This window comes from Kribbella sp. NPDC020701 (assembly GCF_055562215.1).
Genome location: NZ_JBVHFT010000002.1, coordinates 472,061 through 650,270, shown reverse-complemented (window position 1 = coordinate 650,270; position 178,210 = coordinate 472,061). Strand labels below are relative to the sequence as shown.

Here is a 178,210-nt window from a genome sequence, read left to right as displayed (position 1 = left end):
AGGGACAACAATTTTATTGGCGCGGCGGGGGGAAAGACCCCCGAGGGAAGAGGGGAAGCGGAGGACCCCTTCCCCCCCCCCCCCCCCCCCCCTTCCCCCCCCCCCCCCCCCCGGGGCTGTTTTAGATTGGGCCGATGCGACTGCATGTGGGGTGTGCGCAGTGGACCCACCCTGGCTGGCCGCAACCGTCCCGCTCGAGGTTGCAGTGGTACGCCTCGTGGTGCAACGCGGTCGAGAGCAACACCACCTTCTACGCGACACCGTCCCGCTCGACCGTCGAGAAGTGGGCCGGGCAGACGCCGACGGACTTCCGCTTCGTGGTGAAGCTGCCACAACTCATCAGCCACGAACGCCGCCTTTCGGGCGTCGAGGTTGAGCTGCGGGCTTTCCTGTCCGCGATCGAGCCGCTGGCCGAGCGCAACCATGCGCTGTGGATCCAGCTCCCGGCGTCCTTCGCGCCGACCGACCTCGGGACGCTCGCCGGGTTCCTGCACCACGCGCCGCGCGACTATCGGTACGCCGTCGAGGTCCGGCACCCGGCGTTCTTCGACGATGCCCGGTCGGCCGGTTTGCTCGAACAGGTCCTGGGCCGGATCGGCGCCGAGTGGATTCCGTTCGACACCGGCACGCTCTTCGAGCATCGCCCGACCAGCTATGCCGAACGCGACGCGTGGATGAAGAAGCCTCGCGTCGCCCGCCGCACGCGAGCGCTGACTGCGCATCCGATCGTCCGCTACATCGGCCGCGATTCCGTGGCTGAGACTGTCGACGGGTGGGGTTATCTGGTCGAGCTGGTCGTGAGCTGGCTGGCCGAGGGCCGCTCACCGACGATCTTTCTGCACACTCCCGACAATGTGGAGGCGCTGAACCTCGCCCGCCGGTTCCACGCCGAGGTCCGTGCACTCCTTCCCGGCGTCGAACCGCTGCCTGAGCCGGTCGAGGTTGAGCCGCCGACGTTGTTCTAGTTGTCCACAGGTTGGTTATCCACAGCTGAAAAGTTCGTCGCCGGGACTGGGGCGAATCTCCATATGTTCTCCGCCGAGACCACACCTCGGGAGGACTGACCATGGAGCACTTGAATTCGGCGGACGTGTCTTCGAGCGACTCGACGCGGGCGGAGCGGCAGGCTCGGGCCGACTGGCTCGTCAACGAACTGGCCCGGCGCGCGGCCTCGGCCGACGATCCCCAGGAGCAAGCACGACTGCGACGTACGGCGGACTCGCTCGTCCGCCTCGCGATCGCCTTCCGCTCATGACCGCCGAGCCACCGGCGTCGCTGGACGAACTGTTGGCCCGGAGCGGGCAGGTGGCGCTGGAGCTCTCTGGGGCGGGCCAGTCCGCGTGGAACGGTGAAGTGATCAAGACCGACGGCAGCATCCTCGGGCTCGCGCACTGGGACGGCACGCTGTATCTCGACCGCGAGTGCATCCTCGATCCCCTGCAACGGATGTACGAGCACTCCGGGGAGAAGCAGCCGGTCCAGACGCTCGTCAGCTACCGCGAATCGCTCGCCACCCTGTTGCACGAGCAGGCCCACTTCCTCGGTCCGGCCGGCTCGTCACAGGAGGCTGCGCAGGAGGCGTTCACCCAACCCGGCGCCCGCCAATTGGAGGAAGGTGTCGCGGAGGCCTGGGCACAGGACCACCTCGACGAGTACCTGACCCGCCTCGGCATCGACAAAGTTGCCCCAGGCATCAAAGACGTCCAGGCCGGTGGGTACTACGCCGCCTTTGTCCCCGCCGTCCGGCGGCTCACCACCGACCTCGAGGACCGCAACGACCTCGATCCCGGCCAGGTCCTCAATGCCCTGAACCGCGAAACTGCCGCCGGCCAGTTTCCTCTCCTGGTCAGCGTCGTCTACAACTCCACCCGCCTACCCGACCTGGAGCCCAGCGGCGCCGATACCCGCCACCGCCTCGAAGCCATCCTCCGCAGCGGCCTGGCCCACCTGGACTCCTTCGACCTCCACCCACCCGGCTATGCCGCCGCCAAGTCCCACTCCACCGCCGGCCAAGTCCTGGACCACCTCCACCACGAGGTCCACTCCGCCGAGTCCTCGTACCACTCGCACGCCAGCGCCTGTGCCCTCCCACCACCTTCGCCTGACCAAACCACCGCGCAGGTCGCCACCCACCTCAGCCCGCGAGACCCCGCCAACGCAGAGGCTCGCCTGGCCCCGCATCCACTGCAGACGGCTTTGGCCGGGGTTTCGCCACCCACACACAAACCCATCGGAACGCCTGCAACTGCTGCGCCACGGCGGTCCGGCAGGCTCTCGATCAACTCCCGGGACTGGTGTAGTAGCGCATCATCCTGGTGAAGAACAGATAGCCCAGCACGAACCACACCAGTCCGACCAGCGGCGAGCAATAACTCAGCCACAGCGGCAACGGCGTCTCGTCGGCGCGGTCCAGGAGAACGGTCGCTGGGAGGAAGGCAATGAAAGCCATCGGGAAGAGGAAGGTGAGTGAATACAGACCCCATCGCCCGAAGATCGTCAGCGGGTAGCCGGAGAACTGAGTGATGGTGTTGTCGGCGAAGATTCGCAATGAGCTCGTCGACGTCATGATGAACGACAGGCCGCACAGCGTGGTCTGGATGCCTGCCTCGACCAGCCCGCCGGCGATGACCGCCGCCACGAGGAAGACCACCTTGCCCGGGCTCCAGTCGATGGGCGCCGAGATCGAGAAGATGACCAGGGCAGCGAAGCCGAGCAGTGCATCGCCCAGCGCCATGAGCGGGAAGTGGCGGGTGATGAGCTGGATGAACGGGTTGACCGGACGGAGCAGGTAGCGGTCGAAGTCGCCCTCTTGCACGGCCACATCGGTGTGCAGGAGGGCGCCGAACGGGACGACGTAGAACGAGTGTGCCGCCAGGCGGACCGCGAAGACGAAGGCCACCTCGGTGAAGTCCCAACCGGCAATCACCTTGAACTTGGCCAGCAGGACTCCGAGGAACAACAACTGGATCCCCTGCAGCGTGACGCCACCCAGGATGACGGTCAGGAAGTTGGAGCGGTACTGCAACTGGGCTCGCCACGCCATTCGCAGAAGCAGCCGGTAGTGCCGGAGACCGTCCGCGAACTGTCCCCGGGTCCGCGGGGCGCGCGAGACGCCCGCAGCCGTTCTGTTCGCGTCGGCCGTTCTGCTCGCGTCACCGCTCCCCTTCGCGTCAGCGCTCTCCCTCGCCTCAGCCCTCCTGTTCGCGTCAGCCACCCTGGACCACCACCCGCGGGAGGGCTCGGCTCCAGACCAAACGCAGCAGGCCGATCACGATGACGATCCAGGACGCCTGTACTCCGATGGCGACAGCTAGATCGATTCCGGCGAGCTTGCCGGAGTAGATGCTCAGGGGTGTGAACGTCTGGGCCTGGAACGGGAGCCACCGGAGGATGTCCGCGAGCCAGGAAGGCATGAACCACAAGGGGATGAGCGCGCCGGAGAAGAACGCCGAGCCGATGCGGTAGACCATCATCGGCCCGCCGATCTCCATCGTCCAGAACGCCACCATCGACACGGTCAGGTTGAGCAGCAGGGCAATGGTCACAGCCAGAGCGGTCGAGCACAGCCAGGCAAGGAGGTAGCCGACATTCGGCGGGGGCAGTATGGCACCGAGGAGCAGCGCCCAGATCACTCCGGCCGCCCCGATCGGCAGTCGCGCCAGCATGGTGCCCGCGTTCCGCGCCAGGGTGGTGGCGATCAGACCGTGCGGCCGGATCAGGTCGACGCCGATCTGTCCCTGCCGGATGCGTTGCGGGATGGATGAAAAGTTCCACGGCATGACGATTGTCTGGAAGCAGGCGGCGAGGATCGCGTAGCTGATCATCTGGTTCCGGCTGACACCGGAGACTTGGTCGGCGTCGCCGTACACCCTGTCCCAGACGATCATCACCAGCGTCACCTGGACGAGCATCGAGGCGATACCGAGCAGCAGGTCGCCGCGATAGACCAGCACCGACCGGGCACCGACGCGGACGAGGCCCCACAGACCCGACAAGTGTGGGCGCCCCGGTGCCGACAAGTGGGCGAACCGATCACCGGTGTCCACGTGGTCGCCGGGGTGTCCCGATCCGATGGGCGACGTCATCCGGCACCTTCGCCGTAGAGCCGGTGAATGACGTCCTCGAGGTCGGGCTCGCGAACGGTCAGGTCCACGATCCCGTGCGCCGAGGTGACCTCGCTGATCAGCTTGGGGCTCGGGATCTCTGCCGGGTCGAAGCGCAGCAGGGCCCGCCCTTGATCGTCGATACGGGTCTGGGCCAAGGGCATCCTGATGGTGGACGGATCGACGCCGGCCGCGGGCGTGACGACCAGGTCTCGATAGGGGACGTAACGCGCCTTCAGGGTGTCCAGATCGCCGTCGTAGAGCACCCGCCCAGAGTCGATGATGATGATCCGGCGGCAGAGCTGCTCCACATCGTCCATGTCGTGGGTCGTCAGCATGATCGTCGTACCGGAACTGGTGTTGCTCTCGGCCACGAACTCACGGATCCTCGCCTTGGCCACAACGTCGAGCCCGACCGTGGGCTCGTCCAGGTAGACGATCGGCGGGGCGTGCAGCATCGCGGCGACCAGATCGCCGCGCATTCGCTGCCCCAGGGACAGTGAGCGGACCGGCGTATCGATGAACTCGTCCAGGCCGAGCATCTCGGTGAACGTGCCCATCCGCTGGAGGTAGGTCGCGGCATCGATCTCATACAGGTCTCGGAGGGCCTCGAACGAGTCCCGCAGCGGCAGGTCGTACCAGAGCTGGGTGCGCTGCCCGAAGACCACACCGATGTTGCGCGAGCTGGACCGCCGGTCCTGCCACGGCACCTGCCCGGCGACCACCAGCCGCCCGGAGGTGGGGACCAGGATGCCGGTCAGCATCTTGATCGTGGTCGACTTCCCCGCGCCGTTCGGACCGAGGTAGCCGACCAGCTCGCCCGGCTCGATGTCGAAGGACAGGCCGTCGACGGCTCTGGTCACGGTCCGCTCGGTCGTGAACAGGGACCGAAGGCCGGCGAAACGACCTCGCTGCACGGCAGGGCGGGAGAACTCCTTGACGAGGTCCTGCACCTGAATCATCACCATTTCGCCCCATCCTGCCGCACGGCCGGTCGACCGCGCAGACCTTTTCGCGCGTCCGCTCACCGCGTGGCCCGCGGCTGGTGCGGGTACGGTGACGGCGGGATCGTCGATCGAGGGAGTTGTCGTGGAGCTGGTCGCGGAGGGTGCGGGGATTGCGCCTGGGTTGGTGACGTTGCGGCGGGAGTTGCATCAGATTCCCGAGGTGGGACTGCAGTTGCCGAAGACGCAGGCGATGGTGCTCGACGCGCTCGCGGGGCTGCCGTTGGAGATCAGTACGGGCAAGGAGCTGACCTCGGTGGTCGGCGTGCTGCGGGGCGGGCAGCCGGGGCCGACGGTGTTGCTGCGAGGTGACATGGACGCCCTGCCGGTGGTCGAGGAGACCGCACTCGAGTACGCGTCCGAGAACGGCAACATGCATGCCTGCGGCCACGACCTGCACACCGCCGGGCTGGTGGGTGCGGCGCAGTTGCTGAGCGCGCATCGCGAGGAGCTGCACGGGAACGTGCTGTTCATGTTCCAGCCGGGCGAGGAAGGTCTGGGCGGCGCCGGGTACATGCTCCGGGAAGGTCTGCTGGCGGCGACGGGTGACAAGCCGGTCGCGGCGTACGCGGTCCATGTCTGGTCGCAGGAGGCCAAGGGGATCTTCCAGACGCGGCCCGGAACGATCATGGCCGGCTCGAACCAGCTGCACATCACGGTTCATGGGAAGGGCGGGCACGGCTCGTCGCCGGACAGGACGATCGATCCGGTGCCGGTGGTGGCCGAGCTCGTACTGGCGTTGCAGACGTACGCGACCCGGCGGGTCGACGTGTTCGACCCGGTGGTGATCACCGTGACGCAACTCGAGGCCGGGATCGCGATCAATGTCATCCCGAACACGGCGCGGCTCGGTGCGACCGTGCGTACGCTCTCGAACGAGACGTTCGAGCAACTGTCTCGCGAGCTGCCGGCGTTGGCGGAGAAGATCGCGGCGGCGCACGGGTGCACGGTCGACGCGACATTCGCCAAGCAGTATCCGGTGACCGTCAACGACGCCGGGCGTACGGCGGAGACCTCGAGCGTGCTGCAGCAACTGTTCGGCGTGGATCGGGCGCAACCGCTGGACAACCCGTTGATGGGGTCCGAGGACTTCTCGATGGTGCTGGCCGAGGTGCCCGGGACGTTCATCATGCTGGGCGCGCGGCCCGACGATGTCGACGCGGACGACGCGCCGTCGAACCACTCGAGCGTGGTCCGCTTCGACGACGCAGTACTCGGCGACGAGGCCGCGGCCCTGGCTCAGTTGGCAACGACTCACCTGATCCCCGCCTGACCGACGCGCTGGGGCCTGTGGCTGGCCGGCCCGCCAGAGACCGGCCAGCCACAGGGTTCAGGAGGGCGAAATGCCAAGGGTGTAGGCGCCGCGGCTGCCGTACGTCGAGTAGCCGGTGTTGAGCGGGTCGCCGCAGCCCACGTTGTCGATCCGCAGGTAGTACCTACCCGGCTGCAGTGTGCTGCTAACACTCGCTCCGAGGCCCGTCGGCGTACCCGCGTCGCTCCGGCCGGACACCGGATCGGCCGAGGCAACGCCCGCGCCGGAGCTGTCCAGCAGGTCCAGCTTGATGTCGAGGTTGCCGCCGGACGCGGCCTCGGCCAGAGTCTTCGCCCCGGTGCCCACACCCTTCGTGAACACGAGCGCCGGCGGTATCCCCCAAAATGCCCGGGGCCGTCGATCTCGGTGGGAACGACGGCCCCGGGCAGCTCAGGTGTGGCGGGGAAACCTCAGCCGGCGGTGACGCGGACCGTGTAGGCGCCGCGGCTGCCGTACGTCGAGTAGCCGGTGTTCAGCGGGTTGCCGTAGCCGGTGTTCTCGACGCGCAGGTAGTAGCGGCCGGCGGCGACCTGGCGGCTGATGCTCGCGCTCAGGCCGGTCGGTGTGGCGGAGTTCGTCTGCCCGGCGGCCGGGTCGGCAGTGGCGACGACGGTGCCGGCCGAGTTCAGCAACTGGAGCTTGATGTCCAGGTCCGCGCCGGACGCGGCGGACGACGCCGCGAAGGTGAAGGTGCCGGCCGACACGTCGATCCGGAACGTGTCGACATCGGAGTCGTTGGCGTAGATGCCCTTCACGCTGGTGCCGACGGTGAGCGCGGTGGCGTCGGTCGTGCCGTTGCCGTGGTCATCGGCCCGCAGCGCCAGGCCGTTCTGGCCGATCACCGCGAAGTCGTCTTCCTTGTTGTTGGCACCGGAGTACTCGCCCTTGCTCCACTGGCTGATCGCCTTGGAGTAGCCGACACCCATGATCGGGGCCCACGCGCCGTGACCCGCGTAGTACCCGACGGACGCCGTACCGTCGTGGCTCAGTCCGACGTTGTGACCGGCCTCGTGGGACGCGGCCTCGGCGATGTTCTTCGCGCCGGTGCCAACGCCCTTCGTGAAGACGAGGGCCGGTTGGTAGTACGAGTGCTGGCTGGTGTTGTCGTACACGCCGACGTACGCGACCCCGCCGCAGCCACAGCCGGACTGGTACCAGGTGGTCGGGTCGATCAGGACGCGAGTGCCGTACTGCTGGTCGGACGAACCGGACCGGGTGATGGCCGCGGCCGCCGGCTCCTGCGTGGTCACATCCACGTCGAACGGCGCGTAGTCCTCGGCCACCCGGGCCCAGACATCGCGTACGACGTCCTGCTCGGCGGTGCTCCAGTTGTTCGTGTTCCCGTCGGTGTCGTACGCCGTGACGTTCACGGTGGCCGGTTTGCCGTTCGTGTTCCACGCCGTACCCGAGATCGTGTGGCCGTCGAAGTCGAGGTAGATCACCCGGTTGGATCCGGGCTTGCTGTGCAGCTCGAAGGCCGGCCCGGTGGCGGCCGCGACGGCACGGGTGGCCCAGCGCGGGGACGGTGCGGCGGCGGCCTGCCGGGAGGCGGCGCCGGCGACCGGCTCGCGGTAGAAGAGCTTGCCGTCGCGGTCCAGCCAGCTGGTCTTGTCGGTGGCCAGGATCCGCTCCAGCTGGGCGGCCGGCATCCCGTTGCGGCCGGACAACTCGGCGAGTCGGGACTGGACCCTCCCGAGGGCGGTCTTACCCTGCAGCTCCTGTCCTAGCAGTTGGTCGATCGGGGTCGGGGCGGATTGCTGGGCGTCGGCCTGGTTTCCGGCCACTACGGCCAGGGCACCGAAGACGACTGCGCCGGCGCCGACGAGGGCGCCGATGCGGCGGGGGCGGGTTTGCATCGCGGGGGTCCTCCTCAGGGACTCCGTACTGCCTCACATCTCGTGCGCGGGCACGCACTTTCCGTAGCCTGCCCGACCGGCCCTCGCGCTGTATAGATTCAGCTCGGGATTTAACGCCTACTTGCGGAGGTTCCGATGCGCTTCATGATGGTGTTCAAGGCCAGCGAGGAATCCGAGGCCGGAGCGATGCCGAGTGAGAAGAGCCTGACCGAGATGGGTCTGGTGATGGCCGAAATGGCCGAGAAGGGCGTCCTGCTGGCCGGCGACGGGCTGCTGCCCAGCTCGCACGGCGTCCGGCTCCAGCTGGACGGCGGCAAGCGCCGGGTGGTCGACGGCCCGTTCGCTGAAACCAAGGAGCTGATCGCCGGGTTCTGCCTGATCGAGGTGGCCTCCCGCGAGGAGGCACTCGAGTGGGGCTGGCGCTGCATGGCCGCCGACGAGGGCCCAGCGGGCACCGGTCGGGGCACCGGACTGGAGATCCGGCAGGTCGCGACCCCGGGCGACTTCGGCGCCGAGTTCACGCCAGAGGCGCGGGCCCGCAACGAGCAGACCTTCCACCAGGCCGCCGAGAACCTTCAGAACAGCAACACCTGACGGATCAACGTGCCGGCGGCCAGGTCGTCGAAGGCCGGGTTGAGGTCGTCGAGACCGACAGTCGCGGTGAGCAGCCGGTCGACCGGGAGCCGGCCGGCCCGGTACAGCGCGATGTATCGCGGGATGTCCCGCGAAGGCACCGACGAGCCGAGATACGACCCCTTCACCGTGCGCTCCTCGGCGACCAGGCTGACCGCGGGCACGCTGAACGACTGCGACGGATGTGGCAGCCCAACCGTGATCGTCGTCCCGCCTCGACGCGTGGCGGCGTACGCCTGCTCGAGCACCTGCGCACTCCCGACCGTTTCGAAGGCGTAGTCCGCTCCGCCCGCAGTTGCCGCCCGTACCTCCTCGACCGCTGAAGGATCCCGGGCGTCGACAACGACGGAAGCGCCCAGGGACCGGGCCAGCGCGAGCTTCTCCGGTACGACGTCAACCGCGACGACCGGATACGCGCCGACCAGCACCGCACCGAGCAGCGCTGACAAACCGACGCCGCCCAGGCCGAACACGACGGCACTCCGGCCCGCTCTGACCTGCGCGGTGTTCACGACCGCGCCGACCCCGGTCATCACCGCGCAGCCGAAGAGCGCCGCGATCTCTGGTGGGAGCGACGGATCGATCTTGACCGCCGAACGCGCGGACAGAACGGCATGATCCGCGAACCCGGACACCCCCAGGTGGTGGTGGAAGCCGTTCAGTCTTCGGGTGCCGCCGAGGAGGGTGCCGGCGGTGTTTGCGGCGGCGCCTGCCTCGCAGAGGGCGGCTCGGCCTTCGGCGCAGGGGCCGCAGGCCCCGCAGGCGGGGACGAAGGCGCAGGCGACCACGTCACCCGGCACGAACCCGGGCGCCGCCGACTCGAGCACCTCGCCAGTGGCCTCGTGGCCGAGGAGCATCGGCATTACGCGCGGGCGGGAGCCGTCGATCACGGACAGATCTGAGTGGCACAGGCCGGCCGCGCGGATCCGGACCAGCAGCTCCCCCGGACCGGGCGGGGCCAGCTCGACCTCTTCCACGCGCAGTGGCCGCGTCTCGGCGTACGGGCGGGGCAGGCCCATCTCCCGCAGTACGGCGCCGCGCACGATCATCCGGTGATCCCTTCGAGTGCGATGCGGATCCGGTCCGGGACCGGCACCGGGCGGCGGTCCTCCCGGCCGACGAACACGTGCACGAACCGCCCGGTCGCGGCCGGCTCGTCCGAACCCTCACGGAACAGGCCGATCTCGTACCGCACGCTGGAGTTACCCAGCTGCCCGGCTCGCAACCCGGCGTCGACCACGCCCGGGAACTCCAGGGACTGCTTGAAGGTGCACTGTGAGTCCACACACAGTCCGATCACCTCGCCGCCGTGGATGTCGAGCCCGCCCTGCCGGATCAGGAAGTCGTTGATCACGGTGTCGAAGAAGCTGTAGTACTCGACGTTGTTCACGTGCCCGTAGACGTCGTTGTCCTTCCACCGCAGCGTGATCGCCAGGAAGTGCGGGAAGGCGCTCCGATCCATTGCCCAACCATAGAAGGGTCTACAACCTACGGTTGCGTAACTTACGGTGCCGTAGGGTGGGGGAACTGCCGACGAAGGAGACCCTGGTGGACGACAAGCTGGTGACCAACCTGCTGCACGAGCTGGAACCCGTCGTGGAGCAGAATCTCGAGCGCCACCTGGCCATCACCAAGGACTGGAACCCGCACGACTACGTGCCCTGGAGCGAGGGTCGCGACTTCGCCTTCCTCGGCGGCGAGGACTGGGCGCCGGAGCAGTCCCGGCTGGACCCGGTCGCCAAGGTCGCGATGATCACCAACCTGCTGACCGAGGACAACCTGCCCTCGTACCACCGGGAGATCGCGACCCAGTTCGGCCTCGACGGCGCGTGGGGTACCTGGGTCGGCCGCTGGACCGCCGAGGAGGGCCGGCACGGGATCGCGCTGCGCGACTACCTCGTGGTCACTCGCGGCGTCGACCCGGTCGAGCTCGAGGTGGCCCGGATGGCGCACATGACGGCCGGTCACGAGGTCGACAAGAACATGCTCGAGGCGATCGCCTACGTCAGCTTCCAGGAGCTGGCCACCCGGGTCTCGCACCGCAACACCGGCAAGGCCACCGGCTGCGAGATCGCGGACCAGCTGCTGGCCCGGATCGCTACCGACGAGAACCTGCACATGATCTTCTACCGGAACCTGGTCGCCGCGGCGTTCGAGACGGCGCCGAACGAGACCATGCGAGCGGTCACCAACGAGGTGACGGACTTCTCGATGCCGGGCGCCACGATGGACGGGTTCGCCCGCAACTCGGTGACGATCGCCAAGGCCGGCATCTACGACCTGCGCCTGCACCATGACGAGGTGGTCGCGCCGATCCTGCGGATGTGGAAGGTCTTCGACCGCGAGGACCTCAGCGGCGACGGCGCCAAGGCTCGTGACGAGCTCGCCGAGTTCATGGCCGGCCTGGACGCCCAGGCCACCCGGTTCGTCGAGCAACGCGACCGCCTCCGCGCCCGCCAGGCCGCCCGCGCGACGGCGTGAGGCAGCAAGGCGACGGCGTAAGGCAGCAAGCCGGCTGACGACCTGCTCGTTGTCCATGCTGTACCTCGACAGGCTTGACCAGGAGAGGTGGGGCGGATGAGCGTGGTGGAAGGTCGGCACACGGCCGCGTACGACGGGGACGTCGTGGTGTTCCTGATCGGCATGCGGATCAACTCGCTGCGCCGGTTCAAGGCGTGGTTGCCGGTCGCGAAGGCGATGGGGCCGATGCTGCGTGAGCCGTCGAAGGATCCGGACAGCGGCCTGCTCGGGTTCCGGACGCTGCCGACCTGGCGCGGCATCACCCTGATCCAGTACTGGGAGTCGATCGAGAAGCTGCAGAGCTTCGCGAACGACAGCAACCGGACGCACCGCCCGGCCTGGCTCGATTACTTCAAACAGTCGTACAAGAGCGGCGCCGCCGGCATCTGGCACGAGACGTACATCGTCCCGGCGGGGAACACCGAGACCATCTACGGCAACATGCCGCTGCTCGGTCTCGGCAAGGTCGCCGGCGTCGTCCCGGTTGGCACCAAGGGCGAGACCGCCGCCGAACGGCTGCACACCGGGGAGTAGCAGGCCGCAGGGCCGGACATCCGCGGCGGCTACAGTGCAGGCGTGCGGTTCATCCGGGACCTGGGAACGCTGCTCAAGCGCCGAGACTTCCGGCGGTTGTTCGCGGTGCGGTTGACGTCGCAGTTCGGGGACGGCGTGTTCCAGGTCGCGCTGGCGTCGTACGTGCTGTTCTCGCCGGAGCGGGCGCCGGACGCGGCCGCGATCGCGGGACTGTTCGCGGTCGCACTGCTGCCGTACTCGATCCTCGGACCGTTCACCGGGGTGCTGCTGGACCGGTGGTCACGGCGGCAGATCCTGTTCGGCGCGAACCTGACCCGCGCCGCGCTCGTGATCGGTGTCGGCGCCATCGTCGCGATCGGCAACGCGGGCGTGCCGTTCTACCTCGCCGTACTGCTCACCCTCGGAGTGAACCGCTTCCTGCTGTCCGGACTGTCGGCCGGTCTCCCGCATGTGGTCGAGCGCGACGAACTCGTGATGGCCAACGCCGTCACCCCGACATCCGGTACGGCGGCCTTCCTCATCGGCGGTGGGGTCGGCGCCGGAGTGAAGCTGATCGTCGACTCGGATCTCGCCGTACTCGCGCTCACCGGTGTCATCTACACCGCGGCGGCCCTGCTCGCGCTGAGACTGCGGCGCGACCAGCTCGGCCCGGATCTGAACGGCGACGAGCCGGGCATCGTCGAGGCGCTCCGGACGATCGCGTCCGGCCTGATCGACGGGGCCCGGCACCTGAAGGAACGCAAGCAGGCGGCTCTCGGCCTGGCCGCGATCGGCTCGCTGCGGTTCTTCTTCGGCCTGATGACCGTCATGATGATCTTGCTCTACCGCAACTACTTCTACGGCCCGGACCGGCTGGACGAGGCCTTCGGTGCCTTGGCCATCGCGACCGGCGCGGTCGGCGCCGGCCTCTTCCTGGCAGCCCTCGTCACGCCATGGGGCACGCGCGTGATGACGCTGCGGCAGTGGATCACCTGGCTGTTCGTGGCCGCCGCGGTGGTGACCGCCGTACCGATCGGCCTGTTCACCCAGCCCGCGCTGATCGTCGGCGGCTTCCTCACCGGCTTCTGCGCGCAGGGCGTGAAGATCAGCGTCGACACCCTCGTCCAGACGGGTGTCGACGATGTCTACCGCGGCCGGGTGTTCTCGCTGTACGACATGATCTTCAACGTCGGGCAGGTCTCCGCGGCCGCACTCGGCGCGTGGATCCTGCCCGACGACGGGAAGTCGTACGCGGTCCTGGCCTTCATCGTTCTCGGCTTCGCCGTCACCGCGGTGGTGTACGCACGGCTCAGCCGGGACGGATCAGGTTCCCCGGAGCGCGGTGATGGGCTGGATGGCGGAGGCCTTCCACGCGGGGTACGTACCGGCGACCAAGCCGATGAACGCACCTAGCAGGGGTGACCCGAACGCGAGCCGGTTGTCCAGGATCGGAGTCCAGTCCCGGACCCACGACACTCCGACGGTGAGCAGTACGCCGACCGCCGTACCGAGTAATCCACCGAGGAAACCGACGATCACGCTCTCCACCAGGAACTGCACAGCGATATGTCTTCGGGCGGCCCCGAGTGCTCGACGCAGTCCAATCTCGGAGATGCGTTCGAGCACCGACAGCAGCGTGACGTTCGCGATCCCGAGTCCGCCGACCAGCAGCGCGACCGCACCCAGCAGCAGGAACAGGGCGTTCAGGTCGGACTCCACACCCTTGCGTACGGCGCCCTGCTTCGGCGGGGCGTCGACCCGCAGCGTGCTCGGGTTGTTCGGCTCGATCGCGATCGGTGCCTGCTCGGCGATCAACTGCGCCGCACCGACCTGGGTCCGGATCTCGACCGCGTCCGGCGATTCCAGGTCGTACGCCGTCCGGGCCGCCCCGTTCGGCATGATCACGGCGTCGTTGAGCTCGGCCCGCCCGGTGACGGACTCGAGGATGCCGATCACCGTGTAGGCCTCGTCGCCGATGAACACCGCGGGCTGCGAGTCGACCCGGTTGATGCCCAGCCGCTCGGCGGCGTGCTTGCCGAGGACAACGACCTTGTCACCGTGCTTGTCGTGCCCGGTGTCGAAGAACCGCCCGGTCGCGAGCACCGCGCGGACCGCGTCCCACAAGCCGGCCGAGCCGGCCATCACCTGCAGGGCGTGACCGTTGCGCTGATCGTCCAGCGCCTCGACGCTGCGGACCAGGTCGTCACCGACGTCGAGGGTGCTGACCGTGCCGGCCGCCTCGACGCCGTTCAGCCGCTGGATCCGGGCCGGTGCGTCCCACGGCAACTGCGTTGCCGCTTCGCCTTCCTGCCCACCTTTGTCATCAGGTTGTACGACGACGCGCGTGGCAGCCGCGAGATCGAACCGCTGGGTGATCTGCCCCGACGCGGTCTGCCCAAGACCCACAGTGCCGACCAGAGCCGCGATTCCGAGCACGGTGCCGAGTGTTGTCAGGATCAGTCGGGTCGGGCGGGCCGCGACACCCGCCAGCGCCTCATCCAGCAGATCCCGGACTGCTGGTCTGGATCTGAGACGCCGGCGGGATCGCCGGGACGTGGACAGCCCGCCGGCGGGATCCGGGGGGCCTGCTGTGGGGGTTACCACTGGAGGGTTCCGTCGACGATGCGGACCTGACGCTGCGCCCGGCGGCTGACGTGGTCGTCGTGGGTGATGACGGCCAGCGTCATCCCGTCGGCGTGCAACTCGTCGAACACTTCGAGGATCGCCTCCGCGTTGGCGCTGTCCAGGTTGCCGGTCGGCTCGTCGGCGAGCAGCAGACTCGGTTCGGCGACCAGCGCCCGCGCGATCGCCACCCGCTGCCGCTCCCCACCGGAGAGCGTGGTCGGCCCGAACTCCATCCGGTGCGCCAACCCGACCCGCTCCAGCGCGACCCGCGCTCGGGCCATGCGCTCGCGTCGCGGCACCCCGACGTACACCATCGACAGCGCGACGTTCTCCAGCACAGTCCGGTGGTCGAGCAGGTGGAACGACTGGAACACGAACCCGATCCGCTCACCCCGCAGTACGGCGCGCCGCCGCTCCCGCAAGCTCATCGTGTCCACACCGTCGAGCCGGTAGACACCGCCGGTCGGGTTGTCGAGCAACCCGAGTAAATGCAGCAATGTCGATTTCCCCGACCCGGACGGCCCGACGATCGACAGGTACTCCCCCTGCCCGATCGACAGGTCGACCTCCCGGATCGCCTGGACTTCGGGCGGCCCGGGGAAGAACCGTCGTACGCCGATCATCTCGACGACCGGCGCCGGCAGGGCAACCGCTGTGGCGCTCATCCACGTCCTCGCTTCGCTCCGGGCGCGGATGAGACACGAGACGCGCTGTGCTTGATGATGAACTCGCTTCGCTCGTTCATCGCCCGACCACCACCTGATCGCCCTCGGACAGCTTGGCGTCGCCGGCCGGCGTGACCTGGGCGAACCCGTCGGCGGACAGCCCGACCGTCACCGGCACGAGGTCGACCTTGCCGTTCCGCAGCACCTCGACGCGCGATCCGCCGTCCGACCCCGACGACAGCGCCGCCACCGGTACGGCGAGCACCTTTCCGCTGGTGCTCTTCACGGGGATCGTCACCCGTACGTTCGCATCCCGGAGCAGCGCGAGCTGGCTCGCCGTCAGTGCGTTGGGCCCGACCACGACGTCGTACTGGTTGCCGTTCTTGGTGATCCGGCGGACCTTCGCGGCGACCGCCGTACCTTCGCCGAGGTCGAGGGTCGCGGCCATACCGGCCTTCAGGCGCTGGGCGGTCTCGGCGTCGACCTTGACCGTGACCACCAGGGACGCGCCGCTGGCGGACATGACCACGCCGTTGACCGTGCCGCCGCGTTCGACCTTCACATCGTCGACCCGGCGCGGCAGCGTCTTCACGTAGACGATCTCGGACACCGGGAGCGGGGTGCCGGCCTTGAAGTCGGCCTCGTTCTTGGCTTCCTGCGCGTCGGCGAGGTTGTCCTCCGCATCGTCGACCGCGCCCTGCTGGATCGACGTGTCTGTGTTTCCGCCGGCCTTCGCAGCGCTTTTGGCTTGCTTCAGCTGGGCCTTCGCTTGCCGGAGCTGGTTCTTCGCTGCGTCGACCTGCTTCTTGGCGGCGTCGACGGCCTGGGTGAGGCGCTCCTCCGGCTCGGGAGCGTCGTACCCGGCCTTCTCGTAGAGGCGCTCGACCGCTTGCGACGTGTCGGTGTCGTACTCGTCGTCGACCGTGCCCGGGTCGAGGCCGAGCCGGTCCAGCGTCTGCTCGAGCTGCAGCACGTCGGGGCCCATACTGCCGGGCGACAGCGTCCGGTACATCGGGAGTACGCCGGCCAGACCGATGACCGGACGGCCGGTGATCTCCAGCAGGGCTTTGCCCTCGGTGATGGTCGAGCCGACCGTCGGGACCTTGCCGGTCACGATGGCCGGAGTGGTCAGGCCACTCGTCTCGACCCGGATGTTCACCGCGCCGTCGAACGAGGCGTCACCCCGGCCGACCACCTTGCTCGACAGCGCCTTCTTCTCCACCGGCACGGTGATCTGGGAGGCCTTCGGGGCCGCGGTCTTGGCGGCGGCGTCCTCCGGTGAGGTGATCCGGCTGCCCGCGGCCACGCCCACCCCGAGCGAAACCGCGGCCACCGCGGACACGCTGACGAGGACCCGGCGCCGGGACTTGGGCGAAGTGGTCACCGGTCCGCCATCGCGTCGCGGTATGCCTCGAGTTCGGCCTTGTGCTGCGTGACGAACTCCTTCTCCTGCTCGTACTGGACCTTCTTGTACGGCTCGTCGTACACCTTGGCCTTGCACTTCTGGTCGGCCACCGCGAGGTCGATCTCGAACTTGCGCAGGTCGGCCAGCTTGGTGGCGTCGACCTTGTCGAACGACGGCGGGCCCTGCAGCGTCTTGCCCTGGCCGTTCTTCGGCGGTGCCTGGTTGCCGGTCAGCGCGTCCAGCTTCTGCTGGACCTTCTCGCGCGGCTCGTCGACCTTCTTGTAGCCGGCCTGCCCGGCGTCGGCGAGGCAGTCGGACCAGGCGGTGGTCGCGTCCACGACTCGCTGGTCGGCCTCGATCCGCTTCGACAGCGCCTGGATGTCCTTGAACAGGCTGTCGAACTTCTTGAAGTCGGCCGTCCGGTCCTGGCCCTTGCCGTAGACCTGCTCGACCGCCTTGCCCCGGCACCCGAGATCCAGCTTTCCGCTCGAGGTCGGGCCGTCGCCTTCCTTCGGGGCGACCACGACGTTGCCGTTGCCGAGCGCGTTCGGGCCGTTCAGTGCCTTGTCGTAGGCCTTCTTCGCGTTCGCGGAGAGGGCGTTGCGGATCTTGGTGTTCGGGTTGGTGTCGTCGTCGCCGGCCTTGGACCAGTCGATCGTGCTGATGCCGTAGCCGTACTGCTCGGCGAACTTGTCCGCCGGAAGGTTGAACGCGTCGCTGAACTTGCTCTTCGGATTCGATTCGGGCGGGACCGCGACGTACTCGAACCCGGCCGCCTTCATACAGGCGGCGGTGGCGTCCTCGACCTTGCGCTGCTTGGCCAGCTCCTCCTCCGACGGCTGCTGACCGCCGCCGGCCCGGACCGCGATCCGCATCCCGCCGCCGGACGAGCTGACGAAGCCGTCGCCCATGTACTCCGCGAGGGGGCTCTTGTCGCTCTTCTCGTCCCCGGAGGCCGCCGGATTCTGGTTGTTGCCACACCCGGCCAACGCCAGGACCGCCACCAGGGCGAGGGCTTGTCTCGCGATCCCGTGCAGTCGCGAGCAGGTGCTCGGCGCGGTAGCTCGGCGTGCTGGAGCGAAGGGCTCGATGCGGAGCATCGTGACCTTTGCGCCAGTGCGCCGAGATACCGTGCCGAGTGCCGCGCAGCACGCACGGGATCGCGAGACAAGCCCTGATGCTTTCCGTGAGGTCTTCATGGTGGTGGAGCGTGCCTGCGCGGCGGTGAAGAACCTGTGAAGGACCGATTTGCACCCGATGCTCTCAGCCGATCTTCATAGGATTCTCATCAATCTCGGCGAGTCTGATGGGTATGCCAGCGCGGATTCTCGTCGCCGAAGACGATCTGAAGCAGGCGGAGCTGATCCGGCGGTATCTCGAGCGGGAGGGGCATCTGACCGTCGTCGTGCACGACGGCCGGGCCGCGATCGACGAGGCGCGCCGGCGCAGCCCGGACCTGCTGGTGCTCGACGTGATGATGCCGAAGGTCGACGGCCTGGACGTCTGCCGGGTACTGCGCGCGGACGGCGAGGTGCCGATCATCATGCTGACCGCCCGCGCGACCGAGGACGACCTGCTGCTCGGTCTCGACCTGGGCGCGGACGACTACCTGACCAAGCCGTACAACCCGCGCGAGCTCGTCGCCCGCGTCCGTACGGTGCTGCGCCGGACCCGGAGCCGGGCCGAGGGCGAGGTGTACCGGGTCGGCGAGCTGGAGATCGATCCGGGCCGGCACGAGATCCGGCTGGCCGGCCGGCTGGTCGAGGTGACGCCGGCAGAGTTCAAGATCCTCGCCTGCCTGGCCGCCTCCCCCGGGCGGGCTTTCTCCCGGCAGCAGTTGCTCGAGCACGCGTTCGGCTTCGACCACTACGTGTTCGACCGGACGATCGACGTCCATGTGATGAACCTGCGGAAGAAGATCGAGCCGTCCCCGGGCCCACCGGCGTACCTGAAGACCGTGTACGGCGTGGGCTACAAGCTGGCCGACAAGGCGGTGACCGTCGATGCGTCGTAGCGTGCTGATCAGGTTCCTCGGACTGTCCCTCGCCGTGGCACTCGGTGCGGTGATCGCGACGGCGGTGCTCGCGACGTACAGCACGTCCGAGAAGCTGCAGGGCGAGATCGACGCGAACACCGGCCAGCTCCAGGTCGACGGGCAGATCTACGCCGAGCTGTCGAAGTACGCCTCGGACCACCCGACCTGGAACGGCGTGGACAAGCTGGTGCACGACCTGGCCGGCAAGCTCGGCCGCCGGATCGCCGTCACGGACCCGGACGGCACGATGATCGCCGACTCGGCCCGGATGCTCGGCGCCGGTCCCGAGCTCCCGTCGGTGCCGGCGGCAACCATCGACGCCCGGAGCGAGGGGTTCGGCAAGATGTCCGGTGCCTTGACCGTGTACGCCGCTCGCAAGACCGTTGCCACGGGCAAGGTGAACGACCTGGTCGCAACGCCCGGGCTGGTGCCGGCGGCGGCGATCTCCCCGGTCTGGGGCCTGACCGACGAGGAACGGCGTCGGCTCGAGAAGCTCGCCCAGCAGGCGGTGGACTGCTACCGCGCGGACGGCAAGAACGCGAGCGTGGCCACCGTCGGTGCCGGCGTCCCGCAGGTGATGATCGAGTCGAGCCGGTCGGCCGCGGGCGTCAGCGTGATGCAGAAGACCGGCGTCGCGCCGGACGACACCTGCATGCCGCCGGGGCTGAACGCGCCGAGCGCCAAGGCCAAGATCGTCAACGACGACGAGATCCGGCGCGCCATCGCCTGCCTCGACGCCGCGGGTCTGAAGTACTCGATCAACGACATCGAAGGCCTGAAGACTGTTGAGCCGAGGAGCAAGGCCGAGTTCACGGACCAGTTCGTCACGTGTACCTCGGACGCCCGGTCGCAGGCGTTGACGCCGTACGTCGCTCCGCCCGCGAAGCTGTACCTGGGTGCGAAGAGCACGTTCAACGTGTTCTCCGGTGAGGGCATGCTGCGGACCGCGGCGACCGCGCTCGGCGTACTGCTGATCGCGGCGCTGGTGATGGTGTTCGCCGGGCGCCGGCTGGTCCGGCCGATCGTGGCGCTCACCGGTGCGGCCCAGCGGATGCGGAACGGCGATCACGCCGCCCGGGTCCCGGTGACCGGCAGGGACGAGGTGTCCCGGCTCGGGCACGCGTTCAACGACATGGCCGAGGCGATCCAGCGGCACGACTTCCAGCGCAAGGCGATGGTCAGCGACGTCGCGCATGAGCTCCGGACGCCGCTGGCCAACATCAAGGGGTATCTGGTCGCGTCCGAGGACGGCGTCGTACCGCTGGATCGGGAGCTGGTGACGTCGCTGCTGGAGGAGACCGAGCTGCTCGAGCACCTCGTGGCCGATCTGCAGGACCTTGCGCTCGCGGATGCCGGGATGCTCCGGATGCACCCCGCGCCGCGTGATCTGTCCGAGCTCGCGCACCAGGTGGTGCTGGCGCATCGGCCGGCCGCCGAGACGGCCGGGGTGTCACTGACGGCCGAGGTCCAGGGGCCCGCGACGGTGTCCGTCGACAGTGCCCGGATCCGTCAGGCGCTGGGCAACCTGGTCTCGAACGCGATCCGCTTCACGCCACCCGGCGGGAATGTCGTGGTCGGCGTACGGCGGGTCGACGACGGCTACAACCTGACCGTGACGGACAACGGCACCGGCATCGCGGACGAGCATCTGCCGCATCTGTTCGACCGGTTCTACCGCGCCGAGCAGTCCCGCAGCCGGAGCACCGGCGGGAGCGGACTCGGCCTCGCGATCACCAAGCACCTCGCCGAGGCGCACGGGGGCCGGATCGCCGTCACCAGCCGCCTCGGGTCCGGATCGGTCTTCACGATCTGGATCCCGGCTGGTTAATCTCGGCGGGTGGCCGGACGGAAAGCTCGCGTGGCGGATGTGCACGAGATCGCCCAGGCGATGCCGCACGTCACAGTCTGGAAGCGGGACGACGGCACCGATCGCCCGGTCTACCAGGTCGGCGGGAAGTCGTTCGTGTTCTTCCGGACCGCGCGGCCGGACGCCTTCGACCCCGAGACCGGTGAGCGGTACGACGACGTGATCGTGATCTGGGTCGAGTCCCAGATCGAGAAACTGGCCCTGGTGTCGGACGAGTCCACCCCGTTCTTCAGCACCCCGCACTTCGACGGCCATCCCTCGGTCCTGGTCCGCGGCAGCCGCCTCGGCGAACTGACCAAGCAGGAGCTCACCGAGGTGATCCAGGACGCGTGGTTGTCCCGGGCATCCGACCGCCGCGCCAAGACCTGGCTCGAGGAACACCGGCTGAGCTGAATCAGGCGGCGGGATGCACCTCTCGCTGCCACACTGAACAGCGTGAGCTATCCACCGCCCGTCTCCGCGGCGCCCAACTACGATCGGCCGCCCCGGAAGAACCGGGCCGGGCTGATCATCGTTCTGCTGGTCGTGCTCCTGATCTGCGTACTGAGCGTCGGCGGCGTCCTCACCTACCGCCTGATCTCCGACAAGCTGCACAATTCCCCGGCACCCAGCCCAGGCACCTCAGCCGCGCCACCCGTGAGCTCGCCGACCCCGAAGCGCTCAGTGCCGGCGCCACGTCCCACCAAGACAGCCCAGCCGCGTCCCATCAAGACGGTCGTGCCGCCGACTACCAAGCCGCCGGCGCCCACACGGCCGCGCAGTGCTGCCGAGCTGGCCCGCCGCTTCGTTGCCCAACTCAACGCGAACAACCCGACTGCCGCGGCCGCCTTCGCCTGCCAGGACTCGAAGCAACTGATCCCCATCCTCATGGGCCAGTACCTCCAGCCCCCGACCAAACTCACCCCCGGCACCTCGATCGGCGGTCAGCCCACCTACGCCGTCCACCTCACCGGCACCACGAAAGGCTCACCGGTCACCGGCGTCATCATCATCCAGCAACTCACCCCAGAACCCCTCTGCGTCCGCATCTTCTCCATCACCCCGGGCTGAGGGCGCGGGCGGTGTCCAGGAGGTCTGTGCCGGTCGGGAGGGTGGCGATGATCGGGGTGTCGAGGCCGTTGTCGACATAGCGATTGATGTGCTCTCGACACTGCTCGGCGGTTCCGTGAACGATCAGGTCGTCGAGGACCTCGAGCGGTACGGCGGCCATCGCGGCGTTGCGGTCGCCGGCGGCCCACGCCTCGCGCATCTCCTTCATCGCGGCGCCACGGCCGAGCCAGTCGTGGAAGGCGGCGTACCCGGGAACGGTCAGGTAGGTCGCGATCAGGAAGCGGCCGATGTTGCGGGCCATCTCCGCGTCCTCGGTGACGCAGACGAAGATGCGCGCGGCAAGCTCCTTGTCCGGACCCAGTTCGTCACGGACCCGGCGTACGTCGTCCGCCGACAGCCAGTTCGTGATCGCGCCATCCGCCTCGCGCGCCGCCAGCTTGAGCATCTGCGGCCGGAGCGCGGCGAGCATGATCGACGGCGGTACGTCGGGCGCCTTCTCCAGCCGGAATCGCTGGATGGTGAAGCTGTCGAACTCCCCGTCCACCTTCTCCCCCGCGAACGCCTGCCGCAGGAACCGCAGTACGTCGCGGGTCCGGGCCAGCGGCGGGTCGTACGCGATCCCGTTCCACCCGGTCACGATCGTCTCCGACGACGCCCCGATCCCGAGCACGAACCGTCCCGGAGCGAGGTCCGCGAGCGCCGCGGCACTCATCGCGAGCGCGGCCGGTCCGCGCGTGTGCACCGGCACGACGGCCGTCCCCAGCCTCAACCGGTCGTCCCACTCGGACGCGAGTACGAGCGGAGTGAACGCATCGGCACCGGCGACCTCGGCGGACCACAGGTCGGTGTAACCCAGCAAGGCCAGATCTTTGATCAGCTCACGGTGGTCCCGCAGCGGCACCCCGGTCAGCGGAACGGTGAGACCCCAGCGCATCAGATCATCCTCTTCAGCAGCGGCAGTGGTGCGAACCGCAGCACCCGGGCGAGCGGGATCCACGGCCACGGCGGTACGTACGCCTTCGCCTTCTCGGCCTCGATCGCGGCGACGATCGCACGGACTCCGGGAACAGTGTCGACGATCAGCGGGGTGTTCGCGACGTGCTCGTTCATCTCGGACCGGATGTAGCCGGGGAAGATCGTGCTGACCTTGATCGGCTTACCGAGCAGCTCCAGCTGCAGCCCCTCCGCCAGCGACGCGAGCGCGGCCTTGGTCGCGGCGTACGTCGTGACCGTCTTCGGCAACCCGCGCAGCGCGGAGATCGACGAGATGAAGACGAGATGCCCGGCGTTGCGCGCCCGGAACAACTCCATCGCGGCCTCGGCCTGGGCGAGCGCGCCGACGAAGTTCGTCAGCGCGGTCTCCCGGTTGGCGTCGAACCGGCCGGTGCCCAGCGGAGCGCCCTTGCCCAGGCCGGCGTTCACGATCACCCGGTCCAGCTGACCCAGTTCCGCGTCGGCCTTGCGGAACACCTCGAACACCTGGTCGTGATCGGTCACATCCAGCCTGTGGATGACGACCTGAACCTGTGGATGCCGCTCGGTCAGCTCGGCCCGCAGCGCCTCCAGCCGGTCCTCCCGGCGGGCGGTCAGCGCCAGGTTGTGGCCCTTGGCAGCGAACTGCCGGGCCATCTCCGCGCCGAGACCGGCGCTGGCACCAGTGATCAAGATGTTCCGTCGCATCGGAGGCCTTATCTATAGGAGAGCAGGTCGCTGCCGTCGAGGTGTCCGTGCTCGTTGTAGGTGACCATGGTCAGCCCACTCCGGCCGGACACGACCTTGGTGATCGCTGTGTTGATCGTGACCGGGTTCAGCTTCGCCCACAGCCCGTCGCCGCCGGACAGCAGCCGGCTCACCACGACGGAGATCGGGCCGCCGGAGGTGAAGACGAGCGCGGTCTCACCTTTCCCCAGTCGTTCGGCAGTACGGCGTACTGCCGCATCGGACCGTTCGCAGAAGGCCTGGAAGGACTCGGTGTAGCCGTCACCGCCATCGATCCACCGCTGGGTCGCGGCGGTGAACATCTCCTGGAACGCGTGCCGCGGGTTCCCTTTGCGGGCCATGTCCGCGAGCAGCACCGCGCGGACCCGGTACGCCGGTTTGTGGCTCACGATCAGCTCGTCGTGGTCGAACTCGTCGAAACCCTTGTCGACTTCGGCAGTGAACCCAGCCAGCGATGCGGTCTGGGCATGTCGGCACATCGAGCCGGAGACGACGAGATCCGGCCGCACTCCTCGCGCCGCCAATGCCTCGCCGAGGCGCGCCGCCTGCTGCTCACCCTGCGGCGAAAGCTTGTCGTAGTCACTCGCGCCGAACGACGCCTGAGCGTGCCGGATCAGGTAGACGACGGCCATGCTGTTCTCCTTCCCCGCCCCGCCGCCCCGGTCAGGTCACGCCTGCCGGATGATCCGGCGGCAGCGCCGCTCGAGCAGGTTGACCGGGAGCCAGAAGTTCTTGAACCGCGGGTTCCGCGTCTGCTTGTGGTGGTAGCGGTAGTAGATCTGCTGCGCGATCACCGCCAGGCGGAACAGCCCGAACACCTCGTAGAACGCCCAGTTCTCCGGCTTCAGCCCGGACCGCTCGGTGTAGTAGGCAACGATCTCGTCCCGCGTGATCATGCCGGGCACGTCCGAGGGCTGCAGCCGAAAGCGGCGGAACGCCCAGTCGTCGTCGGCCTGCACCCAATACGCGAGCGCACTGCCCAGATCCATCAGCGGATCACCCAGCGTGGCAAGCTCCCAGTCGAGTACGCCGACCACGCGCAGCGGATCGTCCGGCGCGAGTACGACGTTGTCGAGCCGGAAGTCGTTGTGGATAACGCAGGTCCGGACATCGGCCGGCTGGTTCTCGGCCAGCCACGCCATCACGCGCTCGTAGCTCGGCACGTTCCACGTCTTCGCCTTGCGATAGCGCTCCGACCAGCCGGTCACCTGGCGACCGACGTACCCCTCGCCGCGACCGAGATCAGTCAGGCCGGCCCGCCCGGGGTCGACTTGGTGCAGGTCGACAAGTGTGTCGACCAGGGTGAAGCCGAGCTGCCGGGTCTGCTCGGGCGTCAGGTCGACACCCAGCTGGTGATGGCCCGGGATCGTCCCCACGACGCGCTCCATCACGTAGAACTCGGAGCCGATCACCGCGTCATCGCCGCAGTGGGCAACCATCGGGGGGACGTAGGGGAAGACGGGCTTGAGGCCCGCCTGGATCCGGTACTCGCGGCCCATGTCGTGCGCGCCCTTGGCCTTGGTCCCGGCCGGCGGGCGACGCAGGATCAGGTCGTGATCGCCGTACCGCAACAGATAGGTCAGGTTCGACGAGCCGCCGGAGAACTGCTTGACCTCGGGCAGACCTGCCGGCAGGTCCGTCTGTTGCCGCAGCCAACCGTCGACCGCGGGCACGTCGAAGGCGTCCTCGTCCCGGACCGGGCGGGCACCGTCCGTCGCACTTGTCACGACTCGCCCGGGGTCCGGCTGTCTTCCCCTCCGCCGGCCGGCTCGCCCGACTCCGCACGCTGGCGAGCTCGAGCCGCGATCTTGCGCATCTGGCGGTTGTACAGCGGACGGGCGAATTGCTTGGTCCGCCAGGCCATCAGCGCCGGCCGATCGGGGATGATCAGGAACTGCTGCTTCTTGATCCCCGCGATCACCGCGGTCGCGATGTCGTCGGCCGACCGCGGCGACTTCTCGATCAGCTGCCGCGCGGTCGCGCCCATCGCGGTGTCCTGGCCGCGGATCGAGTCGGCCAGGTTGGTCCGGAAGAACGACGGGCAGACCACCGACACGGTCACGCCGTACGGATGCAACTCATGTGACAGCGTCTCCGAGAGCGCGACGACTCCGGCCTTGACCGTGTTGTAGGAGCTCATCATCGGCGGGTGCACGAGCCCCGCCGCGGACGCCGTGTTGACGATGTGACCGGACCGCTGCCGTTTGAAGAGCGGTGTGAACGCACGGCAGCCACGGACGACACCCATCAGGTTGATGTCGACGACCCGGTCCCACTCGTCGAGCGACTCGACGTCGATCCGGCCGCCGGTCGCGATGCCGGCGTTGTTCACCAGGATGTCCAAGCCACCCCAGTTCTGCTCGACCCACTCGGCCGCCGCGGCCCAGTCCTCCGGGCTGCGAACATCGAGCTGCCGGTACGACGCTCCGTCGTCCGGACCGTCCGCCGCGACATCGGTGCTGAGCACTTGGTGGCCTTCAGCAATGAACTTGGCGACCAGCGCGGCCCCGAGACCGCTGGCGCCGCCGGTGACGAGAATGCGGCTCACTTCGCCTCCTGAGCAGTAGCCAGGTACGACGCCAGTTCGATCCGGGCGATCACGCCACGATGCACCTCGTCCGGCCCGTCCGCGAGCCGGAGTGCCCGAGCACTCGTCCACGCGGCAGCGAGCGGGAAGTCGTCGGACAGCCCACCACCGCCGTGCAACTGCATCGCCATGTCGATGACGTCCTGCGCCATCCGCGGCACGGCAACCTTGATCTGGCTCACCTCGCTCAACGCACCCGTCAACCCCTTGGTGTCCAGCAGGTACGCCGTCTGCAGCACGAGCAACCGCGCTTGGTTGATCGCGATCCGGGCGTCGGCGATCCGCTCCCGGTTGCCGCCGAGGTTGACCAGCGGCTTGCCGAACGCGGTCCGGCTGGTGCCGCGCTCGATTGCGAGCTCGAGTGCCTTCTCGGCCAGGCCGACCAGTCGCATGCAGTGGTGCACGCGTCCGGGTCCGAGGCGGCCCTGGGCAATCTCGAACGCCTTGCCCGGTCCGACCAGGATGTTCGACGCGGGCACGCGCACCTCGGTGAACGACACCTCGCCATGTCCGTGCGGCTCGTCGTACCGATGCATCGCCGGGAGGAGACGCTCGACCTTCACACCCGGGGTGTCGCGGGGGACGAGCACCATCGTGTGCCGCGCGTACCGATGGGCGTCCGGGTCGGTGAGGCCCATGAAGATGAGCAACTCGCAGTCCGGGTGACCGACGCCGGTGCTCCACCACTTGCGGCCGTTGATAACGACCTCGTCGCCGTCGACGATCGCGGTCGCGGCCATGTTGGTGGCGTCGGACGACGCGACGTCGGGCTCGGTCATGCAGAACGCGGACCGGATCGTGCCGTCGAGCAACGGCTCCAGCCACTGCTTCTTCTGCTCCGGGCTGCCGTAGCGCAGCAGGACTTCCATGTTGCCGGTGTCCGGTGCGTTGCAGTTGAAGATGTACGGCGCGATGAACGAGCGACCGGTGAGCTCGGCGATCGGGGCGTAGTCGAGGTTCGGCAACCCCTCGCCGTACTGCTCGTTGCCCGGCTCGGACACCGGGAGGAAGAGGTTCCACAGACCGCGGTCCCGCGCCTTCGCCTGCAGCTCCTTCATCACGGGCTGCGGCTGCCAGGGGTCACCGGCCGTCTTGATCGCGGCATGCAACTCGGCCTCGACGGGCTCGATCTCGGTGCGGAGGAACTCCTCCACAGCTACGATCAGCTCCTGTGCGCGGGCCGAAGGTTCGAACCCCATCAAGACTCCCTCCGGTTTTCTTGACCGTAGCGCAGCGTCTAAGCAATGCTCAATAGCGTGAGTGAGCGATGGACGTCCGACGACCGGCGCAAGCAGCTGATCAGGATCGGGCTGATGATGCTGAGGACCCAACCGATCCATGAGCTGTCGATCGACGCCGTTGCAGGCCAGGCCGGGATCTCCCGTGGCCTGCTTTTTCATTACTTCCCGAGCAAGCGGGACTACTACGTCGCCGTGATCTCCGCCGCCGGGCGCCGGCTGTTGCGGGTCACCAAGCCGGACGAGTCACTCCCACCGGATCAGCAGCTGCGGGAGATGCTGACCCAGTTCGTGGCGTTCATCACCCGGCGGCGAACGGCGTACATCTCGTTCGTCCGGGGTGCGGCCGGCGGCGACGACTTCGCGGTCGAGGTGTACGACGAGACTCGGGCCGGCCTCACCAAGCGCATCCTCACCTACCTCGGTACGCCGGAAGTCGCCGACGAGCCCGCGTCCCGTGAGTACATGCGGGTGCATGCCTGGCTCGCCTACACCGAGGACCTGGCCATCGAGTGGTCCGGCCTCCCCGAGGAAGACCGCCCGTACTCCGACAAGTTCCTGGTCGACCACGCGATCGACGCACTCCAGACCTTGCGCAAGCTCTAGCTCCGGGTGGTTCGGTAGCGGCCCGGGGTGGTGCCGATGAGGGCGGTGAAGGCGGCGATGAAGCCGCTGGGGTTCGCCCAGCCGCAGGCGGTGGCGACGTGGGTTGTGTCGTGGCCGTCGGCGAGCAGGACGAGTGCGTGATAGATGCGGACCTGGGTGCGCCACTGATAGAAGGTCATGCCGAGTTCGTCGTGGAAGAGCCGGCTGAGAGTGCGGCCGCTGGCCCCGATCGTCTGCCCGAGCTCGGCCAGTGGGGTGTTGTCGGCGGGCTGCTCGTACAGGATCCGGGCGATGGCTTGTAGCCGATCGTCCTGCGGTTCCGGCAATTGCAGCGGCTGCTCTTGTGCTTCCTGGAGTTCGTCGACGAGGACTCTCCTGAGGCGGGCGCTCACGGCGCGATCGTGGGTGGTCGCCGCGCGCTCGTAGTTGCGTGGACCCGTGAGCGTCAGCAGGAGCTCGCGGGCGAGGTCGGAGGCGAGGAAGACGGCCGGATGGCCCGCGATGAGCCGAGCTAGGGATGGCGGCAGGAAGACGATCCGCATGTCGGTGTGACCGTGCGCACGGTGGTAGTGAGTGAACCCGGCGGGAGTCCAGGCGACCCGGTTGGCCGGAACGATCGACGTACCGCGCTCGGTGTGCACAGACAGGACGCCACGGGCCGCGTACACCAGATGTCCCCGTGGATGGGTCTGCACTTCGCTCGTTCCCCCGGGCTGCCAGAGGTGAACCCCGCCGGACGGCCATAGCTGTGATTGCGGGATTTGGCGGCTAACGGGCATAAGTTGGCATTCTATCGGCGGTCCGCCGCAGTGTGCGCCGGCGACGATGAACGCATGAGTACGACGATGCGAGCGGCGGTCTGTGTCAGGTGAAGACGTTGACTGCGCGGGCTACCACGAGGCCTACGACGGCCAGGGAGATCAGGGACTGGAGGCCCATGGACATCTTGGCCCAGAGGGCGAGGGGCATCACGTCGGTCGGGCTGAAGGCCGTCGAGGTGGTCATCGCCAGGTAAAAGTAGTCGCCGAACCCGGGTCGCCAGTCCGGTCGGGCGATCTCAGGGCTGAGCTGCTGCGTAAAGGCGAGGTCGAGGTACTGCGGCATCCGGTGAGCCCGGTTCGCGGCACCACCGGCGTCCAGTTCCCAGTACAGCAAGGCGAACCCGATCAGGTTCGACAACCACACGATGCCGCCGGCCGCGAGCAGCGCCTCGGGTGAGTTCGTCATGGATCCGCCGCGGATCAGCGCCGTGATGAGCCGCACCGTCGCCAGCATCGCGTCCAGTACCAGCAACGCCACGACCGCGATCGATACGCCGCGCAGTAACGACGACCGCTTGTCGATCCGTCCCGGATCCCGCAGGATCAGCACCGCCAGCAACACGACCTCGACCGCCGGCAGCACGTACGCCGGCGCGACCCGCATGTCCTTCGGTCGCGCGAGCGTCAACACCATGGCCACCAGCACGGCCGCCACACTCGGCCACCGAGCCTCTCCCCGAACCGGCCGCCCTAGTTCCCCGTCGCCACCAGCACCCATGGCACCCCCGCCTGCCAGCGTACGTCGGCCGGAGCCCGTGGTCGGTCCCAGGTCAGATCGACAGGACGTATACGCCCACTACCCGGCGACCGCACGCCTGCGCCCGCGAGGACGCCAACTCGATCACCGGATACGTCCTGTCGAACTGCACCGCTTCGCGCGTTACTGGGACGGCGGGAGGAGTTCTGGGGTGAGGTTGGGATCGGCCATAGTGGGGTCGAAGGGGAAGAGCGGGCGGAGCACGCCGTGGTGGCCTAGGCGGAGGAGGTCTTGGTCTACGCCGCCGGGGGTGAGGGCCAGGAGCCAGTCCTTGGCGAGGTTGTAGAGCTCCGGCTCGAGGTAGCCGATCTTGACGATGACGAGGTCGGTGCCGGCCGGGTCGAGGCCGAGGAGGGTGAAGTCGGCGATGTGGTGGTACGGCTTGCGGCGTGAGGTGAGGATCGAGTGCAGGCCGCCGGCCTTGATCACCGCGACCGTCCCGCCGACCGGGTCCTCCGACAGGGAGAACACGGTGCCCTCGAGGTCGACCGGACCCGACGGACCGGGGTCGACCTTGCCGCCCGCGGACACCCGGACCGGGTTGCCGACACCGGCCGCGACACAGGCGGCCACCGCGTCGGGGTCGGTGATGCTCGCGTGGATCGCGGTCGCGTTGCCCTTGGTCAGCTCGTCGACCGTGAGCAGTTGCCCGAGCGTCCACGCGACATCCCCGGCTCCACCGGCGGTCGGGTTGTCACCGGAATCGCTGATCAGGAACGGCCGCGCCGTACTCGCGAGACCGGCGCTCACACACTCCTGCAGCGTCCCCGTCGGAGCGACGAACGCGAAGTCGTCCCGCGCACCCCAATAGGCCTGAGCCAACTCGGTCGCACGGGCGGTGATCAACTCCTGGTCGTCGCCCGTGACAACCACTGCCGCACGGCACCGCGGCTCGTCGGCCCACGCGTAACCGACCCAGACAGCAGCATCGAGTACGCCGGGCTCGTCGGCGATCTCCGCGACCCGGTGGTAGATCGACGCGGCCGGCTCGATGCGAGTCGACGTCTTCTCTCCGGGCAGCAGCACCGGCACCTGGACCCATGCCTTACCCGGCTTACCCAAGCCGGACTGGATCCGCTCGACCAGATTGCGAGCCGCGCGTTCGCGGCTCTCCATCGCGTCCTCGTGCGGCGCCATCCGGTAGCAGGTGATCAGGTCGACGGCCGTACCCAGCTCGCGGGACACGTTCCCGTGCAGGTCCATCGATGTCGACACCAGGACGTCAGGCCCGAGTGCGGCCCGAACCCGGGTGGCCAGATCGGCCTCGGCGTCCTGCCGGCCGACCACGCTCATCGCCCCGTGGATGTCGAAGAAGAACCCGTCCAGCTCACCGGCTGTCCCGATCAGTTCGATGATCTCGGCGGACAGATCGTCGTACACCTCCGGCAGCACGGCGCCGCCCGGCAGGGAGCGCGCATGCAGCAGCGGCACCCACTCGATGCCCTGCGCCCACTCCTTGTCGAGGAAGTCGTACCGCCGCAGCAGGTCCTCACCACGGCGTACGTCGAAGTCCGCCAGGCCGGCCCGGTGCGGCGAGAACGTGCTGGACTCGATAGCGATCCCGGCAATGCCGATCCGAAGGTTCATGACTAGAACTTGCCACAACCGAACCGTTTCGCGCACTGCCTAGCTCCGGATTGTGGACACCCTCTGCCCGGTGGTCCCGCGGACGATCAGCTCGGTCGCGAGCTCGACGTGCAGCGCCTCGAGCTCGTGGCGGTCGAGCAGACGGATCAACAGACTGACGGCCATCCGGCCCATCTCCTGCAAGGGCTGGCGGACGGTCGTGAGCTGTGGAGTGGTCGCGCGGCTCAGATCGATGTCGTCGAATCCCGCTATCGACAAATCTCCAGGGACGGAGAGTCCGCGCTCGGTGGCGGCCTGCAGCGCACCGATCGCGGCTTTGTCGTTGAAGGCGACCAGCGCGGTCGGCCGGGGATCGAGGTCGAGGAGCTCGGCGGCGGCCCGGTGCCCCTGGGCGACGGTCGGCTCGACGTGCCGGGTGAGCGACGGATCGCGAAGGATGCCGGCCTCGGCGAGCGCGGCCGCATGACCGCTCAGCCGGGCATCCGCGGCGAGCCACTCGTTCGGACCCGCGATGACGCCGATGCGGGTGTGGCCAAGTGAGGTCAGATGAGCTGTCACCTGCCGGGCGCCGGAGTGGTGGGCGGCGGAGACCGACGGGATGTCTCGCGGCAGGGTCGTCCGTGGATCGACCACGACGAACGGGAACCGACGCGCGCGGAGCTGAACCAGCTCCTGGCTCGGCTCCGGCGGCAGGATCAGGATCGCGCCGCCGACGTCGCGCTGGGCCGGCAGCCGGGACAGCACCTGCTCGTGCTGCGCCGCCTCACCCGCGTTGAGGACCAGCTGCCGTCCGTGCCGGTCGAGCGTCTCCGCGATCGACGACACGATCAGCCCGAAGTAGTCCGTGAGTACATAAGGACAGCGCACGTACACGGCTCCGGCGACGGGTTTCGCCGTACCGCCACGAGGGCTGGGAGCGCGCAGGCCGAGCTCCTCGACCGCGCGCTCGACCAATTGGCGGGTCTCCGGGGCGACGCTGCCCTGCTGGTTGAGGACCCGGGACACGGTCGCGATCGAGACGCCGGTCGCCGCCGCGACCTCGCGGACGGTGGCCCGATCCCTAGGCATTTGTTACATCGCCTTGTTTCACGCTCAGCACTCTAAGGCACCGCTCCCAGACCTTGACAGGGGTGGCGGGCGCGCGTTTCCTGTGGCCGTTTGTTTCATTCGAGGAGCTGCGATGAAAGCACAGGCATTCGGCGTCGCCCTGGCACTGGCCACCGCCTCGCTCACCGTTCCCGCCGCCCAAGCCCATCCCCCGTCGCCGGCTCAGGTCCGCGTGTGGGTCACGACCCCCGACCGGGCCGAGCTGTTGCACGAACGGACGCCGGTCACGTTCCAGAGCGGAGCGAGCGACCGTACGACGATCACGGTCGACCCGAGGACGTCGTACCAGACGATGGACGGCTTCGGCGCCTCGATCACCGACTCGTCGGCGAGCGTCCTGTACCGACTCAGCCCGGCAGACCGCGAACAGACGCTGCGCAAGCTCTTCGACCCGAAGCAGGGCATCGGGGTGAGCTTCCTGCGGCAGCCGGTCGGTTCGTCCGACTTCACCGCCGAGGCCGAGCACTACACGTACGACGACGTACCGGCCGGGCAGACCGACTTCGGCCTGAAGCACTTCAGCATCGCGCACGACCAGCAGCAGGTCCTGCCGCTGCTGCGCCGAGCCAAGCAGCTCAATCCGGCGGTCAAGGTGATGGCGACGCCGTGGAGTCCGCCGGCCTGGATGAAGACCGGCGACTCGCTGGTCGGCGGCCGGCTCAAGGACGACCCGAAGGTGTACGACGCCTACGCGCGCTATCTGGTGAAGTTCGTGCAGGCCTACGCGAAGGCCGGCGTACCCATTGACTTCCTCTCGGTCCAGAACGAGCCGCAGAACCGCAAGCCGAGCGCGTACCCAGGCACCGACGTACCGGTGCGCCAGGAGGCCGCGGTGATCTCGGCGCTCGGCCCGCTGCTGCACAAGGCGAGCCCGCGGACGAAGATCCTCGGCTACGACCACAACTGGACCACGCACCCCGGCGACATCGCCTCCACGCCGCCCGGCGAGGACCCGGAGACCGACTACCCGTACAAGCTGCTCCAGACGTCAGCGGCCAAGTGGATCGCGGGTACGGCGTACCACTGCTACTCCGGTGATCCGTCGAAGCAGACCGATCTGCACAACGCCTTCCCGACGAAGGGCATCTGGTTCACCGAGTGCTCGGGGTCGCACGGACCGACCGACACTCCGCCGCAGATCTTCCGCGGCACGCTCACCTGGCATGCCCGGACCCTGATGCTCGGCACCACGCGGAACTGGGCGAAGTCGGTGGTCAACTGGAACATCGCGCTCGACTCCACCGGCGGCCCGCACCTCGGTGGCTGCGACACCTGCACCGGTCTGGTCACGCTGCAGCCGGACGGAACGGTCAGCACCGATGCCGAGTACTACACGATCGGGCACCTGTCGAAGTTCGTGAAACCGGGTGCGGTCCGGATCGGGAGTACGTCGTACGGGACGACCGGGTGGAACGGGCAATTGATGTCCGCGGCCTTCCGCAACCCCGACGGTTCGACGGCGCTCCTCGTCCACAACGAGAACGACGACCCGCGGAGCTTCGCGGTGGCGGTCGGCGACAAGTCCTTCGAGTACGAGCTTCCGGGCGGCTCGATCGCGACCTTCACCTGGGACCGCGTGACCGCGGACGTGCCGCAGCCGGTCTCGCTGGAAGGCGCAACGGCGACCGCGTCGGCGAACGGTGCCGAGGCGGGCATGGCGATCGATGCCGACGGGTCGACGGTGTGGACGAGCAAGGAAGCACAGGCTCCCGGTCAGTGGGTGCAGGTGGATCTCGGTCGCGAGCGGACGTTCCGGCAGATCGCACTGGACAGCGGCGGGAACATCGGCGACTACGCCCGCGGCAGGGAAGTTGCTGTCAGCAATGACGGCGTTCACTGGCGGACCGTCGCGAGCGGTACGTCGACCGGCCAGCTGACCACGATCGACGTGCGGCCCGTGTCCGCGCGGTACCTGCGGATCACCTCGACCGGCAGTGCCGGCAACTGGTGGAGCCTGGCCGACCTCCGGCTCTACCGCTGATTCTCGATCCACCCCGCGACCGCCGCGGCCTTGTCGTTGCTAGCAGCAATGACCTGCAGCCCGACGGGAAGGCCGTCAGCCGGAATCGGCAGGCTGACGGCCGGGTGCCTGGTCAGGTTGGCCAGGCGGGTGTTGCGGAGCAGTTGGGCTCGTACGGCGAGCGCGGAGTCCTCGGTGTCCGCTGCCGTGATGAGCGGCGCCGTGGTGAGAACGGTCGGCATCAGGACGGCGTCGACTCGCGCGAACAGGTCGTCCAGCTCGGCCGTGATCGCGGCAGCTCTGGCCCGGGCCACGTCGTACTCCTCGGGTGAGACCTGCGCCGCCTCGCGGAGGCGTTGCCGCACATCAGGCTGGTAGTGCTCGGTGGATCGCCCGGCGTGGTTGGCCACCGCCTCAGGTCCTTGGATGTCCGCGGCGGTGCGGAAGCTGTCGGCCCAGTCTGGAAGCTGCACGTCGACCAGGACGGCACCGGCCGCGGCGAGACCGTCCAGTGCGGCCGACCACGCAGCACTGACTTCCGGAGTAGCCTCGAGGTACTCCGGATTGGTGACCACCCCGAGTCGTGGGGCCGTGGTCTGGACGTACGCGTGAACGTCGGCGAGGGCATCAAGTGCGTAGGCAGCGTCCGCGACAGTCGGCGTCAGTACGCCGACGTGGTCGAGGCTCTGCGACAGCGGAAAGACTCCATCGGCAGACAGCGTGCCGTACGACGGCTTGAAGCCGACCACACCACACAGCGCGGCCGGGATCCGCACCGACCCGGCCGTATCCGTCCCGATCGCCAACGGCACCACACCGGCCGCCACCGCGACCGCGGCGCCCGAACTCGAGCCGCCCGTCATCCGCGCCGGGTCATGCGGATTGCGGCACGGCCCGACGCGGTTCGACGTACCCGTGCATCCGTAGGCGAACTCATGGCTGTAGCTGAGCCCGATGATGATCGCGCCGGCCGCGCGGAGACGTCGTACGACGTCAGCGTCACGGCGAGCGACATCGTCCATGGCGGCGGATCCACAGCGGTACGGCAGACCCTCAACCTCGACGATCTCCTTGACCAGCACCGGCACACCCGCGAGCGGCCCGCTCCGGTCGTGGCCGGCCGCGGCCTTCCGGGCACCTTCGGCGTCCAGGTGCACGACCGCGTTCAACGCAGCGGTCTCGTCCGCCCGCGCCAGCGCCTGCTCGACCAGCTCAGCGGGATCGAGGGTGCCCGCACGAACCCCTGCGGCGATTTCCTCCAGCGACGTCACCGGCTCATCAGACCACGTCGACCTCACGGCTGTCCGGAAAGCGCGAGAGGAAATGGAAACAGGAGCGTCACGCCGTCTTGCTACCGTCGCAGGCATGACGGCGGAGTTGATCGAAGGAACAGAGCTCCGGTCGGTGCCGGGCACCGACCCCGCAGTGCTGGCCCTCACGACCGCGCAGCAGGCCGAACTGGCCGCGATGTACGGCGAGGACCAGCCACTCGTCGCCCTCCACCCGGACATCGCGTTCACGCTGCTCCTGCTCGACGGCACGCCCGTCGGCTGCGTCGGCCTGCAACCCGTCTCCCCCGGTCTCGGCGAGATCAAGCGCATGTACGTCGACCCGTCCGCCCGCGGCTGGGGTCTGTCCCGAGTCCTCCTGACTGCCGTCGAGACCCAGGCCCGCGCCACCGGCCTGACCCGCCTCCGCCTCGAAACCGGCACCCACCAAACCGAAGCCATAGCCCTCTACACCAACCACGGCTACACCCCCACCCCGCCGTACCCGCCCTTCGAAACCGAACCCGCCTCCCTCTGCTACGCGAAGGACTTGTAGAGCACGTCGAGTCCGATGGTCAGCACCTTCGGGTCGAGACCGGGCTCGAAGCCGGCTCCGCTGTAGCAGGCCAGCACCGTGTCCGACGTGTCGTAGTCCCTCGACAACAACTGCCGCGCCCGCTCGAGCCGCTCGACATGCCGCCGCCCCATCACCTCACCCCACTTCACTTCACCGAGCGACAAAAGCTTGCGTCGCTGACCCGGAACTGTTGGTGCGAGGACGACGACGTCGATCTCGATCTGCGTGCGGCGACCGTGATCCGGAACTACTCCGGCGCCGATCTGCCCCGGCAGCTCACCGAACAGCTCCGCCGGCGCGGCGAGCGCGAAGTCCCGGCAGAGTTGTTCGAAGTGCGGGCCGACGACCTGCGAGGAGAACCGCGCTCTGGCCGCTTCCCAGACGTTCTGCGCTCGGCCGCTCTCCAAGAGCCCCCATTGCGGCCGCATCACCACGTGGTAGAAGACGACGAGCGGCTCGGCGACCTGATAGGTCGAACGACGCGAGCGGAAGACGTCGTCCTGCCGTCGCACCAGGCCGCTGTCCTCGAGGACGGTCAGATGGTGTCCGATGTCGGTCGACTTCCGGCCGACATAGTTCGCGATGCCGCCTCTCGTGCCGTTGCCGGCAGCAACTGCCGCGAGGACCGAGTGGTAGAGGGCGCTGTCGCGGACGTCCATCTCCTCGTCGAGCAGATACCGCGCCTCCCGGAAGAGTGGATTCACCGGGCTGAGCACAGTCCGCAGGACCCAGTCGTCGAAATCGCCGACCGACTCCGGAACGTCGTCGTCGACGAAGCGCCGGTACGCCGGGGTCCCGCCGGCCACCGCATGCACGAGAGCGGCCAGCCGCGGATCCGTCAGGCCCCAGAACTTCGCTGCCAAGGGGTAGTCGAAGGGCCGAACGATCAGCTCCAGACTCGCTCGGCCGCGCAGCGGAGCGCTGCCTGTCAGCAGTCCACCCATCACCGACATCGCGGAACCGCACAGCAAGAGACTGGTTCGGCGCCCGGCCGACGCGGCTTGATCGATCTCTCGCTGCAGGATCGAAGGGAGCGCCGGCGAGACCTTGCTCAGGTACGGGAACTCGTCGATGACGAACGGACCACTGGCCGGATCGAGCGAGAACACGAAACGGACAGCCTCGTCCCAACTCTCGAACCGAGGCGGTGAGGCCAGACCGAGATGGACTCCCACCGCCATCGCGAAGAGGCCGAGCGACTCGGTCTCGGTCGCCTCGGTCGCGCCGAAGTACAGGCCGCCGGTCTGCTCGGCCAGCGCCTGCACCAGATACGTCTTTCCCTGACGCCGGCGGCCACTCACCACACCCAATTGAGGGCGGTTCGCGGTCCGGCTCGCGAACCGCTCCAGGTAGCTCCACTCGTCGTCACGCGCGAAGATCCGCTCTGGCTTCCGCATGTGTGATAACTATACTTATAATAAGTGAACTTCTCCAACTTCACCCGCCAGCTCTAGGGCAGGTCCAGGACGACGTGGTCGCCGGTGCGGTGGAAGCCGAGTTTGGTGAGGTAGGGGGTGGCTTCGCGCATCCGGGGGGAGGCGATGACCTGGTGGAAGCCGCGGTCGGTGAAGACGTCGCTGCGGCGGTAGACGAACTCGCCGGGGGTGAAGTCGCGGTACTTCGGCAGGACGTAGTCGAGATCGATCTGGGCCCGGCCGTCGCCGGCGTCGTGGGCCAGGACGACGCCGACGGTGCGGTCGCCGTGCTGGACCAGGAACGCGTACGGGCTGGCGCTGGGCGTGAAGCCGGGATTGAACCGGCTGATGTCCTTCTCGTGCCGGGTCAGGACGTGACCCAGGTACGCGTCGGCCTCGTTGACCGGAAGCACTGTGTACTCGGCCTCGTCGTGCCGGTGCCCGAGCAGCCGCCACAGGTGTACGACGTTGATCACGGCCAGGACCGCGTTCATGCCAACCATCGGCCAGACACCGATCGCGAGGTTGAAGCCGACCAGGATCACGCAGCCGATCAGGTTCAGCAGCCGCAACCGCAGGATCCGGGTCTGCAGCAGCGACAGCACGACCAGCGCGGATCCGCCCCACCCGATGATGCTCAAGACGTCCACAGCGCGAGGGTAGACCAGCCGATCGGGTGGACTGCTCACGGAACACTGTGCATATGACGGAGTCGCTGCTGCTCGACGGTGAACCCCTGCGGATTGTCGATCCAGGCTTGCTGAGAGCAACCGGCTACGGCCACTTCAGCTCGATGCAGGTCCGCGGCGGCCAGGTGGACGGCCTCGATCTGCATTTCGAGCGTCTCGACCGCAGCGCTCGCGAGGTGTTCGGCCAACCGCTACCCGCCGACCGCGTCCGCGCTGACCTTCGCGCGGCCCTCGAGTACGCCGGCTCCGGCGATCTCTCGCTGCGCGTCAACGTCTTCAGCACCACCGAGCTGCACCTTCTTATCCGCGTCGGCCCGCCGGTCGACCCCGGCGTACGACCGCCACGCCTGCTCGCCTTCCACCACGAGCGCGCCGTCCCTCACCTCAAGCACACCGGCACCTTCGACCTCATCTACTACGGCCGCCAAGCAGAGCTCGCCGGGTACGACGACGCCGTTTTCCACACCTCGTCCGGCGAGATCTCCGAGGCCTCGATCTGGAACATCTGCTTCGCCCGCGGCACCACGATCGTGTTCCCGTCCGCCCCGGTCCTCGCCGGCATCCGCCAACAACTCCTGCAACGAGGCCTCGGCACCTTCGACCTCACCCCGGTCCCGCTGACCGACCTCCCGACGTACGACGCCGCCTACCTGACGAACTCGATCGACCCGGCCCTCCCGGTCGCCTCGATCACAGTCGGCCTCGAAACCACGTCATACCCACCACACCCAGCCTCGGCCAACCACATCGCCACCGCCTACGCGTCGACACCGGCCCAGGCGATCTAGCGCTCGGACCACCAGCGGAGGAGTGCCTCGCGGGCTTGGTCCTCGTCGAGGGGGCCTTGGTCCAGGCGGAGGTTCATCATGAACTTGTAGGCCTCGCCGACCTCGCGGCCGGGTGGGATGCCGAGGATCTCCATGATCTGGTTGCCGTCGAGGTCGGGGCGGAGGGCGTCCAGCTCCTCCTGCTCGCGCAGGCGCTCGATCCGCGCTTCCAGCTCGTCGTAGGCGGCCCGGAGTGCCTCGGCCTTGCGGCGGTTGCGGGTGGTGCAGTCGGCTCGGGTGAGGACGTGCAGCCGCTCCAGCTGGTCGCCGGCGTCGCGCACATAGCGCCGTACGGCGGAGTCGGTCCACTCACCGTCGCCGAACCCGTGGAAGCGGAGGTGGAGCTCGATCAGCTTGCTGACCTGGTCGATCTGCTCGTTGCTGAACCGCAGCGCCTTCATCCGCTTGCGGGCCAGTTTCGCGCCGACGACATCGTGGTGGTGGAAGGTCACCTTGCCCGCGTCCTCGAAGCGCCGGGTCTTCGGTTTGCCGATGTCGTGGATCAGCGCAGCGAACCGAACGACGAAATCGGGCGTCGGAACAGAGAGACGAGACTCCAGATCGATGGCCTGATCGAGGACGGTGAGCGAATGCTGGTAGACATCCTTGTGCCGGTGGTGCTCGTCCACCGTCAGCCGCAGAGCGGGCAGCTCGGGCAGCACGTGGTCGGCCAGCCCGGTGGTCGCCAGCAGGTCGAGGCCGATCCGCGGGTGGTCCGCGCAGATCAGCTTGATCAGCTCGTCACGGACCCGCTCGGCGGACACGATCGTGATCCGGTCGGCCATCGCGGTCATCGCGGTCACCACCGCCGGGTCCGGCGTGAACCCGAGTTGCGCGGCGAACCGGGCCGCTCGCATCATCCGCAACGGGTCGTCGGAGAACGAGTCCTCCGGTGTGCCCGGGGTCCGGATCCGCTGGTTCGCGACGTCCTCGATCCCGCCGTACGGATCGACGAACTGGTGCGCCGGCAACCGGACCGCCATCGCGTTCATGGCGAAGTCGCGGCGGGCCAGATCGCCCTCGAGGCTGTCGCCGTACGACACGTCCGGCTTGCGCGAGGTGGGATCGTAGGACTCCGACCTGTACGTCGTGATCTCCAGAACCCACTCGCCCTTACGACAACCGATGGTGCCGAAGGCCTTGCCGATGTCCCAGATGTGGTCCGCCCAGCCGGCCAGCAACCGCTCGATCACGTCCGGGTGCGCTGAGGTGGCGAAGTCCAGATCCTTGCTCCCCCGGCCGAGCAGAATGTCCCGGACGGGACCGCCGACCAGGGCGATCTCGTGGCCGGCATCGGCGAACCGGGAACCGAGCTCGTCGACGACCGGGGCAATCTGCAGCAGCGCCTGGACCGCCCGCCGCTGGACGGCGGACAACGATCCGGCAGGGGCTGACTGGTCGGCAAAGGGTGACACGGGGAACTAGGTTACGGTGACGGCGTGTTCAGACGGCGACTGAGGCTCCCCGCGGTGGCGGGTGCGGGCCTGCTGATCGCTGCGACGGCAGCGACTCTCGGCACCCCGGCGACGGCGGCCCCGGCCGACGACCCGGCCGTCCAGGTCACCATCGACTCGTTCGGGCCGACCGCCCCGAAGCCCGGCCAGCCGGTGCTGATCAAGGGCACCATCCGGAACACCAGCACCGAGACCATCCAGGATCCACAGGCGCTCGCGTGCATCGACCGTACCCGGCTGTCCACGGCCGCCGAGATCGCCGAGATCTCGCCCGAGCAGAACGTGGCGCCGAACGACCAGAACAGCTGTTCCCGGCTCACCACACCGGACAGCGGGGTCTTCCAGGAGTTCGACGACCCGCTGGCTCCGGACGCGTCCGTCCAGTTCAGCCTCACCGTGCCGTGGAACGAGTGGCGGATCACCAAGCAGACCGGGGTGTACGTGGTCGGCGTGGTGGTCCGCGGCACCCCGCAGGACCAGGGGCGGGCCACCATCGGCCGGGCCCGCACGCTGATGCCGGTGACCGGCACCCAGCCGTTGACCCGCAAGGTGAACACCGCGCTGGTGATCCCGTTGCGGCACCGGCCGACCCTGCTCGGCGGCAAGAAGTTCACCAACGACTCGCTGGCCGAGGCGATGGCCCCGACCGGCCGGCTCGGCAAACTGCTGGCCCTCGGCCGGCAACGCAAGGTCACCTGGCTGGTCGATCCCGCGATGCTCGACGAGGCCCGCCGGATGCGCGACGGGTACGAGGTCGGCGAGAGCAAGCCGACGACCGGCACCGGGCAGAGGGTCGCCGCCGTCTGGCTTCAGGAGCTGGATGCCAGCCTGGCCCGCGGCAACCAGGTCGTTCTGCTGCCGTACGGCGACCCTGACGTGGCCGGGCTGCTGGACGCGGGCGATCCGCTGAAGGACCTGGTCCGGGACGCGCGGATCCGCTCCGAGGGCTTCAACCTGTCGCCGTACGGGTTCACCAACGGGCTCTGGCTGGAGGGCGGCGCCGCCGCCAGCCGGTACCTCGCGGCCGCCTCGACCGGTTTCCCCGGCGCGACCGCCAACGACGTGAACCTGGTCAGCAGCGCGTCCTGGCCGGCCGCCGAGCAGCCGAGCCTCACGTCGACCTCTCCGGTCTTCGACATTCGTACGCCGGAAGGCCCGCGGGACACGGTGCGCACCGTCGTGGCCGACGCGGCGCTGACGTCCGGCGGACCGGATGCCGACACCGACGAGAACCCGCTCCAGGTCCGGCAGCGGTTCGCCGCCGAGACCGCGCTGATGGCCGCCACCGGCAAGGGCACCGCCTCGGTGGTCGCCGTACCGCCGCGTGGCTGGGATTCCGACGGCCGCGCCACCGCCGCGCTGGCCGCGGACCTGTCGCTCCCGTGGATCAACGCCACCAGCGTTGACGAGGTGGTGACCAGCACGCCGAAGCCGCCGGCCGTCAAAGCGCCGGCCGCGCCGCGGACCAACGCGACCATGACCGCCGACCAGCTCGACGATCTGAACCAGCTCGACCAGGCGACCACCACGCTCGAAAACCTGCTGGCCGACCCGCAGGACCTGCCCGAGAACATGCCGCAGGCGTTGCTGCGGGTCGCGTCGACCGGTTGGCGCGGGTTCCCGGACGAGGCGCGGCGGTACGCCGAGATCGAGCTCGGCTCGGTGAACGGACAGCTGGGCAAGGTGCACCTGGTCAACAACGTGGCGAACGGCGAGCGCCGGGAGATCAAGGTCAACCTGGCCGGCAGCAAGGGCACGTTCCCCCTGACGATCACGAACGAGACCGACTGGTCCGTCCGGGTCGGTATCGTCGTCACGCCGTCGACCCGGACCGACCTGCGGATCGAACCGCAGCAGACCAGGATCCTGGCGCCGAAGCAGAAATACACCCCGCGGATCAACGCGAGCGCGGAGCAGAACGGCCTGATCCGGGCCAACGCCCAGGTGATCACGGCGTCCGGCCGCCCGGTCGGCAAGTCCGAGGAGTTGCTGATCCAGGCGAGCCAGTACGGCAGTGTCGGCTGGATCCTGGTCGGCGCAGCCTGCGCGCTCCTCTTCGGTACGTCGTTCGTCCGCATCTATCGGCGGGTCCGGACCGAACGCCGCAGCCCGTCGGCCGGTCCGTCGGCCGGTCCGTCGGCCGAGGCAGAGGCGGCGGCGACGGTCGACCCGTTGCACCCCGAACCACTGGATCCACCGCCCGCCGGCACGCCCGCCGACGAGACCCTGAGAGAAGGAGTCGGTTCGAAGGATGGCTGACCGCACCCTGCGCTCCGCGGGGGTGATGGCAGCCGGAACGGTGCTGTCCCGCCTGCTCGGATTCGTTCGGATCGCCCTGCTCGCGGCCGCCATCGGCACCGCGCTGCGCGGCGACATCTTCACGGCCGCGAACACGATCCCGAACAGCCTCTACATCCTGCTCGCCGGCGGGGTGTTCAACACCGTGCTGGTGCCACAACTGGTTCGGGCGATCAAGAAGCACGACGACGGCGGCCAGGACTTCACCAACCGGCTGCTCACCTTCGGCTTCGTGGTGCTGGCGGTCGTGACAGTGGGGTGTGTGCTGCTGGCGCCGGCGATCGCCAACCTGTACATGCCGGAGGAGTTGAAGGACCCGTCGCGGGCGTCCGAGCGGGCGTCGATGGTGATGTTCGTCCGGCTGTGCCTGCCGCAGATCTTCTTCTACGGAGCGTTCGTGCTGGTCGGCCAGGTGCTGAACGCGCGGCGCCGGTTCGGCCCGATGATGTGGGCGCCGATCGCGAACAACATCGTCGCGTGCGCCTCGATCGTGGTGTTCCTGCTGATCTACCGGACCGGCGACCCGCCGGCCACCTACAGCCACGGCGAGGAGCTCCTGCTCGGTCTCGGGCACACGATCGGCATCGCCGTACAGCTGCTGGTGCTGCTCCCGTACCTGCGGGCGAGCGGGCACACGTTCCGGCCGAAGTTCGGCCTGCGCGGTACCGGGCTCGGCCACACTGCCCGATTGGGCATCTGGACGGTCCTTTTCGTGGCCGTGAACCAGGTGACGCTGGTGGTGGTCACGCGGCTCGCGATCGCCGGGAGCGCGTCCGGCGACCCGGGCGCGAAGGCCGGTCTGTTCGCCTACAGCACCGCGATGCTGATCATCCTGGTGCCGCACGGCATCGTCACGGTCTCGCTCGCGACGGCCGCGCTGCCACAGATGTCCGCGCTCGCGGCCGACGGCGACGTGACCGACCTCGAGCGGCTGTCGGCCCGGTCGGTGCGGCAGACGCTGGCGATCGTCGTGCCGGCGGCGGCCGCGATGGTGGCGTTCGCGTATCCGATCGTCACGGTGATCACCGGGTACGGCTCCGGCAAGAACAACCTGACGCTGATGGCGTACACGCTGATGACGCTCGCCCTGGGGATCGTCCCGTTCACGATCCAGTACTTCCAGCTGCGCACCTTCTACGCGTTCGAGGACACCCGGACGCCGTTCTTCCTGCAGTGCGTGATCGCGACGACGAACATCGCGGCGGCCGTGATCGGGGTCCGGGTGCTGCTGGACGCGGAGCACCTCCGGTTCAGCGGTGTCGTCCTGGGTGCGGCGTACGCGCTCGCTTACCTGGTCGCCGTACTGATCTCCCGGCCGGTGCTCCGGCGCAAGGTGCCGCGGGTCCCGGGCGCCGGGATCGGCCTGCCGCTGCTCGCGATGGTGATCGCCGCCGTCCTCGGAGCGGGAGTCGGCCGCGCGGTTCTGTGGGTCTTCGACCAGGTGATCGACTGGTCCGGGCCGATCGGCGCCATCCTCCAGCTCGCCATCGCGGGCGCCGTGATGCTGCCCGTGTACGCCGGGGTGGCCCGGGTGCTGCGCATCCACGAAGTGAACGACGTGGTGTCCATGGTCACATCGAAACTGCCGGGCCGCCGCTGAACCAGGGCGCTTGTGCACTCGTGCACCACTTGTCGGGTCAGGAGGGCACTAGCATGGGGGCTGCGATCAGGCCCACCAGCTGATCGCGCCGGATCCCCGCCGACCGGGTCCGGAGCGCCAGACGCAGGCCGACCAGTGCATCGAGGAGGGCGAGAGACACCGTGTCGAACCAGACTGTCAGTCCTGGTGCCCTGCTTGCCGGCCGCTACCGGATCGCCGAGCTACTCGCGGAGATCGACGGTGCGCGGGTGTGGCGAGCAGTGGACGAGGTACTCAGCCGGGCCGTCGTCGTGGATGTTCTGCCGGTCGGCGATCCACGGACGAACCTGCTCTTCGACGCCGCCCGGCGGGCGGCCGCCGCGGCCGACCCGCGCTTCCTCCGGGTGCTCGACTGCGACATGCACGACGGCGTCACGTACTGCGTGCGCGAGTGGGCGGGCGGCCGTCCCCTCGAGCGAATGCTCGGCACCGGCCCGCTGACCGGACAGCAAGCGGGCTGGCTGGCTCGCGAGGTGTCCGAAGCGCTGGAGAACCTGCACCGCACCGGCCACGCGCACGGATCCATCAGCCCGTCGACCGTGGTGGTCACCGACGCCGGCGCGATCAAGGTCGTCGGACTGGCCACCGAGGCCGCGCTGCGGTCGTCCGGCCCGGGTTCGCCCGAGCAGGACGTGTACGCGCTCGGTGAGCTGCTCTACGCCTCGCTCACCGGCCGCTGGCCCGGTCCGGCGCCGGCCTGGGGTCTGCAGCCCGCGCCCGTCGAGCACGGCCGGCTGCTCAGTCCGCGTCAGGTGCGGGCCGGCGTACCCCGCTCGCTGGACGACATCTGCGACCGGCTGCTGAGCGACCCGCCGCGGCACCACACCCCGCCGATCACGAGTGCCGCCGGCTTGTCCGCGGCGCTGTCCGGAGTCGTCGGCAGCTCGCACGAGCCGCCGAACCAGATGGACGAGACCGTTCAGGTCGCCCGGCAGAACGGCAGCATCGACGACGCGACCCAGGTCGTCCCGCAGACGCAGCCGCCGGCGCTCGACCCGACGCCGCCACCGGCGTACCAGTCGGACAACGGTCACCAGCAGCACGCGGCGTACGCGAGCGCTCCCGAGACCCGGCCGATCCGGCGCCAGCCACCGCCGCCGCCGCCGAACGGTAACGGCCGGCGCCGCGCCGACGAACCGAAACCGAAGGGCTCGTGGGGTGGCCGGATCCTGATCCTGCTCGCCGTCCTGGCCCTGCTGTCGGTGGTCGCGATGGCCCAGTTCCTGCTCAAGGGCGCGATGAACAACGACCAGGACAGCGGTGACGGCGCCAAGACGAGCAACCCGCCGCAGACCAGCACCACTCCGTCGGCGACCGGCGGGGCGGCCAAGATCGTCGGCGCCAAGGACTTCGACCCCAAACCGGACGGCAACGGCGAGGAGCACCCCGACGACGTTCCGAACACCTACGACGGCAAGTCCGGCACGACCTGGACCACGCAGTCGTACAGCCGGCCGAACCTGGGCGGCCAGAAGCCGGGCGTCGGGATCATCTACAACCTCGGCGCGCCGACCGCGGTGTCCAAGGTGACGGTCGCGCTGGAGGGCGACGGCACCAGCGTCCAACTGCTGGTCCCGAAGGGTGACACCAGCAAGTCGCCGGGAGCGGTCAGCGGCTGGCAGCCGGTCGCCACCGAAGAGGACCAGCCCGAGGGTACGGTGAGCCTGACCCCCTCGGCACCGACCGAGACGCAGTACGTACTGGTCTGGCTGACCAAGCTGCCGAAGGAAGACGGTGGCAAGTACCGGGGCACGATCTCGGAGGTCACAATCCAGAAATGACGGCTCACCTCGATTCGGGGCCGACCCCTCCGCCCCGGTCAGACGTCTCCCGGATCGGCACGGCCGAGCCTGTGCCGCAGCCTGCCGCGCCGGATGGGCCGACCAGCTACGAGCACCTCGACGACCACGAGCTGCTGCGGCTGCACGTAGCCGGTAACCCGGACTCGTTCGGGTTCCTGGTCAAGCGGCACCGGGACCGGATGTGGGCGGTCGCGATCCGCACCCTCGGCGAGCCCGAGGAGGCGGCCGACGCGCTGCAGGAGGCGTTCATCTCGGCGTTCCGCCGCGCCGACTCGTTCCGCGGCGACGCGAAGGTGACCACCTGGCTGCACCGGATCGTGGTGAACGCGTGCCTGGACCGGATCCGCCGGCGCCAGGTGCGGGCCGCCGATCCGCTACCCGAGGATCAGGACCGCGCGGCCGAGCTGGCCGGACCGGCCGAGGAGGACCCGGCCGAGGTCCGCGAGCGCCGGCTGGACGTGCTGAACGCGCTCAAGCAGATCAACGTCGACCAGCGCAGTGCCCTGGTGCTGGTCGACATGGAGGGCTACTCGATCGAGGAGGCGGCCGCGATCCTCGGCTGCGCCCCCGGCACCGTGAAGTCCCGCTGCGCCCGTGGCCGGGCCCGGCTGCTGCCGTTGCTGCGGCACTGGCAGACGACCAGGGCCGGTTCGGGCGACTCCGACGTACCGGAGAAATCCGCCGCCGAAACGGTGGGAACCGAATGAGTGGGTACTCCGTCGAAGCGAAGTCGCCTACCTGCGACGTAGCCTCCATGCCTCTACCCGGAGCACTCCGATGACCACACCGCGTTCCTCCCGTGGGGAGGCGAGTCCCCGATGACCGAATCCGGTCTGCCGACCAGTGAGCACCTCGAGCACCTCGATACCGACACGATCGCCGATCTGATCGAGAACCTGCTGCCCGCCGCCGAGGCACACCGCGCTCGTGAACATGTGAAGGCCTGTCCGGACTGCCAGCAGACGTACGACGCTCTCGTCGAGCTGTCCGAGGATCTCGCCGAGGAGGGCCGGACGGACATCCCGATGCCGGCCGACGTCGCTGAGCACCTGGATGCGGTCATCGTCTCCGAGTCCGTCCTGCGCGCGTCGACGGTCGGCGTGCACTCGCTGGCCCAGATCCGCGAGGAGCCGCGCCGGCACCTGCCCAAGTTGCTGGGCGCGGCGGCGGCCGTCGTGCTGGTCGCGGCGATCGGCGTCGGCGTGGTGATCGCCACCAAGGACCAGGCCGGCGAGAACGCGGCGAACACCAACCCGACCGAGGTGCCGACCGGTGCGGTGGTGACGATGACCACCAAGGACATCGGCCCGGAGGCGCAGCGATGGCTGGAGCACACCCCTGATCCGGTCCTGAACGCTCCGGCCGCCGAGGTCGACTGTGCCCGGGTCTTCGCGTCCGGCCGGCCGAACCCTCAGCTCCAGTTGGTCCAGCCGGTGAAGATCGACGGCAGGCGCGCCACCCTGATCGGCCTGCAGAGCGGTTCGGCGCGCGACATCCAACTGTTCGCGGTCACCGGATGTAGCGATCCGGGAGGCGTCGCCACGCCCTTCTACGACACCACGGTGACACTGCGCAATCGCTGAGCTGCCAATGCGGTGCCGCGGCCCGGTGATGGGTACCGTGGGAATGGTCGGCCTCTAGGATCCGTTGAGTACGACGTACCAGTCTCGACGACACGAGGAACGCCTTTTATGACCGACGCAGGAGTTCGCAACGTCATCATCGTCGGCTCCGGTCCGGCCGGTTACACGGCCGCCGTGTATGCCGCGCGCGCCCGGTTGGAGCCACTCGTGTTCGAGGGCTCCGTGACCGCCGGTGGCGCACTGATGAACACCACCGAGGTGGAGAACTTCCCCGGTTTCGCGCAGGGCATCATGGGCCCGGCGCTGATGGACGAGATGCGCACCCAGGCCGAGCGCTTCGGCGCCGAACTGGTGCCCGACGACATCATCAAGGTCGACCTGACCGGTGACATCAAGGTGGTCACCGACTCGGCCGGCACCGAGCACCGGGCGAAGACCGTCATCCTGGCGATGGGGTCGGGCTACCGCAAGCTGGGCCTGTCCGACGAGGACCGGATGTCCGGCCATGGTGTGTCCTGGTGTGCGACCTGTGACGGCTTCTTCTTCCGCGACCACGAGATCGCGGTCGTCGGCGGTGGCGACTCCGCCGTGGAAGAGGCCACCTTCCTGACCAAGTTCGCCAAGAAGGTGCACCTTGTGCACCGTCGCGGCGAGCTGCGGGCCTCGAAGATCATGGCCGACCGCGCGTTCGCGAACGACAAGATCGAGTTCCAGTGGAACTCCGAGGTCGACACGATCCACGGTGAGGACAAGCTGACCGGCGTGACGCTGAAGGACACCGTCACCGGTGAGACCCGGCACCTGCCGGCCACCGGCCTGTTCATCGCGATCGGGCACGACCCGCGCTCGGAGCTGGTCAAGGGCCAGGTCGAGCTGGACGCCGAGGGCTACGTGCTGGTCAGGCCGGACAGCACCGCGACCAACCTGCCCGGCGTGTTCGCCGCCGGCGACCTGGTGGACCACACCTACCGGCAGGCGATCACCGCCGCCGGCACCGGGTGTGCGGCCGCCCTGGACGCCGAGCGCTACCTGGCCACCCTCGAGGACGCGGCCACGGCCGCCGCTGCGGCCACCGAGCCTGTCTCCGTCTGAACCTCACAACCACTGAAGGAGTTACGCCCGTGGGCGAGAAGATGAACGCCGTCACCGACGCCGAGTTCGACCAGACCGTACTGAAGAGCGACAAGCCGGTGCTGGTCGACTTCTGGGCCGAGTGGTGTGGACCGTGCCGCCAGGTATCGCCGATCCTGGAGGAGCTGAACCAGGACCACGGCGACAAGCTCACGTTCCTGAAGATGAACGTGGACGAGAACCCGGTTACCCCGAGCAACTACCGCGTTACCGGTATCCCTACCATCAACGTCTACGTGAATGGTGAACTGGCCAAGTCGATCGTCGGCGCCAAGCCGAAGGCGGCGCTGCTGAAGGAACTGGCCGCCTTCACCGAGTGACAGCGCACGGCTGACGTTTGCACCCCCGGCCGCCACACGGCAAGGAGCAGTCTCTGATGGAAGCCCCCCACGGCGTGTACAGGATCGGCGACAGCGGTGAGGCCGTCGCCGAGATCGTCGGCAAGCTCCAGCGGCTCGGGCTGCTGGCCGGTGGTCACGACGTCTACGACGAAGCGACGGCGCACGCTGTCCGGGGCTTCCAGCAGCAACGCGGGCTGATGATCGACGGGATCGTCGGCCCGCAGACGTACCGGGCGATCGACGACGCACGCTGGCGGCTGGGCGACCGGCTGCTGACGTACGTCGTCTCGCACCCGCTGACCGGTGACGACGTCCTGGCGCTGCAGGCGAAGCTGCAGGAGCTCGGGTTCGCGGTCGCCCGGATCGACGGGATCTTCGGCCCGGACACCCAGCGCGCGGTGACCGATTTCCAGCGCAACATGGGCCTTCCGGGCGACGGCACCTGTGGTCCGTCGACGTTCAAGGCACTGCAGCGGATCCGGCCGATGGCGACCGGCGGGCGGCCGGACGCGTTGCGCGCCTCGGAAGCCGTGCGGGCCGCTGGTCCCCGGCTGTCCGGCAAGACCGTGGTGATCGACCCGGGCCACGGGGGCTTCGACTACGGCTGGGAGGGCTTCGGCCTGCGCGAGTCCGACGTCGCGTACGACCTGGCCGCCCGGATCGAGGGTCGCCTGGGTGCGACCGGCGTCCGCGCGTATCTGTCGCGTGGGCGCGATCAGGGGCCGGACGAGCTGGCGCGGGCCGCGTTCGCGAACGAGACGGACGCGAACCTGTGTGTCTCGTTGCACACCGACGGGTCGATGAATCCAGAGGCCCAGGGCGTCGCGACGTACTACTACGGCAACGATCTGCACGGCGCGTCGTCGAGCGTCGGTGAGCAGTTCGCCGGCCTGGTGCAGCGCGAGATTGTCGCGCGCACCGACCTGCTGAACTGCCGTACGCACGCCAAGACGTGGGACCTGCTGCGCCGGACGAAGATGCCCGCAGTCCGCCTCGAGATCGGCTACGTCACCAACCCGCACGACTCCGCCCGACTGGCCGACCCGGCCTTCCGGGACGTGATCGCAGAGGCGATCGTGGTGGCGATCCAGCGCGTCTACCTGCCGCCGGAGCAGGACGCCGCGACCGGCATGCTCCGCTTCGGGCAACTCACCGTCTAGTCCTTCTCGAGCGCGATCTTCGGCAGCACCCTGTCGAGACCGCGCGGCAGCCACCAGGCGCGGTTGCCGAACAGGCGCAGTACGGCGGGGACGATGACGCAGCGGATCAGCAGCGCGTCCAGCAGCACCGCGGTCGCCAGGCCGAGCCCGAACTGCTTCAGCATCCGATCCGGGCTGAGCAGGAACGCACCGAACACCACGATCATGATGGCTGCCGCCGCGGTGATCACGCTGCCCGTGGTCGCCAGCCCTTCCCGCACCGCCGCCCGAGCGTCCTGAGTACGACGCCACTCCTCATGGATCCGGGAGATGAGGAACACCTCGTAGTCCATCGACAACCCGAACACGATCGCGAAGATCATCACCGGTACGAACGCCTCGATCGGACCCGGCTGCGCGCCGAACCAGCCTTGCTGGAAGACCAGCGTGATCACCCCGAGCGAAGCGCCGATGCTGAGCAGGTTGAGCACCGCCGCCTTCAGCGGGATCAGGATCGACCGGAACACCGCCATCAGCAGCAGCGCGGACAGGCCGACCACCACCAGCACGAAGATCGGCAGCCGCTTGCTCACCGCTGCGGCGAAGTCGTCCGCCGCCGCCGTCGCACCGCCGACCAAGTATGTCGCCCTGGTCTGCGACTCGAGCGCCGGCAGAGTGGTGTCCCGCAGTCGACCCACGAGTTCACTGGTCGCGGCGTCCTGTGGTGCCGACTTCGGGAACGCGAGTACGGTCGCGATCTTGCCGTCCGGGGTCAGCTGCGGCGGAGTCACCGCGGCGATCTCCGGATCGGCGGCGAGCGTCTGCCCGAGTGCCCCAGCTGCCGCCTGATCCCCCTCGGACACGACCACGAGTGGGCCGTTGAAGCCCGGCCCGAATCCGTCGGCGAGCAGGTCGTATGCCTTCCGGCTGGTCTTGACCGGGTCGTCCGTCCCCGCGTCGGCGAACCCGAGTCGCATGTCCAAGGCCGGCAGCGACAACGCCACCAGCGCCACCGTCCCCAGGACCAACGGCACCCACGGCCCGCGCTGCACGGCCGCCGCCAGCTTCCGCCAGCCGTCTCCCGGCGTACGGCGCTTCTTCGCAGCGTGCTTGCGGACACTCCGCTCGATCCGCTTCCCGAACAGCGTCAGCAAGGCCGGCAGCAGGCTCACCGCAGCCAGCATCGTCATCAGCACGGTCAGCGTGACACCGAGCGCAACGCCTTGCAGCGAGCCGAGTCCGAGCGCGAGCAGACCGAGCAGCGCGATCACCACCGTGCATCCCGCGAACATCACCGATCGGCCGGCGGTATCCAGTGCGATCATCGACGCGGTCACCCGATCCGTGCCGTCCTTCAGCAGTTCATGGCGATAGCGGGAGAAGATCAGCAACGCATAGTCGATCCCCACGCCGAGACCGACGAGCATCATGACCGGCGCGGTGTAGTCGGGCACGGTGAACAGATGCGACGCGAGGACCAGCAGCCCGAGCGTGCTCCCGACGGCGAACACCGCGGTCAACAGCGGGAGAGTTGCCGCGAGCAACGATCCGAACAGCAGTACCAGGATCACCAGCGCGGCCAGGATGCCGGCACCTTCGGAGGCACCACCCGCGCTCTCGGCCGCGGACCGGGCCAGGTCGCCACCGACCTCCACCTGGAATCCGGGGCGCGCGAAGTCCTGAGCCCGGTGGATGATCGTCCGCACGTCCTCCACCGGCATGTCCGCGACGGCAACGTCCAAGCCGACCGTCGCGTACGCCGTCCGGCCGTCCTGCGACAGCGATCCGGGCGCGGTGAACGGGTCGGCGACCGATGCGACGTGCGGGAGATCGCGTACGACGGCCAGCATCGAGGCGACCCGGGATTTCTCCGCTGCCAGTCCGCCATCGGCCCGCAGGACGATCTGCACCGAAGCCGTCTCCCCCTGGGGCTGGTGCGCCTTGAAGGTGTCGGTGACGCGCTGGGAATCGGTGCCGGGGAGCGAGTTGTCGTTCTTGTAGCTGTCGCCGACCACGGTCGAGGCCGCGGTGACGGCGACGAGGGCGACCACCCAGAGCAGCAGAGCGAGACCGGCGTGCCGCATCGACCAGCCGGACACCCGGTGCAGCAGCCCAGGTCGTCCGCCCTCGTTCCCGGGCGGTCGTCGTACGGGGGTGTCCACGGTCATCGCCGTGCCTCCTTGATAAGTAGATCGTCTACATGTCGCCTCTCGACAGTAGCAGGCGTATGAGTAGACTGGCTACATGAAGGCGGATGCGTTGCGGGGACACCTGGACCCGATGATCCTGGCGGTCGTCGAGCACGAGCCGCTGCACGGGTACGCGATCATGGAGGCGCTGCTCGAGCGCAGTGGCGGCGAGCTCGACCTGCCGACCGGGACGCTCTACCCGGCGCTGCGGCGGCTGGAGCGCGCCGGGTACCTGGCCAGCGAGTGGAGCACGGTCAGCGGGCGGAAGCGCCGTACGTATCAGCTGACCAGCGCCGGGGTGAAGACGCTTGCCACGGGCAAGCAGGAGTGGCTGACCTTCCGGGCTGTGGTGGAAGGTGTTCTACGACCGGGCGAGGCGTAGGCAGCGGCCCGCCTGAAGACCCACGAAGACCAGGGGCAGCACGACGAAGCTGCCGACCACGGCCAAGTCCAGGGCGCCGACCGTACGGCCGCTGGTCGTCGCCATCGCGACACCGATCAAGCTGATGACCGTGGCACTGACGAGCGCGAACAGTGCGGTCACCCTGCTCACGTGGTCCCGGATGATCGGGTGGCGCAAGCCGACGCCGGCCGCGATCACGGCCAGCACCGTACCGGCGATCGCCAGCGTGCCGATGGTGCGGACGAACGACTGGAGGAAGTCGTTCAGCGCGTTGCCGGCGGCTGGGTCCTGGTTCCAACTCCAGGCACCTTCCTGCCAGACGATCGGCTGGATGATCAGGGCCAGGAACAGCAGCATCGCCGTCCGGCGGCTCTGACTGATCGCGAGCTCGGCGCGGTAGCCCGGTACGACCTCGGCCAGTTCGCCGAAGTCGGCCACGGCTTCCCGCTCAGCGTCGTACCGCTCGAGACCGTCGGCCTCGAAGGCCTCGGTCGCGTCGGTCAGGTGGTCCCGTGCCTCGGCCAGCAGGTCCGCCCTCCGGCGTCGTGGACCGCCGAGCGCTTTGTTCAGCGCTGTCAGGTACTCGTTGACCGGGGTGCTGGACACGCCTTCAAGTATGCGGAAGTGCCGGACCGATCACGTCCGGGGTCCCACTGAATCTCCCCTGACCTTGGCCTGTCCGGCTTTGCGACGCCGGCGGAGGATGAAGAAGCCGATGTAGGAGATGACGACGAGCACGAAGCCGATCTTCTCGACGGTCGGCGTCGCCCCTTCCGGCCAGAGCCGGCCGTCGAGGTAGTGCTCGATGTAGCCGGCCGCGTACGGCGTCTCGCCACCACGCCGGCGGAAGTACTTCTCGCTCGCCGTGACCGGGCAGCCGAAGTCGACGACCACGATGACGATGTTCCAGACCACGATGGCCAGATGCGCCCAGATCAGCTTCGGCCAGCGCCAGGCGAGGAAGCCGCCGATCAGGAAGAACACCAGCAGGGCGCCGTGCACCACCATCACGACGTCGGCCAGGAACCGCCAGATCATGATGGCCTCGCCGTCAGGGAGTCGAGTTGCGAGTGAGTGCGTCCCTGACCGTGACCGGCCCGGGCGGGGAGTGTTCGGGCCGGATCGCGCCCATCAGCCGCTCCACGGCGGCCTCCATCTCGCTGCGCCAGGTGATCGCAGACCGCAGGTCGAGCCGGAGCCGGGGATTGCGCGGGTGTTCGCGGACGACGCCGAAGCCGACGGCACGAAGGAACTCGGTCGGCCAGACACAGCCCGGTCCGTCCCACCGCGAGTCACCGAACGCCTCGACGGCCCGGAACCCACGCTTCAGCACGTCCTTCGCCACGGCTTGGACGAGGATCTTCCCCAGCCCGAGCCCCAGGTAGCGCGGCTGGATCCGTCCGGTCGCCAGTACGACGGCATCCGGACTGACCGGCGCGGTCGGAAACGCCTGGATCCTGGGCAGGTACGCCGCCGGCGCGTACACCGCGAACCCGGCCGGCTCCTCGTCGACGTAGAGCACGACGCCCGCCGTACCCCAGTCGAGCAGCAACTGGGAGAGCCAGGCTTCCTTCTCGAGGCCGGTGTCGCCGTTCCGGTCGGCATGCTTGGCGGCGACCGGATCCAGCTCCCAGAACACGCAGCCACGGCACGGCACCGGCAGCTCGTCGAGATTGGCGAGCGTCAGCGGTTCGAGCCGTCGGGCCATCAGCGCATCCGGTCCGCGGTGGCCGGCGTCCGGTCTCGCGGAGTACTGGTTGTTACCTTCATCACGGCGGGTATCACCCCGTGGCTCATTGAGTGGCCGGTTCCGGTGCGGGAGCCGGAGTCCGCGCGTCCGTGGTCCTGGTCGCCTCCGGAGCGACATAGCGCTGTTGCACCTTCGCGGCCGGCTGCCGCCGCAGCAGTTCGCCGGCGAATCCGGCCAGCACACCCAGCAAAAGTCCGCAGAACGTCCACCCGGCTGTCTTGCCCACGCTCATCCGATCATGCCTTCCGGTTGCACCTCTCAGGCCGCACCACACCCGCCGGCCGTCTCAGCAGCCAGATCACGGCATGGTCGAACCTGCCCCTATAAGGCATGGTAGTGAGAGGTCGCGCCGATCCACAGCCCGGACACAACTCGGGTCTGCCGACGTAACCTGGTGACTTCCCCCTCGACTCACCGTTGGAGTGGCCCCCGTGAGTGCTGACGTGCCCGATGTCCGGCAGACCCGTCTCGACAACTACGTCGACCGGTACGCAGCCCGGACGAAAGGCATGACCGCCTCGGAGATCCGGGCCCTCTTCTCGGTCGCCAGCCGGCCCGAGGTCGTCTCCCTCGCGGGCGGGATGCCGAACATCGGTGGCCTGCCGCTGGACGTGGTCGGCGGCGCGGTCCGCGATCTCGTGATCGACAACGGTGCCACCGCGATGCAGTACGGCTCCGGTCAGGGTGATCCGACGTTGCGGGACCAGATCTGCGACGTGATGCGGCTGGAGGGGATCGACGCCCATCCGGACGACGTCGTGGTCACGGTCGGCAGCCAGCAGGCGGTCGACCTGGTGACTCGGGTGTTCTGCGATCCGGGCGACGTGGTGATCTGCGAGGCTCCGTCGTACGTCGGTGCCCTCGGCGTCTTCCGTGCGTACCAGTGCGAGGTCGTCCATGTCGCGATGGACGACGACGGCGTCGTACCGGAGGCGCTGGAGCAGGCGATCGCGGCGGTCCGCGCGGCCGGCAAACGGATCAAGTTCTTCTACACGATTCCGAACTTCCACAACCCGGCCGGGGTTTCGCTGGCCGACGAGCGCCGGCGGCGGGTGCTGGAGATCTGTCAGCGCGCGGATCTCCTGATCCTGGAGGACAACCCGTACGGTCTGCTCGGCTTCGACGGTGAGCCGCAGCGGGCGTTGCGTGCGGACGACCGTGAGGGCGTCATCTACCTCGGCTCGTTCTCCAAGACATTCGCTCCGGGGTTCCGGGTCGGCTGGGCGGTCGCGCCGCACGCGGTGCGCGAAAAGCTTGTGCTGGCACAGGAATCGGCGACCCTGTGTCCCCCGGTGTTCAGTCAGCTCGCCATCTCGTCGTACCTGGGCCGGCACGACTGGCTCGGGCAGGTCAAGCAGTTCCGGGAGATGTACCGCGAACGCCGCGACGCGATGCTGTCGGCGCTGAGCGAAAAGATGCCTGCGGCAACGACCTGGACCAGGCCGGGCGGCGGGTTCTACGTCTGGCTGACCCTGCCGGACGGCTTGGACGCGAAGGCGATGCTGCCGCGGGCGGTCACCGCCCGGGTGGCGTACGTTCCCGGAACGGCCTTCTTCGCCGACGGTTTCGGCTCCCAGTGCATGCGATTGTCGTACTGTCATCCGACGCAGTCACGGATCATCGAGGGGGTCGGCCGGCTGGCCGCGGTGATCCACGAGGAGCTCGAGTTGCGGCAGACGTTCGGGCCGCTGACGCCGGGTCCGGGCCGCGAGTACGACGCTCCGGGGCCGGAGCTGAGCTGACGGTTTTGTCTGGTCCGCTGCGCAAGCCTCGAGGCTTAAGGTTGCGCAATGGATCTGCGGGCGGCCGGGGGTCACTGACGCGGTAGCGGTACCGTTCCAGTGGGCCTCGGGACCGGCGGCCGTGCCGGAGTCGCCCACGAGTGATCGGGATATTTGTGATGAGTGATCTGGGTCGAGTCCTGGTACTGGCCGGCGGACTGTCACACGAGCGGGATGTCTCGCTCCGGTCCGGCCGGCGAGTCGCCGACGCCCTGCGCAGCGTCGGCGTCGAGGTCGAGCAGCGTGACGTCGACGCCAATCTGGTCGAGCGTCTCCGCGACGACCCGCCGGATGCGGTCTTTCCTGTCCTGCACGGCGTCACCGGCGAGGACGGCGCCCTCCGCCAGGTCCTCGACCTGTACGGCGTTCCGTACGTCGGAGCCGACGCGGCCGCCTGCCGGACAGCCTTCGACAAGCCGGTCGCGTCGACGATGGTCGGAGCGGCCGGACTGCGTACGCCGGCCTCGGTGGTGCTCGGGCACGACACGTTCCGCGAGCTCGGTGCCGCTGCGCTGATGGAGGCGGTCATCGATCAGGTCGGCCTGCCGCTGGTCGTGAAGCCGGCTCGGGGCGGTTCGGCGCTGGGCGCCTCGATCGTGCGGTCGGCCGACGAGCTGCCGTCGGCGATGGTGAACTGCTACGCGTACGGTCCGGTCGCGCTGATCGAGCAGTACATCGACGGGACCGAGGTGGCCGTGACGGTGGTCGACACCGGCGACGGGCCGCGGGCCTTGCCGGCGGTGGAGATCCGGCCGGACTCCGGGTTCTACGACTACGAGGCCCGGTACACGGCCGGGGCGACGCAGTTCGTCGTACCGGCTCGGCTGGATCCTTCGGTGGCTTCCGCGTGCGCGACGGCCGCGGTCGCGGCGCATGCGGCGCTGGGTCTGCGGGACCTGTCCCGGTCGGACCTGGTCGTCGACGCCGCTGGGGTGCCGTGGTTCCTGGAGGTGAACGTGGCGCCGGGGATGACGGAGACCTCGCTGGTGCCGCTCGCGGCCGAGGCCGCGGGGATCGAGCTGGGTGTGCTGTGCCGCGACTTGCTGGCTGCCGCCGCGGCGCGTTGAGGTCCTGATGTCCTCGGGGAATCCGCGGCCGTTGTGGCGGACGGTTCTGACACCGCGATGGTCCGGATTGCTCTTGCTGGCGCTGGCGATCGCCGCGGTCATGTCGGTGATGGGCGTGTGGCAGCTGGACGTGTACCAGTCGAAGACCGCGTCCGCGACCGCCAAGCGGGCCGACGCTGAACCGGTCGCTCTGCAGTCGCTGTTCTCGATCGACGAGGGCTTGCCGGCCAAGGCCGTCAGCCGTCGCGTGACGGTGACCGGCACCTGGGGACCGGCCGCGGACCAGGTGTTCATCTCCGACCGCCGGCAGGGCTCGGCGGACGGCTTCTGGGTGGTCTCCCCCGTGATGCTCGAGGGCACTGGTGCCGGCGCGGTGATGGTTGTTCGAGGCTGGGTACCAACGGTGTCCGACCCGGCCGCCACGGCGCCTACCGGCCCGGTCCAGCTGTCCGGGGTGGTCGTGTCCTCTGAGGCGGAGGACTCGTCCGACGATGCCGCCAAGGGTCGCGTGCTGTCATCCCTGCGGATCCCCACGATCGTGCACCTCGTCGACTACCGGCTGTACGACGGATTCGTGATCCAGTCCTCGGTCGACGCAGGCGTCGTACCTTCACCGGCGCCCGCCGTCGTACAACCGCCGTCGCCGCCGACGGATCACGCCGGGCTGCGGAACATCGCGTACGCCTTCCAGTGGTGGGTTTTCGCGGCCTTCACGCTGTGGATGTGGGCCCGCATGGTGCTGGACGCGCACCGCTCCACCGATGGCGGGGATGAGGCTGACGACCAGGCGGTGGAGCCTGTGGAGCCGAGCGGTACCGTTTCAGCGTGACCTCATCAGCCGATCCCGCCACCTCCGCTACCCCGCAGCCCATCACCCCGGCCGTCCGCGGCGCCCTGACCCGGTACCGCGTGATCGCGTACGTCGTCGGCGTGATGCTCCTGCTGCTGGTGTTCGTCGCGATGCCGCTGAAGTACTTCGCCGACAACCCGGCCGCGATGGACGTGATCGGCCCGCTCCACGGCTTCCTCTACATGGTCTACCTGGTCGGCACCTTCGACCTGTTCCGCCGGGTGCGCTGGTCGTTCCCGCGGCTGGTGATGATGGCCCTGGCCGGCACGATCCCGTTCCTGTCGTTCTACGCCGAGCGGAAGACCACCCACGAACTGCTCGGCCGCTAATCCCCTTGGAGGTTCGGCCGCTCTGACCTAGCTTCGGGTCCGTGCCGAACCTCCGTGACATCACGCAGTCGAATCGCGCCAGCTGGAACCAGATCCATCACGCACGCCCCGGCGAACCCCCGGCGTTCTTCACCTCCGGCGGCTCGGCCCTCGACGCCGGCGAGATCGCCGCGGCCGGAGATGTTGCCGGCCGGCGGGTGCTCCAACTCGCCTGCTCCTGCGGCGACCAGGCCCTGTCCTGGGCCATGCTGGGCGCCGAGGTCACCGGCGTCGACATCTCCGAGGTCGCGGTCTCGATGGCCCGTGAGAAGGCTGCCGCCGTGGGTGTCGCGGTCGACTTCCGGCAGGCCGACATGCTCGATCTCCCAGCCGAGCTGACCGGCTTCGATCTCATCTACTTGAGCCGGGGCGCGATCTGCTGGGTCCCGGACCTGGCCGTCTTCGCGCAACTCGTCGCCGACCGCCTGGCTCCGGGTGGGTCCGTCCTGCTCGCGGACCATCACCCGATCTGGGAGGTCCTCGCCGTCCGTGGTCCCAACCATCTGACCGTCACGGCCGACTACTTCGGCCGCTCGACGCCTCGCGCGACCATCGACAACGCGAAGCTCCCCACCGGCGCCCGCGACAACCCGGCCGCCCCTGACTTCACCGCATTCATCTGGCCGCCGAGCGACATCATCACCAGCCTCTTGTCCGCCGGCCTCCACCTCGCGGAGTTCCGCGAGGTGGCCGTCGCCGACATGTACCCCGAGCTTGGTCCCGCGGCGGGTGACCTCCCCGCGACCTACCTCATCAAAGCCACTCGCAATGTTTCACATGAAACATCGCCGCGAGTCGCCAAGTAGTTTTGTCGACAAATCCCAATTGTTGCCCCCGGGCGCTGACCCCGGAATTCCTCTGTGAGCGCGATCCTCAGCGCCCTAGCCGTTCTGCTTGCTGGGGTCCATCAGGGTGACGATGCGCTCGAGGTCGTCCAGGGACGCGAACTCGACGGTGATCTTGCCCTTGGTCTTGCCGAGGTCGACCTTGACGCGGGTTTCGAAGCGATCGGAGAGGCGGTCGGCCAGGTCGACCAGGCGTGGCGCTACCGGCTTGTTGCGTCGGCGCTGGGCCGGCGTCGGGTCGTCGCCGTTCATGTCGCCCAAGGCAACGATCTCCTCGACGGTGCGGACCGAGAGGCCCTCGGCGACGATGCGCTGAGCGAGCCGCTCGATGGCGTCTCCGCTGGGGAGGCCAAGGAGTGCACGGGCGTGCCCGGCGGACAGAACGCCTGCGGCGACGCGGCGCTGAACTGACGCCGGGAGCTTCAGCAGCCGAAGCGTGTTGGAGATCTGCGGCCGCGAACGACCGATCCGCGTGGCGAGCACCTCTTGCGTGCAGCCGAAGTCGTCGAGCATCTGCTGATACGCCGCCGCCTCTTCGAGCGGGTTCAGCTGACTGCGGTGCAGGTTCTCCAGCAGCGCGTCGCGCAGCATCACGTCGTCCTGGGTGTCCCGGACGATCGCGGGGATCGTGATGAGGCCGGCCTGCTGGGTCGCCCGCCAGCGGCGCTCCCCCATCACGAGCTCGTACGTGTCCGCGGTCAGCCGGCGTACGACGATCGGCTGCAGCAGCCCGATCTCCTTCACCGAGTGGACCAGCTCCTCCATCGCCTCCTCGTCGAAGACGGTGCGCGGCTGCTTCGGGTTCGGGGTGATCTTGTCGACCTCGATCTCCGCGAACTCCGCTCCGGGGACGGCGGCCAGCTCGGGCTCCCTCGGCTGCGCGATCGGCGGCGCACCCGGAATCGAGTGGGACTTGCTGCCGAGCGTCGTCGTGCTACCGGGGGCGGGTGTGCTGGGGATCAGCGCACCAAGTCCGCGTCCGAGTCGGGTGTTCATCGCGCTCCCTCGTGTTCGACAGCCTGCTGAGCTACTACTGACCTACCGCACCTGCCACCGTCGGCCGCGGGCACTCGTTTCACGTGAAACGGTGCCACAGCGCTGGGGCGGATCAGGAGTTGTTCCGCATCGCGATCTCGCGGGACGCCTCGAGGTACGAGAGGGCTCCGGCGGATGCCGGGTCGTAGGCGAGCACGGTCTGGCCGTGGCTCGGTGCCTCCGAGATCCGCACCGACCGCGGCACGGCGGTCCGCAGCACGGCGTCGCGGAAATGCCCACGGACCTCGGCCGCGACCTCACCGGCCAGCTTGGTACGGGCGTCGTACATGGTGAGCAGGATGGTGGAGACGTCGAGCCCGGGGTTCAGGTGCGACTTCACCATGTCGATGTGCCGGAGGAGCTGGGACAGACCCTCGAGCGCGTAGTACTCGCTCTGGATCGGGACCAGGACCTCGCGGGCGGCGGTCAGCGCGTTCACCGTCAGCAGGCCGAGGGATGGCGGGCAGTCGATGAAGACGTAGTCGTACTTCTCGCCCGCGGCCTCGGTCTCGGCCAGGTGCGCGTCGAGCGCACGCTTCAGCCGGCTCTCCCGGGCCACGATGCTGACGAGTTCGATCTCGGCACCGGCCAGGTCGATCGTCGCCGGGACGACCATGATGCCGGGGTGCTCAGCGCACGGCTGGAGCAGCTTGCTCAGCGGCTCGTTCTCGATGACCGCCTCGTAGACACCTGGAGTGCCCTCCGAGTGGTCGATGCCGAGCGCGGTCGAGGCGTTGCCCTGCGGGTCGAGGTCGATCACCAGGATCCGTGCGCCGTACAGCGCGAGGCCGGCGGCGACGTTCACCGTCGTGGTGGTCTTGCCGACGCCGCCCTTCTGGTTGGCGACGACAAAGACTCGGGTCTCAGCGGGCAGCGGGAACTCGCGGCCCATCGTGCGTCCTTCATTCACCAGCAGGGTCCGTTCGGTGGCGGCGGCGATCGGAGTCTCGAGAAGTCGTCGCTGAAGCTCGTCCGACGTGGCCCGCGCGGCGATCTGTGCGGCAGTCATAGCGCCCATTCCGATAGGTGCGGGACTTGGCCCGAAGAGGATGTCAGTGGGGGTCGGGGCGGCTCTGCCCCCAGCTTCGTCCACAGGCCTCTGTGGACGAATTCCCGTGTGCGAGGGCAGTTTCATGCGGTCGTCATCCACAGGCGGTGGAGACTCGGAGAAGTCCGGTTCGGCATCCACCAGTGACGCCGTCTCCGGTACGGAACCATCATCTACCAACTCGCCCGTTTCACGTGAAACGGGCGACGGGCCGGCCGCGGAATCGGCGGCCGGAGCCGGCGACGCAAGTACGTCGAGGCCCGCAGCGGCAGCCGCCCGCAACCCAGAGGTGTCGACCGGCACGCTGCGCTCGACCGGCACACGTGCGTCGAGTGGCTCCGGGAGCGAGAGGGTCGGCTCGATCGTCGTGGCCGGACTGGGAGAGGTGAGGACGGGAGTTGCGCGAGCCGGACGAGCGGGAGTCGGTGGGTCTTGGGTGATCAGACGGACCGTGGAGTCCGGATCGGATGGCCAGCCGATGGCTTGGGATGTTCTCGGTTCACCGGTGCTCTTCTCGGGCCACCCGAGGGCACGACTCACCAACCCGCTCACCTCCCGCGTCTTCCGTGCCGGGATCCCCCTGCAGCACGTCCGGCCACAATACTCACGACAGTCGTCGGCTGGGCCAGTTCATCGACGCCGAGTTGGTGAATGTGCCACAGCTCGGCTCCGAGCGACGCGAGTTCCCGCTCGGAGGAGTCCAGCTCCTCCTCGGCGGACGATCCCTTCATCGCCAGCATCAGCCCCCCTTCGACACACAGTGGCAAACACCACCGGGCCAGTTTGCCCAAGGGAGCCACCGCCCGAGAAGTCACCACGTCGTACCACGCCCGCGGAAGTTCCTCGGCCCGTGCCCGGACCACGGTCGCGTTGTCGAGCGCGAGTACGTCGACCGCCTCTTCGAGGAAGGTGGTGCGCCGGAGCAAGGGCTCGACGAGCGCCACCTGCAGGTCCGGACGGACCAGCGCGAGCACGATCCCCGGCAGGCCCGCGCCAGTGCCGACATCTGCGACTGACGACTCCTCCGGGATGAGGCGCTCGAGGACCGCACAGTTCAGGAGATGCCGATCCCACAACCGCGGAACCTCGCGCGGTCCGATCAGGCCGCGGAGCGTGCCCTCGGTCGCCAGCAACTCGGCATAGGCCGCAAGCCGAGCCGCCGCCCGTGGAAACAGCTCTTCCACGAGCGGCGGCGGCGTTTCACGTGAAACGGAGTCGGTCACCGGTCGACCTGACCCCGGACTCGGCCGATGGTCATCGCATCACGACGGCTGGACAACGACGCGGCGACGGGGCTCCTCGCCCTCGGACTCACTCGTCAGGCCGGCGGCCGCGACAACGTCGTGCACCACCTTGCGCTCGAACGGCGTCATCGGGTCCAGGCGCACCGGAGTACCGGTGGCCTTCGCCTCCTCGACCGCCTTGCGACCAACCTCTTCCAGTTCGGCCTTCCGGTTCGCCCGGTAGTTCGACACATCGAGCATCAGCCGCGACCGCTCGCCGGTCTCGCGGTAGACCGCCAGCCGGGTCAACTCCTGCAGCGCCTCCAGGACCTTGCCGTTCTCGCCGACGAGGTTGTTCAGCTCCGCACCCACGATCGAGACCGCGGCCCGGTCGCCGTCGATGTCCATGTCGATGTCGCCGTCGAGATCGGCGATGTCGAGCAACTCCTCGAGGTAGTCGGCGGCGATGTCGCTCTCCGCCTCCAATGCCTTCAGACGCTCGTCGGCCGTGCTATTCGTACCGGCGGACTGCTCCGCCGCCTCGTTGTTCTGCATGCCGTCGCTCACGGCCACTCCTTCACAATGTCGAGATCCGCCCCACGGGGACCCAGGTCGAACACAAGCAGGGAGGCAATCAGGGCGCGCCGATCAGCGCGAGCCACCGGACTTCTTCTGCGCCGCCTTCCGCTGCGCGGCCGACTTCGCCGCGGGCTGGCGCTTCGCGCCTGCACCCTTCTTCGCGGCCGGCTGCTTCTTGGCGGCACCGGCCTGAGTCTTCTTGGCCGCACCCTGCTGAGCGTTCGAGGACGTCTGCCCGTTACTCGCGGCCGCCTCGGTCTCGGACGGCGTCGCAGCGGTTCCGCCGCCGGCCGCGGGACCGCCCTTGCGGTCGCTGCGCGACTGCCGCTTCGGCTGCTGGCGCTGCGCCGGACGACGGTCCGTCAGAGTGTCCGTCGTGCCCTCGGCTCCGCCCAGGCCCTCCTCGGCCGGCCGGCCCGCGCGCAGGTTGTGCTCACGCTTACGAGCCTCCATCGCGTCGTACGCCGGAGTGCCCGGGGCCGGGTTGCGGCGGATCACGTAGAACTGCTGGCCCATCGTCCACAGGTTCGAGACGAACCAGTAGATGAGCACACCGATCGGGAAGTTGAAGCCACCGATGAGGAAGAAGATCGGGAAGACGTACAGCATGATCTTCTGCATCTGCGCGGCCTGGCCGGTGAGGGCCTCCTTCGGCATGTTCTTGCGCATCAGCTGCAGCTGCGTGATGAACATCGTCGAGGTCATCAGAATGATGAGCACGATCGCGACGATCTTGACGTTGTTGGCGCCCGGGCCGCTCGCCTTCAGGAAGGTCTGCGAGATCTCCGCGCCGAAGATCTTGGCGTGCTGCAGCGACGACACGTACGGCTGCATGATCGCGCTGTGCGCCTTGCCGTTCGCCGCGTAGTCCAGCACCCGGAAGAGGGCCAGGAAGATCGGCGACTGCAGCAGCAGCGGCAGGCACGAGGAGAACGGGTTGGTCCCGGTCTCCTTGTACAGCTTCATCATTTCCTGACCGAGCTTCTCCCGGTCGTGGCCGTACTTCTTCTGCAGCTCCTTCATCTTGGGCTGCAGCAGCTGCATGTTCCGGCTGGAGCGAATCTGCCGGACGAACAGCGGGATCAGCAGGGTCCGGATCACGACGGTGAGGCCGGCGATGGACAGTGCCCAGGCCCAGCCGCCGTTCGGATCGAGCACCTGGCTCCACAGCCAGTGCCAGCCGACAAGCAGGGCCGACACGGCCCAGTACAGCGGCGTCATGACGGTGTTGAACAGGTCTACGATTCCGTCCCACACCGCGAGCCCGGGGATGGCCAGAAGAGTCACTCATGCACCTCGCTGCACAGGCCCGCCGTCGGCTGACGATCCGGGCTGGTTGGCGGAGACCGAATCTCCGCGCTGGTCGACATCTGTGGGTGGAACGGGGTCGTAGCCTCCGGGGTTCCACGGGTGGCAGCGGGCGAGTCTCCTCGCCGCCAGCCAGCTACCGCGCACCGCACCGTGGCGCTCGACCGCCTCCAGGGCGTACGCCGAACAACTCGGGTAGAACCTGCACACCTGCCCGTACATCGGGCTGATGGTCAGCCGGTACAACTTCAGAAAACCGATGATCCCGCTTCGCACGGGATTGAACCGCATCATGGCGCCAACAACCGGCCGAGGGCGCCGTCGACGTCCGCCGCGAGTTCGTCGTACGACGCCGAGGCGGACGACGGGAGCGCACGGACGACGGTCAGGCTGCCGGCCGGCAGCTCCAGGAGCCGCGCGGCCAGGACAGCACGCAGACGGCGGTGGACCCGGTTCCGCAGAACCGCGTTGCCCACCGCCTTGTTCACCACGAATCCGACGCGAGCGGGCTCGGCCCCGGAGTTGTCCGCCCGGCCGTCCCGAACCAATTGGTGGAGCACCACCGCGCGCCGGCCCGCGCGCCGTCCGGACCGGACAGCGCGGCGGAAGTCATCGGACCGGCGTAACCGGTTCGACGCGGGCAACACGAGGTGGTCACCGTCGAGAAGGTCGCTCAGGCCGCGAGGCGCTGACGACCCTTGCCGCGGCGGGCAGCGATGATGGCGCGACCCGCACGGGTACGCATCCGAAGACGGAAGCCGTGCTTCTTGTGCCGGCGACGGTTGTTCGGCTGGAACGTCCGCTTGCTCACTGGAATGACTCCGGTTACTCGAGATCACAGAATTGTCGACAAATCCACTGATAGATCTGCCGCTGGTGCAGTCCTGCACACCGTCGGAGAACCAGAGAAGGGTCCCGCAGCGAGCGCAGCACGAAACGGCCGGCTCAACACCGACTGATCCACGGTACGTGGCCGCCTGTGGACAGGTCAAACCGGCCATCCCCATACTTTTCCACAGGCCTGTGGACAGAATAGTGGACGGCCGATCGGCGCAGTGGTCGTCACTGGTCCGGACCGGATCGCCACCGACAGCGATCACGCATCATGACTACGCTCCGGCGTCCACCCGACACGCCGGAGGTTGCCCCCAATTTCCTGTTCATAGCCTGTGGATGACGGCTTGAAGCAGCCTGTGTGAACTTGTTAGCGTCAGCCCCTCACACCAGAGGTCCCACACCCCGCGATCGGTAACCAACCTGCTCCACCCGTCGTTCACAACTGTGGACAACTGTGTGGACAATGAGGTGATCGGCTGCGGAAACCAGCTACCCGCGCTGAGCCGAACAGCATTACGACTCGCCGGCCGCACGGTGTCGGGTCGAATGGTCGCGCCACCCGGGTCCGCCCGGGCGACGCCGGCCACCGCAGCGATGGATTCGGGGAGCAACGCGTGGTCGAGGACCGTTCCGCCAGTGCGGAAGTCATACCGGCGGAAGAGACACCGCCGCAGTACACAAGGCCCGATCACGCCGGAGCGCAGCACACCGGGAGCGGGCAGGACCTCCGGCCGGACCCGGTCGCCGACTTCCGCACCGAGGTCGCCCCGACGGAGTTCCGGACCGAAGGTGCCTCCGCGGACTACCGGCCGGACTTCCGGACCGAGGTTCCCCGGACCGAGTTCCAGCGTGAGGCTCGCCCGGCCGAGACCGCCGTACCTCCGGCCGCATTTCGAGCCGAGCAGGCGCCCCGGACGGATCCGGCCGATGAGCTGTCGCCGCGGATGGATCCGGCTGATCATCTGAGCCCTTCGCTGCCGATTCCGATGCCCGAGCCGCCGCAGTCCGGTTACCGGCCGGCGCCTCGCCCGGAGTACGACGGCTATCGCTACCGCTCCGACCTGGAGCGCGCTGCGACAGACTTCCCCACCGGCCCGGTGTCCGAGCCACCTCCTGGTACGGCGTACTTCGGTGCCGCACCGGTGGTCGGCAACCTCGAATACCCCGAAACGAACAACGGCAATGCCTGGAGTGGTCAGCGATACGCCGCTGGGGGTACTGGCAGTGGCGACGTAGCGGCGCGAAACGAGGGTGATGCACGTGTGGACGGTGGCAGCGGAAGTCCTGAACCTCGAATGCCAGAAACCCGGATGCCAGAATCTCGGGTCCCGGAGGCACAGATCCCAGCAGCACCGGCCCCCGAGCAACGGCCGATTGATCAGCGCCCGGTTGACCAGCGCCCCGTTGAACAACGCCCGGTCGAACAGCGACCGGTCGAGCAGCGGCCGCTTGAACAGCAGCCCGTTGAACAACGGCCAGTCGAGCAGCGGCCGGTCGACCAGCGGCCGGTCGAACCCCAGCTCCAGCCCCGGCCGGCTGAGCCTCGACCGGAAGTGGCGGGACCGGTGATGGACCTCGGCGACGCCTGGACCCGGGTGCTCGCGGGCCTCCCGCCGAACCAGCGCGCCTGGCTGACGAACTCGCGACCGGTCACGCTGCACGAGAGCACCGCCATCGTGGCAGTGCCGGACGACTTCACCCGCGGTCAGTTGGAGACCCGGCTGCGCCCGGACCTCGAGCGGATCCTCACCGAGAGCTTCGGTCGCGACATCCGGATCGCGGTCACCGTCGACCCGTCCCTCGACCCGGAACTGCGCGAACCACAGGCGCCACCGCCGCCCGTCGTACGCGAACCGCTGCGGACCGACGGAGCGTTCCAGCCGACGATCCAGTCCGCGCTGACCGACCCGGATCAGGGACCGCAGTTCGCTCCGCCGCGTCAAGAGCAGCCTCAACACTACGAACAGCCCGCACCACAGCGGTACGACCAGCCAGGCCGGCCCGCCCACCCACCGCAGCAGCAGCCGTTCGGCTCAGTCGCTCCACCGCCGAACGGATCGGCGCCGTCGTACCCGGCCACCGAGGCACAAGGTGAAGCTCGGCTGAATCCGAAGTACACCTTCGAGACCTTCGTCATCGGCAGCTCGAACCGGTTCGCGCACGCGGCCGCCGTCGCCGTCGCCGAGGCACCGGGCAAGGCGTACAACCCGCAGCTGATCTACGGCGACTCCGGTCTGGGCAAGACCCACCTGCTGCACGCGATCGGGCACTACGTCCGCAGCCTCTACACCGGGGCCCGGGTCCGGTACGTGTCCAGCGAAGAGTTCACCAACGACTTCATCAACGCCATCCGCGACGACAAGGCGTCCCAGTTCCAGCGCCGGTACCGCGATGTCGACGTACTACTGATCGACGACATCCAGTTCCTCGAGGGCAAGATCCAGACCCAGGAGGAGTTCTTCCACACCTTCAACACCCTGCACAACGCGAACAAGCAGATCGTGATCAGCTCCGACCGGGCGCCGAAGCGCCTGGAGGCGCTGGAGGACCGGCTGCGGAACCGGTTCGAGTGGGGCCTGATCACCGACATCCAGCCGCCCGACCTCGAGACCCGGATCGCGATCCTGAGGAAGAAGGCGGCCACCGAGCGGCTGACCGCGCCGCCGGAGGTGCTCGAGTTCATCGCGTCGAAGGTACAGACGAACATCCGTGAGCTCGAGGGCGCCCTGATCCGCGTCACCGCGTTCGCCAGCCTGAACCGGCAGCCGGTCGACCTGAGCCTGGCCGAGATCGTGCTGAAGGACCTGATCCCCGAAGGCAGCAAGCCCGAGGTGACGGCCTCCATGATCATGGGCCAGACCGCGTCGTACTTCGGCCTCTCGATCGACGACCTGTGCGGATCCAGCCGCAGCCGGGTGCTGGTCACCGCGCGCCAGATCGCCATGTATCTGTGCCGCGAGCTCACCGATCTGTCGCTGCCGAAGATCGGCCAGCAGTTCGGCGGCCGCGACCACACCACGGTGATGCACGCCGAACGGAAGATCCGCCAACTGATGTCCGAGCGGCGCAGCGTCTTCAATCAGGTCACTGAGCTGACCAACAGGATCAAGCACCAAGCGAAGCAGCAATGAGCAGGCCGGTGACCGCGTTCAGAATCCTGTACGCCGAGCGCTACAACGCGGTCACCGGAACCACACAGGGTGGGGATACACCTGTGGATAACTGTGGGTATCGCGGTGGACACTTCGGTCTCTGCTGTGGATTCGCTGTGGGGACAGAATCCGTCGTACCCAGGCGTCCTCAGACAGACCGAGCGTCGTCCACACGCCGTACACAGGCCGAATCGTGGTCTGACCTGCGAAGTCGGCGCTTTTCCACACTATCCACCGGTGCGAAGAACACTATGGAATCTGTAGAGAGATCCCAGTCCACAAAACGATGGTGCGGCCCAACCTGGGGAAAACTCCGGACTCGCATCGGTTTGACGTACCTGTCAGGCTGTCTTCAGAACCACCGGAACACCGTCTTCAGAACCCACTCGCACGACGCCGACGCGACCCGCCCGAAGCGCCACGTCAGGCCCGATTGGCGCAGAGCACACTTGTCCGTGGCAGGATCTGCCTGGCACACAGCCGAATCAGGAGGCACCCAGCGGTGAAGTTTCGCGTCGAGCGCGACGTACTGGCCGAGTCGGTGGCCTGGGCCGCGCGTAGCTTGCCCAGTCGTCCCAGCGTCCCGATCCTTGCCGGCCTGCTGGTCGAGGCCGAGGACGGGCAGATCACCCTGTCCGGCTTCGACTACGAGACCTCGGTGCGCGTCACCGTGCCCGCACAGGTGGCCGACTCCGGCAAGTGCCTGATCTCCGGCCGGCTCGTCGCCGACATCTCCAAGAGCCTTCCGAACCAGCCCGTGGATTTCGCCATCGACGGCGCCAAGGCGCAGGTCACCTGTGGCAGTTCGCGATTCACGCTCCAAACGCTTCCCACAGAGGAATATCCGGCATTGCCGGAGCTTCCGGCCGCGAGCGGGACGGTCAAGGCCGACGTTTTCGCCCAGGCGGTCTCCCAGGTGGTCACGGCCGCCGGGCGTGAGGACACGCTGCCGGTGCTGACCGGTGTCCGGGTCGAGATCGAGGGCACCACGATCTCGCTGCTCGCCACCGACCGCTACCGGCTCGCGATCCGTGAACTCGAGTGGAACCCGCAGTCCCCCGACGCCTCCGCGGCCGCGCTGGTGCCGGCCCGGGTGCTGTCCGAGACCGCGAAGGCGATGACCGGATCGGACGTGATCGTCTCGCTGGCCGCTCCCGGCAGCGGCGACGGCATCGTCGGCTTCGAGGGCGAGGTGTCCGGCGGCAACCGGCGGGCCACCACCCGGCTGCTGGACGGCGAGTTCCCGAAGGTCCGCGGCATCATCCCGACCGACGCCGCGATCGCGACCCGGGTCCGGATCGAGACCGCGACCCTGGTCGAGGCGGTCAAGCGCGTCGCCCTGGTCGCCGAGCGGAACGCACCGGTCCGGCTGACGTTCGCCGAAGACAGCGTGACGCTGGACGCCGGCAGCGGTGACGAGGCCCAGGCGTCGGAGTCGATCGAGGCGCGGGTCGCCGGCGATCCCGTGACCGTAGGCTTCAATCCGACGTACCTGCTCGACGGCCTGAACGCGATCGGTACGCCGGTCGCCCACCTGGCCTTCACCCAGGCGACGAAGCCGGCCGAGCTGACCGGTGTGCGGGACTTCGACGGCGAACCGATCGGCGAGTTCCGCTACGTGCTGATGCCGGTCCGCCTGAACAGCTGAACGCCAACAGAACAAGGGGATTCACGATGGAGCTCGGCCTTGTCGGTCTCGGCAAGATGGGCGGCAACATGCGCCAGCGGATCCGCAACGCCGGCCACACCGTGGTCGGGCTGGATCACAACCAGGACATCTCCGATTCCAAGGACCTGGCCGACATGGTCGGCAAGCTCACCGCCACCGACCAGCCGAAGGTGGTCTGGATCATGGTGCCGGTGCAGGCCATCGACCCGGTCGTGACCGAGCTGGCCGAGCTGCTCTCCCCCGGCGACATCGTCATCGACGGCGGCAACAGCCGCTGGACCGACGACACCCGGCGGGCCGCGCAGCTCGCCGAGAAGGACATCAGGTTCGTCGACTGCGGTGTCTCCGGCGGCGTCTGGGGCCTGGAGAACGGCTACGCGCTGATGTGCGGCGGCGACAAGGGCACCGTCGAGACCGTGATGCCGATCTTCACCGCGCTCAAGCCCGAGGGTGAGTTCGGTTTCGTGCACGCCGGCAAGGTCGGCGCCGGGCACTTTTCGAAGATGGTCCACAACGGCATCGAGTACGGGATCATGCAGGCGTATGCCGAGGGTTACGAGCTGCTCGAGGCCTCGGATGTCGTCGAGAACGTGCCGGAGGCCTTCGAGTCGTGGCGCGAGGGCACCGTGATCCGGTCCTGGCTGCTCGACCTGCTGGTTGCCTCGCTGAAGGACGACAACCACCTCGCCAAGATCCGCGGGTACGCCGACGACTCCGGTGAGGGCCGCTGGACCGTCGAGGCCGCGATCGACCACGCCGTACCGATGCCGGCCATCTCTGCCGCGCTGTTCGCCCGGTTCGCGTCCCGGCAGGAGGACTCGCCGGCGATGAAGGCGATCGCCGCGATGCGGAACCAGTTCGGCGGGCACGCGGTGAAGGGTGCGGAGGCCGCGGATCCGTCGTACGCGACACCCCCGATCAAGCACTGAGGTGTACGTCACCGCCCTGGGTCTGGTCGACTTCCGGTCCTACCCACAGGCGGAGGTCGAGCTCGCTCCGGGCGTGACGGCCTTCGTCGGCCCGAACGGCCAGGGCAAGACCAACCTGGTCGAGGCGATCCACTACACCGCGACACTCGGCTCGCACCGGGTGGCGAACGACGCCCCGCTGGTGCGCGCCGGTGCCACTCGCGCGATCGTGCGGACCGAGATCCGCAGCCAGTACGACCGCGACGTGGTCGTCGAGCTGGAAATCAATCCTGGGAGGGCAAATCGGGCCCGGGTGAACCGTTCGCCGGTGCCACGACCCCGGGAAGTGCTCGGACTGCTCCGGACGGTGCTGTTCGCGCCGGAGGATCTGGCCCTGGTGAAAGGCGATCCGTCCGAGCGGCGCCGGTTCCTGGACGAGCTGCTGACACTGCGGTGGCCGCGGATGGCCGGCGTACGGCAGGACTATGACCGGGTGCTGAAGCAGCGGAACTCGTTGCTCCGCAGTGCCTCGATGGCCCGCCGGCAGAACCGGTCGGGCGCGGCCGAAGGACAGTTGCGCACGCTGGAGGTCTGGGATTCGCACCTGGCACGGTCGGGTTCGGAGTTGCTCGCCACCCGGCTGGAGTTGCTGGAATCCCTGCGCCCCTTGGTCTCCGGCTCGTACGACGCTGTTGCCCGAGGCAAGGGTGATGCGCGGCTCGAGTACAAGTCGTCGGTGCCGCTCGAGCCGGGCGTGGTCTCGCGGGAGCAGTTGGCCGAGGTGCTGATGCAGGCGGTCCGGGACAAACGCCAGGACGAGCTCGACCGGGGTGTGTCGCTGGTCGGTCCGCATCGCGACGACGTCGTACTGGGGCTCGGGGACTTGCCTGCGAAGGGGTACGCGAGTCACGGTGAGTCGTGGTCGTTCGCGCTCGCGCTGCGGCTGGCGTCGTACGAACTGCTCAGAGCGGACGGGGGTGAGCCGGTGCTGATCCTCGATGACGTGTTCGCCGAGCTCGACACGCAGCGCCGGGACCGGCTGGCCGAGCTGGTCGCGCCGGCCGAGCAGGTGCTGGTGACCGCGGCGGTCGGCGCGGACGTGCCCGCTGAGCTCAGCGGAGCCCGGTTCGACGTCGGTGACGGGGCCGTTCAACGTGCCTGAACCCCGGAATTCCTCTGAGAGCGGCTTCGAGAGCGAGGCCGCTCCGGAGTTGCCGGAGGAGGCCGAGCACGACAAGCAGGGACTGGACCTGGCGAAATCGCTCGCCGGGCGGCTGAGGCAGCAGGCGGCCAACGGCGGCATCAAGCCGGTCAAGCGGCGACGGCGACCGCGCATCGACGGCGCGCAGATCAGCAGTGCCCGCCCCGACGACCGCGATCCCCAGAAACTCACGAACACCCTCGGCCGGCTGATGCGCGACCAGGGCTGGGAGGTCGACGTCGCCGTCCACGGCGTGATGGCGCGCTGGCCGTCGATCGTCGGGCCTGAGATGGCCGAGCACTGTAAGCCCGAGTCCTACGAGGACACCGTGCTCACCATCCGTACCTCCTCCACCGCCTGGGCCACCCAACTCAAACTCCTCGCCCCCGACCTGGTCCGCCGCCTCAACGCCGAACTAGGCGAAGGCACCGTCACCCGCGTCAACGTCCAAGGCCCCCACACCCCCAGCTGGCGGAAAGGCCCCCGAACAATCCGAGGCGGCCGAGGCCCCCGAGACACCTACGGCTGACCCACCTGGAACTTTGGCCGGGCGATCATCTACGAACAGGGAGCTCGTCCCAGCGGGTATCTCCTGCTACGCGCCGGACTCCACCGCGACCCGCGTCGGCGGCTAGTGACACTCGTCCGGTGACAGGCGGCGGGCGGCGCCGATCTCGACCCCGGGGTTCCTCTAGGATCGGGCGCGATGCGCACGATCGTGGATGGCTTTCGCGAGATGGTCCACCTGGTCGGAGATACCTTCCGGCTGTGGTGGCGCAACCTCTTGCCCCTGGCGACCTGGTTCCTGGCCGGTTACGTCGGGTTCAAGGCGTGCATGGGTGGTGCTATCTGGCTGTCCGAGCACTCTCACGGCAGCCTCGGCGTGGGGCTCTTCTCAGCCGGTGTGCTGATGCAGATCGCCGCGTACGTCGGCATGATCCGGACCTGCGCGACGTCGCTCTACCGTTGGCGGGACGCAGCCAGCAACACCGCCGAGGAGACTTCCGACCCGACCCAGCAGGGTCTGATGGAGCTGCTGGCCGTCACCCTGCTCCCGCTGGTCGCGGTGTGGTCGGCCTGGGGCTTCCTCGAGGATCAGATCTCGGCGCTCAACGTCAGCAACGGCGTGCAGCGCGGCCTTCAGGCCGGTGCGTCGTTCTTCCAGCTGGCCGGTCAGCAGTGGCATAAGTACTTGCCGGCCATCGTGATCCTGTTGGTGCTGCGGCGGGTGCTCGACGCGGTCGACGGGCGCTGGCCGAGTCGGCCGGCGAAGTTCGCGCTGGTCTGGGCGGAGTCGTTCTTCCTGCTGATCACCGTCGTGGTCACGCCGTACGCGATCCAGGAAGGCAAGGACTGGTTCCAGGTCCGCAACTTCTGGTACTGGTCGGTGGACTGGTGGGGCGGGCTGAAGGACTTCTTCGCCGGCATCCACGTCCCGATCCCGGCCGGTATCGAGTTCCTCTGGGGCTTCTTCTGGGAGACGCTCTGGCCGTTGTTCAAGCTCGGCATCGCCGAGCCGCTGACCTGGCTGGCGATCACCACTGTCGTGTTCGGTCACCGCGTGCTGTCCAGCGGTGGCGTCTTCCGGGGCACCCGGCTGGAAAGCCGGCTCAGCGGTCAGCCCGAAGCCGAGGCGCCGCAGCGGAACCGGATTCTCGAGCTGACCAACAAGGCCCCGAACCTGCTTCTCGGCGGCATCCGGGAGAAGTTCTACCCGACGCTGAACGCCTTCCGGCTGCTCGTGCGGGTCGGTCCGGTGTTCCTCGGTGTCGTCTGCATGGTCTACACGGTCTGGCTGCTCGGCGACGACTGGCTGTTCTATTGGCTGGTCCGGGTGATCGGAATCCACGGCCAGACCTGGGGCCTGATGAACAACGAGATCGCCCAGCTGATCGGGAACATCCTGTTCCAGACCCTGCGGATCGCCTTGCTGGCGGCCGCCTTCGACCTGTGCATCTCGGTCAGCGCCGAGCGCAAGGCTGCCGCGGCGGCCAATGCCACTGCCGACGCCGAGGCAGACGCCACCAAGACCGCCGAGCCGGTCGCCGCCCGGTAACGCCATCGTTCGTACGACGACCGCCGTACGAACGCGGTGGTCTTGACCCTCGGCCGGTCAGGGAGTGATGAGGTAGCGGCGGTACTCCGGCTGAGCCTCGACCTGGATACCCGTCAGGTGCGGCACGGCGGACGCGGGGATGACGAAGATCTGGGCGAGCTTGCCGGGCTTGTTGCGCGTCCAGGGGTGATCGGTGTCACCGCAGTACGTCGGCAGCGGATAGCCGTAGGCCTGCTGCCCCTTCCAGACGTTGCCGCGATCGTCGCGCAGGATCGCCTCGCAGTGGAAGCCGTCGTCCTTCATGTACAGGCCGTCGAGCGGCGTCAGCGTCGCGGTCGCGACCAGGATCACGGAGCCGGCCGGCTGCCCGAGCGTGATCTCCTCGCCTTCGTCGTCCACGAGCTTGGTGTAGGCCGTCAGCGAGTCCAGCTTCCACTCGACGTCCTCAATCGTCACCGGGCCTTGTTTGACGACATCGGTGACGGCGCCGTCTTTGTAGATCGTCTCCTCGTCACCCAGATAGGTCCGCGTCAGCAGGAACCCGCTGGTGGACAAAAGCCCCACCAGTAAGGAGATCTGCGCGGCCAGCCGGCCCGCGCGGGTGGCGACTCTCATTGGGTCACCCGCTGAACCGTCTTCGGGACGACGTACTGCTGGGTCGCGCCATCGACGAGCTGCTGAGCGATCGTCTCACTCGGGACGCCGAGATCGACGTCGACCACCTGCCACAGAATGTTGTAGATCAGGCCCGGCCGCAGCTTCAACGTGAGTCCCTTCAGATCAGCCGGATTCACCTCGAACACGACCGCACCGGTGGAGCCGAATCCGGGCTCGGGGAAGCCGACGCTGTCGCTGTTCAGTCCGCCCACGGGCGTGTAGACGGTGCCGCCGTCGGCGGTCAGGGTCGCGTTCAGGTTGGCCGGGTTCGTCGTGCCGCGGACCGTGTCCCACTCGAGAGCGACGTACACACCGTTGGTCTCGATCGGCTTGTCGTCGTCACTGGAGTTGCTCGGGAGATAGGACTTGGCGAACTTCATCCGGGTCACCTCGAGCTCGGAGTCGCCGTACTTGAGCTTCTCGCCGACCGTGCCGTGAATGACGATCAGGTTGTCGTCGCCGTGGTAGACCTGCTCCGGCGTGGCGAGCCGGGTCAGACCGCCGAGCAGCACGAACAAGACGCCCACGAGGACCGTGGCGGGGCGGTACAGCTTCACTTGTCCTCCCCGTTGTCGACGATGACCGTCGGCTTGAGCTGGACGACCGCGTCCGCGGTCTCGTTGTGCCAGTACGGGTCGTCATTCGCGCCGAGCACGGAAGGGTCCGATTCGTAGCGCTCGCCGAGGACGCCGATCTCCACCACGTCCGGGTTGAAGTCAGCAGGGATCTCGAACTTGGTGAAGCAGCTCTCCGGCGGCAGACCGTAGACGAGTTCCCAGCCCAGAACCCCGCGGCAGTCGTTGCCGTTGGAGTTCACCAGATCCTGTTTGCCCGGCGGGACCCACCGGAGCAGGTCGCCGTCCACGTTCTTGCTGGTGTGTTCCTCGCCGTCGACGTTCTTCGCGTCGAAGTAGACCTTGAGTTCCGCCTTCGCCTCGTCGTACTTCGTCTTCGGCGTGCGGATGATCTCCGCCTTGGTGAAGTTGAACTCGAACCGGCCGGCGGTCAAGGTCACAGGTGCGGTCAGAGTGGGGACCTTGCGGCCCTGCTTCTGCTTCCAGCCGCCGGTGAAGAGGACGACCAGGGCGAGGACGACGACGAGGGCGATGGCGATCAGCCATTTGCGACGGTGCCGGTGGATCACCCGGTCGGCGATCATGGCGTCGATGACGTCGTCGAGACTTTCCACGGCAGCGATCCTAGAGGCCCGTGGGTGCGCGGCGGGCACCCTTGTCCGTCGCGGTCTGAGTGGTCTGGACCGGTCGGCCGGGTCTCGGTCTCCAGACCGTCAGTGGCGAACTGCCTGGAGGCCACTGAGCGCCCGTGAGCGCTTTCTGGCCCCCCGTCCGTGAGTGGGGACATGGCGAGGAGGGAGAAAAGACGCCCTGTCCACAGTTTCGGGCGCCTGATGGCCGGTTCTGCTTCGGTCGACAGGTAAGATGGACCGTGTAGGACGAGCCGCACCTCTAGTACCACTGTAGGGGGCGGCTCCCACTGTGCAGCGATGCCTCGCGAACGCGGGGTCCGAGGAGGACAACAGCCGGTGACCGACGAGCCGACCGAGATCGACGCCAACCAGTCCGCCGACCCCATCGGCACCGCCGCACCCAACAGCGAGGAGCTCCCCGCGCTGCTCGACGCGATCCCGTCGAACGTCGTCGAGCGTGAGTACGACGCGAGTGCGATCCAGGTCCTGGAGGGTCTGGACGCGGTCCGGAAGCGACCGGGCATGTACATCGGATCCACCGGTGAGCGTGGTCTGCACCACCTCGTCACCGAGGTGGTCGACAACGCCGTCGACGAGGCGATGGCCGGGTTCGGCGACCGCATCGTCGTCACCCTGCTGCCCGACGGCGCGGTCCGCGTCGAGGACAACGGCCGCGGTATCCCGGTCGACATCGTCGAGTCCGAGGGCAAGCCGGCCGTCACCGTCGTACTGACGGTCCTGCACGCCGGCGGCAAGTTCGGCGGCGGCGGGTACAAGGTGTCCGGCGGTCTGCACGGCGTCGGTGTGTCCGTGGTGAACGCACTGTCCACCAAGCTCCGCGTCGACGTGAAGTTGAAGGGCAAGCTGTACACGCAGTCCTTCACCCACGGCGTCCCGGACGCCGACCTCGCCGAGATCGGTACGTCGGAGTCGAACGGGACCACCGTGACGTTCTGGGCGGACCCGGACGTCTTCGAGACCACGACGTACTCCTACGAGACGCTGGTCACCCGGTTCCGCGAGATGGCCTTCCTGAACAAGGGCCTGGAGATCGTGATCCGGGACGAGCGTCCGGACCACACCGAGGACGGCCACCCGGTCGAGCAGTCCTTCCGGGCCGACAACGGCCTGGTCGACTACGTGAAGTACCTGACCGGGATCCGCGAGACCGTGCACCGCGACGTGATCTCGTTCGAGGCGGCGCAGACCCAGGGCGAGAACAGCATGAGCCTCGAGGTCGCGATGCAGTGGAGCGGCTCGTTCCAGGAGTCGGTGCACACCTTCGCGAACGCGATCAACACCCACGAGGGCGGTACCCACGAGGAAGGCTTCCGGGCCGCGCTCACCTCACTGGTCAACTCGTTCGGCGAGGACCAGGGCATGATCAAGAAGAAGGAGGACAGGCTCACCGGTGACGACATCCGGGAGGGCCTGACCGCGATCATCTCGGTCAAGCTCGCCGAGCCGCAGTTCGAGGGCCAGACGAAGACCAAGCTCGGCAACACCGAGGTGAAGGGCTTCGTGCAGCGGCTCGTGAACGACAGGCTCGGCGCCTGGTTCGAGCAGAACCCGGCGGAAGGCCGCGAGATCATCCGCAAGGCGACCGCGGCGGCGAGCGCCCGGATCGCGGCCCGCAAGGCGCGCGATCTGGCCCGCAACCGCAAGGGCCTGCTGGGCGGCGGCGGCCTACCGGGCAAGCTGGCCGACTGCCAGTCGACCAACCCGGAGGAGTGCGAGGTCTACATCGTCGAGGGTGACTCGGCGGGTGGCTCCGCGAAGGGCGGCCGGGACCCGAAGTTCCAGGCCATCCTGCCGATCCGCGGCAAGATCCTGAACGTCGAGAAGGCCCGGATCGACAAGGTCCTGCAGAACAACGAAGTCCAGGCGATCATCTCCGCGCTCGGCACCGGCATCCACGAGGACTTCGACGAGGACAAGCTCCGGTACCACAAGATCGTGATCATGGCCGACGCCGACGTCGACGGCCAGCACATCCGGACCCTGCTGCTGACGCTGCTGTTCCGGTTCATGCGGCCGCTCATCGAGCGCGGTCACGTGTACGCCGCGCAGCCGCCGCTGTACAAGATCCGCTGGAGCAACCAGCCGGACGAGCTGGCCTACACCGACCGGGAGCGGGACGGTCTGCTCGAGGCCGGCCACGAGGCGGGCAAGAAGCTGCCCAAGGAGAACCCGATCCAGCGCTACAAGGGTCTGGGCGAGATGAACGCGAACGAGCTGTGGGACACCACGATGGACCCGGCCAACCGGGTGCTGCTGCAGATCACCCTGGACGACGCGATCCGCGCCGACGAGACGTTCCAGACGCTGATGGGCGACGACATCGAGGCGCGGCGCAGCTTCATCCAGCGCAACGCCAGGGACGTCCGCTTCCTCGACATCTGACGGATCCGCGGTCCTTCGGGACCGCGGATCCTCGCGCCACTCACCGACGTACTGATTCGAACGGGACGAGCTTTTCATGACCGAGACCCCCACGACTCCGGGCCACGACCGGGTCGAGCCCTTGGACCTGCAGACCGAGATGCAGCAGTCGTATCTCGACTATGCGATGGCGGTCATCGTCGGCCGCGCGCTGCCCGAGGTCCGCGACGGCCTCAAACCGGTGCACCGCCGCATCCTCTACGCGATGTACGACGGTGGCTATCGGCCGGACCGTGGCTTCAACAAGTGCTCCCGCGTCGTCGGTGACGTCATGGGTCAGTACCACCCGCACGGCGACTCGGCGATCTACGACACCCTGGTCCGGCTGGCGCAGCCGTGGGTGATGCGGGCACCGCTGATCCAGGGCCAGGGCAACTTCGGTTCGCCGGGTAACGACCCGGCGGCCGCGATGCGGTACACCGAGTGCCGGATGGCGCCGCTGGCGATGGAGATGGTCCGCGACATCGACCAGGACACGGTCGACTTCCGGCCCAACTACGACGGCAAGTCGCAGGAGCCGGTGATCCTGCCGGCCCGCTTCCCGAACCTGCTGGTGAACGGCTCGTCGGGGATCGCGGTCGGCATGGCGACGAACATCCCGCCGCACAACCTGCGCGAGGTTGCCGCAGCGGTCGACTGGGCGCTGGAGCACCCGGACGCGACCCCGGAGGAGCTGCTCGACGCCTGCCTGCAGTACATCAAGGGCCCGGACTTCCCGAACGGTGCACTGATCGTCGGATACAAGGGCATCGACGACGCCTACCGCACCGGTCGTGGCTCGGTCACGATGCGCGCGGTCGTCGACATCGAGGAAGACGCCAAGGGTCGGACCAGCCTGGTCGTCACCGAGCTGCCGTACATGGTCAACCCGGACAACCTGGCGTTGAAGATCGCCGAGCTGGTGAACACCGGCAAGATGAGCGGGATCGCCGACATCCGTGACGACAGCTCGTCCCGGACCGGGCAGCGGCTCGTCATCGTGCTGAAGCGTGACGCTCAGCCCCGCGTCGTACTGAACAACCTGTACAAGCACACGCAGCTGCAGGACACCTTCGGCTGCAACATGCTCGCGCTCGTCGACGGCGTACCGCGCACCCTCAGCGTGAACCTGTTCATCAGCCACTGGATCGACCACCAGATCGAGGTCATCCAGCGACGGACCCGCTTCCGCCTGCGCGAGGCGGAGAAGAACGCGCACATCTACCGCGGCTACGTGAAGGCGCTGGACGCCCTCGACGAGGTCATCGCGCTGATCCGGCGCAGCCCGGACGTCGACGAGGCGCGCACCGGCCTGATCCAGCTGCTGGAGATCGACGAGATCCAGGCCCAGGCCATTCTCGACATGCAGCTGCGCCGGCTGGCCGCCCTGGAACGGCAGAAGATCATCGAGCGGTTGCAGGAGCTCGAGGCGATCATCGCCGACCTCGAGGACATCCTGGCCAGCCCGGAGCGGCAGCGGACGATCGTCAAGGACGAGCTCGCCGAGATCGTGGACAAGTACGGCAACGAGCGTCGTACCGAGATCATCGCGGCCGACGGCGACCTGTCCGTGCAGGACCTGGTGCCGGACGAGGACGTCGTCGTCACCATCACCCGCGGCGGGTACGCGAAGCGGACCAAGACCGACCTGTACCGGACGCAGAACCGCGGCGGCAAGGGTGTCCGCGGCGCCCAGTTGCGGGCCGAGGACGAGATCAACCACTTCTTCGCGACCACGAACCACCACTGGATGCTGTTCTTCACCACCAAGGGCCGGGTGTACCGGGCCAAGGTGTGGCAGCTGCCCGAATCGGCGCGCGACGCGAAGGGTTCGCACGTCGCCGGCCTGCTGTCGTTCCAGCCGGACGAGGAGATCGCGCAGGTCCTGACACTGCGCGACTACGAGCAGTCCGACTACCTGGTGCTCGCGACCAAGCGGGGCCTGGTCAAGAAGACGGCGCTGACCGACTACGACTCGGCCCGGCAGAGCGGCATCATCGCGGTCAACTTCCGCGAGGAGGACGACGAGCTGATCGGAGCCGACCTGGCCACCGCCGAGGACGACCTGCTGCTGGTGTCCCGCAAGGGCCAGTCGATCCGCTTCACCGCGAACGACGAGCAGCTCCGCCCGATGGGCCGGGCCACGTCCGGCGTCACCGGGATGAAGTTCCGCTCGGGCGACGAGTTGCTGTCGATGTCGGTGATCCGGGCCGGCGCCGACGAGGACTCGCAGTTCGTCTTCACGGTGACCGACGCCGGGTACGCCAAGCGTTCGCGGGTCTCGGAGTACCGGCAGCAGGGCCGCGGCGGTCTCGGGATCAAGGCCGTGAAGCTGAATGACGAGCGTGGTTCGCTGGTCGGCGCGATCATCGTGGTCGACGAGGACCAGGTGCTTGCGATCAAGGCCAGCGGCCAGGTGGTCCGCAGCCGGGTGGACAGCGTTCCGGTCAAGGGTCGCGACACGATGGGTGTCCGGTTCGCCGGGGTCGGCGAGTCCGACGCGGTGGTCGCGATCGCGCGGAACACCGATCTGACCCTGAACGGGGAGGAATCAGAGGACGCCGAAGCGGGTACAGCTCCGGAAAGTGTTCAGGATGTGGACGGATCGACAACCGAATCCACCCCTGAGAGCGTCCAGAATGATGACCAGCGTTCGACGGACGGGGACGGCGCGGCTACCGTCGAAGACGACGAAGCCGGCCAGGAGGGGTAACTGATGACCAACCGCGCGAGGCCGACATGGCCCGAAGGTGCGGCGGACAGCTCCAAGAGCCAGCGGACATCGCAGGGCGGGAAGCAGTCCACCGGACCGGCCGGCCCGGCTTCCAACGGTCGTTCCGGCGCCGCCCCCAGCGGCAACGGCCAGCAGAGGACCGGCGCTGCTCCGAACGGCCAGCGGCCGTCGGAGTTCCGCCCACAGCCGCGCCCGGCCGCCGCAGGCGGGCCAGGTCAGGCAGGCGCCCCTGTGCGCCCGCAGCAGCAGCCAGGGCCCAGTACGCCGGGCCGCCAGGAACCGTGGTCACCCACCCACACGCCGGTCCCGCCGGCGTCGAGCGCTCCGTCGGCAGCGTCGTACGGGCTGACCGGGAAGACCGAGGCCAAGACCGAGTCGTTCGGTGACCGGGTGAGTGCTGCGCGTCAGGCGGTGCTCGACAAGGCTGCCTCGGTGAAGGCCGACAAGGCGGACAAGACCGAGAGCCGGGTCGCCGTGAGGGCCGAGAAGCAACCGAAGAGCTCGAGCAGGCACCAAACCCGCAAGGCGCGGCTGCGGATGTCCCGGATCGACCCGTGGTCGGTGATGAAGACGGCGTTCCTGCTGTCGATCGCCTTCGGGATCGTGACCTGGGTCGCGGTGTTCATCATCTGGTCCGCGATCGGTGCGGCCGGGGTGTTCGACAACATCAACAGCACTGTCCAAGAGGTGCTCGGTACGCCGACCGCCGAGCCGTTCCGGATCGAGAACTACATCAACACCGGCAAGGTGATGGGCTTCACGACACTGCTGGCGTGCGCGGATGTGCTGATCATCACCGCGCTGGCGACGCTCGGATCCTTCCTCTACAACATCGCCGCCACGCTGCTCGGCGGCCTGGAAGTCACGCTGGCGGCGGAGGACTGAGGCCGACCGGCCGGGCCGCGGGTCGGTCCGGCCGGAACCGGTTTGGGAGACGGGCACTTGGTGCGGTAATCTCTCCCGGGTTCGACCCCGCACTGCGGGCCTATAGCTCAGACGGTTAGAGCGCTGCCCTGATAAGGCAGAGGTCACTGGTTCAAGTCCAGTTAGGCCCACCATCACTTTGCGAAACCCTGATCCGAGGAGTTCCAGTGCTGAGAAAGATCCTGCTGGTGCTGCTGGCCGGCATCGGTGGATACTTCGCCTACAAGAAGACCCAGCAGTCCCGCGCCGAGAAGGACCTCTGGGCCGAGGCCGTCGACCCGGTCACCCCGGGCCGCTGACGACCACCCCGTCACGGGGGCGTAGCTCAACTGGCAGAGCACTGCCTTTGCAAGGCAGGGGTTAGGGGTTCAAGTCCCCTCGTCTCCACCAACTCTCCCCTCACCCGCGTGAGGGGTTTGTCTTCCCCCGCGGTGCTACGCCCCTCCTCTGTCGCGCACTACGCGCCGCTCCCACCCACCCGAAATCGGTGCGTGCCGCCGCGCGCTCCTGGCGCTGCCGCGCAGTCGGCGCGCTATGGCCCGATTCTCCGCGCTACCGCACGTCGGCGGGCTGCCGTCGGCGTACGCGCTGCCGCGCGAGGTGGCGGGCCTTCGCCCGCGTTGCGCAGTGCCGCGCGGTGACCGCCGCGTGGTCCCGCTGCCTGTGGATCGTGAGCGCGGCTTCCGACTGTGCCTGCGCCAACGCACGCTGATGACGCGGCCAGCCCCTGTCCAGCGCGCAGGTGAATCGTCCGTCAGGGCGCTGCCTGGAACAGCCTGCTGGGAGACTACGGGGTGTTGGTGGGTGGGGGTGTGCTGGTGGGGCTGGGTTTGTGGCGCCAGGAGTGGACGACCCAGAGGACTCCGATGAGGGCGATGACGGCCAGGGCGCCGTCGTATATTGCCTGGAAGGCCCACATCTGCTGTTTGGTCGGGACGCCCTCCCAGTAGCTGTCGTCGGGCCAGTCCGCGACCCAGCCGCTCCCGGTGAGTCCTTGGGTGATCCAGATGGCCCAGCCGTACGACGCATCCCAAGCTCCGTGGAGTGCGGCGACTCCGAGGAGTGTCCATCCCACCCGTGGGGTGAGGCGGAACCCGCCGTTGGGTGGCGCGGCAACAGCGAACAGCGCGCCACCGAGCAGTGCGGTCCAGGTCAGGTGGCCGAACGGAGCGAGCATGGCTCGCGACACCTCGGTTTGCAGGATGCTCAACTCGGGGTGGTCGTTGGTGTGCTGGACGTACGCGTAGAAGGCGTAGCCCGTGCTTTCGAAAGCGGAGAAGCCCGCCCCGACCGTGGCCCCCAGGACTATTCCTCCGTGCACTGTGCGCTCGCGAACCCGCCAGGCGACCGCCACCAGCACAGCACCCTTGGAGACTTCCTCGATCAAGCCGACGCCGAAGAACCCGAGCGCGTTACCGATCGGGCCGGACCCGGTCGGCAGCAGGTAGATCTCCGTCACGGCAGAGACGACGACACCGATCGTCCCGGCTGCAAGGAACCCGACGAGGACCACGCTGCTGGTCAGGTGGCAGTCGTCCAGGCGAGCCATCGCGAACGTCACGACCGTGACCGGCACCAGGAAGCTCCCGATCAGGAACAGGGTCGGAACCAGGATCGCGTCCCCGGTGATCGCCGTGACGCCGGCCGCCAGCACCCAGACCAGTACGCCGGCCAGCAGAATCGCAAGCCACGCGCGCTTCCCCGCGGCAGCGGAGAACCCCACCGATTGATCGGCCACGCACCGGACAATGACAGGCGAACGGCGACACAACCTCCTCCCCCGAGGGTGAGATCCAGACCGCCGCACTGAAAACAGCGAGGAGGACGTGGATAGGTGGGTGCATATCCCCACGTCTCGGCTCGGAGCCGGGTCAACTGGCTCGCGGAGAGCACTCCTCGGGGTGAGCGGCGAGGTGGGTCATGAGTTGGTGGCTGGGGTCGGGACCTCGCCCCGTGCGCAGGCTGTTCAGGGCACGCGGTAGTGGTTGGCGGCCTCTTGGACTTTGGTTCTTCTGGCGCGCCAGAAGGCTGCGTCTGCGTCGACGGTCGCTTCGTCGGTGCCGATTCGGCCGTCGAGTTGTTCGCGAATGATGTCGGCGTGGCCGGCGTGCTGGGCGGTCTCGGCGACCATTCTGATCAGGAGGACGCCTAGCGTTGTCTCGCGCTGGCCGTCGGGCCAATGGGCTACGTGGCCTGGGGTGTCGAGGTTGAGTTCGGCGATGGTGGTGTCGGCGTGCTCGCAGGCCTGCTGGTAGACGGCTGTGATGTAGGCACTGGATTCGTCGGTCGTGGCCCACATGTCGATCTCGGCGTACGGGTCGTCTCGAAACCATGACGGGGGTTCAGCGGGTGGGCGGCCGAACGACGTACCTAGGTAGCCGTACTCCGGGCCGGCCAGGTGTTTGACCAGGCCGAGGAGGTTCGTGCCGGTCGGAGCGGCTGGGCGGCGGCGGTCGTACTCCGACAAACCGTCCAGCTTGGCGAGCATCGTTGCCCGGCCGCCGTGCAGGACGCTCAGCAGTTCAGATTTGAGATCGACGATCACCTCGCACCTCCTCGATCGGACCCTACCGACCGGCGGAGGAAGTCTGGGGTGGGCAGCTGACCGGGGCCCTCGCCTACCTGGACGAGCGCCGATCCGTTGCTGGCGGCAACCTCTAGCAGCTGGACGTGTGGAGGCAGGTGGTCAGGACAAGCACAGGCAGAAGGGGTGGCCTTCGGGGTCGATCATGACGCGGTGTTCCGATGGGCGGGCCTGGAGGGTGGCGACGGTCGCGCCGCAGCCGGTTGCCCAGGAGACTGCGGTGTCGAGATCGTCGACGCCCAGGTCGAGGTGGATGGTGGGTGTCTGCTCGCCGGGGACGGTGGGCCAGACCGGGCGGCGGTAGTTGGGGTCGTAGTCGAAGTTGAGCGCCGGGGCCACGGTGCCGTCCGGCGGGCAGATCAGGGCGTAGCCGGCGTACGGCGGCTCTCCTGGGCGGGCCGGTTCTTCGCGGAAGTACGTCCAGCCGAGCAGAGCGGCATAGAAGCGTGCGAGCTCGCGGGGTCGCGTTGCCGTGATCGTCAACGCGCCGACACGTACTTGCGGTGGAGTCGTCATCTCATCACCTCACGTTCCATGCTGGACTACGTCGGGGCCAGGTCGTCGTACCCATCCGACCGCTGATCGGTGCCGTGATGCTGTACGGCTGGAGCGGTGAGGGCGGCGCAGATCACGGAGCGGCGCAGGCCCGCGGCGGACGGGGACAGCCGGAATAGGGTTGCCGAGGGGTGGGTTGCCGGGAGTATGGGACTTGAGATCGGGGTGATTCTGCCGACGTCGTCGCCGGAGGCGGGGCGGGCGATGCTGGGGGATGTGCGGGAGAGTGCTCGGTTCGCCGAGGAGGTGGGGCTGGACTCGGTGTGGTCCACGGATCATCTGATTGCCAGTGCGCCGATGTTGGACAGCTCGGTGGTGCTGGCTACCGCGGCGGCGGTGACTGAGCGGATCACGGTGGGGTTCAACGTGATGTTGCTGGCGTTGCGGCCGGTGGCGTGGGCGGCGAAGCAGGTGAGCACGTTGCAGCTGGTTTCGAACAACCGACTCGTGCTTGGCGTTGGCACGGGGAATCCGGCGCATGGTGACGTCGGGTGGCGTGCGGCGGGCGTGGAGTTCACGGAGCGCGGTCGGTTGACGGATGAGGCGCTGGCGGTGCTGCCGGAGTTGATCGCCGGGAAGCCGGTCGTACTCGCGGATGGCCTCGAGGCGACGCTCTCCCCTGGGTCGGTGGTCCCGCCGATTGTTGTTGCGGGCAACGGTGTAAGGGCGCACCGGCGGGCGGCGACGTACGGCGATGGGTGGGCGACGATCGCGATGACGCCGGACGAGGTCCGGGCGAACCTGGACCGGATCAACGAGCTTGCCGCGAAGCACAACCGGCCGGCACTCAAGGCGACAGTTGTCGCACCGGACTTGAGTGGCGATCCGGCCGAGCAGCTCGCCGCCTATGAGGAGGCCGGTGTCGAGCGGGTGATTCTGCCACCGACGGGCGATTGGCGCCGCGACTACGAGCACGCTGCTGGGCTGCGCGCGGGCTAGCGGAATTGCCGGGCGCGCCGGTGCACTGACTTCTAGACTCGGGTGGTCCTCGCCCAAGGCGTTCTGGCTCCGGATGAGAGCGCCCGTGACGGAGAGGGTGGCCGCCCGTTCGAGCCGGGCCGAGTCCGGGGGATGCTCCGGTCAGCCGGGGCATCCCCAAGCCGGCATCCCTACCGGCCTGGCGTCCGGAGGTACGCCGGCGGCGACCACCGGGAACACCGGTGGACTACGCGTTGAGCTCGAGGGCTGCGTCCAGGAGGGTCTGGGTGTACTCGTGCTGGGGTGAGCCGAGGACTTCGGTAGCTGAGCCTTCCTCGACCAGTACGCCGTGGCGCATGACGGCGATGCGGTCCGCGATCTGGTGGACGACACCTAGGTCGTGGGAGATGAAGAGCATCGAGAGGTTGTGGCGTTGGCGGAGGTCGTCCAGGAGGCGGAGGATCTGGGCCTGGACGGAGACGTCGAGGGCGGAGACTGCCTCGTCGCAGACGAGCAGGCGAGGCTTGACGGCCAGCGCGCGGGCGAGGCTGACTCGTTGGCATTGGCCGCCGGAGAGCTGGCTTGCTCGTTGGTGGGCGACTCCGGCGTCGAGGCCGACGTCGGCCAGGAGTTGATGTAGAGCGGTCGTACGGTCGCCGGACGGGGCGGCCACGGGATGGGTCCGCCAGGCCTCGGCGATGATCGCGGCCACGGTCATCCGGGGGTTGAGCGACGAGCGCGGGTCTTGGAAGACCATTTGGATGGCGCGTTGGAGTTCGCCGCCGCGGCGGGTGCCCGGGGGTAGCGGGCGGCCGGCGTAGGAGATCTCGCCGGAGGCCGGGCGGACCAGGCCGACGATCGAGCGGGCGACGGTGGTCTTGCCGGAACCGGACTCCCCCACCAGGCCGACGGTCTCGTTGGCGCCGACGGTGAGGGTGACTCCGTCGACGGCGATGAACGGCTTGCGGCGAGGGCCGAAGGTGACACGGAGGTCGCGCACCTCCAGCAGAGCCGCGGCACCACGCGGCGGCTCAGCGACATCGGCAGTCATCGGTCCAGCACCTCCTCGGCGAAGTGGCAGGCGGTCCAGCGGTCTGGTGCCACGGCTCGGATCTCCGGCTGCTCGGTGCGGCAGCGGTCCTGGGCAAGGGGACACCGAGGGTGGAAGGCGCATCCGGTCGGACGGTTGGCGGGTGTTGCGGGAGTACCCGGGAGCGGGTGCGCCAGAGCGGACTTCGTGCGTACGGCGGGGACGCTGTCGACCAGCGCCCGTGTGTAAGGGTGAGCCGGCTGGCGCAGTACAGAAGTAGTTGGGCCACGTTCGGCTACGCGGCCGGCGTACATGACGACGACTTGGTGGGCGACGTGGGCCATCACGCGGAGGTCGTGGCTGACCAGGAGCATTGCCAGGCCGGCGTCCTCTTGAATCGACCGGAGCAGGCGGAGGATGCGTGCTTGGACTGTGACGTCCAGGGCGGTGGTCGGTTCGTCGGCGAGCAGGAGGGACGGGCTGCCGGCGAGTGCCATCGCGATCATCGCGCGCTGGCGCATGCCGCCGGAGAATTCGTGAGGGAAGCTGTCGAGCTTCGTGGCCGGTTCCGGGATGCCGGCGCGGTCGAGGAGTTCGATCACTCGCTCGCGGACGGCTGAGCGGGAGGAGCCGGACCGGCGGAGGATCTCGCCGACCTGGCGGCCGATCGTTTGGGTCGGATTGAGGGCGGCGAGTGGATCCTGGAAGATCATGGCGATCTCGTGCCCGCGCAACTGCCGCCGGCGGGCGGCTGTTGCCTGCAGCAACTCCTCGCCGCGCCAGCTGAGCGAACCGTCCACAGCTGCCCCGTCGGGGAGCAGACCGATCAGAGCGTTGGCGGTCATCGTCTTGCCCGAACCGGACTCGCCGATCAGGCCGACTGTGGTCGCCGCCGGGATGTCGAAGGACACCCCGTCGACGATCCGGACGGCGCCGGAGCGCCCGGGCAGGTCGACGACCAGCCCGGACACCTCCAGCAAGGTCTTGGCAGAACCCGCAGAAGACGCAGCGTCCTGCACAGTTGTGGACAAATCGGCGCGGTTCAAGAGGTGACCTGGAGTTTGGAGAAGTCGGGGAGGCCGTTCGGGTCGGGGGTGAAGCCGGTGAGGCGCTTGTTCCAGGCGTAGGCGTACTTGACGGCCATCGGGAACATGCCGACCGCGTCGTCCCAGATGATCTTCTCGGCGTCGCCGTACAGCTTGACTCGCTGCTGCTCGTCGGTGCTGCCCGCGGCCTGCGCGATCAGCTTGTCGAGCGCGGGGTTGCAGTAGCCGTTGCGCTTGGCCGCGCACGGGTAGAGCCGGCCGACGGTGTTCGCGGCGTCGAGCATCGGGTTCGACAGTTGCTGGAAGTTGATGTCCCAGTTCAGCGCCAGCAGGTCCTTGGTGAACACCGCCTGCTCCTTCTGCAGCAGGTCGACCTGGACGCCGATCTTCTGCAGGTCGGAGACGACCGCCTGGTTGAACTGCTGGAACTCCGCGTTCGCGAACTGCAGCCGGAGCTTGGTGCCGAAGTCGAACCCGGCCGCGGTCAACGCCGCCTTCGCCGCAGTCGGGTCGTAGGTGACCGGCTGCTGCGCGACGTACCCGAGGGTCTGCTTCGAGACGACCGAGTCGGACAGCGAACCGGTCTGCGGGTAGAGCTTCTTGATGATGGTCGGGAAGTCGACCGCCTGCCAGAGTGCGCGGCGCACGGCAGCGTCCTTCAAAGCGGGTATCGACGAGTTGAACCACATCGTGAAGACCGCCGAGCTCTGCACCATCTCGACGTTCAGCGTCGAGTCCTTCTGCACCTCGGGCAGTTGGTCGTCGGGGATGCCCCAGACCACGTCCGCCTCACCGGTGCGCAGCGCGGTCAGCCGGGCCGCGAGCTCGGGCATCTTCTTGATCGTGACCTTGGTGACCTTCGGCGCGCCGCCGTAGTACTCCGCGTTCGGGACCAGGACGATCTCGTTCGGGCTGAACTTGTCCAGCATGAACGGTCCGGTGCCGACCGGCTTGTCGAAGAACGCGGTGTCGTTCGCGCCGACACCGGCCGGGAGGACGAAGAACACAGCCAGCTTGCGCGGGATCGCGGCGTCCGGCTTCGACGCGGTCAGGACGACGGTGTTGTCTGACGGCGCGGACATCGTGTAGCCGGGGAAGTTCGCGGCGTTCGTACCCTTCAGGTCGATGAACCGCTTGAAGGAGTCGACCACGTCGGCGGCCTTCAACTCCTTGCCGTTGCCGAACTTCACGCCGGACCGGAGCGTGAACGTCCAGGTCTTCGCGGTGGCGTCCGGCTTCCACGAGGTGGCCAGGTCGCCCTCGACCGAACCGTCCGCCTTGGTGCGGACCAGCCGGCTGAAGATCTGCTGCTCAACCATCTGCGGACCGGTACCACCACCCTGTGGGCCGCCCGGGTCGATGCTGTCCACCGGATAGGTGCCGGCGATGACCACGTCCCCCGAGCCGGAGCTCGAACCGCCCCCGCCGGTGGTACCGGAGCACGCGGTGAGAGCCATCGTGGCGGCTATGGCGACGGCGAGTGCCGCCCGACGCGTCAAACCTGGCGCAAGTGTCATGGTCTTCTCCTGCCTTCCGCGGGAGCTGGACGGGGTCATCGCAGATGTCCGCGTCCGTAACGGGCGGTGAGCTGGTCACCGAGGATTCCGATGTTGACGATCAGCAGCGACAAGGCGATGCCCGGCAGGGCCGAGATCCACCAGGCGCCGGCGAGGTACTGCTTGCCGTTGGCAATGGTTTGTCCCCAGGACACGGCCGAGTTCGGCAACCCGATCCCGAGGAAGCTCAGCCCCGCCTCGGCGAGGACGACGAGGGCGAACTCGAGCGTGGCCAGCGCGACCACGGGACCGATCGTGAACGGTACGACGTGCCGCAACAGAATCGACGTACGACGGACGCCGAGAACCCGGGCCGCATCGACCCAGGCCCGCTCCCGCAGCGACAGCGCGACACTGCGGGTGACCCGGGCGAACGAGATCCACGCGGTCGCGGACAGCGCGATCACCACCACCGGGACGCTGCGCTCGAACGCGCCGGCGATCACGATCGTGAGCAGGATCGCCGGGAACGCGAGCAGGACATCGATGCCTCGGGCAAGGAAGGTGTCGAGCCAGCCACGGAAGTACCCGGCCACGGTGCCGATGGTGACGCCGACCAGGCAGGACACCACCACGGTGGCGATGCCGATCAGGATCGACGTACGGGCGCCGTACACGATCTGGGCCAGGACGTCGCGGCCGAGTCCGTCGGTGCCGAGCCACGCCGTACCGCCGGTGGAGACGTGCGACCCGGGTTTGCGCAGCCGGTCGTCGAGGGACGCGCGGATCGGGTTGTAGTCGATCACCAGCGGGCCGATCGCCGCGACCAGGGCGTAGATCGTGAGGACGGCGTACGGGATGCGGCCGAGCCAGGAGCCGACCCGCCGGACCGCGAGTGGCCGGGGCAGGACAAGGGAGGCCATGTCAGTTGCCCTCCAGCCGGATGCGCGGATCGAGCTGGGAGTAGACGAGGTCGGCGGCCAGGTTGAAGAGCATCACGATGCCGGCGATCACGAACGTCGCCGCCTGCACCACCTCGTAGTCGCGGTTCGTCACCGAGTCGACCACGAGCGAGCCGAGACCGGGCCAGGCGAAGACGTTCTCGACGATCACCGCGCCGCCCATCAGGCCACCCATGTGCAGGCCGACGATCGTGACGACCGGCAGCAGTGAGTTGCGCAGCGCGTGGCCGAGCAGCACCTGGCGATCAGTGAGCCCTTTGGACTTGGCAGTCTGGATGTACGGCTCGCGGAGTGTCTCGGCCACGCTGGTCCGGGTCAGCCTGGCGACGATCGCCGTAAAGGGCAGCGCCATGGTGATCGCAGGGAGGACCAGGTGCTGCGGCGTACCCGAGCCGGAGCTGGGGAGCATCCGGAAGGCCAGAGCGAAGACCAGGATCAGCATGATGCCGATCCAGAACGTCGGGAACGACTGCAGGGCGATCGCAGCGGCCGAGACCACCCGGTCGACCACGCTGCCTGGGCGGCCGCCGGCGAGCAGGCCGAGGATCAGACCGAGCACAACCGCGATCAGGGTGGACGCGAGCATCAGTTCCGCGGTGACCGGCAGGCGTTCGAGGACTTCCGCCATTGCCGGCCGGCCGAGCCGATACGAGTCACCGAAGTCGAACCGAGCGGCGTGACCGAGGTAGTCGACGTACTGTACGGCGAGCGGCCGGTCGAGTCCGAGGGAGGCGCTCAGCTCCGTGATCTGGTCCTGAGTCGCGTCCGGACCGAGCAGGATGGAGACCGGGTCACCCGGCGCGACCCGGACGATCAGGAAGATCAGCGACGCCGCACCCCACATCACGAAGACACCGATCAGCAGTCGCTTGACCACTACGCGGATCATGCGAGCTCCTTGGGTGGCCCGACCGTGCCGCCGGGGGCGATCGAGCACTCGACGCTTTCGCTCAGTGCTTCGGACTCCGGAGACTCCAGCAGGCGCACGAGCAGTCCCATCGCCTGTCGGCCCATCTGCTCGCGTGGCACGACCAGTGCGGTCCAGGGAGTGCCGTCGTTGCGCGCACCGGTCGCATCACCGAGAGACACAACGCTCAGATCGTCAGGTATGGACAGTCCGCGCCGGGTCGCGCACACCAGCAACTCTTCGGCCAGCAGTTGCTGCTCCGCGAGTACGGCGGTGACGCCACCGCGCTGGAGCTCTTCCACCAACCCGTCGACCTCCTCCACGGTGCCGAGCGTCCAGACCGGTCCGGTGAGGTGCCGGACCTGCTTCGACGGTGTCGCCCGGCGGAAGCCGCTCTCGCGATCACGACTGGGTTGTGCGTTGCCGTTGCCGATCCGCGCGTACGCCACGCGCTGGTGGCCCAGCTCGAACAGCCGCTCGGTGAGTTGCTGTGTCGCCCCGGCGTAGTCCGCCCCGACGTACGACACCGGCGGGCCGGACACCTCGCGATGACCGACGTACACGAACGGGTAGCCGGAGTCGCGGAGCTGCTCGATCTCCTCGACGTTCGGGTCTCGGCCGAGCAGCAGGGCGCCGTCCGCGTGCCAGAGCCGGGTCGACCCGTCGCGGAAGATCTGGCGTTCGCCGCCGGCGCTGGTGAACAGCAGCAGGTCGTAGCCGAGCTCGGCCGCCTCCTGCTCCATGCCGAGCAGGAACGGGAAGTAGAAGTCGACGCCGCTGGTCGGGAAGACCGGCTCGAACGTGTAGACGCCAATGATCTTGTTGCGGCCGCCGGCCAGCGACCGGGCCGACGCGTTCGCGACGTACCCCCACTCGCGCATCACGGTCAGCACGCGCTCCCGGGTCGCCGGACTGATCCGGACGCCGGCATCGCGCTCGTTGAGCACCAGCGAGACGGTCGCCTGGCTGACCCCGGCGAGCCGCGCGATATCGGCCTGCGTGGGTCTCTTGGCGGGTATGCGGTTCAAGCCCCAGCCTTCCTGCTAATACGCCCTACTGCTGCCTTTGCCTAGCGATTGCGGAAAGCTTCGCCAGCGTTTCAGTCACGTGTCAAGACCTCGGTTTGATTACCGGCGCATTACTAGCTAATCCCCATTAGCATCTGGCGTCCGGCTCGGGCCCCGGTTAGCGTCCGTGGCATGCAGCCCTCCCCCGCGGTACCGACGTCGTCCGCCGCCGTGGCCTTGCGTCCGACCTCCGCTGCCCGGGTGACGGGTGGATTCTGGGCCGGCCGGATGGCCGCCAACCGGGCTGCGATCCCGCTCGGGTACGACCGGCTCCAGGCCGCGGGCAACCTCGGCAACCTGCGGATCGCGGCCGGCCAGGCCGATGGCACAGCGCAGGGCGCGAGCTTCCGCGACTCCGATGTCTACAAGTGGCTGGAAGCCGTCGCGTGGGACGGCCAGCTGACCGACAGGTTGCTCGAGCTGACCCGGACCATCGCGGCCGCGCAGGCCGACGACGGCTACCTCAACTCCGCTATCCAGGTGCGTGGCGAGGAGCGCTACGAGCGGCTGTGGACGAGTCATGAGCTCTACTGCGCCGGCCATCTGTTCCAGGCCGCCGTGGCCGCGGCCCGCGCGACAGGGGAGACCGGACTGCTCGACGTGGCGACCCGTCTGGCCGACCACCTGGCCGACACCTTCGGACCGTCCGGCCGGACCGAGCTGGAAGGCCACCCCGTCATCGAATCGGCGCTGGTCGAGCTGTACCGGCACACCGGCGTACGGCGCTATCTCGACCTCGCGTCGTACTTTGTCGACGCACGGGGGCATGGGCGAGCGACCAAGCCTGGGTTCGATCCGTCGCACTACGGTGACCCGGCGCACTACGCCGACCGGGTGCCGGTCCGGGAAGCGGGACCACTCGAAGGGCACGCCGTACGGGCGGTGTACTTCGCCACCGGGGCAACGGATGTCGCCATCGAAACCGGGGACACCGAACTGCTGGACGCCGTACGACGTCAGTACGACGCGATGCGCCGGCAGAAGCAGCACGTCACGGGTGCGGTGGGGTCGCGGTGGGACGGTGAGGCGTTCGGTGAGGCCTACGAGTTGCCGGCCGACCGGGCGTACGCCGAGACCTGTGCGGCGATCGGTGCGCTGCAGTGGGCCTGGCGATTGCTACTGGCCACGGGCGAGTCGACGTACGCCGATCAGATCGAGCTACTGCTCTACAACGCGATCCTGCCGGCCGTCTCGCTCGACGGATCGGACTACTTCTACGTGAACACGCTGCACCGTCGGACTGGCGCCCGCGGCGATGTTCAGCGCGCACCGGCGTACGGACGGCGGGAGTGGTTCAACTGCGCGTGCTGTCCGCCCAATGTGATGCGCACACTGGCCAGCCTCCCCGCATACCTCGCCACTGCGACCGCGGACGGGCTGCAGATCCACCAGTACACCGCCAGTTCGCTGAGCGCCAGTGAGTTCGCAGTGGACGTCGAGACCGAGTATCCGTGGGACGGTCGAGTCACGGTGACTGTCCGGGAGGCGCCGGCCGGTGAGGTCGAGTTGGCGCTGCGCATCCCGGACTGGGCCGAGGGTGCTCTGGTCGACGAGAAGCCCGTGGTCGCCGGCGACTACGCCCAGGTCCGCCGCGTTTTCCACGCCAACGACCAGATTGTGCTGCAGCTGCCCATCTCGCCGCGGCTGGTGGTCTCGAACGCCCGGATGGACTCCACCCGAGGCTGTGTCGCGGTAGCGCGCGGCGCACTGGTCTACGCCATCGAGCAACCCGACCAGGACGCCGACGTCGTGCTGGAGAACCTCCGCCTCGACCCGACGGCGGGACTGACTCCCGAACACCGCGCCGACCTGCTGGGCGGCATCACGGTCCTCCACACCGGCGGGGCGGTAGTGCCCGAGTCTCCGGACCCCTACCGCCCCTACGGCACGACCGCTCCGTCAGCGGAGCCGGCCGAGCTCACCCTCATCCCGTACTACACGTGGTCCAACCGTGGTCCGCACGCCATGCGGGTGTGGATTCCTATCCGCTGACGATCTCGCCGGACAACGCGGTGGTGAGCACAACCGCGTCCCGGATGTCGGCGCGGTCCGCGTGGTCGCGGTGCCGTCGAGCCGCCGCCTCGGGTGGGTCGACTGGCTCGTCCGGATCCATCCTCGCCACCCGGATCGGTACGCTCCCCGGCATCACGCGCACATCGACACCGCCCCGCTGACCACCACCGTCAAGCGCTCGGGCAGCGTGCTCCCCCGCCGCTGACTTGACCTTGACACTAATGTCAGGGTTTACGGTCGTGGCATGTCTGGAGTCATAGTCATCGGGGTCGGACCCGGGATCGGCCTGGCGGTGGCCAAGCGATTCGTCCGGGAAGGAATGAGCGCCGGGTTGATCGCGCGCTCGGAGCAGACAGTGAAGGCTGCGGCCCACGCGCTCACGGGCGCCAAGGTCCTCGCGCTTACCGCGGACAGCACCGACGAGGCGGGGCTGCGGGCCGCGCTCGACCGGGTGATCGGAGAGCACGGCGCACCCGAGGTGGTCGTCTACAACGCGGGGCTCATCCAGGCCGACGCGGTCGGCGACCTGACCGCTCAGCAACAACTGGACGCGTGGGCGGTCAACGTGGTCGGTGCGATCACCACCGCGGCGCATGTCGTGCCGGCGATGGTCGACCGCGGCACCGGCACCTTCATCATCACCGGCGGGATGCCCGAGCCGAAGCCGGCGTACGTCAGCCTGTCGCTCGGGAAGGCCGGCGTCCGAGCGCTCGTGACGCTCCTCGACCAGCAGTACGGCGCCGCCGGCATCCACGCGGCGACCGTCACCGTGGTCGACGCCGTTGCTCCTGGCACCCGCTGGGACCCGGACGACATCGCCGACCAGTACTGGCGTCTGCACACCCAGTCGCGCCCTGAGTGGGAGCACGAAGTCGAGTACTGAGTGGACTGCCGAAGGCGGCACGGAATGGCCCTGCCGAGCGGCGGTGGTGGCGGGGAGACTGTCTACTGTTCGCCACAGCTGAGGATGTGACCGATGTACGTGCCCGCGCACTTCGCCGCCGATGACGAAGCGGTTCAGGACCTCCTTGCCCATCACGGTGCCGCCGATCTGGTGACCATGACGACGGACGGGCTGGTGGCGACCATGCTGCCGTTCGTCTACGACCGGTCGAGGAACGTGCTGCTCGGGCACTTCGCGCGGAACAACGATCACTGGCGCCGGAGCGTGGTCGGTGACGCGCTGGTGATCATGCGCGGGCCGGACGCCTACGTCTCGCCGACCTGGTACGCCTCCAAGCGGGAGCACGGCCGGGTCGTGCCGACGTGGAACTACGTCACCGCGCACGTGTACGGAACGATGACCGTGCACGACGATCCGGCGTGGGTCGCGGACGTCGTCCGGCGGTTGTCGGATCACCACGAGGCGACCCGGGCGGAGCCGTGGTCGGTGGACGATGCGCCGGAGAAGTTCGTCAGCGGGCAACTGCGGGCCATCGTTGGCGTCGAGATCGCGATCAGCCGGATCGAGGCGAAGGTCAAGCTCAGCCAGAACAGGCCCGAAGCCGACATCGACGGGGTGATCGAGGGGCTCCGCGCGGACGGCGACGACCGGACCGCGGCCGCAGTCGCCCAGCACCGACGGTGAATCAGAGCAGGCGCTGGATCAGAGGAAGCCCCGTCTGAACGACTCTGCGACGGCGGAGGCGCGGTCGGGGACCTCGAGCTTGGCGTAGATGTTCAGCAGATGGGGCGTCACACCGACGCGGGTCGCCTCCGCGTACTTCGCCACGTTTGTCAGCGCCTCCTGGGTCGCACGGAGCAGAGCGGCCTCGGCCTCGGGCGTCATCACCCGCGGGGACCCGGTCGTCGTCAGTTGTACGGCGATGCCGTGCAGAGCGGACCAGCGCCGTACGACGTCGGCGATCGCCTCACTCAAGGTCGCCGCCTGCAAGGGCTGTGGACGGAGAGCGTGGACCGAACGCCGCGCTTCGGTCAGACTCTCCCGCGCCAGACCGACCGCGGCCGTCACGTGCCGGCGCCAGTCGGTGGAGTGCTCGGCCGCCTGCAGTTGGGTGACGATCCCGGTCAAGCCCTGCGCGAGGGTGTCGTGGATCTCGCGGGCCATCCGCCGCCGCTCGTCGTGGACGCCGGCCTCGCGCGCTTGGGTGACGAGCTGGTCGTGCAGGGTCGCGTTCTCGGCCAGGGTCGCCTCGAGACGGCGGTTCGTCTCGGTGAGCTCGTCGACCGCGCGGCTCGGAGCGTTTGATCAGGACGGTGATCGCGGTCAGGAAGGCGAGCAGCACGTACGGCGCCACGGTCAACCGCACCGGCCAGACCCGCTCGCTCTCATCCCAACTCCTCGTCGTCGTCCTGCTCACCGCCCAGTGAACACCGAGCGCAAATGCCGCCCGTTCACCAACAAGGCGACACCGAGAAGCAGCAGCCCGCAGATCGCCTGCTCACATTTCATCCAGAGCGGGAAGGTGCCCGGCAACGCGATGATCACCACGATCGCGACCAGCATGATCGCCGACACCAGCCGCAGCCGCAGGAACCCCTTCCGGGATCCGCGGGCGGCCCGGCGGGCGAACGCGAACGTGAGCAGCGCGCTGGCCACCACGATCGTCCCGCGGGTCCAGACCGCGTCGTTGACCGCCGCCGCGTCGTTGCGCAGGGCAATGATGGCGACCAGCGTCAGCACGCTGACGGCGAGGTAGGCGCCGACGAGTAGTTGCACGCTACGCAACGCTCCGACGCTCCGGGGGTGCTGCACGTCGACCATGGATGACATCTCAGAACTCCTTTGTTGTGATCTCGGCACCTCTTCACTGTCGCGATCCCGGCCCCACCCGCACATCGCCCGCCCGGCTCTACCCGGCCCTCGTCCGGTGGATCACCTACTCCACCGATCGGTGGAGGCATGCAAAAGATCGTTGCCCTGAGCACCTTCCTTCTGTGACAGTTTGTGCACGGATTGTCACGGACTGTTTGCGGGTGCGTGCAGATGTCCGGACAAGCCTGGCGGCGGTGGGAGCCGACGGCAGATCGTCTTGTGAGGAAGCGAAATCGACGAGGAAAGAGATCGAGTCAGCCGGTCGACCACGGGAGGGTCCGGACGCGTGCTCGAGACTTATCGCGGCATCCCACACCTACTGGACACCTGGCTCGTGCTCACCGGCATGACCCTGCCGATCGCCATCTCGTCGCTGCGCCGCCCGGGCGACCTGGTCCCGCGGCTGGCGGCGTTCTGCCTGCCGGCGGCCGTCGCGCTGGTACTCGCGGCCACCCTCAGCCCGACCGCTCACCGGCTGGGTCAGATCGGCCAATGTGGCACGCACCTGACCACCACCGGCGGACTGACCCCACTCCAGGGCCTGCTCAACGTCCTGCTGTTCGTCCCGGCCGCGGGCATGCTCACGCTGGCCAGCGGCCGCCCGGCCGACGGGATCGCCGCCGGGATCGGGATGTCGGCCGCGGTCGAGGCGGTCCAGGCGCTGATCCCGCAGCTCGGCAGGTCGTGCCAGTTGCACGACCTGATCGCGAACTCGATCGGCGCGTTCTGCGGGGTGGGCGTGGCCGCCGGCCTGCAGAACATCACCCGCAGCCGTCGGCTGGTCGCGGGTCCGTACGTCGTCGAGCACTCCGCGATGCTCGTCCTACGATCCCGGCAGGCGGCCCGGCATCGCCGCGGCCGGTCGGTCCCCGTCCTGAGACCTGCCCCGAAGCCGGCCAACGGGTTACGTCCGGTGGCCCGGACGCGATGAGCTGTCCCAATATGTACTGACGCGATGAGCTGTCCCAATCTGTACTGCACGGTGAGATGTCACAGAACGGACACAGAGTTATCCGGATAGTTATCCACAGCCTGTGGATAAAACGGGGGATGACGGTCCGGCTACGCGGAGATATCCACAGGCTGGTCTCTCAAGGGCGGACGTCGAGGCCCAGCGTGGCCGCGACGACCATCGCCTGGGTGACGTCGATCCGCGCATCCCTCAGGACGACGGTCAGTGGATCGAGCGTCGAGAGGTCGGATCCGCGCAGGTCGGCGCCGGTGAAGTCGGCCCGCTGCAGCGACGCACCGGACAGGTCGAGGTCGCGCAGCACCGCCTTCGCCGCCCGGATGCCGGTCAGCTCCGCCTCGCGCAGCTTCACCCCGGTGAACTCGGTCCCCTTCAGATCCGCGCCCGGGAGACCGGTGAACGACCAGTCGCCACCGGACACCTTCAGCAGGTTGTAGGTGCAGTCGTCGAAGTAGCTGCCGACCAGCTTGCACCGGGTGAATGTGGTGTCGAACAGCGAGCAGCGCACGAAGGTGCAGTTCACGAACGCGGCGTCGGTGTGGGTCGAGGCGTTGAACCGGACCCCGCGGAACGTGCACTCCTCGAAGATCCCGCCGCGGTTGTCCACCTCGGTCAGGTCGGAGTCGATGAACAGCACCCGGCGGTACGTCTGCCCGGACGGGTCGGCGTCGTCCCAGTCGCGGATCGTCGACTCGGTCGGCGCTCCCGGTCGCGCACGGTCGGCCATGACTGCTCCCTCGATCGGTGCCAGGAGTCTCTACCCTGCCATCCGAGACCGACAGCGTCGTACACGAGTTGTGATCGGTACGACGGAGAACGGTAGGCGGACCGACAACTAGGGGCCGCACGATGGAGGGGTGACCGGAACTGAGCGGGTGATGGTGTTCGGCGCGGGAGGCTTCCTCGGCGCCAGGATCTGCGCGCTGCTCGCCGACCGCGGGGTCGAGTACCGCGGGATGAGCCGGAGCCGGGGCGAGCCGTTCCGGCTGTGCGACCTGGCCTCGATGCACCCCTACGCCCTGGACACCCAGATCGGCCTGTACAAACCGACCGTGATCGTCAACGCCGCCGGCGCCACGCTCGGCACACCGGCCGACCTGGTCCGGGCGAATGTGATCGCCGTCGAGGCTCTGCTCGCCTCGGCCCGCGACAACGCCGGCCACGCCCGCTTCGTCCAGCTCGGCTCGGCGGCCGAGTACGGCGGCGGGCCGCACGGCACCAGCCAGGACGAGCAGACCGAACCCCACCCGGCGGGCCCGTACGGAACCACCAAGCTGGCCGGATCCGAGCTCGTCCTGCGCGCCCAGCGGAACGGCGCGGATGCCGTCGTACTCCGGATCTTCGACGTGATCGGACCCGGCGCGCCCGAGAGCACGCTGACCGGCCGCGTGATCCGGGATCTCCGCTCCCGGCAGTTGATCGAGGTCGGCTCGCTCGACGTGTGGCGGGACTTCGTCGACGCTCGCGATGTCGCCGAGGCCGTGCTCGCGGTGGCCCTCGCGGACGCGAAGCCGCCACCGGTCCTGAACGTCGGCACCGGGCGGGCGACCCTCGCCCGGGATGTCGCCGGTCAGCTGTTCGAGCTGAGCGGCCAGCCGGCGAAGATCGTGGAGGAGGGTGATCCGGGGGTGAGCTGGCAGCAGGCGGACGTGAATCTGATCGGCAAACAGCTCGGGTGGTCGCCGAAGATCTCCCTCGAGCAATCACTGGCCGACAGCTGGTCACGCCATACATAGGACACTGGACCGGTGGAGATCCGCTCGCTCAGCCTGCCCGCGCCGGACCGGCGACCGCCCGCGGTGAACGAGGATCTGGTCTTGACCGGACCCGACTTCGTCGTCGTTCTTGACGGAGCCACCGCCCCGAATGGTGTGGACTCCGGCTGCCGCCACTCCGTCGCTTGGCTGGTCGCCCAGCTCGCGACCCAGCTCGCGCCGCCGCTCCTCTCCCACTCGTCGGCGTCACTCGCCGACCTCCTGGCCGACGCGATCACCGCGGTCCGGACGGCACACGCCGGCACCTGCGACGTCACCAACCCGGACAGCCCGTCATCCACCGTCGCGATGCTCCGACTCCAACCGGACCACGTCGAGCACCTGGTCCTGGCCGACTCGCCCATCGTCACGCGATCAAGCGGTGGATCCGTGGTCGTGCACAGCGACGATCGGATCGACCTTGTGCCCGAATACACCTTCGAATCCGTCCGTCGGCTCCGCAACCAACCGGGCGGCTTCTGGGTCGCGAGCACCGAACCCAAGGCCGCCTACGAAGCAGTGACCGGTACGACGGATCGCGCTGACATCGACGTGATCGCCGTACTGACCGACGGTGCGTCCCGCTACGTCGAGCGCTACGGGCACACCTGGGGCGACCTTCTCGACGTCCTCACCACGGATGGTCTGCCCGAGTTGGTCGCCCGGGTCTGGGCACACGACGAGGCCGCGCACCCGGACACCTTCCGCGGGAAGCGGTACGACGACGCGAGCGTCGTACTCTGCCGCCCTTAGGACCGCGGGCCGTAGGACGGGAAGGTCGGGCCGGGGTTGTTGTAGCGGGGTGCGTACTGCGGTGGCTCCGGCGGCGGCGCGTCGTCGGTGACGCGCGGAACGGTCACTCGGTCCTGCTGCCACTGCGTGACCTGGAGCAGCAGGAGCGACGCGGCGGCCGCGGCGGCGATGAGTAGCACGGTCGCGACGGTGAAGCCGATGTTGACCGCGAGCGCGACCCGGACCATGAAGTCCTGCAGGTCGTAGATGTCGACGTAGTCCCCGGTCGCGTCGGCGGCGTCGGCCGCGTCGACCAGGCGGACGATCCACACGATGAAGCCGATGAACGCGATGCCACCACCGCCGATCAGGATCACCCAGAACCCGGTCCACGTCGCCCACCACCCGTACAGCAGCGTGCGCATCCGGCCGGTCCGGGCCACGCCTGGCTGCTCGGGCGGCTCGCTAGCCGTGGCGACGTCCTCGACGACCTGCAACGGGTACCAGAACTGCACGATCGGGCAGAACCACGAGCCGACGACCCAGCCCTGCACGCGCCGATGCAGAACACGGCCCGGCTCGGGCGGCGGAACCGGTCGTGGCGCCAGCGACGAGTGCAGGAACTCGGTGTTCTCGCGCGCTTGCCACAGCCAGATCAGGAAGGCGACCGCCGTGCCCATCAACAGGTAGCTGACCAGGTTGAGTAGCGGCCCGGTGCCGGAGACCGACTCGATGCCGCGGTCGATCTCCTCCTCGGACAGCAGCCCGTACACGAATCGCTTGACGTCGTCGTAGGAGCTCCAGAGCAGCGCGGACTGGACCACTGCGGTCACCGCGGTCAGCCCCATCAGCACGATGCTGACCAGCGCGAGCTTCCGCAGCGGTCGATACCGCGGCGGAATCGGCGCCGGCTGGTACGGCATCGGCCGGTACGGCCCAGGCCCCTGGTACGGCGCTGGTCCCGGATATGGCTCCTGATACGGCTGCGTCACCTGTCCACCTCCCCGCAGCCAAGTTAGCCCACGCTGCGGAGCGGTCAACCCGTTACCCACAGGTCAAAACCTGCGATCACACCGCGGCGAACGCCTCCCGGACCGCGGGCAGCGCCAGCTCGCGATCCACGGCCGACAATCCGATGCGGGTCCGCCGGTCCAGAACGTCGTCCTCCGTCAGCGCCCCCTCGTGCCGGACGGCGAACAACAGCTCGGCGTACGTCGTCCGCAGACCCGGCGCAACCGGTTGGGTCAGTGACGGTGGTCCCGCGATCACCTCGGGCGCCTCCACGCCGTACCGCTGCACGAACCGTGCCGGCGCCCGCACCGCCGCGAGCCGGACCCGATCGGCCGCACCGACCAACGGAATGCGGTGCGTCAGGCAGGGACGTCGTACGTCGAGTGACGACTGGGCGAGCGCGGTGTCGAGCGCGTCCTGCGCCATCCGGCGGTAGGTGGTGAGCTTCCCGCCCACGATCGTCACCAGTCCGTCGGCCGTGGTGATCACGGCGTGCCGCCGGGAGATGTCAGCGGTCTTGTCCTCACCCTTGTGGTGGCCTGTGTCGAGCAGTGGACGGAGTCCGGCGTACGTACCGAGCAGGTCGTCCCGGGTCAGCGGCTCCTGGACGGCCGAGCTCATCGTGTTGAGGAGGAAGTCGATCTCGGCCTCGGTCGCCTGCGGTACGTCGCTCACCGGTCCGGGCGCGTCCTCGTCGGTGAGACCGACGTACACCCGGTCGTCCGGGGCGGGGATCGCCATCACCACGCGGCGCAGCTGACCCGGCACCGGCACGGTGAGGACAGCGGACAACCCGCCGAACACGGACTGCGGCAGCACCAGGTGCGTGCCCCGGCTAGGCCGGAGTTTGATGCCTGCGGCAACTTGGCCGGCCCAGATCCCGGCCGCGTTGATGACCATTTTCGCGTCCACCTGCAGACGGTGGCCGGTCAGCTGGTCGACCAGGACCGCGCCGTGTCCCGTGACCTCCGTGGCGGCAACCCGGGTGAGGATGCGGGCGCCGTACTGCGCCGCGGTCCGGGCGATCGCGATCACCAGCCGGGCGTCGTCGTACAACTGGCCGTCCCAGGTCAGGAACCCGCCGCGCAGACCCTCGGGCCGCAGCGTCGGCGCGTAGCGGAGGATCTCGGCCGAGCTGACCCGGCGCGAGTGCGGCAGGTAGTCGTCGCTGGTCCGCGCGAACGTGCGCAGGATGTCGCCGCCGAGGAACGCCGAGCGCAGCATGGCGGCCTCCGCGAACTTTGCCTGCGGCAACCATGGCGCGACCTGCGGGATCGGATGGACCAGGTGCGGCGCGGTCGTCTTCATCAGGATGCCGCGCTCGACGGCGCTCTCGTACGCGATTCCGACGTGACCGGACGCCAGGTAGCGCAGGCCGCCGTGCACGAGCTTCGAGCTCCAGCGGCTGGTGCCGAACGCGAGGTCGTGCTTCTCGACCAGGGCAACGGTCAGGCCGCGAGCGGCCGCGTCCAGCGCGACGCCGGCGCCGGTGACCCCGCCTCCGATGACCAGCACGTCGACCGCGCCGACCGTGTCGAGCCAGTCCAGCTCGCGGGTCCGGCGGGCCGCGTTGAGGCTGGCGTTGCCCAGGCTCCTCAAGACCTTCCCCGCCCCACCGCCCCGGTCGGTCATGGCGTCAGGTACCTGGTGAGCATGTCGCGCAGCTCCTCGTCGAGCTTGGGGAACTCATCGGGAGACGCCATCACAGGCCCGGACACCGCCGAGGCGAGCGAGACGAGGATGATCTGCCGGGCCAGCCAGACCGGGTCGCCGGTCCGGATCGAGCCGTCGGTCTGACCGGCCTTGATGCCCTCCTCGACCAGCGCCAGGTGCGCGACCGTGCTGCTGCCGCGGCGCTCGAGCAGGTACGGCGTGAGGAACTCGGGGTCGAGCTCGATGATCTTGCGCATCAGCGGGTGGACGCGGGTCTTCGCCACCACCTCGACGACGCCCTCGACCAGCCGGGACCGACCGTCCGCGGCGTCCGGCTGGAACGCCGACACCAGCGCCGTGGTCCACTCCCGGGTCATCAGCGCGGCGACCACGGCCTGCACGTTCGGCCAGCGCCGGTACAGCGTCGCGCGGGAGACCTCCGCGTGCCGGGCGATGTCGGCCATCGTCATCCGGCGCATCCCGATCGCGAGCAGCAGCTCATAGGCCGCGTCGAGGATGCGCTCCTCGCCGATCGCGTTCGCCGGGGCCGGCCGTGCGCTGGTCTCGGACCCTGTTTCCTGCGCCGAGTCGCTGCTACGCTGAGACATCACACGTCAGAGTGTATCAGCGACTGTGGCGTCCCGGAACTGTCCGTGGGAGGTGGAAGCCAGGGGGTTCCACCTCCCACGGACGCTACCTCCCCGCCGCACCGAAAGGCAGCCCACGATGACCGAGTCGGACCTTCCGGTGGTGCAACTCACGCCCGGCCGTTGGGGCGACCCCGCCCACCCGGTCGACCTCCCCGCCGCGGCCGTCGACGCGCTCAAGCACCTAGGCGTACGACGTCCTGCACCAGCTCCGGTCGTGCCGGGGGCGGTCGTGCCGGGGGCGACCCCGGAGCAGCTCGCCTTCCTCACCGGGGTGGTCGGCGCCGAGCACGTCGCCTCCGACCTGGAGTCGCGGTGGGCGCACACCCGCGGCTACTCGACGACCGACCTGCTCCGTGATCGCGCCGGTGACACCTCGGACATGCCCGACGCCGTAGTCTGCCCGGCGACACATGACGAGGTGCTCGCTCTCCTCGCAGGCTGCGCCGAGCACGACCTGGCGGTCGTCCCGTACTCCGGTGGCACGTCGGTGGTCGGTGGACTCGCTCCGGATCGCCGCTTCGTCACCGTCGACCTCCGCCGGCTGGACCAGCTGCTCGAGCTCGACGAGGTGTCACGGACGGCGACGCTGCAGGCCGGCGTGCGGGGGCCGGCGGCCGAAGCTCTGCTCGCCGACCGCGGTTACACGCTCGGCCATTTCCCACAGTCCTACGAAGGCGCTTCGATCGGTGGGTACGCCGCCGCGCGGTCGAGCGGGCAGTCCTCGGCCGGGTACGGGCGCTTCGACCAGATGGTGGTCGGCCTGACGCTGGCCACGACGCGCGGCACCATCGAGCTCGGCCGGGCGCCGATGTCCGCGGCTGGACCGGATCTGCGGCAGCTCGTGCTCGGGTCGGAGGGTGCGTTCGGGATCATCACGTCCGTCGTCGTACGGATTCGGCCGCGACCGGTCGAGCGGCACTTCGAGGGCTGGCGGTTCGAGAACTTCGCGGCCGGTCTGACCGCGATCCGGCGACTGGCCCAGGACGGGCCGTTGCCGACCGTCCTGCGGTTGTCCGACGAGGCCGAGACGGCGGTGAACCTGGCCGATCCGGATGTGCTCGGCGGCGGGGCGAGCGGCGTACTGGCGATCGTCGGCTTCGACGGGCCGTACAACTCCGGCACCGCGGAGGTCCTGACCGCGGCCGGTGGGCAGAACCTCGGCGAGGGGCCGGGTGAGACCTGGCGAGTCGGCCGCTACCGGGCGCCGTACCTCCGCGATCCCTTGCTGGACGAGGGCGCTCTGGTCGAGACGTTGGAGACCGCCGCTTTCTGGTCTCGCATCCCGGCGTTGAAGGCCGCCGTGACCGAATCGCTGGTGAAGTCGCTGACCGAGCAAGGCACGCCGCCGCTGGTTCTCTGCCACGTCTCGCATGTCTACGAAACCGGCGCCTCTCTGTACTTCACCGTCATCTCCGCCCAAACCGACGAGCCCGTGCAGCAGTGGCGTACGGCGAAAGCCGCCGCCAGTCAGGCGATCGCGGCCGTGGGCGCGACGATCTCTCATCACCACGGCGTCGGCACCGACCATCGTGCGACCTACGCGGACGAGATCGGCCCGCTCGCGGTGGAAGCTCTTCAGGCGGTCAAGCACGTCCTCGACCCGCACGCCGTCCTCAACCCCGGGATCTTGCTGGAAGGCTCTTGACCTCAAGTCGGCTTGAGGTATGAGAGTGCGGACATGACTCCTGAACCCTCTGACCGACCTGTCGCTCTGATCACCGGTGCGTCCGCCGGCCTCGGGCTCGCGCTGGCCCACGGACTCGCTGACCGCGGCTGGGCGCTGGTGATCGATGCCCGCGGCGCCGAAGCCTTGAAGGACGCGGCCGACGCACTGGCGAGCCATACCGACGTGGTCCCGCTCGCGGGTGACATCACCGACCCCGATCACCGGGCCGACCTGGCCGACGCCGTGAGCGAGCTCGGTCGGCTCGACCTGCTGATCAACAACGCGAGCTATCTCGGGCCGAGTCCACTGCAGCCCTTAGGTGCGGCCGACCTCGACGAACTGCGGCGCGTCTACGAGGTCGACGTACTCGCACCGATCGCTCTGACCCAAGCACTGCTGCCGGCTCTCACCACCGCGTCCGGTGTGCTGCTCAACATCAGTTCCGACGCCGCGGTCGAGGCCTACGAGACCTGGGGTGGCTATGGCTCCGCCAAGGCTGCTCTGGATCACGCGACCCGCGTCTTCGGCGCTGAGCACCCGACGCTGGCTGTGTACGCCGTCGATCCGGGTGATCTGCGCACGGCGATGCACCAGGCCGCGTTCCCCGGTGAGGACATCTCGGACCGGCCTGAGCCGGCGACCGTCGTACCCGCGTTCCTGCAGTTGCTGGACAGTCGGCCGGATAGTGGTCGTTACCGGGCAGCGGAGTTCGCGCCGGCGGTGACGTCGTGAGGGTGCACCCCAACACCAGATTCGTCTTACCCGATTCACTGAACGCCACCGAACCACCGGAGGCCCGAGGGCTGTCGCGGGATCAGGTGAAGCTGCTGGTCGCGGAGGGGTCGACCGTCACGCACACCCGCTTCGACCGGATCGGTGCGCACCTCCGACCGGGGGACCTGCTGCTGGTGAACACATCCGGCACTCTGCCCGCGGCGATCGACGGCTCGTGGATCACCGGGGCCGGTGTGGCACCGGTGGTCGTGCACTTCTCTACCGCGCTCGATGACGGCACCTGGGTGATCGAGTTGCGCAACGGCGGCTCTCCGATGTTCGGCGGTACGGCGGGCGACCACGTGGAAGTGCCGGAAGGCGTACTGACACTGCTGTCGCCGTACCAACCGGGCTCCAACCGGCTGTGGCGTGCCAAGCCGCCAGTGAGCGATGTGCTCGGCTATCTCGAGCGGTACGGGCGTCCGATCAGTTACAAGTACGTCGGTCAGTGGTGGCCGCTGGCGTCGTACCAGACCGTCTTCGCCCGTGAGCCTGGCAGTGCGGAGATGCCCAGTGCGGCGCGGCCGTTCAGCTTCGAGCTGGTGAGCCACCTGGCGTCGCAGGGCGTACTGATCGCGCCGATCCTCTTGCACTGCGGGGTGTCATCGCTGGAGAGCCATGAACCACCTCTCCCCGAGCGGTACGACGTACCCGCGCACACGGCCCGGTTGGTGAACTGGGTGAAGTCCAACGGCGGCCGCGTGATCGCAGTCGGTACCACCGCGGTCCGGGCCATCGAGTCAGCCGTCACACCAGATGGCTCGGTCACCGCCGCGCACGGCTGGACCGACCTCGTTCTCGGGCCGGACCACCCCGTGCGCCTCGTCGATGGCCTCGTGACCGGCATGCATGCACCCGAGGCCTCGCATCTACTTCTTCTGGAGTCGGTCGTCGGAGGCAGCACGGTCCAGCGCGCCTACGACGCCGCTCTGGACGAGCACTACCTCTGGCACGAGTTCGGCGACAGCTGCCTGCTGCTTCGCTGACGGCGCCGGTCGATGTCCTTCGTTGCCGGGCCGCGCTCTCTTCTCCACCGCACGTGGACTCATCAAGCTGTCCTAACCACTGGGGTCCCCCGTCGGGACGTCACCTGATTAGACGAGGATCCATGCCCCGCTGTCATCCGCATTCATCGAACCGAGCGGAAATTGTGGCCTAGGCCGATTAGTTGCAGATTGAACCGTCAGGTGCGGGTCTTGTTGCGGCGGCGGTTGTTGATCTGGAGGTAGATCCAGGCCACGGCGGCGCCGGTGACGAAGCCGCCGAGGTGGCCCTGCCAGGAGATGCTGGGGACGACGAAGGACAGGACGGCGGTGATGGCGACGTAGCCGAGGATCCAGGTGATGTCGAGGCCGCGGGCGCGATGGAGAACCAGCAGCGCGCCGATCAGCCCGAGGACCGCGCCGGACGCGCCGAGCGTGGCCGAGCCGGGGGCGGACAGCAGCCACACCGCGACGCCGCCGCCGAGGGCGGACAGCAGGTAGAGGACCAGGAACCTCAGCCGGCCGAGCATCTGCTCCAGCGGCGGGCCGAGCTGGTAGAGCATGAACAGGTTCGCGAAGATGTGGAAGATCTGCAGGTGGGTGAAGGCCGATGTGAGCAGCCGCCACGGCTCGCTGTCCACCAGTACCGGGACCAGGACGAGATCGTTGACGATCCGGCTGCTGCCGGCCCGGACGGCGATGAAGACCAGCACGTTCATCGCCATCAGGCTGAGGGTGACGACCTGCGGGTTGCCGCGCTGGATGCCGCCGAGCGACGTCCGGGTCCGCGGGACCGACTTCACACCCTCGTTGAAGCAGTTCGGGCACTGGAAGCCGACGGCGGCGCTGTTCATGCAGGACGGGCAGATCGGCCGGTCACAGCGCTGGCAGCGCACCCCGGCGGGCCGATCCGGGTGCCGGTAGCAGACGGTGTCGGTCACGCGGGTGCGTCCTCCTGGACATGCGGGGCCGAGCCGCGTCGGCCCCGCGACAAGATCAGCTGTTCTTGCGCTCGATGACGACGTGGTTGACCAGGATCGGCTCGATCGGCCGGTCGCCGGGCGCGGTCTTCGCGGTCGCAATCGCGTCCACGACCTTCTTCGACTCGTCGTCGGCGACCTCGCCGAAGATCGTGTGCTTGCGGTTCAGGTGCGGCGTCGGCACGACGGTCACGAAGAACTGCGAGCCGTTGGTGCCGCGGCCGAACTGGATGCCCGCGTTCGCCATCGCCAGCAGGTACGGGCGGTCGAACTGCAGCTCCGGGTGGATCTCGTCGTCGAACGAGTAGCCCGGCGAGCCGGTGCCGGTGCCGAGCGGGCAGCCGCCCTGGATCATGAACCCGTCGATCACCCGGTGGAAGGTCAGGCCGTCGTAGAACGGCTTGGTGACGGTCTGCCCGGTCTGCGGGTCGGTCCACTCCTTGGTGCCCTCGGCCAGGCCGACGAAGTTGCTCACCGTCTTCGGTGCGTGGTTGGGGAACAGCCTGATGACGACATCGCCCTTCGTCGTCTGCAGGGTCGCGTACAGCTCTTCGGCCACGGGAGTACTCCTCATCGGTTACGGCTTACGCCCTCGATCCTGTCATGGGCGTCCAAGAAGACGTGCACAGGTGGGTGATGTGTGGGTTCGAAGAGGTGGGGCACAGGGTTATCGGCTCGTGACGTCGTACGATGCAGATGAAGCCGGATTTGTCCAGAGTCGTATCAGGAGCCCATGTCGCCGATGGGCGGGAATGCTGTCCGTCCTTCGGGGCGGTCGGCACCGAGGAGGGAACCGTGGGTTTGAGGAAGTCCAAGGGCCGGGTCGAGACCGCAAAGGACCGAGTCCGGCCACTCGCCGAAACGGCGTCGGAGAAGTTCGGACCGGCCGTCGGCCAGGTCCGTGACCACCTCGCGCCGGCCGTGGGCACCGCACGGGAGAAGGTGTCGCCGTACGCCGAGAAGGCCAAGGAGCGCGGCGCTCACTACGCGGGAGTCGCGGTCGAGAAGGCCAGCCCGGTGATCGACGACGCCCTCGCCAAGGTCGGCCCGGCTACCGAGCACGCGGCGGAGAAGGCCCGTGAGCGGTTCAACGACGACGTGCTGCCGAAGGTGACCGCCGCGCTGGCGTCGCTGGCGGCCGCCGCCGAGCCGGTCGTCGAGGAGACCTCACGCCGGGGCAAGGCCACCAAGGCCGCGCTCAAGGGTGAGCTCGAGGTACCGCAGAAGAAGAGCCACCGGCTCCGCAAGGTCGTGCTGTTCCTGGGCTTCGGTGCCCTGGCCGCGGCAGCGGTGAAGAAGCTGCTGACCCCGCCGGAGCCGGCCTGGCAGTCGACCCCGACCAGCGGTCGCGACTACAGCTCCGCCCCGGCCGGTGCGACCGCACGCCCGGAGACCCCGTCGGCCAACGGCAAGACGGAGTCCAACGGCAAGACCGAGTCCGCGAAAACCGACAGCCCGAAGACCGACACCGCCAAGGCGGAGGCGCCAAAGGCCGAGACGCCCGGGGCCGCCGCCAAGGACGGCGAAGTGAAGGCCGGCACGAGCGCGAACGGCCCGGCCGCGAAGAAGACCACCACCACCCGGAAGTCGACAGGCTCGAGCGAGTCAAAGCCGACCGACTCCTGACCGCAGCACCCGGTAACAGCACCGCAATGGCGAAGGCCGCGAACCCCGTCCGGGATTCGCGGCCTTCGTTTTTCGGCGGCGTCGCCTTGCGCGTACGACGTCAGGTCGGTTGCGGCTCGGGGTCGGCGCCGGAGTGATCCGGCTTGGCGATCGTGTACCGGCCGGCCGACAGCAGTTGCGTGGCGTACCGGTGGGTGATGCACGGGTAGGTGCCGCCGCAGTTCAGGCAGACCGCGTCGTTGCGGTGCAGCCACGGGACGAACTTGAACCGCTTGATCCAGGTCAGCGGCTCGCGGTCGGGCGCGTGCAGCCGGAGCGCCGAACGGGCGGCGTCCTGGATCTCGGGGGCGGACCAGTCCTCGGCGCTCTTGTCCATCAGAGCGCTCAGGTCGGGATGGAGGTGGTCGGTGGACTGTGCTTTGTTCATCTATGCGTCTTCCGGGGGGCAGGTAGGAGGGCCGCTGAATCGTTCGCTTCAAACGTGACGATCCGATCGCTGTTAGCAACCGTAGTCCCCTGGTAACCCCCGACGCGCGCTGAGATGCGCCATCCCGGTGTCAGATCTTCGTCAGGTTTCGCAGCGTGCCCCGGCAGTTACACCGGTCAGGACCACAGCGTCTCGATCGAGACCCTGGCCTCGAGCTCGAGCAGATGCCGCTTGATCGGGATGCCGCCACCGAAGCCGACCATCTTGCCGCCGGCGCCGACGACCCGGTGGCAGGGCACCACGATGGCGATCGGATTGCGGTTGCAGGCGACCCCGACGGCCCGGGCCGCGCCCGCGTCCCCGACGACCTTCGCGACCTCGCCGTACGTCTGCATCTCGCCGTACGGGATCCGCTGCAGCTGGGCCCAGACGGCGCGCTCGAAGTCGGAGCCGCCGCGGACCGACAGCGGCACGGTGAACTCCTGGAGTTCGCCGGCGAAGTACGCCTTCAGCTGCTCGGCCGTCTCGGTCAGCAGCGGGTCGGCGTCGAGTGGCCGGTCGGCCGCGCCGAAGTGCAGCCGGCACAAGCCGGTCTCGTCGACCGCGAGCGTCAGGTCGCCGATGGGTGAATCGATCACTGACCAGCGCATGACCCCATCCTCGCGCCGGCCACCGACAGTTTCTCGCGGAAATCCGCCACGAACCGATGGCGACGTGATGTCCTCGCCCGGTCACGCGGTGTTGTGCTATTCCTGATCCCATGCCGAGCCGGGCACCGCAACCGCCGCTGGATCGCTGGTTCACTTCCGAGCGGGCGATGGGCCTGGCCGCGTCGATCCTGATCGGGCTCGTCACGGTCACCACCTGGGCGACGGCCTGGTCGGACTGGTACTCCTACCAGACCCTCAAGAGGTACGGCGACGATCCGGACCGGCTGGGTGAGGCCGACCTGATCTCGGGCTCGCTCGGCATCGTCGCGGCGCTCGCTCTGCTGGCCGCCGCGGTGGTGTTCATCGTGTGGCTGTGGCGGGTCCGGTGGAACGCGGAGATGTTCTGCCGCGGCGAGCACCGGTTCACCCGTGGCTGGGTGCTCGGCAGCTGGATCTGCCCGGTGGTGAACCTCTGGTACCCCAAGCAGGTCGTCGACGACATCGTCGCGGCCAGCGACCCCCGGACCGACCCGTTCACCGAGAACCTGCGGGAGATCCCCGGCACCCGGCTGGTCTGGGTCTGGTGGCTCACCTGGGTGGCCGGCCTCGTCTCCGGCAACATCGTCCAGCGCGGTGTGCTGGCCGGCTCGACGCAGCTCGGTGACCTGCGGACGAACGTCGTACTGTCCAGCATCTCGGCGCTGGCGACCACGGCGGCCGCGGTGCTGGCGGTGATCCTGATCGAGCGGATCGACGAGCTCCAGACGCAGCGTCCGTGGGTGCCGTGGTGGGCACTCGATCAAACGCAGAGCAGACACCAACCTCCTGCGCGGTAAACCAACCCGTCACGCACCGTCCAATGGCTCGTTACCAGTGGTGATGGGCGTACGAAAAGAACACGTTAAGTCGACACCCTCCGTGCTGGGGCCGACTGCCGTGGCGTACCTACTTCGTGGTATCAATGTGGCTCGGTCATGCGGGGGCAGGATTTGGCCGAAACGCCGAACAGACGGAGTTCCAGCAACGCGAGGGACGCGAGACGTGAGCCACCCGCAGCCATCAGTTCTGTCTGCAGTTGAAGACCATGAAGAAGAGTGGCAGCCACACGCAGCCGAGGAGTTCCAGCAGGTCGGGACGGTCGGAAAGATCGCCATCGGTTTGCTGGGTGCGTCGACGGTCACTCACCTGCTCTCCACCTGGTCCGACTGGAACACGTATTCCGTCGTCCACCGCTACCTCGGCGGGATGCCGAACGTCGATGACGCGGACCTGAACCGCGCCGACGCGATCGCCAAGGTCACCGCGGTCCCGAACGTCGTCATCTCGGTTGCCGCCGCGGTCGTCTTCGTGATCTGGCTCTGGCGGGCCCGGATCAACTCCGAGGTCTTCTGCCAGGCCGATCACCGCCGTAGTCACGGCTGGGTGCTGGCCAGCTGGTTCTGCCCCGGCCCGAACCTCTGGTACCCGAAACAGATTGTCGACGACGTCTGGCTCGCCAGCGATCCGAAGACCCCTGTGTACGCCGATGACCTGCGCCGATTCAGGACCCCGGCCCTCACGTCCGCGTGGTGGGTCGCCTGGGTCGGCGCTCTCGCGTTCGACGTGGTGGTCCGCCGGTTCCTGATGTGGATGGAGGCGACCGTCGGGTCGCTGCGCGGGATCGCCCTGGCCGGGACGGCCTCGCTCGTCCTGACGGTGGTGTCCGCGGTCGCGGCCACGATGGTGATCCGCAAGATCAACCACATGCAGACCACCCGCGCGTGGGTGCCGTGGTGGGACCAGAGCGAGCCGAAGCTCACCGCGGTCCCGACCTACGCGAACGACGACACCGACGAGCAGCCGGCGATCTCCGAGCCGATCGCCGCGCCGACGCGGCGGCTGGAGCGCCAGCCCGAGTTCCAGATGGCCGGCGTGGGTCAGCCGCCGGCTCCGGCGCCGAGCCCCTTCGCTCCGGCTCCGGCTCCGATGACGGCGCCGATGCAGGCCCCGATGCCGGCACCGCAGGGCTTCCCGGGCGACGGTGCGGCCGCGGGCGGTTTCCCCGGCGCTCCCGCGGCACCCGCCGCGTTCGCCGGCGACCGCCAGGCGGAGGAGCCGCCGAAGTGGAGCCCGTTCGCTCCGGTCGTGGAGAGCTGGCAGGACGCCGGCAACAACGACGACTACGGTCCGGCGACCGAGCAGTTCAGCCCGGTCCAGTCCTGGCAGGACGAGAAGCCGGCCGAGGAGACGACGTACGAGGCTCCCAAGACGTCCTGGAACGACTACCTCGGCTCCGGGTCCGACGACGGCGCTCTGTCGACCAGCACGTCGAGCCGGTGGCTGGACGAGACGCCGCCGCTGACCGTCGTCGAGCCGGACCCGTACTCGTACCAGCCGCAGCCGCAGCAGCCGGCCGAGCCGTCCTGGGCCGCGAGCTACTCGGAGCCGTACTCGTACGAGACGCCGGACTACCTGACGTCGACCTCCACGCCGGAGGTCGAGACCGCACCCGAGCCTGAGCCCGCGCCCGTTGCGCGCGCAGGCCGCCGGGCCGCTCGGGTCGCGGTGGACAGCCCGTCGGCGATCCAGCCGACGGTCGCCTCGCACGATGAGTACTCGCAGTACGGCGCCTCAGCGGACCACACCGTGTACTCGCCGTCGGAGCACTCGATGCCGTCGTCGCACGTGTCGGCGTCCTCCGGCTACTACGAGCCGGCTCCGGCCGTCGGGCAGGACGACGACTACCTGACCCCATCCAAGCCGCTGCCGCCGGTGCCGTCGTACGGCCCGGAGCCGTCGTACCAGCCGGAGAGCTACAGCACCTACAACTCGGACTATGGCAGCTCGTCGTACGGCGACTCCAACTACCAGACGTCGTACGAGTCCCCCTCGGACTACCAGACGTCGTACAGCTCGGAGTACTCCGCGGGCAGCAGCTACGAGCCGACCGACTACAGCAACGGCTACACCTCGGATTACTCGGGCTCGAGCAACAACAGCTACGACTCGTCGTCGTACGACTCCTACAGCGGCTCGCAGTACAACAGCACCGAGTCCTACGAGACCTACAGCCCGAACTACGCTTCGGAGTCCTACGGTTCGCAGTACGAGGAGCCGCAGCAGACCGAGTACCAGCAAGAGTCGCCGTACTCCTACGAGCAGCAGCAGCCCGCACCCGAGCAGCCCAACACGCCGCGGACCCACCCGCGTCGGCGCTGGGTCTGATCGGGTAGCTGTATGCATCTGGCTTTCGCGACGCTCGGTTGCCCCGGAGCGCCCCTGGACCAGGTCCTGGAGCTTGCCAAAGGCAACGATATTTCCGGGCTCGAACTGCGGGCCGCGCCGGACGAGTTCACCCACACCGGCCTGACCGCGGCGGAGCGGCGTGAACTGCGGTCCCGGATCGAGGACGCCGGCCTGGAGATCCTCACGGTGAGCAGTTACATCAAGCTCTGCGCGGTCGAGGACCAGCCGCTCGAGGCCCACCTCGAGCTCGCCGCCGACCTCGGTGCGCGCGGCGTCCGCGTCTTCGCCGGCGACGACCCCAGCACGATCGACGACGGTACGGCGTACGGCCCGAGCGCTGGTGAGATCCGCGCCCTCGACCGGGTCACCTCCGCCTCCAGGGACGCCTCCATCCTGCTGGAAACCCACGACTCGCATTCGGCCGGCCGCCAGGTCGCCGCGCTCTGCGGGCTGCTCGACACCGACGTCCCCGGCCACAACGTGAAGGTCATCTGGGACAGCTCCCATACCTGGTCGCACGGCGAGACCCTGGCCGAGTCCTTCAATCTGCTGCAGCCGTGGATCGAGCTGGTCCAGGTCAAGGACGCCGACTCCGGACAGGACTACCGCCCGGTCGCCATCGGGGCAGGTGACTTCCCGATCCAGGAGCTCCTGCAGACCCTCGACGGCACCGACTACCCGGTCTCGCTCGAATGGGAGCTCAAGTGGCATCCCCACCTTCCGCCGCTGGAAGAAGCTCTCCCCGCCCTTCACTCCTGGCTGGGTAACGGCGCCGTCAGGTAGCGCGTGAGCGTCGGGCCGAGCCACGCGATCGCGTCCTCGGCCGGCAGCTTCACGATCGGCGCGAGCTCGAGGATGTAGCGGCACAGCGCGAAGCCGAGCGCCTGTGTGGCGACGAGTCCGGCCCGGACAGCCGGCTCGTCGATCGCGAGCTTCCGCAGCGTCGGCGCGAGCTGCCCGACGAACACCTCGCGCATCCGTTCAGCTGCGACCTCGTTGGTCACCGCCGTCCGCAGCAACACCCGGAGCGTGTCGTCGGCCTCCCACCGGTTGATCAGATGCCGGGCCATCGCCTCGCCCAGCCGCTCCGTCGGGACGTCGCCGAAGTCGGGCAGGCGGACGTCGAACTCGGCCGCCGCCGCGAACAGCTTCTCCTTGCTGCCGTAGTACCGCATCACCATCGCCGGATCGATCGCCGCGTCGGCCGCGATCGCCCGGATCGTGGCCCGCTCGTACCCGTCCGTGCCGAACCGCTCCCGCGCCGCCGCGAGGATCGCCGCCCGGGTCCGGTCCGACTTCTTCTCCGCCATGGCCCCAGCATATGCCAACACTTGTTGACTTTTGCCAATCGCGCTCCTACAGTAAAAGTCAACAAGCGTTGATAAACCTGAGGAAGGAGCGACGATGACTCCGCAGAATGCAGACGTCGTGGTGGTGGGTGCGGGTCCGGTCGGGCTGGCGGTGGCGGCCGGGCTCCGGCTGCACGGCCACTCGGTGGTGGTGATCGACCGGCAGGCCGAGGGGTCGAACACCTCGCGGGCCTGCGTGATCCACCCGCGGACCCTGGAGATGCTGGACCAGATCGGCGTCACCAAGCGGCTGGTCGAGCTCGGCCTGGAGCTGGAGGACTTCGCGGTGCGCGACGGCGACAGCCGGTTGGTCCCGGTCGGGTTCGCCGACCTGCCGACCGACTACCCGTTCATCACGATGATTCCGCAGTCGGTCACCGAGCAGGTCCTGCTCGAGCGGCTCGAGGAGCTCGGCGGCACGGTGCTGCGTCCGTACGCCGCGACCGGCCTGACCCAGACCGTGGACGGCGCCGAGGTCACCCTGGACAGCGGCGACGTGATCAAGGCCCGGTACGTCGTGGCCGCCGACGGGATGAACAGCACGATCCGCGAGCTCGCCGGACTGCGGATGCCAGGCAACACCCTGCAGCTGTCCTGCAGTCTGGTCGACGTCCGCGTCGACGGCGGACTGCCGGTCGACGAGGTCGCGCTGTACTTCGCCGCCGCCGGGCTGCTCGTGGTCGCGCCACTGCCGGACGGCACCTTCCGGCTGGTCGCCGAGGTGCACGACGCTCCCGAGCACCCGGACCTCGCCTACGCGCAGCAGTTGCTGGCCACCCGTGGTCCGCGCCGAACCTCGCCGACGGTGACCGAGGTCGTCTGGGGATCGCGGTTCCGGATCCACGAGCGGGTGGCCGACGAGTACCGGGCCGGTCGGGTCCTGCTGGCCGGCGACGCGGCCCACACCCACAGCCCGGCCGGTGGCCAGGGCATGAACCTCGGGCTGCGGGACGCGATGACCCTGGCCGACGCGCTGTCGGTGGCGCTGACCGCCGGCAACGAGTCGGATCTCGACGCGTACGCCGCGAACAGTCGCGCGGAGGCCGTCCGGGTGATCGCACTGGCGCACCGCCTGACCCGGCTGGCCAACCTCCCCCGGCCGCTCCGCCCGGTCCGCAACGCCGTCCTCGGCCTGGCGGGCAAGCTGCAGAAGACCCAGACCGGGTTCGCCAAGCAGTTGGCGGGGTTCCCAGAGCGCTGACGGACCTCTACCCTCCAGTTACTGCAGGCAACAACTCGACTACTGGAGGTCATGTGTTCCGCCCCACTCGATGGACCCGCTTCATTCCGCTCGCGCTGGCGGCAGTGCTCGCCGCCGGCGCCGCGAGCCAAGTGCAGGCCGCGCCGGCAGTTGGCCGACTACGACAACGACCTGGCCAGTCTCGCGCAGCAGTATCCGACCAAGGCGAAGCTGTTCACGCTGAAGGAGAAGTCGCTGGAGGGCCGGACGATCCGCGGCCTCGAGATCACCCACGACGTCGGCACCAGCGACGGGAAGCCGGTGTTCCTGATGGTCGGCCTGCACCACGCGCGGGAGTGGCCGTCGGGTGAGCTGACCATCGAGTTCGCCTACGACCTGCTGAAGAACGACGGCACCGACACGCGGATCACCAACATCCTCGAGAAGTCGCGGGTGATCGTCGTACCGGTGGTGAACCCGGACGGCTTCAGCCTGAGCCGCTCGCTCGGGTACGAGCTGAAGCGGAAGAACTGCCGGGTCACGAACGGGCAGATCCCGACCGCCGGTCAGTGTGCACAGTCGTCGTACCGGTCCCGTGGTGTCGACCTGAACCGCAATTACTCCGCGGCTTCTGGGGTGGTCCCGGTGCGTCCAGCAGCCTGACGTCGGAGACGTACCGCGGTGCGAGCGCGTTCAGTGAGCCCGAGTCACGCAACATCCAGGCGCTGGTGTCGCAGCATCAGGTGACCACGCTGATCACCAACCACACCTACTCGAACCTCGTCCTCCGCGAGCCCGGGTACGCCGGTGCGCCGATCACGCCGGACGAGTCCATCTATAAGGCGCTCGGCGACCAGATGGCCGCGCAGAACGGTTACCCCGCCGGACAGGTGCAGGAGACCCGGCCTATCACCGTCGCCCGCGGTGCGGCCGCGACCGCGAACCTCACCTGCTAGCCGGCCGTCGACTCCCGGATCTCCAACGTGTACGGGACGGTGAGGTCGCGGCGCGCGGCCTCACCGGTTCCGGCGATCCGCTCGAGCAGCAGGCTGACCGCGTTGTCGGCCAGCCATTCCTTGTCCGGCGAGATCGTGGTCAGCGACGGCGCGTGGAAGCGGCCGTCCTCGATGTCGTCGAAGCCCACGACCGCGACGTCACCCGGCACCGACAGCCCGGCGTCGGCCAGGGTGCGGAGCGCACCGAGCGCGAGCAGGTCGTTGAAGCAGAACACCGCATCCGGTGGCTCAGGCAACGCGAGCAGTTCGCGCATCGAGGCCGCACCGTCCGGGCGGTGATAGCCGGTGCCGGCCAACTCGAGTGCCGGGTCATGTGGCAGGCCGGCCGCCTTCAGTGCCTTGCGGTACCCCTTCCGCCGGACCGCGCCGGTCCCGGCTCCGCCGCCGACCCCGATGGCCGCGATCCGGCGCCGGCCGATCGAGATCAGGTGGCTGGTGGCGTCGTACGACGCCTGCACCGAGTCGACCGCGACGTGGTCGAAGCTGCCGCCGGCCGGGCGCTCGCCGAGCAGGACCAGCGGCTTCCCGGTGCCGGCGGCGATGATCTTGGCCGGCGCGGTGGTGATCGGGGAGAAGATGATGCCGTCGATCAACTGCCCGCGCATCCCGTCCAGGACCAGCTTCTCGGCGGCCGCCTCGCCCTCGGTCTGATCGATCAGCACGGTGATGCCGCGGCGCTTCGCGGCCCGGCTGATCGCGGCGCCGAGCTCCGCGAAGTACGGCGAGGCCATCTCCGGGATGGCCAGTGCGATGAAGTCGGACCGGCCCTTGCGCAGCGACCGGGCGCTCACGTTGGGCCGGTAATCCAGCGCGGCGATCGCGGCCTCGACCTTTTCCCGGGTCCGCGCGGTGATGTGCGGGTAGTCGTTGATGACGTTGGAGACGGTCTTCACCGACACCCCGGCCCGCGCCGCCACATCGCTCAGCCTGGTCGTCATCCACAACCTCCTGTCACCGGCTTGAGCCTGAGTGTGCCACGACCATGCGGGCTCAGCCCTTTACAGGTCTTATCAATCGTTGTAGACATCCACGTTAAACGTTGTAAAGGCTTCTTGGGGAGGCTCTGTGGCTCGGTTGGTGGTGGATCCGGCGTTCGTGGTCGGTGCGCTCGATCGGCGGTTGTTCGGCTCGTTCGTCGAGCACATGGGCCGCTGCGTCTACACCGGCATCTACGAGCCCGGGCACCCGACCGCCGATCCGGACGGCTTCCGCCAGGACGTGCTCGAGCTGGTCCGCGAGCTCGGTGTCACCGCGATCCGCTACCCCGGCGGCAACTTCGTCTCGAACTACGACTGGGAGGACGGCGTCGGGCCGAAGGACCAGCGGCCGCGGCGGCTCGACCTGGCCTGGCGGGCGATCGAGCCGAACCAGTTCGGCACCGACGAGTTCGTCGCCTGGTCCCGCAAGGCCGAGGTCGAGCCGATCTGGGCGGTCAACCTCGGCACCCGCGGCATCAAGGAGGCCGTCGAGCTGCTCGAGTACTGCAACCTTCCGAGCGGCACCGAGCTGCCCGACCGCCGGGTCGCGAACGGCAACACCGAGCCGCACGGCATCAAGGTGTGGTGCTTGGGCAACGAGATGGACGGCCCCTGGCAGATCGGTCACAAGACCGCCGAGGAGTACGCCCGGCTCGCCGAAGAGACCGCGAACGCGATGCGCCGGGTCGAGCCCGGGCTCGAACTCGTCGCCTGCGGTTCGAGCAACGCGACCATGCCGACCTTCGGCGAATGGGAGCGCGTCGTGCTGGAACGCACGTACGAGCTCGTGGATCACATCAGCCTGCACGCGTACTACGAACCTCAGGACGGCGACCAGGCGAGCTTTCTGGCCGCGTCCGAGGAGATGGACCGGATGATCACCGAGGTGGTCGCGACCGCCGACCACGTGAAGGCGCTGAAGCGCAGCGACAAGGAGATCACCTTGTCGTTCGACGAGTGGAACGTCTGGTACCAGCAGCACTTCCCCGGTGAGCTCGGTCTCGGCATCCGCGAGGTCAGCCCGCTGATCGAGGACACGTACACCGTCGATGACGCGGTCGTGGTCGGCAGCCTGCTGATCACGCTGCTCCGGCATGCCGACCGGGTGAAGATCGCTTGCCTGGCGCAACTGGTCAACGTGATCTCCCCAATCCGCACCGAGCCCGGTGGTCGCGCCTGGCGGCAGACCATCTTCCACCCGTTCGCACTCACCGCCCGGTACGCCGGCCCGACCGTCCTGCGGACCGCGATCACCGGCGGCCCTGAGATCGACACCGCCGCGTTCGGCCGGATCCCGGCGCTGTGGAGCACAGCGACGTACGACGAGAACACCGGCGCGACCACGATCTTCGTGGTGAACCGGAGCGAGACCGACAAAGTCGACCTGGAGATCCCGCTCGGCCTGCAACTGATTGAGCACCTCGCCCTGTACGACGACGACCGCGCCGCCGCGAACACCGCCGAGGACCCGGACCGAGTGGTCCCGCGCGCGGTCGACAGCACCGAGGTCGTCAACGGCATCTGCACCGCCACGCTGCCGCCGGCGTCGTGGCACGTGATCCGACTGCAAGGTTGATTCGAGAGGGGACCCGCCCGTGCCTTCCCAGAAATTCCTCGCCGCAGCCCTCGCTGTGGTTGCCGTAGCGGCCGGTACGTCGGCCGCCACGGCGGCACCCGTTGTGACCACGACGAACGCCATCTCGTCGAGCTTCGCCGACACGTTCGCCGATCCATCGATCATCCAGGGCCGCGACGGCTACTGGTACGCGTACGCCACCTCGGATCCCTTGGTGGCGAACGGCCCCTTCGGCCTGATGCACATGGCCCGGACCAAGGACTTCAGCTCCTGGGAGTACCTCGGCACAGTCTTCAACGACCAGACCAAGCCGTCCTGGGCCGCGGCGGGGTCGTTCTTCTGGGCTCCGGACATCCGGTACTTCGGCGGCCGGTACGTCATGTACTTCACCGTCACCGACACCGCGGCCAACCCCGGTGGCGATCCTGCGATCGGTGTGGCCACCGCCCCGACCCCAGCGGGACCGTGGACCGCCACCGGCGGCCCGGTCGTCGCCCCGAAGCCGGACGGCAACGGCGGGTACTACGGCACCATCGACCCGGCCATGCTCACGGCCGCGGACGGCAAGCGGTACCTGTACTACGGCGGCTTCTACGGCGGGATCTCCGTCACCGAACTGAGCGCGGACGGCCTGCAGTCGGTCGGTACGCCGACCCAGGTGACGATCGGCGACCGCTACGAGGGCTCGTACGTCGTGTACCGCGACGGCTGGTACTACCTGATGGGCTCGTCGATGAACTGCTGCGCCGGCCCGACCACCGGCTACTCGGTCTTCGCCGGCCGGTCACGTTCTCCCCGTGGTCCGTTCGTGGACGCCGACGGCGCCGCGCTGACCGACTCGCGGGTCGGCGGTACGACGGTCATCACGCAGAACGGCAACAAGTGGATCGGTCCCGGCCACCACGCGTTCATCACCGACGCGGCCGGCCAGGACCACATCGTCTACCACGCGATCGACCGCGGTACGCCGTGGCTGACCGACCCGTTCGGGATCAACCGGCGGCCGATGCTGATCGACCGGATCGACTGGATCGACGGCTGGCCGCGGACCCGGGCCGGACTCGGTCCGTCCGACGGAGCGGTGCCTGCGCCGACGACCGGTTCTGGGTTGGGCATCGACTCCACCGATCCGGCCGGCGGACTGCAGTCGGCAACCCATCAGCCCGGCGACACAGTCGGCGGTCCGACCGCCGCGATTAACGGAGCTGCCCAGACCCGTCAGGCCGCGCCCGGTGGCTCGCTGCGGGTGGAGGCGGATGTCCGGCTCGGATCGTCGTTCAGCACGGTCTTGGGCAACCAGGTTGTAGCAACAGTTGCGAACGGCAAGCTCACTGTCGTGGCCGGCGGCCGAACCACCTCGGTGGCGGTGCCGGCGGACTTCGACCGTACGCAGTGGAACAAGCTGTCCGTCCAGGTCTCGGGCTCGACCGTGACCGCGCGGCTCAACGACGCCGGTCTCGGTGATGTGTACGCCGAGGCGCAGCTCGTCGTACCCGGTCTGACGCTAGGGTCCGCGCCGGTGCGGTGGCTCGGGTCGGCGGAGGTCGACAACCTGACCGTGCGGCCGGTGGCGAAGCCGGTGACGCGGATGGCCGACGTACCGCGGACCGGGAAGCTGCTCGTGGAAGACGACTTCTCCTCGGCGCTGGGGGCGGACTGGTCGTGGGTACGGCCGGACCCCAACGCAGTTGTTGCTGACGGCAAGCTGTCGTGGCCGCTGGAGAACGCGGATCTGACCGGCGGCGCGAACAACGCGGGCTTGCTGTTCCACACCACGCCTGCCGGCGACAGTTGGATCGCGGAGACCAAGCTGCACCTCGACACCGGCGAGGGGGATGTCCGCAACTACCAGCAAGCCGGGATGGTCGCCTACCTGAACGACAGCGACTTCGCGCGGCTGGGCAACGTGTCGATCTGGAAGACCCGGCAGACCGAGTACGGGCGTGAGTTGGTGGCACGGCCGTCGGACGGCGCAACGTCGTACGGTGCGGCTGCTATCGGGCGATCGGCGCCGACTCTGTGGATGCGGCTCGCCTATCACCAGAACGCCGCGGGTGAGCACGTCTACCGCGCGGGAACGTCGGTGGACGGGAGGAACTGGACGTGGGGTGCGTCGTGGGTGCTACCGGCAGCGGCGAGGATCGGGCTGTACGCGCACGGTGAGTTCACCGGTGCGAACCCGCCGCCGGTGGCGACGTTCGACTACCTGAAGTTCTACGAGAGCAAGTGACAATGGGCTTTACCAATCCGATCTACGGCAACAACTTCGCCGACCCGTTCGTTGTTGCCGTAGACAACATCTACTACGCGTTCGCCACCAACGGAGCGCTCGGCAACATACAGACGCTGAGGTCGCCGGACCTCGTCTCGTGGGACGAGGTCGGCGACGCACTCCCGGTGCTGCCGTCCTGGACCTCTCCGGGTCGGGTGTGGGCGCCCGAGGTCGCCGTCCATGCCGCCGACCGGTACGTCATGTACTACACGAGTCGCGACGACGCGTCCGACCGGCAGGCCGTCGGCGTCGCGGTCGCGTCCGCGCCGGAAGGTCCATATGTCGATAAATCGGCACAGCCCCTGATCTCCCAGGTGGACGAAGGCGGCTCGATCGACGCGTCGCCGTTCCAGGACTCGAGCGGCCGCCGCTGGCTGTACTGGAAGAACGACGGCAACGCGAGCGGTGTCGACACCTGGATCTACGTGTCGGAGCTATCCGCCGACGGTCTCACGCTGACCGGCTCGGTGCATCGCCTGATCAAGCAGGACCTCGAGTGGGAGGGCAACCTGGTCGAGGCGCCGTACATGGTCGAACGCAACGGCAAGTTCCATCTCTTCTACTCGGGCAACGCCTTCGACAAAGCGACGTACGCCGTCGGCCACGCCCTCTGCGAATCCCCCACCGGCCCCTGCACCAAGTCCGGCGCCCCCATCCTCGCCACCTCCCCCGACGCCGCCGGCCCCGGCCACAACATGGTCCTCCACGGAGCCGACCACGACTGGTTCATCTACCACGCCTGGAACCCCACCCAAGTAGGCACCGACCCTCACGGCCGCACGATGTGGATCTCCGAACTCACCTGGTCAGGCGACGTCCCCGTCGTCCAACCACCCCTCCGCAACAATCCGACCCAGCCCTGACGCCCTTCGGCATAACCTTTCCTGCCTCACTCCTATCGTGCTTTATGGGGAGAGAGGGGAGGGCACATGTCCCGACCAAGCAGCATCCGGGTCGGCCTGGTAGCAGGCACGGCGATTCTTCTCACGACGCGAACGGCCTGTCGACGGTGATCAGGGGCCCTCGGCAAGGTCCAAGGCACATTCCCCGACCCGGTCGCCTTCCGCTGGGGTTTGGAGTTCGATCCGCTCAACGGGGAGTGACACAACCTTCTCCGCTCACTTCGCATCAAGGTCTAGGAGAGGCACGGTGACTGTGGCGACCGTGGAGGGATCGGCCGCCGCGTGGAGCCTGACCGTCGGATCGGTGACGAGACATTCGAGGGGCGAGCATGATTCGACGAGTCCGGTCGTACGGCCTGGCCGGCGCGGTGGTTCTTGCCGCGGTTGTCACGATGGCGCCGGCCACCGCGACCGGCGGTGCCGCGCAGACGGCAGCTGCCACCTGCGGTGTCCGCCCGGGATCGGTCCTGGACAACGGTGCCCATGACAGCAGTGGGGCCACCATCGGGTACCCGCCGCGCACTATCGGCTTCGCGGGCGTGACCTTCAATGTGTTCACGCCGGGCGCGGTGCGGCTCAGCACGACCTTCACCACCGACCCGTACTCCGCGGGCGCCGCCAACGAGGGCTGGGTGGTCCAGGGCGACTCGCTGTACTACCGCTCGTACTGGATCGACATCATGAGCGAGATCGACCCTGGGCAGCCGAACGAGCTCCAGCGGGTCGGCGGCGGCTGGGCGAACTTCACGGCGCTGGAGACCTCCAGCTACTACGCAAGCGGGTCGCCGGCCCGGCAATCGGCGTACGGGCTGCGGAGCGACGGCACGCTCTTCCGGTGGAGCATCAACCGCTGGTTCTGGAAGGCTACCGGGTCGGCGCCGGGGTTCGCCTCGGTCAAGTCGATGGCGCTGATCAGCAAGACCGCGACGTACGACACCTTCCTCGCCAACACCCGCGGCGGCGCGCTGTACACGATCCGCATCCCGGTCACCTCGCCGATGAAGCCGATCGTGAGGCCGGTGCGGACCAAGACCTGGCAGGGCTTCGAGAAACTGATCGCGAACCAGTGCGGTCAGTTCGGCACCATCCTGCTCGGCATCGACAAGGACACCGGCACCGGCTATCAGTACGCCGTCGGCCATACCAACGGCACCGCCACGGTGATCAACAGCCTCGGCCTGTCCGGCAGCAACTTCACCGCCCCGGTCCACTTCCGCTGGGGCGCCCGAGCCTACATCGACCCCCTCAACGGCGACTGACGTCGAGGACCTCGGTCAGGATGTCGAGGGCTTTGTGCAGGTCGGCGGTTGACGGGGTCGCGTAGCCGATGACGAGGCCGGGCGGGCCGGGAGTGGTACGGCGGTACTCGGACAAGGGGGCCACGACGACGCCGGCCGCCCGGGCCGCCGCCGCGACTTGAAGATCGTCGATGTGGTCGGGGAGCAGCAGGGTGATGTGCAGGCCGGCGTCCTGGCCGATGATCTGGCCGTACGGCGACAGCACGGTGCACGTGTGGGTACGGCGGTCGGCGTACAACCGGCGGCCCTTGCGCACGGCCTGGTCGAGGTAGCCGTCGCGGAGCATCGCGAGCAGCGCGGCCTGCATCGGCCAGCCGGGCCAGTCGCCGGACATCGCGCGGAAGGTGGCCAGGCGGTCGACCATCTGCTCGGACGCGACCAGCCAGCCGAGGCGCAGCGCGGGGCTGAGCATCTTCGAGAGCGTGCCGAGATGGACGACCAGGTCCGGGTCCAGCTGGGCCAGCGCGGGCAGTGGCGCGACGTCGTACCGGAACTCGCTGTCGTAGTCGTCCTCGATCAGCATCGCCCCGGTCCGCCGCGCCCACCGGACCAGTTCGTTGCGTCGGGCAACGGATAGCCGGCCGCCGAGCGGGTACTGGTGCGACGGCGTGACGTAGACCGCCGGTACGTCGGTCAGCGCGGACACCCGCAGGCCGTCCTCGTCCACCGGGACGTCGACGATCTCGAGCTGATGGTCGCGGGCGGCGACCACCGCGTTCAGGTAGCCGGGGTCCTCGATCGCGATCCGGTCCCCCGGTCGCCGGGTGACCGTGAGCAGCAGCCGGAGGCCGTGCACGGTGCCGTTGGTGACGAGTACGTTCTCGGGTCCGCACGCGATCCCGCGGACCCGGCCGACGTGCTCGGCCAGTGCCGCCCGGAGTGCGGGCAGTCCGGCGGCTTCGTCGTACCCGCGGGGCGGCGACTGGGTCGACACCTCACGCCAGGCGCGGCGCCAACCGGGGTCGGGCGTCGGTGCGATGTACGGGATGCCAGGTCGCAGGGTGAGCAGGTTGGTGCCGGGATCCGGCCGATGAGTCGTGTGCCGCCGTACGGCGGGCTGCAGCGGTACGACGTCCGTCACGAACGTACCGGCGCCCGTCCGGCCCTCGATCCAGCCTTCGGCATGCAACTGGTCGTACGCCGCCTGCGTCACGGACCGGGAGACGGAGAGCTCCCGCGCGAGGTCGCGGGTGGATGTGAGCCGATGGCCGGCCTGGAGCCGCCCGTCCAGGACCGCGGCCCGGAACTGCTCGGCCAGCTGCAGGTGCAGCGGCACACCGGCGGCGCGATCGATCGTCAGTGGGAGTGAGCTCTCCACGAATGGACTACCTGATTCGTGCGGGAATGGACCGTGCCAGCATGCCACTCCCGACCCCAGCCTGATTACATGACCACCACACCGCTCCAGCCGACTGCCCGGACTTCTCTGCGTCGTTCGAAGGAGCGGGCCGCCTCCGATCGCCAGGTTCTCGCCGACGTTCTTCTCGACGGGATGTTCTGTCACCTGGGTGTGGTGGTCGACGGCGATCCGCTGGTGCTGCCGACGGCGTACGGCGTGGATCTGGATCGCGGACCCGACGGGACGCTGTACCTGCACGGGTCGGTCGCGGCGCGCAGCGTGGTCGCGGCGCCGGAGCAGACGATCTGCGTCACCGTCACCCACGCGGACGGGCTCGTGCTGGCGCGGTCGGCGTTTCACCACTCGGTCAACTACCGCTCGGCGGTCATCTTCGGCGTACCGCGGCTGATCACCGATCCGGACGAGAAGCTCCACGGCCTCAACCGCATCGTCGACCACCTGGTCCCCGGCCGCTCCTCCGCCACCCGTCCGCCCAGCCGCAAGGAACTGGCGAAGACGTCAGTACTCGCGCTCTCCCTCACCGAAGCGTCCGTCAAGACTCGCTCCGGACCCGCAAACGACGAGGAGCAGGACCTCGACCTGCCCTACTGGACAGGCGTGATCCCGCTCCACGTCGTAGCCGGCGAACCGGAGAACAACCCTGACTGCGACCTCCTGGTCCCCGCACACATCCGCGCCCGAGCGAACCGACTAGGCGCACCCTCTTAGGCGACCGTCCCCTTGTTGTAGGTCTTCTGGGCCCAGAAGTAGCCGACCAGCGCGATCGCCACGCACCAGGCGATGGAGAGCCAGCCGGTGCCGCGGTCCATCGGCGCCCCCAGCAGCAGATGGCGCAGGGTGTCGATGATCGCGGTGAACGGCTGGTACTCGGCGAACCAGCGGATGCCGCTCGGCATCGACTCCAGCGGGATGAAGGTGTTGCTCAGGAAGGGCAGCAGCAAGCTGATCGGCAGGACGATGTTGCTCGCCCCCTCCGGGGTCTTGCTGGTCAGGCCCAGGGCGATCGCGAACCAGGTCAGGGCGACGGTCAGCGCGATCAGCAACGCGCCCGCCAGCAGCCAGTCGGTGAACGACGCGTTCGGGCGGAACCCGATCAGGATGGCGAAGCCGATCACCAGGGCCAGGCTGACGATCGTCACGAGCACGTTGCCCAGCACATGCCCGGTGAGCACGGCCGGCCGGAAGATCGCCATCGTCCGGAACCTGGTGACGATGCCCTCGGTCATGTCCATCGCGGCGCCGACCGCGGGGGACATCGTCCCGGAAGCGATCGACATCAGCAGGATGCCCGGGGTGAGGAAGTCGATGTAGTCGAAGCCCTTCCCGCCGCCGAGACCGGCGGAGAAGGTGTCGCCGAAGATGAGGCCGAACAGCAGCATCATGATCACCGGCATCCCGACGGCGCCGAGCGACAGGGCGGGGTAGCGCTGCGCGTGCCGCAGGTTGCGGCGCAGCATCGTGGCGGTGTCGGCCATCGGGTAGGACACGGTGCTCATTTGCTCGTCACTTTCTCGTCGGCGTTCTCGTGGGTGGGCTGACCGGTGACGGCGAAGAACACGTCATCCAGGTCGGGGGTGTGGACAGTCAGTTCGTCGACCTCGAGGGAGGCGTCGTCGATCCGGGCCAGCAGAGCGCGCAGGCTGTGCACGCTGCCGTCGTTCGGCACCTGCAGGACCAGGGACTCGTGGTTCGGCACGGCGGCCGGCAGCACCTGACCGGCCAGCGAGAACTCCTCCGGCGAGGTGAACCGCAACCGGATGTGCCCGCCGGGTGCGAGCCGCTTCAGTTCCTCCGCGGTGCCCTGGGCAACCAGTCGGCCATGGTCCAGTACGGCGATCCGGTCGGCGAGCTGGTCTGCTTCGTCGAGGTACTGCGTGGTGAGCAGGACCGTGACGCCACCGGCGACCAGTTCCCGGATCAGCTGCCACATGCTGTGCCGGCTGCGCGGGTCGAGACCGGTGGTGGGCTCGTCCAGGAAGATGATCCGCGGGTTGCCGACCAGCGTCATCGCCAGGTCGAGCCGCCGCTTCATGCCGCCGGAGTACGTCATCGCCATCTTCGGACCGGCCTCGACCAGGTCGAACCGCTCCAGCAGTTCGTCCGCCCGGCGGCGGCCCTCGCGGCGGCCGAGGTGGTACAGGTCGGCCATCATGATCAGGTTCTCCCGGCCGGTGAGCAGGCCGTCGACCGCGGAGAACTGGCCGGTGACGCCGATCGCGGCCCGGACGTCCTCGGGGTTCTGGTGCAGGTCGTACCCGGCCACCCGGATCTCGCCGGCGTCGGCGGTGATCAGGGTGGACAGGATCTGGACCGCGGTGGTCTTGCCGGCGCCGTTCGGGCCGAGCAGGGCAAAGATGGTGCCTTCGGCAACGTTCAGGTCGATGCCGTCGAGCACGAGTTTGTCGCCGTACGACTTGTGCAGTCCACGGACGTCGATCGCTGCTGACATGGGTCTTCCTCGAGTGAATTGTGGGCAGGGTGAACCTGACCCAGTGGCTGAAGGGGTCTGTGGGAGGAGATTCAGGGCGTGCGGATCCAGCCGGCCGGCCCGCTGGCAGGCGCCGGATCAGAGGTGTTCAGTTGGCGGGACTAGATGTCGAGGTCTTCCACCACGGGATGGTTGCCGGCTTCCTCGACCAGTTCGTAGAGGTCCTCGGGGATCAGCTCGCGGAGCTCCTCGATGGTGTCGACGACATCGAGGGTGGCCTCGCCCTGGGCCATGCTCCAGGACTGATCGGTGCTCCAGTTGCCGATCCAGGAGCGCCAGCCGCTCAGGTACTGCTCGTCGTCGGCGCCCATGCTGTAGAGGTTGCTGCGGTCCGCGTGCAGCACGAACTTGCCGGTCCGGCTCCGGTAGACCTTGAAGGCCTCGTAGCCGTTCTTGCTGGACCGGCCACCCTCGGCCAGCAGCACGCCGGAGAACCGCTGCTTGCGGCCGGCTCCCCGGCCCACCCGCACGGTGATCTCGTCGTACCCCTCGAGTCGGCCTTCCTCCAGTTCGACGTACTTGCGCAGTGCGATCGAGATCGCCGAGGACAAGTTCCCAGCGAGCTCCTGCGCCTTCTTGTACAGCGGCAGGTCGTCGTCCGACACGTAGATCGTCTTGTTAGGCATTCGCCCTCCTCCTACGTAGAACTATACGCAGAAGGCTACGCAGATGTCTACATATATCTCTACGTAGACGCGGAGCCGGCCGCGACGAGGTCGTCGCGGCCGGCTCGGGTGATCGGTGGCTCAGCTGGGTGAGTAGAGCCAGGGCTGCTTGAGGTCGTAGAACTCCGGCGGACCGCCGGCCAGAGCGTTCATCTCGTCCATGTCCGCCTGCAGTTCCGGCGGGACCTCCTTCTGCTCTCCTTCGCGGGCCTCGGCCTCGGTGGTGAAGTACATCGCCATCGTGTAGTTGCCTTCGTCGTACATGGCGACCTCGCTGCCGAGGATCTCGGGCCGGAACGCGGCCCATTCGTCCCGGTGCTGCCCCATCACTTCACGCGCGCGCTCCGGGTTGTTGCCGGCGCCCTGCATGACCTGCACGAAGCCGGCTGAGTCCGGGTTCCCCTGCAGATCCAGAACCACGTCCTCGGTGTCGTGGAAGGTGGCGCCGCTGCTGAGCAACGACGAGAACTCGTGCCACCACTTGTCCTGCGCCGGCGAGTCGCTGTTGCGCCGGGCGGCATCAGCGGAGTCGAAGCGAGCCAGCGCGATGAACCGTCCGTCCGCGGTGACACCAGCCGTGGTCCCCAGCCAGCCGGACGCCTCGGGCGCCAGTTCTTCCATCCACCGATCCATCGCGGCGTGTGCCTGCTGGGTGTCGGTGACCTGCCCCTGAATGACCTGAACGAACATGGTGAGACCCTCCCCGTCTCCTCGGACCGTACGTCGGCGTTCTCGACGTTACGCCCGGCTCTCCGCCTCGTCGACGGCCGTTATCGTGACGGTCCGCTGACGCTTCGCACGCTGGGTGCGGGCGAGCATCAACAGGCTCGCAACGACACCGGTGACCCCGAGAGTGATCAGTCGGGCGTCGGTTTTCCACAGGCCGAAGACGAACCAGCAGGACAGCTCGCCGAAGACCAGCGCCCAGGTCCCCTGCGAGATCCCGGTCGGCCGGGACGTCCGGTACGCCGTCCAGAGCGAAGGCGTGACCTGGATGATCGAAGCCGCGGCGAGCAGGGTCCCCAAGCCGATCCGGCCACCCACGACAGTGGCGATGACGAGCAGACCGGCCCAGCCACAGATCCAGCCGATCGCCCGCCGGTTCACCGCACCACGCCGTACCAGCATCACCGAGACGGTGCCGGCCAGCAGGGTGGCGGCTGTGGACGGAAGGCTCGCGGTCCAGTAGCCCGAAGCCATGAAGTAGCCGAACCAGGCCGCGTTGTCGATGCTCGTCAGCGTCGCCCACGACCAGGAGACCCCGGCCGTGTCGCCGGTCCGGCGGAGCTTGAGGATCTGCGGGAGGTACTGCGGAATCCCGAAAACGGCGGCAGCGATGGGCAGAAGGTCGAGCATGGCGCAAGATTACGGCTGAATCTGCGACGATATCGTGCGAATTCATGCTCGCCAGAAGGCGGCAAGGATAGGATCTTTGCCGTGGACGCGATCGATCGCAACATCCTTGCGGTACTGCAGGCCGAGGGCCGGCTGACGGTGACTGAGTTGGCCCAGCGGATCGGGCTGAGTACGGCGCCTTGTCACCGCAGACTGCGGGAGTTGGAGCGGTCCGGGGTGATCTGTGGATATCGCGCGGTCATCGATGGGGCCGCTGTCGGTCACGGGTTCGAGGTACTGCTCGCGGTGACGATGGACCGGGAAGAGTCGGTGGTCGCGTTCGAGGCCGGGCTGGCGGAGATCCCGGAGGTTGTGCACGCCGAGCGGCTGTTCGGGGAGCCGGACTACTTCGTCCGGGTGGCGACCGCGGACATCGCCGCCTTCCAGCGACTGCGCGACGAACGGCTGGCGCGATTGCCCGGAGTGCAGCGGCTCACCTCGACGATCGTGATGAAGAAGGTCGTGGACAACCGCCCGCTGCCAACGTGAACGGTGTGGAAACTGACCCGCTCAAACCCGATTTATCCACAGATTTGGCCGAGTTTCGGCCGGATTCGGTGGAGAAGTCGGGGATGAGCTGGGGATAACTTCCCGAAATCGGTGTGCACAGCTGGGGACACAGATGTGGATAAGCTCAGACCCACTGGGTCGAGACGACGAAGCCGACGGCGATCAGGCCCATGCCGATCAGCAGGTTCCAGTTGCCCAGGTCGTCCATCACCGGGATGTCCTGACCGGCCACGTAGAAGACGACCAGCCAGGCGAGTCCGAGCAGCCAGCACGCCAGCATCAGCGGCGCCACCCAGACGCGGCTGGAGGTACGCGGCTTCTTCGGCGTCTTCTGCGCCTTGACCTTCTCGGTCTTCTTCTTGTTGCGACTGCTCGACTCGGGCACGACTGAACTCCTTGTAAGGACGCATAAGCTAACCGCCGTGGACCTGTGCGGGTCCGGTCCGGGGTAGGGCCTGCCTCATGGTCCCACGCCTACTGCGCGGCACTCGGCACGGCACCTCGCCGCACTGGCGCAAAGGCCACGATGCTCCGCATCGAGACCTTCGCGCCAGCACGCCGATGCACCGCACCGAGCACCTGCTCGCTACGGCGTGGGACCATGAGGCAGGCCCTAGCGTAGTGCAGAGAGCAGCATGGAGATCACGGGTGCGTAGGTTCAAGCGGATTTCGTTGTGGCGTGCGGTCGCGCCGCTGGCGCTGCTGTGCGCCGGTCTGCTGTTCGCGACCAGCGCCACCAACGCCCGTGGCACCGACCTGCGGCCCAGTCGCAACACTACGCTCGCCGGGCTCGTCGAGGAACAGAGCCGCCGCAGCGCGACCCTGGTCCGCCAGCACGCGGCGCTGACCCATGACATCGAGGCCCTGCAGGCACAGCAAGGATCGATCGATCCGAAGCTGGCCAAGCAGCTCGACGACCTGTCGGAGCAGGTCGGGACCAGGCCCGTCACCGGGCCGGGCCTCACCGTCACGCTGCGGGACGCGCCGCCCGAGGTGGTGAAGGACAACCCCGACGTGGACGAGAACTGGCTCGTCATCCACCAGCAGGACATCCAGGCCGTGGTGAACGCACTCTGGGCCGGCGGCGCCGAGGCGATGTCGATCCAGAACCAGCGGGTCATCTCCACCACCGGGGTCAAATGTGTCGGGAACTCCGTCGTCCTGCACGGTGTGCCCTACCTGCCGCCGTACGCGATCACCGCGATCGGCGACCGGCGGAAGCTGCAGAAGGCGCTGGACGACTCGCAGTACATCGAGAACCTGCAGGACTACGTGGTGAAGTTCCAGCTCGGGTACGACGTGAAGAGCCAGTCCTCGATCCAGATGCCGGCCTACGAAGGCACCCTGGACCTCCAGAGCGCCACAGTCCCCGGTTTCGAGCACACCCCTTCGGTCAGCCCGACGGCCAGCGGCCGTTGAGCGCGCAGTAGGCGCGGAAGCACCAGCCACGCCCTAGCTGTCACAATGGTCCGCATGCCGCGGATCCTTGTCGTCGACAACTACGACTCCTTCGTCTACAACCTGGTGCAGTACCTGCAGCAGTTGCAGGCCGATACGACCGTCCTGCGCAACGACGAGGTCACCCCTGACCAGGTCGGCGAGTACGACGGAGTCCTGCTGTCGCCCGGTCCCGGTACGCCGGAAGAGGCCGGCGCGTGCGTGGACATCGTCAAGGAGAAGGGCAGCGAGGTCCCGATCTTCGGCGTCTGCCTCGGCCTGCAGGCGATCGGTGTCGCGTACGGCGGTGTCGTCGGGCGCGCGGACGAGTTGCTGCACGGGAAGACCAGCCAGGTGTTCCACGAGGGCGCGGGCGTGCTCGCCGGACTCCCGTCGCCGTTCACCGCGACCCGGTACCACTCGCTGGCGATCGCCCAGGACACCGTGCCCGACGAGCTGCAGGTGACGGCCCGGACCGAGGCCGGCGTGATCATGGCGGCCCGGCACCGCGACCTCCCGGTCGAGGGAGTGCAGTTCCATCCGGAGTCCGTGCTGACCGAGGGCGGCCACCGGATGCTGGCCAACTGGCTGGCGATCTGCGGTGACCCCGACGCCGTCGCCCGCTCGGCGGGCCTGGCCCCGATCGTCAGCTCAGCCGGCTGACCCACAGCACGAGAAAGCCCCCCGCGATTCTCCGCGGGGGGCTTCTTCTTGTCAGCCGCCGATCGTGATCGGTGGCGTGTTCGGATCCTGGGGAGTGTCCGTCGGCGTCGGCGTGTTCGACGGCGTGTTCTCCGGCAACTGGTTGATCGTCAGGGTGATCGTGCTCCCCTTCGGGGCCTTGGTGCCGGCCTTCACGCTCTGCTTGAGCACGGTGCCGTCGACCGCGTTCGGGTCCTGCCCGGTCGCATAGCCGACCTGGAAGCCGAGCTTCTTCAACTGGTCGGCCGCGTCGTCAGCCGGGACGGTGACGACGTCCGGGACGTCGACCAGCTCCTTGCCGCTCGACACCGTCAGCGTGAACACCTGACCGCTCGGGTACTGCCCGCTCGGGTCCGGGCTGACCGCGAGCACGGTCCCCTCCTTCTCCGCGCTGTCCTGCTTGACCGTCTCTTCCTTGACCTTGAAGTTTCCGGCCGTGCCTTCCAGAGCCTTGCGGGCAGCCGACTCGGACTTGCCGATCACGTCCGGCACCGGGAACGCGCTCCGGCCGGACGAGAACACCACAGTGACGGTCGAGCCTTGCTCTGCCTCGGTCCCCGCGTCCGGCGTCTGCCGGATGGCGGAGCCGCGGCCGACCGTGTCGCTGGTCTCCGCCGGTCCCACTGCGAGCTTCAGGCCTTTGTCGCTGAGCAACTGGGTCGCGTCGGCCACGGACTTCCCGCTCACATCCGGTACGGCGACCTTGGCCGGCGGCGTGTTGGTCGCCGTACCACTGCCCTTGTTGTCGTTGCCGAGATTGGTGAACAGCGCGTAGGCGCCGACCGCGACCGCGACGATGGCCAGGCCGAGCAGGAAGTACGCGAGGCCGCGGTTGCGCCGGGACCGGCTGTCCAGCTCCAGGTCGTCGTCGCCCGGAGGGAGCAGGTCGTCGTCGCCGGCCTGCCGGTACGCCTGGGTCGCGGCGGTCGCCGCGACAGCGGTCGGGGCCATCGCCCGGGTTTCCGACATCGCCCCCACCGGCGCCATCGGCGCGGTGACCTGCTGACCGGCCAACACCCGGTGGATGTCCTGCCGCATCTCCGACGCGCTCTGGTACCGCTCCTCGCGGCTCTTCGCCAGCGCCTTCAGGACGACGGCGTCGACCTCCGGCGGGATGTCCGGGTCGAACGAGGACGGCGGCAGCGGCTGCTCCCGGACGTGCTGGTAGGCCACCGACACCGGGGATTCGCCGACGAACGGCGGGCGGCCGGTGAGCAGTTCGTAGAGCAGGCAGCCGGTCGAGTACAGGTCGGAGCGGGCGTCCACGGTCTCGCCGCGGGCCTGCTCCGGTGACAGGTACTGCGCCGTACCGATGACGGCCGCGGTCTGGGTCATCGTGGACGACGTGTCGGCGACCGCGCGAGCGATCCCGAAGTCCATCACCTTGACCTGGCCCTGCGGGGTCAGCATCACGTTTCCGGGCTTGATGTCGCGGTGCACGATGCCGGCCCGGTGGCTGTAGTCGAGCGCCTCGAGCACGCCGGAGGTGATCTCCAGCGCCCGCTCCGGCATGATCTTGCGACCCTCGCGGATCAGGTCGCGCAGCGTCTTGCCGGTGACCAGTTCCATCACGATGTACGGGATGGTGACGCCGGAGCCGTTCGGGTCCGGCTCCTCGCCGGTGTCGTAGACCGACACGATGGTGGGGTGGTTCAGGGAGGCGGCCGACTGGGCTTCCCGGCGGAATCTGGCCTGGAAGGTGGCGTCACTGGCCAGGTCGACCCGCAGACGTTTGATCGCGACGGCCCGGCCGAGCCGGTTGTCCACGCCCCGTCGGACGTCGGCCATGCCGCCGCGGCCGAGCGGTTCGCCTTCTTCGTATCGGCCGCCGACGAGACGTGCCTGCGATGTCATGACCTCAGCCTTCCAACCTGTCCGGAAACACACTCAATTTGCCCACGGTAACGGCAGCCACACGTGGAACCCCGTTGGAAAGACGCGCTGTCACGGCATCATTCCGTATCGTCGTCATTGGCCCAGCACCGCCTCCATCACCTTCTTGGCGATCGGTGCCGCCAAGGTGCCGCCGGCGATGTCGTTGCGCGGGATGTTCGCGTCCTCGATCAGCACGGCCACCGCGACCTTGGGGTCGTCGGCCGGCGCGAATGCGGTGAACCAGGCGAACGGCGGGCGCTCCTTCGTCGTCTGCGCCGTACCGGTCTTGCCGGCCACCTGGACACCGTCGATCCGGCCCGGCTTGCCGGTGCCGTTGTTCACGACGTCGACCATCATCGCGGTCAGCTGGCTCGCGACCTCCGGAGTGATCGCCTGGTGCAGCGACTCCGGCTTGGTCTCCGACACCGTCTTCAGGTCCGCGGTCTTCACGTTCTGCACCAGATAGGGCTTCATCACCTCGCCCTTGTTCGCGATGCCGGCGGCAACCATCGCCATCTGCAGCGGCGTGGCCCGCACGTCGAACTGGCCGATCGCGGACTGCGCGGTCTGCGGCGCGTTCGGGTCGCCGGGGAACTGGCTCGCGGCCACACCGGACAGCTCGCTCAACGGGCGCTCGCCGAAGCCGAACTTGGCGGCCTGGTCGCGCAGCGCGTCCGGACCGAGGTCCATGCCGACCGAGCCGAACGCGGTGTTGCAGGAGTACCGCAGCGCGATCGTGAGGGTCGCGTTGTTGCTGCCGCCGCAGTTCTTGCCGTCCTCGTTGACCAGCGGAGTGGTGGTCTGCGGCAGCGGCAGCTCGGCCGGCGAGTTCACCTTGGACTCCGGCGTGTACTTGCCGCTGGACAGCGCGGCCGCCGCGGTGACCAGCTTGAAGGTCGAACCCGGCGGATACGTCTCCTGGGTCGCCCGGTTGGTCAGCGGCTTGTCCTTGTCGGCGTTCAGCGTCTTCCAGGCGTTGCCGACCGCGTCCAGGTCGTGCGACGCCAGCTTGTTCGGGTCGTACGACGGCCGGCTCGCCATCGCGAGAATCCGCCCGGTCTTGGGCTCGATCGCCACCACCGCGCCGGTCTTGCCGGCCAGGCCGTCGTACGCCGCCGCCTGAGCCGCCGCGTTCAGGGTCAGCGTGACGCTGCCGCCCTGCTGCGGCCGGTTGCTGATCACGTCGATGATTCGGCGGAACGCCATCGACGGATCGGAGCCGTTCAGCTCGGAGTTCATCGTCAACTCGATGCCGCTGCGGCCGAACAGGTAGGAGTAGAACCCGGTCACCGGGGCGTACGTCGGCCCGGACGGGTAGGTGCGCTGGTACTTGAACCGGTCGTTCGTCGGCTTGCTCTGCGCGATCGGCGTACTCCCGATCAGGATCGGGCCCCGGTTGACCGAGAACTGTGAATCGCGCACCCGGCGGTTGTCGTTGCGGCCGTTGAGCTCGTTCGCCCGGAAGGCCTGCAGGTACGTCGAATTCGCCATCAGCGCGAGCATCAGGATGATCGCGGCCACGGCCAGTCGTCGGATCGCTGAGTTCACTGCTTCTGCACCGCCATCGCGATCGTTTCGTCGGACACTGGAGCGGCCGGGGTCTGTGGCCGGCGGGCCTGGTCGCTGATCCGCAGCAGCAGCGCGATGATCGCCCAGTTCGCGACCAGCGACGTACCGCCGAGCGCCATGAACGGCGTGGCCAGACCGGTCAGCGGGATCAGCCCGGTGACACCGCCGACGATCACGAACACCTGCAGCGCGAACGACATCGCCAGACCGGTCGCGATCAGCTTGCCGAAGATGTCCCGGCAGCCGAGCGCGGTCCGCAGGCCGCGCTCGATGATGAGCGTGTAGATCAGGATGATCGCGATCAGCCCGGTCAGGCCCAGCTCCTCGGCGAACGAGGAGATGATCATGTCGCTGTTCGCGTACAGGGTGATCTCCGGGCGGCCCTGGCCGAGCCCGCGGCCGAGAATGCCGCCCCAGGCCTGGCCCATCAAGCCGTTCGCGACCTGGCCGCCGTCGATCGAGAACGGGTCCAGCCAGTCCTGGATGCGTTTGTGGACGTGGCCGAAGGTCTGGTACGCGAAGTACGCGCCGCCGACGAACAGCACGCCACCGATGATCAGCCACCCGGCCCGCTCGGTGGCGACGTACAGCAGGAAGAGGAACAGGCCGAAGAACAGCAGCGACGAACCGAGGTCGCTTTCGAACACCAGCACACCCAGGCTGACGAACCAGGCGATCAGGATCGGACCGAGGTCGCGGGCCCGCGGCAGGTCGAGGCCGAGGAACCGGTGCCCGGCCAGCGTCAGCACGTCGCGCTTCACCACCAGGTAGCCGGCGAAGAAGACGACCAGGCAAACCTTGGCGAACTCACCGGGCTGGAAGGACATCCCGGCCAGCCGGATCCAGATCCGGGCGCCGTTCAGGTTGACGCCGAGGCCCGGGATCAGCGGCAGCACGAGCAGCACCAGACCGGCCAGTCCGGCGGTGTAGGTGAGGGCCTGCAGGCGGCGGTGATCTCTGATCACGAGGATCACCACCAGGAACAGGATGATGCCGACCGCGGTCCAGGTGATCTGCTGCGGTGCGGCGGCCGCCTTCGGGGTCCGGCCGTTCGCCTCCGCGACCGCGGCCAGGCCGAGGTCGATCCGGTGGATCATCGCGACGCCGAGGCCATTCAGCAGCACGGCACACGGCAGCAGGACGGGATCGGCGTACGGCGCTCTGTAGCGCAGGGCGAAGTGTGCGATCAGGGCGAGCAGGCCGATGCCGGCCGCGTAGTACCCGGTGCTGGCCGGCACCTTGTCCTGGACGGTGATGCCGATGTTCACGTACGCGCCGACCGAGACGCCGATCGCGATGATGAGCAGCAGCAACTCCACCCCGCGCCGGGTGCGCGGGATGATCTGGATGACCGAGGTCGAGGCGATGCTCATCGAACCCCGTCACAGTCGTCCGGGTCGACCGGCGTACTAGGCGTGCCGGACGGTGTCGTGGACGGGCGCGTCGTCACCGGAGTGGTTGCCGGCGGCTTCGGTGGCGTGGACACGGGCGGCGTACTCGGCTTGGGAGTCGGGGTCGGCTTGGGCTTGGCGCACGCGTCGGCGGTCCGTTGCAGCTCATTGACGATCGCGTGCGCGCCGGCCAGGTCGTCGGCCTGGATGTCGCCTTCCACCTGCTGCCGACTGTACGTCGGCAGCTTGTCCACCTGCAGCGTCTGCCGTTCGTACACCTTCGACAGCGTCAGGCCAGGCAGGTCGGCTTCCACTCCCTTGAAGATCGCCACATAGTCGCCGTCGGTGCCGACGTAGTACTGCTTCTGCGTCCAGCTGTACGCGAACCAGCCGCCGCCGACGATCAGGCCGAGGATCACCACCAGTACGGCGATCCGTCGCAACCAGGGGAACCGCTTCGGGGCGCGTGGCGCGTACCGGAGCTCCTCCGGGTCGAGCCCGGCTCCGTGACCACCGCCGTGACCGCCAGCGGCGCTGCGGACCGCGACCGTCGGCTCACCGCGGCCGGTCCCACCCTGCGCCAGCTCAGCGGCGGCGCCGACGAGTTGTGCCGAGGTCCCACTCGTGGGTGGCGTCTCGACCACGTCCGCCACGACGCACGTGACGTTGTCGTTGGACCCGGCCTCGAGGGCGTGCGTGATCAGCTCCACCACGACGGAGTCCGGCGTGCCGTCGGCCATCGAGGCGGCGATCGACTCGTCGCTCACGTAGTCGGGCAGACCGTCGCTGCACAGCATCAGCCGGTCGCCGGCCCGGACGTCGAGGATCTCCAGGTCCGGATCGGAGTCCGGCCGGCCGTCCAGCACCCGCAGGATCAGGTTGCGGTGCGGGTGGGTGAAGGCCTCCTCCTGGGAGATCCGGCCCTCGTCCACCAGCGACTGCACGAAGGTGTGGTCATGGCTCAGCTGGTACAGCAGCCCGTCCCGCATCCGGTACGCGCGGGAGTCGCCGAGATGTGCCAGTCCGAGCTGCTTGCCGTCGAACATCAGCGCGGTGACGGTCGAGCCCATCCCCTCGCGCTCGGGGTCCTCCTCGACCAGCTCGGACAGCCGCTCGTTCGCGCGATGCACCGCACCGGCCAGCGCCTCGATCATGTCCTCGCCGCTGATCTCGCCCGTGTCCAGCCGCCGGATCACCTGGACCGCCGCCGAGCTGGCCACCTCACCGGCGGCCGCACCACCCATTCCGTCGGCGAGCAGCAGCAGGTGCGGACCGGCGTACGCCGAGTCCTCGTTGTTGCGGCGCACCCGTCCGACGTCGGACAGTGCGGCGTAGTCGAGCGAGAGGGTCATCGAGGCAGGCCTACTTAGCGATGTTCAGCGTCGTCCGGCCGATCCGGATCGAGCCGCCGATCTCGGCCGGCACCGGGCGGGTCACCCGCTGGCCGTCCAGATACGTGCCGTTGGTGGAGCCGAGGTCCTCGACCCACCACTGGCCCTCGGACTGGAACAGCCGCGAGTGCCGGGTGGAAGAGTAGTCGTCATCCAGCCGGATCTGACAGTCCGAGCCGCGGCCGATGATCACCGGCTCGTCGACCAGGCTCGCGCCGACGCCGGCCTGCGGGCCGTCCGCGATCGTCACCGATCCGGGCAGGCCCTTGCGCTTCTTCACCGGTTTGGCGGGCTTCGGCGTACGCGAGACCTGCGGTGCTACGGCGACCGCCGCGCGGCTGTCCACCTTCGCGCCGAACAAGTCGGACCTGATCACGGAGAGCACCGCGAGGACGAACATCCACAACAGGGCCAGGAACCCCAGTTTGATCAGGGTCAGGGTCAGTTCCGACATGACGGGCCGGTCACCACCCGCTGCTCGGCGGCTGGGCCATCGGCTCGTCCGCGAGACGCAGCGTCATCGTCGTGTTCCCGATCCGGACGGTCGAGCCGTCGACCAGCTCGGCCTCGGTGGTCCGCCGTCCGTTCACCAGCGTCCCGTTGGTGGAACCCAGGTCGACCAGCACGACCCGGACACCGCCCGGGCCCTCCGGCATCAGCCGGATCTCGGCGTGCCGCCGGGACACACCCGGGTCGTTGATCTGGATGTCCGCGTCGGTGCCGCGGCCGAGCACCACGCCGGGCGGGTTGACCGGGCGGCGCCGGCCGTTCACCTCGAGCATCACCTGCGGGTGACCCCGGCGCGGTGGCTGCTGCGGTGGCGGCGGCGTGCTGTGCATGACCGTCTGGCCGTCGTTCGGCGGCACGTAGGGCTCCTGCTGGTAGGGCTGTTGCTCGTAGGCGGGGGGCCGTCGTTGCGGCGTACCGACCGTGGCACTGACCACCCGGAACTTACCGGTCGGCAGGTCGTCCTGCTGGGTCAGCTCGATCTCGATCGGTCCGGAGAACGTGTACCGCTGGATGTCGGCGTGGTCGCGCAGCTCGTTGGCGAGCTCCGAGTTCAGCGTCCGGCCGTAGGCGTTCAGCCGCTCGAAGTCACCCGGTCCGAGCTCGATGGTGAAGTGATTCGGCACCAGCCGCCGGTCCCGGGACAGGATCCGCGCGGTGTTGTCGATCTCACGCTTGAGCGCCGCCGCCAGCTCGATCGGCTCGACGTCGCCCTTGAACGCACGCGCGAAGACACCGCTCACAATGCCTTCCAGGCGTCGCTCGAAGCGCTGCAGCGGTCGCACGCCTCCTCCTCCACGGTCGGTACTCCATAGTTGGTCCACCGGTCGAGGCGGACACACCGGGTACGACGATCGATCGTATCGGGAGGTTCGACCGAACCCGCAATGTGAAGCTCCGGGACATCCCGTGCTACTGTTCCTTCTCGGTTGCAGATGGCCAGGTGAGAGCCGGGTCAGAGCAGTCAGCGCGCGGGTGGCGGAATAGGCAGACGCGCACGGTTCAGGTCCGTGTGCCCGAAAGGGCGTGGGGGTTCAACTCCCCCCTCGCGCACAGCAAGTCCCGGTCAACGACCGGGACTTCTTGCATTTCCGGGCCGCGCGCAGGGTTCGCGATCACGCGCCGTGCCGGTCCACGCTTCTGTCGGTGCCGGATGCGACCGTAGGGCGATGACGGGGATTCGGGTCGGCATTGCTCAGCCGACGATCAGCGCGGACGCGCGCGTGAACGGGGAAACCGTGCGCGCGTCGATGCGGAAGGCAGCGGCCAAGCGGGCCCGGTTGGTGCAGTTTCCCGAAGGGATGCTGAGCGGGTACGCGAAGGAGCAGATCGCGGACTGGTCGGAAGTCGACTGGGACGGGGTCCGCGCGGAGCTCGAGCAGATCATGGCGCTCGCCGCGGAGTTGCGGCTGTGGGTCGTGCTCGGGTCGGCGCATCCGCTCACGCCACCGCACCGGCCGCACAACAGCCTGTACGTGATCTCCGACACGGGCGAGCTGGTCGACCGGTACGACAAGCGATTCTGCTCACACACCGAGATCAACCACTTCTACTCGCCCGGCTTCGACCCGGTGGTGTTCGACGTCGACGGGTATCGCTTCGGCTGCGTGGTCTGTGTCGAGATCAACTTCCCGCACCTGTTCAGTCAGTACGAGCGTCTCGGCGTCGAGTGCCTCCTGCTCTCGGCGTATCCGGTGGACACGGTGTTCGAGCTGAAGGCCCGCGCGCACGCCGCGATCAACTGCTACTGGATCGCGATGTCCCTGCCCGCCCAGACCCTCGACCTGATGCCGTCCGGCCTGATCACCCCTGCCGGTGCGTACGCCGCCCAGATCACGGGCCTGGCCGACCTCACCGTCATCACCCTCGACCGCGAAGATCCCAACCTGACCGTCCCCCTCACCCACGCCCGTCCCTGGCGGGCCACCGCCCTGAAGGGCGACATCTACCGCACCCGGGCCGTCAGCGACCCGCGCTCCAGCAACCGCACGATGCCCTGATCCGCGTCAGTCGTTGTCGGCTGACTGGAAGGCCTCGATCTCGTCGTAGTAGGCAGCGCGCAGCATCATCGACGCCTGCGGCTCACCGGCGATGTCCGCGAGCTGCGAGCCGAGCAGCGCGGTCATCCCGACCTTGCTCTCGTAGATCGCGTCCTGATCGCGGAGTTCGACGTACTTCTCGAGTGCGTCGACCGCCATCCGGAACGCCGCTACCGGGTCGGCCGCATAGCTCAGCTGGGCGGTGACCGCTGTGAAGAACGCCTCGGTGGCCGGTGCGTCGAGTGACTGTGACGTCGCCACGGCGTCCGCCAACTCGTCGAGATCCACCTGGTCACCGCTGGCCAGCCGGTCGCTGACCAGGTAGAGATCGACGACAGCGGACTCCCGTTCCTGGTTGGCGAACGCCGCCCGCGCCCGATTGGCTGTCGGTGCACCCACCGAGCCCGGACCGAAGTACTGCTCGACCAGCTCATCGAGCGCCGCCACTGCCGGCTGCGGCCGGCGAGGCACGCACTGAGCAGGGTGAACGGCGCCGGCGCCGGTCTGATCGCCTCGAATCCACGCGCCGTCAGGCGCTTGCCGGGACCGAGCGGGAGCTCCTCGCCGATCCGGTCGGCGAGCCCGTGGCCGACGTAGTGCAGCAAGTCGATCCCGGCGCCGAGGTCGTGCACGAGCGCCGACGGCTCAGGCCCTCGGTGGACGCTCGCCGTCATGCCGAGGTCGGTGGCAGCGGCGACGGCCAAGGTTGTCTCCGCGTCGGCATGGACGAGCGCATCCTCGGCCCGGACGACGATCGCCGCGCCCGTCGGCCGGGCGTTCACCAGGTTGCGCGACAAGGAGAGGTTCAGGTCGCGGAGTGCCGGCGAGCGAACAATTCGTTGCCGGAGACCGAGGTAGGTGGTGCCGTCGTGCAGGATCTCGATCGGCAGTTCGCCGAGGTCAGTACTGCTGTCCATCACCACGGCAAGCACCCGCACGCCGTCGATGTGCTCACGGATCTCCGGATCGAGCGCTTGCCACATCGCCTGACAGACCTGCACATGGCGAGGGCTCGGCGGGCTCGCCGCCGGGATCACCCGGCCCGACAGACGGTCTGTCGCGAGCCGCTGCTCGGCGATGAGGTCCCCGACCACCGCCGCCGCGTCGCGGTCGAGAAGCTGGACCGCCACGTCCCCGCGACCGGGTGCGAGCGAAACAAGGATGACGGCGTCGGGCACGGACTCGATGACCAGCACTCCGGTCGACGTGGTTTGCAGCCGCTCGAGCAGCACAGTGATCTCGGAGTGGAACGCCGCGTCCGGCTGCTGCTCCATCGTCCGCAGGACGCGACAGAACTTGCCTTCCTCTTCCTTGAGCGCGAACACCAGGTGCAGGAAGCGGACGACCGCGCGGCTGTCGGTGGGGTCGAGCCGCGCCGCCTCCAGCTTCAGCCAGAGCCGGTAGACGAGGTCGAGGCCCTGACGGACATCGAGGTCCGATCCGCCGGCAGTCGACTCCGCCAGCACGTCTTCGTAGCGGGCGGCGAGCTCGGCCAGTTCCTTGATCAGCCCACCTTCTCGCCCCAATTGGTACTTCGTGAAGGCGACGGCGTACCGGGTTCGGAGAGCTGGTTCGACTCCTACCTGTTCGCCGACCTCGGCCGCTGACGTGAACGGCGCCAGCGCATCCTCGAGCTGCCCGAGCTTGGCGTACTGATTGGCGGCGTTGAACGTCAGTTGGCCGCGCAGGATCACGATCTCGGGTTGATCGGGGAACCCATCGAGCCGCCGCAAGCCATCGCGACGACCGAGGCCATCCCCTCCAACGGTGCGTCATCGAGGACTACCAATCCACCATCGGTGTCCATCGCCCCTCCCGCCCACGAGGACGACCCCCTCCTCACAACAGCTAGGCACGAATCAACCAACGACGCAAGACGGGAAGCCCGCCGATCAGCCGGTCGGCGCGCCCGCTCCGACGGTCGGATGACTGCGTGAGTCGGCCGTTGGGCTGACGCCCTGGCGAGGCCGTGGGTGAGAGGGTGCTGGGCATGGAGCAGGCGCTGGAGTTGGTGGGGCTGACGAAGGTCTTCGGGGCCGAGCGGGCGGTGGATGCGCTCAGCTTGAGTGTGCCGAAGGGGTCGTTCTTCGGGATGTTGGGGCCCAATGGGGCCGGGAAGACGACGTCGTTGTCGATGGCGGTCGGACTGTTGCGGCCGGACGCGGGGACGGCGCGGATCTTCGGGGCGGACGTCTGGGCCGAGCCGGTGCAGGCGAAGGCGAACGTGGGCGTGCTGCCGGACGGGCTGGGGATGCCGGAGCGGTTGACCGGGCGGGAGGTGCTCACCTATCTCGGCCTCTTGCGCGGACTGCCGGAGGACGAGGTCGCCGCGCGTACGTCGGAACTTCTCGAGGTGCTCGAGTTGGATCACGAGGACGACAAGCAGGTGATCGGGTACTCGACCGGGATGCGCAAGAAGCTCGGACTGGCGGTCGCCTTGCTGCACGCACCGCGGTTGCTGGTGCTGGACGAGCCGTTCGAGGCGGTCGACCCGGTGTCGGCGGCGACCATCCGGACGATCCTGAACAGGTTCATCGCCGGCGGTGGTTCGGTGGTGATGTCGAGTCACGTGATGGCGCTGGTCGAGCAGTTGTGCGACCGGGTGGCCGTCGTCGCCGACGGCAAGGTAGTTGCCAACGGCACCATTGCTGAGGTGCAGGCCGGCGGCAGCCTGGAGGATGCGTTCGTGGCGCTGGTCGGTGCATCCACTCGCGGCGCGGAGGGGTTGTCGTGGCTCTCGGCCTGACCTATGCGACATCCCACACGCTGGTCCGGATGCGCCTGGCCGCGTTCCGGCACGCGCTGAAGGACCAGAACCGGCTGACCTGGATCGTGGGCGGCGGGCTCGTCGGCCTGGCGCTCGCCGGCGGCCTGATCTGGGCCGCGGGCAAGGGCGACCTCGATGTTCTCGTCGTCGGGCTCGGCGTGTGGATGCTCGGCTGGGTGATCGGCCCGATGTTCGCGGGCGGCGGTGACGAGACGCTCAAGCCGGAGTACTTCAGCATGCAGCCGCTGTCTCCGCGCACCCTGTCGGCCGGTCTCCTCACCGCCGCGCTGGCCGGAGTCGCGCCCGTCATCAGCCTGCTGGCACTGCTCAGCCTGGTCGTCGTCGGCACGCAACTCTCGATCGCGGCAACCCTGATCGCCTTACCCGCGGTCGTTCTGCAGCTCCTGTGCTTCGTACTGGCGTCGCGGCTGGCGGTCGCGGTCTACGGCGTACTCCTGCAAGTGCGGTCCGGCGCAGTGATCGCGGCACTCGTCAACGCGTTCATCCTCGCCTTTACCGCGCAGGGCTGGGCGCTGATCGTCGCGTTCGTGTCCACCGACGTCCAGGGCACCGTAGCGAAAGCCGCACGCATCGCACCGTCCGGCTGGGGACTGGTCGCGGTTGAGGCGGCCGGCCGCGGAGACTGGCTCCGAGCACTCGGAGCACTCGTCGGTCTCGTACTCTTCGCCGCGTTGATGTTCGCCGTTTGGTCTGCTCTCCTGGTCCGGCGTACGACGGCCACGCGGATCGGACGCAAGCCACGGCGACCGCTGTCCGCCACCGGTCCGGGCAGTGCAGCAGGTGCAAAGGAGCTGCGGTCCTGGACACGCGACCTGCTCTACGGTCATCGGGCCGTGTTCGCGATCAGCTATGGGCTCTTCTTCTGCCTGATGCCACTCGCGATCGGATGGGCGGCCATGCTGCCGTGGGCGGGGCCGGCGGCGGTCGTGATGGCCGGTTCGATGTCCTCCAACCTCTATGGCTCCGACGGTACGGCGCTTTGGACCACGCTGATGATTCCGGGATCAGCCCGGCCGGATGTGCGCGCACGACAGCGTGCATTCCTTCTCGTCTTCGGTCCGCCCACGCTGCTGATCACTCTGCTGCTGACCTGGTGGTCGGGCTACGCCAGCGCCTGGCCGCTCGTGCTCAGCGTGCTGCCGGCTCTCCTCGGTGGCGCGGCCGGTCTGGTCGTGGCCTGCTCGGTGTACGCCGCCGTACCGACGACCGACGCGTACAAGCGGTCCGGCAATCCGCTCAACTCGGGTGAGAACGAGGGCGAGACCATGGGCATCGTCTACTTGATGCTCGTGCTGGTGGCCTTGACCGGAGGCCCGGCGCTCGTCGCCGCCCTCGCCTGGTCGTGGTGGGGCGTGCCGATCGGTGTCTTGTCCGGCGTGCTGGCGTGGTGGTACTTCGGCCGGCTCGCGGCCCGGCGACTCGACCGCCGGGGTCCGGAGTTGCTCACGCTGCTCAGGCACGGTCGATCCGTCATCGGGGAGACCAAGCGGTCCAACCTCGAGAAGCTCCCGCGCTGGCGTCGTACCACGGCCGGGTTCTGCCTGGGGTTCGGTGCGATCCCGCTGTTCCCACAGGCCGTCGTACCGGCGGTCTTCTTGCTCACCGGGAACGACGACACGAAGTCGTGGTTTCTCGCCCTCTACGTGGACAAGCCCTGGCAGTGGGTCGTGGTCGCGGCGATGGCCGTGCTGGGCCTGGCGATGTACACCTACGGCGGGCTTACCTATCTGCGCGCGAAGCCCGTTCCGGATGGCTCGGTCGCGGTAGCCGCAGAATAGGGCTCCCGCGATGGCGGCCCGCGGGGCTCGGGGTGCGGCTGCTCCGGAGCATCCAGACAGCTACGGCGGCCGCGGCGAACAGGCCGGCGATACCGGCGTAGTCGGTGAGACTCATCATCGTTCTTCTCTCAAGGGCGGTTGGCGCTCTGTCGTCACGGCCCCACCCCACCGCCCCGGTCAGGGGGCGGCGAGTTCCGCGAAGTTCTGACCGGAAGTGACGGTCTCTCGCCACGAGCGTGATGGCACAGCGGTGCCGTGTCCTCGGTGTGCCAATGAGAAAGGGCTCGTGCCATCGTTGGAAACCCTGCTTAGGTGGTGCCCGGGAGGTACGGATGATGCAGGACGGCGCGTTACTTGATGCCCGCGAGGAGCAGGCCTACCGGCTGCTGGTCGGCCTGTCGGCGGCGCGGTCCACGGAGCTGGCCGAGGTCGCCGAGCTGACGCAGCACGAGGCGGACGAGGTGCTCCAGCGCCTGCAGGCCAAGGGCCTGGTGACCGTCCAGCAGGCCGACGAGCCGGTGTTCCGCGCGCTCCCGCCGGACGTCGCCCTCGGTACGTCGCTGTTGCGCCGGCAGGAGTCGCTCGAAGCCGACCGGAAGACCGTGGCGGCGTTGAGCGAGGAGTTCCGCGCCAGCGCGAGCCGTCGGGACGCGCACCACCTGGTCGAGGTGATCGTCGGGGCGGCCGCGCTCCGCGAGCGCCTGCGCGACCTGCAGGAGGCCGCGCGCGAGGAGATCCTCTGGTTCTGCCGGGCCAACCCGCTGGCGATGCAGGGCTCCGACAACACCGAGGAGTACGGCGCTCTGTCCCGCGGCGTCCGCTATCGCGCCATCTACGAGCGCGCCCTGCTCGAGAGCCCCGGCGAGCTCGACACCATCGCCGAGGGCATCAGCTGGGGTGAGGAGGCCCGCTCGCTGCCGACGCTGCCGGTCCGGCTCGCGATCGTCGATCGTGCCACCGCGGTCTGCCCACTCGTTCGCGACAACGAACTGGGTATCGGCGAGCCGACGGCCGCCGTGATCAGCCGCGGCCAACTGCTGGACGCGCTGCTCGCGCTCTTCGAGAGCCATTGGGAGCAGGCGACCCCGGTGAAGCTGCAGACCGACGGTCAGCAGGCGACCGAGGGCTTGGACGACTCCGAGCGCTTCCTGCTGTCCTTGCTGGTGGCCGGCGTCCCCGACAAGTCGATCGCGTCCCAGCTGGGCATCAGCCGCCGTACCGTCCAGCGCCGCCTCGACCGGATGATGGCGCTGGCCGGTGTGGACACTCGTACCGGTCTGGCCTTCCAAGCCGCCAAACGCAGCTGGATCTGACAAGAGCCCGCACCCCCGGCCGAAGGGTGCGGGCTCTCGTCACTGGACTACTTGACTCCGTACGCGCGGATCACCGTCTGCGTGATCTTCGCACCGTTGGTGCCGGTCGCCTGCACCTTCAGCGATACGGTGTCGTGCGCGTTCGCGACCACGGCGCCGTAGTGGCCGTGCACACCGACCACGGAGAGCTTCCGCCAGGTCTTGCCCTCGTCGAAGGACGCCCACGCCTGCAGGGTCCGCGCTCCCGGTGACTCGAAGCCCACGACGTGGGTGCGAGCGCCGACCCGACCGGTGAGGTCGGTCGGAACCGTATAGCCGACCTGCTGCAGGGACAGCGGGGTCGCCTTGTCTTCCGCCTGCTTAGCCGACCGGAACTCCCATGAGGTCTCGGTCCGGGTTCCCCAGTTCCACTCGCCTTCGCTGTCGAGCCGGGCGGTCTTCAGATCGAGCTTGTACGCCGCGTCCTCGCTGGACGTGATCACGTCCTCCCACGCGTCCGGCAGTTCGGCCACCACCTGACCGTTCCGCGAGAGTACTGCGGATGCGGACGTGGCCTCACCGACCGTGTAGTGGCCGTCCGCGTCCACGAACGATGGGATCCGCAGCGACAACCGGTCACCGGTCCGAGTCGACACCACACCAGGTGCCGCCGCGGGCCGTACGACCGGACCGAACCACGTCTCGTCCGACGTGCCGTTGCGGTAGCTCTGCGGCAGTGCGGTCATCCCACCGGCCAGCGGGTTCATGTCGTCCCAGGTCCACAGGTGGCTCACCCGGTGCTGCCAGAGCGAGTCACCCGAGGTCACCCACTCCTCCCGCACCTTCGGCGTCTCCACGAACCGCTGGGAGTCGTTCCACGAGTACTGCTGCCACGGACGCCACCCGAACCGCTGCTCCTTGGCCCAGTTGAAGCCGCCGTTGTCGGCGTACCGGGTGGTGATCCGCGCACTGTTCGCCGGTGTCACCTTGTAGGTGATCTTGCTCGGGATGGCCCCGGTCGAGACCTGCTGTACGTCGTACAGGTACGGGCTGGAGGTGGTCAGGGTCAGGTCGATGGTGGCCCGGCCCTGCTTGGCACGGTCGATGAGCTTGCGACCGTCGTTGGACGTGGTGACCATCGCCGGGATCGGCTCCCGGTCCCCGATCGGGCGCCAGACGGTCCACGCCGACCAGTCCGCCGGCCGGACCAGGATCACCGCCGCGGCACCCGCGTTGGCGGCCGCCACGATCTGGTCGTGCTCGCTGCCGTTCCCCCAGCCGTCCTCGCTGGAGTCCAGCACCGCCAGCGCACCCGTCACGCCCTTCAGCGAGGAGTCCGCGTACACGAGCGGGAACCGCTTCTTGCCTTCGTACGACGGCGACTGGTGCAGCAGGTTGATATCGAGCGGCCCGGTCACCCCGGACACCGACGCCAGGACCAGCGGTGCGACGAGCTGCCAGCGGGACGAGAACTCGAAGCTGCCGTCCTTGACCGGCTTGGTCGGCGTCACGTTCACCTGCTTGACCGTGCTGAAGTGCATCACGCCGTGGCTGATCGACCGGCCGTTCCCGTACTCGCGGTGCACGTAGTAGCTCAGGATTGCCTGCTGCTCCGACGGCTTGGGCGTCTGGATGGTGATCGGCACCGCCTTGCGTGCGTCGATGACGATCTCGGTGTCCTTGGTGACCACGATGTTCGGGTCGGTGAACAGGCTGACCTGCTCGTCCTGCGGGTCGTAGTTCTCCACCAGGGAGTGCAGCAGGTACGTGCCCTCCTCGATCTCGGCGGTGTACGTCTCGCCGTCCCCGATCCACGCCAGGACGTCGGACCGCGAGTTGTCGCCGTACAGCGAGATGACCGGGACTCCGGTCGGCTGTCCGTCCAGGCCGACGGCGCGCAGCGTCACCTTGTGCTTCGGGCCGGACCGGAGGGCGCCGACCGCGGTGTGGGTGACGACCCCATCGGGGCCGGTGGCAACGATCCAGCCGCTGTACTGACCACGACCGAGCTTGGCCGGGTCCAGGGACAGCGGGACGTCCGCGCTGCCGTTGGCCGGGACCGTGACGGTCGCCGGGATGCTCAAGCCGTCGGTCTCCGGCTTGTTGTCGTCCAGGTTGGTCATCTGGACGGACAGGCTCAGAGTGACCGGACTGCCGGAGTCGTTGCGGTAGGTGATGGTCCGGGTGCCCGCGTCACCGGTCTGCAGGCCGAAGTCCGCGACGCCGCTGGCGGTGACCTTCTGCGCGACCGCCCTGGTCAGGTCCACCCGGCCGGCGCCCTGGGCATAGACGGTCTGGTTCGGCTGGGTCTTGGCGGTGCTGACCAGCGCGTTCTTCAGCTGGTCGGCCTTCCAGTCCGGGTGCTGCTGTGCGAGCAGCGCCGCGGCTCCGGCCACGTGCGGCGTGGCCATCGACGTACCGGAGGCGGCCGTGTAGAGGTTGTCCACAGGCTGGCCCATGGCTGTGTCCTTCGCCCGGGCGGCGATGATGTCGACCCCCGGCGCGGTGATCTCCGGCTTGAGACCGGCGTCGCCGAGCCGCGGTCCACGGCTGGAGAACTCGGCCAGGGCGTCGTTGCGGTCCACGGCTCCGACGGTCAACGCGGACGCGGCGGCGCCCGGCGTACCGACCGTCTCGTCCTGGCCCTCGTTGCCGGCCGCGACGACGAATAGCGTGCCGGTCTGCGCGGTGATGTCGTTGACCGCCTGGCTGAGCGGGTCGGTGCCGTCGGTGGCCCCGCCGCCGAGGCTCATGTTGACGACCTTCGCGCCCTCGGCGGCGGCCCACTCCATCCCGGCGATGATCCAGGAGTCGTAGCCGTACCCGTCGTCGCCGAGCACCTTGCCGACGAGCAGGTCCGCCTTCGGTGCGACGCCCTTCCGGGTCCCGCCGGCGCCGGCTCCGGTGCCCGCGATCGTCGCGGCGACGTGCGTACCGTGGCCGAAGTGGTCCTCCGCGCCGCTCGCGCTGCCGGAGAAGTCCTGGGTCTCCTTGACCTTGCCGACCAGGTCCGGGTGCGTCGCGTCGACGCCGGTGTCCAGTACGGCGACCTCGACGCCGGAGCCCTCGTAGCCGGCCTTCCACGCGTCGGGTGCACCGATCTGCGGGACGCTCTTGTCGAGCACCGGACGGACCTTGCCGTCGAGCCAGATCTTGGTCACGCCGCTGTTCAGCACCCGCGCGCCGGGGGCCGGCTTGAGCGACTTCCACAGTTCAGGCAGCTGGTCCTTGGCCGCGTCCACGGCTCGGCCGCCGATCGACGGGAGGTCCCGGGTGGTCGACGTACCGGGCAGGGCTTGAGAGCCGCGGAGGCCGGCGCTGTCCTTGACGATCAGCGGGAGTTGCCGGGCGGCGGAGTCGCCGTACCCGTCGGCGATCAGCTCATCGACGTCGAACAGGTCCACGTCGAGTACGCCGGTGGAGACGTACGGTACGGCGTCACTCGGCAGGACGCGGAGTCCGCCGTCGGCCTCGATGGTGTGGAACGAGACGCCTTCGCGGCCCGCGGCCGGGCGGACGGTGGCCGCCTTCTTGCCGGCGCCGGCGTCGGTCACCTCGACGACGTCTCCGGTGATCAGGGTGACTGTCGCGGTCGTCGGGCCGGTGTTCCCGGCCCGTGGTGGGGAGGCGGCGGCGGGTGTTACCGACGCCGCGCCCAGGGCGAGCATCGCCGCGAGGGTGGCGGCGGTGGTCCGTTGGGGGGACATAGTTCTCCTTCGAGAGGTTTGGGGCAGGCACACCTCTTCTTCCGACAGAGTTTGCAATCAGGTCACAGGGATCCGCCCTGTCCATCACTGCCTTCCTTGCGACATGGCGCAACCACGCCATACTGATGGCCTCGCCTCCGGCTCGGCGGGTCATGCGGCCCTTGGCTCCCGGCCTTCCCTCGTCGTTCCGGTCGCTTCGCTCCCTACACTCCTCAGTCCAGGCCGGGAGGGCCCCATGACACAGCAACTGATCCGCCGGTGGGCGTGGGTCGGGACGTTCGTGATCGGGGCGGGGTTGTATCTGGCCGTGCTCGCCGTCCTCACCGACACCGGGAACCCGAACCTGTTCCCGACCCTGATCCTGCTCGGCGCGATGGTCGTACCGCTGACGTTCGTCACGTTCGCGGACGGCCGGTCCGGGCGCTGGCTGATCGACGGCCCGACCCTCGGTGGCTGCCTGCTGTTCGGTGGCGTGGTCGGCGTGGCCGTCGCGGGTCTGCTCGAGTACAAGGCGATGCGGCGACTGGGCACCCTGCCGATGGTCGGGGTCGGGCTGATCGAGGAGGCCGCCAAGCTGATCGTGCCGGTGATCCTGGTGGTGTTCTTCGGGACCCGGTACCGGACCTCGATCGGCCGCGGCATCGTCATCGGGGTCGCGGTCGGCACCGGGTTCGCCGTCCTCGAGACCATGGGTTACGCGTTCGTCGCGCTGCTGCAGTCCGGCGGGAGCGTCGGGGACGCCGAGCAGACGCTGTTCATCCGCGGCCTGCTGTCACCGGCCGGGCACGCGGCCTGGACCGGGCTCGCCTGCTGGGGTCTGTGGCGGTTCGTGACAGAGCCGACCGGCAAACACTTCGCCTTCTTCGTCGCCATGTACGCGCTGGCCGTGGCCCTGCACACCACGTGGGACGGCATCGGCGGCTGGATCACGTACCTCATCGTCGGCGCGATCTCCATCGGCCTCCTGCTCTTCGGCCTCAAGCAGGCCCAGCGCGCGGACACCTTGGTCCCTGCCTAGACAAAGTGTCCAGGATGGACTTACTGTCCACACGTGAAACCTGACCAGCTCGCGCCGATCGGCGAGGCGCTCGCGCGGTTGCTGTCGCCGCACGCCGAGGTCGTGCTGCACGATCCGGCCACCGACGAGATCGCCGCGATCTGGAACCCGTTGTCCGGACGCGAGCCTGGCGATCCCTCGCTCCTCGGCGAGCTCGAGGAGCTGACCGCCACGGGCGACGACGTGTACGGCCCGTATCCCAAGACGCTGTCCGACGGTCGGCGGCTGTCCAGCGTCACCGCCGTGATCCGGGACGACGACGGCGCACCGGCGTACGTGCTGTGCGTGAACGTCGACCGGACCGCGTTCGAGGAGGCGAGCCGGTTGCTGGCCGCGTTCGCCGCGCCGGTCGCCGGGCAGCCGCGAGTGCTGTTCGAGCACGACTGGTCCGAGACGCTCAACGAGATCGTCGCCGAGTATGTCCGCGAGCGTGGCGTCGCGGTTGAACGCCTGAGCAAGACGGACCGGTTGGAGTTGCTCGGCCGGCTCGACGCGGCGGGCGTGCTCAGTCAACGGCGATCCGTGCCGGCCGTCGCCCGCGCACTGCGGGTCTCCCGGTCCGCGCTCTACCAACTCCTCGCTCAGACCCGGAAGGAGCCGAATGCCGACCCTGCCTGACTTCCGGTTGGAGACGTACTTCGCGCAGTGGGAGTTCAGTGCCCGCTACCACCTGACCGCCTCCGACGCGCAGACGTTGCCGATGTCCGAGCTGCTCGCCTTGGCCGACGACGACGGTCGCGAGCGGTGGGAGTCGCTCGCCCTCGGCTACACCGAGACGCGCGGTCTACCGGCGTTGCGCGAGGAGATCGCCGCGACCTACTCGGAGGCACAGGCTGAGGACATCCTGTGCTTCGCAGGTGCTGAAGAGGCGATCTACCTGGCGATGCGGACCCTGCTCGAGCCGACGGACCACATCGTCGTACTGACGCCGAACTACCAGGCGGCCGAGACGATCCCGCTGTCCGTCTGCGAGGTGACCGGCGTCGCGCTGCGGCCCGAGGACGACTGGGCGCTGGACGTCGACGCGGTCGAGCGTGCGCTCCGGCCGAACACTCGGATGGTGTCGGTCAACTTCCCGAACAACCCGACCGGCGCGGTCCCGTCGCTCGACAGCTGGCACCGGTTGGTCCAACTGTGCGACGAGCGAGGGATCACGCTGTTCAGCGACGAGGTGTACCGCGGCCTCGAGCTCGAGGTGCCATCGTTGCCCCAAGCAACAGACCTGTCCGGTACGGCGCTCTCCCTCAACGTGATGTCCAAGGCGTACGGACTGCCCGGCCTGCGGATCGGCTGGATCGCCTGCCGGGACCGGGCCGTGCTGGACAAGCTCGAACGCGCAAAGCATTACACGACGATCTGCAACTCCGCGCCGAGCGAGGTGCTTGCGCTGATCGCCCTGCGGGCGCGCGACCTGCTGCTCGAGCGGAACCGGTCGATCGTTGCGGCGAACCTGCCGTTCTTCGCAGACTTCTTCGCGCGGTATCCCGAGCTTTTCGAGTTCGCGGCGCCGGATGGCGGCTGCGTCTGTTATCCGCGGTACCTCGGTGCCGACGGTGTCGAGACGATGTGCACCGAGCTCGTCGAGGAGGCCGGCGTACTGCTGTTGCCGTCGAGCATCTACAGCTCCACGTTGACCGAGACACCGACCGATCGCTTCCGCGTCGGCCTCGGCCGTCGGGATCCCTCTGAGGCCCTCGATGTCTGGGCTACCTGGTTGGAGAAGCGCGGATGACTCTGCCGGTAATCGGCCTCGACGAGATTGCCCGGATCGCCACGCCTGCCGTGGTGTTCGCCGCGGTGCGGGACGCGTTGATCGCCCACGCCGAGGGCCGTACGTCGGTCCCCGCGCCGATGGTGCTCGACTTTCCGGAGCACTCCGGCGACTGTCACGTGAAGGCCGGGTACGTCGACGGGTCGCCGTACTTCGCGGTGAAGATCGCGAGCACATTTGCCTCGGTCAACAACGGGCTGATGCTCGTCGTCGACGCGACCACGGGTGCCCCCGCCGCGGTGCTCGCGGACGAGGGTCAGCTGACGGCCTGGCGTACGGCGGCGGCCGGCGCGCTGATCACCGACGCGATGACGCCGGCCGACGTCGACGAGGTCGCCGTACTCGGGACCGGCGAACAGGCTCTGATGCAGGTGCAGTGGTTGCGGGAGTTGCGACCGCTGCGACGCGTGCACGTGTGGGGGCGCCGTCCCGAGGCTGTGGACAAGTTATGTGCCGCGTTCGTGGCAGCTGGCTTGGATGCCCAGCCGTACGCCGCCGGTGGTGCTGCGTGTGTGATTGCGACAACCGCCGCCCGTGAGCCGTTGCCGGTTGAGCTGTTCCGGTCCGCGATCCACGTCACCGGGATCGGCACCGACATGCCGGGCAAGGGTGAGTTGCCGGTCTCCGTGTTCGAGGGCGCTTTGGTTGCCACCGACGACCACGCGCAGTGCCTCGACCACGGTGACTTCGGCAACGCCGTCCGGGCCGGGGTCGTGGCCGACGACGTGGACCTCGCGGTTGGCGCCGTACTGCGGGACGGCGTGGACCGCACGCGCCGATCGGTCGCCGACCTGACCGGAATTGGTGCCCTGGACGCGGCGGTCTCGGCAGCAGTCCTGAATCAGTAGCCCTGACGGCTCAGTTTCCCGTCAGTAGGGTGAGACGGCTGTGCTGAGCCATGGACAACGCGTGCTGGACTGAGTACGGTCCGTAAACGGCGTCCGCACCACGCCACCGCTGGAGGGTCCTGTGTGCCCTCCCCCTGTTCGGTGAGGTGCTGCCCGCCAGTAGCGCCTCACTGGTGTATGGGCAAGCAGCCCGCGGCGGTTCGTCGCGGCCTGATGGGGGCCCGTGCACCCAGGTGGGGCGGTGAGCGCCACTCACGCGCTCACCGCCCCACCGGTTCAACCTTCATCCCGTGTTCGCACGATTGAGATGTTCAGTGGCCCGGTCCGGCGGGCAGACTGACGGGCGTCCGGTCCCCACCCGCCCCTGGGAGTCGCCGTGCTTGCATCCCGCTGGTTCCGCCCGGCTTTGATCGTCACCGCCGTACTCGCGCTGCTCGGCTTCGGCATCACGCCGTCGACCGCCGCCACGCCCATCACCGTCAGTACGGCGATCGGCCGGCAGGACGGATCGAGTGCCTCGGTCACGGGCTACGTGGTCGGTCAGCCGACCGCCACCACGACCGTTGTCCGCAGCAACTTCCCGAACGACTACGCGCTCGCCCTGGCCGATTCCGCGAGCCAGACCAGTACGTCGTCGATGCTGTACGTACAGATCCCGGCCGCGTTTCGAGCGTCGTACGGACTGCAGAGCAACCCCGGACTGGTCGGTCAGCAGATCACCGTGACCGGCACACTGGCGGCGTACTTCTCGCATCCCGGCTTGAAGGACGCGACCGCGTTCAGTGGCGGCGGTTCGTCAGATCCAGGACCGGATCCGGGTGACTACTACGCCGGCGCGGAGGGCAAGACCGGTGCCGCGCTGAAGGCCGCGCTGCACACGATCATCTCCAGCCAGACCAAACTGACCTACGACCAGGTCTGGACCGCGCTCAAGGACACCGACCAGGACCCGGCCAACACCAATAACGTCATCGAGATCTACTCCGGCCGCTCGATCAGCAAGAGCAGCAACGGCAGCGCCGCCGACGACTGGAACCGCGAGCATGTCTGGGCCAAGTCCCACGGCGACTTCGGTACGGCGACCGGACCGGGCACCGACGTCCACCACCTGCGTCCCGAGGACGTGTCGGTCAACGCGGCCCGCGGCAACCTCGACTTCGACAATGGCGGTACGGCGGTCTCGCAGTGCTCCGGCTGCACCGCGGACTCCGACTCGTTCGCCCCGCGCGCGGCCGTCCGCGGTGACATCGCCCGGATGATCTTCTACATGGCCGTCCGCTACGAAGGCGGCGACGGCTTCGCCAACCTCGAGGTCAACAACTCGGTCAACAACGGCAGCGCCCCCTACATCGGCAAACTCTCAGTCCTCAAAGCCTGGGCCGCCGCCGACCCACCCGACACCTTCGAGAAACGCCGCAACGAAGTCATCTACACCACCTACCAACACAACCGAAACCCCTTCATAGACCACCCCGAATGGATCACCTCCATCTGGCCCTAACCCATCTGCCCCGCCCTGCCCCACCATCTGCCCTTCGCGCCGGCTGCCTGTGCCTCCACAGTGAGAGGAGACACAGATTGTGGCTAGTATTGAGGGAGGAAAAGTGGCCACAGGAGGACTGCTGATGGACATCGGGATCCGGGAGCTTCGAGACGGTCTCAGCCGTCATCTCGCGCAGGTGCGGGAAGGACACACCATCACCGTCACCGACCACGGCAAGCCAATCGCCCGAATCATCCCGGTCGAGGGACCCACCAGACTGCAGCAGTTGGTGGCGGAGGGCCACGTCCGGCCGCCGCTCCGGCATAAGCGCCCGGCGCCGCCGCCGATCAAAACCGAGGGAATCGTCAGCGATCTGATCGGCGAGCAGCGACGGTGATCTGCTACTTCGACACGTCGGCCTTCGTCCCGCTGGTGATCGACGAGCCGTCGTCCTCCGCCTGTCGTCGGCTGTGGGAGGACGCGGACGATGTGATGTCCAGTCAACTGCTGTATGTGGAGGCGGCGGCCGCCCTCGCGCAGGCGGCGAGGTGCAACCGGATCACTGCCAAGCAGGAGACCCAAGCGCTGAGGGTGGTCGACCGACTCTGGAGCGAGTTGTACGCCGCCGAGCCGACTGAGCGGCTGATTCGCCGAGCCGCGGTGCTCACCTCGTCGGAAGCGCTCCGGGGTTACGACGCACTGCACTGCGCCACGGCTGAGCAGTTCAACGAACGGGATCTGATCTTCGCGTCAGGAGATCGTCAGCAGCTGAAGGCTGGCGAGAATCTAGGGTTCTACGTTGCGGATGTGAATGATCCGGAGTTCGTGCGGTAGGTCGGTCAGCGGTTGGCGTTGATGGTGCGGCCGCCGTGGTCTCGGGTGAGGGCGTGGTGGCCGTCTGGGCGTTCGCCTGTTGGGGTGAGTTGGGCTTGGGGTGTGGTGGGGTGGGCTACGCCGGATTGGGCGGCGGATTGGCCGAGGCGGGTTTGGACCCAGTCTTGGAGGCCGGGGTCGGCGACTGTGACGTGGTGGCCGGATCTGCGGAGGAGGCCGCGGGAGATCAGGCCTTGGCCGGCGCTGTCGAGGTCCCAGCGGCCGGGGGCCGACGGTCCGGATTCGGCGGGCATCGACAACCCATTCGGACCGCGTACGGCGGCCTTCGCCAGCAGCTCTTTCTCCGCGTCGGAGCAGTTGTGCCAGGCGGCCTCGTACAGGGCCCGTGAGCGGGAATTCAGCTGAGCCGTCGCGGCCTTCGCCACCCCGGCGGTGATCCCGGCTTGCGGATCCGCCAACTCGAGGGCCGAACCCGCGAGCGCACGAAGCCGGCTGGGGTTCCCGTTGGCAGCCTTGACCAGACTGTCCACAGCCTGCGCCTCGTACGGGATGCCGGCCTGGCGCAGCGGTTCAGCAAGCGCGGGACGCAGCTGCGCCTCGGTCAGCGGCGCGACCTCCCGTACGTCGAAGCGGTGCGCGACCTTGGTCTCGATCCCGGCCTGCCCGCCAGACGCCCCCAGCAGACGTGCGGTCGCCAGCTCACCACCGGCCCCGACCAGGAACACCGGTTGACCCCGCCGCTCCAGGTGCGCGGACAGTTCGGTCAGGGCGACCAGGTCCCGGTCCGAGGCGACATCGAGGTTGTCGACCATCAGCATGATCGGCTCGCCTTTCTTGGCGGCCAGTTCTCCAAGATGATCGGCGAGCTCGTTGAGCGTGCTCCCGACAGTGTCCCGAGGCGCCGCGTCCCACTGCCGCTTGCCGACAACCTGAAACCCGCCCGGGACACCGACGCGGACCTCCGCACCGTGCTGCGCGTTCCGGGTCCGAACGGCCAACTCACCCAAGGCCTTCTTCAGCTTCCGCGCTTCGCCCGACCCGAACCGTCGGCGAAACCCGTCCATGTTCTGGCTGACCGCGCGTACGACGCGGTTCTCCAACGGCTCTCGCGGTGACGCATCCAGCCGGATCGCCGTCCAGCCCTGCCGGTCGGCCAGCGCCTGCGCCCGGTCCAGCTCGTGGCTGGTCCCCATCCCCGGCGGCCCGGTGAACAGTACGGACGTCCTCGTCGGCAGCCGCTTGTCGAGAGAGATCGGCTGGGCGTTCTGATCCACCCGGTCGACCGGGTGGACCGGGGTGCGCGCCGTACCGAACACCTTGCTGACGAGGGCCCGATCGCCGGTCGGATGCGCCGGTGCGATCCCGGCGCCGTGCTGCGCGATGGCCTGGGTGGCCTGGATCGGGCCGGCCGGTGCCGGCGTTTGCTCGAGGTAGTCGTTGACCCAGTCCTGGAACCCGGCCTCGGCAATGGTGACGCGCTCGCCGTCGTGTTCGCGGAGCAGACCGCGCGCGACGAGGAGCTGGCGCGCCTTGTCGACCTCGCGCCAGCCGGCACCGGCGGCCTGGGTCTCCGCCGGCATCGACAACCCGTTCGGGCCTTGGGCAGCGACCTTGGCGAGCAGGTCCTTCTGCGCGTCCTTGCATTGGTTCCAGCGGCCCTGGTAGAGCACCACGGATTCTTTGCCGACCTGCGACGCCGCCGCTGCTGCCGCGGCGATGGTGATGCCGGCGTCCCGGTCGGCGTACGCGAGCGCCGTCTCGGCCAGAGTGCGGAGCCTGCTCGGGTCACCGTTGGCGGCTCGGAGGAGGTTGTCGATCGCCGCGTGCTGGTAACCGATCCGCGCATCGAGCGGCTTGGTCAGGAACGGCCGGAGCTCGTTGTCCGACAGCGGTCTGACTTCGCGGATGTCGAACTGGTTGGTGACCGTGGTCGCGATGCCGGACATCCGGTCGGACGCGGCCATCAGCCGGCTGGTGGCCATCGCGCCGCCGGCCGCGACCAGCCACACCGGGCGGCCCTTCTGTTCCAGGTGTACGGCGAGCTCGTTCAGGCCGGCCAGGTCCCGCGGGGACGCGGCGTCGACGTTGTCGACCAGCAGCAGGACCGGCTGATCCTTGCTCGCGGCAAGCTCTCCGAGTTGGTCGCCGAAGTCGTTCAGCGTGGTGCCGATGTCGTCCTGCGGCGTGACGTCCCACTGCCGCTTGGCGATGAACTGCACCGGCGCAGCACCGACCCGCACCTCGGCGCCGTGCTGGGTGTTGCGGGCGCGCTGGGTCAGGTCGCGGACCGTCTTGCGCAGCTTGCGCACCCGCCGGTGCCCGAACCGCGAGCGCAGCTTGTCGAGGTCCGCCTTGATCGCGCGGGTGAACCGGTTCTCCAGCGGATCCCGCGCCGAGGCCTCGACCCGGATCGCGGTCCAACCGTTGCGGGCGGCAAGTTCCTGGGCCTGGTCGAGCTCCCGGCTCTTGCCCATCCCGGGCGGCCCGGTGAACAGGATCGCTTTACTCTCCGGCAGTACGTCGCCGAGCGAGATCGGTCGTCCGAGCCGGTCCGTCCGCGTGACGGTGTGCGCCGGGCGCCGCGGCGTACCGAAGACCTGGCCCATTGGACCAGCGTGCGGACCGTAGCGGTCGCCGACACAGGCTGTACATGGCGTGCCGGTTAACAATCGGCCCCCGTCAGCTGAATGACCCGAACCAGCGTCCGCGGCCGCTGAGTTGCGGAAGTGGGTTAGCCTGACTTAGGTAGCCCTAACTTCCGCCGAGAGGACTGTGGTCGCGTGACCAGCCCCGCACCCCGCCGTAACCGCGTCTGCAAGCGCGGCGTCGTACGCCGGACCGAGCGGATCACTCCGCACATGATCCGGGTCGTGCTCACCTCCGACGACTTCGTCGACAACGGCTTCACCGACCACTACGTGAAACTGCTGTTCTGCAAGCCCGGCGTGGAGTACCCGGAGCCCCTGGACATGGGCGTGGTCCGCGAGACGTACCCGGCCGAGCACTGGCCGACCATGCGGACGTACACGGTGCGGAACTGGGACGAGGACAGCAAGGAACTCACCATCGACTTCGTGCACCACGGCGACGAGGGTGTGGCCGGGCCGTGGGCCGCCGCGGCTCAGCCCGGCGACGTGCTGTGGTTCAACGGTCCGGGTGGTGCGTACGCGCCTGACGAGGCGGCCGACTGGCACCTCCTGGTCGGTGACGAGAGCGCCCTGCCGGCGATTGGTGCCGCGGTCGAGCAGTTGCCGCCGGGTGCGCGGGCGACCGTCCTGCTCGAGGTGGAAGACGAGACCGAGGAGCAGAAGCTCAGCGGTCCGGGTGACGTCGACGTGACCTGGTTCCACCGCGCCACCACCGACGCCGACCGCGGCGACGCCCTGGTCGCCGCGGTCGAGGCCCTCACCTTCCCACCCGGAGACGCCCAGATCTTCGTCCACGGCGAAGCCGGCTTCGTCTTCCGCATCCGCAAAAACCTCTTCACCGACCGAGCCCTCCCCCGAGACCGCGTCTCCCTCTCGGGCTACTGGCGCCTAGGCAAGAACGAAGACGGCTGGCAAGCGGAAAAGGCCGAAACCAAACAACGCGAAGCCTCGGCCTCCTGAACGAACCAGCCTGGTCCGGGCGGCATCGTACGAAGCATGGATGATCCTGCTTCGTTTGATCGGTTTGCGGGTGCGTATGACCGGTTTGTGAGTTTGCAGCCGGGGCAGAACGTGGGGTGGGTGTTGGGGCTTGGGTTGCGGGGGGAGCGGGCGCTGGATGCTGGGTGTGGGGCGGGGCATGCGACGGAGCGGCTGGCTGGGCGGTACGACGAGGTGCTCGGGGTCGACCTGAGTGAGCCGATGATCGAGCTCGCCCGGCGGAAGCGGCCGAAGGCGAATGTGGAGTATCGGGCGGCGGATGTGTTCGCGGTGGATGACGACGGGTTCGACCTCGTCTACAGCCACACGATGATGCACCACCTGCCGGACTACCGGGCCGGACTCGAGCACCTCAAGGCCCTGGTTCGTCCGGGTGGGACGGTGGCTGTGGTCGACAACGTCTGCGACCGCTACCCGACACCGCCACGGTTGGTGTATCTGCTCGGCGCCTGGCTGGGGTTCCCGCGGCAGGCGGCCCGGTTGGGGCTGCGGGACGCGTGGTTCGAGTTCCGGTTCTGGCACAGCAAGCCGTGGCTCGACCACCTGGCGAGCGATCGTTACCTGTCCCGGGCGCAGTTCCGCGAGATCTACGACAGCGTCTTCCCAGGTGCGCAGTACACGGACCTCGGGTTCGCGCTGGCGATGCGCTGGACCGACGGCCGCGGTGTCAGTGGGGCTTTCGGCGGGTGAGTACGTCGATCAGCGTCTCGGACTGATTGGTCGGCAGCACCCAGTCCTCACCCGAGGCCTGCAGGATGACGGCCGGGCCGGGCGTGGCCACCGCGTTCACCGCGATCGGGAACTTGAGCCGTTCGGCCCCCGACAGCGCGAACTCGAAGGTCCCGGTCACCTCGGTCAGCGGATACGTGCGGAACTGCTCCGCCGAGCGCGGCACCGGGTGCGACTGGATGGTCACCGAGTCCGCCCCGACCAGTACGGCGGCCAACGGCAGCCCACGGAGCCGGAAGACCAGCTCGTACGGCGTCTCCGCGAGCTCAGGTACGACGGGCACCAGCAACACGCGATCGGCGTACCGGGCCAGTGCCAGACCGGCGACCACACCGACGATGAGCCCTGGAAGCGCGAGGATCGCGGGCCACCAGACTCCGGTCACCAGTGGGAAGAGTGTGACGACCAGACCGGCGATTCCGCCAAACAGTCCGGCCACACCGGTCCACCAGCGCGGCTGATAGCGGTGCCGCCGCCGGAGCACCCAGCCGGCGACGAGCATCGCGGCCGGTACGACGCAGCCGATCCAGGCCGCGGCCGGTCCGGCCGTGCTGATCCACGCGACGACCCCGAGCAGCACCAACGGGATCCCCAGATAAATGACCGCCACCACGCGCTGCACTCGCCGGTGCCTGCGCTCCACCTCGCTCACGGGAAAACCCAAGCACATCGCGGCCGAACCACCTACTCTGCCGAGGGTGATCGAGTTGGTGGTTCCGGCGCAGCTGATCAAGAGTCACTCCGAGCGGGACGGCGAGTGGTTGCGCGCCCGGCCCGCCACAGCGGCGCACTACCTCGACCGATGGGACCTCACGGTCGCCGGACAGCCGCTCAACGGAGCCGCCTCGCTGATCCTTCCCGTCGTACGGCGTGATGGCGCCGAGGCGATGCTGAAGCTTCAGCCGGTCAACGACGAGAGCGAGGACGAGGCGCTGGCTCTGCGGACGTGGAGCCGTGATGACGTGGTCGGGGTGCTGGAGGACGACCCGTCGACGTCGACGCTCCTGCTCGAACGACTCGAGCCGCGCACGCTGAACGACGTACCCGATCATGTCGAGGCGACCCGGACCCTGGCTGAGCTGCTCACCCGGTTGAACGCTGTGCCGGCGCCGCCCGGCATTCGCCGGCTCGCTGATATCGCCGGGCAGATGGTCGAGGACGCACCTGGGCTGATCCCGTCGCTGGCCGATTCCGACGAGCGAGCCCTGACGCAGCGCCTCAGCGCGCGGGTGGCGGAGATGCTGCCGCACGCCGGCGACCGCCTGTTGCACTGGGATCTGCACTACGGCAACGTGATGGCGGCACAGCGGCAGCCCTGGCTCGTCATTGATCCCAAGCCGTTGGCCGGCGACCCCGGCTTCGACGTCTTCCCGGTGTTATGGAACCGCTGGGACGACCTCGTCGCGACCGGCGATCTCGATCGAGCGATCCGGGATCGGTTCGACCTGATGCTCGAGGTCACCGGGATCGAGCGCGACCGTGCGATCGGGTGGACGGCGGCGCGGATCCTGCAGAACGTGCTCTGGGACGTCGAGGGTGGGGAGACCCGGATGGACGCCGAGTTGGTGGCGGTCGCTCATGCCCTCTTCACGTGATTACATGATTACGTGACTACTCCGACGCTGTACGAGTGGGCCGGCGGGCATGAGGCGCTGCGACGGCTGACCGAGGTGTTCTACGACAAGGTGCTCGACGATCCGGTGCTCGCGCCGGTGTTCGCACACATGAGTGACCAGCATCGCGAGCACGTGGCGATCTGGCTGGGCGAGGTCTTTCGCGGCCACAGCCGGTACACCGACGAGTTCGGCGGCTACCCGGCGATGCTGTCGCACCACCTCGGCCTCACGCTGACCGAGGAGCAGCGGTCCCGCTGGGCAGCCCTGATCGCCGCCAGTGCGGATCCGGCCGGACTGCCCGACGATCCCGAGTTCCGCTCGGCGTTCGTCGCCTACATCGAGTGGGGCACCCGGATCGCGCTGGCCAACTCCCAGCCCGGTGCAACCCCACCACCGAAGGCTCCCGTTCCGCACTGGGGTTGGGGAGAAGCACCGCCGTACCGTCCTAGCTGACGGAACAGACACCCGCGACAGCGCCGGGGAACTGGGGGTTGGATACAGTCGCGGTTCACGACGAAACCGCGTGGCGGGGATGCGAGGGTGAACCTGTGACCGCTCAGCTCGAGTATCCCGGGGTGCAGGACGACGACGCACTGCTGTCCATCCAGGGCCTCTGGAAGGTGTTCGGCCCGAAGGCCCAGCGCGTCCCGCACCGGCCCGACCTCGCCGCGCTGGACCGCGCCGCCCTCTATTCCAAGACCGGATGTACGGCGGCCGTCCGCGACCTCAGCTTCGACGTCGCGCCGGGCGAAGTGTTCGTGGTGATGGGGCTGTCCGGTTCGGGCAAGTCGACGCTGGTCCGCTGCCTCACGCGTTTGATCGAGCCGACCGCCGGCAGCCTGTTCTTCGAGGGCGAGGACCTGCGGGCGGCCGACGAGAAGCGGCTGCGGGCGCTGCGGCGGAGCAAGTTCTCGATGGTGTTCCAGCACTTCGGGCTGCTGCCGCACCGCAAGGTGATCGACAACGTCTCGTACGGCCTGGAGATCCGCGGCGAGAGCAAGCCGGACCGCCGCCGCCGGGCGCAGGAGGTCATCGACCTGGTCGGCCTGGCCGGCAACGAGCACTTCTATCCCGAGCAGCTCTCCGGCGGTATGCAGCAGCGGGTCGGCCTGGCGCGGGCGCTCGCGAGCGACCCCGACGTACTGCTGTTCGACGAGCCGTTCTCCGCGCTCGACCCGTTGATCCGCCGCGAGATGCAGACCGAGGTCGTCCGGTTGCACCGTGAGGTCGGCAAGACGATGGTGTTCATCACTCACGACCTGTCCGAGGCGCTCAAGCTGGGCGACCGGATCCTGCTGATGCGCGACGGCGCCGCCGTCCAGCTCGGCACTGGCGACGAGCTCGTCGGGGCGCCCGCCGATGACTACGTCCGCGAGTTCGTACGGGACGTGCAGCGGGCCGACGTACTCACCCTGCGCTGGATCGCTCGCGACCCGAAGCCCGACGAGCCGTTGGACGGACCCGAGCTCGGGCCGGACGTGCTGGTCCGGGAAGCGACCCGGCTCGTGCTCGAGGCGGACCGCCCGGTCAAGGTGGTCGCCAACGGCACCCTGCTCGGGGTCATCGGCGACGAGGAGATCCTCGCCGTCGTCGCGGACACGAACTGATGGCCTCGATCACCGGGTCGGTCGAGATCGAGGTCCGACGGCCCCGCCGCAGTGTGGTCGTCGGAGTCCTGCTCGTCGTCTGGGTCGCCGCGTACTTCGTTCTGCGCGGTATCGACACGTTGACCCTCGGCGGTCAGGAGACGACCGCGTTCCACCGCTGGCTGACCGAGCACCGTGACGACGTCGGCCAGGGCAACGCGCTGTTCGATGCGATCCGGGTGGCCGTCGACCACGTCGTCGTCCTGTTACAGAACCTGATCTCCCAGCCGTCGTACGACCGGCCGGTCCCGGTGATCGGCTGGCTCGGGGTCGTCGCGGTGTCGGCGTACCTGGCCTGGGCGTTCGGCAACTGGAAGGTCGCGGTGCTGACCGCGGCCGGGCTCGGGTTCGTCGGGCTGCAGGGGTTGTGGCAGGAGAGCATGGACACGCTCGCGCTGACGATCGCGGCCGTGCTGCTGTCGTTGCTGGTCGCGATCCCGCTCGGGATCTGGGCCGGGCTGTCGAACCGCGCGTTCCGGGTCGCGACGCTCGTCCTCGACCTGATGCAGACGCTGCCGACGTTCGTGTACCTCGCGCCGCTGACCCTGTTCTTCGCGATCGGCCCGGCGGCCGCCACGATCGCGACGGTGATCTACGCGGCACCACCGGCTGTCCGATTGACCGCACACGCGATCCGGTCGGTGCCGCCGGAGAGTGTCGAGGCGTCCCGGTCGCTCGGGTCCACCAGCGGCCAGACCTTGACGAAGGTCCTGCTGCCGATGTCGCGCTCGACCGTTGTCGTGGGCATCAACCAGACGATCATGGCCGCGCTGTCGATGGTGACCGTGGCCGCGCTGATCGACGCCCCCGGCCTCGGCCAGACCGTGCTGAAGGCGCTGCAGACGCTCGACGTCGGCGTCGCGTTCAACGCGGGCCTGGCGATCGTGGTGCTCGCGATCGTGCTCGACCGGGTGACCACCGCGGCCGGCGACCGGCCCTGGCGTACGGCGAACGTCCGGCGGCGGATCCTGCTCGGCGTGGGCGCGGCCGGGGTGCTGGTGGCGATCTGGTTCTCCCGGACCTACGTGTGGGCGGCCGAGTTCCCCACCGGGGCGAACATCGGCTCGCGGATCGCGGTGATCGCGACCGACGTGACGAACTGGGTGCAGGACGTCTTCGGCGGTTTCACGTACGGCGTTCGCGACGCGGTCACCAATGGGCTGCTCAACCCGCTGGAAGCTTTGCTGACCGGGTCACCCTGGTGGCTCGTGACCACGGTCGTCGTCGCGTTGGCCGCCGTACTCGGGAGCTGGCGGGCGGCCGTCCCGGCGGTGGTGTGCTCGGGGTTGCTGGTCGCGACGGGGGTCTGGCACGACAGCATGATCACGCTGGCCTCGACCCTGCTCGCCACGGTCGTGGTCGTCGCCGTCGGTCTTGCGCTCGGAGTATGGGCCGGGCGCACCCGGCGCGTCGACACCTGGATCCGGCCGGTGCTGGACGCCGGGCAGACGATGCCGCCGTTCGTGTACCTGGTGCCGTTCCTGGCGTTGTTCGGCACCAGCCGGTTCACCGCGATCGCGGCGGCCGTCGTGTACGCCGTCCCGGTCACCACCAAGATCGTTGCCGACGGCATCAAGGCGGTGCCGGTCGCGACTGTCGAGGCGGCCAACTCGGTCGGCTCGAGCGGCTGGCAGGTGATCAGCAAGGTACAGCTGCCGGTGGCCCGCCGGGCCATTACCCTCGCGGTCAACCAGGGCCTGATCTACGTACTCGCGATGGTCGTCGTCGGCGGCCTGGTCGGCGCCGGTGCGCTCGGGTACGACGTGGCGGCGGGCTTCGCGCAGAGTGAGTTGTACGGCAAGGGTCTGGCGGCCGGTCTCGCGATCGTCCTGCTGGGCGTTCTGCTCGACCGCATCACGCAGGCGGCGGCACGCCGTACCCAGAATTTCCAAGGTAGAGGAGACAAGCGGTGAAGAAGCTCCGGTACGCCGGTGTCCTGACGGCGGTGGCGCTCGCCTTGTCCGGGTGCGGTGGGGCGAAGGTCGGCGAGGACAAGCAGCCGGCCGCGGGCGGCAAGGAGTGCGGCACCTTCAACCTGACCGTCAGCCCGTGGGTCGGGTACGAGGCGAACGCGGCCGTGGTCGCGTACGTGGCGACCAAGGACCTCGGCTGCAAGGTGGTGAAGAAGAACCTCAAGGAGGAGATCGCCTGGCAGGGCTTCTCCACCGGCGAGGTCGACGTGAACCTGGAGAACTGGGGTCACGAGGACCTGAAGAAGAAGTACATCGAGACCGACAAGGTCGCGGTCGAGGCCGGGTCCACCGGGGTCAAAGGCGTGATCGGCTGGTACGTGCCGCCGTGGATGGCGCAGCAGTACCCGGACATCACCGACTGGAAGAACCTGAACAAGTACGCCGCTCTGTTCAAGACGTCGGAGTCCGGCGGCAAGGGCCAGTTGCTTGACGGCGACCCGTCGTACGTGACGAACGACGAGGCGCTGGTGAAGAACCTGGCGCTGAACTACAAGGTCGTGCAGAGCGGAAGCGAGACCGCGCTGATCCAGGCGTTCCGGGACGCGGAGAAGAACAAGAAGCCGCTGCTCGCGTACTTCTACGAGCCGCAGTGGTTCTTCAACGAGATCAAGCTGGTCAAGGTGAACCTCCCGGCGTACAAGGCCGGCTGCGACACCGACCCGGCCAAGGTCGCCTGCGACTACCCGCCGTACGACCTGGACAAGATCGTCTCGAAGAAGTTCGCCGACTCCGGCAGCCCGGCGTACGACCTGGTCAAGAACTTCCAGTGGACCAACGAAGACCAGAACGCGGTAGCCCGCATGATCGCCGTCGACAAACTGACCCCCGACGCCGCCGCGGAGAAGTGGGTCAACGACAACCAGTCAAAGGTCAACACCTGGCTCGGCAAGTAGTTCTTCCCACGCGCAACTGCTCGCGATCAACCACCCCGGCCCGGCGCATGCCGGTGAGACGATCGCCGTCACGCCGGCCGTCAGGTCCCGGACCAAGGAGGTTTTTACCCCCGAATCGGGGAGAAAACCTCCTTAGTCCATCGTGTCTGACTCGTGGTCCGCTTCGCTCGGCTTGGTGGATCGGCTACTTGTGCATCCCGGACCGTCTTGCGGGCGCGGTGCAGCCGTGACTTCATCGCGGCGGTGCTGAGCCCCAGCGCGCGGGCGACCATGGGCCCGCTGTAACCCTGGACGTCGCGCATGATCAGCACACACCGCTGGTCGGTGGGCAGAGCGGCGATCACACTCGCCACCTCGGCCGCTTCCAAGCGTTGCAGCACCTCGTCCTCGGCCGACAACGTGGCGGCTTCCCGCGTCGCCGGGTGGTCCCGCAGCATCAGACGGGCGCGGCGCAGGCACTCGTTCCGGACGATGCGGAACATCCACGACGTGAGCGCCCCGGTTGCCCGGAGCATCCCGATCTTGCGGTACAGGATGATCAACGCCTCCTGCGCCGCGTCCTCGGCGTCCTCGGGAGTGGCGCACAGGGATCGAGCGAATCGCCGTACGGTCGGATGCGAGCCGGACACCAGCGCGGTGAGCGCGTCCACGTCGCCGCGCTGTGCGGCAACGATCAGCTGGTCGTCGGGCCAGGTCGAGTCAGCCACGCGCGCGGCCTCGTTTGCGCAGTACGACGACGCTGCAGGTACACAGCATTACCACTCCGGCGGCGATGGCGATGGCGAGGGCAACGGTCATGATGATCTCCAGATTCTGTCCCGGTGTGGGTCCGTACAGGGGTAAGAGTCCGGAGCCTGCCGGAAGGATTCTGGGCTGAAGCTCCCTTGAGCTTGTTCTCATGGGCCGGGGGCAACTATCACGATGTGAACGAGCAACGCCGACGACACGCCGGATTTCGGACAAAACCGGGTAAGTTCACTCTCATGATCATCGTGACAGCTGCACTGAAGGGCGGGGTCGGGAAGACAACCACGTCGGTGTACTTGGCCGCGCTGGCATCTTCCAACCGTCGTACAGCCACACTGGTCGATGCGGATCCACAAGGCAGCGCTGCCGACTGGATCGATGCGTCCGACGACCAGAACCTGGCCAGGATCGAGATCGCCGAGGCGCCGACCGAGCGCCTCCTGAGCAAGGCACTGGACAAGGTGCCGCCGGAGGGCATCGGCATCGTCGACATGCCCCCGTCCCACGAGCGCCTGCTGACCAAGGCGCTCGAGCGGGCCCGGATCGTGATCATCCCGACCCGGGTGGGCGGGGTGGAGACGCCACGGGTGAAAGCCGTGCTCGACCTGGTGCCGGACGGTATCCCGGCCGGCCTGGTGATCTGCTCGGCCCGGACCTACACCCGCAGTTATCAGGAGGCGATGCAGCAGTACGCCGAGGAGGGCGTCCCGGTCTGGGGAACGATCCCGGAGCGGGTCTCCATCACCGCCGGACCGACCGGTCCGCTGGCCGGAGACGGACTGGAGTCGTACAAGAAGGTCTGGCGCAAGATCCTCGCTGCCGCCCGCAGTTGACCGCCCGCGCTGAGGTTGGGCACGCGAACTCGCTCACGGGCCCAACCTCCAGCACGCCGCCGAGCTCATCGCGGCACGCCGCCGAGCACCTGTCTAGCGTTGCAGCGGTGGTTCACCGCGGACGTACGAGCGGATCACGGTCGCGGCAGCTCCGCGGGCCCAGTTGTCGAAGGTGTGTGAGCGCAGCATCAGCCGGCAGTCCCCGGCGGCGCCGAACGCGTGGTCCGCGAACGCCTGCCGCATCCGCTCCTCGTACAGGTCGTACTCCGCCACGCCCTCGCCCGCGATCACGACGAGCTCCGGCCCGACCAGGTTCACCATCGCGGCCAGCGCGGACCCGATCACCTCGCCGGCCCGGTCGAACGCCTCCCGCGCGTGCTCGTCGCCCTCGTGGGCGAGCTTGATCGCACCGGCCAGATCCAGGTCCGCCCGCCCCGTCGTCTCCCGGGTCCGAGTGAGAATCGCGTCCGACGAGGCAACAGTTTCCACGCACCCGCGCCGGCCGCAGGTACAGACGAGGTCGCCCGGTGCCAGCGGGAGGTGGCCGAGCTCGCCGGAGACGCCGTACGCGCCGGACACGACTTCACCGTTGATGTAGAGGCCGCAGCCGATCCCGGAGCCGATCGTCACGACCGCGAACGAGTCCGCGTTCACCCCGACGCCGAACCAGTGCTCGGCAACGGTCAGCGCGCGTACGTCGTTCGTGACGACGATCGGAACCTTGAGCCGCTGACCGAGCAACTCCGCCACCGGAACGCCACGCCAGCCCATCAGCGGCGAGTCGCGTACGACGCCATGCGCGGCGTCGACATCACCGGAGACCGCGACGCCGATCCCGATCAGCGGTCCGGCCATCGCCTCACCGGACTTCAGCGAGCCGATCAGCGCCTTCACCAACTCGGCCAACCGGTCGATCACCACCTCGGGCGCGGTGTCGTCGAGCTTCTCGTGCCGGACGGTCAGGATCCCGGCGGTGAAGTCCGTGGTCACCCCGATCAGGTCGGTCGGAGTCACCTTCACCCCGATCACCGACACACTGCTCGATACGACGGTCAGCGGGCTGACGGGGCGTCCGATGCCGAGCTGGTTGTCCACCTCGGCCGGGACAGCCGGCTGGTCGGTGACGAACCCGGTCTCGATCAGCGGTGCGACCGCCTTGGTCACGGCCGCCTGGGAGAGGCCGGTCCGGCGCGCGATCTCCACCCGCGGGATCGGGCCCTGGGTCAGAATCCTGGTCAGCACCTCGACTCCCGCCGGCGTGGCCAGGGGGAGCGGACGATGCGGACGGAGCGGCACGAGAACAACCTACCGGCGAGTCACGCCTCCGGGGCGATTTCTCCCAGTGTTGGAGACGTCAGCGCCCACCGGATCGTTCTGGTCAGGCCGTCACCGGCCGCTCGGACGACAGTCCGCTCGGCCAACGGGAGGTAGGGCAGCCGCAGCGGCCACCGGGTCCACCACGGCAGCAGTCCGACGGCGGCAGCCGTGAGTACGGCGTACGCCGGGCGGGCGGCCCAGGGAACCGGCGGGTGCACGAGCATGAAGCGGGCAGCCTGGCGCGCTTCGGTCGTCCCACGCAGCTCCGGTTGGTACTCGGTCAGCATCTGGCGCAGCTCGGCCACTGTGGTCGGCGGATCGACCACACCGAGCTTGCGAGCCACGAGTGCGGCGTCCTCGACGTACAGGTCCTGCTCTGCGGCGTTGAGCGGGTTGGCTCCGTACCTCTGGTGTGCGGCCAGGAAGCTGTCCACCTCGGCGAGGTGCACCCACTTGAGCAGGTGTGGGTCGGACGCTCGGTACTTCACCCCGTCCGGACTGGTCCCCCGGACTCGCTGGTGCACCCCTTGCACCCGCGTGATCGCCTCCTCGGCGTCCGGGATCGCGCCGTACGTCGTGATGGCCAGGAAGTAGCTGGTCCGACGCAACCGCCCCCACGGATCGCCGCGGTACCCGGAGTGTGCCGACACCGCGGCCATGGCCAGCGGATGCAGTGACTGGAGCAGCAGGGCCCGCAGTCCACCGGCGAACATCGACGCGTCGCCGTGTACCCGGCGGATCGGGCGGTCCGGGGCGAACCAGCGCGGACCGGGGGTGTTGTGCACCCGGTTGCGTTCAGCGCGCGGATCCGGACCCGCCACCTTCGTCATGATCATCCGCGCGAGCCCGTCCCGCAGCAGATCCAGTGGTCCAGTAAGGGTGCCGGTCATGGGGCCTCCCGGCCTGGACTGAGGAGAGAAGGGAGCGCAGCGACCGGAGCGACGAGGGAAGGCCGGGAGCTAGGGCCCCATGACCCGCCGCGCCGGAGGCGTGGCATCAACACAGCCATATCCCCAGTGTGCCTCTAGCCCTGTACGTACTCGTGTTCCAGGAGGGAGTAGAGGAGGGAGTCGCGCCACTGGCCGTTGGTGAAGACGTGGTCGCGGAGGTGGCCTTCGTAGCTGAAGCCGAGGCGCTTGACGACCGCGATCGACGCCTCGTTCTCCGGGCCGATGGCGGCGGTGACGCGGTGCCGTCCCTGCGTGGTGAACGCGAAGCGCAGCATCACTCGGGCGGCATCAGTGGCGTAGCCGCGGCCCCAGTGGTCGGCGTGGATCGCGTAGCCGAGCTTGGCCGCCCATGGACCGCTCGGCGCGATCCGGGCGAAGCCGATCACGTGATCGTCGCCCTGGCGGGTGACGGCGAGCATGTGATCGGGGCGATCCGCGCGTGCGGACCGCTCGATGATGCCGGCCAGGACCTCGGCCGCCTTCGCGCGGTCGTAGCTGTCGAACGCCATCCAGGCGGTCACTCGGTCGTCGCCGGCGATGGACAGGTAGTCATCGAGGTCGGAGGTCCGGAATTCGCGCACGGTGGTCAGGTGGCCGGGCAGGGGCTCCATTGGCGCAGGCTATCGGGAGAACGTCTGCATCGGGGTGCGCGTGAAGGTCTCGATCTCTTCCTGCAACTCCCGGGCGTCGTCCGCGCGGCCGGACTGCCGCAGTGCCTGGTGGACCCGGCGGGCCGAGTGCACCACGCCGTTGATCCGGCGCTCGGCAGGCAGGCCCAGCACCGGCGCGAGCGCGTCTGCCGCACCGTCCAGCTCACCGCTCGCGATCCGGGTGATCGCCATCGCGGCCTGGCTGCCGGCAGCGTCGCCGAAGGCCCACTCCGGGTGGTTCTGGTCGTTGTAGGCGTCCACCGCCTGGCTGGAGTACCGCTCGGCCTGCTCGACTTCACCAGGCAGCCAGGCCAGCGCGTCGGCGGCGTAGTACAGCTGCCGGTTGCGGCCGAAGGTGCACAGGCCGCCCATCTCGTCGAGGTCGTCGTTGCGCACCGAGTTCCAGGCTTCTTCGGCCCGCTCGAGCGCGGCCCGGGTGGCTTCCGGGTTGCCGAGCGCGGCCCAGGCGCGGGCCTCGCTGACCGGCAGCCAGACGCTGGTGGTGCTGTTGGCCTGCTCGGCGTACCCCGCGCCGAGCTGCGCGTACCGGACCGAGTCGTGGGGGTTGCCGGCCCAGTAGGAGACCAGGGATTGCAGGCCGCGCACCCAGGCACGGAGGCCATGGTGGTCGGCGTTGTCGGCGCACAGGAACGCGGTCCGCGCCTGTGTCAGGGCAGCATGGGGGTTGCCGAGGTCGTGGGAAGCCTTGGCGAGCAGACCACCGGTCACGCCGCCGAGGAAGTACAGCTGCCGCAGGTGCTCCGGGCGTTGCCGGCTCTCCAGCAGCGCGAAGACCAGGTCCTGGGTCTCGACCAGCTGGCCGAGGATCTCGGGCAGCGGCCGCTGCGGATACGCCTTCGCGACGTGGCGTACGTCGTCGTACACCTGTTCCATGGCCTCGCTTCCGAGACCGGACTGGGCCGCGAGGGCAAATGCCCTCGCTCGGCTGGCAGCCATGTCGAGAACCTCCATCTCATTACCTGTCGTGATCCGTCCACCCGCGGCAGGTGCCGGCACCACCTGGGCTGCCTGCTCGGGGACGTACGGGGCGAGGAGCTCCTCGACCGGCTTTCCGAACATGCGTTGCAGGGTGCGCCGGGTCTGTGGAGTGGTGCCTGCGCGCTCGCCCGATGCGAGGCGCCGCAGGTGCCGCTCGGTGATGGTTCCACCCAGCTCGACGAACTCGGCGACGATCTCGGAGTAGGTCTGGTTCCGGCGCTGGATCAGGTGCGCCAGGACCGTCTTTGGCGTGTACCTCCCCGCCATCGTTCCTCCCGTTCACGTCAGGAAAGACGTTGTCTCGACTCGTGCCCCACGACAAGGTGCTGTCCCCCAGATGTCCGCGAGAGGTCCGGAAGAGGTCCGGCAAAGGTCCGGTCCAGGTCCTAGAGCGGTCACGTTGGGCTCGGGCACCATTACTGCCATGACAACCAGTAAGTCCAACTGGTTGCAAGGGCTCAGAGTTACGGGGTGAGAGGTAGTGAGCATCGCGGAAATGACGGCGAGGCAGCACCGGCGAAGAGTTCGGGTCTGGTTCGGCGAGCACGTGATCGCGCAGTACGTCGCGGAGGCGCCGCTGGCGGCCCGCTACGAACAGGCGATGCGGCGCCGTTTCGCCGGCCTCCGAGTCACCAACGACCTGCTCGGCCCGCTCGACAGCACCGACTGAAACACCCGCATACTTCCGGGTCCTCCTCAGACCCGGTCCGCTGCACCCTGGAGTCTCCTCACGTTCAGGGGCAGCTTCTGGAAAGGTCCGTGGCACTCCTCAGTCCCGGACAAACCCCAGGTGCGGTCCGGGGCACTCCTCAGCTCCGGACCGCACCGCCCACCGGCCCGGCTGGGCTTGGCGGCTGACTCCCTGTATCGCCGCCGCCCAGCCGTTCCAACCACCTCCTGGCCGACACCTCGGGCCAGGCAGGGTCGAGTGTCCTGGGCGGTAGGACACCGGAGGCTCCCGACACCTCACCGGGAGCCTCCCCCTGAGGTGGCCGGCTCCGCTGTGTGACCGTCGCGCCTGGGCGGTCACACAACGGAGCCCCTGAGGTTCTCGGTCATCCTCCGCAGTACGCCGACAGTCGCGCCGTACTCCTGATCGCTGACTCCGGCCGTCACCCGCCTGCGCAGAGCCTGGACCTTCGCCGTGAGCGCCTCCATTGCGTCCCGGCCGGCGGCGGTGAGCTCGTCGCCGCTCAGCCAGCCGCGTTCGACCAGGGAGTCGGTGACTGCCGTGAGTTCGGCCGGGTCGCCGGTCAGGAACGGTGCCAGTGCGGCGGCGATCGACTCCGGCCCGGCGGCCGCGTTCAGTGCCTGCCAGTGCCGACGAGTCAGTCCGTCGGCTGCGAGGACCTGCTCGAACGAGTCCTCGAGCAGTCGGTCCACCTCTTTCAGCCACCATCCGATAGGCTTGTTGTCATCTGACATATACATGTCAATGAGCATATACTTCGGGAGGTCCTGTGGCCAAGACCGATCCGGTGGCCGCGGTGGAGTCCGCGATGATCGCCGTCCGCAGGCGCCAGACCCGCCGGACCTTCGCGGTGCAGGCCGGCGGACCGGACCCGGTGCAGGAAGTGCTCGACGCGATCGAGGCGGCCGATCCGGACCCGCTCGGCGTCAACGGTGTGGCCGCAGCGCTCGTCGTGGACCAGCCACGGGCGAGCAAGCTGGTGGCCGCGGCGGTCGCGGCAGGCCTGGTACGGCGGGAGGCCGATCAGCGCGACGGACGTCGTACGAACCTCGTGCTGACGGCCGCGGGTCTGGAGCAGCTCGAGGTGGTGCACGCGTACCGCCGGGAGCGCTTCGCCGACGCGATGCACGACTGGACCTCCGCCGAGCGCGAGTCCTTCGCGGACCTCCTGACCCGCTTCGTGACCGCCCTGGACCGCTAGATGTCCGCTTCGGGTCCGCTGACCCGGTCCGCCTGACGTCGGCTGACCCCGGCCGCCTCGGGTCCTGTGATGTAGACGGCGAAAGGAGCATTGGGCTGGACTTCAGGTGAGCCTTCGACCCAGCCCTCCGCGGTGATCTCGCCCGCGTAGCTCATGCCCAGCCGTTCCATCACCGCCCGGGACGCACGGTTGTGTCGCTCGGTGAACGCGATCACTGCGGCAGCGCCCAGCGTCCCGAACGCGAACTCCAACCCGGCCCGCCCGATCTCGGTCGCCAGCCCACGACCCCGCGCCGACGCGACCAGAGCCCACCCCAGCTCCAGCCGATCGACCGCCCACTCCGGCCCACCAGGTCGGCGATCGCCGCGGCCACCGGCGCATCGGCCGCTATCCGGGACAACCCGCCCCGACCAGCCAGCACACCGCCCGAGCCCGGCCCCGCGCCGGCCGAGCCCGGCCCCACACCGCCCGAGCCTGCCCCCGCGCCGCCCGAGCCTGCCCCCGCGCCGCCCGAGCCTGCCCCCGCGCCGCCCGAGCCTTGCCGGCTAGCGGTGCCGTGCTGTGCGTCGCGCTCATACGCGATCCACTTGCTCACGCCGTCGCGCTCCCAGCTGGCATTGAACTCGGCGGCTCGCCGGGCCGCCTCCTCGGGCGACCAGGAATCGTCGTACCACTGCGCCACCACCGGATCCGCGAACAGGCTGACCAGCTCCGCGACATGTCCGGGCACGACCCCGTTCGGTCCGGTGATCGGTTCGAGCCGAAGGCGGTCGGTGAACCGGGTCCGGACCGTGTGCGCGACCAGATCCCGCAGCCGGCGGTCGCCGTCGGTGCGGTTCGCCATCATCAGCTCCAGGTCGTCCGCCCCGACCCAGGCCCCCGCGTCGTGCTTGCCGGCCTCCAGCCGCGGCCGGCTGAGGTCGCCGTCGATGGTGATCAGGTAGTCGAGCTCACGCCGTACGCGGCCCTCGTACTCCCACTCCCAGTCGGCCACGGTCCACAGCACGTCGCGAACCTTCCACCCGGTCTCCTCCTCGACCTCACGCGCCAGCGCCTGCTCCGGCGTCTCCCCGGGCTCGAGATGTCCGCCCACGATGTCCCAGATCCCCGGGAACAACCGCCGCTCCGCCGTACGACGCTGCACATAGACGCGATGCTGCTCGTCACGAATCAAGGCACCCACACAGTCGACAGCGCGCATAACGCCAACTTAGTGCGCCGTAGGCGATGCGGCTCGAGCACTACCGATGCCCACTGCCGCCACACGAGTTGCGGTGCCGCACTTGGCCCCCGCACAAGGTCAGCGGTTGGCGACGGGGTGTTCGGTGATTCTGTTGGGCATGAAGAGGACGGCGGCGACGAGGAGTACGGCGGCGGCCGCGGCACCGTAGTACACGTCGTGGATCGCAGGAGCCAGCACGTTGCTCGGGAGCTTCTCCAGGTCAGCGTGGTTGTCGCCGAGGCGAGCCGCGACCACACCGTTGGCGACGGCACCGAAAACGGCGACACCGACCGCGCTACCGACCGAGCGGGCGAACATGTTGGCGCCCGTCACCACACCACGCGTCGTCCAGTCCACCGACGACTGCGCGGCCACGACCGATGGCGACGCGGAGAAGCCGAGGCCGATGCCGATCACGAAGCAGGCTGCGGCCAGATGCAGTACGGCGCTGCCGGAGTTGACCGTGAGCAGCAGAGCCGCCCCGAGTACGACGATGATCGCGCCGAAGAGCATCGTCGTACGGAACCCGAGCCGCAGATAGATGCGCCCGGCAAGCGACGCCGCGATCGGCCAGCCCAGCGTCATCGCGGCCAGCGCGAACCCGGCGACGAGAGCCGACGTACCGAGCACGCTCTGGGCATACAGCGGGACGTACGTCGACAGGCCGATCATCAACAGCCCGATCAGCAGAGCAGCCGAGTTGGCCGAGTTCAGCACGCGCTGGCCGAGCACCCACAGCGGCAGGATCGGCTCGGCCGCACGACGTTCGACCATGACGAAGACGGTCAGCAGGACCGCGGCCCCGGCCAGGATCGCGATGCTCGCACTGGAGTCCCACG

The 178,210-nt window shown here is 68.6% G+C and carries 176 protein-coding genes, 3 tRNA genes and 1 pseudogene (1 of these 180 only partly in view); 90 read left to right on the top strand and 90 right to left on the bottom strand.

The genetic code is table 11. The features are described 5' to 3' along the window. Nucleotides 1-134 precede the first annotated feature (134 nt). The 3 genes from ACZ3HV_RS06660 to ACZ3HV_RS06650 all read left to right on the top strand — a co-directional run bounded on the left by ACZ3HV_RS06660 (nt 135) and on the right by ACZ3HV_RS06650 (nt 2,319). Nucleotides 135-965: a DUF72 domain-containing protein gene (locus ACZ3HV_RS06660; RefSeq protein ID WP_465681599.1), complete on the top strand. Its 831-nt coding sequence runs from the start codon at nt 135-137 to the stop codon at nt 963-965. A 101-nt stretch (nt 966-1,066) separates the two neighbouring features. After that, nucleotides 1,067-1,255, top strand: coding sequence for a hypothetical protein (locus tag ACZ3HV_RS06655; protein ID WP_465681597.1), 189 nt, complete (start codon nt 1,067-1,069; stop codon nt 1,253-1,255). After that, entirely contained in the window at nt 1,252-2,319 is a 1,068-nt protein-coding gene (locus tag ACZ3HV_RS06650) for a hypothetical protein (protein ID WP_465681595.1), read from the top strand. Before ACZ3HV_RS06655 ends, ACZ3HV_RS06650 begins: the two co-directional genes overlap by 4 nt. On the opposite strand, the gene ACZ3HV_RS06645 is transcribed toward ACZ3HV_RS06650, so the two are convergent. The 3 genes from ACZ3HV_RS06645 to ACZ3HV_RS06635 form a co-directional block, all read right to left on the bottom strand. Next, nucleotides 2,279-3,043: an ABC transporter permease gene (locus ACZ3HV_RS06645; protein WP_465681593.1), complete on the bottom strand. Its 765-nt coding sequence runs from the start codon at nt 3,041-3,043 to the stop codon at nt 2,279-2,281. The genes ACZ3HV_RS06650 and ACZ3HV_RS06645 overlap by 41 nt on opposite strands. A gap of 163 nt (nt 3,044-3,206) precedes the next feature. Then, nucleotides 3,207-4,085 carry an ABC transporter permease gene (locus ACZ3HV_RS06640; protein WP_465681591.1) on the bottom strand — a complete coding sequence of 293 codons (879 nt, stop codon included), beginning with the start codon at nt 4,083-4,085 and terminating at the stop codon, nt 3,207-3,209. Further along, a complete protein-coding gene (locus ACZ3HV_RS06635) occupies nt 4,082-5,071 on the bottom strand; it encodes an ABC transporter ATP-binding protein (protein ID WP_465681589.1) in 990 nt (329 codons plus the stop codon). Before ACZ3HV_RS06635 ends, ACZ3HV_RS06640 begins: the two co-directional genes overlap by 4 nt. Nucleotides 5,072-5,192: 121 nt before the next feature. On the opposite strand from ACZ3HV_RS06635, the gene ACZ3HV_RS06630 reads away from it, so the two are divergent. After that, a complete protein-coding gene (locus ACZ3HV_RS06630; RefSeq protein ID WP_465681587.1) occupies nt 5,193-6,380 on the top strand; it encodes a M20 metallopeptidase family protein in 1,188 nt (395 codons plus the stop codon). A 57-nt stretch (nt 6,381-6,437) separates the two neighbouring features. On the opposite strand, the gene ACZ3HV_RS06625 is transcribed toward ACZ3HV_RS06630, so the two are convergent. Continuing rightward, on the bottom strand, nt 6,438-6,740 hold the full coding sequence (locus tag ACZ3HV_RS06625; protein WP_465681585.1) for a hypothetical protein: 303 nt from the start codon (nt 6,738-6,740) through the stop codon (nt 6,438-6,440). 89 nt (nt 6,741-6,829) lie between these two features. Then, a complete protein-coding gene (locus ACZ3HV_RS06620; protein WP_465681583.1) occupies nt 6,830-8,275 on the bottom strand; it encodes a pre-peptidase C-terminal domain-containing protein in 1,446 nt (481 codons plus the stop codon). A 135-nt stretch (nt 8,276-8,410) separates the two neighbouring features. Between ACZ3HV_RS06620 and ACZ3HV_RS06615 the strand changes: the two genes are divergently transcribed. After that, complete coding sequence (locus ACZ3HV_RS06615; protein ID WP_465681581.1) at nt 8,411-8,869, top strand: YciI family protein; 459 nt, start codon at nt 8,411-8,413, stop codon at nt 8,867-8,869. Here ACZ3HV_RS06615 and ACZ3HV_RS06610 read toward each other — a convergent pair. Both ACZ3HV_RS06610 and ACZ3HV_RS06605 read right to left on the bottom strand, forming a co-directional pair. After that, nucleotides 8,851-9,957, bottom strand: coding sequence for a zinc-dependent alcohol dehydrogenase family protein (locus ACZ3HV_RS06610; protein WP_465681579.1), 1,107 nt, complete (start codon nt 9,955-9,957; stop codon nt 8,851-8,853). The two genes, ACZ3HV_RS06615 and ACZ3HV_RS06610, sit on opposite strands and share 19 nt — an antisense overlap. Further along, nucleotides 9,954-10,370: an acyl-CoA thioesterase gene (locus ACZ3HV_RS06605; protein ID WP_360363332.1), complete on the bottom strand. Its 417-nt coding sequence runs from the start codon at nt 10,368-10,370 to the stop codon at nt 9,954-9,956. Before ACZ3HV_RS06605 ends, ACZ3HV_RS06610 begins: the two co-directional genes overlap by 4 nt. An 86-nt stretch (nt 10,371-10,456) precedes the next feature. Between ACZ3HV_RS06605 and ACZ3HV_RS06600 the strand changes: the two genes are divergently transcribed. The 3 genes from ACZ3HV_RS06600 (at nt 10,457) to ACZ3HV_RS06590 (ending at nt 13,354) form a co-directional block, all read left to right on the top strand. Further along, nucleotides 10,457-11,389 carry an acyl-ACP desaturase gene (locus ACZ3HV_RS06600; protein WP_465681577.1) on the top strand — a complete coding sequence of 311 codons (933 nt, stop codon included), beginning with the start codon at nt 10,457-10,459 and terminating at the stop codon, nt 11,387-11,389. 96 nt (nt 11,390-11,485) lie between these two features. Beyond that, a complete protein-coding gene (locus ACZ3HV_RS06595; protein WP_465681575.1) occupies nt 11,486-11,962 on the top strand; it encodes a DUF4188 domain-containing protein in 477 nt (158 codons plus the stop codon). A gap of 42 nt (nt 11,963-12,004) precedes the next feature. After that, nucleotides 12,005-13,354, top strand: coding sequence for an MFS transporter (locus ACZ3HV_RS06590; RefSeq protein WP_465681573.1), 1,350 nt, complete (start codon nt 12,005-12,007; stop codon nt 13,352-13,354). Here ACZ3HV_RS06590 and ACZ3HV_RS06585 read toward each other — a convergent pair. From ACZ3HV_RS06585 to ACZ3HV_RS06570, 4 genes are all read right to left on the bottom strand, one after another. Continuing rightward, nucleotides 13,265-14,377 (bottom strand): ABC transporter permease, encoded by a 1,113-nt coding sequence (locus tag ACZ3HV_RS06585; protein ID WP_465681571.1) that lies wholly within the window; start codon nt 14,375-14,377, stop codon nt 13,265-13,267. The two genes, ACZ3HV_RS06590 and ACZ3HV_RS06585, sit on opposite strands and share 90 nt — an antisense overlap. Nucleotides 14,378-14,538: 161 nt before the next feature. Further along, nucleotides 14,539-15,231 (bottom strand): ABC transporter ATP-binding protein, encoded by a 693-nt coding sequence (locus ACZ3HV_RS06580; RefSeq protein WP_465681569.1) that lies wholly within the window; start codon nt 15,229-15,231, stop codon nt 14,539-14,541. A 76-nt stretch (nt 15,232-15,307) separates the two neighbouring features. Then, on the bottom strand, nt 15,308-16,615 hold the full coding sequence (locus ACZ3HV_RS06575) for a peptidoglycan-binding protein (RefSeq protein ID WP_465681567.1): 1,308 nt from the start codon (nt 16,613-16,615) through the stop codon (nt 15,308-15,310). After that, entirely contained in the window at nt 16,612-17,736 is a 1,125-nt protein-coding gene (locus tag ACZ3HV_RS06570; protein ID WP_465681565.1) for a hypothetical protein, read from the bottom strand. The genes ACZ3HV_RS06575 and ACZ3HV_RS06570 overlap by 4 nt, the downstream gene beginning before the upstream one ends. 212 nt (nt 17,737-17,948) lie before the next feature. Between ACZ3HV_RS06570 and ACZ3HV_RS06565 the strand changes: the two genes are divergently transcribed. From ACZ3HV_RS06565 to ACZ3HV_RS06550, 4 genes are read left to right on the top strand one after another with little or no spacing between them, the layout of a single operon-like run. After that, nucleotides 17,949-18,650 (top strand): response regulator transcription factor, encoded by a 702-nt coding sequence (locus ACZ3HV_RS06565; RefSeq protein ID WP_465681563.1) that lies wholly within the window; start codon nt 17,949-17,951, stop codon nt 18,648-18,650. Beyond that, nucleotides 18,640-20,499 carry a sensor histidine kinase gene (locus tag ACZ3HV_RS06560; RefSeq protein ID WP_465681561.1) on the top strand — a complete coding sequence of 620 codons (1,860 nt, stop codon included), beginning with the start codon at nt 18,640-18,642 and terminating at the stop codon, nt 20,497-20,499. Before ACZ3HV_RS06565 ends, ACZ3HV_RS06560 begins: the two co-directional genes overlap by 11 nt. A 9-nt stretch (nt 20,500-20,508) precedes the next feature. Next, nucleotides 20,509-20,931, top strand: a complete 423-nt coding sequence (locus ACZ3HV_RS06555) for an MmcQ/YjbR family DNA-binding protein (protein ID WP_465681559.1) — start codon at nt 20,509-20,511, stop codon at nt 20,929-20,931. A 42-nt stretch (nt 20,932-20,973) separates the two neighbouring features. Next, on the top strand, nt 20,974-21,588 hold the full coding sequence (locus ACZ3HV_RS06550; protein WP_465681557.1) for a hypothetical protein: 615 nt from the start codon (nt 20,974-20,976) through the stop codon (nt 21,586-21,588). Here ACZ3HV_RS06550 and ACZ3HV_RS06545 read toward each other — a convergent pair. From ACZ3HV_RS06545 to ACZ3HV_RS06520, 6 genes are read right to left on the bottom strand one after another with little or no spacing between them, the layout of a single operon-like run. Further along, entirely contained in the window at nt 21,575-22,522 is a 948-nt protein-coding gene (locus ACZ3HV_RS06545; RefSeq protein ID WP_465681555.1) for an LLM class F420-dependent oxidoreductase, read from the bottom strand. The two genes, ACZ3HV_RS06550 and ACZ3HV_RS06545, sit on opposite strands and share 14 nt — an antisense overlap. Next, complete coding sequence (locus ACZ3HV_RS06540; protein ID WP_465681553.1) at nt 22,522-23,268, bottom strand: SDR family oxidoreductase; 747 nt, start codon at nt 23,266-23,268, stop codon at nt 22,522-22,524. The genes ACZ3HV_RS06545 and ACZ3HV_RS06540 overlap by 1 nt, the downstream gene beginning before the upstream one ends. Before the next feature lie 8 nt (nt 23,269-23,276). Further along, a complete protein-coding gene (locus tag ACZ3HV_RS06535) occupies nt 23,277-23,939 on the bottom strand; it encodes a histidine phosphatase family protein (protein ID WP_465681551.1) in 663 nt (220 codons plus the stop codon). Nucleotides 23,940-23,975: 36 nt separating this feature from the next. Beyond that, nucleotides 23,976-25,034 carry a phosphotransferase family protein gene (locus ACZ3HV_RS06530; protein ID WP_465681549.1) on the bottom strand — a complete coding sequence of 353 codons (1,059 nt, stop codon included), beginning with the start codon at nt 25,032-25,034 and terminating at the stop codon, nt 23,976-23,978. Continuing rightward, on the bottom strand, nt 25,031-25,855 hold the full coding sequence (locus tag ACZ3HV_RS06525) for an SDR family oxidoreductase (RefSeq protein WP_465681547.1): 825 nt from the start codon (nt 25,853-25,855) through the stop codon (nt 25,031-25,033). The genes ACZ3HV_RS06530 and ACZ3HV_RS06525 overlap by 4 nt, the downstream gene beginning before the upstream one ends. Then, complete coding sequence (locus tag ACZ3HV_RS06520; RefSeq protein WP_465681545.1) at nt 25,852-27,093, bottom strand: acyl-CoA dehydrogenase family protein; 1,242 nt, start codon at nt 27,091-27,093, stop codon at nt 25,852-25,854. The genes ACZ3HV_RS06525 and ACZ3HV_RS06520 overlap by 4 nt, the downstream gene beginning before the upstream one ends. Nucleotides 27,094-27,150: 57 nt before the next feature. Between ACZ3HV_RS06520 and ACZ3HV_RS06515 the strand changes: the two genes are divergently transcribed. Continuing rightward, complete coding sequence (locus ACZ3HV_RS06515) at nt 27,151-27,738, top strand: TetR/AcrR family transcriptional regulator (RefSeq protein ID WP_360363376.1); 588 nt, start codon at nt 27,151-27,153, stop codon at nt 27,736-27,738. On the opposite strand, the gene ACZ3HV_RS06510 is transcribed toward ACZ3HV_RS06515, so the two are convergent. From ACZ3HV_RS06510 to ACZ3HV_RS06495, 4 genes are all read right to left on the bottom strand, one after another. Further along, the gene (locus tag ACZ3HV_RS06510) at nt 27,735-28,433 is read right to left on the bottom strand and encodes an AraC family transcriptional regulator (protein WP_465681543.1); all 699 of its coding nucleotides are present in this window, start codon (nt 28,431-28,433) and stop codon (nt 27,735-27,737) included. The genes ACZ3HV_RS06515 and ACZ3HV_RS06510 overlap by 4 nt on opposite strands. Before the next feature lie 169 nt (nt 28,434-28,602). Further along, nucleotides 28,603-29,214 carry a hypothetical protein gene (locus tag ACZ3HV_RS06505; protein WP_465681541.1) on the bottom strand — a complete coding sequence of 204 codons (612 nt, stop codon included), beginning with the start codon at nt 29,212-29,214 and terminating at the stop codon, nt 28,603-28,605. A gap of 225 nt (nt 29,215-29,439) precedes the next feature. Further along, nucleotides 29,440-30,903: a M81 family metallopeptidase gene (locus ACZ3HV_RS06500; protein ID WP_465681539.1), complete on the bottom strand. Its 1,464-nt coding sequence runs from the start codon at nt 30,901-30,903 to the stop codon at nt 29,440-29,442. Nucleotides 30,904-30,942: 39 nt separating this feature from the next. After that, nucleotides 30,943-31,971 carry a LacI family DNA-binding transcriptional regulator gene (locus ACZ3HV_RS06495; RefSeq protein WP_465681537.1) on the bottom strand — a complete coding sequence of 343 codons (1,029 nt, stop codon included), beginning with the start codon at nt 31,969-31,971 and terminating at the stop codon, nt 30,943-30,945. A gap of 112 nt (nt 31,972-32,083) precedes the next feature. On the opposite strand from ACZ3HV_RS06495, the gene ACZ3HV_RS06490 reads away from it, so the two are divergent. Further along, nucleotides 32,084-33,991, top strand: a complete 1,908-nt coding sequence (locus ACZ3HV_RS06490) for a discoidin domain-containing protein (RefSeq protein ID WP_465681535.1) — start codon at nt 32,084-32,086, stop codon at nt 33,989-33,991. On the opposite strand, the gene ACZ3HV_RS06485 is transcribed toward ACZ3HV_RS06490, so the two are convergent. Beyond that, the gene (locus ACZ3HV_RS06485) at nt 33,982-35,241 is read right to left on the bottom strand and encodes an amidase (protein WP_465681533.1); all 1,260 of its coding nucleotides are present in this window, start codon (nt 35,239-35,241) and stop codon (nt 33,982-33,984) included. The two genes, ACZ3HV_RS06490 and ACZ3HV_RS06485, sit on opposite strands and share 10 nt — an antisense overlap. 94 nt (nt 35,242-35,335) lie before the next feature. On the opposite strand from ACZ3HV_RS06485, the gene ACZ3HV_RS06480 reads away from it, so the two are divergent. Then, complete coding sequence (locus ACZ3HV_RS06480; RefSeq protein WP_465681531.1) at nt 35,336-35,794, top strand: GNAT family N-acetyltransferase; 459 nt, start codon at nt 35,336-35,338, stop codon at nt 35,792-35,794. Here the strand turns inward: ACZ3HV_RS06480 and ACZ3HV_RS06475 are convergent. Together ACZ3HV_RS06475 and ACZ3HV_RS06470 are read right to left on the bottom strand one after the other, a co-directional pair. After that, on the bottom strand, nt 35,776-37,212 hold the full coding sequence (locus tag ACZ3HV_RS06475) for an ATP-binding protein (RefSeq protein WP_465681529.1): 1,437 nt from the start codon (nt 37,210-37,212) through the stop codon (nt 35,776-35,778). The two genes, ACZ3HV_RS06480 and ACZ3HV_RS06475, sit on opposite strands and share 19 nt — an antisense overlap. Before the next feature lie 53 nt (nt 37,213-37,265). Then, nucleotides 37,266-37,880, bottom strand: coding sequence for a hypothetical protein (locus tag ACZ3HV_RS06470; protein WP_465681527.1), 615 nt, complete (start codon nt 37,878-37,880; stop codon nt 37,266-37,268). Nucleotides 37,881-37,933: 53 nt separating this feature from the next. Here ACZ3HV_RS06470 and ACZ3HV_RS06465 point away from each other — a divergent pair, with 53 nt between their 5' ends. Next, on the top strand, nt 37,934-38,707 hold the full coding sequence (locus tag ACZ3HV_RS06465; RefSeq protein WP_465681525.1) for an aminotransferase class IV: 774 nt from the start codon (nt 37,934-37,936) through the stop codon (nt 38,705-38,707). Here the strand turns inward: ACZ3HV_RS06465 and ACZ3HV_RS06460 are convergent. Beyond that, nucleotides 38,704-40,122: a CCA tRNA nucleotidyltransferase gene (locus tag ACZ3HV_RS06460; RefSeq protein WP_465681708.1), complete on the bottom strand. Its 1,419-nt coding sequence runs from the start codon at nt 40,120-40,122 to the stop codon at nt 38,704-38,706. The two genes, ACZ3HV_RS06465 and ACZ3HV_RS06460, sit on opposite strands and share 4 nt — an antisense overlap. Before the next feature lie 63 nt (nt 40,123-40,185). On the opposite strand from ACZ3HV_RS06460, the gene ACZ3HV_RS06455 reads away from it, so the two are divergent. The 8 genes from ACZ3HV_RS06455 (at nt 40,186) to ACZ3HV_RS06420 (ending at nt 50,154) form a co-directional block, all read left to right on the top strand. Next, nucleotides 40,186-42,459, top strand: coding sequence for a DUF6049 family protein (locus ACZ3HV_RS06455; RefSeq protein ID WP_465681523.1), 2,274 nt, complete (start codon nt 40,186-40,188; stop codon nt 42,457-42,459). Then, nucleotides 42,452-44,098, top strand: coding sequence for a murein biosynthesis integral membrane protein MurJ (gene murJ / locus ACZ3HV_RS06450; RefSeq protein ID WP_465681521.1), 1,647 nt, complete (start codon nt 42,452-42,454; stop codon nt 44,096-44,098). The genes ACZ3HV_RS06455 and murJ overlap by 8 nt, the downstream gene beginning before the upstream one ends. Before the next feature lie 161 nt (nt 44,099-44,259). Further along, nucleotides 44,260-45,918 (top strand): protein kinase family protein, encoded by a 1,659-nt coding sequence (locus ACZ3HV_RS06445; RefSeq protein WP_465681519.1) that lies wholly within the window; start codon nt 44,260-44,262, stop codon nt 45,916-45,918. Next, nucleotides 45,915-46,646, top strand: a complete 732-nt coding sequence (gene sigM, locus ACZ3HV_RS06440) for an RNA polymerase sigma factor SigM (protein WP_465681517.1) — start codon at nt 45,915-45,917, stop codon at nt 46,644-46,646. Before ACZ3HV_RS06445 ends, sigM begins: the two co-directional genes overlap by 4 nt. Before the next feature lie 111 nt (nt 46,647-46,757). Next, the gene (locus tag ACZ3HV_RS06435; protein ID WP_360363406.1) at nt 46,758-47,522 is read left to right on the top strand and encodes an anti-sigma factor family protein; all 765 of its coding nucleotides are present in this window, start codon (nt 46,758-46,760) and stop codon (nt 47,520-47,522) included. Between the two features lie 108 nt (nt 47,523-47,630). Then, nucleotides 47,631-48,614 (top strand): thioredoxin-disulfide reductase, encoded by a 984-nt coding sequence (trxB, locus tag ACZ3HV_RS06430; RefSeq protein ID WP_465681515.1) that lies wholly within the window; start codon nt 47,631-47,633, stop codon nt 48,612-48,614. A gap of 41 nt (nt 48,615-48,655) precedes the next feature. Continuing rightward, nucleotides 48,656-48,973 carry a thioredoxin gene (gene trxA / locus ACZ3HV_RS06425; RefSeq protein WP_360363604.1) on the top strand — a complete coding sequence of 106 codons (318 nt, stop codon included), beginning with the start codon at nt 48,656-48,658 and terminating at the stop codon, nt 48,971-48,973. A 56-nt stretch (nt 48,974-49,029) separates the two neighbouring features. Continuing rightward, nucleotides 49,030-50,154 (top strand): N-acetylmuramoyl-L-alanine amidase, encoded by a 1,125-nt coding sequence (locus ACZ3HV_RS06420; RefSeq protein WP_360363409.1) that lies wholly within the window; start codon nt 49,030-49,032, stop codon nt 50,152-50,154. On the opposite strand, the gene ACZ3HV_RS06415 is transcribed toward ACZ3HV_RS06420, so the two are convergent. Continuing rightward, a complete protein-coding gene (locus tag ACZ3HV_RS06415) occupies nt 50,151-52,301 on the bottom strand; it encodes an MMPL family transporter (RefSeq protein ID WP_465681513.1) in 2,151 nt (716 codons plus the stop codon). The genes ACZ3HV_RS06420 and ACZ3HV_RS06415 overlap by 4 nt on opposite strands. A 76-nt stretch (nt 52,302-52,377) precedes the next feature. Between ACZ3HV_RS06415 and ACZ3HV_RS06410 the strand changes: the two genes are divergently transcribed. Then, nucleotides 52,378-52,704, top strand: coding sequence for a PadR family transcriptional regulator (locus ACZ3HV_RS06410; RefSeq protein ID WP_360363413.1), 327 nt, complete (start codon nt 52,378-52,380; stop codon nt 52,702-52,704). On the opposite strand, the gene ACZ3HV_RS06405 is transcribed toward ACZ3HV_RS06410, so the two are convergent. From ACZ3HV_RS06405 to ACZ3HV_RS06390, 4 genes are all read right to left on the bottom strand, one after another. Beyond that, a complete protein-coding gene (locus ACZ3HV_RS06405) occupies nt 52,684-53,331 on the bottom strand; it encodes a permease prefix domain 1-containing protein (protein ID WP_465681511.1) in 648 nt (215 codons plus the stop codon). The genes ACZ3HV_RS06410 and ACZ3HV_RS06405 overlap by 21 nt on opposite strands. A 30-nt stretch (nt 53,332-53,361) precedes the next feature. Continuing rightward, nucleotides 53,362-53,763 carry a DUF2784 domain-containing protein gene (locus ACZ3HV_RS06400; RefSeq protein ID WP_465681509.1) on the bottom strand — a complete coding sequence of 134 codons (402 nt, stop codon included), beginning with the start codon at nt 53,761-53,763 and terminating at the stop codon, nt 53,362-53,364. Between the two features lie 13 nt (nt 53,764-53,776). Next, nucleotides 53,777-54,433 (bottom strand): GNAT family N-acetyltransferase, encoded by a 657-nt coding sequence (locus ACZ3HV_RS06395; RefSeq protein ID WP_465681507.1) that lies wholly within the window; start codon nt 54,431-54,433, stop codon nt 53,777-53,779. A gap of 85 nt (nt 54,434-54,518) precedes the next feature. Then, nucleotides 54,519-54,707, bottom strand: a complete 189-nt coding sequence (locus tag ACZ3HV_RS06390; RefSeq protein ID WP_360363421.1) for a hypothetical protein — start codon at nt 54,705-54,707, stop codon at nt 54,519-54,521. Between the two features lie 199 nt (nt 54,708-54,906). On the opposite strand from ACZ3HV_RS06390, the gene ACZ3HV_RS06385 reads away from it, so the two are divergent. The 5 genes from ACZ3HV_RS06385 to ACZ3HV_RS06365 all read left to right on the top strand — a co-directional run bounded on the left by ACZ3HV_RS06385 (nt 54,907) and on the right by ACZ3HV_RS06365 (nt 59,347). Beyond that, nucleotides 54,907-56,217 carry an aminotransferase-like domain-containing protein gene (locus ACZ3HV_RS06385; protein WP_465681505.1) on the top strand — a complete coding sequence of 437 codons (1,311 nt, stop codon included), beginning with the start codon at nt 54,907-54,909 and terminating at the stop codon, nt 56,215-56,217. A gap of 158 nt (nt 56,218-56,375) precedes the next feature. Then, nucleotides 56,376-57,323: a D-alanine--D-alanine ligase family protein gene (locus ACZ3HV_RS06380; RefSeq protein ID WP_465681503.1), complete on the top strand. Its 948-nt coding sequence runs from the start codon at nt 56,376-56,378 to the stop codon at nt 57,321-57,323. A 7-nt stretch (nt 57,324-57,330) separates the two neighbouring features. Continuing rightward, entirely contained in the window at nt 57,331-58,152 is an 822-nt protein-coding gene (locus ACZ3HV_RS06375; protein ID WP_465681501.1) for an SURF1 family protein, read from the top strand. Further along, a complete protein-coding gene (locus tag ACZ3HV_RS06370; protein ID WP_360363429.1) occupies nt 58,149-58,502 on the top strand; it encodes a DUF3817 domain-containing protein in 354 nt (117 codons plus the stop codon). The genes ACZ3HV_RS06375 and ACZ3HV_RS06370 overlap by 4 nt, the downstream gene beginning before the upstream one ends. A gap of 41 nt (nt 58,503-58,543) precedes the next feature. Then, on the top strand, nt 58,544-59,347 hold the full coding sequence (locus tag ACZ3HV_RS06365; protein WP_465681500.1) for a class I SAM-dependent methyltransferase: 804 nt from the start codon (nt 58,544-58,546) through the stop codon (nt 59,345-59,347). A 75-nt stretch (nt 59,348-59,422) separates the two neighbouring features. On the opposite strand, the gene ACZ3HV_RS06360 is transcribed toward ACZ3HV_RS06365, so the two are convergent. From ACZ3HV_RS06360 to rpmH, 8 genes and pseudogenes are all read right to left on the bottom strand, one after another. Then, complete coding sequence (locus ACZ3HV_RS06360; RefSeq protein WP_465681498.1) at nt 59,423-60,382, bottom strand: ParB/RepB/Spo0J family partition protein; 960 nt, start codon at nt 60,380-60,382, stop codon at nt 59,423-59,425. A gap of 112 nt (nt 60,383-60,494) precedes the next feature. After that, nucleotides 60,495-61,430 carry a ParA family protein gene (locus tag ACZ3HV_RS06355; protein WP_360363435.1) on the bottom strand — a complete coding sequence of 312 codons (936 nt, stop codon included), beginning with the start codon at nt 61,428-61,430 and terminating at the stop codon, nt 60,495-60,497. 587 nt (nt 61,431-62,017) lie between these two features. Then, on the bottom strand, nt 62,018-62,692 hold the full coding sequence (gene rsmG / locus ACZ3HV_RS06350; RefSeq protein ID WP_465681496.1) for a 16S rRNA (guanine(527)-N(7))-methyltransferase RsmG: 675 nt from the start codon (nt 62,690-62,692) through the stop codon (nt 62,018-62,020). Between the two features lie 39 nt (nt 62,693-62,731). Continuing rightward, nucleotides 62,732-63,259, bottom strand: a complete 528-nt coding sequence (locus ACZ3HV_RS06345; RefSeq protein ID WP_465681494.1) for a Jag family protein — start codon at nt 63,257-63,259, stop codon at nt 62,732-62,734. Between the two features lie 315 nt (nt 63,260-63,574). Next, nucleotides 63,575-64,549 (bottom strand): annotated as a pseudogene (gene yidC, locus ACZ3HV_RS06340) (membrane protein insertase YidC); the annotation flags it as partial. Nucleotides 64,550-64,558: 9 nt separating this feature from the next. Beyond that, nucleotides 64,559-64,870 (bottom strand): membrane protein insertion efficiency factor YidD, encoded by a 312-nt coding sequence (gene yidD / locus ACZ3HV_RS06335; RefSeq protein ID WP_465681706.1) that lies wholly within the window; start codon nt 64,868-64,870, stop codon nt 64,559-64,561. Further along, on the bottom strand, nt 64,870-65,226 hold the full coding sequence (gene rnpA / locus ACZ3HV_RS06330; RefSeq protein WP_465681492.1) for a ribonuclease P protein component: 357 nt from the start codon (nt 65,224-65,226) through the stop codon (nt 64,870-64,872). The genes yidD and rnpA overlap by 1 nt, the downstream gene beginning before the upstream one ends. 26 nt (nt 65,227-65,252) lie before the next feature. After that, nucleotides 65,253-65,390 (bottom strand): 50S ribosomal protein L34, encoded by a 138-nt coding sequence (rpmH, locus tag ACZ3HV_RS06325; protein WP_130386492.1) that lies wholly within the window; start codon nt 65,388-65,390, stop codon nt 65,253-65,255. A 1,594-nt stretch (nt 65,391-66,984) separates the two neighbouring features. On the opposite strand from rpmH, the gene dnaA reads away from it, so the two are divergent. The 6 genes from dnaA to ACZ3HV_RS06295 all read left to right on the top strand — a co-directional run bounded on the left by dnaA (nt 66,985) and on the right by ACZ3HV_RS06295 (nt 74,402). Beyond that, nucleotides 66,985-68,547 (top strand): chromosomal replication initiator protein DnaA, encoded by a 1,563-nt coding sequence (gene dnaA / locus ACZ3HV_RS06320; RefSeq protein ID WP_465681704.1) that lies wholly within the window; start codon nt 66,985-66,987, stop codon nt 68,545-68,547. A gap of 523 nt (nt 68,548-69,070) precedes the next feature. Further along, nucleotides 69,071-70,216, top strand: a complete 1,146-nt coding sequence (gene dnaN / locus ACZ3HV_RS06315) for a DNA polymerase III subunit beta (protein WP_465681490.1) — start codon at nt 69,071-69,073, stop codon at nt 70,214-70,216. Between the two features lie 26 nt (nt 70,217-70,242). Continuing rightward, a complete protein-coding gene (gene gnd, locus ACZ3HV_RS06310) occupies nt 70,243-71,166 on the top strand; it encodes a phosphogluconate dehydrogenase (NAD(+)-dependent, decarboxylating) (protein WP_465681488.1) in 924 nt (307 codons plus the stop codon). 1 nt (nt 71,167) lies between these two features. Continuing rightward, nucleotides 71,168-72,307 (top strand): DNA replication/repair protein RecF, encoded by a 1,140-nt coding sequence (recF, locus tag ACZ3HV_RS06305; RefSeq protein WP_465681486.1) that lies wholly within the window; start codon nt 71,168-71,170, stop codon nt 72,305-72,307. Further along, on the top strand, nt 72,300-72,875 hold the full coding sequence (locus ACZ3HV_RS06300) for a DciA family protein (RefSeq protein ID WP_465681484.1): 576 nt from the start codon (nt 72,300-72,302) through the stop codon (nt 72,873-72,875). The genes recF and ACZ3HV_RS06300 overlap by 8 nt, the downstream gene beginning before the upstream one ends. A 177-nt stretch (nt 72,876-73,052) precedes the next feature. Further along, nucleotides 73,053-74,402: a hypothetical protein gene (locus ACZ3HV_RS06295; RefSeq protein WP_465681482.1), complete on the top strand. Its 1,350-nt coding sequence runs from the start codon at nt 73,053-73,055 to the stop codon at nt 74,400-74,402. Nucleotides 74,403-74,459: 57 nt separating this feature from the next. On the opposite strand, the gene ACZ3HV_RS06290 is transcribed toward ACZ3HV_RS06295, so the two are convergent. Genes ACZ3HV_RS06290 through ACZ3HV_RS06280 form a run of 3 tightly spaced genes read right to left on the bottom strand, consistent with a single transcriptional unit; the run spans nt 74,460 to nt 76,248 of the window. Beyond that, the gene (locus tag ACZ3HV_RS06290) at nt 74,460-75,017 is read right to left on the bottom strand and encodes a hypothetical protein (RefSeq protein WP_465681480.1); all 558 of its coding nucleotides are present in this window, start codon (nt 75,015-75,017) and stop codon (nt 74,460-74,462) included. Further along, the gene (locus ACZ3HV_RS06285) at nt 75,014-75,616 is read right to left on the bottom strand and encodes a hypothetical protein (protein WP_465681478.1); all 603 of its coding nucleotides are present in this window, start codon (nt 75,614-75,616) and stop codon (nt 75,014-75,016) included. The genes ACZ3HV_RS06290 and ACZ3HV_RS06285 overlap by 4 nt, the downstream gene beginning before the upstream one ends. Further along, nucleotides 75,613-76,248: a hypothetical protein gene (locus ACZ3HV_RS06280; protein ID WP_465681476.1), complete on the bottom strand. Its 636-nt coding sequence runs from the start codon at nt 76,246-76,248 to the stop codon at nt 75,613-75,615. The genes ACZ3HV_RS06285 and ACZ3HV_RS06280 overlap by 4 nt, the downstream gene beginning before the upstream one ends. Before the next feature lie 354 nt (nt 76,249-76,602). On the opposite strand from ACZ3HV_RS06280, the gene gyrB reads away from it, so the two are divergent. The 6 genes from gyrB to ACZ3HV_RS06250 all read left to right on the top strand — a co-directional run bounded on the left by gyrB (nt 76,603) and on the right by ACZ3HV_RS06250 (nt 82,735). Continuing rightward, nucleotides 76,603-78,669, top strand: coding sequence for a DNA topoisomerase (ATP-hydrolyzing) subunit B (gene gyrB, locus ACZ3HV_RS06275; RefSeq protein ID WP_465681474.1), 2,067 nt, complete (start codon nt 76,603-76,605; stop codon nt 78,667-78,669). Between the two features lie 76 nt (nt 78,670-78,745). Continuing rightward, nucleotides 78,746-81,400, top strand: a complete 2,655-nt coding sequence (gyrA, locus tag ACZ3HV_RS06270; protein WP_465681472.1) for a DNA gyrase subunit A — start codon at nt 78,746-78,748, stop codon at nt 81,398-81,400. 3 nt (nt 81,401-81,403) lie between these two features. Then, nucleotides 81,404-82,306, top strand: coding sequence for a DUF3566 domain-containing protein (locus tag ACZ3HV_RS06265; protein ID WP_465681470.1), 903 nt, complete (start codon nt 81,404-81,406; stop codon nt 82,304-82,306). Nucleotides 82,307-82,402: 96 nt separating this feature from the next. Continuing rightward, nucleotides 82,403-82,479, top strand: a tRNA-Ile gene (locus tag ACZ3HV_RS06260). Nucleotides 82,480-82,512: 33 nt separating this feature from the next. Next, nucleotides 82,513-82,644: a DLW-39 family protein gene (locus ACZ3HV_RS06255; RefSeq protein ID WP_465681469.1), complete on the top strand. Its 132-nt coding sequence runs from the start codon at nt 82,513-82,515 to the stop codon at nt 82,642-82,644. Nucleotides 82,645-82,659: 15 nt separating this feature from the next. Continuing rightward, nucleotides 82,660-82,735: transfer RNA gene (locus ACZ3HV_RS06250), tRNA-Ala, on the top strand. A gap of 397 nt (nt 82,736-83,132) precedes the next feature. Here the strand turns inward: ACZ3HV_RS06250 and ACZ3HV_RS06245 are convergent. From ACZ3HV_RS06245 to ACZ3HV_RS06235, 3 genes are all read right to left on the bottom strand, one after another. Beyond that, the gene (locus ACZ3HV_RS06245; RefSeq protein WP_465681467.1) at nt 83,133-84,083 is read right to left on the bottom strand and encodes a PrsW family intramembrane metalloprotease; all 951 of its coding nucleotides are present in this window, start codon (nt 84,081-84,083) and stop codon (nt 83,133-83,135) included. 228 nt (nt 84,084-84,311) lie between these two features. Then, nucleotides 84,312-84,890 (bottom strand): DinB family protein, encoded by a 579-nt coding sequence (locus tag ACZ3HV_RS06240; RefSeq protein ID WP_465681465.1) that lies wholly within the window; start codon nt 84,888-84,890, stop codon nt 84,312-84,314. 141 nt (nt 84,891-85,031) lie between these two features. Further along, nucleotides 85,032-85,445, bottom strand: a complete 414-nt coding sequence (locus ACZ3HV_RS06235) for a VOC family protein (protein WP_465681463.1) — start codon at nt 85,443-85,445, stop codon at nt 85,032-85,034. Between the two features lie 186 nt (nt 85,446-85,631). Between ACZ3HV_RS06235 and ACZ3HV_RS06230 the strand changes: the two genes are divergently transcribed. Continuing rightward, nucleotides 85,632-86,423, top strand: a complete 792-nt coding sequence (locus ACZ3HV_RS06230; RefSeq protein WP_465681461.1) for an LLM class flavin-dependent oxidoreductase — start codon at nt 85,632-85,634, stop codon at nt 86,421-86,423. A 226-nt stretch (nt 86,424-86,649) separates the two neighbouring features. Here ACZ3HV_RS06230 and ACZ3HV_RS06225 read toward each other — a convergent pair whose 3' ends face one another. Genes ACZ3HV_RS06225 through ACZ3HV_RS06200 form a run of 6 tightly spaced genes read right to left on the bottom strand, consistent with a single transcriptional unit; the run spans nt 86,650 to nt 92,871 of the window. After that, nucleotides 86,650-87,453 carry an ABC transporter ATP-binding protein gene (locus ACZ3HV_RS06225; protein WP_465681460.1) on the bottom strand — a complete coding sequence of 268 codons (804 nt, stop codon included), beginning with the start codon at nt 87,451-87,453 and terminating at the stop codon, nt 86,650-86,652. After that, nucleotides 87,450-88,478 (bottom strand): ABC transporter ATP-binding protein, encoded by a 1,029-nt coding sequence (locus ACZ3HV_RS06220; RefSeq protein WP_465681458.1) that lies wholly within the window; start codon nt 88,476-88,478, stop codon nt 87,450-87,452. The genes ACZ3HV_RS06225 and ACZ3HV_RS06220 overlap by 4 nt, the downstream gene beginning before the upstream one ends. Beyond that, nucleotides 88,475-89,995, bottom strand: coding sequence for an ABC transporter substrate-binding protein (locus ACZ3HV_RS06215; protein WP_465681456.1), 1,521 nt, complete (start codon nt 89,993-89,995; stop codon nt 88,475-88,477). Before ACZ3HV_RS06215 ends, ACZ3HV_RS06220 begins: the two co-directional genes overlap by 4 nt. Before the next feature lie 35 nt (nt 89,996-90,030). Further along, nucleotides 90,031-90,897, bottom strand: coding sequence for an ABC transporter permease (locus ACZ3HV_RS06210; RefSeq protein WP_465681454.1), 867 nt, complete (start codon nt 90,895-90,897; stop codon nt 90,031-90,033). Between the two features lies 1 nt (nt 90,898). After that, the gene (locus ACZ3HV_RS06205; protein WP_465681452.1) at nt 90,899-91,825 is read right to left on the bottom strand and encodes an ABC transporter permease; all 927 of its coding nucleotides are present in this window, start codon (nt 91,823-91,825) and stop codon (nt 90,899-90,901) included. After that, nucleotides 91,822-92,871, bottom strand: coding sequence for a LacI family DNA-binding transcriptional regulator (locus ACZ3HV_RS06200; protein ID WP_465681450.1), 1,050 nt, complete (start codon nt 92,869-92,871; stop codon nt 91,822-91,824). Before ACZ3HV_RS06200 ends, ACZ3HV_RS06205 begins: the two co-directional genes overlap by 4 nt. A gap of 171 nt (nt 92,872-93,042) precedes the next feature. On the opposite strand from ACZ3HV_RS06200, the gene ACZ3HV_RS06195 reads away from it, so the two are divergent. Then, complete coding sequence (locus tag ACZ3HV_RS06195) at nt 93,043-94,902, top strand: glycoside hydrolase family 127 protein (RefSeq protein WP_465681448.1); 1,860 nt, start codon at nt 93,043-93,045, stop codon at nt 94,900-94,902. Here ACZ3HV_RS06195 and ACZ3HV_RS06190 read toward each other — a convergent pair. Continuing rightward, on the bottom strand, nt 94,892-95,023 hold the full coding sequence (locus tag ACZ3HV_RS06190) for a hypothetical protein (protein WP_465681446.1): 132 nt from the start codon (nt 95,021-95,023) through the stop codon (nt 94,892-94,894). The genes ACZ3HV_RS06195 and ACZ3HV_RS06190 overlap by 11 nt on opposite strands. Before the next feature lie 144 nt (nt 95,024-95,167). On the opposite strand from ACZ3HV_RS06190, the gene ACZ3HV_RS06185 reads away from it, so the two are divergent. Beyond that, nucleotides 95,168-95,806, top strand: coding sequence for an SDR family NAD(P)-dependent oxidoreductase (locus ACZ3HV_RS06185; protein WP_465681444.1), 639 nt, complete (start codon nt 95,168-95,170; stop codon nt 95,804-95,806). Nucleotides 95,807-95,899: 93 nt separating this feature from the next. Beyond that, complete coding sequence (locus tag ACZ3HV_RS06180; protein ID WP_465681442.1) at nt 95,900-96,511, top strand: FMN-binding negative transcriptional regulator; 612 nt, start codon at nt 95,900-95,902, stop codon at nt 96,509-96,511. A gap of 18 nt (nt 96,512-96,529) precedes the next feature. Here ACZ3HV_RS06180 and ACZ3HV_RS06175 read toward each other — a convergent pair whose 3' ends face one another. Then, entirely contained in the window at nt 96,530-96,991 is a 462-nt protein-coding gene (locus ACZ3HV_RS06175) for a histidine kinase (protein WP_465681440.1), read from the bottom strand. On the opposite strand from ACZ3HV_RS06175, the gene ACZ3HV_RS06170 reads away from it, so the two are divergent. Then, a complete protein-coding gene (locus tag ACZ3HV_RS06170) occupies nt 96,974-97,132 on the top strand; it encodes a hypothetical protein (RefSeq protein WP_465681438.1) in 159 nt (52 codons plus the stop codon). The two genes, ACZ3HV_RS06175 and ACZ3HV_RS06170, sit on opposite strands and share 18 nt — an antisense overlap. A 108-nt stretch (nt 97,133-97,240) precedes the next feature. Here the strand turns inward: ACZ3HV_RS06170 and ACZ3HV_RS06165 are convergent, their stop codons facing one another. After that, the gene (locus ACZ3HV_RS06165; RefSeq protein WP_465681436.1) at nt 97,241-97,657 is read right to left on the bottom strand and encodes a hypothetical protein; all 417 of its coding nucleotides are present in this window, start codon (nt 97,655-97,657) and stop codon (nt 97,241-97,243) included. A 328-nt stretch (nt 97,658-97,985) separates the two neighbouring features. Here ACZ3HV_RS06165 and ACZ3HV_RS06160 point away from each other — a divergent pair, with 328 nt between their 5' ends. Then, a complete protein-coding gene (locus ACZ3HV_RS06160; RefSeq protein ID WP_465681434.1) occupies nt 97,986-98,630 on the top strand; it encodes a VanZ family protein in 645 nt (214 codons plus the stop codon). A 160-nt stretch (nt 98,631-98,790) separates the two neighbouring features. On the opposite strand, the gene ACZ3HV_RS06155 is transcribed toward ACZ3HV_RS06160, so the two are convergent. After that, nucleotides 98,791-99,396, bottom strand: coding sequence for a pentapeptide repeat-containing protein (locus ACZ3HV_RS06155; protein WP_360363502.1), 606 nt, complete (start codon nt 99,394-99,396; stop codon nt 98,791-98,793). 130 nt (nt 99,397-99,526) lie between these two features. Between ACZ3HV_RS06155 and ACZ3HV_RS06150 the strand changes: the two genes are divergently transcribed. Together ACZ3HV_RS06150 and ACZ3HV_RS06145 are read left to right on the top strand one after the other, a co-directional pair. After that, a complete protein-coding gene (locus tag ACZ3HV_RS06150) occupies nt 99,527-100,405 on the top strand; it encodes an NAD-dependent epimerase/dehydratase family protein (RefSeq protein WP_465681432.1) in 879 nt (292 codons plus the stop codon). Between the two features lie 12 nt (nt 100,406-100,417). Beyond that, complete coding sequence (locus ACZ3HV_RS06145) at nt 100,418-101,176, top strand: protein phosphatase 2C domain-containing protein (protein WP_465681430.1); 759 nt, start codon at nt 100,418-100,420, stop codon at nt 101,174-101,176. On the opposite strand, the gene ACZ3HV_RS06140 is transcribed toward ACZ3HV_RS06145, so the two are convergent. The 3 genes from ACZ3HV_RS06140 to ACZ3HV_RS06130 all read right to left on the bottom strand — a co-directional run bounded on the left by ACZ3HV_RS06140 (nt 101,173) and on the right by ACZ3HV_RS06130 (nt 104,427). Further along, entirely contained in the window at nt 101,173-102,147 is a 975-nt protein-coding gene (locus ACZ3HV_RS06140) for a DUF4328 domain-containing protein (protein ID WP_465681428.1), read from the bottom strand. The two genes, ACZ3HV_RS06145 and ACZ3HV_RS06140, sit on opposite strands and share 4 nt — an antisense overlap. 76 nt (nt 102,148-102,223) lie before the next feature. Next, entirely contained in the window at nt 102,224-103,798 is a 1,575-nt protein-coding gene (locus ACZ3HV_RS06135) for a glycerol-3-phosphate dehydrogenase/oxidase (RefSeq protein WP_465681426.1), read from the bottom strand. Beyond that, entirely contained in the window at nt 103,795-104,427 is a 633-nt protein-coding gene (locus tag ACZ3HV_RS06130) for a TetR/AcrR family transcriptional regulator (RefSeq protein ID WP_465681424.1), read from the bottom strand. The genes ACZ3HV_RS06135 and ACZ3HV_RS06130 overlap by 4 nt, the downstream gene beginning before the upstream one ends. A gap of 118 nt (nt 104,428-104,545) precedes the next feature. Between ACZ3HV_RS06130 and ACZ3HV_RS06125 the strand changes: the two genes are divergently transcribed. The 3 genes from ACZ3HV_RS06125 to ACZ3HV_RS06115 are packed head-to-tail and all read left to right on the top strand — an operon-like array spanning nt 104,546 to nt 107,895. Next, on the top strand, nt 104,546-106,114 hold the full coding sequence (locus ACZ3HV_RS06125; RefSeq protein WP_465681422.1) for an FAD-binding oxidoreductase: 1,569 nt from the start codon (nt 104,546-104,548) through the stop codon (nt 106,112-106,114). Nucleotides 106,115-106,147: 33 nt separating this feature from the next. Then, nucleotides 106,148-106,867, top strand: coding sequence for an SDR family NAD(P)-dependent oxidoreductase (locus tag ACZ3HV_RS06120; RefSeq protein WP_465681420.1), 720 nt, complete (start codon nt 106,148-106,150; stop codon nt 106,865-106,867). Beyond that, nucleotides 106,864-107,895, top strand: coding sequence for an S-adenosylmethionine:tRNA ribosyltransferase-isomerase (locus tag ACZ3HV_RS06115; RefSeq protein ID WP_465681418.1), 1,032 nt, complete (start codon nt 106,864-106,866; stop codon nt 107,893-107,895). The genes ACZ3HV_RS06120 and ACZ3HV_RS06115 overlap by 4 nt, the downstream gene beginning before the upstream one ends. A gap of 197 nt (nt 107,896-108,092) precedes the next feature. On the opposite strand, the gene ACZ3HV_RS06110 is transcribed toward ACZ3HV_RS06115, so the two are convergent. Both ACZ3HV_RS06110 and ACZ3HV_RS06105 read right to left on the bottom strand, forming a co-directional pair. Beyond that, nucleotides 108,093-108,833 (bottom strand): rhomboid family intramembrane serine protease, encoded by a 741-nt coding sequence (locus ACZ3HV_RS06110; RefSeq protein ID WP_465681416.1) that lies wholly within the window; start codon nt 108,831-108,833, stop codon nt 108,093-108,095. A gap of 55 nt (nt 108,834-108,888) precedes the next feature. Then, a complete protein-coding gene (locus ACZ3HV_RS06105) occupies nt 108,889-109,446 on the bottom strand; it encodes a peptidylprolyl isomerase (RefSeq protein ID WP_465681414.1) in 558 nt (185 codons plus the stop codon). Nucleotides 109,447-109,667: 221 nt separating this feature from the next. Between ACZ3HV_RS06105 and ACZ3HV_RS06100 the strand changes: the two genes are divergently transcribed. After that, nucleotides 109,668-110,498, top strand: a complete 831-nt coding sequence (locus ACZ3HV_RS06100; RefSeq protein WP_465681412.1) for a hypothetical protein — start codon at nt 109,668-109,670, stop codon at nt 110,496-110,498. Nucleotides 110,499-110,598: 100 nt separating this feature from the next. Here the strand turns inward: ACZ3HV_RS06100 and ACZ3HV_RS06095 are convergent, their stop codons facing one another. Further along, nucleotides 110,599-110,925, bottom strand: a complete 327-nt coding sequence (locus ACZ3HV_RS06095) for a hypothetical protein (protein ID WP_465681410.1) — start codon at nt 110,923-110,925, stop codon at nt 110,599-110,601. Between the two features lie 176 nt (nt 110,926-111,101). After that, nucleotides 111,102-111,575 (bottom strand): methylated-DNA--[protein]-cysteine S-methyltransferase, encoded by a 474-nt coding sequence (locus tag ACZ3HV_RS06090; protein WP_465681408.1) that lies wholly within the window; start codon nt 111,573-111,575, stop codon nt 111,102-111,104. Between the two features lie 110 nt (nt 111,576-111,685). On the opposite strand from ACZ3HV_RS06090, the gene ACZ3HV_RS06085 reads away from it, so the two are divergent. From ACZ3HV_RS06085 to ACZ3HV_RS06075, 3 genes are all read left to right on the top strand, one after another. Continuing rightward, nucleotides 111,686-112,411 carry a DUF4328 domain-containing protein gene (locus ACZ3HV_RS06085; RefSeq protein WP_465681406.1) on the top strand — a complete coding sequence of 242 codons (726 nt, stop codon included), beginning with the start codon at nt 111,686-111,688 and terminating at the stop codon, nt 112,409-112,411. A gap of 205 nt (nt 112,412-112,616) precedes the next feature. Then, nucleotides 112,617-114,779, top strand: a complete 2,163-nt coding sequence (locus ACZ3HV_RS06080; protein WP_465681404.1) for a DUF4328 domain-containing protein — start codon at nt 112,617-112,619, stop codon at nt 114,777-114,779. A gap of 12 nt (nt 114,780-114,791) precedes the next feature. Further along, nucleotides 114,792-115,583, top strand: coding sequence for a sugar phosphate isomerase/epimerase family protein (locus ACZ3HV_RS06075; RefSeq protein WP_465681402.1), 792 nt, complete (start codon nt 114,792-114,794; stop codon nt 115,581-115,583). On the opposite strand, the gene ACZ3HV_RS06070 is transcribed toward ACZ3HV_RS06075, so the two are convergent. Further along, a complete protein-coding gene (locus tag ACZ3HV_RS06070) occupies nt 115,550-116,110 on the bottom strand; it encodes a TetR/AcrR family transcriptional regulator (protein WP_465681400.1) in 561 nt (186 codons plus the stop codon). The two genes, ACZ3HV_RS06075 and ACZ3HV_RS06070, sit on opposite strands and share 34 nt — an antisense overlap. Nucleotides 116,111-116,204: 94 nt before the next feature. On the opposite strand from ACZ3HV_RS06070, the gene ACZ3HV_RS06065 reads away from it, so the two are divergent. The 3 genes from ACZ3HV_RS06065 to ACZ3HV_RS06055 all read left to right on the top strand — a co-directional run bounded on the left by ACZ3HV_RS06065 (nt 116,205) and on the right by ACZ3HV_RS06055 (nt 118,285). Then, on the top strand, nt 116,205-117,350 hold the full coding sequence (locus ACZ3HV_RS06065) for an FAD-dependent oxidoreductase (RefSeq protein ID WP_465681399.1): 1,146 nt from the start codon (nt 116,205-116,207) through the stop codon (nt 117,348-117,350). Nucleotides 117,351-117,500: 150 nt separating this feature from the next. After that, complete coding sequence (locus ACZ3HV_RS06060; RefSeq protein WP_465681397.1) at nt 117,501-117,992, top strand: M14 family zinc carboxypeptidase; 492 nt, start codon at nt 117,501-117,503, stop codon at nt 117,990-117,992. Continuing rightward, nucleotides 117,899-118,285 carry a M14 family zinc carboxypeptidase gene (locus ACZ3HV_RS06055; protein WP_465681395.1) on the top strand — a complete coding sequence of 129 codons (387 nt, stop codon included), beginning with the start codon at nt 117,899-117,901 and terminating at the stop codon, nt 118,283-118,285. The genes ACZ3HV_RS06060 and ACZ3HV_RS06055 overlap by 94 nt, the downstream gene beginning before the upstream one ends. Here ACZ3HV_RS06055 and ACZ3HV_RS06050 read toward each other — a convergent pair. Next, entirely contained in the window at nt 118,282-119,283 is a 1,002-nt protein-coding gene (locus tag ACZ3HV_RS06050; protein ID WP_465681393.1) for a LacI family DNA-binding transcriptional regulator, read from the bottom strand. The genes ACZ3HV_RS06055 and ACZ3HV_RS06050 overlap by 4 nt on opposite strands. 127 nt (nt 119,284-119,410) lie before the next feature. Here ACZ3HV_RS06050 and arfA point away from each other — a divergent pair, with 127 nt between their 5' ends. From arfA to ACZ3HV_RS06030, 4 genes are all read left to right on the top strand, one after another. Next, nucleotides 119,411-120,898, top strand: a complete 1,488-nt coding sequence (arfA, locus tag ACZ3HV_RS06045) for an arabinosylfuranosidase ArfA (RefSeq protein WP_465681391.1) — start codon at nt 119,411-119,413, stop codon at nt 120,896-120,898. Nucleotides 120,899-120,917: 19 nt separating this feature from the next. Continuing rightward, complete coding sequence (locus tag ACZ3HV_RS06040) at nt 120,918-123,128, top strand: family 43 glycosylhydrolase (protein WP_465681389.1); 2,211 nt, start codon at nt 120,918-120,920, stop codon at nt 123,126-123,128. Nucleotides 123,129-123,130: 2 nt separating this feature from the next. After that, nucleotides 123,131-124,033, top strand: a complete 903-nt coding sequence (locus tag ACZ3HV_RS06035) for a glycoside hydrolase family 43 protein (protein ID WP_465681388.1) — start codon at nt 123,131-123,133, stop codon at nt 124,031-124,033. A 368-nt stretch (nt 124,034-124,401) separates the two neighbouring features. After that, entirely contained in the window at nt 124,402-125,331 is a 930-nt protein-coding gene (locus tag ACZ3HV_RS06030) for a hypothetical protein (protein WP_465681387.1), read from the top strand. On the opposite strand, the gene pdxR is transcribed toward ACZ3HV_RS06030, so the two are convergent. Next, entirely contained in the window at nt 125,318-126,688 is a 1,371-nt protein-coding gene (gene pdxR, locus ACZ3HV_RS06025; RefSeq protein ID WP_465681385.1) for a MocR-like pyridoxine biosynthesis transcription factor PdxR, read from the bottom strand. The two genes, ACZ3HV_RS06030 and pdxR, sit on opposite strands and share 14 nt — an antisense overlap. A 69-nt stretch (nt 126,689-126,757) precedes the next feature. On the opposite strand from pdxR, the gene ACZ3HV_RS06020 reads away from it, so the two are divergent. Then, complete coding sequence (locus ACZ3HV_RS06020; protein ID WP_465681383.1) at nt 126,758-127,438, top strand: pyridoxamine 5'-phosphate oxidase family protein; 681 nt, start codon at nt 126,758-126,760, stop codon at nt 127,436-127,438. On the opposite strand, the gene ACZ3HV_RS06015 is transcribed toward ACZ3HV_RS06020, so the two are convergent. The 5 genes from ACZ3HV_RS06015 to ACZ3HV_RS05995 form a co-directional block, all read right to left on the bottom strand. After that, nucleotides 127,435-128,226, bottom strand: coding sequence for an ABC transporter permease (locus ACZ3HV_RS06015; RefSeq protein ID WP_465681381.1), 792 nt, complete (start codon nt 128,224-128,226; stop codon nt 127,435-127,437). The genes ACZ3HV_RS06020 and ACZ3HV_RS06015 overlap by 4 nt on opposite strands. Next, the gene (locus tag ACZ3HV_RS06010) at nt 128,223-129,179 is read right to left on the bottom strand and encodes an ATP-binding cassette domain-containing protein (protein ID WP_465681379.1); all 957 of its coding nucleotides are present in this window, start codon (nt 129,177-129,179) and stop codon (nt 128,223-128,225) included. Before ACZ3HV_RS06010 ends, ACZ3HV_RS06015 begins: the two co-directional genes overlap by 4 nt. Nucleotides 129,180-129,319: 140 nt before the next feature. Beyond that, complete coding sequence (locus ACZ3HV_RS06005; protein WP_465681377.1) at nt 129,320-129,844, bottom strand: EXLDI protein; 525 nt, start codon at nt 129,842-129,844, stop codon at nt 129,320-129,322. Between the two features lie 120 nt (nt 129,845-129,964). Next, on the bottom strand, nt 129,965-130,573 hold the full coding sequence (locus tag ACZ3HV_RS06000) for a hypothetical protein (protein WP_465681375.1): 609 nt from the start codon (nt 130,571-130,573) through the stop codon (nt 129,965-129,967). Nucleotides 130,574-130,621: 48 nt separating this feature from the next. Beyond that, a complete protein-coding gene (locus ACZ3HV_RS05995) occupies nt 130,622-131,239 on the bottom strand; it encodes a hypothetical protein (protein ID WP_465681373.1) in 618 nt (205 codons plus the stop codon). A gap of 81 nt (nt 131,240-131,320) precedes the next feature. On the opposite strand from ACZ3HV_RS05995, the gene ACZ3HV_RS05990 reads away from it, so the two are divergent. Next, complete coding sequence (locus tag ACZ3HV_RS05990; protein WP_465681371.1) at nt 131,321-131,767, top strand: Lrp/AsnC family transcriptional regulator; 447 nt, start codon at nt 131,321-131,323, stop codon at nt 131,765-131,767. 145 nt (nt 131,768-131,912) lie between these two features. Here ACZ3HV_RS05990 and ACZ3HV_RS05985 read toward each other — a convergent pair whose 3' ends face one another. Next, complete coding sequence (locus ACZ3HV_RS05985; RefSeq protein WP_360363560.1) at nt 131,913-132,173, bottom strand: cell division protein CrgA; 261 nt, start codon at nt 132,171-132,173, stop codon at nt 131,913-131,915. 263 nt (nt 132,174-132,436) lie between these two features. Between ACZ3HV_RS05985 and ACZ3HV_RS05980 the strand changes: the two genes are divergently transcribed. Both ACZ3HV_RS05980 and ACZ3HV_RS05975 read left to right on the top strand, forming a co-directional pair. Further along, nucleotides 132,437-133,207 (top strand): DUF881 domain-containing protein, encoded by a 771-nt coding sequence (locus ACZ3HV_RS05980; RefSeq protein ID WP_360363562.1) that lies wholly within the window; start codon nt 132,437-132,439, stop codon nt 133,205-133,207. Nucleotides 133,208-133,261: 54 nt separating this feature from the next. Continuing rightward, complete coding sequence (locus ACZ3HV_RS05975) at nt 133,262-133,888, top strand: aminodeoxychorismate/anthranilate synthase component II (RefSeq protein ID WP_360363563.1); 627 nt, start codon at nt 133,262-133,264, stop codon at nt 133,886-133,888. 51 nt (nt 133,889-133,939) lie between these two features. Here ACZ3HV_RS05975 and pknB read toward each other — a convergent pair whose 3' ends face one another. The 6 genes from pknB to ACZ3HV_RS05945 all read right to left on the bottom strand — a co-directional run bounded on the left by pknB (nt 133,940) and on the right by ACZ3HV_RS05945 (nt 141,445). After that, a complete protein-coding gene (pknB, locus tag ACZ3HV_RS05970) occupies nt 133,940-135,781 on the bottom strand; it encodes a Stk1 family PASTA domain-containing Ser/Thr kinase (protein ID WP_465681368.1) in 1,842 nt (613 codons plus the stop codon). Nucleotides 135,782-135,895: 114 nt separating this feature from the next. Then, complete coding sequence (locus tag ACZ3HV_RS05965) at nt 135,896-137,350, bottom strand: peptidoglycan D,D-transpeptidase FtsI family protein (RefSeq protein WP_465681366.1); 1,455 nt, start codon at nt 137,348-137,350, stop codon at nt 135,896-135,898. Next, nucleotides 137,347-138,744, bottom strand: coding sequence for an FtsW/RodA/SpoVE family cell cycle protein (locus tag ACZ3HV_RS05960; RefSeq protein WP_465681364.1), 1,398 nt, complete (start codon nt 138,742-138,744; stop codon nt 137,347-137,349). The genes ACZ3HV_RS05965 and ACZ3HV_RS05960 overlap by 4 nt, the downstream gene beginning before the upstream one ends. After that, nucleotides 138,741-140,114 (bottom strand): PP2C family protein-serine/threonine phosphatase, encoded by a 1,374-nt coding sequence (locus tag ACZ3HV_RS05955; RefSeq protein WP_465681362.1) that lies wholly within the window; start codon nt 140,112-140,114, stop codon nt 138,741-138,743. The genes ACZ3HV_RS05960 and ACZ3HV_RS05955 overlap by 4 nt, the downstream gene beginning before the upstream one ends. Nucleotides 140,115-140,124: 10 nt before the next feature. Further along, the gene (locus tag ACZ3HV_RS05950; protein WP_465681360.1) at nt 140,125-140,607 is read right to left on the bottom strand and encodes an FHA domain-containing protein FhaB/FipA; all 483 of its coding nucleotides are present in this window, start codon (nt 140,605-140,607) and stop codon (nt 140,125-140,127) included. Between the two features lie 10 nt (nt 140,608-140,617). Further along, nucleotides 140,618-141,445, bottom strand: coding sequence for an FhaA domain-containing protein (locus ACZ3HV_RS05945; RefSeq protein WP_465681358.1), 828 nt, complete (start codon nt 141,443-141,445; stop codon nt 140,618-140,620). Between the two features lie 184 nt (nt 141,446-141,629). Between ACZ3HV_RS05945 and ACZ3HV_RS05940 the strand changes: the two genes are divergently transcribed. Next, a tRNA-Leu gene (locus tag ACZ3HV_RS05940) sits at nt 141,630-141,713 on the top strand. Nucleotides 141,714-141,829: 116 nt separating this feature from the next. Beyond that, on the top strand, nt 141,830-142,660 hold the full coding sequence (locus ACZ3HV_RS05935; RefSeq protein ID WP_465681356.1) for a carbon-nitrogen hydrolase family protein: 831 nt from the start codon (nt 141,830-141,832) through the stop codon (nt 142,658-142,660). 6 nt (nt 142,661-142,666) lie between these two features. Here ACZ3HV_RS05935 and ACZ3HV_RS05930 read toward each other — a convergent pair whose 3' ends face one another. Then, a complete protein-coding gene (locus ACZ3HV_RS05930) occupies nt 142,667-142,960 on the bottom strand; it encodes a hypothetical protein (protein ID WP_465681354.1) in 294 nt (97 codons plus the stop codon). Then, nucleotides 142,891-144,432, bottom strand: coding sequence for a CHAT domain-containing protein (locus ACZ3HV_RS05925; protein WP_465681353.1), 1,542 nt, complete (start codon nt 144,430-144,432; stop codon nt 142,891-142,893). Before ACZ3HV_RS05925 ends, ACZ3HV_RS05930 begins: the two co-directional genes overlap by 70 nt. A gap of 257 nt (nt 144,433-144,689) precedes the next feature. Between ACZ3HV_RS05925 and ACZ3HV_RS05920 the strand changes: the two genes are divergently transcribed. From ACZ3HV_RS05920 to ACZ3HV_RS05910, 3 genes are all read left to right on the top strand, one after another. Continuing rightward, complete coding sequence (locus ACZ3HV_RS05920) at nt 144,690-145,445, top strand: ABC transporter ATP-binding protein (protein WP_465681351.1); 756 nt, start codon at nt 144,690-144,692, stop codon at nt 145,443-145,445. Beyond that, nucleotides 145,430-147,265 (top strand): hypothetical protein, encoded by a 1,836-nt coding sequence (locus ACZ3HV_RS05915; RefSeq protein WP_465681349.1) that lies wholly within the window; start codon nt 145,430-145,432, stop codon nt 147,263-147,265. Before ACZ3HV_RS05920 ends, ACZ3HV_RS05915 begins: the two co-directional genes overlap by 16 nt. A 332-nt stretch (nt 147,266-147,597) precedes the next feature. Next, nucleotides 147,598-148,578: a helix-turn-helix domain-containing protein gene (locus ACZ3HV_RS05910; RefSeq protein ID WP_465681347.1), complete on the top strand. Its 981-nt coding sequence runs from the start codon at nt 147,598-147,600 to the stop codon at nt 148,576-148,578. A gap of 47 nt (nt 148,579-148,625) precedes the next feature. Here ACZ3HV_RS05910 and ACZ3HV_RS05905 read toward each other — a convergent pair whose 3' ends face one another. Continuing rightward, a complete protein-coding gene (locus ACZ3HV_RS05905; protein WP_465681345.1) occupies nt 148,626-152,264 on the bottom strand; it encodes a S8 family serine peptidase in 3,639 nt (1,212 codons plus the stop codon). Between the two features lie 235 nt (nt 152,265-152,499). Here ACZ3HV_RS05905 and ACZ3HV_RS05900 point away from each other — a divergent pair, with 235 nt between their 5' ends. The 7 genes from ACZ3HV_RS05900 to ACZ3HV_RS05870 all read left to right on the top strand — a co-directional run bounded on the left by ACZ3HV_RS05900 (nt 152,500) and on the right by ACZ3HV_RS05870 (nt 158,257). Continuing rightward, entirely contained in the window at nt 152,500-153,282 is a 783-nt protein-coding gene (locus ACZ3HV_RS05900; RefSeq protein WP_465681343.1) for a PrsW family intramembrane metalloprotease, read from the top strand. Between the two features lie 33 nt (nt 153,283-153,315). Next, complete coding sequence (locus ACZ3HV_RS05895; RefSeq protein ID WP_465681341.1) at nt 153,316-153,939, top strand: helix-turn-helix transcriptional regulator; 624 nt, start codon at nt 153,316-153,318, stop codon at nt 153,937-153,939. Continuing rightward, nucleotides 153,923-155,053, top strand: coding sequence for an aminotransferase class I/II-fold pyridoxal phosphate-dependent enzyme (locus ACZ3HV_RS05890; protein ID WP_465681339.1), 1,131 nt, complete (start codon nt 153,923-153,925; stop codon nt 155,051-155,053). The genes ACZ3HV_RS05895 and ACZ3HV_RS05890 overlap by 17 nt, the downstream gene beginning before the upstream one ends. Next, the gene (locus tag ACZ3HV_RS05885; RefSeq protein ID WP_465681337.1) at nt 155,050-155,940 is read left to right on the top strand and encodes an ornithine cyclodeaminase family protein; all 891 of its coding nucleotides are present in this window, start codon (nt 155,050-155,052) and stop codon (nt 155,938-155,940) included. Before ACZ3HV_RS05890 ends, ACZ3HV_RS05885 begins: the two co-directional genes overlap by 4 nt. Before the next feature lie 376 nt (nt 155,941-156,316). Next, a complete protein-coding gene (locus ACZ3HV_RS05880; RefSeq protein WP_465681335.1) occupies nt 156,317-157,441 on the top strand; it encodes an endonuclease in 1,125 nt (374 codons plus the stop codon). 103 nt (nt 157,442-157,544) lie between these two features. Then, entirely contained in the window at nt 157,545-157,820 is a 276-nt protein-coding gene (locus ACZ3HV_RS05875) for a type II toxin-antitoxin system Phd/YefM family antitoxin (RefSeq protein WP_465681332.1), read from the top strand. Further along, entirely contained in the window at nt 157,817-158,257 is a 441-nt protein-coding gene (locus ACZ3HV_RS05870; protein ID WP_465681330.1) for a type II toxin-antitoxin system VapC family toxin, read from the top strand. Before ACZ3HV_RS05875 ends, ACZ3HV_RS05870 begins: the two co-directional genes overlap by 4 nt. Before the next feature lie 5 nt (nt 158,258-158,262). Here the strand turns inward: ACZ3HV_RS05870 and ACZ3HV_RS05865 are convergent, their stop codons facing one another. Continuing rightward, nucleotides 158,263-160,863 carry an ATP-binding protein gene (locus ACZ3HV_RS05865; protein ID WP_465681328.1) on the bottom strand — a complete coding sequence of 867 codons (2,601 nt, stop codon included), beginning with the start codon at nt 160,861-160,863 and terminating at the stop codon, nt 158,263-158,265. A gap of 174 nt (nt 160,864-161,037) precedes the next feature. On the opposite strand from ACZ3HV_RS05865, the gene ACZ3HV_RS05860 reads away from it, so the two are divergent. Together ACZ3HV_RS05860 and ACZ3HV_RS05855 are read left to right on the top strand one after the other, a co-directional pair. Then, complete coding sequence (locus ACZ3HV_RS05860) at nt 161,038-161,865, top strand: siderophore-interacting protein (RefSeq protein ID WP_465681326.1); 828 nt, start codon at nt 161,038-161,040, stop codon at nt 161,863-161,865. Nucleotides 161,866-161,952: 87 nt separating this feature from the next. Beyond that, complete coding sequence (locus ACZ3HV_RS05855; RefSeq protein ID WP_465681324.1) at nt 161,953-162,594, top strand: class I SAM-dependent methyltransferase; 642 nt, start codon at nt 161,953-161,955, stop codon at nt 162,592-162,594. Here ACZ3HV_RS05855 and ACZ3HV_RS05850 read toward each other — a convergent pair. After that, entirely contained in the window at nt 162,572-163,285 is a 714-nt protein-coding gene (locus ACZ3HV_RS05850) for a hypothetical protein (RefSeq protein ID WP_465681716.1), read from the bottom strand. The two genes, ACZ3HV_RS05855 and ACZ3HV_RS05850, sit on opposite strands and share 23 nt — an antisense overlap. Nucleotides 163,286-163,322: 37 nt before the next feature. Between ACZ3HV_RS05850 and ACZ3HV_RS05845 the strand changes: the two genes are divergently transcribed. The 5 genes from ACZ3HV_RS05845 to ACZ3HV_RS05825 all read left to right on the top strand — a co-directional run bounded on the left by ACZ3HV_RS05845 (nt 163,323) and on the right by ACZ3HV_RS05825 (nt 168,761). Next, a complete protein-coding gene (locus ACZ3HV_RS05845) occupies nt 163,323-164,228 on the top strand; it encodes an aminoglycoside phosphotransferase family protein (protein WP_465681703.1) in 906 nt (301 codons plus the stop codon). A 12-nt stretch (nt 164,229-164,240) separates the two neighbouring features. Then, nucleotides 164,241-164,702 carry a group II truncated hemoglobin gene (locus ACZ3HV_RS05840; protein WP_465681322.1) on the top strand — a complete coding sequence of 154 codons (462 nt, stop codon included), beginning with the start codon at nt 164,241-164,243 and terminating at the stop codon, nt 164,700-164,702. Nucleotides 164,703-164,797: 95 nt separating this feature from the next. Further along, nucleotides 164,798-165,856, top strand: coding sequence for a quaternary amine ABC transporter ATP-binding protein (locus ACZ3HV_RS05835; RefSeq protein WP_465681320.1), 1,059 nt, complete (start codon nt 164,798-164,800; stop codon nt 165,854-165,856). After that, nucleotides 165,856-167,808 (top strand): ABC transporter permease, encoded by a 1,953-nt coding sequence (locus ACZ3HV_RS05830; protein WP_465681318.1) that lies wholly within the window; start codon nt 165,856-165,858, stop codon nt 167,806-167,808. Before ACZ3HV_RS05835 ends, ACZ3HV_RS05830 begins: the two co-directional genes overlap by 1 nt. Further along, nucleotides 167,805-168,761 carry an ABC transporter substrate-binding protein gene (locus ACZ3HV_RS05825; RefSeq protein ID WP_465681316.1) on the top strand — a complete coding sequence of 319 codons (957 nt, stop codon included), beginning with the start codon at nt 167,805-167,807 and terminating at the stop codon, nt 168,759-168,761. Before ACZ3HV_RS05830 ends, ACZ3HV_RS05825 begins: the two co-directional genes overlap by 4 nt. 104 nt (nt 168,762-168,865) lie before the next feature. Here ACZ3HV_RS05825 and ACZ3HV_RS05820 read toward each other — a convergent pair whose 3' ends face one another. After that, entirely contained in the window at nt 168,866-169,468 is a 603-nt protein-coding gene (locus ACZ3HV_RS05820) for an RNA polymerase sigma factor (protein WP_465681314.1), read from the bottom strand. A 276-nt stretch (nt 169,469-169,744) separates the two neighbouring features. Between ACZ3HV_RS05820 and ACZ3HV_RS05815 the strand changes: the two genes are divergently transcribed. Beyond that, the gene (locus tag ACZ3HV_RS05815; protein ID WP_465681312.1) at nt 169,745-170,341 is read left to right on the top strand and encodes a ParA family protein; all 597 of its coding nucleotides are present in this window, start codon (nt 169,745-169,747) and stop codon (nt 170,339-170,341) included. Between the two features lie 93 nt (nt 170,342-170,434). On the opposite strand, the gene ACZ3HV_RS05810 is transcribed toward ACZ3HV_RS05815, so the two are convergent. The 4 genes from ACZ3HV_RS05810 to ACZ3HV_RS05795 form a co-directional block, all read right to left on the bottom strand. Beyond that, on the bottom strand, nt 170,435-171,637 hold the full coding sequence (locus ACZ3HV_RS05810) for an ROK family transcriptional regulator (RefSeq protein WP_465681310.1): 1,203 nt from the start codon (nt 171,635-171,637) through the stop codon (nt 170,435-170,437). Nucleotides 171,638-171,657: 20 nt separating this feature from the next. Then, nucleotides 171,658-172,548 (bottom strand): oxygenase MpaB family protein, encoded by an 891-nt coding sequence (locus ACZ3HV_RS05805; RefSeq protein ID WP_465681309.1) that lies wholly within the window; start codon nt 172,546-172,548, stop codon nt 171,658-171,660. Nucleotides 172,549-172,682: 134 nt separating this feature from the next. Continuing rightward, complete coding sequence (locus tag ACZ3HV_RS05800; protein ID WP_465681307.1) at nt 172,683-173,219, bottom strand: GNAT family N-acetyltransferase; 537 nt, start codon at nt 173,217-173,219, stop codon at nt 172,683-172,685. A 9-nt stretch (nt 173,220-173,228) separates the two neighbouring features. After that, a complete protein-coding gene (locus ACZ3HV_RS05795; protein WP_465681305.1) occupies nt 173,229-174,524 on the bottom strand; it encodes an XRE family transcriptional regulator in 1,296 nt (431 codons plus the stop codon). 214 nt (nt 174,525-174,738) lie between these two features. Between ACZ3HV_RS05795 and ACZ3HV_RS05790 the strand changes: the two genes are divergently transcribed. Next, nucleotides 174,739-174,927 (top strand): hypothetical protein, encoded by a 189-nt coding sequence (locus ACZ3HV_RS05790; protein ID WP_465681714.1) that lies wholly within the window; start codon nt 174,739-174,741, stop codon nt 174,925-174,927. Nucleotides 174,928-175,283: 356 nt separating this feature from the next. Here ACZ3HV_RS05790 and ACZ3HV_RS05785 read toward each other — a convergent pair whose 3' ends face one another. Continuing rightward, nucleotides 175,284-175,640: a MarR family winged helix-turn-helix transcriptional regulator gene (locus ACZ3HV_RS05785; RefSeq protein WP_465681303.1), complete on the bottom strand. Its 357-nt coding sequence runs from the start codon at nt 175,638-175,640 to the stop codon at nt 175,284-175,286. A 77-nt stretch (nt 175,641-175,717) separates the two neighbouring features. On the opposite strand from ACZ3HV_RS05785, the gene ACZ3HV_RS05780 reads away from it, so the two are divergent. Next, nucleotides 175,718-176,149: a MarR family winged helix-turn-helix transcriptional regulator gene (locus ACZ3HV_RS05780; RefSeq protein WP_465681301.1), complete on the top strand. Its 432-nt coding sequence runs from the start codon at nt 175,718-175,720 to the stop codon at nt 176,147-176,149. Here ACZ3HV_RS05780 and ACZ3HV_RS05775 read toward each other — a convergent pair. The 3 genes from ACZ3HV_RS05775 to ACZ3HV_RS05765 all read right to left on the bottom strand — a co-directional run. Next, a complete protein-coding gene (locus ACZ3HV_RS05775) occupies nt 176,146-176,454 on the bottom strand; it encodes a GNAT family N-acetyltransferase (protein WP_465681701.1) in 309 nt (102 codons plus the stop codon). The genes ACZ3HV_RS05780 and ACZ3HV_RS05775 overlap by 4 nt on opposite strands. Next, the gene (locus ACZ3HV_RS05770; RefSeq protein WP_465681299.1) at nt 176,361-177,350 is read right to left on the bottom strand and encodes an NUDIX domain-containing protein; all 990 of its coding nucleotides are present in this window, start codon (nt 177,348-177,350) and stop codon (nt 176,361-176,363) included. The genes ACZ3HV_RS05775 and ACZ3HV_RS05770 overlap by 94 nt, the downstream gene beginning before the upstream one ends. A 99-nt stretch (nt 177,351-177,449) precedes the next feature. After that, a protein-coding gene (locus tag ACZ3HV_RS05765; RefSeq protein WP_465681297.1) for an MDR family MFS transporter crosses the window boundary here: on the bottom strand, nt 177,450-178,210 show its 3' portion. It continues 694 nt past the right edge of the window; only the last 761 of its 1,455 coding nucleotides appear in the window; its start codon lies off the right edge, out of view; the stop codon is at nt 177,450-177,452.

Excerpts from the sequence above, each read along its gene's own strand:
- ACZ3HV_RS06660 (WP_465681599.1), top strand. The coding sequence starts at position 135 with ATGCGACTGCATGTGGGGTGTGCGCAGTGGACCCACCCTGGCTGGCCG.
- ACZ3HV_RS06655 (WP_465681597.1), top strand. The coding sequence starts at position 1,067 with ATGGAGCACTTGAATTCGGCGGACGTGTCTTCGAGCGACTCGACGCGG.
- ACZ3HV_RS06650 (WP_465681595.1), top strand. The coding sequence starts at position 1,252 with ATGACCGCCGAGCCACCGGCGTCGCTGGACGAACTGTTGGCCCGGAGC.
- ACZ3HV_RS06645 (WP_465681593.1), bottom strand. The coding sequence starts at position 3,043 with ATGGCGTGGCGAGCCCAGTTGCAGTACCGCTCCAACTTCCTGACCGTC.
- ACZ3HV_RS06640 (WP_465681591.1), bottom strand. The coding sequence starts at position 4,085 with ATGACGTCGCCCATCGGATCGGGACACCCCGGCGACCACGTGGACACC.
- ACZ3HV_RS06635 (WP_465681589.1), bottom strand. The coding sequence starts at position 5,071 with ATGGTGATGATTCAGGTGCAGGACCTCGTCAAGGAGTTCTCCCGCCCT.
- ACZ3HV_RS06620 (WP_465681583.1), bottom strand. The coding sequence starts at position 8,275 with ATGCAAACCCGCCCCCGCCGCATCGGCGCCCTCGTCGGCGCCGGCGCA.
- ACZ3HV_RS06615 (WP_465681581.1), top strand. The coding sequence starts at position 8,411 with ATGCGCTTCATGATGGTGTTCAAGGCCAGCGAGGAATCCGAGGCCGGA.
- ACZ3HV_RS06610 (WP_465681579.1), bottom strand. The coding sequence starts at position 9,957 with ATGATCGTGCGCGGCGCCGTACTGCGGGAGATGGGCCTGCCCCGCCCG.
- ACZ3HV_RS06605 (WP_360363332.1), bottom strand. The coding sequence starts at position 10,370 with ATGGATCGGAGCGCCTTCCCGCACTTCCTGGCGATCACGCTGCGGTGG.
- ACZ3HV_RS06595 (WP_465681575.1), top strand. The coding sequence starts at position 11,486 with ATGAGCGTGGTGGAAGGTCGGCACACGGCCGCGTACGACGGGGACGTC.
- ACZ3HV_RS06580 (WP_465681569.1), bottom strand. The coding sequence starts at position 15,231 with ATGAGCGCCACAGCGGTTGCCCTGCCGGCGCCGGTCGTCGAGATGATC.
- ACZ3HV_RS06570 (WP_465681565.1), bottom strand. The coding sequence starts at position 17,736 with ATGCTCCGCATCGAGCCCTTCGCTCCAGCACGCCGAGCTACCGCGCCG.
- ACZ3HV_RS06565 (WP_465681563.1), top strand. The coding sequence starts at position 17,949 with ATGCCAGCGCGGATTCTCGTCGCCGAAGACGATCTGAAGCAGGCGGAG.
- ACZ3HV_RS06560 (WP_465681561.1), top strand. The coding sequence starts at position 18,640 with ATGCGTCGTAGCGTGCTGATCAGGTTCCTCGGACTGTCCCTCGCCGTG.
- ACZ3HV_RS06545 (WP_465681555.1), bottom strand. The coding sequence starts at position 22,522 with ATGCGCTGGGGTCTCACCGTTCCGCTGACCGGGGTGCCGCTGCGGGAC.
- ACZ3HV_RS06540 (WP_465681553.1), bottom strand. The coding sequence starts at position 23,268 with ATGCGACGGAACATCTTGATCACTGGTGCCAGCGCCGGTCTCGGCGCG.
- ACZ3HV_RS06535 (WP_465681551.1), bottom strand. The coding sequence starts at position 23,939 with ATGGCCGTCGTCTACCTGATCCGGCACGCTCAGGCGTCGTTCGGCGCG.
- ACZ3HV_RS06520 (WP_465681545.1), bottom strand. The coding sequence starts at position 27,093 with ATGGGGTTCGAACCTTCGGCCCGCGCACAGGAGCTGATCGTAGCTGTG.
- ACZ3HV_RS06500 (WP_465681539.1), bottom strand. The coding sequence starts at position 30,903 with ATGAACCTTCGGATCGGCATTGCCGGGATCGCTATCGAGTCCAGCACG.
- ACZ3HV_RS06495 (WP_465681537.1), bottom strand. The coding sequence starts at position 31,971 with ATGCCTAGGGATCGGGCCACCGTCCGCGAGGTCGCGGCGGCGACCGGC.
- ACZ3HV_RS06490 (WP_465681535.1), top strand. The coding sequence starts at position 32,084 with ATGAAAGCACAGGCATTCGGCGTCGCCCTGGCACTGGCCACCGCCTCG.
- ACZ3HV_RS06480 (WP_465681531.1), top strand. The coding sequence starts at position 35,336 with ATGACGGCGGAGTTGATCGAAGGAACAGAGCTCCGGTCGGTGCCGGGC.
- ACZ3HV_RS06475 (WP_465681529.1), bottom strand. The coding sequence starts at position 37,212 with ATGCGGAAGCCAGAGCGGATCTTCGCGCGTGACGACGAGTGGAGCTAC.
- ACZ3HV_RS06465 (WP_465681525.1), top strand. The coding sequence starts at position 37,934 with ATGACGGAGTCGCTGCTGCTCGACGGTGAACCCCTGCGGATTGTCGAT.
- murJ (WP_465681521.1), top strand. The coding sequence starts at position 42,452 with ATGGCTGACCGCACCCTGCGCTCCGCGGGGGTGATGGCAGCCGGAACG.
- sigM (WP_465681517.1), top strand. The coding sequence starts at position 45,915 with ATGACGGCTCACCTCGATTCGGGGCCGACCCCTCCGCCCCGGTCAGAC.
- ACZ3HV_RS06435 (WP_360363406.1), top strand. The coding sequence starts at position 46,758 with ATGACCGAATCCGGTCTGCCGACCAGTGAGCACCTCGAGCACCTCGAT.
- trxB (WP_465681515.1), top strand. The coding sequence starts at position 47,631 with ATGACCGACGCAGGAGTTCGCAACGTCATCATCGTCGGCTCCGGTCCG.
- trxA (WP_360363604.1), top strand. The coding sequence starts at position 48,656 with ATGAACGCCGTCACCGACGCCGAGTTCGACCAGACCGTACTGAAGAGC.
- ACZ3HV_RS06420 (WP_360363409.1), top strand. The coding sequence starts at position 49,030 with ATGGAAGCCCCCCACGGCGTGTACAGGATCGGCGACAGCGGTGAGGCC.
- ACZ3HV_RS06415 (WP_465681513.1), bottom strand. The coding sequence starts at position 52,301 with ATGACCGTGGACACCCCCGTACGACGACCGCCCGGGAACGAGGGCGGA.
- ACZ3HV_RS06410 (WP_360363413.1), top strand. The coding sequence starts at position 52,378 with ATGAAGGCGGATGCGTTGCGGGGACACCTGGACCCGATGATCCTGGCG.
- ACZ3HV_RS06400 (WP_465681509.1), bottom strand. The coding sequence starts at position 53,763 with ATGATCTGGCGGTTCCTGGCCGACGTCGTGATGGTGGTGCACGGCGCC.
- ACZ3HV_RS06395 (WP_465681507.1), bottom strand. The coding sequence starts at position 54,433 with ATGGCCCGACGGCTCGAACCGCTGACGCTCGCCAATCTCGACGAGCTG.
- ACZ3HV_RS06390 (WP_360363421.1), bottom strand. The coding sequence starts at position 54,707 with ATGAGCGTGGGCAAGACAGCCGGGTGGACGTTCTGCGGACTTTTGCTG.
- ACZ3HV_RS06380 (WP_465681503.1), top strand. The coding sequence starts at position 56,376 with ATGAGTGATCTGGGTCGAGTCCTGGTACTGGCCGGCGGACTGTCACAC.
- ACZ3HV_RS06375 (WP_465681501.1), top strand. The coding sequence starts at position 57,331 with ATGTCCTCGGGGAATCCGCGGCCGTTGTGGCGGACGGTTCTGACACCG.
- ACZ3HV_RS06360 (WP_465681498.1), bottom strand. The coding sequence starts at position 60,382 with ATGAACACCCGACTCGGACGCGGACTTGGTGCGCTGATCCCCAGCACA.
- ACZ3HV_RS06355 (WP_360363435.1), bottom strand. The coding sequence starts at position 61,430 with ATGACTGCCGCACAGATCGCCGCGCGGGCCACGTCGGACGAGCTTCAG.
- yidD (WP_465681706.1), bottom strand. The coding sequence starts at position 64,870 with ATGCGGTTCAATCCCGTGCGAAGCGGGATCATCGGTTTTCTGAAGTTG.
- dnaA (WP_465681704.1), top strand. The coding sequence starts at position 66,985 with ATGGACCTCGGCGACGCCTGGACCCGGGTGCTCGCGGGCCTCCCGCCG.
- gnd (WP_465681488.1), top strand. The coding sequence starts at position 70,243 with ATGGAGCTCGGCCTTGTCGGTCTCGGCAAGATGGGCGGCAACATGCGC.
- ACZ3HV_RS06295 (WP_465681482.1), top strand. The coding sequence starts at position 73,053 with ATGCGCACGATCGTGGATGGCTTTCGCGAGATGGTCCACCTGGTCGGA.
- ACZ3HV_RS06290 (WP_465681480.1), bottom strand. The coding sequence starts at position 75,017 with ATGAGAGTCGCCACCCGCGCGGGCCGGCTGGCCGCGCAGATCTCCTTA.
- gyrA (WP_465681472.1), top strand. The coding sequence starts at position 78,746 with ATGACCGAGACCCCCACGACTCCGGGCCACGACCGGGTCGAGCCCTTG.
- ACZ3HV_RS06265 (WP_465681470.1), top strand. The coding sequence starts at position 81,404 with ATGACCAACCGCGCGAGGCCGACATGGCCCGAAGGTGCGGCGGACAGC.
- ACZ3HV_RS06235 (WP_465681463.1), bottom strand. The coding sequence starts at position 85,445 with ATGACGACTCCACCGCAAGTACGTGTCGGCGCGTTGACGATCACGGCA.
- ACZ3HV_RS06230 (WP_465681461.1), top strand. The coding sequence starts at position 85,632 with ATGGGACTTGAGATCGGGGTGATTCTGCCGACGTCGTCGCCGGAGGCG.
- ACZ3HV_RS06225 (WP_465681460.1), bottom strand. The coding sequence starts at position 87,453 with ATGACTGCCGATGTCGCTGAGCCGCCGCGTGGTGCCGCGGCTCTGCTG.
- ACZ3HV_RS06215 (WP_465681456.1), bottom strand. The coding sequence starts at position 89,995 with ATGACACTTGCGCCAGGTTTGACGCGTCGGGCGGCACTCGCCGTCGCC.
- ACZ3HV_RS06210 (WP_465681454.1), bottom strand. The coding sequence starts at position 90,897 with ATGGCCTCCCTTGTCCTGCCCCGGCCACTCGCGGTCCGGCGGGTCGGC.
- ACZ3HV_RS06205 (WP_465681452.1), bottom strand. The coding sequence starts at position 91,825 with ATGATCCGCGTAGTGGTCAAGCGACTGCTGATCGGTGTCTTCGTGATG.
- ACZ3HV_RS06195 (WP_465681448.1), top strand. The coding sequence starts at position 93,043 with ATGCAGCCCTCCCCCGCGGTACCGACGTCGTCCGCCGCCGTGGCCTTG.
- ACZ3HV_RS06190 (WP_465681446.1), bottom strand. The coding sequence starts at position 95,023 with ATGGATCCGGACGAGCCAGTCGACCCACCCGAGGCGGCGGCTCGACGG.
- ACZ3HV_RS06185 (WP_465681444.1), top strand. The coding sequence starts at position 95,168 with ATGTCTGGAGTCATAGTCATCGGGGTCGGACCCGGGATCGGCCTGGCG.
- ACZ3HV_RS06180 (WP_465681442.1), top strand. The coding sequence starts at position 95,900 with ATGTACGTGCCCGCGCACTTCGCCGCCGATGACGAAGCGGTTCAGGAC.
- ACZ3HV_RS06175 (WP_465681440.1), bottom strand. The coding sequence starts at position 96,991 with ATGGCCCGCGAGATCCACGACACCCTCGCGCAGGGCTTGACCGGGATC.
- ACZ3HV_RS06165 (WP_465681436.1), bottom strand. The coding sequence starts at position 97,657 with ATGTCATCCATGGTCGACGTGCAGCACCCCCGGAGCGTCGGAGCGTTG.
- ACZ3HV_RS06155 (WP_360363502.1), bottom strand. The coding sequence starts at position 99,396 with ATGGCCGACCGTGCGCGACCGGGAGCGCCGACCGAGTCGACGATCCGC.
- ACZ3HV_RS06135 (WP_465681426.1), bottom strand. The coding sequence starts at position 103,798 with ATGACCGACCGGGGCGGTGGGGCGGGGAAGGTCTTGAGGAGCCTGGGC.
- ACZ3HV_RS06130 (WP_465681424.1), bottom strand. The coding sequence starts at position 104,427 with ATGTCTCAGCGTAGCAGCGACTCGGCGCAGGAAACAGGGTCCGAGACC.
- ACZ3HV_RS06125 (WP_465681422.1), top strand. The coding sequence starts at position 104,546 with ATGACCGAGTCGGACCTTCCGGTGGTGCAACTCACGCCCGGCCGTTGG.
- ACZ3HV_RS06120 (WP_465681420.1), top strand. The coding sequence starts at position 106,148 with ATGACTCCTGAACCCTCTGACCGACCTGTCGCTCTGATCACCGGTGCG.
- ACZ3HV_RS06105 (WP_465681414.1), bottom strand. The coding sequence starts at position 109,446 with ATGAGGAGTACTCCCGTGGCCGAAGAGCTGTACGCGACCCTGCAGACG.
- ACZ3HV_RS06095 (WP_465681410.1), bottom strand. The coding sequence starts at position 110,925 with ATGAACAAAGCACAGTCCACCGACCACCTCCATCCCGACCTGAGCGCT.
- ACZ3HV_RS06090 (WP_465681408.1), bottom strand. The coding sequence starts at position 111,575 with ATGCGCTGGTCAGTGATCGATTCACCCATCGGCGACCTGACGCTCGCG.
- ACZ3HV_RS06085 (WP_465681406.1), top strand. The coding sequence starts at position 111,686 with ATGCCGAGCCGGGCACCGCAACCGCCGCTGGATCGCTGGTTCACTTCC.
- ACZ3HV_RS06075 (WP_465681402.1), top strand. The coding sequence starts at position 114,792 with ATGCATCTGGCTTTCGCGACGCTCGGTTGCCCCGGAGCGCCCCTGGAC.
- ACZ3HV_RS06070 (WP_465681400.1), bottom strand. The coding sequence starts at position 116,110 with ATGGCGGAGAAGAAGTCGGACCGGACCCGGGCGGCGATCCTCGCGGCG.
- ACZ3HV_RS06065 (WP_465681399.1), top strand. The coding sequence starts at position 116,205 with ATGACTCCGCAGAATGCAGACGTCGTGGTGGTGGGTGCGGGTCCGGTC.
- ACZ3HV_RS06050 (WP_465681393.1), bottom strand. The coding sequence starts at position 119,283 with ATGACGACCAGGCTGAGCGATGTGGCGGCGCGGGCCGGGGTGTCGGTG.
- ACZ3HV_RS06035 (WP_465681388.1), top strand. The coding sequence starts at position 123,131 with ATGGGCTTTACCAATCCGATCTACGGCAACAACTTCGCCGACCCGTTC.
- ACZ3HV_RS06030 (WP_465681387.1), top strand. The coding sequence starts at position 124,402 with ATGATTCGACGAGTCCGGTCGTACGGCCTGGCCGGCGCGGTGGTTCTT.
- ACZ3HV_RS06020 (WP_465681383.1), top strand. The coding sequence starts at position 126,758 with ATGACCACCACACCGCTCCAGCCGACTGCCCGGACTTCTCTGCGTCGT.
- ACZ3HV_RS06015 (WP_465681381.1), bottom strand. The coding sequence starts at position 128,226 with ATGAGCACCGTGTCCTACCCGATGGCCGACACCGCCACGATGCTGCGC.
- ACZ3HV_RS06010 (WP_465681379.1), bottom strand. The coding sequence starts at position 129,179 with ATGTCAGCAGCGATCGACGTCCGTGGACTGCACAAGTCGTACGGCGAC.
- ACZ3HV_RS06005 (WP_465681377.1), bottom strand. The coding sequence starts at position 129,844 with ATGCCTAACAAGACGATCTACGTGTCGGACGACGACCTGCCGCTGTAC.
- ACZ3HV_RS06000 (WP_465681375.1), bottom strand. The coding sequence starts at position 130,573 with ATGTTCGTTCAGGTCATTCAGGGGCAGGTCACCGACACCCAGCAGGCA.
- ACZ3HV_RS05995 (WP_465681373.1), bottom strand. The coding sequence starts at position 131,239 with ATGCTCGACCTTCTGCCCATCGCTGCCGCCGTTTTCGGGATTCCGCAG.
- ACZ3HV_RS05975 (WP_360363563.1), top strand. The coding sequence starts at position 133,262 with ATGCCGCGGATCCTTGTCGTCGACAACTACGACTCCTTCGTCTACAAC.
- pknB (WP_465681368.1), bottom strand. The coding sequence starts at position 135,781 with ATGACATCGCAGGCACGTCTCGTCGGCGGCCGATACGAAGAAGGCGAA.
- ACZ3HV_RS05960 (WP_465681364.1), bottom strand. The coding sequence starts at position 138,744 with ATGAGCATCGCCTCGACCTCGGTCATCCAGATCATCCCGCGCACCCGG.
- ACZ3HV_RS05955 (WP_465681362.1), bottom strand. The coding sequence starts at position 140,114 with ATGACCCTCTCGCTCGACTACGCCGCACTGTCCGACGTCGGACGGGTG.
- ACZ3HV_RS05950 (WP_465681360.1), bottom strand. The coding sequence starts at position 140,607 with ATGTCGGAACTGACCCTGACCCTGATCAAACTGGGGTTCCTGGCCCTG.
- ACZ3HV_RS05935 (WP_465681356.1), top strand. The coding sequence starts at position 141,830 with ATGACGGGGATTCGGGTCGGCATTGCTCAGCCGACGATCAGCGCGGAC.
- ACZ3HV_RS05920 (WP_465681351.1), top strand. The coding sequence starts at position 144,690 with ATGGAGCAGGCGCTGGAGTTGGTGGGGCTGACGAAGGTCTTCGGGGCC.
- ACZ3HV_RS05910 (WP_465681347.1), top strand. The coding sequence starts at position 147,598 with ATGATGCAGGACGGCGCGTTACTTGATGCCCGCGAGGAGCAGGCCTAC.
- ACZ3HV_RS05905 (WP_465681345.1), bottom strand. The coding sequence starts at position 152,264 with ATGTCCCCCCAACGGACCACCGCCGCCACCCTCGCGGCGATGCTCGCC.
- ACZ3HV_RS05900 (WP_465681343.1), top strand. The coding sequence starts at position 152,500 with ATGACACAGCAACTGATCCGCCGGTGGGCGTGGGTCGGGACGTTCGTG.
- ACZ3HV_RS05890 (WP_465681339.1), top strand. The coding sequence starts at position 153,923 with ATGCCGACCCTGCCTGACTTCCGGTTGGAGACGTACTTCGCGCAGTGG.
- ACZ3HV_RS05885 (WP_465681337.1), top strand. The coding sequence starts at position 155,050 with ATGACTCTGCCGGTAATCGGCCTCGACGAGATTGCCCGGATCGCCACG.
- ACZ3HV_RS05865 (WP_465681328.1), bottom strand. The coding sequence starts at position 160,863 with ATGGGCCAGGTCTTCGGTACGCCGCGGCGCCCGGCGCACACCGTCACG.
- ACZ3HV_RS05830 (WP_465681318.1), top strand. The coding sequence starts at position 165,856 with ATGGCCTCGATCACCGGGTCGGTCGAGATCGAGGTCCGACGGCCCCGC.
- ACZ3HV_RS05815 (WP_465681312.1), top strand. The coding sequence starts at position 169,745 with ATGATCATCGTGACAGCTGCACTGAAGGGCGGGGTCGGGAAGACAACC.
- ACZ3HV_RS05805 (WP_465681309.1), bottom strand. The coding sequence starts at position 172,548 with ATGACCGGCACCCTTACTGGACCACTGGATCTGCTGCGGGACGGGCTC.
- ACZ3HV_RS05800 (WP_465681307.1), bottom strand. The coding sequence starts at position 173,219 with ATGGAGCCCCTGCCCGGCCACCTGACCACCGTGCGCGAATTCCGGACC.
- ACZ3HV_RS05795 (WP_465681305.1), bottom strand. The coding sequence starts at position 174,524 with ATGGCGGGGAGGTACACGCCAAAGACGGTCCTGGCGCACCTGATCCAG.
- ACZ3HV_RS05770 (WP_465681299.1), bottom strand. The coding sequence starts at position 177,350 with ATGCGCGCTGTCGACTGTGTGGGTGCCTTGATTCGTGACGAGCAGCAT.